Source organism: Rossellomorea sp. GCM10028870, from assembly GCF_042666755.1.
Taxonomy (GTDB): Bacteria; Bacillota; Bacilli; order Bacillales; family Bacillaceae_B; genus Rossellomorea.
Map to the genome: position 1 here is coordinate 214,054 of NZ_JBHTGN010000005.1, position 224,715 is coordinate 438,768.

General features: G+C 43.2%; 188 protein-coding genes, 24 tRNA genes, 2 pseudogenes and 2 riboswitches (1 of these 216 only partly in view). Of the genes and pseudogenes, 174 read left to right on the forward strand and 40 right to left on the reverse strand.

Annotated features, from left to right (window positions below):
- From ACFQWC_RS19505 to spoIID, 13 genes are all read left to right on the forward strand, one after another.
- On the forward strand, positions 1-85 hold the 3' end of the coding sequence (locus ACFQWC_RS19505) for an ATP synthase subunit I (protein ID WP_299744059.1). 290 nt of this gene lie to the left of the window's left edge; the window shows 85 of its 375 coding nt (coding positions 291-375); its start codon lies beyond the left edge, outside the window; it ends in the stop codon at positions 83-85.
- Between the two features lie 22 nt (positions 86-107).
- Positions 108-821, forward strand: a complete 714-nt coding sequence (gene atpB, locus ACFQWC_RS19510; RefSeq protein WP_299744062.1) for a F0F1 ATP synthase subunit A — start codon at positions 108-110, stop codon at positions 819-821.
- Between the two features lie 72 nt (positions 822-893).
- Positions 894-1,106 carry a F0F1 ATP synthase subunit C gene (gene atpE / locus ACFQWC_RS19515; protein WP_044339990.1) on the forward strand — a complete coding sequence of 71 codons (213 nt, stop codon included), beginning with the start codon at positions 894-896 and terminating at the stop codon, positions 1,104-1,106.
- Between the two features lie 161 nt (positions 1,107-1,267).
- Complete coding sequence (locus ACFQWC_RS19520) at positions 1,268-1,786, forward strand: F0F1 ATP synthase subunit B (RefSeq protein WP_299744068.1); 519 nt, start codon at positions 1,268-1,270, stop codon at positions 1,784-1,786.
- Positions 1,783-2,319 carry a F0F1 ATP synthase subunit delta gene (locus tag ACFQWC_RS19525; protein WP_299744071.1) on the forward strand — a complete coding sequence of 179 codons (537 nt, stop codon included), beginning with the start codon at positions 1,783-1,785 and terminating at the stop codon, positions 2,317-2,319. The genes ACFQWC_RS19520 and ACFQWC_RS19525 overlap by 4 nt, the downstream gene beginning before the upstream one ends.
- A 27-nt stretch (positions 2,320-2,346) precedes the next feature.
- Positions 2,347-3,855 (forward strand): F0F1 ATP synthase subunit alpha, encoded by a 1,509-nt coding sequence (gene atpA, locus ACFQWC_RS19530; protein WP_044339987.1) that lies wholly within the window; start codon positions 2,347-2,349, stop codon positions 3,853-3,855.
- A 105-nt stretch (positions 3,856-3,960) separates the two neighbouring features.
- Positions 3,961-4,821: a F0F1 ATP synthase subunit gamma gene (locus ACFQWC_RS19535; RefSeq protein ID WP_148971185.1), complete on the forward strand. Its 861-nt coding sequence runs from the start codon at positions 3,961-3,963 to the stop codon at positions 4,819-4,821.
- Between the two features lie 71 nt (positions 4,822-4,892).
- Positions 4,893-6,296, forward strand: coding sequence for a F0F1 ATP synthase subunit beta (atpD, locus tag ACFQWC_RS19540; protein ID WP_113969230.1), 1,404 nt, complete (start codon positions 4,893-4,895; stop codon positions 6,294-6,296).
- Between the two features lie 22 nt (positions 6,297-6,318).
- Positions 6,319-6,723, forward strand: coding sequence for a F0F1 ATP synthase subunit epsilon (locus tag ACFQWC_RS19545; RefSeq protein WP_044339984.1), 405 nt, complete (start codon positions 6,319-6,321; stop codon positions 6,721-6,723).
- A gap of 261 nt (positions 6,724-6,984) precedes the next feature.
- Entirely contained in the window at positions 6,985-7,221 is a 237-nt protein-coding gene (locus tag ACFQWC_RS19550; protein ID WP_044339983.1) for a DUF1146 family protein, read from the forward strand.
- 221 nt (positions 7,222-7,442) lie between these two features.
- Positions 7,443-8,192: a YwmB family TATA-box binding protein gene (locus ACFQWC_RS19555; protein ID WP_299744091.1), complete on the forward strand. Its 750-nt coding sequence runs from the start codon at positions 7,443-7,445 to the stop codon at positions 8,190-8,192.
- 32 nt (positions 8,193-8,224) lie between these two features.
- Positions 8,225-9,529 (forward strand): UDP-N-acetylglucosamine 1-carboxyvinyltransferase, encoded by a 1,305-nt coding sequence (gene murA, locus ACFQWC_RS19560; RefSeq protein ID WP_299744094.1) that lies wholly within the window; start codon positions 8,225-8,227, stop codon positions 9,527-9,529.
- A 554-nt stretch (positions 9,530-10,083) separates the two neighbouring features.
- Positions 10,084-11,097 carry a stage II sporulation protein D gene (gene spoIID, locus ACFQWC_RS19565; protein WP_299744097.1) on the forward strand — a complete coding sequence of 338 codons (1,014 nt, stop codon included), beginning with the start codon at positions 10,084-10,086 and terminating at the stop codon, positions 11,095-11,097.
- Positions 11,098-11,139: 42 nt separating this feature from the next.
- Here spoIID and ACFQWC_RS19570 read toward each other — a convergent pair whose 3' ends face one another.
- Positions 11,140-11,577, reverse strand: a complete 438-nt coding sequence (locus ACFQWC_RS19570) for a VanZ family protein (protein WP_299744100.1) — start codon at positions 11,575-11,577, stop codon at positions 11,140-11,142.
- Positions 11,578-12,129: 552 nt separating this feature from the next.
- Between ACFQWC_RS19570 and spoIIQ the strand changes: the two genes are divergently transcribed.
- The 13 genes from spoIIQ (at position 12,130) to ACFQWC_RS19635 (ending at position 23,803) form a co-directional block, all read left to right on the forward strand.
- Positions 12,130-13,044 carry a stage II sporulation protein SpoIIQ gene (spoIIQ, locus tag ACFQWC_RS19575; protein ID WP_299744102.1) on the forward strand — a complete coding sequence of 305 codons (915 nt, stop codon included), beginning with the start codon at positions 12,130-12,132 and terminating at the stop codon, positions 13,042-13,044.
- Positions 13,045-13,422: 378 nt separating this feature from the next.
- Complete coding sequence (locus tag ACFQWC_RS19580) at positions 13,423-13,605, forward strand: hypothetical protein (RefSeq protein WP_299744105.1); 183 nt, start codon at positions 13,423-13,425, stop codon at positions 13,603-13,605.
- Between the two features lie 24 nt (positions 13,606-13,629).
- Entirely contained in the window at positions 13,630-13,932 is a 303-nt protein-coding gene (locus ACFQWC_RS19585; RefSeq protein ID WP_299744107.1) for a DUF4212 domain-containing protein, read from the forward strand.
- Between the two features lie 45 nt (positions 13,933-13,977).
- Positions 13,978-15,645 (forward strand): sodium:solute symporter family protein, encoded by a 1,668-nt coding sequence (locus tag ACFQWC_RS19590; protein WP_044339976.1) that lies wholly within the window; start codon positions 13,978-13,980, stop codon positions 15,643-15,645.
- Positions 15,626-17,518 carry a DUF294 nucleotidyltransferase-like domain-containing protein gene (locus ACFQWC_RS19595; protein WP_377108863.1) on the forward strand — a complete coding sequence of 631 codons (1,893 nt, stop codon included), beginning with the start codon at positions 15,626-15,628 and terminating at the stop codon, positions 17,516-17,518. Before ACFQWC_RS19590 ends, ACFQWC_RS19595 begins: the two co-directional genes overlap by 20 nt.
- A gap of 7 nt (positions 17,519-17,525) precedes the next feature.
- Entirely contained in the window at positions 17,526-18,185 is a 660-nt protein-coding gene (locus ACFQWC_RS19600) for a 3'-5' exonuclease (protein ID WP_377108864.1), read from the forward strand.
- A 365-nt stretch (positions 18,186-18,550) separates the two neighbouring features.
- Positions 18,551-18,811 carry a sporulation transcriptional regulator SpoIIID gene (spoIIID, locus tag ACFQWC_RS19605; RefSeq protein ID WP_032086905.1) on the forward strand — a complete coding sequence of 87 codons (261 nt, stop codon included), beginning with the start codon at positions 18,551-18,553 and terminating at the stop codon, positions 18,809-18,811.
- Between the two features lie 533 nt (positions 18,812-19,344).
- Positions 19,345-20,355: a rod shape-determining protein gene (mreB, locus tag ACFQWC_RS19610; RefSeq protein WP_299744126.1), complete on the forward strand. Its 1,011-nt coding sequence runs from the start codon at positions 19,345-19,347 to the stop codon at positions 20,353-20,355.
- A gap of 69 nt (positions 20,356-20,424) precedes the next feature.
- A complete protein-coding gene (locus ACFQWC_RS19615; RefSeq protein ID WP_377108865.1) occupies positions 20,425-21,270 on the forward strand; it encodes a flagellar hook-basal body protein in 846 nt (281 codons plus the stop codon).
- Between the two features lie 61 nt (positions 21,271-21,331).
- A complete protein-coding gene (locus ACFQWC_RS19620; protein WP_377108866.1) occupies positions 21,332-22,174 on the forward strand; it encodes a flagellar hook-basal body protein in 843 nt (280 codons plus the stop codon).
- A gap of 15 nt (positions 22,175-22,189) precedes the next feature.
- Positions 22,190-22,468 carry a DNA-directed RNA polymerase subunit beta gene (locus tag ACFQWC_RS19625; protein WP_299744135.1) on the forward strand — a complete coding sequence of 93 codons (279 nt, stop codon included), beginning with the start codon at positions 22,190-22,192 and terminating at the stop codon, positions 22,466-22,468.
- Between the two features lie 403 nt (positions 22,469-22,871).
- Complete coding sequence (gene fabZ / locus ACFQWC_RS19630; protein WP_377108867.1) at positions 22,872-23,306, forward strand: 3-hydroxyacyl-ACP dehydratase FabZ; 435 nt, start codon at positions 22,872-22,874, stop codon at positions 23,304-23,306.
- A 203-nt stretch (positions 23,307-23,509) separates the two neighbouring features.
- A complete protein-coding gene (locus ACFQWC_RS19635; protein ID WP_377108868.1) occupies positions 23,510-23,803 on the forward strand; it encodes a hypothetical protein in 294 nt (97 codons plus the stop codon).
- Between the two features lie 34 nt (positions 23,804-23,837).
- Here the strand turns inward: ACFQWC_RS19635 and ACFQWC_RS19640 are convergent, their stop codons facing one another.
- Together ACFQWC_RS19640 and ACFQWC_RS19645 are read right to left on the reverse strand one after the other, a co-directional pair.
- Entirely contained in the window at positions 23,838-24,431 is a 594-nt protein-coding gene (locus tag ACFQWC_RS19640) for a class D sortase (protein ID WP_299744145.1), read from the reverse strand.
- Complete coding sequence (locus tag ACFQWC_RS19645; RefSeq protein WP_299744147.1) at positions 24,424-24,753, reverse strand: XRE family transcriptional regulator; 330 nt, start codon at positions 24,751-24,753, stop codon at positions 24,424-24,426. The genes ACFQWC_RS19640 and ACFQWC_RS19645 overlap by 8 nt, the downstream gene beginning before the upstream one ends.
- Positions 24,754-25,013: 260 nt before the next feature.
- Here ACFQWC_RS19645 and ACFQWC_RS19650 point away from each other — a divergent pair, with 260 nt between their 5' ends.
- Together ACFQWC_RS19650 and ACFQWC_RS19655 are read left to right on the forward strand one after the other, a co-directional pair.
- Positions 25,014-25,703 carry a TasA family protein gene (locus ACFQWC_RS19650; protein WP_377108869.1) on the forward strand — a complete coding sequence of 230 codons (690 nt, stop codon included), beginning with the start codon at positions 25,014-25,016 and terminating at the stop codon, positions 25,701-25,703.
- A 386-nt stretch (positions 25,704-26,089) separates the two neighbouring features.
- Positions 26,090-26,234: riboswitch (cyclic di-GMP riboswitch) on the forward strand.
- Positions 26,235-26,267: 33 nt separating this feature from the next.
- A complete protein-coding gene (locus ACFQWC_RS19655) occupies positions 26,268-26,405 on the forward strand; it encodes an anti-repressor SinI family protein (RefSeq protein ID WP_299744151.1) in 138 nt (45 codons plus the stop codon).
- 34 nt (positions 26,406-26,439) lie between these two features.
- Here ACFQWC_RS19655 and ACFQWC_RS19660 read toward each other — a convergent pair whose 3' ends face one another.
- Together ACFQWC_RS19660 and ACFQWC_RS19665 are read right to left on the reverse strand one after the other, a co-directional pair.
- A complete protein-coding gene (locus ACFQWC_RS19660) occupies positions 26,440-26,760 on the reverse strand; it encodes a helix-turn-helix domain-containing protein (RefSeq protein WP_377108870.1) in 321 nt (106 codons plus the stop codon).
- 96 nt (positions 26,761-26,856) lie between these two features.
- On the reverse strand, positions 26,857-27,297 hold the full coding sequence (locus ACFQWC_RS19665) for a YwpF-like family protein (RefSeq protein WP_299744155.1): 441 nt from the start codon (positions 27,295-27,297) through the stop codon (positions 26,857-26,859).
- 268 nt (positions 27,298-27,565) lie between these two features.
- Here ACFQWC_RS19665 and ACFQWC_RS19670 point away from each other — a divergent pair, with 268 nt between their 5' ends.
- On the forward strand, positions 27,566-27,943 hold the full coding sequence (locus ACFQWC_RS19670; protein WP_341357166.1) for a single-stranded DNA-binding protein: 378 nt from the start codon (positions 27,566-27,568) through the stop codon (positions 27,941-27,943).
- A 24-nt stretch (positions 27,944-27,967) separates the two neighbouring features.
- Entirely contained in the window at positions 27,968-28,141 is a 174-nt protein-coding gene (locus ACFQWC_RS19675; protein ID WP_188048404.1) for a hypothetical protein, read from the forward strand.
- Between the two features lie 574 nt (positions 28,142-28,715).
- Here ACFQWC_RS19675 and ACFQWC_RS19680 read toward each other — a convergent pair.
- The 6 genes from ACFQWC_RS19680 to ACFQWC_RS19705 all read right to left on the reverse strand — a co-directional run bounded on the left by ACFQWC_RS19680 (position 28,716) and on the right by ACFQWC_RS19705 (position 37,617).
- The gene (locus tag ACFQWC_RS19680) at positions 28,716-31,541 is read right to left on the reverse strand and encodes a DEAD/DEAH box helicase (protein WP_377108871.1); all 2,826 of its coding nucleotides are present in this window, start codon (positions 31,539-31,541) and stop codon (positions 28,716-28,718) included.
- Positions 31,534-33,177 carry an SWIM zinc finger family protein gene (locus ACFQWC_RS19685; protein ID WP_377108872.1) on the reverse strand — a complete coding sequence of 548 codons (1,644 nt, stop codon included), beginning with the start codon at positions 33,175-33,177 and terminating at the stop codon, positions 31,534-31,536. The genes ACFQWC_RS19680 and ACFQWC_RS19685 overlap by 8 nt, the downstream gene beginning before the upstream one ends.
- A gap of 490 nt (positions 33,178-33,667) precedes the next feature.
- On the reverse strand, positions 33,668-35,287 hold the full coding sequence (locus tag ACFQWC_RS19690) for an alkaline phosphatase (protein ID WP_377108873.1): 1,620 nt from the start codon (positions 35,285-35,287) through the stop codon (positions 33,668-33,670).
- 148 nt (positions 35,288-35,435) lie between these two features.
- On the reverse strand, positions 35,436-36,674 hold the full coding sequence (locus ACFQWC_RS19695) for an efflux RND transporter periplasmic adaptor subunit (RefSeq protein ID WP_377108874.1): 1,239 nt from the start codon (positions 36,672-36,674) through the stop codon (positions 35,436-35,438).
- A gap of 19 nt (positions 36,675-36,693) precedes the next feature.
- Positions 36,694-37,359 carry a hypothetical protein gene (locus tag ACFQWC_RS19700; protein WP_377108875.1) on the reverse strand — a complete coding sequence of 222 codons (666 nt, stop codon included), beginning with the start codon at positions 37,357-37,359 and terminating at the stop codon, positions 36,694-36,696.
- A gap of 129 nt (positions 37,360-37,488) precedes the next feature.
- Positions 37,489-37,617 carry a hypothetical protein gene (locus tag ACFQWC_RS19705; protein ID WP_299744173.1) on the reverse strand — a complete coding sequence of 43 codons (129 nt, stop codon included), beginning with the start codon at positions 37,615-37,617 and terminating at the stop codon, positions 37,489-37,491.
- Positions 37,618-37,899: 282 nt separating this feature from the next.
- On the opposite strand from ACFQWC_RS19705, the gene ACFQWC_RS19710 reads away from it, so the two are divergent.
- Entirely contained in the window at positions 37,900-38,055 is a 156-nt protein-coding gene (locus ACFQWC_RS19710) for a YwzD family small protein (RefSeq protein ID WP_299744175.1), read from the forward strand.
- A 144-nt stretch (positions 38,056-38,199) separates the two neighbouring features.
- Here the strand turns inward: ACFQWC_RS19710 and ACFQWC_RS19715 are convergent, their stop codons facing one another.
- On the reverse strand, positions 38,200-38,613 hold the full coding sequence (locus tag ACFQWC_RS19715; protein ID WP_299744177.1) for a helix-turn-helix domain-containing protein: 414 nt from the start codon (positions 38,611-38,613) through the stop codon (positions 38,200-38,202).
- Between the two features lie 196 nt (positions 38,614-38,809).
- Here ACFQWC_RS19715 and ACFQWC_RS19720 point away from each other — a divergent pair, with 196 nt between their 5' ends.
- From ACFQWC_RS19720 to ACFQWC_RS19770, 11 genes are all read left to right on the forward strand, one after another.
- Positions 38,810-39,028 (forward strand): hypothetical protein, encoded by a 219-nt coding sequence (locus tag ACFQWC_RS19720; RefSeq protein ID WP_299744179.1) that lies wholly within the window; start codon positions 38,810-38,812, stop codon positions 39,026-39,028.
- Positions 39,029-39,184: 156 nt separating this feature from the next.
- On the forward strand, positions 39,185-39,778 hold the full coding sequence (locus ACFQWC_RS19725; protein WP_299744181.1) for a transposase: 594 nt from the start codon (positions 39,185-39,187) through the stop codon (positions 39,776-39,778).
- Positions 39,779-39,868: 90 nt separating this feature from the next.
- Positions 39,869-40,351 carry a hypothetical protein gene (locus tag ACFQWC_RS19730; RefSeq protein WP_299744183.1) on the forward strand — a complete coding sequence of 161 codons (483 nt, stop codon included), beginning with the start codon at positions 39,869-39,871 and terminating at the stop codon, positions 40,349-40,351.
- 257 nt (positions 40,352-40,608) lie between these two features.
- Positions 40,609-41,055 carry a histidine utilization transcription antiterminator HutP gene (hutP, locus tag ACFQWC_RS19735; RefSeq protein WP_299744185.1) on the forward strand — a complete coding sequence of 149 codons (447 nt, stop codon included), beginning with the start codon at positions 40,609-40,611 and terminating at the stop codon, positions 41,053-41,055.
- Between the two features lie 269 nt (positions 41,056-41,324).
- Positions 41,325-42,857 (forward strand): histidine ammonia-lyase, encoded by a 1,533-nt coding sequence (hutH, locus tag ACFQWC_RS19740; protein ID WP_341357161.1) that lies wholly within the window; start codon positions 41,325-41,327, stop codon positions 42,855-42,857.
- Entirely contained in the window at positions 42,850-44,520 is a 1,671-nt protein-coding gene (gene hutU / locus ACFQWC_RS19745; RefSeq protein ID WP_377108876.1) for a urocanate hydratase, read from the forward strand. Before hutH ends, hutU begins: the two co-directional genes overlap by 8 nt.
- A 1-nt stretch (position 44,521) precedes the next feature.
- Positions 44,522-45,808 (forward strand): imidazolonepropionase, encoded by a 1,287-nt coding sequence (gene hutI / locus ACFQWC_RS19750; protein WP_377108877.1) that lies wholly within the window; start codon positions 44,522-44,524, stop codon positions 45,806-45,808.
- Positions 45,786-46,736, forward strand: a complete 951-nt coding sequence (hutG, locus tag ACFQWC_RS19755; RefSeq protein ID WP_377108878.1) for a formimidoylglutamase — start codon at positions 45,786-45,788, stop codon at positions 46,734-46,736. Before hutI ends, hutG begins: the two co-directional genes overlap by 23 nt.
- A gap of 302 nt (positions 46,737-47,038) precedes the next feature.
- A complete protein-coding gene (locus ACFQWC_RS19760; protein WP_341357157.1) occupies positions 47,039-47,605 on the forward strand; it encodes a sigma-70 family RNA polymerase sigma factor in 567 nt (188 codons plus the stop codon).
- Positions 47,598-48,923 (forward strand): hypothetical protein, encoded by a 1,326-nt coding sequence (locus ACFQWC_RS19765; RefSeq protein WP_377108879.1) that lies wholly within the window; start codon positions 47,598-47,600, stop codon positions 48,921-48,923. Before ACFQWC_RS19760 ends, ACFQWC_RS19765 begins: the two co-directional genes overlap by 8 nt.
- Before the next feature lie 298 nt (positions 48,924-49,221).
- A complete protein-coding gene (locus tag ACFQWC_RS19770) occupies positions 49,222-49,542 on the forward strand; it encodes a hypothetical protein (protein WP_377108880.1) in 321 nt (106 codons plus the stop codon).
- 67 nt (positions 49,543-49,609) lie between these two features.
- Here the strand turns inward: ACFQWC_RS19770 and ACFQWC_RS19775 are convergent, their stop codons facing one another.
- Complete coding sequence (locus ACFQWC_RS19775) at positions 49,610-49,933, reverse strand: hypothetical protein (protein ID WP_377108881.1); 324 nt, start codon at positions 49,931-49,933, stop codon at positions 49,610-49,612.
- A 305-nt stretch (positions 49,934-50,238) separates the two neighbouring features.
- Entirely contained in the window at positions 50,239-50,466 is a 228-nt protein-coding gene (locus tag ACFQWC_RS19780; RefSeq protein WP_299744213.1) for a hypothetical protein, read from the reverse strand.
- Between the two features lie 201 nt (positions 50,467-50,667).
- Between ACFQWC_RS19780 and ACFQWC_RS19785 the strand changes: the two genes are divergently transcribed.
- Positions 50,668-51,555 carry a helix-turn-helix domain-containing protein gene (locus ACFQWC_RS19785; protein ID WP_299744216.1) on the forward strand — a complete coding sequence of 296 codons (888 nt, stop codon included), beginning with the start codon at positions 50,668-50,670 and terminating at the stop codon, positions 51,553-51,555.
- A gap of 42 nt (positions 51,556-51,597) precedes the next feature.
- Complete coding sequence (locus ACFQWC_RS19790; RefSeq protein ID WP_377108882.1) at positions 51,598-52,290, forward strand: hypothetical protein; 693 nt, start codon at positions 51,598-51,600, stop codon at positions 52,288-52,290.
- 69 nt (positions 52,291-52,359) lie between these two features.
- On the opposite strand, the gene tagU is transcribed toward ACFQWC_RS19790, so the two are convergent.
- Complete coding sequence (gene tagU, locus ACFQWC_RS19795; protein WP_341357152.1) at positions 52,360-53,289, reverse strand: polyisoprenyl-teichoic acid--peptidoglycan teichoic acid transferase TagU; 930 nt, start codon at positions 53,287-53,289, stop codon at positions 52,360-52,362.
- Positions 53,290-53,489: 200 nt separating this feature from the next.
- On the opposite strand from tagU, the gene ACFQWC_RS19800 reads away from it, so the two are divergent.
- Positions 53,490-55,229 (forward strand): cell wall-binding repeat-containing protein, encoded by a 1,740-nt coding sequence (locus ACFQWC_RS19800; RefSeq protein ID WP_341357151.1) that lies wholly within the window; start codon positions 53,490-53,492, stop codon positions 55,227-55,229.
- Between the two features lie 44 nt (positions 55,230-55,273).
- On the opposite strand, the gene ACFQWC_RS19805 is transcribed toward ACFQWC_RS19800, so the two are convergent.
- Together ACFQWC_RS19805 and ACFQWC_RS19810 are read right to left on the reverse strand one after the other, a co-directional pair.
- The gene (locus tag ACFQWC_RS19805) at positions 55,274-56,518 is read right to left on the reverse strand and encodes a C40 family peptidase (protein ID WP_341357150.1); all 1,245 of its coding nucleotides are present in this window, start codon (positions 56,516-56,518) and stop codon (positions 55,274-55,276) included.
- A 99-nt stretch (positions 56,519-56,617) separates the two neighbouring features.
- Entirely contained in the window at positions 56,618-57,415 is a 798-nt protein-coding gene (locus ACFQWC_RS19810) for an SGNH/GDSL hydrolase family protein (protein WP_377108883.1), read from the reverse strand.
- A gap of 204 nt (positions 57,416-57,619) precedes the next feature.
- Here ACFQWC_RS19810 and ACFQWC_RS19815 point away from each other — a divergent pair, with 204 nt between their 5' ends.
- The 19 genes from ACFQWC_RS19815 to ACFQWC_RS19905 all read left to right on the forward strand — a co-directional run bounded on the left by ACFQWC_RS19815 (position 57,620) and on the right by ACFQWC_RS19905 (position 80,499).
- Positions 57,620-58,369 carry a YveK family protein gene (locus ACFQWC_RS19815; RefSeq protein ID WP_377108884.1) on the forward strand — a complete coding sequence of 250 codons (750 nt, stop codon included), beginning with the start codon at positions 57,620-57,622 and terminating at the stop codon, positions 58,367-58,369.
- A 16-nt stretch (positions 58,370-58,385) separates the two neighbouring features.
- Positions 58,386-59,057, forward strand: coding sequence for a CpsD/CapB family tyrosine-protein kinase (locus ACFQWC_RS19820; RefSeq protein WP_299744541.1), 672 nt, complete (start codon positions 58,386-58,388; stop codon positions 59,055-59,057).
- Positions 59,058-59,161: 104 nt separating this feature from the next.
- Positions 59,162-59,929: a tyrosine-protein phosphatase gene (locus tag ACFQWC_RS19825; protein WP_341357146.1), complete on the forward strand. Its 768-nt coding sequence runs from the start codon at positions 59,162-59,164 to the stop codon at positions 59,927-59,929.
- A 315-nt stretch (positions 59,930-60,244) separates the two neighbouring features.
- On the forward strand, positions 60,245-60,367 hold the full coding sequence (locus ACFQWC_RS19830; RefSeq protein ID WP_377108885.1) for a hypothetical protein: 123 nt from the start codon (positions 60,245-60,247) through the stop codon (positions 60,365-60,367).
- A gap of 102 nt (positions 60,368-60,469) precedes the next feature.
- Complete coding sequence (locus ACFQWC_RS19835; protein WP_377108886.1) at positions 60,470-62,290, forward strand: polysaccharide biosynthesis protein; 1,821 nt, start codon at positions 60,470-60,472, stop codon at positions 62,288-62,290.
- 12 nt (positions 62,291-62,302) lie between these two features.
- On the forward strand, positions 62,303-63,196 hold the full coding sequence (gene galU / locus ACFQWC_RS19840) for a UTP--glucose-1-phosphate uridylyltransferase GalU (RefSeq protein ID WP_377108887.1): 894 nt from the start codon (positions 62,303-62,305) through the stop codon (positions 63,194-63,196).
- A 156-nt stretch (positions 63,197-63,352) separates the two neighbouring features.
- On the forward strand, positions 63,353-64,468 hold the full coding sequence (locus tag ACFQWC_RS19845; RefSeq protein ID WP_377108888.1) for a DegT/DnrJ/EryC1/StrS family aminotransferase: 1,116 nt from the start codon (positions 63,353-63,355) through the stop codon (positions 64,466-64,468).
- Positions 64,468-65,112 carry a sugar transferase gene (locus ACFQWC_RS19850; RefSeq protein WP_377108889.1) on the forward strand — a complete coding sequence of 215 codons (645 nt, stop codon included), beginning with the start codon at positions 64,468-64,470 and terminating at the stop codon, positions 65,110-65,112. The genes ACFQWC_RS19845 and ACFQWC_RS19850 overlap by 1 nt, the downstream gene beginning before the upstream one ends.
- Positions 65,109-65,735 carry an acetyltransferase gene (locus tag ACFQWC_RS19855; RefSeq protein ID WP_377108890.1) on the forward strand — a complete coding sequence of 209 codons (627 nt, stop codon included), beginning with the start codon at positions 65,109-65,111 and terminating at the stop codon, positions 65,733-65,735. The genes ACFQWC_RS19850 and ACFQWC_RS19855 overlap by 4 nt, the downstream gene beginning before the upstream one ends.
- 17 nt (positions 65,736-65,752) lie before the next feature.
- Positions 65,753-66,919 (forward strand): glycosyltransferase family 2 protein, encoded by a 1,167-nt coding sequence (locus ACFQWC_RS19860; RefSeq protein WP_377108891.1) that lies wholly within the window; start codon positions 65,753-65,755, stop codon positions 66,917-66,919.
- A 25-nt stretch (positions 66,920-66,944) separates the two neighbouring features.
- A complete protein-coding gene (locus ACFQWC_RS19865; protein ID WP_377108892.1) occupies positions 66,945-68,111 on the forward strand; it encodes a nucleotide sugar dehydrogenase in 1,167 nt (388 codons plus the stop codon).
- Between the two features lie 38 nt (positions 68,112-68,149).
- A complete protein-coding gene (locus ACFQWC_RS19870) occupies positions 68,150-69,475 on the forward strand; it encodes a nucleotide sugar dehydrogenase (RefSeq protein WP_483880591.1) in 1,326 nt (441 codons plus the stop codon).
- Positions 69,476-69,501: 26 nt separating this feature from the next.
- A complete protein-coding gene (locus ACFQWC_RS19875) occupies positions 69,502-70,632 on the forward strand; it encodes a glycosyltransferase family 4 protein (protein WP_377108894.1) in 1,131 nt (376 codons plus the stop codon).
- A 154-nt stretch (positions 70,633-70,786) separates the two neighbouring features.
- The gene (locus ACFQWC_RS19880) at positions 70,787-71,920 is read left to right on the forward strand and encodes a glycosyltransferase family 4 protein (RefSeq protein WP_377108895.1); all 1,134 of its coding nucleotides are present in this window, start codon (positions 70,787-70,789) and stop codon (positions 71,918-71,920) included.
- Positions 71,921-71,984: 64 nt separating this feature from the next.
- On the forward strand, positions 71,985-73,277 hold the full coding sequence (locus tag ACFQWC_RS19885; RefSeq protein ID WP_377108896.1) for a lipopolysaccharide biosynthesis protein: 1,293 nt from the start codon (positions 71,985-71,987) through the stop codon (positions 73,275-73,277).
- A 17-nt stretch (positions 73,278-73,294) separates the two neighbouring features.
- Positions 73,295-74,047 (forward strand): CatB-related O-acetyltransferase, encoded by a 753-nt coding sequence (locus ACFQWC_RS19890; RefSeq protein WP_377108897.1) that lies wholly within the window; start codon positions 73,295-73,297, stop codon positions 74,045-74,047.
- Between the two features lie 76 nt (positions 74,048-74,123).
- Entirely contained in the window at positions 74,124-75,413 is a 1,290-nt protein-coding gene (locus ACFQWC_RS19895) for an O-antigen polymerase (RefSeq protein WP_377108898.1), read from the forward strand.
- A gap of 964 nt (positions 75,414-76,377) precedes the next feature.
- A complete protein-coding gene (locus ACFQWC_RS19900) occupies positions 76,378-80,178 on the forward strand; it encodes an Ig-like domain-containing protein (RefSeq protein ID WP_377108899.1) in 3,801 nt (1,266 codons plus the stop codon).
- Between the two features lie 42 nt (positions 80,179-80,220).
- Complete coding sequence (locus ACFQWC_RS19905) at positions 80,221-80,499, forward strand: hypothetical protein (protein ID WP_377108900.1); 279 nt, start codon at positions 80,221-80,223, stop codon at positions 80,497-80,499.
- An 88-nt stretch (positions 80,500-80,587) separates the two neighbouring features.
- Here the strand turns inward: ACFQWC_RS19905 and ACFQWC_RS19910 are convergent, their stop codons facing one another.
- From ACFQWC_RS19910 to ACFQWC_RS19925, 4 genes are all read right to left on the reverse strand, one after another.
- The gene (locus ACFQWC_RS19910; RefSeq protein WP_377108901.1) at positions 80,588-81,946 is read right to left on the reverse strand and encodes a cell wall-binding repeat-containing protein; all 1,359 of its coding nucleotides are present in this window, start codon (positions 81,944-81,946) and stop codon (positions 80,588-80,590) included.
- Positions 81,947-82,292: 346 nt separating this feature from the next.
- Positions 82,293-82,763: a hypothetical protein gene (locus ACFQWC_RS19915; RefSeq protein ID WP_377108902.1), complete on the reverse strand. Its 471-nt coding sequence runs from the start codon at positions 82,761-82,763 to the stop codon at positions 82,293-82,295.
- Positions 82,764-82,934 (reverse strand): hypothetical protein, encoded by a 171-nt coding sequence (locus ACFQWC_RS19920; RefSeq protein WP_377108903.1) that lies wholly within the window; start codon positions 82,932-82,934, stop codon positions 82,764-82,766. It abuts the gene before it with no gap.
- 400 nt (positions 82,935-83,334) lie between these two features.
- Positions 83,335-84,159 carry an alpha/beta fold hydrolase gene (locus ACFQWC_RS19925; RefSeq protein WP_377108904.1) on the reverse strand — a complete coding sequence of 275 codons (825 nt, stop codon included), beginning with the start codon at positions 84,157-84,159 and terminating at the stop codon, positions 83,335-83,337.
- Positions 84,160-84,564: 405 nt separating this feature from the next.
- Here ACFQWC_RS19925 and ACFQWC_RS19930 point away from each other — a divergent pair, with 405 nt between their 5' ends.
- Positions 84,565-88,581 carry a S8 family serine peptidase gene (locus ACFQWC_RS19930; protein WP_377108905.1) on the forward strand — a complete coding sequence of 1,339 codons (4,017 nt, stop codon included), beginning with the start codon at positions 84,565-84,567 and terminating at the stop codon, positions 88,579-88,581.
- Between the two features lie 277 nt (positions 88,582-88,858).
- A pseudogene (locus tag ACFQWC_RS19935) lies at positions 88,859-88,948 on the forward strand (topoisomerase DNA-binding C4 zinc finger domain-containing protein); the annotation flags it as partial.
- A 400-nt stretch (positions 88,949-89,348) separates the two neighbouring features.
- Here ACFQWC_RS19935 and ACFQWC_RS19940 read toward each other — a convergent pair.
- Both ACFQWC_RS19940 and ACFQWC_RS19945 read right to left on the reverse strand, forming a co-directional pair.
- Positions 89,349-90,209 carry a hypothetical protein gene (locus tag ACFQWC_RS19940; protein ID WP_377108906.1) on the reverse strand — a complete coding sequence of 287 codons (861 nt, stop codon included), beginning with the start codon at positions 90,207-90,209 and terminating at the stop codon, positions 89,349-89,351.
- Between the two features lie 24 nt (positions 90,210-90,233).
- On the reverse strand, positions 90,234-90,857 hold the full coding sequence (locus ACFQWC_RS19945; protein ID WP_299744286.1) for a hypothetical protein: 624 nt from the start codon (positions 90,855-90,857) through the stop codon (positions 90,234-90,236).
- A 512-nt stretch (positions 90,858-91,369) separates the two neighbouring features.
- Here ACFQWC_RS19945 and ACFQWC_RS19950 point away from each other — a divergent pair.
- Entirely contained in the window at positions 91,370-91,561 is a 192-nt protein-coding gene (locus ACFQWC_RS19950; protein WP_377108907.1) for a hypothetical protein, read from the forward strand.
- 41 nt (positions 91,562-91,602) lie between these two features.
- Positions 91,603-91,746: a hypothetical protein gene (locus ACFQWC_RS19955; RefSeq protein WP_377108908.1), complete on the forward strand. Its 144-nt coding sequence runs from the start codon at positions 91,603-91,605 to the stop codon at positions 91,744-91,746.
- Positions 91,747-91,922: 176 nt separating this feature from the next.
- Here ACFQWC_RS19955 and ACFQWC_RS19960 read toward each other — a convergent pair whose 3' ends face one another.
- A complete protein-coding gene (locus ACFQWC_RS19960; RefSeq protein WP_341357124.1) occupies positions 91,923-92,186 on the reverse strand; it encodes a hypothetical protein in 264 nt (87 codons plus the stop codon).
- 5 nt (positions 92,187-92,191) lie between these two features.
- Entirely contained in the window at positions 92,192-92,803 is a 612-nt protein-coding gene (locus ACFQWC_RS19965; protein WP_341357123.1) for a helix-turn-helix domain-containing protein, read from the reverse strand.
- Between the two features lie 261 nt (positions 92,804-93,064).
- On the opposite strand from ACFQWC_RS19965, the gene ACFQWC_RS19970 reads away from it, so the two are divergent.
- The 3 genes from ACFQWC_RS19970 to tatC all read left to right on the forward strand — a co-directional run bounded on the left by ACFQWC_RS19970 (position 93,065) and on the right by tatC (position 95,607).
- Complete coding sequence (locus tag ACFQWC_RS19970; RefSeq protein ID WP_341357122.1) at positions 93,065-94,501, forward strand: amidohydrolase; 1,437 nt, start codon at positions 93,065-93,067, stop codon at positions 94,499-94,501.
- Positions 94,502-94,552: 51 nt separating this feature from the next.
- On the forward strand, positions 94,553-94,747 hold the full coding sequence (locus ACFQWC_RS19975; protein ID WP_299744311.1) for a twin-arginine translocase TatA/TatE family subunit: 195 nt from the start codon (positions 94,553-94,555) through the stop codon (positions 94,745-94,747).
- Between the two features lie 122 nt (positions 94,748-94,869).
- On the forward strand, positions 94,870-95,607 hold the full coding sequence (tatC, locus tag ACFQWC_RS19980; protein ID WP_377108909.1) for a twin-arginine translocase subunit TatC: 738 nt from the start codon (positions 94,870-94,872) through the stop codon (positions 95,605-95,607).
- A gap of 168 nt (positions 95,608-95,775) precedes the next feature.
- Here tatC and ACFQWC_RS19985 read toward each other — a convergent pair whose 3' ends face one another.
- Complete coding sequence (locus tag ACFQWC_RS19985; RefSeq protein WP_377108910.1) at positions 95,776-99,825, reverse strand: S8 family serine peptidase; 4,050 nt, start codon at positions 99,823-99,825, stop codon at positions 95,776-95,778.
- A 734-nt stretch (positions 99,826-100,559) separates the two neighbouring features.
- On the opposite strand from ACFQWC_RS19985, the gene ACFQWC_RS19990 reads away from it, so the two are divergent.
- The 27 genes from ACFQWC_RS19990 (at position 100,560) to ACFQWC_RS20120 (ending at position 139,755) form a co-directional block, all read left to right on the forward strand.
- A complete protein-coding gene (locus tag ACFQWC_RS19990; RefSeq protein ID WP_377108911.1) occupies positions 100,560-103,178 on the forward strand; it encodes an endo-beta-N-acetylglucosaminidase in 2,619 nt (872 codons plus the stop codon).
- A 311-nt stretch (positions 103,179-103,489) separates the two neighbouring features.
- Entirely contained in the window at positions 103,490-104,437 is a 948-nt protein-coding gene (gene manA / locus ACFQWC_RS19995) for a mannose-6-phosphate isomerase, class I (protein WP_377108912.1), read from the forward strand.
- Between the two features lie 271 nt (positions 104,438-104,708).
- The gene (locus tag ACFQWC_RS20000) at positions 104,709-106,076 is read left to right on the forward strand and encodes a glycoside hydrolase family 1 protein (RefSeq protein WP_341357118.1); all 1,368 of its coding nucleotides are present in this window, start codon (positions 104,709-104,711) and stop codon (positions 106,074-106,076) included.
- A gap of 9 nt (positions 106,077-106,085) precedes the next feature.
- Positions 106,086-106,994: an ROK family protein gene (locus ACFQWC_RS20005; protein WP_377108913.1), complete on the forward strand. Its 909-nt coding sequence runs from the start codon at positions 106,086-106,088 to the stop codon at positions 106,992-106,994.
- On the forward strand, positions 106,987-107,595 hold the full coding sequence (locus ACFQWC_RS20010) for a YesL family protein (protein WP_377108914.1): 609 nt from the start codon (positions 106,987-106,989) through the stop codon (positions 107,593-107,595). Before ACFQWC_RS20005 ends, ACFQWC_RS20010 begins: the two co-directional genes overlap by 8 nt.
- 17 nt (positions 107,596-107,612) lie before the next feature.
- A complete protein-coding gene (locus tag ACFQWC_RS20015; protein ID WP_377108915.1) occupies positions 107,613-110,309 on the forward strand; it encodes an alpha-mannosidase in 2,697 nt (898 codons plus the stop codon).
- A 6-nt stretch (positions 110,310-110,315) separates the two neighbouring features.
- Positions 110,316-111,629 (forward strand): glycoside hydrolase family 125 protein, encoded by a 1,314-nt coding sequence (locus ACFQWC_RS20020; RefSeq protein WP_377108916.1) that lies wholly within the window; start codon positions 110,316-110,318, stop codon positions 111,627-111,629.
- Positions 111,630-111,642: 13 nt separating this feature from the next.
- Positions 111,643-114,792 (forward strand): alpha-mannosidase, encoded by a 3,150-nt coding sequence (locus ACFQWC_RS20025; RefSeq protein ID WP_377108917.1) that lies wholly within the window; start codon positions 111,643-111,645, stop codon positions 114,790-114,792.
- 152 nt (positions 114,793-114,944) lie between these two features.
- Positions 114,945-116,714 (forward strand): sensor histidine kinase, encoded by a 1,770-nt coding sequence (locus ACFQWC_RS20030; protein WP_377108918.1) that lies wholly within the window; start codon positions 114,945-114,947, stop codon positions 116,712-116,714.
- Between the two features lie 3 nt (positions 116,715-116,717).
- Complete coding sequence (locus ACFQWC_RS20035) at positions 116,718-118,205, forward strand: response regulator transcription factor (protein WP_377108919.1); 1,488 nt, start codon at positions 116,718-116,720, stop codon at positions 118,203-118,205.
- Positions 118,206-118,368: 163 nt separating this feature from the next.
- Positions 118,369-119,307 carry an ABC transporter permease gene (locus ACFQWC_RS20040; RefSeq protein WP_299744349.1) on the forward strand — a complete coding sequence of 313 codons (939 nt, stop codon included), beginning with the start codon at positions 118,369-118,371 and terminating at the stop codon, positions 119,305-119,307.
- 32 nt (positions 119,308-119,339) lie between these two features.
- Positions 119,340-120,305 carry a carbohydrate ABC transporter permease gene (locus tag ACFQWC_RS20045; RefSeq protein ID WP_377108920.1) on the forward strand — a complete coding sequence of 322 codons (966 nt, stop codon included), beginning with the start codon at positions 119,340-119,342 and terminating at the stop codon, positions 120,303-120,305.
- 64 nt (positions 120,306-120,369) lie between these two features.
- Positions 120,370-121,830, forward strand: coding sequence for an ABC transporter substrate-binding protein (locus ACFQWC_RS20050; RefSeq protein WP_377108921.1), 1,461 nt, complete (start codon positions 120,370-120,372; stop codon positions 121,828-121,830).
- 110 nt (positions 121,831-121,940) lie between these two features.
- Positions 121,941-122,822 (forward strand): ROK family protein, encoded by an 882-nt coding sequence (locus ACFQWC_RS20055; protein WP_341357109.1) that lies wholly within the window; start codon positions 121,941-121,943, stop codon positions 122,820-122,822.
- Positions 122,823-123,044: 222 nt separating this feature from the next.
- The gene (manA, locus tag ACFQWC_RS20060) at positions 123,045-123,992 is read left to right on the forward strand and encodes a mannose-6-phosphate isomerase, class I (RefSeq protein ID WP_341357108.1); all 948 of its coding nucleotides are present in this window, start codon (positions 123,045-123,047) and stop codon (positions 123,990-123,992) included.
- A 164-nt stretch (positions 123,993-124,156) separates the two neighbouring features.
- Positions 124,157-124,897: an alpha/beta hydrolase gene (locus tag ACFQWC_RS20065; protein WP_341357107.1), complete on the forward strand. Its 741-nt coding sequence runs from the start codon at positions 124,157-124,159 to the stop codon at positions 124,895-124,897.
- A 25-nt stretch (positions 124,898-124,922) separates the two neighbouring features.
- Entirely contained in the window at positions 124,923-126,239 is a 1,317-nt protein-coding gene (locus ACFQWC_RS20070; RefSeq protein ID WP_299744362.1) for an ABC transporter substrate-binding protein, read from the forward strand.
- 64 nt (positions 126,240-126,303) lie between these two features.
- Complete coding sequence (locus ACFQWC_RS20075) at positions 126,304-127,050, forward strand: N-acetylmannosamine-6-phosphate 2-epimerase (protein ID WP_341357106.1); 747 nt, start codon at positions 126,304-126,306, stop codon at positions 127,048-127,050.
- Positions 127,004-127,858: a MurR/RpiR family transcriptional regulator gene (locus ACFQWC_RS20080; protein ID WP_299744368.1), complete on the forward strand. Its 855-nt coding sequence runs from the start codon at positions 127,004-127,006 to the stop codon at positions 127,856-127,858. The genes ACFQWC_RS20075 and ACFQWC_RS20080 overlap by 47 nt, the downstream gene beginning before the upstream one ends.
- Positions 127,859-127,885: 27 nt before the next feature.
- A complete protein-coding gene (locus ACFQWC_RS20085; RefSeq protein ID WP_377108922.1) occupies positions 127,886-128,794 on the forward strand; it encodes an ROK family protein in 909 nt (302 codons plus the stop codon).
- Complete coding sequence (locus ACFQWC_RS20090; RefSeq protein ID WP_377108923.1) at positions 128,791-129,666, forward strand: carbohydrate ABC transporter permease; 876 nt, start codon at positions 128,791-128,793, stop codon at positions 129,664-129,666. The genes ACFQWC_RS20085 and ACFQWC_RS20090 overlap by 4 nt, the downstream gene beginning before the upstream one ends.
- A gap of 6 nt (positions 129,667-129,672) precedes the next feature.
- Positions 129,673-130,566: a carbohydrate ABC transporter permease gene (locus ACFQWC_RS20095; protein WP_299744377.1), complete on the forward strand. Its 894-nt coding sequence runs from the start codon at positions 129,673-129,675 to the stop codon at positions 130,564-130,566.
- Positions 130,566-133,127: an alpha-mannosidase gene (locus tag ACFQWC_RS20100; protein ID WP_377108924.1), complete on the forward strand. Its 2,562-nt coding sequence runs from the start codon at positions 130,566-130,568 to the stop codon at positions 133,125-133,127. Before ACFQWC_RS20095 ends, ACFQWC_RS20100 begins: the two co-directional genes overlap by 1 nt.
- Entirely contained in the window at positions 133,124-134,644 is a 1,521-nt protein-coding gene (locus tag ACFQWC_RS20105; RefSeq protein ID WP_299744383.1) for a DUF4127 family protein, read from the forward strand. The genes ACFQWC_RS20100 and ACFQWC_RS20105 overlap by 4 nt, the downstream gene beginning before the upstream one ends.
- Positions 134,641-135,525, forward strand: coding sequence for an ROK family protein (locus ACFQWC_RS20110; protein ID WP_341357102.1), 885 nt, complete (start codon positions 134,641-134,643; stop codon positions 135,523-135,525). Before ACFQWC_RS20105 ends, ACFQWC_RS20110 begins: the two co-directional genes overlap by 4 nt.
- A gap of 62 nt (positions 135,526-135,587) precedes the next feature.
- On the forward strand, positions 135,588-137,159 hold the full coding sequence (locus ACFQWC_RS20115) for an FAD-dependent oxidoreductase (RefSeq protein WP_341358032.1): 1,572 nt from the start codon (positions 135,588-135,590) through the stop codon (positions 137,157-137,159).
- Between the two features lie 235 nt (positions 137,160-137,394).
- Entirely contained in the window at positions 137,395-139,755 is a 2,361-nt protein-coding gene (locus ACFQWC_RS20120; RefSeq protein WP_377108925.1) for a family 10 glycosylhydrolase, read from the forward strand.
- 125 nt (positions 139,756-139,880) lie between these two features.
- Here the strand turns inward: ACFQWC_RS20120 and ACFQWC_RS20125 are convergent, their stop codons facing one another.
- On the reverse strand, positions 139,881-140,243 hold the full coding sequence (locus ACFQWC_RS20125; protein WP_377108926.1) for a DUF948 domain-containing protein: 363 nt from the start codon (positions 140,241-140,243) through the stop codon (positions 139,881-139,883).
- Between the two features lie 405 nt (positions 140,244-140,648).
- Here ACFQWC_RS20125 and ACFQWC_RS20130 point away from each other — a divergent pair, with 405 nt between their 5' ends.
- Positions 140,649-140,933, forward strand: a complete 285-nt coding sequence (locus tag ACFQWC_RS20130; protein WP_377108927.1) for a hypothetical protein — start codon at positions 140,649-140,651, stop codon at positions 140,931-140,933.
- Between the two features lie 545 nt (positions 140,934-141,478).
- On the opposite strand, the gene ACFQWC_RS20135 is transcribed toward ACFQWC_RS20130, so the two are convergent.
- Positions 141,479-143,203 (reverse strand): M4 family metallopeptidase, encoded by a 1,725-nt coding sequence (locus ACFQWC_RS20135; protein ID WP_377108973.1) that lies wholly within the window; start codon positions 143,201-143,203, stop codon positions 141,479-141,481.
- 243 nt (positions 143,204-143,446) lie between these two features.
- Between ACFQWC_RS20135 and ACFQWC_RS20140 the strand changes: the two genes are divergently transcribed.
- The 4 genes from ACFQWC_RS20140 to ACFQWC_RS20155 all read left to right on the forward strand — a co-directional run bounded on the left by ACFQWC_RS20140 (position 143,447) and on the right by ACFQWC_RS20155 (position 147,292).
- The gene (locus ACFQWC_RS20140) at positions 143,447-144,160 is read left to right on the forward strand and encodes a hypothetical protein (protein WP_377108928.1); all 714 of its coding nucleotides are present in this window, start codon (positions 143,447-143,449) and stop codon (positions 144,158-144,160) included.
- Positions 144,129-144,674 (forward strand): signal peptidase I SipW, encoded by a 546-nt coding sequence (sipW, locus tag ACFQWC_RS20145; protein WP_377108929.1) that lies wholly within the window; start codon positions 144,129-144,131, stop codon positions 144,672-144,674. The genes ACFQWC_RS20140 and sipW (ACFQWC_RS20145) overlap by 32 nt, the downstream gene beginning before the upstream one ends.
- 82 nt (positions 144,675-144,756) lie before the next feature.
- Entirely contained in the window at positions 144,757-145,386 is a 630-nt protein-coding gene (locus tag ACFQWC_RS20150; protein ID WP_374055098.1) for a TasA family protein, read from the forward strand.
- A 250-nt stretch (positions 145,387-145,636) separates the two neighbouring features.
- Positions 145,637-147,292: a cell wall-binding repeat-containing protein gene (locus ACFQWC_RS20155; RefSeq protein ID WP_377108930.1), complete on the forward strand. Its 1,656-nt coding sequence runs from the start codon at positions 145,637-145,639 to the stop codon at positions 147,290-147,292.
- Positions 147,293-147,676: 384 nt separating this feature from the next.
- Here the strand turns inward: ACFQWC_RS20155 and ACFQWC_RS20160 are convergent, their stop codons facing one another.
- Positions 147,677-148,108 carry a hypothetical protein gene (locus tag ACFQWC_RS20160; RefSeq protein ID WP_377108931.1) on the reverse strand — a complete coding sequence of 144 codons (432 nt, stop codon included), beginning with the start codon at positions 148,106-148,108 and terminating at the stop codon, positions 147,677-147,679.
- 396 nt (positions 148,109-148,504) lie between these two features.
- On the opposite strand from ACFQWC_RS20160, the gene ACFQWC_RS20165 reads away from it, so the two are divergent.
- The 11 genes from ACFQWC_RS20165 (at position 148,505) to ACFQWC_RS20215 (ending at position 162,676) form a co-directional block, all read left to right on the forward strand.
- A complete protein-coding gene (locus ACFQWC_RS20165) occupies positions 148,505-149,752 on the forward strand; it encodes an ABC transporter substrate-binding protein (RefSeq protein ID WP_299744561.1) in 1,248 nt (415 codons plus the stop codon).
- 59 nt (positions 149,753-149,811) lie between these two features.
- A complete protein-coding gene (locus ACFQWC_RS20170; RefSeq protein ID WP_299744414.1) occupies positions 149,812-150,753 on the forward strand; it encodes a carbohydrate ABC transporter permease in 942 nt (313 codons plus the stop codon).
- Between the two features lie 14 nt (positions 150,754-150,767).
- Entirely contained in the window at positions 150,768-151,601 is an 834-nt protein-coding gene (locus ACFQWC_RS20175) for a carbohydrate ABC transporter permease (RefSeq protein WP_299744417.1), read from the forward strand.
- A 29-nt stretch (positions 151,602-151,630) separates the two neighbouring features.
- Positions 151,631-152,890 carry a Gfo/Idh/MocA family protein gene (locus ACFQWC_RS20180; RefSeq protein WP_377108932.1) on the forward strand — a complete coding sequence of 420 codons (1,260 nt, stop codon included), beginning with the start codon at positions 151,631-151,633 and terminating at the stop codon, positions 152,888-152,890.
- A gap of 100 nt (positions 152,891-152,990) precedes the next feature.
- On the forward strand, positions 152,991-153,710 hold the full coding sequence (locus tag ACFQWC_RS20185; protein ID WP_377108933.1) for a GntR family transcriptional regulator: 720 nt from the start codon (positions 152,991-152,993) through the stop codon (positions 153,708-153,710).
- 65 nt (positions 153,711-153,775) lie between these two features.
- Positions 153,776-154,975 carry an SIS domain-containing protein gene (locus ACFQWC_RS20190; protein WP_377108934.1) on the forward strand — a complete coding sequence of 400 codons (1,200 nt, stop codon included), beginning with the start codon at positions 153,776-153,778 and terminating at the stop codon, positions 154,973-154,975.
- Entirely contained in the window at positions 154,972-155,823 is an 852-nt protein-coding gene (gene gatY, locus ACFQWC_RS20195; RefSeq protein ID WP_377108935.1) for a tagatose-bisphosphate aldolase subunit GatY, read from the forward strand. Before ACFQWC_RS20190 ends, gatY begins: the two co-directional genes overlap by 4 nt.
- Complete coding sequence (gene pfkB, locus ACFQWC_RS20200) at positions 155,816-156,787, forward strand: 1-phosphofructokinase (protein WP_377108936.1); 972 nt, start codon at positions 155,816-155,818, stop codon at positions 156,785-156,787. The genes gatY and pfkB overlap by 8 nt, the downstream gene beginning before the upstream one ends.
- Positions 156,765-157,691: an ROK family protein gene (locus tag ACFQWC_RS20205; protein ID WP_377108937.1), complete on the forward strand. Its 927-nt coding sequence runs from the start codon at positions 156,765-156,767 to the stop codon at positions 157,689-157,691. The genes pfkB and ACFQWC_RS20205 overlap by 23 nt, the downstream gene beginning before the upstream one ends.
- A 61-nt stretch (positions 157,692-157,752) precedes the next feature.
- Positions 157,753-158,922: an N-acetylglucosamine-6-phosphate deacetylase gene (gene nagA / locus ACFQWC_RS20210; protein ID WP_377108938.1), complete on the forward strand. Its 1,170-nt coding sequence runs from the start codon at positions 157,753-157,755 to the stop codon at positions 158,920-158,922.
- A gap of 334 nt (positions 158,923-159,256) precedes the next feature.
- Entirely contained in the window at positions 159,257-162,676 is a 3,420-nt protein-coding gene (locus ACFQWC_RS20215; protein ID WP_377108939.1) for a S8 family serine peptidase, read from the forward strand.
- Between the two features lie 181 nt (positions 162,677-162,857).
- On the opposite strand, the gene ACFQWC_RS20220 is transcribed toward ACFQWC_RS20215, so the two are convergent.
- The 4 genes from ACFQWC_RS20220 to ACFQWC_RS20235 all read right to left on the reverse strand — a co-directional run bounded on the left by ACFQWC_RS20220 (position 162,858) and on the right by ACFQWC_RS20235 (position 166,411).
- Positions 162,858-163,400 carry a tubby C-terminal domain-like protein gene (locus ACFQWC_RS20220; protein WP_377108940.1) on the reverse strand — a complete coding sequence of 181 codons (543 nt, stop codon included), beginning with the start codon at positions 163,398-163,400 and terminating at the stop codon, positions 162,858-162,860.
- 132 nt (positions 163,401-163,532) lie between these two features.
- On the reverse strand, positions 163,533-163,670 hold the full coding sequence (locus ACFQWC_RS20225) for a hypothetical protein (protein ID WP_341357068.1): 138 nt from the start codon (positions 163,668-163,670) through the stop codon (positions 163,533-163,535).
- A gap of 303 nt (positions 163,671-163,973) precedes the next feature.
- A complete protein-coding gene (locus tag ACFQWC_RS20230; RefSeq protein WP_377108941.1) occupies positions 163,974-165,701 on the reverse strand; it encodes a sensor histidine kinase in 1,728 nt (575 codons plus the stop codon).
- On the reverse strand, positions 165,698-166,411 hold the full coding sequence (locus ACFQWC_RS20235) for a response regulator transcription factor (RefSeq protein ID WP_299744449.1): 714 nt from the start codon (positions 166,409-166,411) through the stop codon (positions 165,698-165,700). Before ACFQWC_RS20235 ends, ACFQWC_RS20230 begins: the two co-directional genes overlap by 4 nt.
- Before the next feature lie 92 nt (positions 166,412-166,503).
- On the opposite strand from ACFQWC_RS20235, the gene ACFQWC_RS20240 reads away from it, so the two are divergent.
- The 3 genes from ACFQWC_RS20240 (at position 166,504) to ACFQWC_RS20250 (ending at position 170,089) form a co-directional block, all read left to right on the forward strand.
- Positions 166,504-167,187 carry an ABC-2 transporter permease gene (locus ACFQWC_RS20240; RefSeq protein ID WP_299744452.1) on the forward strand — a complete coding sequence of 228 codons (684 nt, stop codon included), beginning with the start codon at positions 166,504-166,506 and terminating at the stop codon, positions 167,185-167,187.
- A complete protein-coding gene (locus ACFQWC_RS20245; protein ID WP_377108942.1) occupies positions 167,187-168,128 on the forward strand; it encodes an ABC transporter ATP-binding protein in 942 nt (313 codons plus the stop codon). The genes ACFQWC_RS20240 and ACFQWC_RS20245 overlap by 1 nt, the downstream gene beginning before the upstream one ends.
- A gap of 575 nt (positions 168,129-168,703) precedes the next feature.
- Positions 168,704-170,089, forward strand: coding sequence for a hypothetical protein (locus ACFQWC_RS20250; RefSeq protein ID WP_299744458.1), 1,386 nt, complete (start codon positions 168,704-168,706; stop codon positions 170,087-170,089).
- A gap of 484 nt (positions 170,090-170,573) precedes the next feature.
- Here ACFQWC_RS20250 and ACFQWC_RS20255 read toward each other — a convergent pair whose 3' ends face one another.
- Positions 170,574-170,909, reverse strand: coding sequence for a hypothetical protein (locus ACFQWC_RS20255; protein WP_341357063.1), 336 nt, complete (start codon positions 170,907-170,909; stop codon positions 170,574-170,576).
- A 294-nt stretch (positions 170,910-171,203) separates the two neighbouring features.
- On the opposite strand from ACFQWC_RS20255, the gene ACFQWC_RS20260 reads away from it, so the two are divergent.
- The 10 genes from ACFQWC_RS20260 to ACFQWC_RS20305 all read left to right on the forward strand — a co-directional run bounded on the left by ACFQWC_RS20260 (position 171,204) and on the right by ACFQWC_RS20305 (position 179,189).
- Positions 171,204-171,533 carry a 2Fe-2S iron-sulfur cluster-binding protein gene (locus tag ACFQWC_RS20260; protein WP_341357062.1) on the forward strand — a complete coding sequence of 110 codons (330 nt, stop codon included), beginning with the start codon at positions 171,204-171,206 and terminating at the stop codon, positions 171,531-171,533.
- 58 nt (positions 171,534-171,591) lie between these two features.
- Positions 171,592-172,362 (forward strand): creatininase family protein, encoded by a 771-nt coding sequence (locus ACFQWC_RS20265; protein WP_341357061.1) that lies wholly within the window; start codon positions 171,592-171,594, stop codon positions 172,360-172,362.
- 32 nt (positions 172,363-172,394) lie between these two features.
- Entirely contained in the window at positions 172,395-173,861 is a 1,467-nt protein-coding gene (locus ACFQWC_RS20270) for a hypothetical protein (RefSeq protein ID WP_377108943.1), read from the forward strand.
- Between the two features lie 253 nt (positions 173,862-174,114).
- Positions 174,115-174,843 carry an iron-containing redox enzyme family protein gene (locus ACFQWC_RS20275; protein ID WP_299744472.1) on the forward strand — a complete coding sequence of 243 codons (729 nt, stop codon included), beginning with the start codon at positions 174,115-174,117 and terminating at the stop codon, positions 174,841-174,843.
- Between the two features lie 94 nt (positions 174,844-174,937).
- Complete coding sequence (locus ACFQWC_RS20280) at positions 174,938-176,410, forward strand: aldehyde dehydrogenase family protein (protein ID WP_341357060.1); 1,473 nt, start codon at positions 174,938-174,940, stop codon at positions 176,408-176,410.
- Between the two features lie 23 nt (positions 176,411-176,433).
- Entirely contained in the window at positions 176,434-176,907 is a 474-nt protein-coding gene (locus ACFQWC_RS20285; RefSeq protein WP_299744478.1) for a GlcG/HbpS family heme-binding protein, read from the forward strand.
- Between the two features lie 50 nt (positions 176,908-176,957).
- On the forward strand, positions 176,958-177,554 hold the full coding sequence (locus tag ACFQWC_RS20290) for a chromate transporter (RefSeq protein WP_299744481.1): 597 nt from the start codon (positions 176,958-176,960) through the stop codon (positions 177,552-177,554).
- Positions 177,551-178,084 (forward strand): chromate transporter, encoded by a 534-nt coding sequence (locus tag ACFQWC_RS20295; RefSeq protein WP_377108944.1) that lies wholly within the window; start codon positions 177,551-177,553, stop codon positions 178,082-178,084. Before ACFQWC_RS20290 ends, ACFQWC_RS20295 begins: the two co-directional genes overlap by 4 nt.
- A gap of 21 nt (positions 178,085-178,105) precedes the next feature.
- Positions 178,106-178,417, forward strand: a complete 312-nt coding sequence (locus ACFQWC_RS20300; RefSeq protein WP_377108945.1) for a hypothetical protein — start codon at positions 178,106-178,108, stop codon at positions 178,415-178,417.
- 94 nt (positions 178,418-178,511) lie between these two features.
- A complete protein-coding gene (locus ACFQWC_RS20305) occupies positions 178,512-179,189 on the forward strand; it encodes a GntR family transcriptional regulator (RefSeq protein ID WP_044339901.1) in 678 nt (225 codons plus the stop codon).
- Positions 179,190-179,241: 52 nt separating this feature from the next.
- Here the strand turns inward: ACFQWC_RS20305 and ACFQWC_RS20310 are convergent, their stop codons facing one another.
- Entirely contained in the window at positions 179,242-180,048 is an 807-nt protein-coding gene (locus ACFQWC_RS20310) for an aspartate dehydrogenase (protein ID WP_377108946.1), read from the reverse strand.
- A gap of 174 nt (positions 180,049-180,222) precedes the next feature.
- On the opposite strand from ACFQWC_RS20310, the gene ACFQWC_RS20315 reads away from it, so the two are divergent.
- From ACFQWC_RS20315 to ACFQWC_RS20330, 4 genes are all read left to right on the forward strand, one after another.
- Positions 180,223-180,570 (forward strand): 2Fe-2S iron-sulfur cluster-binding protein, encoded by a 348-nt coding sequence (locus ACFQWC_RS20315; protein WP_044339899.1) that lies wholly within the window; start codon positions 180,223-180,225, stop codon positions 180,568-180,570.
- Positions 180,571-180,833: 263 nt separating this feature from the next.
- On the forward strand, positions 180,834-181,313 hold the full coding sequence (locus ACFQWC_RS20320; protein ID WP_377108947.1) for a RidA family protein: 480 nt from the start codon (positions 180,834-180,836) through the stop codon (positions 181,311-181,313).
- A 34-nt stretch (positions 181,314-181,347) separates the two neighbouring features.
- On the forward strand, positions 181,348-182,370 hold the full coding sequence (locus ACFQWC_RS20325; protein WP_377108948.1) for an NAD(P)/FAD-dependent oxidoreductase: 1,023 nt from the start codon (positions 181,348-181,350) through the stop codon (positions 182,368-182,370).
- 12 nt (positions 182,371-182,382) lie between these two features.
- Positions 182,383-182,610 (forward strand): ferredoxin, encoded by a 228-nt coding sequence (locus ACFQWC_RS20330; RefSeq protein WP_299744499.1) that lies wholly within the window; start codon positions 182,383-182,385, stop codon positions 182,608-182,610.
- A gap of 152 nt (positions 182,611-182,762) precedes the next feature.
- On the opposite strand, the gene ACFQWC_RS20335 is transcribed toward ACFQWC_RS20330, so the two are convergent.
- The 3 genes from ACFQWC_RS20335 to ACFQWC_RS20345 form a co-directional block, all read right to left on the reverse strand.
- The gene (locus ACFQWC_RS20335; protein ID WP_377108949.1) at positions 182,763-184,865 is read right to left on the reverse strand and encodes a GDYXXLXY domain-containing protein; all 2,103 of its coding nucleotides are present in this window, start codon (positions 184,863-184,865) and stop codon (positions 182,763-182,765) included.
- A 182-nt stretch (positions 184,866-185,047) separates the two neighbouring features.
- A complete protein-coding gene (locus tag ACFQWC_RS20340; protein WP_299744505.1) occupies positions 185,048-185,314 on the reverse strand; it encodes a hypothetical protein in 267 nt (88 codons plus the stop codon).
- A gap of 114 nt (positions 185,315-185,428) precedes the next feature.
- On the reverse strand, positions 185,429-185,752 hold the full coding sequence (locus ACFQWC_RS20345) for a DUF2628 domain-containing protein (protein WP_299744508.1): 324 nt from the start codon (positions 185,750-185,752) through the stop codon (positions 185,429-185,431).
- A 430-nt stretch (positions 185,753-186,182) separates the two neighbouring features.
- Between ACFQWC_RS20345 and ACFQWC_RS20350 the strand changes: the two genes are divergently transcribed.
- The 10 genes and pseudogenes from ACFQWC_RS20350 to ACFQWC_RS20395 all read left to right on the forward strand — a co-directional run bounded on the left by ACFQWC_RS20350 (position 186,183) and on the right by ACFQWC_RS20395 (position 206,174).
- Entirely contained in the window at positions 186,183-189,761 is a 3,579-nt protein-coding gene (locus ACFQWC_RS20350; protein WP_377108950.1) for an Ig-like domain-containing protein, read from the forward strand.
- A gap of 700 nt (positions 189,762-190,461) precedes the next feature.
- Positions 190,462-191,058 carry a CalY family protein gene (locus ACFQWC_RS20355; RefSeq protein WP_377108951.1) on the forward strand — a complete coding sequence of 199 codons (597 nt, stop codon included), beginning with the start codon at positions 190,462-190,464 and terminating at the stop codon, positions 191,056-191,058.
- A 132-nt stretch (positions 191,059-191,190) separates the two neighbouring features.
- Positions 191,191-192,060 carry an amyloid fiber anchoring/assembly protein TapA gene (tapA, locus tag ACFQWC_RS20360; RefSeq protein WP_377108952.1) on the forward strand — a complete coding sequence of 290 codons (870 nt, stop codon included), beginning with the start codon at positions 191,191-191,193 and terminating at the stop codon, positions 192,058-192,060.
- A 23-nt stretch (positions 192,061-192,083) separates the two neighbouring features.
- Entirely contained in the window at positions 192,084-192,656 is a 573-nt protein-coding gene (gene sipW, locus ACFQWC_RS20365) for a signal peptidase I SipW (protein WP_377108953.1), read from the forward strand.
- Between the two features lie 1,030 nt (positions 192,657-193,686).
- The gene (locus ACFQWC_RS20370) at positions 193,687-194,583 is read left to right on the forward strand and encodes a DUF1672 family protein (protein WP_377108954.1); all 897 of its coding nucleotides are present in this window, start codon (positions 193,687-193,689) and stop codon (positions 194,581-194,583) included.
- Between the two features lie 141 nt (positions 194,584-194,724).
- Positions 194,725-195,483: pseudogene (locus ACFQWC_RS20375) on the forward strand (DUF1672 family protein); the annotation flags it as partial.
- A 37-nt stretch (positions 195,484-195,520) separates the two neighbouring features.
- Positions 195,521-196,444 carry a DUF1672 family protein gene (locus ACFQWC_RS20380; protein WP_377108955.1) on the forward strand — a complete coding sequence of 308 codons (924 nt, stop codon included), beginning with the start codon at positions 195,521-195,523 and terminating at the stop codon, positions 196,442-196,444.
- A gap of 428 nt (positions 196,445-196,872) precedes the next feature.
- The gene (locus tag ACFQWC_RS20385) at positions 196,873-197,802 is read left to right on the forward strand and encodes a DUF1672 family protein (RefSeq protein ID WP_377108956.1); all 930 of its coding nucleotides are present in this window, start codon (positions 196,873-196,875) and stop codon (positions 197,800-197,802) included.
- Positions 197,803-197,813: 11 nt separating this feature from the next.
- Entirely contained in the window at positions 197,814-199,925 is a 2,112-nt protein-coding gene (locus ACFQWC_RS20390) for an SA1320 family protein (protein ID WP_377108957.1), read from the forward strand.
- Positions 199,926-200,591: 666 nt separating this feature from the next.
- Positions 200,592-206,174, forward strand: coding sequence for a pullulanase (locus ACFQWC_RS20395; protein ID WP_377108958.1), 5,583 nt, complete (start codon positions 200,592-200,594; stop codon positions 206,172-206,174).
- A gap of 375 nt (positions 206,175-206,549) precedes the next feature.
- Positions 206,550-206,635, forward strand: a riboswitch (cyclic di-GMP riboswitch).
- A 293-nt stretch (positions 206,636-206,928) separates the two neighbouring features.
- On the opposite strand, the gene ACFQWC_RS20400 is transcribed toward ACFQWC_RS20395, so the two are convergent.
- Complete coding sequence (locus tag ACFQWC_RS20400; protein ID WP_377108959.1) at positions 206,929-208,971, reverse strand: metallophosphoesterase family protein; 2,043 nt, start codon at positions 208,969-208,971, stop codon at positions 206,929-206,931.
- A 200-nt stretch (positions 208,972-209,171) separates the two neighbouring features.
- Positions 209,172-209,942: a metal-dependent hydrolase gene (locus tag ACFQWC_RS20405; protein WP_377108960.1), complete on the reverse strand. Its 771-nt coding sequence runs from the start codon at positions 209,940-209,942 to the stop codon at positions 209,172-209,174.
- A gap of 439 nt (positions 209,943-210,381) precedes the next feature.
- Between ACFQWC_RS20405 and ACFQWC_RS20410 the strand changes: the two genes are divergently transcribed.
- The 33 genes from ACFQWC_RS20410 (at position 210,382) to ACFQWC_RS20570 (ending at position 224,365) form a co-directional block, all read left to right on the forward strand.
- On the forward strand, positions 210,382-211,068 hold the full coding sequence (locus tag ACFQWC_RS20410; RefSeq protein ID WP_377108961.1) for a DUF4867 family protein: 687 nt from the start codon (positions 210,382-210,384) through the stop codon (positions 211,066-211,068).
- An 18-nt stretch (positions 211,069-211,086) separates the two neighbouring features.
- Positions 211,087-212,856 (forward strand): solute:sodium symporter family transporter, encoded by a 1,770-nt coding sequence (locus ACFQWC_RS20415; RefSeq protein ID WP_377108962.1) that lies wholly within the window; start codon positions 211,087-211,089, stop codon positions 212,854-212,856.
- Positions 212,857-212,885: 29 nt separating this feature from the next.
- On the forward strand, positions 212,886-214,934 hold the full coding sequence (locus tag ACFQWC_RS20420) for an alpha-glucosidase (protein WP_377108963.1): 2,049 nt from the start codon (positions 212,886-212,888) through the stop codon (positions 214,932-214,934).
- A 70-nt stretch (positions 214,935-215,004) separates the two neighbouring features.
- Entirely contained in the window at positions 215,005-216,354 is a 1,350-nt protein-coding gene (sftI, locus tag ACFQWC_RS20425; protein ID WP_377108964.1) for a sulfoquinovose isomerase, read from the forward strand.
- A 15-nt stretch (positions 216,355-216,369) separates the two neighbouring features.
- Entirely contained in the window at positions 216,370-217,533 is a 1,164-nt protein-coding gene (locus tag ACFQWC_RS20430; protein WP_377108965.1) for a diphosphate--fructose-6-phosphate 1-phosphotransferase, read from the forward strand.
- Positions 217,523-218,257: a GntR family transcriptional regulator gene (locus ACFQWC_RS20435; RefSeq protein WP_377108966.1), complete on the forward strand. Its 735-nt coding sequence runs from the start codon at positions 217,523-217,525 to the stop codon at positions 218,255-218,257. Before ACFQWC_RS20430 ends, ACFQWC_RS20435 begins: the two co-directional genes overlap by 11 nt.
- A 13-nt stretch (positions 218,258-218,270) precedes the next feature.
- Complete coding sequence (locus ACFQWC_RS20440; protein WP_377108967.1) at positions 218,271-219,161, forward strand: class II fructose-bisphosphate aldolase; 891 nt, start codon at positions 218,271-218,273, stop codon at positions 219,159-219,161.
- 20 nt (positions 219,162-219,181) lie between these two features.
- Positions 219,182-220,612, forward strand: coding sequence for an aldehyde dehydrogenase family protein (locus ACFQWC_RS20445; RefSeq protein ID WP_377108968.1), 1,431 nt, complete (start codon positions 219,182-219,184; stop codon positions 220,610-220,612).
- A 90-nt stretch (positions 220,613-220,702) separates the two neighbouring features.
- Positions 220,703-221,605, forward strand: a complete 903-nt coding sequence (locus tag ACFQWC_RS20450) for an AEC family transporter (protein ID WP_377108969.1) — start codon at positions 220,703-220,705, stop codon at positions 221,603-221,605.
- A 253-nt stretch (positions 221,606-221,858) separates the two neighbouring features.
- A tRNA-Glu gene (locus ACFQWC_RS20455) sits at positions 221,859-221,933 on the forward strand.
- A 41-nt stretch (positions 221,934-221,974) separates the two neighbouring features.
- Positions 221,975-222,050, forward strand: a tRNA-Val gene (locus tag ACFQWC_RS20460).
- Between the two features lie 56 nt (positions 222,051-222,106).
- Positions 222,107-222,182, forward strand: a tRNA-Thr gene (locus tag ACFQWC_RS20465).
- A 20-nt stretch (positions 222,183-222,202) separates the two neighbouring features.
- Positions 222,203-222,278, forward strand: a tRNA-Lys gene (locus tag ACFQWC_RS20470).
- A 34-nt stretch (positions 222,279-222,312) separates the two neighbouring features.
- Positions 222,313-222,397: transfer RNA gene (locus tag ACFQWC_RS20475), tRNA-Leu, on the forward strand.
- Positions 222,398-222,405: 8 nt separating this feature from the next.
- Positions 222,406-222,480 (forward strand) — tRNA-Gly (locus ACFQWC_RS20480).
- 5 nt (positions 222,481-222,485) lie between these two features.
- Positions 222,486-222,574, forward strand: a tRNA-Leu gene (locus ACFQWC_RS20485).
- 56 nt (positions 222,575-222,630) lie between these two features.
- Positions 222,631-222,707, forward strand: a tRNA-Arg gene (locus ACFQWC_RS20490).
- Positions 222,708-222,714: 7 nt separating this feature from the next.
- A tRNA-Pro gene (locus ACFQWC_RS20495) sits at positions 222,715-222,791 on the forward strand.
- A gap of 7 nt (positions 222,792-222,798) precedes the next feature.
- Positions 222,799-222,874 (forward strand) — tRNA-Ala (locus ACFQWC_RS20500).
- A 54-nt stretch (positions 222,875-222,928) separates the two neighbouring features.
- Positions 222,929-223,002 (forward strand) — tRNA-Met (locus ACFQWC_RS20505).
- A 29-nt stretch (positions 223,003-223,031) separates the two neighbouring features.
- Positions 223,032-223,105 (forward strand) — tRNA-Ile (locus ACFQWC_RS20510).
- Between the two features lie 8 nt (positions 223,106-223,113).
- Positions 223,114-223,206, forward strand: a tRNA-Ser gene (locus tag ACFQWC_RS20515).
- 26 nt (positions 223,207-223,232) lie between these two features.
- Positions 223,233-223,306 (forward strand) — tRNA-Met (locus tag ACFQWC_RS20520).
- 90 nt (positions 223,307-223,396) lie between these two features.
- Positions 223,397-223,473, forward strand: a tRNA-Asp gene (locus tag ACFQWC_RS20525).
- Between the two features lie 62 nt (positions 223,474-223,535).
- Positions 223,536-223,611: transfer RNA gene (locus tag ACFQWC_RS20530), tRNA-Phe, on the forward strand.
- 36 nt (positions 223,612-223,647) lie between these two features.
- A tRNA-Tyr gene (locus tag ACFQWC_RS20535) sits at positions 223,648-223,731 on the forward strand.
- Positions 223,732-223,791: 60 nt separating this feature from the next.
- Positions 223,792-223,865, forward strand: a tRNA-Trp gene (locus ACFQWC_RS20540).
- A 17-nt stretch (positions 223,866-223,882) separates the two neighbouring features.
- A tRNA-His gene (locus ACFQWC_RS20545) sits at positions 223,883-223,955 on the forward strand.
- Positions 223,956-223,963: 8 nt separating this feature from the next.
- Positions 223,964-224,038: transfer RNA gene (locus ACFQWC_RS20550), tRNA-Gln, on the forward strand.
- A gap of 2 nt (positions 224,039-224,040) precedes the next feature.
- Positions 224,041-224,114 (forward strand) — tRNA-Cys (locus tag ACFQWC_RS20555).
- An 8-nt stretch (positions 224,115-224,122) separates the two neighbouring features.
- A tRNA-Gly gene (locus tag ACFQWC_RS20560) sits at positions 224,123-224,196 on the forward strand.
- A gap of 8 nt (positions 224,197-224,204) precedes the next feature.
- Positions 224,205-224,281, forward strand: a tRNA-Ile gene (locus tag ACFQWC_RS20565).
- Positions 224,282-224,290: 9 nt separating this feature from the next.
- A tRNA-Asn gene (locus tag ACFQWC_RS20570) sits at positions 224,291-224,365 on the forward strand.
- Positions 224,366-224,715 lie beyond the last annotated feature (350 nt).

Consider the following 224,715-nt stretch of genomic DNA (forward strand, 5'->3'; position numbering starts at 1 on the left):
CCTGAGCGTCATTATTGGATTAATGACAATTTATGTTGTCATTATGATAGATTATTTTATTCAGCAGCTTAAATCTCATAAATAGCGGGGAAGAGAGGTGAATTTCATTGCATCATGAAAATCCTACAGCCGAGTTTCTAGGGTTAACTTTTAACCTGGCGAACGTACTGATGATCACAGTGGCAAGTGCCGTTGTATTCCTCATCGCCGTTCTGTCAACTCGTAGACTGGCCATGAAACCGACCGGAGTGCAAAACTTTATGGAATGGGTCATGGACTTTGTCAAAAATATTGTGAAAAGTAATATGGATTGGAAAACAGGTGGTCGTTTCCATCTCCTTGGACTTACTTTACTCATGTACATTTTCGTATCAAACATGTTAGGGCTTCCGTTCTCGGTTGTCATTGACCACGAATTATGGTGGAAGTCACCAACAGCGGATCCAGTTATTACTATGACCCTGGCGGTTATGGTCGTTGTGTTAACACACTATTATGCAATCAAGATGAAGGGCTTCGGTGAATACGGTAAAGACTTCTTCAGACCTATGTCGTTCTTATTCCCGCTGAAGATTATTGAAGAGTTTGCCAACACACTAACGCTTGGTCTTCGTCTTTACGGTAACATTTACGCTGGGGAAATCCTGCTTACTTTACTGGTAGGAAGCTTGGCACACATGGGAGCAGCCGGATTACTGGGTGCCATTATCCCAACGATTGTATGGCAAGGTTTCTCAATCTTTGTCGGCGCAATCCAATCATTTATTTTTGTTATGTTAACGATGGTTTATATGGCTCACAAAGTCAGCCTGGACCATTAATATATACCCTGTTCAAAATTGAACAAAACTACTCAAAACATTTTTTCATACATTTAAAGGAGGAAATTCAGAATGGGTCTTTTAGCAGCAGCAATTGCAATCGGTTTAGCAGCACTAGGTGCAGGTATTGGTAACGGTCTTATTGTTTCACGTACGGTAGAAGGTATGGCTCGTCAACCGGAAGCTCGTGGAATGCTTCAAACTACAATGTTCATCGGGGTTGCGTTAGTAGAGGCGATTCCTATCATCGCAGTAGTTATCGCATTCATCGTAATGGGTCAATAATAGCAGTTTAAAGTTCAAGATGGCGAAGATCATTCGATAAGAACCTTCGCCATTCCTTTATGTTTGGTACTTAAGAACATTTGATTATGAATGGTACGGCATTTGCCGTTATTGTACAGCTTTCTTATGAAGGCATTGACTCTTGAAGGGAGTGAAACCGCGTGCTTACAAACGCATTTGTCCTTGGAGCTGGTGGCGGCTTTACAGGTGGAGATATCGTATTCCAGCTTGCTATGTTCCTTATCCTTCTTGCGTTATTGAAGAAGTTTGCTTGGGGTCCTTTGATGGGCATCATGCAAGAGCGTGAGAATCATATTGCAGGCGAAATAGAAGCGGCTGAACAAAGCCGTCTAGAAGCAAATAAGAGCTTGGAAGAACAGCGTCAACTTTTAAAAGAGGCTCGTCAAGAAGCGCAAGCGATGATCGAGAACTCTAAAAAGCAGGGCGATGAGCAACGTGAACAAATCATCATCGCGGCTCGTCAGGAATCTGAGCGCTTGAAAGAATCTGCGAAACGTGAAATCGAGACGCAGAAAGAACAAGCGATGGCAGCATTACGCGAGCAGGTTGCTTCACTATCTGTTCTGATTGCATCGAAAGTGATTGAAAAAGAACTTTCTGTTCAAGATCAACAGAAGCTGATCAACGATTATATTAAAGAGGCAGGAGAAGAGCGATGAGCTACTCTACAGTCGCAAAACGCTATGCGTTAGCTCTTTTCGATATTGCCAAAGAACAGAATCAATTAGAAGCGATTGAACAAGAGCTTCGTGCAGTGAAATCCGTTTTTATCCAAAATAAAGAATTAAGCATTCTTTTGGAAAATCCGAAGTTTTCGACGGATAAGAAGAAAGACATGTTGAAAGAAGCGTTCTCTTCTGTTTCTGTACCGGTATTGAATACACTGCTTCTTATGACTGATCGTCATCGTGAAGATCAGGTAGTGGGTGTTGTCGATGCATTCATCGAGCTTTCTAATGAAGCTAGAGGAATCGCAGAAGCAAAGGTGTATTCCGTACGTGCTTTAACAGAAGATGAGAAGACAGCAATCTCAGCTTCTTTTGCTAAGAGAATTGGTAAACAATCATTAAGAATTGAGAATGTGATAGACGAGAACATACTTGGCGGACTTAAGGTCCGTATCGGCAACCGTATTTATGACGGAACTCTTGCTGGCAAGTTGGATCGTCTTGAGCGTGAACTTGTTCGTTAACTTTCGTATAAATGAGGGGTGAAATTCATGAGCATCAAGGCGGAAGAAATCAGCGCGCTGATAAAAAAGCAAATTGAAAACTATCAGTCTGAGATGAAAGTAAGCGATGTAGGTACAGTTATCCAAATCGGTGACGGTATCGCTCGTGCTCATGGCCTCGACAATGTCATGGCTGGAGAGCTTGTTGAATTTTCTAACGGTGTCATGGGTATGGCGCAGAACTTAGAGGAAAACAACGTAGGTATTATCATTCTCGGACCATTTACAGACATTCGTGAAGGCGATGAGGTTCGTCGTACTGGACGTATCATGGAAGTTCCAGTAGGACAGGAATTAGTAGGTCGTGTTGTAAACTCACTTGGACAACCAGTTGATGGATTAGGTCCAATTGCGACAACGAAAACACGTCCAATTGAAGGCGGGGCACCTGGTGTAATGGATCGTAAATCCGTACACGAGCCACTTCAAACTGGTATCAAAGCGATCGACGCTCTAGTTCCAATCGGTCGTGGTCAACGTGAGTTAATCATCGGAGACCGTCAAACAGGTAAAACATCTGTTGCGATCGATTCAATCCTAAATCAAAAAGGTCAAGACATGATCTGTATCTATGTTGCGATCGGACAAAAAGAATCAACTGTACGTAATGCGGTTGAAACGCTTCGTAAGCACGGTGCCCTTGATTACACAATCGTTGTAACGGCATCAGCTGCTTCACCAGCTCCAATGCTATTCTTAGCACCATACGCTGGTATCACAATGGGTGAAGAATTCATGCATAGCGGCAAGCACGTTCTTGTTGTATATGATGATCTTTCTAAGCAAGCATCTGCTTACCGTGAGCTTTCACTATTATTACGTCGTCCTCCAGGCCGTGAAGCATTCCCTGGTGACGTATTCTACTTACACTCTCGTTTACTTGAGCGTGCTGCGAAATTAAGTGATGCAAAAGGTGGAGGTTCCATCACAGCATTACCTTTCGTTGAAACACAGGCAGGAGATATCTCCGCTTACATTCCAACAAACGTTATCTCCATCACTGACGGACAGATTTTCTTACAATCTGACCTATTCTTCTCCGGTGTTCGTCCGGCGATCAATGCAGGTCTTTCCGTATCACGTGTTGGTGGATCCGCACAAATCAAAGCGATGAAAAAGGTTTCAGGTACACTGCGTCTTGACTTAGCGGCATACCGTGAGCTTGAAGCATTTGCTCAGTTCGGGTCAGATCTTGATAAAGCGACACAAGCGAAACTGAACCGTGGAGCCCGTACTGTTGAAGTACTGAAGCAGGATCTTAACAAACCACTTAATGTTGAAAAACAAGTTATGATCTTCTATTCATTAACAAAAGGTCATTTAGATGATATTCCAGTAACAGATATTCGTCGTTTCGAAGGTGAATTCCTAAGCTGGTTAGATCACAACCATACAGAACTGTTAGACCATATCCGCACAACAAAAGGTCTTCCTGAAGACGATGCAATGGTTGCAGCGATCAACGAATTCAAGAAGACATTTGTAAAGTCTGAGTAATTTTATAAGATGTCGGTGTTCATTCTGATGACACCGGCTGATTATTCCATTATTTAGTTGGTTCTAGTGAATATGACTAACATTTTAAAAGGGTGGTGAGAACCAGTGGCATCGTTACGCGACATAAAAACTCGTATTACATCTACGAAGAAAACCAGTCAAATTACGAAAGCAATGGAAATGGTCTCTGCCTCTAAATTGAACCGTGCTGAATCGAATGCGAAAGCCTTCGTCCCATACATGGAGAAAATTCAGGAAGTCGTTGCTTCCATTTCCCTTGGTAGCACAGATGTAACGCATCCGATGCTAGTCTCCCGCCCCGTAAAAAAAACCGGCTACTTGGTCATTACATCTGACCGCGGTTTGGCGGGGGCTTATAACTCGAGCGTCATTCGTGCTGTAAGTAATGCGATTAAAGAGCGTCACAGCTCACAAGATGAATACGCCATTATTGCGTTAGGTCGTATTGGAAGAGACTTCTTCCAAAAACGAGGCGATAATGTAGTGGAAGGTATTGTAGGGCTACCAGATCAACCAAACTTTGCAGACATTAAAGACATTGCCAACAAGGCAGTCAGTATGTTCTCTGATGGTGCTTATGATGAACTTTACATGTACTACAACCACTATGTCAGTGCCATTCAACAAGATGTTACCGAGAAGAAGGTTCTTCCTTTAACGGAGCTTGATTCTTCTTCATCGAACTTAACTTCTTATGAGTTTGAGCCTAATGCTGAAGAAATTTTGGAAGTGTTGCTTCCTCAATATGCTGAAAGCCTGATTTACGGAGCGTTACTTGATGGTAAAGCCAGTGAGCACGCGGCCCGTATGACAGCAATGAGAAGCGCAACAGACAATGCGAAAGAAATCATTAACAGCCTTACACTTTCTTATAACCGTGCGCGTCAAGCAGCGATTACCCAAGAAATCACGGAAATCGTAGGCGGGGCAGCAGCACTCGAATAGAAATGACATTCCGGTTGAGTGCCGGATTACAACATAGTTTTGTCGTCAAAAGCTAGTTAGGAGGGAAAGAGATGAACAAAGGACACGTTCTTCAAGTAATGGGTCCAGTTGTCGATGTCAAGTTCGCTAACGGCCAACTTCCTGATATCTACAACTCATTAAAGGTCCAAATTGCAGATAGAGCTGAACTTACATTAGAGGTTGCCCTTCACCTAGGTGATGATTCTGTACGTACAATCGCGATGGCTTCCACAGATGGTTTACAACGTGGAGCTGACGTGCTTGATACAGGAGCACCAATCTCTGTACCAGTAGGGGATATCACATTAGGTCGTGTATTCAACGTTCTAGGTGAATCAATCGATTTAGACGAGCCTCTTGCAGCAGGTATCCGTCGTGATCCAATTCATAGACAAGCACCTACATTTGATCAGCTTTCTACAGAAGTTGAGATTCTGGAAACAGGTATTAAAGTAGTAGACTTACTTGCACCTTACATCAAGGGTGGTAAGATCGGTCTATTCGGTGGTGCCGGTGTTGGTAAAACCGTATTAATCCAGGAGCTTATCAACAACATCGCTCAAGAGCACGGCGGTATCTCTGTATTTGCCGGTGTTGGAGAGCGTACTCGTGAAGGAAATGACCTTTACCACGAGATGAGCGACTCTGGCGTTATCAAGAAAACAGCGATGGTATTCGGACAAATGAACGAGCCGCCAGGTGCGCGTATGCGTGTAGCACTGACAGGTCTTACAATGGCTGAATACTTCCGTGATGAGCAAGGTCAAGACGTACTTCTGTTCATCGATAACATCTTCCGTTTCACGCAAGCAGGTTCAGAGGTTTCTGCCCTACTAGGCCGTATGCCATCTGCCGTTGGTTACCAGCCGACACTTGCTACTGAAATGGGTCAATTGCAAGAGCGTATCACGTCAACGAACGTAGGTTCTGTAACATCGATCCAAGCGATCTATGTACCTGCCGATGACTACACGGATCCGGCTCCTGCTACAACTTTCGCTCACTTGGATGCAACAACGAACCTTGAGCGTAAACTTTCTGAGATGGGTATCTATCCTGCGGTAGATCCATTAGCATCGACTTCACGTGCTCTTTCTCCAGAAATCGTAGGAGAAGAACACTACAGCATCGCTCGTAATGTTCAACAAACATTACAGCGTTATAAAGAACTTCAAGATATCATCGCGATCCTTGGTATGGATGAGCTTTCTGATGATGATAAGCTGACGGTACACCGCGCTCGTCGTGTACAATTCTTCTTATCTCAAAACTTCCACGTTGCAGAACAGTTCACTGGACAAAAAGGTTCTTACGTTGAAGTGAAAGACACTGTTAAAGGTTTCAAAGATATCCTTGACGGTAAATACGATCACATTCCTGAAGATGCGTTCCGTCTAGTAGGTCCGATTGAGGATGTATTAGCAGCAGCTAAAGAAATGGGCGTAGAGGTATAATTAGGGACCAGGAGGGAAGAAAATGAAGACATTAAAAGTCAATATTGTCACTCCCGATGGCCCAGTGTACGATTCAGAAGTGGAAATGGTGAGCACGAAAGCTCAAAGCGGTGAGCTTGGAATCTTACCTGGACACATTCCGATGGTTGCTCCACTACAAATCGGTGCGGTTCGCCTGAAAAAAGGTGGCAACACTGAGCTTGTAGCTGTCAGTGGCGGATTCTTAGAAGTACGTCCTGAACAAGTGACAATTCTAGCACAGTCTGCTGAAACAGCAGAAGCTATCGATGTACAACGCGCTAAAGAAGCAAAAGGCCGCGCGGAAGACCGCATGCAGGCACAACGTGATGATGTAGACTTCCGTCGTGCTGAACTCGCTCTAAAGCGTGCCATGAACAGAATTAACGTTTCCGAACGTAACTTCTAATAAAACAGCAAAACCACCCTTTCCTTGAGGAAGGGTGGTTTTTTGTAGGGACGGACCTTTGAGATCTGCTGGAACTCAAGTCAGGAATTTCAACCAATTTTGCCGGACGGACCTATATATGTTACCTAGCTTTCAAGTACGTAAAAAGGAAAATTTTTATTAACATATTGGACATATTTTTATATAAATAACATATGTTGTGACAGCTTAGTGTGGTAAAATAGTCTATGTGCGTCGATATGATTATTAGGAGTGAGAAAAGTGGTAGAAAGCTTTGGCCAGCAGGCCCTGATCAGCATGCTCGTGCATCTATTCGTATTCGGGATCACATTTTGGTCTTTGCAATCCATCCAGTTAGACAAGCTCCTAAAGAAGAATCGAGTCGCTCAAGGGAGACTACTGTATATCCTACTAACGATCGCGATCGGCTCAGCCGTCAGCCAATTTTTACTGGATTACTATCTGTGGTCTCAACAATTGCCTGTTTTCTTTGAATGATTAGAGCTTTGACAAAAAATAGGTCTTCCTGCATGTTTTCATTAGAGCCTGTTTTGAGTAAGATTAATTTTGTGTTCGTGCCTCTTTGTGAAAAAGTTTCAAAGTGAAACCCTTTTCATTAACAGCATGAAAGACTCAATAATTGTAAAAAGATGACGACAATTTTCAAGTATGTTCTTCTCCTATTCGGACAGACTTTTAGGTAAGGGGAGGAATGGAAAATGGGTCGGTATTTTTACATTATTTTAATCTTTTTTGTTGGATTAGGTTTTCTTCCTGTTATTAATGGGAACAACACTATCGAAGCCAATCAATTATTAGACATTGAAAAGCTTGATCAAGCCATTGTTCATTCTCAAGGTCAGATAACTGAATGGTCTCTATATGCAAGAGAAAACAAAAAAAGCTTCACGAATAAAGGATTTGCCAAATATAGTACTACTATGCAAGAAAGATTTTCTGATTTTGAGTGGGTGACGAAAAAGTCAGCTGAAGAGGTAATGGTTGTGGGACAACGTCAGACGTCTCACGGGGAAGAAACCATTAAGTTCCAGCACACCCTCACAAACAAGCAATCTGTTTCGTATGTTATGTATGAGATGCGCGGTGCTCAGAAAGCGTTGGGAGAAAAGACGAGGCATTACATCAAGACTGAATTTATCCCAAATATGGAAATCATTTTTACTAATAAACCCATGATTTTCTCTTGTATAAAAGGCGAATTCAATGATAAGCTTGAGAAAGTTTTGTCGAATCAGGCTGTCGAATTAATGTCGAAATTAGACGCAAAAGAACTGGAATCACTTAGAGAAGAAGACTTTTATTCCATTTCAGCTTACTCGGAACAAATGTCACGGAAAATACCAACAAAAAATGATGATATGAATATACAACTAGGTCTACGGAAAAGCGGAATGGGCGCTAAGACAACCTTTGTGATTGGCACACCCATCCTAACGATTGAATATTAATATAGAGAAATTGGACGCGGAGGGGAATACTCTTGGAAAAAATTATCGTCCGCGGCGGTCAGCGTTTAAGCGGTACAGTGCAAGTTGAAGGAGCAAAGAATGCCGTTTTACCAGTCATCGCTGCTACATTATTAGCAAGTGAAGGAAAAAGTGTAATTAAAAATGTACCACCACTCTCCGATGTATATACGATTAATGAAGTATTACGTCATTTAAATACAGATGTAGAGTTTAACAATGGTGAAGTCATCGTGAATGCATCAAGAGAGTTGTTTGTAGAAGCACCGTTTGAATATGTTCGAAAAATGCGTGCATCCGTCCTTGTAATGGGATCACTACTCGGACGTACAGGTAAAGCACGTGTTGCGCTTCCTGGTGGATGTGCCATTGGATCAAGACCGATTGACCAACACTTAAAAGGCTTCGAAGCAATGGGAGCAAAAGTGAAGGTAGGAAATGGTTTTATCGAAGCTGAAGTAAACGGAAGATTGAAGGGTGCCAAGGTTTATCTGGACTTCCCAAGCGTGGGGGCAACAGAAAACATCATGATGGCTGCTGCTCTTGCAGAAGGAACAACAATCCTGGAAAACGTCGCAAAAGAGCCTGAAATCGTCGACTTGGCTAACTTCCTGAACAAAATGGGAGGAAACGTAGTAGGTGCAGGTACTGGAACGATCCGTATTGAAGGTGTAGACCGTTTATACGGTGTCGAACACAGCATCATTCCAGACCGTATCGAAGCAGGAACTTTCATGGTGGCTGCAGCCATCACTCAAGGTGATGTCCTTGTAAAAGGCGCTATTCCAGAACACTTATCTTCTTTAGTTGCGAAGATGGAAGAAATGGGCGTAACGATCATCGATGAAGAGGAAGGACTTCGTGTCATCGGGCCGGAGAAACTGAAATCTGTCGATATCAAAACAATGCCTCATCCTGGTTTCCCAACAGATATGCAATCTCAAATGATGGCATTACTATTAGCAGCTGACGGCACTAGCGTCATCACTGAGACAGTTTTCGAAAACCGTTTCATGCATGCTGAAGAATTCCGTCGTATGGGAGCAGACATTAAGATTGAAGGCCGTTCTGTGATCATGAACGGACCAACACCTCTTCAAGGGGCAGAAGTGGCTGCAACCGACTTACGTGCAGCAGCAGCACTTTCAATCGCTGGTCTGGTAGCAGATGGTTACACTCGAGTAACAGAACTGAAGCATTTAGATCGTGGATATGTAAACTTCCATCAGAAGCTTGCAGGCCTGGGTGCCGATATCGAGCGTGTGAAAGAAGTGGAAGAAACACCTGTTTCTAATCAAGACATGATTAAAGATGCGTAAGTAATAGGGAGGCGAGCTTTTCTTTTATAGAAGAGCTTGCTTTTTTTGTTTGGGCTGAGAGTCGGAGCTGAAACTCGAGTTGTGTTTTGGTAAAATAAGTAAATTAGCTGAATTATGGTTGATTTCGGCTGGATTCTTGTCAGGAACGGCTGGATTCTTCGTAAAAGTGGCCGGATTCTTGCTGAAAACGGCTGGACTTGCGACGGGCAATTTTGAAATATCGTCAAAATAGGTAGAAAAAGAGTATGCTGATGTTGAAAATGAGATGAAAAAGTCATTTATTTTCAATAATGCAGTATTTATTTTCAAAATTTCACTTTTATTTTCAATTCTGGCACATTTATTTTCAAATTTGAGATTTTATTTTTAAAAATGCATTTGCTCCACAACACACTTCATTACTTATTCCAAGTTCATCAATTCCGAACATCTTCCTTCATCAAAATCACTCTTAAAAGATTCATAATTGCTTGTCCACTACCATACATATGAAAGAGAGTGGAGAAGTGTGCTAAGACATTCTCCTATTTAATCTTTCATTGGAGGCCGCGAACATGAAGCATTTGAAACCAGTAATGATCATCTTCTCAATCTTTATCAGTATCATCTTTATTGTCCCTACTCTTCTCGTGCTCCCATTTTCATCAGAAAAGGAAACGGCAAACTTAGACGAAAAGCTGAAAAATCCGCCATCCGTTGAAGAGCTGGGGAACTCAGTCGAGGTAGCTGTCTACCGTTCCAACCAGGACCTAATCGAGAAACTTCCTTTGGAGCAGTATGTAGTAGGGGTAGTGGCTGGTGAAATGCCTGCAGATTTTGAAAAGGAAGCCTTAAAAGCACAAGCCCTTGCAGCACGAACGTATATTGTGAATCAGCTTCTACTTGAGGACTCCTCTGTTCCGAAGGGTGCCGATGTGACGGATACGGTCTCTCATCAGGTGTATAAGAACCAGAAGGAGCTTGCAGGTCTTTGGGGAGCTGACTATGATTGGAAGGTCAAAAAAATTTCCGAAGCGGTCCTTGAAACGATGGGACAGGTGCTGACCTATGATGGTAAGCCGATTACGGCAGCCTTCTTCTCAACGAGCAATGGTTACACAGAAAACTCTGAGGCTTATTGGCCGAATGAATATCCATATTTACGAAGTGTAGAAAGCCCTTGGGACTCGGCGTCACCAAGGTTCGAGGATCAAAAGATTATACCGATTAAAGAATTTGAGCAGAAATTGGGCGTAACACTGCCAAAGGATGGATCGGTCGGAACGATCACGTCAAGAACGGAAGGCAAAAGGGTAGCGAGTGTTGAAATTAACGGCAAAGGATTTTCCGGCCGGGAAATTCGAGAGAAATTAGAACTCAGATCTTCAGACTTTACCTGGTATCTGAAAGATGATCATATTGTCATTGCCACAAAAGGATTCGGACACGGGGTCGGAATGAGCCAATACGGAGCAAACGGGATGGCGAAGGAAGGCAAGAATTATCAAGACATCGTCAGTCATTACTATAAAGATGTCAAAATAACGGAATCAGATAAACTCCTGCAGAAAGTAACCGCACAAAGATAAAAAAAAGGATTGAGTCTTCAGGTCAAGTAGACCAGTAGAGACTCAATCCTTTTTTAAATATGCTTCGAACTTTTTCATCTTCTTCGTCAATGGATGATCAGCCTTTTTAAAATAAGTCCGGTTCACAATCCAAAAAAGGACAGTGACTCCGATCAAATCCTTGGCAGCGTCAATCAGTGTTGCAGACCGATACGGAACAAAGGACTGATGTATCTCATCCACGAATCCATAAAAGATGCTAATCAACGCAACGGTGAAATTCAATGTGAACCGAAGCTTTCCATGTGCCAACAGAGCGATAACAAATAACCCATACAAAATACCGAATTCGATTAAATGGAGAGATTCCTTAATAAAACGATCCAACTGATTATCAGGAAATCGAATGACGGCATCATCAGGATTACTCGACAAAATCCATATTAGAATCATATAGAGAAAAGGCGCAGCTGTCAGCACATATTTCAGTAACTTCTTCATATGCAGCTCGTCCTTTCTGTTTTTTATATTGTATCATGCAGGATAGTAATTTCGTTAACAAACAAGAATTGCAGGACCTGCACTATTCTTGTTTGTTTTAAATAGTTATGCAAAACAGTAAGTTGATTCTCCCTGCAGGCGCCCGACTCAGCGGGAATAGCGGGAAAGTACGAAAAGCGTAGGCGGCTCGCTCAGTCCCGACAAGCATAAGATGAATGGGCCATTAGAAGGCGTTCTTTGCCTTCTTGGACCATTTAGCTAATGACCTCGAGGGGCTAGACGCCGGAGCTAGACAGGTGAGACCCTGCAGGCGAACCTGAGGAGGAGGCTCACTGCCCGCCCCGCGGAAAGCGAGCGTCCTGTAGCGGATATCAACTACTACAGTCTCTGTTAAAATACGAGAAACGCATAATAAAAGAAAAATTTCATCTTATTTTTAAAATCATACATATTTTCCAACCCTTTGTCGAAAGATAAGAATTTTAAAAATTTTTTTCCGAATGTGTATATATTTTCTGAATTCTGTTCAGAATGATTGCTGAGGTGATGAAAATGAGAGAGGAAGAAAAGAAACAACCTTCTCAAAACTTTTTGAAAAGACGTTGGGCATACCCAGCAATCTATTTAGCAAGTGCAGCAATCATTATCACGGGGATTCTGTGGTACCAAGCAGGAAATGATGTAAACGAGAAAGCCAAGGATTACAGCTATGATGGAGTTCCTACTGACAATGAGTTTAACCAACCTGCAGAAGAAGTCAACCGTTCATTGGAAAACTTTGTAATGCCTGTTGCAAGTCCGGAAGATACAGTGATCGAAAAACAATTCTACGATACTGAAGCTTCAGCGGAAGAACAGGAAGCAGCCTTAGTTGTTTATGGTAACATGTACTATCCGAACCAAGGAGTCGACATCTCTAAAGATGGAAAAGAATTCGATGTTCTGGCTGCCATGAGCGGTACAGTCACAAAGGTTCAAGAAGATTCCCTACTCGGAAACACGATTGAAATCGAGCACAGCAAAGGAATCGTTACTCGTTATCAATCAGTCAAAGACTTTGAAGTCGCGGTTGGAGATGTAGTAGATCAAGGACAAGCTATCGCTAAAGCAGGTAAGAGCTTATTCAATGAAGAAGCTGGTGTTCACGTACACTTTGAAATTCGTAAAGCAAATGTAGCAGTGAATCCGCTTGAATACTTCAATAAGTCTCTTGCAACTCTTCAAGAAGCACAATTAGAAGACAAGAAGGTTTCAGGTGAACAGCCGGATGCTGAAGCATCGGAAGAAAATGCCGTAGAAGATCAAGCTAGCGAAGATAAAGCTGCTGAAGATAAAGCAACAGAAGAAAACGGTGCTGACGATGCAGCAGAAGAAAAGCCGGAAGCTGAGCAAAAGCCGAAACAAGAAAATGCTGATCAAAAAGACGACGCAGCCGATAATGGCTCTGACGTAAAAGACGAAGAATAATCATATAGATGAAGAAAGACTGACTGGTGATTTCCGGTCAGTTTTTTTGTTTTCAGATCTATTCCAATTATCTCTTTATCCATATAAAAAATTTCCTCGGAAATTCGACAAAGGAAATACTTTACTGGAAAAATATTTCCATGCTACTTCAATCTACTAATGCAATCACAGTTCCCTATATCTTTATTTTAGTAAAATGATTTTATTTAAATAAAAAAATTAAATGGACAATTGTCGTTTTTTCTTTATTGACCTGCCTTTTTCCAAAAAAGATAATGAGGGCATGAATAAAATTTCAGAAAATTTAATCTTTATTAATGGGAGGTTGTATGATCAAGGAACGTTTAGAGAGCGCTTACAAAAACAGGAGGTGAAACGTTGCTTTACTTCATCGCTATTTTACTCATAACAGGGGGAAGTATTTTTCTTGCACTGAGAAAGAAACGGGCTTTCTTCTTAACCATTCCATTCTTGTCTTTATTCATTTACTTTATTGTTCAGATTGCCATGGTCCCGGTTCCGTTTTTTGAGACCGTGAAATTTATTTTCAGTTTAAAATAATGAGCTTGAAAAGGGGTTACATAAATGAAGAAGATTGATAGAGCAAAAGCGGATCAGTATTTTAAAGAAAAGAACCGTTATATGGCGCTGTATTTAGTGATTTGGCTCGTATCTTCCTTTGGAGTCGTCCTGTTTGCCGAAAGCCTGTCAACGGTCACCCTCAATGGTTTTCCTTTTCACTACTTTATGGGTGCTCAAGGGTCGATTGTCATTTTCATCATATTACTCTACGTAAATGCGAAGGTAAGCGATGGAATCGATAAGAAGTATGGAATTGATGAAAGTAAAAATGAGCAGATCAGCTACGGAAAGACATTGGACCATTAAACGGCTTCAACCAAATATATAGAATAGAGCAGGGGGAAACGATAAATGGATACTCAGTTTTTAGTATCAACGTCGATTATTCTGTTGACGTTTGCGTTATATATCGGAATTGCTGTTTATAACAAAGCGAAAGCGACATCGGACTTCTATGTAGCCGGTCGGGGAGTGCCGCCGATCTTTAATGGGATGGCCATCGGAGCAGACTGGATGAGTGCAGCATCATTCATTGGACTGGCTGGTACCGTCATGATCCTCGGCTATGATGGACTTGCCTACATAATGGGCTGGACGGGAGGATATTTACTGTTAACCTTCTTACTTGCCCCACAGCTTAGGAAATATGGTCGCTATACGGTACCGGAATTTATCGGGGACCGGTATAACAGCCACACGGCCCGCGTCATTGCCGCCATCTGCACAATCATTATCAGTTTTACGTATTCCATTGGTCAGCTGTCAGGTTCCGGGGTCGTAATCGGTCGTTTGTTCGAAATCGATGCCAAAGTCGGTACGATGATCGGAGTGGTGCTCATCGCCTTCTACGCAGCTTTTGGTGGGATGAAGGGGATCACGTGGACGCAGGTTGCTCAGTATGTTGTTCTTATTATCGCTTATTTAATTCCTGTTATTTTCATGTCGTTACAAATTACCGGAAACCCTGCACCCTGGATTTCCTATGGGGAACTGGTAGGGAAAATCGGGGAGCTCGATCGTGAGCTTGGGGTCTCGGAATACTTCGCTCCTTTTACTAACGGTACGAAGTGGCAGTTCATGGCTCTGATGTTTACGTTGATGGCAGGGACCGCGGGACTTCCACACGTAATCGTTCGATTCTATACGGTTTCTACGATGAAGGCGGCTCGCTGGTCAGGAGCATGGGCACTCCTTTTCATCGGACTTCTCTATTTATCAGCACCTGCATATGCAGCATTCTCACGCTTCATTCTAATGACAAAGGTTGCGGGCAGTCAAATCAGTGACTTGCCTTCCTGGACGAAATCCTGGGTGGATACGGGGAAATTACAGGTCGCAGACGCAAATGGAGATGGAATCCTACAGTGGAAGGAAATCATCATCTCGAATGATATCGTGGTCATGGCCACACCGGAAATTGCGAATTTAGGCGTATTCGTCATCGGTCTCGTAGCGGCTGGTGCCATGGCAGCGGCGTTATCGACGGCAGGCGGATTGATGATCGCGATATCCTCTTCCTTTGCTCATGATATCTACTATCGTGTATTCAAGCCAAACGCGACAGAGAAAAATCGTCTGGCAGTTGCCCGTTGGTCGATCGTCATTGCAACGGTGCTCGCCGGGATTGTGGCTCTCAATCCCCCAGGGGTTATCACCCAGATCGTCGCCTGGGCCTTCGCACTGGCGTCCGGAACGTTTTTCCCGGCACTTTTACTCGGGGTATGGTGGAAACGCTCCAATGCCCAAGGGGTTATTGCAGGGATGCTTGTGGGGTTAGGGGTAACCCTTACGTATATCTTCCTGGCAAGATCAGGAGTTACCCTATTCGGCATCATTGATACGGGGGCAGGAGTGTTTGGCGCAACGGCCGCAACGATTGCCAATATCGTCGTGTCACTGATGACGAAAGCACCGTCTCAAAAGATTCAAGAAGAGGTAATGGATCTCCGTTACCCGGAACAAATGACCTTTAAAGACGGAGAAGTTTGGGTGAACGACGATGTCGACTTCAAAGCCTGACGGATCATTTCAAGAAGCTGTACTCCTTCATCCCTTCTTCAAGGGGATGGAGCGGGGTACGGCTCTTTCCCTTTTCTCCGAGTGTAAGTGGCTTGAGGTGGGAAAGCACTCTACTATTCTGAAAAGCTTTGAACACCGATTAGGACTCTACCTTGTGATTAATGGAGAGGTAGCGGTGGTTGTCCCTAAGGAAAAAGAAGAGATTCTTGAGATGATTTCTAAGGACGGAATAGTCGGCTTATCAAGTCTGTACTCTGTTCTGAATACAACGGTAGAGGAGAGTGTTTATTCTTCGGTTGAGGTCAAGGCGAAAGAGGACTGTCAGCTCTGCCTCGTTCCATATACTAGTTTAAAAAACTATTGGAATGAACCTTATTTGAAGAATTTTTTATTAGAAGAAACATCAAAACGACTTCAGGATGTTTATTATTCCTTGTCTCAGCAAGTGGGAGTGGCGCACGGGCTTGAAGAGCGGACAACGATTCTGAAACGTGTGAGTGATGTCATGACAAATTCAGTTGTAACTGTCAGGAGTGATGATTCCCTGGGGGATGCAGCTCGAGCCATGGGAGAAAACCGGGTCAGCTCTGTCATCATACTGGAAAACAATCGCATTGCAGGAATACTGACAGAAAGAGACCTCGTCTCCAGATGCCTTGCAAGGTCCGTCCCTCTCACCAAACCGGTAAACGGGACCATGACCCCCAATCCAATCGTCATCACCCGTGACGCCTATCTGTACGAAGCCCTCGCCACCATGATCGATCACTCCATCAAACACCTGCCCGTTGTCGGGGATAAGGAGAGGGACGGACCTATCGGCATCATCACCCTCCACGATGTAATGAAGGCGAACCATATAGGTGCCCTGACGAGTGCAAGGAAACTGGAGAACAAGGATTTTCCACTGGAGAAGGTTAAACCGATGGCAGAGTCCATGTTATCGAGTCTTTGGAATGCGCATGCTCCGGTATTCCACATTCTCGATTTCATGTCAGGGCTATTCGATCGTATTTATCAGCGGATCCTAAAGCAGGTTGAGGAAGAATTGCTTCAGGAAGGACGGGATAGACCTTGCTCATATGCATTTTATGTCATGGGTTCAGCAGGTAGGAAAGAGCAGTTTATGTTGACCGACCAAGATCATTTCCTCGTTTATGAAAAACATAGTAAAGAAGCGGTGGACTATTTCTGGGATTTTGCTGAAAAAGTCGTCGTTGAATTGGAAAAGGCAGGACTGCGTCTTTGTGAAGGAAGAATGATGGCGAATCAGAAAGCGTGGTCAGGGAGTGTGGGTTCCTGGCAGGAAAGGTTGAGAGAATGGTCTGTCCATTCGTCAGAGGATACCTTATTGAAGGTACAAAACTTCTTTTCATATCGATTTTTAGATGGGGATGAAACGCTTCAGTCGACATTTGAAGACGCTATAAAAGATCAGCTCCGCAGTTCGAAAATATTATTGGTACGACTGGCCCAAGTCGAAAAATCCAAGCCAGTGCCTGCTCTTCACTCATCCATTCGCTCAATATTAGGCATGGATCGAAAAACGGTATCTATTAAGAAAAATATTCTGTTCCCTTTTCATCATGCTCTGCAGATATTGAATGCTGCTCATGGTAATACCTCCGGATCGACTAGGGAGAAAATCGATTTTTTAACAAAGAAGCGATCTATTTCTGAGGATTTTGCAGAAGAATTATCAGAAGCTTTCCAGGAAGTAATAAAGCTCAATATAGAGTTAAAGAGGAAAAATAAGGGAGATACGGTACACCTCTCCACACTCTCCACCCGTAAAAAAGAAAACCTGTACAAAAGTGTGAAAACGATACGGGAATTTCAACAAATGATGCTATCTCATTACTCCTTAACGTAGAAGGGAAGTGAAGGTTTTCATTTTTTCAAAGAAAAAGATCGAGTGTCCGCTCCACTATGATTCCATCCCGCTCAACAGTGAAATAGCAGATCTTACGTTTGTTGTCTTTGATACGGAAACGACAGGATTCCGCGTCGGAGCGGAGGACCGGATGCTGGAAATCGGAGCGGTTAAAGTAAAAGGGTATGAGGTAAAGGAAAACATCACATTTCAGACATTTTCCAATCCTCATCGACCCATTTCTCAGGAAATAATCCAGCTTACGGGAATTCAGTCTAAAGATGTCGAACAAGCGCCGGAAGCATCGGATGCCATCCGTGACTTCTTCACCTTTATAGGAGGAAAAAGTGTGAATAGTCTGGTTGGACACTACGTAAGCTTTGATGAACTCGTGCTGAAGAGTGAACTGAAGCGAGCCGGACTTCATCTTCAGATGGCACCGAGCCTGGACACACTTAATCTAATCGGATATCTTTCGCCCTCTTACGATATGAGAGATCTTGAGCGATATGCCCAGATGTTCGGGACTCGGTTGTACCCAAGACATCGGGCGTTAAACGATGCCCTTATGACGGCTTACTTATTTGTGGAATTATTGGAGCTGTTAAAAGATCGAAGGGTGGAAACCTGGGGGGAGTTGGTCCGGGTCAGCCGGGGTAATGGGTGAAGGATGGCACATTTACGAGGTCGGTTTTCCTCCGAAAACCATATGAAGGTCCGTCCCTAAGAGTGATTTTTCAGAAAATTAACCTCAAACCTTGTCCTTATTGTGTTTTTTGTGCATATATGTGGGCACAAGCTAATAAAATGATACAAACCTATCAAAATAGAGAGTGTTTGAGGTGAGGAATCGTCATTATACCATTGATCATCAGCTGAATATTTGATTATACGTTGTAACATCAGGAAGCTGCCGTCATAAATAAGGCTTTCTGCCGTTTGCCTATGTGCAAGGGGTCTATACTATTTCATTGATGCGAAAGCGAGTCTCATTTCACACTTCTCACATCCAATTTAGGGAGGTCGAGTGGTGTGCACGATTACATCAAAGAGAGAACAATCAAGATTGGTAAGTATATCGTGGAGACGAAAAAAACTGTTCGTGTAATTGCGAAGGAGTTTGGCGTGTCCAAAAGTACTGTCCATAAAGATCTAACAGAACGACTGCCAGAAATTAATCCAGAACTCGCAAATGAAGTCAAAACAATACTTGATTATCATAAATCTATCCGGCATCTACGAGGTGGAGAAGCGACGAAGCAAAAATACAAAAAAGAAGAGCTCCACAGCTAACCAAAATACGCCAAGCCCCAGAAAAATGGGTCACGCTTGGTGTGTTTTTGTTTTTTGAGGGAGGGAATGGCACGGTTATTTCTAGCGACTTTGTCTGATGAATTTTCGAGTTTTTTTAACAGTTGAATTTCTATTGTATTATGCCTGTTAGAAATCCGTGAAAATTAACAGACAAATTTATGGATTATTTTAACTGTTAAACAAAGAACTGATTGTACCAGATACAAAACCCCTGGAATGTACCAGGCACAAAACTCCTCAATTGTACCAGGTACAACCACCCCAATCCCACCCCAACTTCACCAAACCTTAACATCCCTGTAACATTTCCCCTCCTAAATCCCTATACTTTTCCAAATAAATAACAATATCAATACATTTTTTTGACATACAATACCTACATTCGACATATTTATGGTAAAATAATTAATTAGGTGAAAGTTTTGCCTTAACGTTTTTACGTAATGACATAAAGATGAAACTATAGATGAAAATGATGATGAATTTGTAGAAGAAGAAGGGAGAAACACAAGATGTTCGCGAAAGATATTGGGATTGATCTTGGTACAGCTAATGTTTTAATTCATGTTAAAGGAAAAGGGATTGTTTTGAATGAGCCATCGGTTGTGGCTTTGGACAAGAATACAGGTAAAGTATTAGCAGTAGGAGAGGAAGCGCGTCGTATGGTTGGGCGTACTCCTGGAAACATTGTGGCGACTCGTCCGTTAAAAGACGGGGTTATTGCTGACTTTGATGTAACAGAAGCGATGCTGAAGCATTTTATCAATAAATTGAATGTAAAAGGGTTTCTTTCTAAGCCAAGAATCTTGATTTGCTGCCCAACGAACATCACGAGCGTCGAGCAAAAGGCAATCAGGGAAGCGGCTGAAAAGAGCGGTGGAAAGAAGATTTACTTAGAAGAAGAACCGAAAGTGGCAGCCATTGGAGCAGGGATGGATATCTTCAATCCTACCGGAAACATGGTCGTTGACATCGGTGGAGGAACAACGGACGTAGCGGTTCTTTCCATGGGGGACATCGTGACGAGTCAGTCCATTAAAATGGCCGGAGATAAGTTTGATCACGAAATCCTGAACTATATTAAAAAAGAGTACAAGCTTCTCATCGGGGAACGTACTGCTGAAGATATCAAGGTGAATATTGGTACGGTATTCTCAGAAACATTTGATGAAGAGCGTAAGGAAATGAGTATTCGCGGTCGTGACATGGTATCAGGTCTTCCACGCACCATTACCGTGACTTCCACGGAAATTGAAGGGGCTCTTCGAGAATCAGTGGCAGTCATTGTACAGGCTGCTAAAAATGTTCTTGAGAAGACTCCGCCAGAATTATCAGCGGACATTATTGACCGAGGAGTCATTTTAACAGGCGGGGGCGCACTTCTTCACGGAATGGATACCCTTCTTGCAGAAGAACTGAAAGTACCAGTACTGATAGCTGAAAACCCTATGGATTGTGTAGCGGTTGGAACCGGATTAATGCTTGAAAATATCGATAAAATTTCAAGAAGACGAATTGGATAACTTTCTCTTATAAAAATATGTCACCATTCATCCGATATAAAAACGGTAAACAGTTATGAGGTGAAAAACATGTTTCGCGGATTTTATACAGTAGCATCAGGAATGCTTTCTCAACAACGCAAGACTGAAATGTTAACGAACAATATGTCGAATGCGAATACCCCTGGCTACAAAGCGGATCAGGCATCGATGCGGGCATTTCCCAAAATGCTCCTCGAACGCATGGATTCTACATCCATCCCGACAGAGAAAGCACTCTCCCTTCCTTTTAATCATAAGGTCGGAGCTCTCAATACGGGTGTGTATATGCAAGAGGCGATTCCTTCTTTTCTTCAGGGAGACCTTCAGGAAACAGGAAGAAACCTGGACATTGCACTACTGGACGTGTCCGTGTCCATGCCGACAAATGAGGAAACAGGATCGGTTGGATCCGTTTTTCTCACGGTGGAAGGTGCGGATGGGAATCCTCGCTATACACGAAACGGCAATCTGACTTTGAATGGGAACGGTTTTTTAACGACGAACAGTGGTTTTTATATTCTGGATGATAATGGTGAGCGTATTCGATTGGACAGTGAACGGTTCACTATTGGGGAAAAAGGGCAGATTGTAGCCGGTGAAAACATCGTGGCTTCTTTAGGCGTCGGCTATTCAGACAATCCCAATCGACTTGTGAAACAGGGAGATGGATTATTTACGACAGAAGGCAATGTGCCTCTTCCAAATGCTTATGAAGAAAACGATGTATCTTTTACCACCAAGCAGGGTTTCCTTGAGCGCTCTAATGTGGATGCTTCCCGCACGATGACGGATATGTTATCAGCGTACAGAGCCTTTGAAGCAAATCAAAAAGTCCTTCAAGCGTATGATCGGAGTATGGAAAAAGCAGCCAATGAAATCGGACGTGTCAACTGATAGTTAAAGATTGTAAATGAATTTCGCCACTGAATACCTTATAATAGGGGGGAAACATGTCATGAATCGAATGATGATTACAGCAACCAACACATTAGGTCAATTGCAGAAACAAATGGACATGATTGGTCATAATCTGTCGAACGCAGATACAAATGGATACAAGCGACGTGAAGCGACATTCTCTGAGCTTCTTGTGCAGCAGGTTAAGAATCAGCGTGTAGATAAGTTTGAAACGGGCAGGCTTACCCCTCTAGGAGTAAGGGAAGGCAGTGGTGCAATGCTTTCACAATCTCAACTGATCTTAAACCAGGGATCGTTGAAATCAACGGGTCGCCAACTGGATTTTGCTTTAACAAGTGAGGGACAGTTTTTTAAAGTCCTAGCTCAAGGTGACAACGGTGGTGCAGTGCGCTTTACGAGAGACGGGGCATTCTTTGTCAGTTCAACCGGGAATGGCGAAGCGATGCTTGTAAACGGGAGCGGCTTGCCAATCCTGGATGAGAATGATGACTTTATTACATTTTCTGAAGAGGCGTCTTCTTTTCAGTTAGGGGATAACGGCATCCTGACGGTTACGGATTCTGGCGGCGGTCAACAGCAATTCAATATGGGAATTGTCACGGTTGAAAAGCCTCAATTCCTTCAGCAGTTTGGAGGTAATCTGTTAGGTTTCGCAGAGAACCTGGCCGGGCTTGGTGTTACGGAGGATGAAGTGGTAACGAACGTCGTTGGAGGAGCACGAACTGATATTTCAATGATCCAGAATTCATTAGAGGCATCGAACGTTGATATCAGTAAAGAAATGACGGACATGCTGAATGTCCAACGATCATATCAATTTCAGGCCCGCTCGATCTCCCTTGCAGATCAAATGATGGGTCTTGTAAATGGGATACGCTAAAAGGAGTTAAATGCTATGAGTGAAAAAGAGCTACTACAAGAAGAGAAAACGACAAGAGAATCAGTAAAAACAGAAAAAAAAGCGAAGCAAAAGGACGAAACCAAACCGACGCGCTGGGTGCGTGTACGCATGCTACCGATTTGGCTGAGAATCCTTCTGTTTATCCTTCTTCTTGCAGGAAGTCTCGTACTGGGTGCCGTCATTGGCTTCGCAGGCATCGGAGACGGCAAAGCAGCCGACGTATTCAAAGCAGAAACCTGGCAGCACATCATCGACATCGTCAAAAAAAATTAACTCATTGAGAACCTTTTGAGGGACGGACCTCGAAATATTTAGCTTATGGCAAAGATTCCTGAAATCTCGGGGTTTCATTGTGATGAAGCTTGGTATTCGAGGTCCGTCCCTTTCAAAAAGCAGAAAACCTGCCAATAGATCATCGCCAGTGTCATCGAAAATAACGAAAATATTCGAAGGATTGCACTCTTTGTATATAGAGGCGATCCTTTTTCTACGGGGTTTAGATTTAGTGGATCTGGGGACGGACCTTGAATTTGCAATTCTCCATGAAAGAACCCCGACTCCATAGCTTTTAAAGCAGATGTGCAGTTTTGGGAGGTCCGTCCCTCTCCAAGTTGCCTTTATACAATCAATTTAGATACAATAAGGTGTACATACATATTGGTAGGAGGAATTTTGAATGCTTGATATTAATCAGATTAAAGAAATCATTCCCCATCGTTATCCGTTTTTGTTGGTGGATAGGATCCTTGAAGTGGAAGAAGGCAAGAAAGCGATTGGGATTAAGAATGTGACGGCGAATGAGGAGTTCTTCAATGGACATTTTCCTGAATATCCTGTTATGCCAGGTGTGCTGATTGTTGAGGCGCTGGCTCAGGTTGGAGCTGTTGCCATGCTGAAAGTGGAAGATAACCGTGGACGTTTAGCCTTCTTTACAGGCATTGATAAATGTCGTTTCAAGCGTCAAGTAAAGCCGGGAGACCAGCTGAGACTTGAAGTGGAAATGATCCGTTTTAAAGGACCGATCGGTAAAGGAAAAGGCGTGGCGACTGTTGATGGTGAGGTTGCCTGCGAATTGGAAATGATGTTTGCTCTGGGAGATAAACAAGAATAGTCAATATGTAAACTGGGTTTGGAGTGATTTCGTTCACTTCAGGCCCAGTTTTCTGTTAAATCACTTTCACGCTTCTCAAATATAATTTCTCCAAAAAATTGCTCTCAAAATGCAAGTTAATTCATTTTCAGGGAATGCTAACGAAAGACCAAAGTAACGGTCTTACATTAACTAACGTACACGTTAGAAAGGAGTAATACATCATGAGCAAAAAATTACTTTCAATTCTTGGTGGATCAGCACTTGCTGCCATGCTTCTTGTAGGATGTAACGCAGACCAGGAGCCTCCTCCGGAAGATGAGGCACCAACGGAAGAAGAAATGCCGGAAGATGACGGCATGAATGAGAATGACGATATGGGTAATAACGAAATGGATGAGTCCCAAGATAAGAACGAGCCAGGGGACAAAGATGCAGCGAAGGATGAAAACACGCCTGAAGAAGACGCTGTAGAAGATGATCTAGATATGCAAGATCAGGATAATAAGGACGAGTAGTAGTGGGGCGCAGAGGCTATTAGCTTTCTGCGCTTTAATTTACTTTTCGGGCATTGATGATGTAACGCTCTTCTGTACTTGAAAGGTATTCGAATGGATAGCATGTGGAAAGGGTGAGGATTTCTTCTGGAGAGGTTGGCTCAAGGACGGAAAGATCAGTCTCATCCACAATGAACGTTTCATATATCTCATATTCATATACACCAGTCTTCAACTGAATAGATAAGGTATCCCCTTTTCTTAGCTCCCCCATTTGTTTGAACACGGTATCCCGGTGACCAGCAAGAAAAATTCGGTCTTGTTGCCCAGGAAGTTTAGTTGTTGAGACGTGACCAACTCCTCTTTCTAAGTCCTCTTCATGGGTACCTGAGATGATTGGAACTTCACGCCCTAATTTTGGGATATTTAAAAGCCCTATCACATCACCGGTTTCAAAGTGATATTCCATTTTGACTGATTCTAGACTTCCGGAATTCTCCTCAGAATCTTTTAGAACCAAACTCTTCGCCTCTTTTAAAGAATCCATCTGAGCCTCTTCCTGCTTATTCATTTCCGAAATAGCGAGAACGGAACAACCTATTCCTATTAATAGAAGAATGGATCCAGTAACTAATAGTAGTCTATTCATTGTTATGCTTACTCCTTTTATATTGTACAAAAGAAAGGAAGTCATGAAATTCTTCCTTGGTTAAACCGTGCTCAATAGCATGTTCAAGAGGTTCAATCCACTCTTCACCAAGAATAATTACTTTATTATGCGCAGAGGTTATATTTTCTAAAGAAGTATCCAAAGTAAGTGCAATTTTTTTTAATACCTTAATAGAGGGGTTTTTCTGCAGCCCCCTTTCTATGGAGCTAATGTAAGACTTAGAAACATTAGAATGTAATGCTAATTCATTAATTGTTAAACCTTTCTGCTCACGCAGATTCTTAATCCGCTCACCTACCATGAATATTACTCCCTTTATAACAGTTTAATTCATTATATAGAACAAAATGTATTTTATAAAATACAAAAAAGTTAATAAAACAAAGCAATTTTGAGAGAATGACCGATAATTGCTCATTAGAGTTGTGTATTGGATGTATTTGAGGATTTCAAATTAAGAATTTGAATCTTATAATGAATTAATAAGTTCTTTAAAAAGAACAAAACAGTAACAATCAACATTAATTAAGTATATATTCATATATTATAGGGGATGAAAATATGAATTCTAAAAAACTAATCATTTTATTTACTGTAGTTTTCATTTATTCAGGATTAGTGAATATACAAAAGGCTACAGCGAACGAAATAGATCTGATAGTTATCCCTGATGAAGTATTTCTTTTTAAAATAGATAATATGAAACCTGGGGATTGGACGGAAAAAACGTTAACGATTAAAAATGGAGGAACTGAAGACATAAGCTATACTTTTCAAGTAAACAGTAAGCAACCTGATAAGAAGCTTTTTAATGAATTAGATTTAATGGTTTATACGGATAGTTCATCAAATTTACTATTTGATGATAAACTAAAAAATTTCAACGGATTTTCACCGAAATTATTGAAAAAAGGTGAAAGGAAAGATTTAATGTTTTCAATTATGATTCCCTATGAACTGGGGAACGAGTATCAAAATACTTCAGCACTATTTGAGATCATTATATCGGCAGAATCCAATTTAGCCCCACAGCCTTCAGAAGATACTGATTCTACCACACCAATTATTGATAGGTCAGAATCAGATAAAAGCACATTTCCTTCAAAACCACTATCATCAAAGGGATTGAATTTACCAAATACTGCGACCGATATGTATAAATTACTATTTTTAGGGATTTCCTTTATTACTGCAGGGTTACTTTTAATATTTCTAAATAGATTTATACGAAAAAAGAAAGAGACATATTAATAAGAGGTGATGTTATGTACAAAAAAACCTGCAACCGCTGTACCAGACCATCCTACAGTAGTACTGAATCGGGCGAATGGATCTGCCCCACATGCGGATTTGACTTATCTAACCATGCGTTCTATAATCCTAGTAATTACCAAAGTATTAATGAAAAAGTCCTCCCTTTAAGAAAAAAGCTGGAAAGCTATAAAAATAGCATGTATTCGTAGTTTTACGACAAATACTAACAAGATATTCTAATAAAAAGACGCTTAATATTTTGATATTGTCAGAATATGGGTTAAAGTGTAGGAAAAAAGTGTAAATTAAATTGACGGAATTGACAAAAAACAACAAATGAAAGGAACTTTTATTAGTATAATCGAAGTAGTTCGAAGGGAAGAGTCAGATAAAGGCAAACTTATTGAAAGATGAGGACGCAAAGTCACAGATCTAAGGTTATAGAGTAGGCATATCTTCACAAACATGTTGAATATATGAATGTAGAAGGTGTGGTTATTTGAGAACTATGATGGCTGGATTGCCTGGAATACATACATGTATTTTGGGAGGGTATTTATATTGACAAATCGTGAACTTGATCTTGAATGGATGGAACTTATCAAACAAGCACTGGACGCCGGAATTTCTAAAAAAGAAATCAGAGAATTTCTTCATAATCAATCCCAGGAAATGAAAGCCGAGTACAAAGTGATTTAATATAAATAAAGTCTTGCGAGCCGATCGCAAGACTTTATTTATTACCTAATTTCCATTTGTTAAATTCAATGAACTCACGGAACTGCTCTTTTGAAATACCGGAATCCATAGCTTCTTCCGCAATTTTGAGCCACTCATGGTCGATATTCTGATTTTCTGATTGATCATGTAATAGAGCATCCATCGGAATTCCTAAAGCAGCTGACACTTTTTCAAGAAATTGGATAGATGGATTTTGTTGAAGGTTGCGTTCTATTGAGCTTAAATATGACTTAGCGACACCGGCTTTTTCAGCAAGCTCTGTCATAGACATTCTTTTTTCTTGTCGGTATTTCTTTACTCTTTCTCCGATCACAAGGGACACCTACCTAAGAACTTCATAACTGAAGTCACAAAAATTAATTTCATTATATCATAAAAATTCACATGGATATTACATAATTTCGTATAATTAAACACTAGGTTTAGCAGTGGCCGGAATACGCGGTTTCGATACCATTTTCTCACGGAATTCGCGAATGAGTTCTTCTCCTGAGTATCCTTTTTGAACTAAGTCGTCTAACAGTAATTCAGCATATTCGTTGCGCTGTTTCTTCAATTTCCCCTCAAACATAATGCTAATATGGTCATCCATCTCTTTAATACAACGGATGGATGTCATGAAAGCAGCCGGGTCATTGGCTTTATGAGAAATGACGACTTGGATTTCCAAATCTTCCTTCCTTTGTTGAGCCTCTTGAAAGAATTCAATATATTCATTCGACAAATATGTTTCGACGAGCCATGTACTCTGTCCATCTTCTTTATTTATAATCAGACCGTCCACAATTTCAAAGTCACGCAGTTCATCGTTTTCCACTACTTGAAGTGAAATAACTTTAAAGGTTTTCATGAACGAACATCTCCCATTTAAAGGTTTTATAAAATTATATCATAGTAGGAATTGTTTCCCTAACAAATTCCTCGATGAAAAAAAGAACGAAAGATGCAATTTTGTGATTTTGACCCCGCTTTTTAGTAAAAAACAGAAAATCTCCCTAGGGGAATTTCGGAAATTCAAGCCATTTTCGCCTCGAATTTCGGAAATTTACGATTTTACAACATAGGAGAGATGGTTGTAAGATGAAAACACCTTAAGAGAAAGGAGGGAACGAAGCGAATTGATCAACCAAGTGACCATCGTCGGAAGGCTGACCAAAGATCCTGAAGCAAGAAAGACATTGGAAGGAAAATCGATACTTAACGCTACAATAGCTGTGAATCGTAACTACAAGAATCAAAAAGGCCAAATTGATACAGACTTCGTACTCTGTACCGTTTGGAACCGGGCTGCAGACAATATGGAGAAATACTGCCGAAAGGGATCTGTCGTTGGAGTGACGGGTCGCATACAAACCCGTCATTATGAGAATGATCAGGGAAAGCGTACGTATGTAACGGAAGTCGTCGCTGAAAATGTCAGATTTATGGACAGTAAGCGGGAGCCTGTAAATGCTTCAGAGACAAGCAAGAAAGAAACAATCGAATTACCGTTCTAATATTTTTATAAGGGAGATGGAGTTGTGGCCACACTGCAAGATCTTGAACAAAGAATCGACAGAATGGAAAAGTTAACAGAAGACCTCATCAAAAAAGTAGCAAGAGCGAACGTCGAAAATTTCTATCTATCTCAACGGGTGACAGCCCTTGAGCAAGGATACGAGTACCCGAATCCAGTTTTGAAAACCTCATCATAAGTAAAACACCCTCATCGAGAATTCTTTCCATACGAACAATCCAACCAACCTAATAAGCAGCTGTCTCAAATGCCAATGGTCACCGCAACATGCCTCAAACCTACCTCATTAGAAATAAACATGTGTAGCAGTGAGTAAGAAAGTAGTCGTTCCCCTTAATGTCTTCATATTGAGTCGGTCTCCTTTTGGGGGCCGGCGTTTTTTTGCTTGGCAAAGAGTGCGATTGTATTAGACCTTCGCTTGTGGTGAACGATAATGATTCCAGTTGTTCACATTTTGGCACGTGTTTTGTGGAAAGTGCCTCAACAAAGTTAAAAAGAGGCACAGCAAAGTCCAAAAGCGGCACAAGTTTGCTCGGAAGCGGCACAACAAAACGAATCTGTATACAAAAAACGCATTTTTTACAATTATATTTGTAAAAAAAGACCAAAAAAACATCACACCAAACCCTAATTTGTCAAAACCCTTTTAAAATAACCCCATTAGCTACTATTAAAACGCCAGCACACTCAATTTCACATGCCACACCTACCAAAAAACCCCTTTCCCACAAAAGGAAAGAGGTCACCTACAACTATTCCAACACCAACAATGACTCCAGATCCTGATTAGACAATTCCGTAACCCACTGATCACTGCGGATAATTTCATCATTCAATGCCTGTTTTTTCATTAGCATGGCATCGATTTTTTCTTCAAGTGTCCCTGAAGAGACAAGTTTATGAACATGAACGAATCGCTGCTGTCCGATTCGATAGGCACGGTCGGTTGCCTGGTTTTCTACCGCCGGATTCCACCAGCGGTCGTAGTGGACGACGTGGTTGGCTGCGGTCAGGTTCAATCCGGTTCCGCCGGCTTTCAATGAAAGCAGGAATACTGGGAATTCACCATTTTGGAATTTCTCCACGAGTTCATCCCGTTTTCCTTTTGCCATGCTGCCGTTCAGGAATGGGACATCAACGTTGAATTCTTCTTTCATCACTTCCTGGATCATTTCGCCCATTGAAATATATTGCGTGAAGATCAGGCATGCTTCACCGGATTCCAGTGCAGTTTCTATGATATCCTTCAGCTTCTGCATTTTTTCAGAGCGGGAGAGAATCGATTTAGGATCCGGTTCCTTTAAGTAGAGCGCAGGGTGGTTACATAACTGCTTCAGCTGGTTAAGCATTTGCAGTATTAATCCTTTGCGCTCAAATCCACTCAATGTTTCAATTTTAGCAAGAGTGTCTTTTACCAGCTGCTCATAGAGTGCTGCCTGCTCAGCGGTCAGGTGACAATATTCTTTCTGTTCCAGTTTTTCAGGCAGGTTTAATTCCACCTCAGGATCTTTCTTCGTACGACGCAATAAGAACGGCTTGATTTTTGCCTGAAGCTCTTTGACTTTTTCTTCGGATTCATCCTTTTCAATGGGAGCAATATAGTTTTTCTGATACTGCGTGAAACCACCGAGGTACCCGTGGTTAAGGAAATCAAAGATGGACCACAGCTCCGATAATCGGTTTTCCATCGGGGTCCCGGTGAGCGCAATATGATGCTTACCGCTGAGTTTACGGATCGCCCTGGATTGTTTCGTATTGGCATTCTTGATATTTTGTGCTTCGTCGAGGGAAATCGATGTCCAGACGACTTCCGATAGTTCTTCAAAGTCGATGTGGGACAAGCCGTAAGAGGTGAGGACCACATCGACACCTTTGATCTCCTTGGCAAATTGTTCGCCTTTCGCCCGGTTCGGTCCATAATGAAGGTGGACCTTCAAATCAGGAGCAAATTTCTCCAACTCCCGCTGCCAGTTTCCGAGAACGGAGGTAGGGGCAACGATTAGGGAAGGGGTATCCGGATTCTCGGTTTCTTTTACATGCTGCAAATACGTGATCAGCTGTACGGTTTTTCCGAGTCCCATGTCATCAGCAAGACAAGCGCCAAAGCCGAATTTTCGTAAAAAGAGCATCCAGCTCATTCCAAGCTGCTGGTAAGGACGGAGCTCGCCGATAAACGCGTCAGGTGTTTCCGTTAAAGGAATCGATGACACATTTGTCAGCTGGTGAATCATCTTTTTCATTGACCGATTGAGTTCAAGCTGGATCCTGGCATATTTATAAGGATCATGCTCGTCGTCATCGGGCTCCAGGTCCGATTCATCCGAATCGCGGGGAACAAGTTCCTGCTCCAGCATATCCTGGATCGAAATCCCTTCTTGCTTCGCTTTCGTCATCATTTGCTGAATCCTTCTAATCATAGCGGGATCAAGCTTCATCCACTGACCGCGAATCTTCACCAAGCGGCGCTGATTATCGACAAGCTGATTAAAGTCATCCTCTGACAGATTGACTCCGTTCATGGATAATCGCCAGTCGAAATCAAGCATGGCATTCAGGCCAACGAAGGATTTACGATAGCTTGTGTCCGTGTTCTTCAGCTTTGCTTTTACCAGCACCTGAGCATCCTTCATCGCTTCCCACCAGGACGGAAGGAGGATTTCAATGTCCAGGTCGATGAGTTTCTCACTTAGTACGGATAGGAAATCCCAAGCATCGTGCTCACCAAGAGCTGTTCGTAATGAACCGTCCGTATCGCGGAGGATCGGCATCATCTTCATCCACCGTTCTTGTTCTTCGGATACATCAGGCAGATGCTTTTTCCAGGAAGGAGGGACTGTGTCTTCAGCCAGTGAAATGACGCGATTCGTTTTCTTGCGGTCTCTTAAAATCGTCTCAAGCTCCCAGGACTCATCCTCATCAAGAGGCTCAGAGATCCTCAGACCGATCGAAAACGGAAGTTCTTCATCCTCACCGGCAATCCATTCACTCCAACGTTTCTCATCAAAATACGCATCCAGCTCTTCAGACGTAAGCGTGCTTTCCTTCAGCTTCTGAATCCGCTTCATCGCACTCGATCCGCCCGAAGCCATCGCCTCATTCAACGCACCTTGAAACCAAGTTTCGGTGAGATTTTTGAGGGACGGACCTCCATCAGGAAGCTCTTCCTTCCAGAACTCATCATTAAAATTCGACCAGACCTCATCGGGGATATGAAACTGCAGTCCTTTTTCCTGCCATTCCTCGAAGCGGGGCAGCCAGCGACCGGCTTCCACTGCCTCGTAAATCACAGGAGCAATCGCAATACACGCCTGCCCGGTTTCGTCCCAGTCCCATTGGATCATGCTGCTGAAATGCTCACCGGCAAGCAACGTAAGAAGCTGCCACTGAGTCACGGCAACCCCATTTGTGGAATCCTCGAGAAGAGTCCCGTAGAAACTCTCTTCATGCCAAAGAAACAGCTGACTCTTCCATTCCTTTGGAGCCAGAAGCTCTCCTTCTTCGTTTACGGCTGTGATGAAGAAACGGTCTTCATATTCAGTTGTGTTGACGTTGATCTTTACGGAAGACAGTTTAAGCATCGATTAACTTACCCTTTCTGCACTCTTCTTGGAACGCACGTAATCGCTTGTATTTATCTAAAATATAGGTGAGATAAGCATCCCATTTTTCGGTTTTCTTCGTTTTTTTATAAATCGTCCGGATCTTCTTCATATAGCGGACCGCCTGCTTATAGCTGTCTCGATTCTTCTGATCAATTGCATCCATGACCCCTGAATAATAGATGGGCAGTGCGAGTTCAGGTGCTTCCTTCGTCACATCGCGGAGTCCCATGCCTTCCATCTCCTGAATGCTGTAGCTCATGTATTTTTGCAGTTCGACCCATTCACGATAAGCCTTCGCGCTAATGAGGTACTCATTGTACGAGAAGAAGCTGTACGGAAGCATGGATAGAAGGAGTTCATTCACAAGGGAACTGTCCTTTTCCATCAGCCAATCCATCGGCAGGATCCGCACAAACCAGCGAACGAATCGGGTCGCTTCATAATAATCGAGGGTTTCCAAGTGATCTGGCATCCTGGATAAAATATTGCGTACCAGGAAGAAACCGACTTCGTAACGCTTCCCGACAAAAAATTTACGCAGCCAGAATTCACTGAACGCGACCAGTTCGGTACCGAGTTCATCCACCACTTCACTCGCCTTGTTCAAATCTTCGAGGAGTAAATATTGATGGAGGATGGCGATGGTGTAAAAAGTGGAGTCCTGCCCGCTGCTTTCTTCTAAACGAGCAACCTCTTCACGGCGCCACGACTTCTGTTTGAATAAGTAGTACCATAAGAAGCGGTACACTTCGGCTTTCATCATCGTACTATTTTCTGTAGAGTCACTCATCTCGATCGCCTGCTTTTTCAAAAAGGCAATGTACGGGTCAAAGCTGAATGGCATGGCATGAATCGACAGTTTTTCAACCGCGTCTTCCATTTCGCCTAGTAGAAAATCATACATACTGTACTGCTCGCGGCTCAGCTCGACATTCCTTTTTTGTAAATACAGATCGATATGTATGGACAAATAAAAGGTAGCAAACAGCTGATATAGCGGCTTCCACTCCCGTTCGAATGGTGCTTCCTTCATGAATCGCTTCGTAATATTTTGAACGAGGACATCCATCAAATAGGGCTGTCTTTCAAGTAACTCCAAGTCTTCCTGCTTCAGAAGAGAGTCAAAGAATTGCCACCATTCCTCAGGCGTGTTTCCCCGCGTTTTCCGTTCGTTTAATAGATCGCTTGCTTTCCGGAGAGCACCCGTACTGCTGTGTTTCTTCAATAAGTCATCCAAAGACCGGGTTTCCTGACTGGCAGGCTGGGACTGACTCCGCCAATTCTGAATCCACTCACTGACCCGCCCAACCTTGTTATATAGCATAAAAAAGGTCGCCATTTGATGCCGGCACCAACTACCTTGAGGACACGAGCACTTACTTAAAAGGGGAAACGAAAAATTCAGCTCGAGTGTCACAGGCGTCACATCCTGCACCTCAGCCGACACTTCCTCATCCCGGACCTTTACGTTCGAAACCAGATTCTGACGGAACAAAAGAAGCCCCTTCGAAACGACATTCTTGCTCTCATCCTGATTCGGGTCCAGCTGACCCTGTATCGACTGACTCATGGGAAGTAACTTATCCTTCAACTCCTGAATACGAATCGACATCAACCAACCTCTCCAATCTATAAAATCGCATTCTTTTATTATAACGCAAAAGGAGGGGGAAAAGGAACATGGGGCGGGGGAAGTAGTGGAAGAGGATGAGGTGAGGGAGTAGGAGTTTGTCGAATTGTGTAGTGAGTCGGGGCTGGTGACTGGTATGTGTGGTTTGATGACAGAGTGGGGGTTGGACGCTTGGGACTTGGGAGGGCGGGTCGATAATATATTTAGAAACGATAATAAAATGGGCGAAGTCGATAATAAATCGTGAAAGTCGATAATATAATGGTCCCAACTCGATAATAAAATTTGAAACTGAGTAAAAAACTACAAAAAGTTGCCTGACACCAGTCGTTGGAGGCCGATTTGAAAATAAAAAGTGTGTTTTTGAAAATAACTCCGGAAATTTGAAAATAAAACGCCAAAATTGAAAACAAACCGGCACAAATTGAAAATAAAACGCGAGAATCAACACAAAGCCTCCCAAATCCCCGCCTTACTCCTCCACATGCACAAAAAAAGTCTCCCCATCATACACATTTACGCTCTTCAGCCTCACTTTTTCACCATTTCTCCAATAAAAATCCTTATTTTCAGGAAAACGCAGCTCTTCATCCCCACGCTTCACCACCATCTCGGGATTTTTCGAGGTCCGTCCCTCGATCGTCACGTCAAAACCTCTTTCACGATAATATTCCGCAGCATCCACGTACCAGGAGGCAAATTCTCCGGAGGTTAATGAAAATCCCAGATACGTAGAAATCGCTCTGGGTATGTCCGTATTTTCAATAAGACCGACAGGCTTCCCAGGGCCATACGAATATAAAAAGACATCTTCACCAGTATGGCCATGTGTGGTAAAACCAAGATTAGCCCGCTTCGCCAGCAGCTTCACCATTTCATCCTCTAAATTTTTCACTTTTTTAGAGGCATCCTCCATCGCACAGAATTCTTTTTTACTCAATTTCCCCAACCCATAGTTTGAAAGGACCTCTTTTAAATTTGAACGATCCTCCTTAAGTTGAGAAACAGCGCCTTTAACAGTAAGATCAGCTTTCTTCAATGGCTCCACAAACTTCTCGACAGGCTGGCTTTTATAATTCTTATTCGTACCCTGATTCCCAAGGGTCAGCCCGCTATTGCCGTGGTCGGTCACGGCTACCACCATCGTATTACCGTCCTCGCGGGCGAATGCCAAAGCTTCTCGGATGGCGTCATCAAAGCTCAAGACCTCGCTGATCATCCCTACAGGATCATTTTTATGAGCGGCCCAATCCACCTTGCTGCCTTCGACCATCAAGAAGAACCCCTTCTCACTTTGAGAAAGTCTGTCGATTGCCGCCCCCGTCATCTCCGCAAGGGAAGGTTCATCAGGCTTCAACGTCTTTCGGTCCAGTTCATAGGCGATATCTTCTTCGGCAAACGCCCCCCACAGTTTGGACGATCCTGCCCTGTTTAGAAGTCCGTCCCTCTTCAGAACCAAATCGTAACCGGCTGAGCCGATGATCTTTACTAAGTTTTCTCCGTCTTCACGACTGACTTCTTTCGTTTTAAGCATGCCGTCATCGTTCTTGACGTGGTCTTTGGATTTTGGCTTCAGCCAGGCGGCACCTCCACCTAAGATAACGTCGAGATCCTGGTACACCTGCTGTTCTCCGATATCTCCAAATTCATCCCGATTCAGGGTATGGGAGGTGAAGGCAGCCGGAGTGGCATGCTGAACAGGGGAGGTGGAGACGATGCCAGTCGCGTAGCCGGAGAGCTTGGCCGCTTCAAGCACTGTCAGAACAGGACGCCCATCAGGGTTCATTCCGATATAATCAGCTTTTGTTTTCACACCTGTGGCCATAGCCGATCCAGCAGCTGCGGAATCTGTAATCGCCGACTGAGCAGAATAGGTCCGGACACCACCCGTTAAAATGCGATCTAATTGAAGGTCCGTCCCTCGGTACCAACGCGACAACGTGACGATGTCGGAGTTGGTGCCGTCCATGATCATGAGGATGACGTTTTTCTTGGGTGGGTTTGGGGCTGCGAATAGGCAGGTGGATGGGAAGGAAAATGCCAGGAGGGAAAGAAGGAGTGTGAGGATGATGAGGCGTTTGAGTGTTTTCATGGTGAGCGCTCCTTTTCATTAGTGATTAACCAATAGTATTTGTTGGTTGAGAAGGAGTATGTATAGAAAAATGAATCTTCCTCATGGACATGAATTCATCAAAAAAGTCGCATCGAAACCATTCCGGCTTCAAATGCGACTAATCCCTTTATTTTCTCTCCAATATTCCAACCAGCAGATTTTCTAAAACCGTCGGTCGGTCTACTTTCTTCAAATCACGCAACCTGATCCGATTCCAGTCAATCCCCGTTATGAAAGGAGTACCATTTTCTAAAGCAGGAATGTCACCGGGATAAACAATGTAGTATTCCCCGGCCTTTACGCCTGACTTGATTTGTTGCTGTCCATTTACTTGGAGCCCTGTTTCAACTTTTCGCTGTTCAACGGTTCCTTTTTTAGTAAGAATCCAGATGAATGTAGAAGAGCCTTCTTTTTCAATCGCAGTAACAGGCACGACAAATGCACCTTTTACTTCCTCCGTGATGATCGACAGGAAAACATGATGACCTGGAAGAAGCTTATTTTCAGCGTCTTGAAGTTTCACTTCTACAGGATACATGCTGTCCGTTTGCAAGTGTGGATTATTTTTTGGGAGGGTGGCCACTTTGGTCACGATTCCTTTTTGAGTCTTTTTCTCAATGTCGGATTGAACAATCGCGCTCATATTTTCTTCCACGGTTACGATTTCTTTTTCCGTAAGATCAGTCGTTACGATGGTGGACTGTGAGGCAATCGTAATCAATGGGTTATCTATCGCATGTGAAAGTTCCTTGATCGTCCCGTCCACACTGCTTTGAACCGTTAACGTTGTTTCATACGATTCAATATCAGAAATTTGGCGCTCAAGATTATCGATTTGATTTTCTAAACGGTCAATTTCTAATTCTTTAGCCGTAATTTCTTTTTTTATATCGTACTCCGACTGAAGCGCACTTGCATCAATCGGAATTTCTTTATCGTCTGTTGAAGTGGAAGGGAGGGACGATTCCAGACTTTCCAAATCATCGATGTTGTCTTCAATACTATCAATCTCATCTTCCAATTGTTCCACTTCTGACTCGAGAACGCTTTTTTGCTGAGTTTGATCCGTTACTTCGTATTCATAAAGTGGCGTTCCGGATTTCACCTGGTCACCCTCTTTAACCAGGAATTTCTTGAAGGAGCCAAATTTGTCGTTAAAATAGATGTAATTTTCTTCTTCAGCTGTCACGACACCCGGTTTCGGAAGCTCTTTAACCAGATCGTCTTTTCCGCTGATTTCCCAATTGGCTACCCGGACTTCGCGGTCGACCTTGCTGTTCGCTTTTTCAATGAGATATGTATTCGCACCAACAAATAAGAGGGAGAGTGTTAAAGTGCTATAAAAAATAGTTTTTCTATTCATCATGTTCACAGCCTTTAGATAGTTAAATTAAGGTTGATATGTTTAAGAAAGCGAGTAGTGCGTTAAGAGACCACAGGAATAGATTGGTCAAGAGAATCACTAACCAGATGATCCAGTTTTTTTGATTGGTCAACTGTTTGATGCCTTTGTATTGAATGTAGAAAACCCAAACTTTAAAAAGGGAGAAGCTTCCCATTAAATAGATCACATACGATTTTGACGTTAAATATTGAGTAATTACCCCTAAGGAGAGTGGTGAAGAGTACCATTCAAGTGAAAAGAATAGGGATAATGGTATATAGGTGAGTTTTTCTAATAATAAAATGATTAAGACCAGACCTTGAGTGATAACCAGTTTACGGTATTCTCCCTCATTGGAAATGGTCCAGAAAATTAATGATGAAAAAAAGAGGATGATGGCCGCATAAAGCATTCCGGCTATAAGCCTGCCTAAGAAAAATAAAAATTTCTCCAACTCGAATACAGTTGGGGATAGCTTTGTCAATTCTTTAGACAAAGGGTCCATTCCTATTCCGAAAGACGAGATCAAACCGAATATAACAATGGATAATAAGAAGAGAAATGAGACGCGTTTCTTATACCCTTTTAATTCCTCCATCTCATTAAGTTGATAAAAGAAGATTGATGGCTGTTTCAAACCCCTGAATAGTCTGACTTCTCTATGCATAAAATGTTGTCCTCCAGCTTGAATAGATTCCACCTCTTATTCTATCGAAAATCATCGAACTTTTCCATAAATTGTAGAACGAATTGAGAAATAAAATAAAAAAGCGTCGAATGGACGCTTTTGGTATGCTTATGCTTGATAAGTTAAGTAGGTAGTCCCTGCAATTAGTAGAATCGTAATAATAACGAAACTTACGTATGTAACTACTTTCTGTGTTTTCTTCTTTCTCATTGCCTCTTCCGGCGTTAAAAATGCCATTCTAAATTTCCCCCTTTTCCCGACTTGAAGCTGCTAAACAATAACGAACGTATGTATATTTTTTTTGACGAACGCTAATTTTTCCCCATACCAACATTTTATCGGAAATATATGCTAAGTTTTAATAGGTCTTATAACCTATTTATTTTGAACTGTGTCGAAAAATATTTTGTAGAATCTTGTATATATATGGTAATATAACTAGTAATTGATGTTTGAACTTCCGTCTAATAGTGTAATAAAGTGATAGAAACTGTTTTATATAGTAGGAGGTTGTCTTTTTTGAAAGGAAACGTGAGCAAGGAACAATACGTTCTCTCTGTTATCCAGAAAGCTTATGACAAAGGTCAGCAAGGCGATATGGATACAGACAAAATGATCGATTGGCTGAAACAGGAATTACAAACTGGATATACTTTAAACCAAAAAGCGCTGTAGAATCCTTGATGGGAATCTCAGCGCTTTTTGTTGTCTTTATTGGGGACGGACCTTCATTAATAGAACAATTTAGATAAAATGCCGTTCTCTTCATATTTATTATTCTAGTCGGGGTTTCTCGAGGTCCGTCCCTCTCGAAATGCTTTACCAATCCTTCATCGTCTGATACAGGTGATTGACCTGGGTAATGAATTTTTCTTTGCGTTTCTCTGTGAAGTAGGTGAGGGAGGATAGGGTACGTTTGAATTTGGGGAAATCCTGAAGAATCTTCAGGATTTCCCTGTTTTCTTCATCTTCGAAGTTTTCTCTTAGAATCATGGGATTGTGACTATTACCAAGACCGCCACTTTCCTCGCCATACATAATCCGGTTCATTTCATGGGTAGGAATCATATAGACTTCTTTAAAGGTAAGGATCATTTTATACGGGGTGTCCCTTGTGCCATTTTCATAGTTCGATAACGTACTCTGATTGATATTTAAACGAATGGCTGCTTCTCTCTGAGTAAGCTCCAATACGTCATTCCGATAATGCTTTAACTCTAATTGTAAGTCCATTCTCTTCACCGACTATCCCTTTTTTCTTCAAGATAAAGGTTTTAAAAGCCATCAATGGTAAATTACACAATTTGAAATACTAGTATTGATTACGAATATAAAAAATTTGGAAAAAGTATACAAATTTACATTAGAACGTATTAAAATGTAAATATAATTGTAATTTTGTCGAATTGGGGTAAAGGTGGAAGATAGAATGGGAGATTCGAACAAAGGGAGAAAGATTCACGCCACATATATAGAAGGAAAGACACCCAGTTTAACAGGAAAGGTCAAATGGATCCGTTTGAAGGCAGAGTCAAACCTGGTCTTCAGTACCAAACACAACGGTAAACAGCGTGTGATCTACTATTCTCAAAATAGCTTTACCAGCGGGGAAACGAGCAGAAGAGATTATCTACTAATAGAAGAATAAAGATGAGGGACGTACCTCTAATTCTGAAATTGAAGACAAGCGGCCTGATTTAACGTCTACTGTGAATTTTCAGAGGTCCGTCCCTCAAAAAAAAGAGGATTTTGCGGAGTTGTGTCGAATAGGTTAGTGTACGAAATTGAGAGAAGGAGTGATGTTATGGTACGAATGCCTCGGGATTGGTGTCCGGGAGCCACTTATCATGTGACAGCAAGAGGGAACCGGAAGCAAGACTTGTTTCATGACATTGAAGACCGAAAGAAGTATTTATCCTATTTGCAGGATACGAAAGAAAAGTTTCCTTTTACCATCCACGCTTATTGTTTAATGTCCAACCACATTCATCTTCTGATCGAAACCCACGATGTTCCACTCGAACAGATCTTCAGAATCCTTCATACCCGTTATGCCATTTATTTCAATAAAAAGTATGACTATGTCGGACATGTTTTTCAAGGAAGATATGGGTCAACCAAGATTGATACCCCTGCCTATTTCATTAAGGTCAGCAGGTATATTCACCAAAATCCTGTCAAAGCAAAACTCACTGTCGTCCCCGAGTATTACCCCTGGAGCAGCTACCCCTCATACGTTCATTCCATCGACAATCCGCTTCTTTCAAAGGAGAGGACACTGGCCTATTTTCCAGATTCAGAAGTGAAGCTTTATAAAGAATATGTAGACAAAGAAGAAGAGAAGGAAGGCCTAAATAAGGAATTTGACGAAAATACAATTAAAATTGTAAAAAAATAAAATATTTTTGTAAAAATATAAAGGAAATTAGATGTTTATGTCGAAATTCATGTTTATAGGACCAAATTCCTACACTGAGGAGGAGAAAATATGAAAAAAGACTTTATATTGGTGTTTGAGGATTTTCACGTTTCACAGAGGAGTATCAGGAAATCCAAAAAGCACTTAGTTGTGTTTCAAGGTCAGCTTTATTACAACAAGCTCGTTGTCGTGAATCGTCCCCCAGGGTTTTCCCATGCATTAGAAAGCATCATGTACTCTGATAAGATACTTGAAACCTATGGATTTTCGACTTTGTTTGCCGTTCCGATTGACAAGGATCATTCAATCCCGTTTAAGTTTGTTCGCATAGATGACAGGGAACCAAGGGATTGTAAGATTGTGCTGGAGAAGCGGAATGGAGTGGAGAAGTTAAATATCAAGCCTTTGTATACGATGGATGATCCGATTTCACAGGAGGATAAACATGACATATTATCCTATCTCAGCATGAAAAGTGATGAAGGCACGGTCACTTATCTCATGAACAATCCCCAAGTGTTCAAAGGGAAAGGTAAAAAACAAGAAGAGTAAAGGAGGAATGAGGCGAACCTAAACTGAATAGGTACGTCTTTTTTAATTTTTGAGGGACGGACCTCCAATGTTAAAACTAGGGAACACTTCATCTGTTCCTACCTGATATGCCCTCCAAAACCCTTTACCACGCTACCAAACTACCTCTCTAAGTTTCTAAAATCAGCACTTTTTTCGTTGACCTCTTACCGGTCAGACCATACAATATAAGTAGTTATTAGTATTTTTAGAATTTTCATGTAAGGTGCGAATGCCACTTGGATAAGACAGATCATACTCGTATCGGAAAGAATGCCATGCTACTTCTTCTCGTAGAAAGGGATGAAGAAGAGTGGAATCGTCATTTCAATGAACTGAATTGGAGTTACTGCACCGGGAAAATCGGATCCATGGACAGTCAAAAAATCGTGGCTGCGATTGAAACAGCAGCAAAACGAAGTGATCTCGTCCGGGAAGATTTGTACCGGGAAATGCATGCCTTATACCACGCCATCATGGAGGCATTAACGGGTGTGACCCGCGGCCATACGCAATTGGGTGAGATTCTGCGCACCGTGGGATTGCGCTTTTCGGTTGTAAGGGGCACTCCATATGAGAGTGAAGAGGAAGGCGAATGGATAGCGGTTGCTTTATACGGGACGATTGGTGCGCCCATTAAGGGGCTTGAGCACGAGACAATCGGACTTGGAATTAATCATATTTAAATAATCTAGAGCCTAGAGATATTAGTTGAAAGGAGGCTCGACCAACGGCAGAAGTCTGTCTTTGGTCGAGCCTCTTTTTGTGTGGAATTTTGAGTCAAGAGACTCTTTAGGGGGTGGACATGGAAGAGTTGGAGGTCCGTCCCAGAGTGGTTTAAAGCGTTAAAGAACGAAAAAGCAAAGATAGCGATTTAGAGGGGTATAGCGACACTGAGGTTGTGAAGAGACAACTTACAGAGGTCCGTCCCTAAAAATATGAAGAGGTGATTGTAATGGTGGAGTTGACGGGTTGTAGTTTGAGTTTGGATGAGGCGAAGAGGGTTATTTATGGGAAGGAGCAGGTGGAGCTTTCGCCGGTTAGTATGGAGCGGGTGCGGAAGAGTCGCGAGGCGGTTGAGCGGATTGTGAAGGAGAAGCGTGTGGTGTACGGGATCAACACGGGCTTTGGGAAGTTCAGTGATGTGTTGATCGATGCGGATGATGTGGAGGAGCTTCAGCTTAACTTGATCCATTCCCATGCATGCGGTGTGGGTGATCCGTTCCCGGAGAATGTTTCCCGTGCCATGCTTCTACTGAGATGCAACGCCCTTTTAAAAGGGTACTCAGGTGTGAGACCGGTCATCGTCGAACGCCTGGCAGAATTCCTCAATAAAGGGATCCATCCAGTCGTGCCACAGCAGGGTTCACTGGGAGCAAGCGGCGACTTAGCACCACTTTCCCATTTAGCACTCGCTCTGATGGGAGAAGGAGAAGTCCATTATAAAGGAGAAGTCCATCAAACCCTTCCTGTCCTTTCAAAAGAAAATATCTTCCCTATCCAGCTTCAGGCAAAAGAAGGATTGGCACTCATCAACGGAACGCAAGCGATGACGGCAATGGGGGTCATCGGATACCTGGAAGCAGAGGAACTTGCCTTCCAAAGCGAGATGATTGCAAGTCTGACCTTAGAGGGACTTAGAGGAATCATGGATGCCTTCGACGAAGATATTCATTTAGTAAGAGGCTATCCTCAGCAGGTCGCTACGGCCGAAAGAATCCGGGATTACCTGGAAGACAGTAAACTGACAACGAAACAAGGAGAACTCAGAGTCCAGGACGCCTATTCGTTACGATGCATCCCACAGGTACATGGAGCATCCTGGCAGGCACTTGACTATGTAAAAGAAAAGCTTGAAATCGAAATGAACGCGGCGACAGATAATCCGCTGATCTTTGATGATGGGGAAAAAATCATCTCAGGTGGGAATTTCCATGGACAGCCGATCGCCTTCGCCATGGATTTTATGAAGATTGCCATAGCAGAGCTAGCAAACATTTCTGAAAGACGTATCGAACGATTAGTGAACCCGCAGCTGAATGATCTGCCGCCGTTCCTGAGTCCACAACCTGGTCTCCAATCCGGTGCCATGATCATGCAATACTGTGCCGCATCACTCGTATCCGAAAACAAAACACTCGCCCATCCGGCCAGTGTCGATTCCATCCCATCATCCGCCAATCAGGAAGACCACGTCAGCATGGGAACAATCGGATCACGACATGCCTACCAAATCTTACAGAACACAAGAAGAGTCCTGGCCGTCGAACTCATCTGCAACCTACAGGCAGCAGAGCATAGAGGGACGGACCTCCTGGCCAGCAAAACACGACAATTTTATGAAGCAGCGAGAAAGGTCATTCCTTCCATTACAAAGGACCGGATCTTCTCGAAAGATATAGAAAAAGCCAACCAGTGGCTGCAGCAAACAACACTGAGCACGCTCATCAAACCAACCAAAACAAAGGAGGAAACGACAAATGGTTAAAGCAAACAAACGCATCGTACACGTAAAAAGAGGGACGGACCTTGAATGTAAAGGATGGGAGCAGGAAGCGGTACTCCGCATGCTCTACAATAACCTCGATCCCGAGGTAGCGGAAATTCCGGAAGATTTGGTCGTATACGGTGGTATCGGAAAAGCGGCCCGTAACTGGGAGTCCTTCGACGCAATCGTTCACACGCTCAGAAACCTGGAAAACGACGAAACCATGCTTGTTCAATCCGGTAAACCGGTTGGTGTGTTCAAAACCCATAAAGCGGCTCCAAGAGTCCTTCTTTCTAACTCGGTCCTTGTACCGAAATGGGCAAACTGGGAGCACTTCCATGAGCTGGATCAAAAAGGCCTCATGATGTATGGCCAAATGACGGCGGGAAGCTGGATCTATATCGGGACACAAGGGATCCTGCAAGGGACGTATGAAACGTTCGCAGCACTTGCGAAGAAACATTTCAATAACTCACTTAAAGGAACCATCACACTTACAGCTGGTCTAGGTGGAATGGGTGGTGCGCAGCCACTGGCCGTTACGATGAACGGTGGAGTCGTGATTGCAGTAGACGTTGATGCAGAGCGCATCCAAAAGCGTCTTGACACGAAATACTGTGACGTGAAGACAGATTCCATCGATGAAGCACTGATGATGGCTTATGAAGCACGTGACCAGGGCAAGCCTCTTTCCATCGCTTTACTAGGAAACGCGGCTGAAGTTCATCATGAACTGTTAAAACGTGACGTCAAAATCGATATCGTGACCGATCAAACATCAGCACATGATCCATTGAACGGATATGTACCTGAAGGCTATTCACTGGCGGAAGCAACAGAGCTTCGCAAACAGGACCCGAAAGCCTACACAACACTTTCACAAAAAAGCATGGCTAAACACGTGGAAGCAATGCTTGAGTTCCAACATAGAGGTTCCATCGTATTCGACTACGGCAACAACGTCCGTCAGGTAGCGAAGGATGAAGGAGTCGACAATGCCTTTGATTTCCCTGGCTTCGTTCCAGCCTACATCCGTCCATTATTCTGTGAAGGAAAAGGACCTTTCCGCTGGGCAGCTCTGTCAGGAGATCCTGAGGATATCTATAGAACGGATCGTTTGATCAAAGAGCTTTTCCCTGAAAACGAAGCATTGAATCGCTGGATCGATATGGCACAGGAGCAAGTGGCATTCCAAGGGCTGCCTTCCCGTATTTGCTGGCTGGGGTATGGCGAGCGTGTGAAAATGGGTCTTGCCATCAACGAACTTGTCCGAAACGGAGAACTGAAAGCGCCGATCGTCATCGGCCGTGACCATCTGGATTGCGGATCCGTTGCTTCACCGAACCGTGAAACCGAAAGCATGAAGGACGGAAGTGACGCAGTAGGAGACTGGGCAATCCTGAACGCCCTCATCAACACAGCGGCAGGCGGCTCATGGATCTCCTTCCACCACGGTGGCGGAGTAGGAATGGGGTACTCTCTACATGCTGGTATGGTCGTCGTTGCAGATGGGACGGACCTTGCTCAAGAACGTCTGGAGCGAGTCCTGACAACAGACCCGGGAATGGGCGTCATCCGCCACGTCGACGCGGGCTACGACATTGCAGAAAAAACAGCCGAAAAACACAACATCCACATCCCGATGAACAAAGGAGGAGAATAACATGACAACAGAAAAACACTTCGATACCATCATCGACAACATCGGACAGCTCCTTACGATGGATCAGGGGGACGGACCTCTAAAAGGCGAGGAAATGAGTAAACTCAAGGTTTCAGAGCACGGGGCACTGGCTATCAGGGACGGACTTGTCGCGTGGATCGGAACGCATGAAGAAGCACAATCCCTCAAAGCGACGGAACGTATCGATGCAGAAGGAAAGCTCGTCACACCAGGTCTTGTTGACCCACATACTCACCTGGTCTTCGGCGGCTCACGTGAACACGAAATGGCCCTCAAGCAGCAGGGAGTGCCATACTTAGAGATCCTGAAACGCGGGGGAGGCATCCTATCTACAGTAGGTGCCACCCGCGAAGCATCAGAAGAAGAGCTGCTCACGAAAGCTCGCTTCCATTTAAACAGGATGATTTCATACGGAGTCACGACTGTCGAAGCGAAAAGCGGCTACGGCCTTGACCGTCCAACCGAACTAAAACAGCTGAGAGTAGCCAAACAGCTGAACGAATCGCACCCGGCAGACATCGTTTCCACATTCCTTGGAGCACACGCGATCCCACCGGAATTCAAAGGTCGCTCCGATGAATTTTTAACGGAAATGCTCCACCTGCTGAACGATATCGAAAAAGGTCAGCTGGCTGAATTCGTCGATATCTTCTGTGAAACAGGGGTATTCACAGTAGAACAATCCCGCGAGTTCCTGAAAAAAGCAAAAGAAAAAGGCTTCTCAGTAAAAATTCACGCCGACGAAATCGATCCACTCGGCGGAACGGAAATGGCAACCGAGATCGGAGCCACGAGCGGTGACCACTTAGTTGGCGCATCTGAAAAAGGCATCCAGGCACTGGGTGAAACCGACACGATCGCGGTCCTACTGCCAGGCACATCCTTCTACCTGAACAAAGGCAAGTTTGCTAACGCAAGAGGCATGATGGAAGCGGGGGCCGCGGTAGCCCTGTCAACCGACTTCAACCCGGGGAGTTCACCAACAGAGAACCTACAGTTCATTATGAATCTTGCATCCTTGCAACTGAAAATGACGCCGGAAGAAATTTGGAACGCCGTCACCGTCAACGCTGCCTATGCCATCAACAGAGGAGACTCGGCAGGAAAGCTGATAGAAGGACGTAAAGCCGACATCGTCCTGTGGGATGTACCAAACTATCATTACGTTCCATACCATTACGGGGTCAACCACACCCACACTGTCATGAAAAACGGCCGCATCATCTACCGCAAGGAGAAGCTTCATGAGCACATTTCAACACATTAAGCAGTCGGGTAGAGCACAATTTAAAGACCGCTACACAACGAAGGCAGCTGAACTCCTGACATCATGGGGAGAAGGAATGAAAGGGGACATCGCCATCATTGGCGCCCCCCTCTCCAAACCCTCCATCTCCCACTCAGGGGCAAGCTTCGCACCCGATGCAATCAGACGCTGCCTGAACTCGTTTACGACGTACAACATCGAAAGAGGGACGGACCTAGCCGAAGCCAAGAAAGCTATCGTCGACTTCGGGGACATCACCATGCACCCAACCTCGATAGAAGACTGCCATCAACGAATCTATGAGTCAGTCAAAGACGCAACGAACACAAACGCAGCACCCTTCACCATCATCCTTGGAGGCGACCACTCCATCACAACATCAACGGTCAAAGCCATCAAGGAAACCAAAGGTACAGTAGGTATCATCCAATTCGATGCCCACCATGACCTGCGGAACACGGAAGATGGAGGCCCTACCAATGGGACACCTTTTAGAAGGTTATTAGAAGAGGGGCACATCAAGGGTGAGCACCTGATTCAGATAGGTATCCGCAATTACGCCAATGCTAAAGCCTATCATGACTATGCCGTTGAGCAGGGTGTTACAGTTTATACCATGAAGGACGTTAGACAAAACAACTCGTCGATCGCAGAACTCATCCAAGACGCCATAGCCCAATTAGAATCCCAGGTCGATACCATCTACCTCTCAGTAGACATGGACGTCCTCGACCAGGCATACGCACCGGGCTGCCCGGCAATCGGTCCAGGAGGCATGCACCCGGACACGTTAACGGAAGCGGTTCAAACCGCCCTGCAGCACCCTAAGGTAACCACCATGGACATCGTGGAAATCGATCCGACACTCGACATCAGGGACATGACAAGCAGAATCGCTAGCCTCTTGATCATAAATTCATTAATCTAACCAAGGTCCGTCCCTCACTCACCGCTTTAACGCATTGAGGGACGGACCTTCCTTTTCGGTGCTGATTAAGAATAATACATGTAAAGACGCATCCCAATATAAAGGATGCGTTTTTTCTATTAAACTAAATACAAGAAAAATCATCTAAAATTGAGACACACTTCCTACCGGTCGCGTCTAATGAATGAATAACTGACAAAAATGTAAAAAAATACATTAAACTTATAAAGAGAAGGGACGGACCTGGTTCCAGTGTGGAAACGGAAAATCGGGTTTCCCGTCCACTCGGGGGAGGATAACAAATGGATGAAGTGATACAACATGAGAAGGGGGGAGTGATGCAGATGGAGGTAAGTGAGGAAAGGTTGATTGAGAGTTTAATTGATGAGTATGAAGTACAGGTGACGAAATTGGTGTATCTCTATGTGAAAGACTGGCCGGCTGCCCAGGATATTACTCAGGAGGTTTTCATTAAAGCCTTTCATGCCCTCCATCAGTTCAATCATAAATCCTCTTACAAAACGTGGATTTATAGAATTGCCATTAACTTATGTAAAGATTATAAGCGCTCGGCTTATTTCAGGAAAAATACGATCGTACATACATTTCATACCATTCTTAAAAAAGAGACGTCCGTTACACCGGAACAAGAACTCATAACGAGCGAAGACAATGAATCAGTTGCCTCTCATGTATACTCACTCCCCCTGAAATATAGAGAAGTCATACTATTATATTACTATGAAGAATTAACGACTGGGGAAATCGGAGACATGCTCGGGATCAATCCTTCGACGGTTCGAACGAGGCTGGACCGGGGAAGAGAGAAGCTGAAGAAAACAATGGGAGGGAGGATTCCCAATGAATAAGGACCCTTTGCACAATATAAAGGATGAAATAGAGCGTGAAGTATTCAAGAACACCGAGCCTGTCAGTCAAAAAAGGGCCATCTTGACAAAAATAAGGAATGAAAAACAAAAGAAATCATCGGTCAAGTCCATCTTCATCAATCTTGGCGTCCCTTTATGCATCATCCTGATCCTTTCTATCCTGGGCAGCAGCTATCTGTTTAAGGAAGATTTGGTGAAAGAAAATGAAAAAGAAATACAAGAAGAGACTACAGATCAACTCACATACGTACCAACTGACGAGTGGGATGAAAAGATAATAGATGAAAAAGCCTCCATCAGAAAATCGGCGACACCCGTCGATGATGTGAAAGAGAATCAGGAGCAAGAAGCAGAAGCAGAGAAAGTGCCGGAGAAAAAAGAAGAGGAAGACAAGAATGAACCGGCGGATACACCACCTCCACTCCCTGCCTTTGATTTTTCTATGATCCTGAACAATCCAAATGCTTTCAAGGAAAAAGCAGCCAATGGAACGTTCGTCGGAACTTCCTTTACGATTGGAGATTCCATGGAAGGTATACAGGAGATATATAAGGACAAGTACAAGAATCTCGACACCAAGAAGGGTCACAAAGGATATGATCGGGTTGAGGATTATCTCCTTTACTTCCAAGATGAAAAGACACTATTGGAGGTCCGTTCCAATATCAGCCCGTCTTATACATTGGACCAGGTCATTGCGACCCTGGGTGAACCGTATTATTTCATGAATGCATTGGAAGGTGTATATTCAGCGAATTATTTATATGGTGATTATATGGTGGAAATGCAAATACAAGGTAATAACAAAATTAAGCCAAATTCAATGGAAGAGATCCAATTCATTGATCGTGAATCCGTTATTACTTCGGTAGCTCTTTTTAAGAATGACGGAGGTTCAAAGTCTCTGAGTAAGGATATAAAGTATCTCGGAGAAGAACCGACGGAATTCCGTACTGAATGGTTCAATGAAGCGAGAGACTATATCGTGGAAAATACAGTATCCCACGCAGTCATCCTCCATTCTCAAAAGAGCCCTTTGGAATTCAACATCGTCGTCCCACAGGAAACACCGGAGGACGAAATGAGAGCCATAGCAAACCAATTCCTGAAGAGATTGACGGATGTTTCGAACGATGCGATCGAAGAAGGAACAATATGGAATGATTACACTTATGTGATTCATATTGAGAATAGTATAGACGGTTATTACGATACGGGATTGAGCAACTCGAAAAGTACTCATGAAGGGGGGTATCCTGATATCAATTGGATGGGCGATTTACAATCCATTGAGTAAGGTCCGTCCCTCATACACCCGGACATATAAACGGAACGGTTCAAACCCTGCTGCATACCGAAATAATCTCCACGGAAAAGGTGGAAATCGATTCTACACTCGCGATCAGAGCTTGATAAGCAGGGTAGTGGCTCATCTCGCCATTGAAACACTTATATAAAGAGCTTTGGCCAATGCCAAAGCTCTTTTATCGTACTTTTGGGAAGGTACTATATAAATATTTAAATTAGAAGGATTTTACTGTGGAAAAGGTGAAATGAAACAGAGGTAAGATTCAATTAAAATAAGAGGAACTCATATGATAACAGCGATTATAGGAATGATCTATGCCATACTGTTCCTGCTACTTGCCTCCGTCATCGTTGCAGTGCTCCCTGCTTTACTCTGCAAAAAGAAAATGACATTCGAGGGTAGGGTAGGAATGGAGGCCGCGTTATGGAGCTTATGCTCGATAGTAGTATTAATACTCAACTTGAATTACTTTTTACTGAACTCATTTGCCTATGCAGCCCTTCTTATCAGTGGAATGAAGATAGTAGCACTGCCGGTCTTAGTCAGGTTAAAACAAACGAATAGAAGAAAGTATATCGTTTTTAAAAGAATGATGAGAAAGTTTTAAAGTCGAAGGTGCAAAAAGAGACTGCCTCATAATAAGACAGCCTCTTCAATCTAATCTAAACAAAACCTTAGTTACTAATTCTTTCCCGCGCCATGTCATAACCAGAATGAATTTCTTTCATCCCGATCACTTTCAGGAAGTGTCGGAGCTTGTTCATACAGGGTTCTCCAAGGTCACCTGCAATCTCGAACTGATCAATGACGGCACACTTTTCAACTTTAGCGATCGTCACGCTTTGAGATTTGCGGTATTCCACATTGTTGTTGATGGCATAGGTGGATACCATGGCTTGCCCGACCTTACAATCACCTTTGGAAAATTCAAATTGGAATTGGATCGACATATCCAAATCCGAGTATAGAGGATTTACTTTCATGCTTATGTTATTCATCATGAAGCCCCCTTTCTTTTATTGTACTTTTATCCTATCAAATTTTATTGAATAAGGTATTTGGCACCAGAAAGCAATACAGGGGATATTTGTTTTGAATTAACGGCGATAGGTCTCGTTTTCACCATTAATATAACTCGAGGCATATTCTTAAAAGAATATTTTGAGGGACGGACCTGTGTGTTACTCTTAGTGTAGGGGAGTTTCTCCATTTAGCGGCAATGTTGATCCGAAAGAAATGAAAACCCTTACTTTGCGGGCTTCAAAGAAATAAAAAAGCCTCCAGGCTCTGGAGACGAATAGTATTAATATACAGGTGGTAGTTCTTTCTTCGCGTATACAGGCGGTAATTCTGCAGCTGTTTCCACGCTCGATTTAGAATAAACAGGTGGAAGTTCTGCTGCCACATCTGTACTTGATGGAGAATATACAGGTGGAAGCTCAGCTGATTGAATGGAAGTGGCCTGAACGGCTCCAAAAGCTCCTAAAAGTAAGGCAGAAGCGGTAGCGAATGTTAACAAACGTTTTTTCATGGGTATTTCCTCCCTTTTTCAAATAGAGTAATTTTAGGTATCATTGATTATAGAGTTATAATAATATTAAACCATATATTAAAAATGTGATGAGAGGCATTCTAGGGGCTTATGGACCATTTTTAGCACCTAAAGATAGCTCATTCGCTTTTTTTGAAAGAAAAATATAATTATAGGAATATTTTTTTAGGAGAGATGTAAATGGACTTTAGTGTTGTAGGTCAAAAGATAAAAGAATTACGTAAGAACATCGGTCTTTCCCAAGAAGAGCTGGCGGAAGGAATATGTACCCAGGCTCAGATCAGTAAGATTGAAAAAGGTGATGTGTTCCCTTACGCCTCAACACTATTCTTAATATCAAGGAAGTTGGGTGTAGACGTGAACTACTTCTTTGATATAGGAATGACACCCCGTTTAGACTATGTACAAGAAGTCAGCAAGCAGCTTCAGATCGCAAGAAGAAGCATGAACTATAAGGAAATGAAAGAAATCGTAACAGCAGAAGAAGAGAATCCTCTGTTCTTTAATAATAATCGGAATCTTCAGTTACTTCAATGGCATAAAGGAATTTATCAATACGAGCTTAATAAGAATGTGGAGAAAGCAGAGGAAATCCTGAGAGAAGCCATCTCTTTGTCCCATACGACAGATAAAATCTGGACAGAACGTGAAATTGAGATCCTTCTCACCATTGGGGTCATGTATTCTGAAGAAGGAGATTGGAAGAAGGCTCTCGAAATCTATCAGGAAGTGAAAACACATATCCTTGCTCTTCCCAATCTTCATGACTTCACGCTTAGAACAAGACTTTACTACAATATCGCCAGAGTCCTTACACGATTGAAGAATTTTGATGAGTCCATCCAGTATTGTAATGAAGCGATCGATTGGTGTGTACTGAAAGACAATATGTACCTTTTGGGAGAACTTCACTATCATATCGGCTACAACTATGAGCTTCAAGGAATCCTTAAAGACGCACAGAAATACATGCAGAAGGCACTCATCGTATTCGAGCTTCAAGGTGACGACAAGTTCATTCAATTTATCCGCAGTAAAATTGAAAACTTCACACCCATTAGAGAGTAACCGCATACAAAAAATCTAATTTAAGATTTGGGTGAAGAGACAATGGATCATAAAAAAAGAAAAAAATTCTTATTCATAAGTACTTTCTTAGTGATTTCAGGCATCATCATCATTCTCTTAGTAGCTTACTTCCTAATCCAATCCGTTAGAGAAACCTTCTACCAGAACGCCTTTGATAAAAGATATGATTTCGTCTCCTTACAAGAAGAGGGTATGGTCGATGCAGTCCAAGTCTTTCATGGTGTGAAATTGAATACGTATGTGGAAAGTGAAAGCAATCCTGCCACCATCATCTTTGAAATAAACGATGAAGTGGAGGCGAAGCTGAAAGGGCATAAGGTACATCCTGAAGAAGAAGGGATGAAACCTTACTCAGGCTTTATTCATTACAAGCTAATGAAGGATAACCAAACAGGAAAAGAAGCATTTATCGCCAGCCTGGACACGACTCCTTCTAAAGAGGACGACTCAACGACCAGCTTCAGAACCTATACAATCAATGAAAATGGAATCGTAAAGAAGAGTGACTTTACCGAGGATACGAAATCAAAGCTTGAGACTCAGTGGATAAAAGGAATCTCGGATGAAACCCATGGGTATTATACGGACTTACCTTATCAAGATGGGGCAAAAGCGTCGCTGCTCTTTCTCTCGCTTTTGGGTCTACTCTCTATTGCAGGTGGTGTCTGGTTGGGAAAATCACTATTAATCAAAGAAAAAGGGGCAGCTGCATAATGTATCTGTCCTTTTACCTTTCCCGTCCAAAATAAAAAACCGACCCCAAAAAGGCCGGTTTCATCCATATCAATTCAAATCCAAATGATCCTTCAAATCACTCTGTACTTTTTGTTTCTCTTCTTCAGGAACGATGTAGTAGTAAATTCCGCCAAGTTTGGCACCTTCACCGGCAATTTGACTTTGAGAAATATCTTTTGTCGCCGATTTGTAGTTCTTCTGTATGTCGACCATCTCATCAAGGGTCAGGTTTGTTTTCACGTTCTCCCCAATGGCTCCAAAGATATCTCCATAGTTCCATAGGGACGATACGCTGGCGCCTTCTTTAATAACCGCCTGGATGACTTGACGTTGTCTTGCCTGACGACCGAAATCTCCACGTGGATCTTGTTTTCTCATACGAGCATAAGCAAGAGCTTTGTCGCCACTTAACGAAAGCTGGCCTTCATTAAAGGTATAGCTACCAGAAGAGAAAGTGAATTCATTATTTACGGTTACTCCACCGACAGCATTTACAATGTCCTTGAAACCTTCCATATTGATCTTTGCATAATAATCAATCGGAATATCCAGGAATTCTTCTACTGTGTCCATGGCCATTTCGACGCCACCGAAAGCGTAAGCATGGTTGATTTTATCTTCCGTTCCCCTGCCTACGATTTCGACGAGTGTATCACGAGGTATACTTATCATCTTCGTTGTTTTCTCGTGAGGGTTCACCGTCACGACAATCATAGAATCTGAACGACCTTTGTCGCCATCTCTTTCATCTACTCCTAACAGTAAAACAGAGAATGGGTGTTTTTTATCGAATTTTACTTCTTCCGTTCGCTTCTCAGACTTCGGACGGTCAATATTTTCATTCATCGTTTCAGCTGTCTTATTCAATGAATGATAAATTGAATAGGCGTAACCGCCGACAGCTACTAGTAATAGAAGAACGATGATTCCGACGACTTTCGGCCACTTGCGCTTTTTGTGATGTTTATCTGCTCTCAAAATGTTTCCCACCTATAAATAATAAATTTTACACATAAGAAAAATATACTAGAAATAACGGCAAAAGGGAATACATTAGTAAATTTTTGTCTGTTTATGTCAGAAGTATCAGAATACAGGAATGAATTGTCGACTGACACTCAAAAACTTGGATTTATTTGGTATTATTAGAGGGGAGAATAAAATAGGGAGGGAGTCATTTGATTAAAAAAACCGGCATAACCATCTTATTCATCATCCTTTCATTCAGCCTGGTAAAAATGGACACAGCAAAGGCAAATGTAAACCGGATAAGTGGAGAAAATCGCTTCGATACAGCTGTGCAGATTTCGTTATGGGGATGGGATCAATCCGACACGGTGGTGCTTGCAAACGGACAAACGTTCCCCGATGCCCTGGCAGGGGGACCGCTCGCTTATAAAATGAGTGCACCGATTCTATTAATCTACAAAAATCGTTTACCCTCTGAAACGTTGCAGGAAATCGAGCGTTTAAAGGCAAAGCACGTCTACATATTAGGTGGAACCGGCGCAATCGATGCAACCATTGAAACACAATTGAAAAAGAAAAACATGAAGATTACAAGAATCGGAGGAGACGACCGTTTCCAAACAGCCGCCAAAATCGCCAGTTACTTACCTTCCAAGAAAGCAATCGTAGCAAACGGACGGAACTTCCCGGATGCGCTGGCAGTCGCTCCTTACGCCGCCAAAAATGGCATCCCGATTGTATTGACGGAATCCAGCACTCTACCGTCATCTACCCTGAAGGTAACAGAGCAGAAACAAGAGACCATTATAGTCGGAGGTGACGGAGTGATCTCTGCCAAAGTAGAATCAAAACTCCCCGGCACAACCAGATATGGCGGTGTCGACCGTTATGAGACCGCTAAGAACATAATAGAAGGTCTTCCGATGAAAAAGGAAAGAGCTTATGTAGCAACGGGGACAAACTTCGCTGATGCCTTATCGGGGTCTGTACTGGCAGCAAAAGAAAACGCACCAATACTATTAGTGAAGAAAGAGGCTGTTCCTTCAACAATAAAAAGTCTGGTAAACTCTTATGACTCATTCTCCATTCTTGGAGGGAACAACGCCGTCTCGTCAGGTGTCGAGGAAAAGTTAACAGGAAGCCTGGAAGAGTTTCGTTTCCAAGGAGTTCATATCAATGCCACTGAAGAATTCCTTCGATCTTCCTTAGGAGATCCACAGCGAATCGATGAAAGTAGATTCAGCTTTGACTGGTATGTCTATAATCTGGATCCCAAGAAGTACATCCAATACGGTGTATTTAAAGGGATAGTGGTGGCGGTCTATTCAAACTCGGATAGCTGGGTGTCACGATCCGGACTTAAGCTTGGTCTCGGCAATACAGAAGTTGAAACCAAATTAAATCAAATAGGAGCCAGTCACAATCAGACTAACGACTATTATTACGATGAAATGCTTATTCGTACTTATTATGATAAAAATGATGGGAATACACTTTCCGGGCTCTTACTCATGAGAGAAGATTTCACGATCACAAATCCGGACGTGAATATAACGGAACTAAGAAACAGCATGGAGAAGCAGATCCTCGACCAGGCAAATGCATTACGGGCACGACATCTTGTGGCACCCCTTCAGGCGGATGCTAAAGCTCAAGAGGTAGCCAGAGCCCACAGTAAAGACATGGCCATAAGAAACTTCTTCAGTCATGATAACCCTGATGGTCTATCATCCTTTCAAAGGATGGATCAGGCTGGAATCTCATATTCATCGGCAGGGGAAAACATCGCGGGGGGACAGTTCAATGCCATCGCTGTTCATGATGCCTGGGTCAACTCATCCGGCCATCGCAAAAACATCCTGAGTCCTCTCTTCAAAAAGCTGGGGACAGGAGTATACTTCGGCGGGGAGTATGGCGTGTACTATACTCAGGATTTCTTCACTCCATAAAAAAATAGGCCCCGATGGCGTAAATGTCATCGGGGTCTATCTTTCTACAAATCATAAAATCTCTTAAATCCATCAAACTTCGATTTCCAATAAGAGTTACTTAAGCTGGAAACCTGGACGCCGTTGTCCCCGGCATGGATGAATTCATTGTTTCCGATATAAATGCCTAAGTGAGAAATGCCTTTTTTATATGTATTTTCGAAGAATACAAGGTCACCCGGCTGAGGTGTATTCACGTAGTAGGAGCGACTGTAGTATCCTTCACTGGATAGACGCTTTACACCATTGGCACCGGCTTCTTTAAAGACATAATAGATGAAGCCGCTGCAATCAAAGCCGCCGGCCGATGAGCCTCCCCATACATAAGGGGTCCCCATATGAGACGTTGCCTCACTTAATAATCTATCAACGGAAAAGGACGAAGATTGGCTTGGTGCCGGAGCTGCTGGGGGCTTGACTGCCTCAGCCGTTCCCTTCACCTTCAGGACCTGTCCGATGCGCAGGAAATCACTCGAAAGATTATTCCAGCTTCTTAACTCACTTACACTCACACCAAATGTTGCACCAATATGAGACAGGGTATCTCCCGACTTAACGGTATAGCTTGTCATGGAGCTATCTGGTTTAGGCGGAGCAGGTTGTGCCGGTGCCGGAGTGGCAGGAGCCCCTGATTTCGACACTTTCAGGACTTGTCCAATCGATAAGAAATCACTCGAAAGTCCATTCCAACTTTTAAGTTGGGCTACCGTCACACCAAACTTCATCCCGATATGAGACAACGTATCCCCAGATTTCACTGAATAACTTGTCACCGAACCGTCTTGTTTAGGTGGAGCCGGAGCGGGTGCCGGACTGCTTGGAGCAGGCTGGGAACCCGTTTTCGATACTTTCAACACTTGACCGGGATAGATCAGATGATTATTCAAACCATTCCAGCTCATTAAATCGGCAAGGGAAATCGAATGCTTACCGGCAATCTGTCCTAATGTATCCCCGGACTTAATCGTATACGTTTTAGCGGACGTCTGCCCTGTGTTTTGCTTTGGAGGCGCAGGTGCTTGTGGCGATTGGGCGCCGCTCGCGGCAACCTTCAATACCTGATTAGGAAAAATCATTTCTGACTGCAGCTTGTTCCAACTCTTCAAGTTGGCAACGCTTGTGTCATATTTGTTTGCGATCAGCCAAAGGGAGTCGCCTGATTCCACCTTGTGAGTGCTTGCCGAGGCATAGCTAACAAACGAAGACGAGAGTACAGCCGTAGCTGCTACAGAAACCAATGTCTTTTTCACGTACACTTCTCCTTTATTGTCATAGTTTGATAGATAATACCGTCATTTTATCACATAATTTGGTGGAAAAAACTAAATTATTCCTAAAATAGTAAAAAATTATTCCTTTTCTACCAGGAAGTCTATGATTCCTTTGGCCCAGGCTGTGTGTCCCTGCTCATTCGGGCTGCTGGCATCATCCAAGTACGTTTTAATCTCTTCATCTTCTACACCTGGCCAGTTGGACCAGTGATCAATAAACGGAATATCATTCTCTTTCGCGTATTCCTGAATTTGAGAAACCTGTACAGCGTAATTTTTAGGCTGATAAATAGGCTGTGGGGGTGTAAGGACAAATGCTGACCCAGGTGATAACTCTTTTACTTCATCTATGATCGTGCTGATGCTTTGAAGAGTGTCCTCGATCGTAACGTTTCCATTATCTTTAAAGACGAACGGCTCAAAAATGACGAGCCCAGGCTGTAAATCCCCTACTTCTTCATATCTTTCCTCACGCACGAACTCAAGTGTATTGGTTTCAAAGGATAGACTCTGAATTGAAACAGTGTCCCCGTACTCGTCTTCTAAAGCGTTCGCTACTTTGTCGTTCCATCCTTCCTCAATGGAATCCATTTCGGTTGATCCCATCAGAACAATATTGAAGGGTTCTCCAGTTTCTAGCTTCTCTTTATAAAGGGAACGGGCATCTTCCGGCCAATTGACTGTAGTAGACCAAAACTCCCCTTCCTCTGTTCCGAGGGAGGATTCTTCATCCTTCTGAGATTTCTCTTTCTTCTCAGGAACCGAAGACGAATCGGCAGACGTGGAACCCGTTGTCATCGACTTCCAGTGAAGATTCCCATAAACAATAACCCCACCACATAATATAAGTAGGAAAAAAATAATTACCTTTTTCATTACGAACCTCCTATGAGTAAATAACTTGGAAAATGGAACCAAATTCGAATAGCCCCTTCCAATAATAAACAATCTATTGTTTAATAGATAAGTAACAAAAGATTTCAATTATATTAAAATTATGACAAGATTCCCTAAAAATAACAAGAACTTATGATATAATATGACGAGATTTTTATTTTTTAAGAATTATAGGAGGCTATCATGGAAGAAACCATCAGTTTAAAGGAGCTCATTCAGACGTTGAAGAAACGCATGAGTCTCATCATCATACTGACCCTAATGGCGGTATTGGTAAGTGCGGCGATCAGCTATTTTGTCCTCACACCAATCTATCAATCGTCCACTCAATTGCTTGTGAATAAATCGAATCAAGATCAACAGAATTCATTTAATGTAGGGGAAGTGCAAACCAACCTGCAATTGATCAATACATATAATGTCATCATGAAGAGCCCGGCTATTCTGGATATTGTTATTGATGATCTTAAGTTAGATATGACGACTAAAGAATTAAACGAAAAAATTACGGTACAAAGTGAAAAGGATTCACAAGTCGTAAACATCTCCGTGCAGGATGAAGATCCCAAACAAGCAGCAGCTATCGCAAATAAGATTGCCGAAGTCTTTCAAACCGAAATCGTGAAAATCATGAATGTCGATAATGTGAGTATCCTTGCAAAGGCGGAACTTGGAGAAAACCCATCTCCTATTAAACCTCAACCATTATTAAATATTGCCATTGCGGTGGTAGTGGGATTAATGGCAGGTGTAGGACTTGCATTCTTATTAGAGTTCTTAGACAACACAGTAAAAACAGAGCAAGATATCGAGAAAGGTCTTGAGCTTCCTGTACTAGGGGTAATCCCGACGATTACCGACAGTGAATTCCAGAAGGTAGCCCATCGCCAGGAAAGAACGTCAAGACGCAGAGGTGAAAGTGTCGGTGTTTAATAAACAGAAGAAATCAATGAACGCAAATATACGTAAGCTAATCGCGAAAGCGAATCCAAAGTCTCCCGTATCGGAGCAATTCCGTACAATTCGTACGAACATCCAATTTTCATCAGTCGATCAGGAATACCGTTCAATCATGGTATCATCAGCAGGTCCAGGGGAAGGAAAGTCCACAACTGCCGCGAACTTGGCTGTAGTCTTTGCTCAGCAAGGAAAAACTGTCCTTTTAGTGGATGCAGATATGAGGAAGCCAACCGTTCACTATACCTTTAACTTCCCGAACACAACAGGATTAACGAATATTCTATCGAGACAAGTGACACTGAAGGAAGCCGTTAAAGACAGCGGTGTGGACAAGCTTCATATTCTCTCAAGCGGTCCGATCCCACCGAATCCAGCTGAGCTATTAAGTTCAAGGGCGATGGAGCAATTCTTTGTCGATGCTTATAACGAGTATGATTTGATTATATTTGATACGCCACCCGTACTTGTAGTAACAGATGCACAAATTATGGCGAACCAGTGTCATGGAAGCATCCTTGTCGTTTCAAGCGGAAAGACAGAAATGGAACCCGCGAAGAAAGCAAAAGAGCTATTGCAATCGACAAAAGGAAAGCTGCTTGGATGCGTACTTAATAATAAGAAAGCTTCAGAAACAGACTATTATTACTATTATGGAAATTAAGGTTTATTCGACAAAATTCACCCCTTTACAAATATACCTAGTGGTGTAAAATGGTAGTCGGTGTAGAATTAAGTCGAAAGAACTAGAAAGAGGAGGAGTTAGTAATGATTGACATCCATAGCCATATCCTTCCGGGGATAGATGATGGTGCCAGTACGATTTACGACAGTATCGATATGGCGAAGCAGGCTGTCTCAGAAGGAATTCATACAATCATTGCGACTCCTCATCACCGTAATGGAAAATACGACAATGTGAAGTCGGACATCCTTCCCCTTGTGAAAGAAGTGAATGATCGGTTAAGGGAAGAACACATTAACCTTCAAGTACTTCCCGGACAGGAATGCCGCATTTATGGTGAAATTTTAGAAGATTACCAAAAGGGTGACATCTTGCCTTTAAACCAAGTATCCCAATATCTTTTCATTGAGTTCCCATCGAGTTCAGTTCCGCGGTATGCGGAAAAGCTTCTCTACGACATTCAGGTAGCAGGTCTGACCCCGGTCATCGTTCATCCAGAGCGTAATGCGGAGTTGATTGAACGACCGGAAAAGCTTTATAAGCTTGTACAAGGAGGAGCCGCAACTCAGCTAACCGCATCCAGCCTTACAGGATACTTCGGCAAGAACATCCAGAAATTCTCACAGCAAATGATCCAAGCCAACCTGACACACTTCATCGCATCAGACGCTCATAACATACGTAATCGCACCTTTAAAATGGAAGAAGCGATGGATTATATAGAGAAAAAGTACGGAATAGACATGGTCTATTACTTTACAGAAAATGCAGAATTGCTGATCGATGGAAAAAATATTTATAAAGAAATACCTGAATTGATCAAAAAGAAGAAGTTCCTCGGAATCTTCTAAAAGAATCAAACACAGGTAATCCTAAGGTACTATTGTCGTTATTAAATCAGAATCAAGAAGGTGCGCACAGACAACAGTAGAATTTTGGGAATGTCTCCTTACCATTATCATTGGAGGCACTCGATCACACCGTGGGCGGAGAGGAAACTTTGCCTTAGACGCTCGTCGTCAGTGGTGGGATGTGAGGAAGGGTTAGATGCCCACATCTACTATAATAATAGAATCCAGTAAAGAGAAACAATGAAAACGCTTTATGTATTTTATTCATATTATGGTATAAATAAGTTCATCTGTAAAATCAAGGAGAATGCACGCTTGAAAGATTTTAGTTCCATGTCTAAAAGTAGCAAAAAAGCAATAAGATATATTTATCAGGATGCACCGGTAGAGCGACTAGAAAAAAAATACGAATCAACCAAGCCATTGAAAAAAGATTAAATGATCAAAAGTAAACCTAGATACCTAAGGAAAGGATATACATTTGTATCTTTCCCTTAGGTATTTAATTTGTCAAAATAACTTAGAAAAGAAGGGATTTATGTGAGTTATACAAAACGGGTATCATTGCTGATGCTGCTGGATTCTTTGATCGTGTTAACAGCAATTTATTTCGGTTATTATCTCCTTCATCCAACGTTCAGCCTGTACACGTTACCTACACTCGTCTTTAGCTCATGCGCATTACTGGCAAGTCACCATGTATTCGCATTTCTTGATCGTCTTTATCAGAAAGCATGGGAATACGCAAGTGTCGGGGAATTGGTTGCGATCATTCGAGCGATTACATTTTCAATCGTGGCCACTGGTATTCTACAGTTTTTTGTGAACGGGGATATATATGTTCGGGTACTAGCAGTCACTTGGATGCTTCATATCATACTTATAGGTGGATCACGATTCTCATGGAGAATGTACAGACACTATTACATAAAGCCGAAACAGGAAAAGAAACGGGCGTTAATCATCGGGGCTGGGTCAGCAGGGTCCATGTTGGTCCGACAGTTGATAAAGAGCCAGGATACGGATTTGCTTCCAGTTGGATTTATTGATGATGATCCTAAAAAAATGAAACTTCAAATTTACGGTGTGACGATCCTTGGCCGTACCAAAGATATACCAACATTAGTTGAAAAGCACCGAATAGATAATATCATCATTGCTATTCCTTCTCTTCGTAAAGGTGAACTGCAAGAAGTGTATCAACAATGCAGTAAAACCTCCGCAAAGACACAGATTATGCCGATGATCGAAGATATCGTTTCTGGTAAAGTTTCCGTCAATCAATTCCGGGAAGTGCAGGTGGAGGACTTGCTTGGCCGTGAACCGGTTGAGCTTGACACTGATAGTATCTCGAAGAAAATTTCAGGTAAAACAGTACTGGTTACAGGTGCTGGTGGTTCAATCGGCTCTGAGATTTGCCGCCAAGTGAGTAAATTTAAACCTAAGAAACTTTTGTTATTAGGACATGGTGAAAACTCTATTTATACAATCGATATGGAACTAAGAAATAGATATGGAACAGAATTGAAAGTTGTCCCTATCATCGCGGATATACAAGATCGAAATCGTATTTTTGAAGTATTTGAAGAACATGATCCTGAGGTTGTGTATCATGCGGCAGCCCATAAACATGTACCATTAATGGAATATAATCCAAAAGAAGCTGTTAAGAACAATGTAATTGGTACAAAGAATGTGGCAGAGGCCGCAGATATATTCGGGGTAAATACGTTCGTTTTAGTTTCTTCTGATAAAGCAGTAAACCCTACAAATGTAATGGGATCTACGAAGCGCATTGCAGAGATGGTCATTCAAAACTTGGACAAAGAAAGCCAAACAAACTTTGTTGCAGTTCGGTTCGGGAACGTTTTAGGCAGCAGAGGAAGCGTAATTCCATTATTTAAGAAGCAAATTCAAGCTGGTGGTCCGGTTACGGTTACTCACCCTGACATGACAAGGTACTTCATGACAATACCAGAAGCATCACGTTTGGTTATGCAGGCTGGAGCTCTAGCGCGAGGTGGAGAAATTTTTGTCCTTGATATGGGCGAACCAGTAAAAATCGTTGAGCTTGCAAAAAATCTTATTAAGTTATCCGGTTATACATTAGAAGAAATCGGTATTAAATATGCGGGAATTCGTCCTGGTGAGAAAATGTATGAGGAACTGCTTGGGGAGAATGAAGTACACGGGAAGGCTGTGTTTCCGAAGATATTTATTGGGAAGACGGTTGATTTTGAGTATGAGAGAGTTTCAAACTTGATTGAGAATCATACTGAATTTGATCCTCAGTACTTATCTAACTACGTATTAGAATTAGCTAATAAGAAAGAACAATTATTAGTCAAGAATGCAAATTAAGAGGTGGAAGGTATGCAAAAAGTGAGAAAAGCAATTATTCCTGCAGCTGGACTAGGGACCCGTTTTTTACCTGCTACTAAAGCTCAACCTAAAGAAATGTTACCAATTGTAGACAAGCCTACTATTCAATATATTATCGAGGAAGCAGTCGCTTCTGGTATTGAGGACATCATTATTGTAACAGGTAGAGGGAAAAGAGCAATTGAAGATCATTTTGATAAATCGTATGAGTTAGAGGAGACACTTGCGAAGAAGGGTAAGTATGACCAATTGGAAGAAGTGCAAGGTATTTCAAAACTTGCTAATATCCATTATATCCGACAAAAGGAACCTCTTGGTTTAGGGCATGCAATTTCTTGTGCCAGTCGATTTATCGGTAATGAGCCGTTTGCTGTATTACTAGGGGATGATATTGTTCACTCTCCTGATAGTCCCTGTTTAAAGCAGTTAGTCGATGTCTATGAGCGGTATAATTCTTCGGTCATAGGGGTTCAACAAGTACCCGAACAGGATGTTTCTAAATACGGAGTTATTTCAATTAATCAGAATGGGATTGAAGAAGGGGTTTACCATATCAATGATTTGGTTGAAAAACCTAAGAAGGAAGAAGCGCCTTCAAATTATGCAATTATGGGCCGTTATATTTTACGACCAGAAATCTTTAGTATTTTGGAGAATCTTACACCGGGGGCTGGTGGAGAAATTCAGTTGACGGATGCGATTAAGAAGCTAAATGAATTGCAGATGGTTGTTGGGTATGAGTTTGAGGGTGAGCGTTATGATGTTGGTGATAAGTTTGGTTTTATCAAGGCTACCGTGGAGTTTGCTTTGGAGCGTGGAGATTTGCAAGTTCAAGTAATGGACTATCTTAAGCATATAGTGAAACAAGAAAAGATAACTATTTAATATTAATATATGACTATTAACATAGGTACTTAACAAAACTTAAGTACCTATGTTAATGAAAATAATATTAGTAGTTTATTAGTTACGTGGATAAAGTATCTAAATATCCAAGTAAGTAATAAGCAACTACATAATAGTGGAAGGAAGATTTAGAGTATGGGAGATCGTATTTTTCTTTCATCACCACATATGAGTGATGAAGGGTATGAAATGGAATATGTAAAAGAAGCTTTTGATACCAATTGGATCGCTCCACTTGGAGAGAACGTAAATGAATTTGAAAAGGAATTGGCTGCTAAAGTTGGCTCTGAAGCTGCAGCAGCCCTATCTTCCGGTACTGGTGCTATCCATTTAGCATTAAGAGCAGCGGGTGTGGAAGAAGGAGATATCGTCTTCTGTCCGACCCTAACATTCTCTGCAACAGCGAATCCCATTATCTATCAAAATGCCATTCCTGTTTTCATAGATAGTGATTTGGAGACGTGGAATATGTGTCCAGAAGCATTGGAAGAAGCTTTTGAAAAGTATCCTGAAGTAAAAGCAGTGATTGTGGTCCACCTTTATGGACTATCTGCTGATATGGATAAAATAGTAGAGCTTTGTAAGAAGTATAACGTTGCATTGATAGAAGATGCTGCTGAGAGTTTGGGTACTTATTACAAAGGAAAGCATACAGGAACGTTCGGAGATTACGGTATTTTCTCCTTTAATGGAAACAAGATCATTACTACCTCTGGTGGTGGGATGTTAGTTTCAAATAATGAAGAGCGTATTGCTAAAACAAGATTTTGGGCAACACAGAGTAGGGACACTGCAAGACATTATCAACATAGCGAATTAGGCTTTAATTACCGGATGAGTAATGTGGTTGCCGGTATTGGTAGAGGGCAACTTAAGGTGTTAGATCAGAGAGTTGAGAAGAAGAGATATATCTTTGACTTTTATAAAAGAGAGCTTGGTGACCTTGAGGGTGTTGAGTTTATGCCTAGTAATGAATGGGATGAGCCGAATTATTGGTTAAGTTCGATGACTTTGAACGGTCATGTAAGACCGATAGACGTTATGGTTGCTCTTGAAAAAGAAAAAATTGAATCGAGACCAATATGGAAGCCTATGCATCTGCAGCCTTTCTTTGAGAAGTATGATTTTGTTGGGCCGGGTGTTTCTGAGAAGTTGTTTGAAAATGGTGTTTGTTTGCCGTCTGATACGAAGATGACCGATGAGGATTTGGAAAGAGTAGTGACGATTATTAAAGGGTTGTGGTTGAAATAATGAAGGATTATAAAAAAGGAATTTATAAAAGATTTATAAAAAGACCTATGGATATAATTTTATCGTTGCTTGCTTTAATTCCACTCAGCGTTGTTCTCGTAATCGTAGCTATTCTTGTAAGAATCAAGTTAGGCAGCCCAATCTTATTTAAACAAAAAAGACCGGGGCTGAATGAAAAGATTTTTATGATGTATAAGTTTAGAACGATGACGGATGAGAGAGATGATAATGGAGAATTGCTTCCTGATAGTGTTAGGTTGACGAGGTTTGGAAAATTCTTACGTTCTACGTCACTTGATGAACTTCCAGAGCTATTTAATATCTTAAAGGGAGATATGTCCATAGTAGGACCTAGACCATTATTGGTTCAATATCTGCCCCTTTATAATGAGCATCAGAAACGTCGCCATGAAGTAAGACCGGGATTATCTGGATTAGCGCAAATAAGTGGCAGGAACGCCATCAGTTGGGAAGATAAGTTTAATCTAGATGTGAAATATGTAGATAGTGTAAGTTTTATCGGAGATTGGAATATTATTTTTTCTACTATTAAGAAGGTTTTTGTAAGAGAGGGAATCAGTTCAGAGACAGCAGTGACAATGGAACCTTTCAAGGGAACTAAAAAGGAACGAATGGATCTATGAAAAACAAACTTCTCATTATCGGAGCAAGTGGTCATGGAAAAGTGGTTGCTGACATCGCTTTGAAAATGAATAAATGGGATAGCATTTCATTTATGGATGATGATGAAAGCATTGAATCATCAATGGGAATAAAAGTAGTTGGAAAGTCAAATGATGCTTTAGAACTTGTAAAAGATTATGACATTTTTGTTGGGATAGGTAACAATACTATACGAGAAAAAATTCAAAATGAACTAGAAGAAAATGGTGCAAGCATACCCACTTTAATTCATCCTAATGCTGTTATTGGAGAACAAGTTATTTTAGCGAGTGGAACAGTAGTTATGGCTGGAGTAGTAATTAACTGTGGCACTAATATCGGTAAAGGATGTATTCTCAATACTTCTTCTACAATTGATCATGACAATATTATAGAAGATTATGTTCACATATCACCTGGTGCACACTTAGCTGGCACAGTTAAAGTAGGAAAACGGAGCTGGTTAGGAATAGGTAGCATAGTAAGTAATAATGTAAATATTACTAGTGGATGTACAATTGGTGCAGGAACAGTGGTGGTTAAGGATATTACTGAAGCAGGAACATATGTAGGGGTTCCAATGAGGAAGATAAATAGTTACTAATTTAAGGGAGTTATAACATGGAATTATTTTTTGAAATTCTATTTTATATAAGTGGGTTCATTATAGTCTGGGCAATGATTGGTTATCCAATTTCATTAAAGATAATTGGCAAATTTTATAAGGATCGCAAACTTGAAAAAGATTTTTCGCATAGACCTACTGTAACAGTTATGGTAGTAGCACATAACGAAGAAAAAGTGATCTTAGACAAACTTAATAATATTTTGGAGTTAGATTATCCAAAAGATAAGATAGAGTTCTTGATAGCTTCAGATAATAGTACAGATAGAACAAATGAAATTGTTAGACGCTTTATAAAAGAAACAAATGATGTAAATATAAGACTTTTTGAAGTGAAGGCTCGTAAAGGGAAAACAAATGCTCAAAATGAGGCGCAAAAAACTGTTATAACAGAGTATCTAGTTATGACTGATGCTAACTCTATAATGGATAAAAATTCTGTTAAAGAACTTATGGCATCTTTTACTTCCGATGAAATTGCGTATGTTTCAGGAAGGCTGTCGATTGTAAATCAAACTTCAAGTGATGTAAGTGACGCTGAGGCGAGTTATTGGGATGGTGATATGGCTATTCGGGAAATAGAGGGAAGAATACAAACTATTACTGCTGGTAACGGTGCGTTATATGCTTGTAAGACAGAGGATTATTATGATTTTAATCCAATTCAATGTCATGATAGCGCAATGCCGCCTCTATATGCCCTCCAGGGTAAAAGGGCGATCGCCAACCATGATGCTATAGCTTATGAGAAGGCTGGAGAAGTCATTGAAGATGAGTTTGGTCGTAAAGTAAGGATGAATAGGATTATACTAAAACATATTTTGCCTGATGTAAGGATTCTTAACATATTTAAGTATAAATGGTTTTCCTATTTTTACTTTGGTCACAGAACTTGTAGATATTTATTATGGATAGCACACTTAATTGTATTTATCTCCAATGCTTGTTTAATTTCAGATTCCTGGTTTTATACTATGACTTTTTGTGGACAGGTACTCTTTTATCTATTGGCATTAATTAAAACCTATACTAAGACAAATAATAAATATCTGACATTAATTTACTACTACTGTGTAACTATAATTGCACAATGGGCGGGGGTCTATAATATACTGACTGGAAAGGCTAAGCCATTCTGGGAAAAAGCAGAGAGTACAAGGTAATTTATATATAGAGGAGTAATCAAAAATGAAAATAGCTGTCGCTGGAACAGGATATGTAGGATTATCTAATGCAATATTATTAGCCCAAAGCAATGAAGTAGTAGCACTTGATGTTTTGCAAGAAAAAGTAGATATGATCAACAATAAAAGATCCCCTATAATTGACCATGAAATAGAGGAGTTTTTAGCTACAAAGGAATTAAATTTAACCGCTACAACCGATTATTATATAGCATTTAGAGATGCTGAGTATGTAATAATCTCAACACCCACCGACTATGACCCTGAAAAAAACCACTTTAATACTAGAACGGTTGAAGATGTAATTGTCAAAGTGTTATCAATTAATCCGAACGCTGTTATGGTAATCAAATCTACTGTGCCGGTAGGGTACACCAATCAAGTGAGGGTGAAGTTCGAAACCGAAAATATTATCTTCTCTCCAGAGTTCTTAAGAGAAGGAAAGGCTTTATACGATAATTTAAACCCTTCACGGATTATTGTAGGAGAGCAGTCAGAGAGGGCTAGAGTGTTTTCAGACTTATTAGTACAAGGTGCCAATAAAGAAAACATTCCTGTATTATTTACTAACTCTACCGAAGCAGAAGCTATTAAGCTTTTTGCAAATACATATCTTGCTATGCGAGTTGCTTTTTTTAACGAATTAGATTCTTATGCAGAGATAAGAGAGTTAAACACAAAACAAATTATTGAAGGTATTGGAATGGACCCAAGAATAGGAAATCATTACAATAATCCATCCTTTGGCTACGGAGGTTATTGCCTTCCAAAGGATACGAAACAGTTATTAGCAAATTATGAAGACGTTCCTAATAATATTATGGCAGCAGTAGTTGATGCCAACAGAACTAGAAAAGATCATGTGGCAGAAATGATAGTAGCTAAGAAACCTAAGGTAGTAGGTATTTATAGATTAACAATGAAAATGGATTCAGATAATTTTAGGCAATCAGCCATTCAGGGTGTTATGAAACGTTTAAAAGCTAAGGGAATTGAAGTAGTAATATATGAACCAAATTTATTTGAGGAAAAGTTTTATAATTCTAAAGCAATTAAAGATTTTTATGAATTTAAAGAAATTTGCGATGTGATTGTAGCTAATAGAATTACAGAAGAAATTCAAGATGTTGCTGAAAAAGTATATACACGTGATCTATATAGTAGAGATTAATTTTTCACATAAAAAATAAATATCAATTGAATTAGGAGATGGTTAAAGTGATATTCAAAGAATTGATTAATAAACAAGAGAAACTTGCAGTAATAGGTCTGGGTTATGTGGGTATGCCAATTGCGGTTGCCTTTGGGAAGAAAATTGACGTAATAGGTTTTGATCTAAATAATAATAAAATTGAATTATATAAATCTGGAATTGACCCTACAAATGAAGTGGGTAATGAAGAAATTATGCAGTCTACTGTTGAGTTTACTTCAGATGAAAAAAAACTTAAAGAAGCAAAATTCCATATTGTTGCTGTACCTACGCCAATTAATTCAGACAAAACCCCAGATCTTTCCCCAGTAGAGGGAGCTAGTAGAATCATTGGACGAAATCTAACTAAAGGCTCCATTGTAGTTTACGAGTCTACTGTCTATCCAGGAGTCACTGAAGACATTTGTATTCCAATTCTTGAAAGTGAATCAGGGCTCAAATGTGGGGTGGATTTTAAAGTAGGTTACTCACCTGAACGAATTAATCCAGGAGATAAAGTTCATACTCTTGAAAAAATCATTAAAATTGTTTCAGGTATGGATGAAGAGAGCCTGGAAGAAATATCAAAAGTGTATGAATTGGTAATTGAAGCAGGTGTTCATAAAGCTAGTTCTATTAAGGTTGCTGAAGCCGCTAAAGTGGTTGAAAATAGTCAACGTGATATTAATATAGCTTTTATGAATGAACTTTCAATGGTATTTGATCGCATGGATATAAATACTAATGATGTAATAGAGGCGATGAATACAAAGTGGAATGCCCTGAAATTCTATCCAGGACTGGTTGGAGGTCATTGTATAGGTGTTGACCCTTACTACTTTGTTTATGAAGCTGAGAAATTAGGATATCACAGTCAAATCATTCTATCTGGAAGAAAAATTAATGATGGAATGGGTAAATTCGTAGCAGATGCTATTATTAAAGAACTTATTTTAGCTAATAAAATAGTTAAACAATCTAAAGTAGTCATTTTGGGACTTACTTTCAAAGAGAACTGTCCTGATATAAGAAATTCAAAAGTAATTGATATTGTAAAGGGATTAAATGAATATGGTATTGAGCCAGTTATAGTTGATCCCCAAGCGGATCCTGGTGACGTAGATAGAGAATATAACCTTGGTTTAGAAGAAATAAGTAGTATTGATAATGCTGACTGCCTTGTTTTTGCAGTTTCCCATGATGAATTTAAAAACTTAGATTGGAAGCAAATAGATCAAATGTTCATTCAGTCTAATAATAATGAAAAAGTGGTTGTAGATGTCAAAGGGATTTTAGATAAAGCTGAAACTGAAAGAAAAGGCTATCGTTATTGGGGATTGTAAGTTTTATGAAATGAGGACGATTTTTTATGAATCTGTTGCATATATGTTCGTATTATAGCGGAAGTAAATTATATTCAAATTTAATTAAGGAATTGGCCAATAGCAATATTAAACAGGATGTCTTTGTTCCAATAAAAGATAAGAATCAAATCGGCAGGAATGAACTGGCAAAAGACCAGTATGAAAATATTTCATTTCATTATGCAAATATTCTTTTGAAAAGCGATAGACTATTTTTTAATAAAAAGATAAATAAACAGTTTCAATGGGTAGAAAACCAAATATTATCAAAGAAGAATATTAATTTCATACATGCTCACACGGTTTTTAGTGATGGGGGAACGGCTTATGAACTTCATAAAAAATATGGAATTGACTATATTGTAAATGTGAGAAACACAGATATTAATTATTTTTATAAATATAGAATGCATTTACGCCCATTAATGTATGAGATCTTACTACACGCAAAGCAAATAGTTTTCATTTCACATGCATATATGAAAAAAGTAATATCAATATTGCCTAAGCAGATTTTAGAAAAAACTAAAATTAAATTCAAGGTTATCCCTAATGGAATAGATAACTATTGGCATGAGAATCCTAGCTTGCCTAAATCATTGGACTCAGAAGATATTAAACTATTATTTATTGGGAGAATGGACAAGAATAAAAATGTAAAAGCTATCATATCAGCTCTTAATCATTTATCTAAGGATGGACATAGATGTACTTTAGACATGATAGGAACTGGACCTTTAGAGAAGAAAATGAAATCTTACAGTAAGAAACTAGGATTAGGTAAGAATGTTACCTTCCATGGTCACATTAATGAAAGAGAAAGTATCTTGTCTATTATGGATGATAGTCATGTTTTTGTTATGCCTTCATATACAGAAACCTTTGGTTTAGTTTATATTGAGGCAATGTCTAGAGGAATCCCGATAATATATACTAGTGGTGAAGGTGTCGATGGTTTCTTTGAAGTAGGTGAGGTAGGTTATCCTATTCTCCCAAACGATAAGGAAGATATGATCAGAAAAATATTCAAAATTAAAGAAAACTATAAGGTCACCTCTAGTAATTGTATCAAAAACTCAAAAAAATTTGATTGGAAAGAAATATCAATGAATTACTTGAAATGCTATAACCTCTAATTTATTTAAGACAAAAAATATAATATATAGTGACAGACAAAACTAACTATTATATAAAGCAACATCTTAAGGGGAGATTATTATAAATATTCTTATTTTCACATCTTATTATCCCATTTTAGATGATAGGAGTCCTGGGAAGAATACCAAAGCAGTGCATTATTTTGCAAAAGAGTGGGTAAAAGCTGGTCATAATGTTTTGGTAATACACAATTATGTTAAATTTCCAAGCATGTATTCTAAACTCCCTTTTGTAAATGATGTAAAATGGAACTATAAGGAAGATTATAAAGGGGTTACCTATAGTAAACAAGACGGTGTAGATGTCTACCTATTACCAGTAAATAGATATATTCCACGCTACAATTATCTATTCCCTGTAGATGTTATAAAGCAAAAGAAAATCATAATTGATATAATGGAAAAACACAAATTTCAGCCCGATTTATTCTTATGTCATTTTAGTGTTAGTCAATGGCGTATAGTTAAATCTTTGAAAAAAGAGATCACATGTAAAAAAGTAGCGATTTTACATAATTCAGATATTAATTATTTGAATAGACAAAAAAATAAAAAAATATTAAACGAAATTACGTCTTATTATGATAAATTTGGTTTTCGATCTGAAAAGATCTACAATGACTTTAACAAATTGACAGAATCTAAAAATGAAAGGTTTCTTGTCCACTCTGGAGCGCCAGATAAGATACTTTCTAATTCAAGTAAATATCAAGATAAGGTTTTTAACCCACAGAAGATTAGATTAATCTACGCAGGAAATTTGATTCCGTTAAAAAATGTAGATGTTACTTTAAAAGCATTAGCACTTATAAAAGACCAATATGATTTTCAATTTGAGATTATTGGTACAGGGCCTATGGAAAGCCAATTGAAGGGCTTAGTAAGTCAATTAGAATTAGAAGATAAGGTAGAATTTTGTGGATATAAAAGTCGTGAACAAGTAATTGAGAAAATGTCTAAGAGTGATTACTTTATTATGGTTAGTTCACCAGAGACATTTGGTATTACCTATATCGAAGCCATGGCGTGTCGTTGTATAGTAGTAGGTAGTAAAGGTGAAGGTATAGATGGTGTTATGCAAGACAAAATTAATGGATTTTTAGTTAAGCCAAGGGATATAGAAGAATTGGCTAATACTCTTTCGTACATATTTGATATTAAGTCTGATGAAAGAGAAAAAATATTAACTAACTCTTATAAAACAGCTAAGGAATATACTGAAACAAATGTTGCAAAAAGGTATATTGATCAAGCTATTATTGATTGACCAACTCTAAGCCTATTAATTGTTATTAATTTTAATTTGGACTATTGAAGAAGAAGGTTAGCAAATGACTTTATTTACAAAATTAAAAAAATCAACATTTATTAATAGTACGTTAAAATTATCAAGTGGATTGATGTCAGCGCAATTGTTATTAATATTGTTTTCTCCTGTATTAACAAGACTATACACCCCTATAGAATTAGGGGTGTATAGTTCAGTTTTAGCTATAGCGGCTTTTGCTACGCCTGTAATTAATGGTCGGTTTGAGTTTTTAATAGTCTCAGCAAAAAATGATAAACAGGCGAAAAATTTTGCATTTGTTTCACTGCTAATTTGTACGATAATTACAGCTGTTATCATTTTAATTTTCCTTTTTTTAAGTAATTCAGTATTATATGAAATTAAAAATATCGGGGGATTTGTTTGGTTTATTATTCCTGTTTTATATTTAAATGGATTAATTAACATATTTAATCAATTTAATATTAGGCTAAAACAATATGGAGATTTGTCAAAAATCACTTTTGTTCGCTCAATTTTCCAAATTTCTAGTCAAACGGTCTTTGGATTGCTTCATTTAGGAACATTAGGATTACTACTGAGTATCTTAATTGGAGTAGGAGTTGGTTTAAGAAGACAAATACTTATCTCTACTGGAAAGCTTAAGAACTTGATTTCAGTAGAAATAAGTGAAGTGAAAAATATAGTGAGAGAAAACATAAAGCAAATATATGTTAGTGTACCCGCGTCATTAATAAATTCAATAGCAAATAATTTAATGGTACCCATCGTACTGTATTTATTTGGAGCAGTTGCCAGTGGATATTATTTTTTGGCAAATAGAATATTGGCTGTTCCAATCCAATTATTGGGAAGTACTATAAGTAAAGTATATTATGAAAAGGCCTGTAGAGAAAGAGATAAAGAGGGAAGCTGTAAAAAAACATTTAATACTACTGTTTTGCTATCTTCAACTATTCTTTTACCTGTGTTCATAATATTGTATTTTTACTCTGAGCCTATTTTTAAATTTATTTTTGGAGAAGAATGGATAAAATCTGCTATAATCGTAAAAATGTTAATTCCTTTTTTCTTTATCAGGGGTGTAACTCTATCAATAATTATGACGCCATACGTATATAAATTACAGTATTGGGATCTTGTTAATCAAATAATTATAATATTTAACCTAATTATCAGCTTAGCCATTACTATTTTAAATAATTCTAATATGATGGAATTCTTTAAATATTATTCATATATTGGTAGTTTTGTTTATATTATCGTACTAGCCTTGTGCTGGAAACTTTCTCGAAATGTAAAAGGTATCGAAGGTCAAGAAAAGGGATTGTCTTAAAAGGAGATTGGTGAGACATGAAATTTATTAAATTATCTATTAAAAGGACTATCATAGTTTTCTTCAGTATTATTGGTAAGTATATTGGATTGAAAATTGACATTTTTTCTGACATTAATATAAATAAATTGTTTAAGAGTTGGAGAGATCGAAATTTCAATAAAACATTCCCCACGATTATTAACAAATCAAGAATAGGGAATACTTCTTTGGGAATGGGTTGTAAAATTAATGAAGTTATTTGTACAGGGAACATTGAATTAGGAAATTTTGTTTCTATTAATGGACCCGCAACGAGATTAGCTGCACAGGTAAATCAAATAACCATAGGAAGTTATACTTCTATTGCTTCTAATGTTGTCATTCAAGAGCATTTTCATAATAAGGATAGAATAACATCATATTATGTTTTTAATAATTTATTTAAAGAATTCTCACCTGATGAAATAGTATCAAAAGGTTCCATATATATAGAGGAAGACGTATGGATTGGGTCAAACTCTACCATACTATCTGGAGTTACTATAGGAAGGGGAGCCGTGATTGGAGCAGGTAGTGTTGTAACAAAAGACATACCCAAATATTCAATTGTAGTAGGGAATCCAGCTAGAGTAATTAAAAAGAGGTTTTCTGACGATATTATTAATGAATTAGAAAAAAGTAATTGGTGGGAAATGTGTCCTTCAGAGTTAAAACAATTCTCAGATTTATTTAATCTGAATTTAAATAAGTCTGAGTGCATTGATGAAATTCAACGTCTTGTAAGGTAGAATTAATTTGAGAATTCCTATGAATAGGAACATAGCTTATTAAAGTAATTGTAAGACTAAGGAGCATTATTTTTTTATGAAAATTTCTAGTATATATACGATTTTCCATATGTTTTTATTAAAAATCTTATTAGATATTGTGTTTAATTTACGTATAAAAGAATATTTCACCTTTTTAGTAAGCTTTGAAGAAAATTACTTTAAGGTTTTTGAGTCGTACATACTCTTAGCAATATTGCTTGTTTTTTTAAATAAGAAGAATACAGACGATAAATTATCCACAATATTAGTTCTGGTATTATTTACGATTCACTATATACCAACACTTGTTTTGTATGGATATATGAATCTTTCTAGGGAATTTATTTATTTAACTTCTCTATATTGGATTATATTAATTTTAAGTATAAAGTTTATTAATCTTGATAATATAGAATTACGCGGGAGATTCAAGACAAATAAAATATTTTATTCAATATTATTAATTTGGTGTTTAGTAGTTCCTATTATTTCCTTTAATTATTTTGATGTAAATATTGATTTGAATCTACTAAATCTATTTTCTAAAGATATCTATGAAATTCGAGACAATAATTCTGGAATCTACGATAATCTTGGTGTTTTTAACATAATACTAAGGTGGGGATCTTTTGTTGTCTTTCCAGTGATGTTTACTTATTTTTACTCAATAAATAAGAAGAAGTTATGTTTAATTCCCGTAATATTACAATTATTGTTATTTTTTACTATGCCTTTCAAGTCGTGGCTATTGGTTATTCCTTTTACTTTTATTCTTTACATTTTATACAATCCAAAGAATTTTAAGGTTAACATTCTTATGGCAATAAATTCATTTGTTTTGCTCTCAATTTTATTATTTAAGTATATTAGTCATTCCTTAGGTGAAATATTTATCATTTTAATTATTAGAAGAGTATTTTTTATTCCGGCATTGTTATCTAATCTTTACTATGAATTTTTTAAGGATAGACCTGCGTTTCTTATCCAAGCCTCTTTCTTAAAAGATATTATTCCGAATGGATATAGTAATACCCCACCATACCTAGTTAGTCAATATTTTTTTGGCGAGTCTTTCAATGCAAATACCGGCCTTTTTGGTGATGCATATTCCATATTTAAAGTTATTGGAATACTAATATTCCCTGTTATTTATGCTTTTTTGTTTAGATTAATGGATAACTTTTCAAAAGGTATAGATAAGAAGGCTGTGATGGGAATAGTTTTAGCTCAAATTGTAGTTTTGACTAACTCAAGTATAATAGCTATCTTAATCGGCCACGGTTTCTTATTTATGTTATTAATTATGTACATCATGCCTAGAACTAAAGTTGCGAGTAACCTTTAGTATAAATACGTTCACCTTAATATAGAAAGAGGCTGTCTTGATTGCATCAAACTGCCTAGAGATCATATCGCCTTGTTAGAATACAGACATAAAATATTTTCAACATCTTACCTGTCTATAAAGATTCCTATATATTTTTTCCGCATCATGCTCCATTCACTTATTTCATTTGAGAAGATTTTTTCTTCCGCTAAAAAATGTAATATCTTTTTGCAATAAATAGAAATAATATAAAATTCGCTTTTACTTTTAACTACATGTTCTTCAAAAACTTGAAGAAGTGTCCCTTTAGCAACGTCAAGGGAAGCACCGGGACGGTTCGAGACAAGTGAAAAAGTCTCCTCTATATCATCTATCATAGTCAAATAGGTTCCTAATCATGAAAAAACCCCTAAATAGTATAATAGGAAATAAGTGCGACCAAGTACCAACACGATTTGGGGGCTTATTCTTTAAAGATTACTACAGTTGTAGTTATTCATTTGATAAATGATTTATTGAAGAGTAGTTACTTCAAACAATATGAACGTCTTGCCAAAGAATCAGTTGCTGTGTAAATATTTTTCCTCCAACATATCTATGTATTTGATTTTATAAAGTTGTTCCATATATTAGGTTATATCATGTTAATTAAAAAGAAGACCTGCATCGTACAAGATTTGTACGATGCAGGTCTTTTTTGGTGGACCTCCACATCTTTATAACTGGCTGTTGTTTTGTGTAAATATATAAATTAAACTATTCCTGGCTAACGTTACGAATAGAGTAATTTCGGATGCAAATGACATAAAGGTTTACTGGGATTTTAATACTTATATTATAAATTTTAACTTTCTAATGTTGATTAATGATAATATAAACGTAGTCCAAAAGTAACCGCTTAAAGAATTATTATTTATTTGATGGGGGAAATCAATATGCACAAACAAACTTCAAGGAAAAAGTGGATGGCAAGCTCTTAGTCTTGCTCTTACTCCTAACGGCAGTACCACCATTAGGCAATACTGCTTTGGCTACGAGTCAAGACTATCTGTACTTCTCAAGCGATACAATCTTATCAGCCATAGAGACGGTTGATAAAACGGTGGTGATATCACCGAATGTCACGTTGACGATACAATCCGGTTCAGACTACGTGATTAATGGGAATCTGATTATTTATGGGGAATTAAAAAATACCGGTAAGCTTACCGTGAATGGTGAGATTTATGCCAATAATTATAATAATTTTATGTTTGGTGACTCTTCGAATCCAGCTGGTAAGCTCTCGAATTCAGGAAGTTTGAGAGTACAGTCGTTAAAGGTCACAACCGATTATCCTGATCCACTGTTCGATTTTACGGGTCCCGAGGATCAGTCTACTATTGGCAGCAGCAGTATCGAAGTGACCGGTGTTTCGTTTCCGGGCTTACCTTATGATGTGAGTGGTCCTTTAAATGGAGGGGGAGCTCTAGTCAAAGAGGATGGTACCTTTGCTGAGCGCATTGTGCTGCAGGAGGGATCGAATGAGATTAAAGGGACAGTGACAGACCCTTTTGGGAATACAGTGACAAAGAACATGACAATTAATTATGAAGAACTGAGGGATGCGGCAGCACCGGTTGTAGAGGGAACGACTCCTTCTGCAGGCACGTCCAATGTTCCGCTTGATATAGACATCAGCATTACATACAATGAACCGATAAAAGAAGGCACTCATTATTTTGATATTTTCATAGATGATGAAGAAGGACAATCAATGTCGTCTACCAGGATTGAGGATAATACGTTATTCATTAAACCGGAAAACGGTTTGAAATATGGAACGACATATACGGTCAGGGTTTCTCCGAATGGCGTGATGGATATGAGTGGAAATAGCCCGGGTGAATTGTTCTTGTTTAGTTTCACGACCGAGAGAGACATGACTCCTCCTGAAGCTCCCGGTGTAGATGAGGTCACAGATCAGGAGACTGCATTGACCGGTACAGCGGAAGTGGATTCGACAATCAAGGTGAAAACGGCTGGAAGTGTAATAGGCACAGGAAAAGTGGGTTCTGAAGGGACGTATCGGGTTACGATTCCAAAACAGAAAGCAGGGACACTGTTAGAAGTAACGGCCACCGATCAGGCAGGGAATAGCAGCCAGGTTGCCCAGGTGACGGTGAAAGATGCAACCGCTCCTATGGCTCCGGTTGTAGATGCTGTAACAGATCAGTCCACCAGTGTAACAGGAAAAGCCGAAGTGGATTCAATGATTAAGGTAAAGACCGAGGGTACAGAAATCGGGAAGGCAAAAGTGGGCTCTGACGGAAGTTATCATGTAACGATTCCTAAGCAGAAGGCAGGGACCATTTTAGAAGTATCCTCTACAAACCAAGCGGGTAATGAGAGCGTGGTTACAAAGGTTACGGTGAAGGATCTTACTGGACCACCTGCTCCAATGGTGGATGAGGTTACAAATCAAGCCACTTCTGTAACAGGAAAGTCTGAGGCTAATTCTGTTATCTCGGTGAGAACCGGGGGAAGTGAGGTAGGTACGGGAAAAACCAACTCGGAAGGGACTTTTGCTGTAACAATTTCAAAGCAGCAGGCAGGGAAAGTCCTGGAAGTAACAGCCATGGATCAGGCAGGAAATAAAAGTGATGTCACCAAGGTCACCGTAAAGGATAGAACGGCTCCACCGGCTCCGAGTGTGGATGCAGTGACGGATGGATCGACTACCGTAACCGGAAAAGCGGAAATGGCTGCGACGATCAAGGTGAGAGTCGATGGAAATGAAATCGGCACAGCCACGACGGATTCAGCAGGGACGTATCGTGTTGCGATCCCTAAACAGAAGGCAGGAAAAGTGCTGGAGGTAATCGCGATAGACGAGGCAGGGAATAAAAGTGAGGCTGCGTATGTGACAGTAAAAGATGGCACACCACCATCTGCCCCTCAAGTAAAGAACATCACGGATCAAACGACGATTGTGACGGGTAGTGCAGAAGAAGGCTCAACCGTTACATTAAAAGCCGGAAACATCACGATTGGAACGGGGACAGCCTCCGATACCGGCACGTTTGAGATTCCAATCTCGCTTCAGCAAGTCGGTGCGGTCATAACGGTGACTTCAACAGATGAATCCGGATTGGTGAGCACTGCAACGAAAGTAACGGTTGTTGATGGAAGCGATGTTCCCGACCCGGAGGTTGCTCCCCTGACAGACCTTTCATCAAAGGTGAGCGGAGACTGTTATTGTTACAAGGTGGTAGTGAAGAAGGGCGATGCCGTGTTAGGCGAAGGGACGCCTCGTGAGGATGGTCGTTTTAGCATCCCGATCGACCGGCAGCAAGCAGGAACCGAGGTGACCGTTTACGCCATCGATACGGCAACGGGGAACACCAGTTATAAGAAGGTAACGGTGAAATTAAGTGCTCCAACTGTAAATGAAGTCACCGATCAAAGCATACAAGTCACCGGTAAAGCGAAAGCCGGAGTAATGATCAAAGTAAAAGTGAATGGCACTGAAGTTGGAAAGAGTGAAACGAAAGCCGATGGAACCTTTACGGTGGCCATTTCGAAGCTTGCAGCAGGCAGCACGGTCGAGGTGACCGCGACAGATAAGCTTGGAAATGTAAGTGAAACGGTAAAAACATTCGTGAAAGACGTGACAGCACCTGTAATACCTACTGTGGATACGATTACGAATCAATCACTAAATGTAAGGGGTAAAACAGAACCTGGAGTACTTGTTAAGGTAATGGTAGGCAGCGGTACAAGCCCAATCGGAGAAGGGACTTCTAAGCAAGACGGCAGCTTTGATGTCGAAATTCCAGCGTATCCAACTCCCGGGGAACGATTCTATGTGACCGCTACCGACCCTGCTGGAAATACAAGTAAATCATCCTATGTGACTGCCGTAGAAAGTGTCAAACGACTGTCGGGAATCAATCGTTATTCAACAGCTGTAGAAATTTCGAAGCAAGGATGGAAAACGGCCGACACTGTGATCATTGCACGCGGTGATTCATTTCCGGATGCGTTAGCAGGCACACCGCTTGCCTATAAATTAGATGCACCTATTTTATTAACCACGAAAAATTCTTTGTCACTTGAAACGAAAGCGCAATTAAAGAATCTTACACCTAAAAAGGTCATCATTCTTGGCGGGAAGAATGCCATTGCTCCGAAAGTGGAGAATCAAATCAAAGAAGTCGTTTCAAACGTCCGCCGTATTTCAGGTAACGACCGATTTGAAACAGCACAATTGATCGCCAGCGAATTAGGCGGAAATCCGGCGAAAGCCATCTTAGCTTACGGGCATAACTTCCCGGATGCTCTGGCCGTCGCATCTTACGCAGCGCGTAACGGGTATCCGATTGTGTTAACCAATAAAGATAGCTTACCTTCCTCTTCCAAAGCGGTTCTAAATGGCAAAACGGAAGTAATTGCAGTGGGGGGAGAAGGAGTAATTAGCAGGAAGGTAACATCGAATATAAAGGGAGTAAAGCGTATCTCAGGTGCAAACCGCTTTGAGACGTCTGTTAATCTAGTAAAACAATTAGGATTAAAAACCGATAAAGTGTTTGTTGCAAATGGATACGGATTTGCAGACGCACTGACGGGCTCGGTCCTCGCTGCAAAGAAGGATGCGCCATTACTACTTGTTAATCAGAACAGTATACCTAAGGAGACGTATAAGTTTGTGCAAGAAGGAAGGATAGAACATTATATGGTGCTTGGTGGGAAAGGTGCGGTTAGTGGGAGTGTTGTGGATATGTTGGGGAAAATCAGAAGGTAGGAAATAGATAGAAATTAATGATTCTGGTAGGGAGTAAAGAAGATGTTGTGGGTAGCCCTTGGTATTGTAATATTTATTTTTGGAACAATCATAACCAGGCATATAGGTGGTGGTGTTCTAGCTTTAACAGCTTTTATCCTTTGGAGATTCGGAATGTTGGGAACTGTAATCAAATGGATAATTAGAATCATAAATACCGCATATAATTATCTTAAAGCCCTTATTCGGGTAATAAAAGATGAATACTTCGATAAAAGCGAAGGGGCTTTGATATTTGTTAACACAAAGATTGATTTAATTGTAAGTGCGATAATTATATAAATACGGCATCATTAAAGACAAAGCCCTCTTTATATGAAGAGGGCTTTGTCGATATAAAAATAGGTATTTATGGAAAGGCTATTAACCCTTATTGAGTTTTCTCGATTTTCCATTTTAAAGTGTCTTCAGAAGGTTCTTGATTAAAAAATAAGTCTTTACCATACTCAACTAGCAGTGGTTCCTGGGTTTTTAAAGCAGTAAAAGTATATGCTCTAGTTTCGCTTTGACCTGGATACAGAGATCCGAAGAAACCATATTGTGGTTCAGAGCTATCTTGATAATATATTTTGAAAGAACCTTGGTCAATTTTTTTGTCAGAAGTATTGTTCTTTTCGGTGTAGTTGATAGTATATTCGTTGTATCCCTCATATTCCAGAATATCAATAGAGTTCATTGTTATTGTTAATTGATTATCTGGTGAAACATATGGAACTCCAAGCTCAAGAAATGTGAAAGGCGCACCTGGTTCTGGATCAGGTTTGGGTTCTTCTTCTCCAGGAGGATTATCAAATTTTGCTATATAATCATAAACATTCGAATCTATAGCGGACTCTCCGCCAAATAATACATAATCATTGAAATCAGGTAAAATATTATCAATACTTGGAGGGACATGGGATTTATTTACTAAAAGAATAGGTGCATTATTTTTGGCAGCGAGTACAGAGCCCGTTAAAGCGTCAGCGAAATTAGAGCCGGTAGCCACAAACGCCTTATTACTCCACTCATCGAATGTTTTAATACTAATAGTATTAGTTTCGTAACGATCCACACCTCCAATAACAAGAGGGTTAGTAAGTTGCTTTAATACTCGATCGCTAACTACCCCCTTACCACCCATTACGATTGTCTTCTTTTTATCTATTAATTTATCCTTAGTTGCCTTAGGAAGGTCATCTTTTTTTGTTAAAAGGATGGGAATTCTATTTTTAGCTGCATATGACGAAATAGACAATGCATCAGGGAAATTTTGCCCACTTGCAATTATAGCTTTATCAGAATCAAGTTTATTAGATATGAATGCAGCAGTTTCATATCTATCAGTTCCGCTAATTCTTTCAACAGATAGTCCTAAACTTTTCAATTCGTTCTCCACATAGTGAGATATTGCAGATTTTCCACCCAGTATAATTGCTTTACTTGCTCGCAACCTCTTAATCTCATCTTTAGTAGAGAGAGTTAATTTTTCTGAACTTGTTAATAATATTGGAGCATCATTTTTTATAGCTAACGGTCCACCAGCTAATGCATCAGGATAGTTTTTTCCAGTTGCTAGTAGAACGGTCTCAGCTCCAGTTGACCAACCTGTCTCTGAGATTTTTACTGCTGTATCATATCTACTTTCTCCACTAATTCTACCCATTGCAACGGCACTACCTTGGTTAATGAGTAACATAAAAATAGTAAACAGAGCTATAATAGTAAATTTGTTTCTATTCATTTTCATTTACGATTCTCCCTAAGTATATTTTATAAGACTATTAATAATATAACATTTTTAGAAAAAAATGTTATATTATTTTAGTTTTTTGAGAACAAGCAAGTGCATTCAGAGAGAATCTATGAAATTGCAGAAAATAAGCCAGTTGTTACGTTTATTTATGCCATCCATCGCGATGGCTAAGTAGCTGACTGACATTAAGGAAAAATATCAATTTATATTTCGGGGATTTGGTTCAATGGAAGTGTAAAATAAATAATCCCCAACCGTTTAAGGGAAGGGGAATTACAGGTATTATTAGTATATTTATTATATTAAACGATAATTTCTTATTTTATTTTGTTAAAAAATACTACTGCTCGACTTTCTCCACCAACATACCAGGAATAGAAATGTTTCCACCCATAGTGGATTCGTATGTTAATAGACCAGAGGACAATCCCATTACGGTAATGTTGTCGTCTTCCAAAACCCTCTTCTCTACAACACTTGATTCAAATTGAGCAAAAAGGATGGTGTCGTAGTCATCATTTACTGCGATTCTAAGTTGGGTAGTGCTGTCACCTTCCATAACTTGAACAACTTTACCATTAATCTTAACTTTCTCTCCAACATAATCATCAGGAGTTCTAGCAAGTTGGTCGTAAGTAATGCCAGTGTCATAGCCTTTCTTTTCTTTTTCTTCCGCTAATCGCTTTTCCTCGGCTTCTTTCTTAGCTTTTTCAGCTTCCTCTTTAGCCTTTAATTCATCTTCTTTTTGTTTTCGTTCCGCCTCAGCTTCCTTAACTTTTGCAGAAAGTTCCTTGTTCTTTGACTCAAGCACCTACACCGAAACCTTACTGCTTTCTAGTTGGCTAGTTAAATCAGCAATCTCTTTATTGAAAACGTCAACAGCTCCCTGTGACGGCCCCATTGACGAACCAATCATCAGAGCAATAAATGCAACTAATATGTATTTCCAGCGCGACTTTACAAATTCTTCAAATTTCCCCATGTCTATCTTCCTTACAAATAACCATAAGTTAATAATGCACCAAAAAGACTATCACGTGGTTAAAAATGTTAATTAAAAGGGTATATTAGCATTGATTTGAATAAGCTCGTTTATCACCCTGTTTTTTACATAAACAGGGACAAAGGAAATTTGAACCATCCTCTTGGGGGAGGACTTCCGACAGTAAAAAACACTGATTTCTAATGGGTTCTTTATTATTGCAGTCTATATTGATTAAGCATCTTTCTATCTTAAGGCTCCACCATCATCTAAAAGTAATAAACACCGTCCCGCCAATCTAACAGATTGTCAAAGAAAAGACTGCTCTCTTAGCGAAAAAGCAGTCTCTTATGTTACTTTAGTTTGCTGCAGAGCGAATGCTGGATAAGAAAATGCTCTACTATCTATTCCCTCCCAAAAACCCCTCAACCATCCCATTAAACTTCTCACTATACTCCCAAAACATAAGATGCCCCCCCAATACCTCCACCGACGCTTTAGGAGCCAGCTTCTCCAAACTGGAACTCGCCGCTTCTGCCCAATGCTCCGCAACAACAAACAAAGTCGGCACAGCCTCACTGCTCTCAGCCGCCTCCACACGATAATCAGAGAAAAGCCCCGAAGAAAACAAGTTGGCAGCAATATAGTAAGGGGTTTTCAGTGATTGCTCGACAATCCACGTCAATTCTTCTTCCTTCAGCTCCCGTTGGACCATGACGCCCTTGGCATAAGCAGCAATGAAATCCCGTTGTCCTTTTGGATTGCGAAGATAGTTTGTGTACGCCGCAGCCATGTCATCAAGCTTGCCTTCCACCCACTCCTCGTCTTGTTGAACCGATAAAGATTTGGGCGGCATATCAATGAGGACAAGGGATTTGATGTCATCCGTACCGAATTGGCGGATATATTCCCAAACCGTTAAGCATCCGAATGACCAGCCGACAAGCGTTACATTCTCGACTTTTAATTGCTTCAATACCTTATCGAGATCTGTTCCATGCGTGACATAGTCATTCCCGTGAACCGTCATGGTTGATCGGCCGTGGCTTCTCGGATCGATTACAATCGTACGGTGAGTTTTTGAAAAATGCTTCACCTGCTCGGAAAAGACTTCAGTCGTAAATGTAAAACCCGGAATAAAGACAATGGGTTCTCCGCTGCCGATATCCTGAACAAATAATTCGATGCCCGGTTCCACTTCAATATACGTGCCACTTGGGTTCATGGCTGCATCCCCCTGATTCTTTAAATTGGTTTCTACATTATATTCGTTATGGTGATATTTCATATCAGAAATTATTGATCATCAGGATAGTAGGGAATCTGTCCCTCGGTCCCGTATTCATTTTGCTCCAACTTTCGAGTTCTGGCCCCAACCACCTCTATTACTTGAAATAACCCTATATTATTAAGAAAGAAGTCCTGATTCCATTATATTCATAAGGAGAAAATGCCTCTAAATATCGATATCACCCACCGTTTATCCTGTTTTATGTCCCGATACAGTACCAAATGTAGACCCTTTATAATTTAAACAGAGAGACTTGGAAATGATTGGAGGGCTGAAGTGAAGAGTCCATACAGTCATGGTAGTGTCTCTGAATGAAGTTGAGAAGGGGGATACATATTGATGAAGAAGAAAATAGGAAACTCAGCGCTCGTGCTGTCACTCTCGACGGGTTTACTTATTAGCCCGTTATCTTCTGTCGGCAGTGCGGAGGAAGGGGGCAAACCTGATACACCTTTGTTGATTGAGGAGATGCAGCGGCTGAATAAGGAGATGGGGTATCCATTTCAGGATTTGCGCGTTTCAAGCGACATTGATTTAGAGAGCAATGAAAAGAAGAACGTCATCATAGAATTTCTCCATGAGCCACCTCCAGTGAAAGCCTCCAAGAGCTCCAAGTCAAAACGGTCAACTACCATACATCAAGCGAAAGAAGCAGTCGAGAAAGATCATCAAGCATTTAGATCGCAATTTTTAATGAAGCGAGGTAAAGGTCTTTCAATAAAAGTAAATAAAGAATTTAAGCATGCCTTTAATGGGGTTGCCATTGAAATTCCGCAAAACCAGATAAAAGAGCTGCTAGATTCAGAGATTGTGAAAAAGGTATATGTGGATGAAGAGATATCGATTGATCCTCCTCCACCAGTTGAAGCGGCAAGTGATGAAGAGAAGTCTTCCCCTGCACGGGTGGAAACACTTCCTCAAATCGGAGTGGACAAGCTTCAGGAAGAAGGAATAACGGGTGAAGGCATTAAGGTGGGTGTATTAGATACGGGAATCGATTACAATCATCCTGATTTAAAGGATGTGTATCGAGGCGGCTATGACTTTGTCGATAATGACGATGATCCGATGGAAGCGACGTATGAGGACTGGAAGAAGTCCGGAGCCCCGGAGACAAGGGGAGGCCAAACGTATTATACGTCCCATGGTACCCATGTTTCGGGAACCATCGCCGGACAAGAGGCCAATACAGAGAAAGCGTATAGTGTTCAAGGGGTAGCACCGGATGTTGAATTGTATGGATACCGTGTACTGGGTCCTTATGGGACAGGTCCGATGTCAGGGATTATGGCCGGGGTGGATAAAGCGGTTGAGGACGGAATGGACGTGATCAATCTGTCCCTTGGAGCGGCCACCAATGATCCGTTTGACCCGTTATCCGTCACAGTGAACAATGCGATGCTTGCCGGGACGGTGACGGTCATTTCTGCAGGGAACAACGGGAATAAGATGTATACCCTTGGGACTCCGGGGGCGGCACCGCTTCCAATCACCGTGGGGGCAAGCAGTTCACCCATGACAATCCCGGTATCACAGGTTTTATTCAAAGGTGAATCAGAGGTGGATGCAGAGCTGGAAATGATGGCAAAGTCCTTTACCGACGACTTGACACTTTTAGAAAATAAAGAATTTGAGATTGTTGATGTGAAGAGGGGTCTTCCTTTTGACCTGGCAGGGAAGGATTTGGCCGGGAAGGTAGCGTTGGTCGAGTTCGGCTACTTGCACCCGAAAGGTCTCATGAAAACCTTTAAAGAAAAGGGAGTCAAAGCGGTATTGTTCGCGAGCAACTCAGAGAATCATACAGGTTTTTTCATGGGGGAAGGAGCGGATTTCATTCCGGCCTTTTCGATGAAAAAATCAGCATTGGAGTTTATTCGCAGTCAGGAAAGACCGACCATCACCTTCAATGAAATGGGTGAGTACACCACAGAAGGGGATAAACTGGCCGCATTCAGCAGCAGAGGTCCGTCTTTATTTACATACGACATCAAGCCTGAAATTACAGCCCCCGGCGTCCATGTCTATTCGACGGTCCCGGCATATACGGCGGACACGAAGCAGAGGGAAGACTACACCTATGCATACGAACGATACTCGGGTACATCCATGGCGACTCCACATGTGACAGGGGTCGTAGCCTTGCTGCTCGATCAAAATCCTGACTTGACCCCGGCACAAATCAAAACCATCATGATGAACACGGCGGATCCCCTTAATGGCGATTACAGCGTGTATGAAGTGGGAGCCGGAAGGATGGATGCGTATGAAGCCGCTCATTCAGATCTTACGATGACAGTCCATCATGTAGCGAAGTCGGTAGATGGGAATGGAGAGATCATTGACATTCCCAATGCTACTGGAAGCCTGAACTTTGGCGGGATTGTGCTGGAGGATGAAGACAAACTGGAGAAACAAACGATCACCATTGTGAATAATGGAAAAGAAGTGAAGACGTTAAAGGGTGATGTGAATTTCACCGAAAAATCAAAGGACCCTGTGGCAAACGGAGTCAAACTGACGACAGAGAATCAGGTAACGATCAAGCCGGGTGAATCAAAATCCATTGAAGTACAGCTGGAAGTCCCAGCATCTGCTGAGAAAGGTCCATATGATGGCTACATTCAATGGGTGAATGAACAGGATGGGGGTGAAATCTATCAAATCCCATTCGGTGCCAGGGTATTGGGAGAAGGTCTTGCTAAACCGAAGCTGTCCCACTCTGTGATCACACAAGATACGCAGCCACATCCATACATTCAGAATAAAACCGATATTATCACAGAATTCTTTGCTCCTACGATCTACAGTATTCTGGTCCTTTTAAAAGATTATGAAACAGGTAAAGAACTTGGAGTTGTCGGCTGGTACCTCCCTTCTGATATTGAAGAAGGAAAGGATTATGTCATGAAATTCGATGGGAGCTACAACCCCATTGCAAGTTTTGGGCAACAAATAGCACCAGGAAAGGTGAACGCGAAAGAAGGGAAATACATTCTCGAAATCCAGGGAGCATCCTTTGATGGAAACCGATACATCGAACAGGAAGTCATCACGATTGATAACAGCGTTGCTTCCATTGATTTGAATCGAAAGGGAGGCATCTATGAGGTCGATCCCGGCAAGAGTATGAAGATCAATGGGAAAGTGAAAGGGAATGAAGTATGGAAATATAAAAACGTTGGATTTAAGTCACTGAAAGAGGATACCCCTTATGAAAAGGTGAAAACGACGGGTAAGGATAGAATCAATCTCGACTTGGGTCTTGAAGGAAGCGAGAAGATGAAGACGGTGAATCTACTGCCTGTGAATGTTACGAAGAATGCCTATATGTGGCATCCTGATTATCAATACACCTTGATTGAGAAAGGTACACCATATGCCTATTTAGGTTCAGAGAAGATCGTTGATGAGCAAGAAAATCTTTCAATGGATTTGACGTTGAAAAACGTCAAAGAGCTGACTACATCTCAGTATACGTTCACCTACCCTCATCATTTGGAAATGGAAGAGGTTTCGCTCCATCCTGAATTAGAAAAGGTAGCTCAAGAAAAGGGAATGGATGTAACAGTCGAAACGCTTGAAACCCAATTGAATGAGGCGTCGACTACCGTTACCGTACAAGTTTCCACCACATCAGAAAAACCATTAAAGATTGAAAAGGAAATGGAGATTTTAACACTTTCCTTTACCCAGAAAGCAGGCTCATTTCATAAAGGTCCTCTGGAAATCCAGTTGAACGATGCAGACTTGTCAAGGGGTCCGGAATTATTGACCGTTAATGGAATGGTGAATATCATCCCTTCCACTTCTGAAATAAAAGGATATGGGATCGCAAACTTCAGCTGGAGTCAGGTACAAGAAGCAGATATGGAGAAACTTGACGTCGTCGTAAAAGCAACGGATGAAGAAGGAAAAGAATACGCTGGTACCATGACGGAAACAGGACACTATTTCATTGATGATCTTCCGGCCCAAGAAGAGTCCTACATGGTGGAACTCAAGATTCCTGGACATTTCCGGAGCATCCAGACCATCCCCAACATGAACGATATAGTCGGTAAGCACATATATGGCTCACAGCAGCAATTAAGCAATATCTATTATACAGGCGGGGATGTCAATGGGGACGATGTCATCGACGTCCTGGACGCAGTCGAAATCAAGGACAGCTGGAAAACATCCAAAAACCGCAGCGCCGACATCAACTTTGACGGCATAGTAGACGACCGGGACATGTGGTCGGTCTTCGTCAACTACGAAGCACGAAACACATGGGCACCAAATCCGCCAATGCCAAAACTTGAACATGAGGGTCAGACATTGGAAGACATATTGGATGAACTGGGAATACGTTAACGGGACGTGGGGACAGGCACCTTGTCCCACATGATTTTAGAGAAGAGAAGCACGGGATTATTCCCGTGTTTTTTATGGGGTGAGGGAGCAACAATGAGGACCTGTCCCTTGATCCCCAATGTTAATAAGGTCTAATCTTGTCAATTTCATCCCTCAATTCACTATTTTCCCTCCAGAGTTTCTTATTCTGCGAAGTAAGATTTTTCCATATCAAGGATTTGCTGTTGCAGTTTTTTATTTTCATTGAGCAGTCGATCCTGAGCACCCCAAATGTAGTGGAGAATTATCTATGAAAAAAGGGAAATACGGATCTTTTTATGGGTTTAATAGCTTTCCGAAATGTCGTTATACCAAGCAAGTGTCTTGATTTTGGGGTCAGACCCACCATTCCTATGATTTCCCTTATTTATAGGATTTGCTTTATTCCCATCAATCATTGCACAAGCGAGGTTCAATGAATTTAACGAACGAACCAATCTAGACATTTGATTGGAGGACTATAGGGATTCCTCCGGGAGGTTATCTGATGATGTAGTGAGGGTGAAAATCAGAGAGTGTCTGGGCAAATTCGTAATTCCCCAATTTAAGATCCTGTCGAAAAGGTTGAAAGGGATAGGCTGTTGAAGAGAGTGAAGAGGATTGAAGGAGTGTCACAGCAGCAGGCTGCAAGGATTCTGGGGATTGCGGTTCGTTTTTGTATAAGGTTGAGGGGTAGAGTGGGAAGCGTCCCATCTACCCGAAGCTACTGCATATATAAATTTTGGTCCTTAATTTTTACTATTGATGATATTTTCAACCACTTCATCGTTAATGCCCATTAACCCATACGTGGTTTCCATAAAGAATTGTTCATTTTCCTTTCCTTCTTTTAGATATTGAAACACAGGAACAAGTTGGAAGAAATGACGATTAGATTGAGATGATAAATCGAAGTCAGCTTCAATTGTAAATGTATCTCCTGCATCTACAACTATCTCAGAATCCAGCGGTTTCTCATTTACCATGATATTCTTATACGTAATTTCTTCATTAGGATTATAAAGCTTCTTAATCGTTATAGGTTTATTGGTGTTATTTTTAAAAATACCATTAAAAGTGGTGTTAGGATAAGACGCATTATAACTTCCCTCTGCTATAATGTCTTGATTATCGCCATTTGGTTTTACCATTACCGTAAATTCTCCAATTTTATGTACTTCTGGTTCTCCTTCTTTAAAGAACAAGGAAATTTCCGAAATTGTTTCAATTCCTTCGGTAGCACCTGGACTAATGTTTACTATCAAGTTACCAATGCGCTTCTGATTCCCGATTTGATCACCTTTAGCAACTTCAAAATCCTTTACTTTGAATAAGCCTTTACCATTAAATGAGACACTCACTAAATCGTCTAGCTTTGAATTCTTTCCTTTTTCAACATAAACTAAATTGAAAACCTTAACTTGTGTTTCATCAGTAAAAACCACATTTCCTCTCCATTTTCCAAAATGAACTTCAGATGCTTTTGGAGGCAGAACCTCATCTTCAGTAGAAGCTTTAGAATTTTCTCCAGATAATAAGGTATATGCTACATAAGAAGCAATAAGGACAAAGGTTAAAGTTATTAATACCCATCTCGTTCTTGATTTCATGAGTTATCTGCCTCCAATAATTGTTTATCTGTATACTACACGCAGGTACTGGTCCCTAGTTGGTTCATAAGCGTAATGATAGCTAGTATGAACTACTGCACCACCCATTTTCTCTTGATACTTAACATAGTACTTATTGAAATCTCCGTATAAAGCTAATCTGTTGTCTCTAGAAGGATCAGCTGGAATAGAAATGGTTACAGAATAACTTTTTGAGTATGAACCAGAAAGGCCAAGTTGTACCTTGATTGTATCCTTTATTGTAGCATCAGCACTACCTGATACCGTTAGAGTAGTAGTTGTCGTTGAACTCCATCTGTAGTTATCTGCACCTTGCCAAGTACTGGTTAGATATTTTACGAATTTATAAACTTCACCATAACTTGAAATCTTCGTTGCATGTCTTGTGTAATTTACACATGCGATACAATCTGGCTCTACAGCTGCATCTGGACCTGTTGCCTTATCAATTGAAACCTTTTCCTGCGCTTCTGTCGCTGTAACCTTTATTTGTTCACCCAGTTCAACTGATTGCCCATCAATTACATCAGTTTCTACACTTGATCCAGAACTTGCAAAAGCGGCATTACCTGTAAATAGCATTGCGATCAAAGAAACCGTACCTAACATCTTAAGTATTTTTTTCACCTAATTCTCCTCTTTCTATATATTATTTGATGTTTCTTAAAACTATCCTCCATTCCTCTAGTTGAAAATATTGTACAATACAAAATTTTCTGGAGATTTCTCCATTTCCAGTTATTTCATTCGTTATAGTCGATGAAAGATTCTATATTCATGGGTTTTGAGCAAATAATATAAAGATACTTATGTAAGAACCTTTTACCGGATAATTAATTTATTTTGGAGATATTCGTTAGGTGTCGATTTACTTTCCTTAGCCATTTCTTCGGCATACTGTAAAACTACTCTATGAATCTCCTGCCAGCCGAATAAACTGGGACCTAATTTAAACTGGGTTATACACCGATTATCCTCATGGGCCATAGTTTAGGTGTGAATAAAGCCATCCATTATCTATCTGAAGAGGTGCCCCGCCTATTACTGGTTTAATACTCGCATCCCCTCCTGATCTGGTGGGGCTCTCCAAGCGCTATGACCCTCATCGAAACGACATGATTCACGAAGCAAAGACGAATGTGAATAACGGCGAACCAACGAAGCTTCTCTCACATCTTCACGATGGATGGCTTGAAACCAGCTCACAAACGTACCTGGAGCGTTGCTTAGAAGGATGTGAGGCGGATAATCTCCCTATCTTGGAAAATCCAGATACCTTTGCCGCGCTATCTACCTTACGCATCCCTATTTTTGCGTTCATGGAGACGTAAACGAAGTAAACATTCACACACCGAATGAAGATTTGGCGTTGATGAAGGAAAAAGCGACAGCGTGCCAAAAGTTCGAATATATGGTTTTGGAAGGAACCAATCACAACTATGAAGGAAATGAACAGGAGATGGCGGAAGTGGTTGTGAATTGGATGGAACGGCAGTTTAAGGTTGGAGCGTTTTGAGTGCCTTTTAACAAATGAAACAACCTGTTGGGACGGGGGGACAGGCACCGTGTCCCAAATGATTTCTAGAAGAGAAGGAAGCGAGACACCTTATAAAACGATTTATAGGTAACCCTACGCATCTACTTTCTCCCGGAAAATTACTGAACTAGAATGGTAAGCTCATATGTAGCTTTTCACCGGTAGCGGACCATTCCCAAATGATCCGAAATCCCCTCAATCTTAGGCGTAAGAAAGTCTATATACACCTGATCCCGCCTTATTTCAAACATATGCAAGGCGTGTTTGAAATAAGGCAGGGCTTTTTCATCGTCACCAACCAGCTCATAGTTATAGCCTATCTGGTAATGCAATTCGCCTAATCCCCACAGAAGCTCTTCTTCCAGACACCATTTGATGGCATCGAGGCAATAAGCCGTCGAATCCTCGAGTTCCCCCATGCGTGTCAGCACTCTGGATATATTGTAATACAGGCGCGCTTTAATCGACTTATCCTGTAGTAGCTCAGTGGTATGGAGGGCCTTCTCGACCCGGCATATCGTTGGATGGAAAAGTGAATGGTGCCGATGCTTGAAAGAATCTGCATTTCTCTTTCGGACATCGCTTTTTTATCATTAGCCGTCAGCTGATAGGCGTGATGCAATAGATCGAAGGAGGTGTCATGATCCTTCTCGACCTCATATTGATAAATCCCTTTGTGCCAGTATAGAAGCTGTAGCTTATCTTGATCCTTATAGAACAACGGGTTCTTTTCCTCTGTCTTGACCAACTCCATCATCTCTTCGAAGCGTCTGTTGACCCGCATGTATCGTAATTGTTTCTCTACTTCCTTCATATAATCCAGTCGCGTGGTGGTCCCGATTTCAAAGAAATAGTTCACATCGACGCCCAGTTTGACTGAGATTTGGTATAGGGCCGTTGCACTTGGGTAAATATCTCCTTTTTCGATCCGGCTGATGAGCGCCTGGGTACAGATTCCTTCAGCAAGCTCCCCTTGGGTGATCCCGACAGATTTTCTCATTTCCTTGATCTTCTTTCCGATTACGGAGTAATTCACCGTGCCACCTCCCAGCTCAGATTTCTATTTTTATAGTTTAACAGAAAAGATGTCTTTTCATGGATAGCAATCGATCGTGGATGGGACGTGGGGACAGGCACCCTGTCCCACGATTACATAGAAGGAACAACCACCATGATTCCATTTAGCTGAATAGTAATAATATTTTAAAAATACCCAAAGCAATTATAAAAAAAGTCGAAACGATTTTGATATGCTAGTTCTAGCTTATAAAAAACACGATGTAAGGAGAATGAGTAAATGGATCAGGAAAGGTATGGTTTATCCAGAAGAAAGTTCTTAAAGGACGCAGGGAGGATCGGCGGCGCTTCTGCTGTGCTCGGAGTGACCGGTTCCATGGGATTGTTTGGACCCCAACCGGCAGGTGCGAAAGAACATCAAACGAATAAACACCACACGAAGCAACCGGGAAAAAACAGTTCTTATATGCTGCTGAACGTACGTTTAGAAAGCGGATATCAGTATGAAGGTGGAGAGGTCGTCGCTACAAGCACGGTGTTGAAAAACATCCGCATCGATCAAGGCAAAATCACGAAGATTACAGATACGGGTGTACCATATGAAAAGCACCTTGATTGCTATGACGCCGATGGAAGGCTGCTTCTTCCTTCTTTTAAGGAAATGCATATCCATCTGGATAAAACCTATTATGGTGGTCCTTGGAAAGCGGCAGCCACCAGGAAAAATGGTATTTTCTCCATGATCGAATTGGAACAGTCGCTGCTACTGGAATTACTTCCGACTGCCCAGGAGCGTGCAGAGAAGCTGATTGAGTTGATCCTCGGGTATGGTTCCACCTTTGCGAGAAGCCATTGTAACATCGATCCGGTAGTAGGCCTTAAGAATCTGGAAAAATTGCAGCTTGCCTTAGCCAACTATTCAGATAAGTTAGGGCATGAGATTGTGGCATTCCCGCAGCACGGTTTACTCCTTTCTGATTCTGAAGGACTCATACGTGAGGCTATGCAGCTTGGCGTGACACATGTCGGCGGACTCGATCCAACCAAAGTCGATGGAGATATGGAAAAGTCATTGCAAACCATGGTACAAATTGCGGCTGATTATCAGGCCGGGATCGATATTCACCTTCATGAGGGAGGGGAAACCGGTCTAAAGGCGATACGCAGATTAGCCGATCTGACTGAGGAAGCGGGCCTTCAAGGAAAAGTAACCATCAGTCACGCGTTCGCCCTTGCAGACTTGGCACCTGGCGCTGACGTGGAGATGGCGAACCGCCTGGCATCATTGGGCATTTCCATTGCCTCCCATGTACCGAACGGGAAAGGCGTCATGCCGATTCCGATGCTTCAGGAGCAGAATGTAAACGTCATGCTTGGAAATGACAGTATCACCGATCATTGGTCACCATTTGGGATCGGGGACATCCTTCATAAGGCACACCGGGCTGCCGAACTGTATGGCTGGTCCAGTGAGTACAAACTGTCACGGGCACTTTCTCTGGCAACCGGAGGGATCACACCATTGAATGAGTCGGGTAAACAAGTATGGCCGAAGGTGGGGGATGAAGCAACAGCCGTCCTTGTTCCTGCAAGCTGTTCCGCTGAAACGGTGGCCCGCCTGCCTAAATGTGATGCCGTTCTCTATAAGGGGAATGTGGCATCCGGTTCTCTTGATGGTGTGAAGCCGAATGGAAAGAACCCAAAAATGAACGGATAATGGATTGAATTTTACACGCTACGAAAATATCATGGTGAGGAGGGGACATGAATGATTCAAAATATTGGAATACCGGGCTTGATATTGGTTTTAGTCATTGCGCTTATCATCTTCGGCCCATCCAAGCTCCCTGAAATCGGAAGAGCCTTCGGATCGACCTTAAGGGAATTTAAAAAGTCTACGAGGGAATTGGTTTCAGATGGCGAGTCTGAAAGCCGCGAATCCAAAACCAACAATGAAAAGTAAATGAATGATCGATCGATGGTAAGGTGCAGGTATTCGTTACTTGCACCTTCTATTATTTTAGGGAGTAAGGGTTTATACCATTAAGCTTTACTAAAGATTTTTTCCCAACCAGAGGTGTATGTATGGAGAAGATGGATTTGAACTTAATTGGACATTTGGAAGAATTGCGCAAACGACTGATCATCACACTTGCTACATTTGTGGTGTTTTTTCTGATTGCTTTCTATTATATCCGGGATCTATATGAATGGTTCATCCAGGATTTCCCGATCAAGCTAGCCGTTCTGGGACCGAGTGACATCCTATGGGTGTATTTACTGCTGTCGAGTGTCGTAGCCCTTGCCGGAACCATTCCAGTGGCCGCTTATCAGATTTGGCTCTTTGTCCGGCCAGCCTTACATGAACATGAGCGGAAAGTGACCCTTGCCTACATCCCGGCATTATTCATCCTTTTCATTCTGGGCATCAGCATGGGATACTTTCTGATTTTTCCCATCGTTCTTGACTTTCTATTGTCTTTATCCGGGGATATGTTCATGGAGTTCTTTACCGTGGAGAAATACTTTCGCTTCATGATCAGTATGACGCTGCCATTTGGTTTCTTGTTTGAACTGCCGGTCGTCATCATGTTTCTCACAAGCATCGGGGTATTGAACCCTTATCGCTTACAAAAGACAAGGAAGTATGCTTATTTCTTTCTGATTGTGACGTCTGTTTTGATTACGCCTCCTGATTTTTTATCAGATGTTCTCGTGATTGTTCCTTTATTGTTGTTGTATGAATGCAGTGTGGTGTTGTCGAAGGTGGTTTATCGGCGGAGGAAGGGGGGACAGGCACCGTGTCCCAATAGATTTGTTTAAACAAACGTTTGATTAGAAAGTCCAAAGCCCTCCGCTTGTGCGATTTAGATCTAAACGACCGTTTGATTAAGATAGGGACAGAGGAACTGCTCCAAAAGTAAAAAGACGAGGGGATGATTTCCCTCGTCTTTTTTTGAATTCTGGGACAGGGAACCTGTCCCCGTGTCCCTAATTCACACCCAATTCTTCCAAGATTTCCTCAAGTGTGACTCCTTCACTTTCTGTTTGTGGCTCAGGAGGATCTTGGACATCCGGATTCTGCAGTAAGTAGTTCTGGACTACCCAATTAAGGTCTTTGTTGTCTACTGTTCTATCGAAATTGATGTCCGCATTGCGATTCGTTGAATGCCAGTTCTCTTTGATGAGCAAGGCATCGAGAATGTCGATGGTATCATCTTGGTTCACATCGCCTGGTGTTGCATAGAACGTAAATAGGTTTATTTGTTGACCAAGGACCTCATCACCCATTTGTACACCGACTCCCGCTGATTGATGTACGGTAAAATGTCCCGGTAAGGAAATGTCTAATCGGAATGGTTCTGATGTGATAGGCAACTTAGATAGGACAAAATCGCCATATCGATTCACACTGCCTGTTCCGTCATATTCGGTCCCGTCTGGATACTGGAGGTTGATGGTGGCTCCCACGGTTGTCCAGTCTAAACCGAAGCTTACGCCACGCGAACTAACCCTTCCGATAAGCTCCGAATAAGTTGGAACAATGTTGATGGATTCTGAAGCAAAAGGAATCGTTTTTCCCTCATCAAGATGGTTCGTGTACGTAAAGGTTGGCTTCATTTCTCCGATGACTTGGAAACTGGAATCTTTTACTTTGATTTCGAGGTCGACTGCCTTTAGCTCTCCGCTCATGGGATGATCAACATCCAATGTAACGTTGAGATTGTTTCCTTGAAGTTCTGAATTCACGACGGGGTTAGCGTCATCACTCAACTGCACATTCGGTCGAACGTCCACGACGTCAAAATACTTCGCGAAATTCGGGATAGTCCATTTTCCTGATACCAGATCTTTTACGTTGTCTACGACTAGAGTGGTCGTGAACGTGTCTCCCATGTTTACCGTCGATGCGTTAGAATCCATGTATCCGTATGGCATTCCTTCTTTAATAAAATAATAGGTCTTCTTTTCACTCCTATTATTAGCTGCGTCATTTGCAAAGATAGCATAGCTCATAAAAGGTTTGTTCGCGTCCAACGGTACCTTCAGAGAAATGGATCCATCAGCTGCCACCGGCAGTACAGGATTGTAATTGTTATTGATGGAATAATTGATTGTATTCAAGCTTTGATCTACGTTCATCCCCGCATTCATCATTTGATCAATCTCATGGTCGTGTACGTTCACGTCCAACGTATACTCTTCTTGATCAGCTGGATATTCAATGACAGGGGACTCGTTTTCGTCTAATGGACTAAGTAAACTCGGATTCTTAGGATCTATGAAAATAGTCATTTCCTGTGTAAACACTAGATCCCGCTTACTGGTTCCGATTGCCTTTATTTTATAGAAGCCTGGCTGTGCTTGCGTAGCCTTTGAGGCGATCGGTTGTTCTTCTTCATTCGTAAAGCGGAAGTACTCCCCATTAAATACGTCTCTGACAAGATAATGTATGCCGTCGTAAGCAGATTCTAGGTTGAGTGACCCCAGGTAGCCCAGGTCTTCACCGGTGTTCCCTTCTGTTAAGACGAAATCTATCTTTTTCATAGGTGACTTGAAGCTGAATAAGAGGTCCACCCATGATTTAGCAAAGTAGTTCCGCTTTACATGAACATAAGGGGGGGATATGGCAGGCGAAGAAAGCTCGGTGAAATGGAATCCGCTTTCCATGGTCCTGAAGGCAAATGGAATTCGATAGCTTTCTTCCAGGTCTAATTTATTTACAAACGTAATATAGCCTTCATACATGCCGATTTCAGCAGTCTCTGGAACGGTTAAGAAAACATTTGTCTTTTGTTTGGCATTCGCCTTCACTTTCACCTTATCGTCGACGACCACTTGTACGCCATTTTTGTCAGCATCCAAAGAAGTTTCAGTGAATTCTACCGAAACATCGAATTGTTTTTTCTTCTTTCCCTTATTTTCAATGGTAATCGATCTTTGTGTACGAACATGTCCTTCATCTGGAAAATAAGAGCCAAAGCTAAGACCGCCGGTTATTTCGTCTAGCTCTACTTTCTCCCCTTGATCGATCATGGGCGTCTTATCCATGACTTTCAATTCTATTTCTGAATGAACGGCATCGTAAGGGCTTATTCTTCCTGCCCCGATATCAAACACACTATATTCCCCGTTTAAAGGAACCGATGTATTCATTAAGAGTGTTTTGATGTCCGCCGGCTGAAGGTCAGGATCATTCTGAAGCATCAGAGCCGCCATTCCCGCTACGTGTGGGGCGGCCATGGATGTACCTGAATAACGGTCATAGGCAAATTGGTAATCGGATGAGTCAGCGTTATACACGGAATAGGCCGGTACCGTAGATAAAACGCTTACCCCTGGTGCCGTCACTTCTGGTTTGATATCGATATTTTCCCTGGAAGGGCCCCGTGAGCTGAATTCCGCCAGTTCATCCTCTTTTGTATAGCTCACAGTGTAGGTTGAAAATGTGAGTTTCGCCTCACCAGAATGAAGAAGACCCTTTAACTCCAGTCCATCTTGATTGTTCATGTAGAAGCTAGGAATAAAGCGGTGATCTTCACCAGTGAAATATGAGAATTCTCCTATGTCAGGGTCACTGTGATAAACCAATACTGCTTTCGCACCGTGTTCCTTTGCGTAGACAATTTTATCTTGTGTGCCAATGACTCCATGATTGACCAGTACCACTTTCCCTTCAACATTCTTCCCAGCGTAGTCACTTCTTCTTCCATTCCCAAGGTCTACAATGTCAAACGACTGATCCTCGAATGAGCGTAGATCCGTAACAAAATCATTTGCGTATTCTTGCAGTTCAATGGAAACATCTTTATCACCTGTTGCGGTAAAGTGTACAATCGGCAACGAAGTAGAGCTGGCACCTACAGTCAGTGCATAGGCAGCCGCACCGGGAGTGCCCAGTGAATACGCTGTTGAACCGGTGTTTCCTGCTGAAACGACAGCCACAACCCCACTCAGTACGGCATTGTTAATGGCGATGCTTGTTGGCCCTAATGGTTCATTCGCGTTCATCCCCAAGGAAAGGTTGGTGACATCCATGCCATCTGATACAGCCCTGTCAATCCCGGCAATGATATCGTCCGAATGGCCACTCCCGTAAGGACCCAATACCCGGTAGCCGTACAATTGGACATCGGGGGCTACACCCTTTACAGTCACTCCACCGGTGTTTTTGCCTTGAGCTGCAATGGTCCCTGCTACATGGGTTCCATGAGAGGTATAGTAGAAATTGAAGTTGTCTACAAGTGGGCGTCCCGATTCTTTCCAATCCTTGTAGGTCGTCTCCATTGGATCATCGTCGTCATCCACGAGGTCATATCCACCTTCAAACGCATCCTTCAGGTCCGGGTGATGGTAATCAATCCCCGTATCGATTACGCCCACTTTTACTCCCTTTCCCGTGATGCCTTCCTCATGTAGTCGATCGATTCCTAAAAACGGAATGCTGTCTGCCATATGTGGTGTATTTGATTCTTGATCGGTTTCTTGTTCAGGTTCAATCGAAAAGGTATGGTTTTTATAAATGGCTTTAATCTCATCCAGCTCTAATAATGTTTCAATCTTGTCGGCTGCCAAGGTTACGGCCATTCCATTGAATGCTGTCTGGTAGGTTTTTTCAATTTTAATGTTATTCTTTTTCGCATAAGCTTTAAATTCTTGATGCTCACCTTGTACCTTCTCCCTGGCTTCCTTCACTGATAAATCCACCCCCTGTAATGCAGAGGTAAGTCTGGCGATTTCTTCAGGCTTCGATTGGAATTCAATGATGACCGTTGTGTCCGCTCCCATCAATAAGTCCCTGGGTTCAAATCCCAGTAACCCTTCATTTTGAGTCGCCTCTAATTTTTTTAAAGCCTTTCGTTGCTCTTCTGACAAGGAAGATAATAGGTCTACAGTGGAATCCTTTGAAGCCGCCTGGGTATTCTCTATTACACTAGTAAAAGGTGTGTAAATGGATAAAAGGAGAGTCGCTGTAACTAAAAGGTATGTACTCTTTTTAAGCTTTGATTTCTTTCTTGACCGAAATAATCTTGGTTTCATCAAATTTCCCCCACATCAACTAAATTAAAATCATGTCTTCTTCATGTTCCGGCTACTTTGGTTCTATTAGGAAGATGATCGATCTAAAGAAGCAATGAAAATTCTTCAAAGCAGGGAAACGATTAGTAGTCCAGAAATAGGTATCAACTGAACTGTCACCACCCTTCAAGTATTTTGCTGGAAAACAAGTATGGATGAATGGTTGTAGTAAGTATTGAGGTAAGCAGGGAGACTCGCTGAGGTGGACGTACTAGTTTTATAGATCATTTTCTATGATTGATTGAATTGTATACTCACATGAATTCTATTACAATTGGGGTATTTTTTACCGACTTAATATCTACAAAGTATGTCATAAGCCTTCTGGTGCTTACAGTTTTGGCTGTTGTACATTTCCATAGAATCAAAATAAGAGTTTCACTTGGGGTTTTAGCGAGATGGGACAAGGGGACAGGCATCCTGTCCCAAAGAAGAGAGAAGGACAGGGGGAAAAGGAGCATGTTCCACTGTCCCACTGTAAAATTTAAAGATTAACTGTTCATACTTTACAACATCCTCCAGAGCAATTGATTCCTATATCCGTCTCGACTAAATTAAATCTAATCAGTCTGCTTTTCTCAATTATTGTAAGCGTTAACAAATTTGGGATTGGTGGTTTCGAATTGGAAGAGGGGGTGGGTTAGAACGAGGCAGTAAGTCTGTGAATCAATCATAAATGGAGGGTGAGTGAAGGAATGAAGAACGGTAAAAAAAGGATTGTTGGAAGTCTCATGTTTTTTGTCTTGTTTCTTTTTCCCTTGGCAGTATCGGGAGAAGGTCCCACTTCTTCTCATTGGTATCCGGAAGAGCTTCTGGAGTGGTCTCCTGAGCAGGATCCGGACGCAGCCTACAACAGGTCCATGGTTCCTCTGGCGAAACGGGTGGAGTCAAGTGACAGGAACAATGCTGCTCGCGTTGTAGCTTTATCTGCTTTAAATCCTCATACGAGCGGTGTACCTTCACAAGGAGGTAAGGAGTTTTATGCGAATACATTTGCCTTTTGGCAATATGTAGACGTGATGGTGTACTGGGCAGGATCTTCCGGGGAAGGTATCATCGTGCCCCCTAGTGCTGATGTGATTGATGCTTCTCACCGTAACGGGGTACCGATCTTAGGGAATGTCTTCTTCCCGCCGAAAGTGTATGGCGGAAAAGAAGAGTGGGTCGACCAAATGTTGACACAGCGGGAGGATGGCTCTTTCCCTGCTGCGGACAAATTGCTTGAAGTGGCAGAATATTATGGATTCGACGGATGGTTTATCAATCAGGAGACCGAGGGTGGAGACGGGGAACAAGCAGAGAAAATGCAAGAGTTCCTTACCTATCTTCAGGATCATAAGCCGACGGACTTTGAGATTATGTGGTATGACTCCATGGTGAAATCAGGTGAGATTGATTGGCAGAACTATTTGACGGATGAGAATACGTACTTCCTGCAGGATAAGGGCCGACGTGTGTCCGACAGTATGTTCCTGAATTTCTGGTGGAAGGGTGGAAGTCAGGAACGCTCGTATGAAAAGGCGTTGGAAATCGGACGATCTCCTTATGATTTGTATGCAGGAATAGATGTGGAAGCCAATGGGACTAAGACCTCTGTAAAGTGGGACAACTTAGTCAAAGAAGACGGCTCACTTTGGACATCCCTTGGTATTTATCGCCCAGATTGGGCATTTAAAACATCAAGTTCAATGAACGAGTTTTATCAAAAAGAAGAAGCGTTTTGGACAGGGGATCCTGAAGTGAACTGGCCTGGAATTTCGAGTCATTTTACTGAAAAGACAACGATCCAGTCGCTTCCATTCACGACGAATTTCAATACAGGAAGTGGAGAATTCTTTGCCATTGACGGGGAGAAGTCTTCTGAACAGGAGTGGAATAACCGAAGTCTCCAAGACATTTTACCGACTTGGCGTTGGAAAGTAGACGGAGAAGGTGAATTATTGAACCCAGCCTTTGATTGGAGTACGTCTTACTATGGTGGAAGCTCATTGAAAGTTCATGGAACGCGTGATGAGACTAGTAAGACAACCCTGTCCCTTTATGAAACAGATGTGGAGATTACCAAAGATACGAAATTTTCGATTACGTACAAAACGGATGAAAAGAAACCGGAGATGGACGTGCAACTGGACTTTGATGATGATAAGACTTCATTGATGGAAGTGAAAAAGAAGAGTCGTGGAGGTTGGGTCACCCAAACGTTTAACCTGACGAAATTCAAGGGACATCATCTTTCCGCCGTTTCCCTTCACTTCGATAAAGTGAAAGAACCTGGGGACTATGAAATCCATATTGGAGAAATCAAGATCTACAATGACAAAGATGAAAAAGAGAAGCCGAAAAAGCCAACGGGGCTTGAGGTCTCTCACATCCATTTCATTGATGGGTTATATGCGGATGTCCGGTTGTCATGGAATAAGATGGACGAAGTGAAACAGTATGAGGTGTACAGAATTCATACTGATGGCTCCAAGGAGTGGGTAGGGGCAACTCCAAACCATGTCCTTGCCTTGAATGACTTGAAAAGGAATGGAAAAGAAACAGCTACATCTTATGAGTTGGTACCAGTCAGTGAGGAGCTTGTAAGAGGGGATAGCAGTGTGGTCACAATGGATTGGCCAGCCTACCCGAAACCGGAAGCAGACTTTCGGGTCGATCAAACGGTTGTGCGACCGGGGGATAAGGTCCAGTTCTTTAGCGAAGCTTCAGAAGTAACGGAAGAGTGGGAATGGCAGTTCGAGGGTGGTCAGCCGGAGGTTAGTTCAGAGGAGAACCCTGTCGTTCACTATCCCGAAGAGGGGTTATTTTCCGTAACCCTGACGGCTCGGAATACTTCGGGCGAAGATGTCAAGACGAAACAAGCTTATATTTATGTCTCTGAAGACGCGGATGCGACTAGAAATGTCGCCTTGAATAAATCGACTGAATCAAGTGGTGCCTGTGCTCCAAGTGAAGGGGCAGACAAGGCTGTTGATGGGGAAGTGGAGAATAACAGTAAATGGTGTGCGCTTGGTACGGATCAGTGGATGGTCGTTGACTTGGGGGATACACATCATCTATCCAAATTCATCGTGAAACATGCTGAAGCAGGAGGAGAATCCCCGGCGTTCAACACGAAATCCTTTGTCATAGAGACAAGCATGGATGGAGAAACGTGGAAAGAGAACGTAAGCGTGGAGGATAATCAGGCCGCTGTAACCGAGCATACGATAGCTGTAACGGAAGCTCGCTTTGTTCGTTTATCGATAAACGAACCTACCCAAACAGGAGACCAAGCTGCACGTATTTATGAACTGGAGGTTTATGGATATTAGTAGTGTAGTAGGGATGTAGAATGGAATGCTGCCAAAATCGCCTGTCGATTTTGGCCTTTTTATAGGTGTCGACACCGTTTGGTCAAGTGATAGAGATAAGGAGTGACAAGAAGCTGGAAGGGAAGCGGTCATACAGAATACGCCACTACCACTGATGAAATGTCAGTCTGATAGACAATCTACTTGCGGGTAGAACATGTTCCGCAAGGCAATCAGTCGGAATGGAGTGTAACGAGTACGAATATGCTAGGCATCAAGATATAACTTCAACTGGATTAAGTGAATAAGATCAACTGAATAAGGAGGATATCATGAACCAGCCACTATTTCTACAACCCGTATTTCAAGAGAGAATTTGGGGAGGTACGGCTTTAAAAGAGCGATTTAATTACGATATTCCATCTGATGAAACAGGAGAATGCTGGGCTATATCCGGCCATCCCAATGGGCAGAGTACCGTAATCAACGGAGAGTTCGCAGGGAAGACCATTGGTGAGCTTTGGGAAGAACATCGCGAGCTATTCGGCAAGCATCCTTCCCCCGTATTTCCATTATTAAAGAAAATATTAGACGCGAACGCGGATCTATCTGTGCAGGTTCACCCGAATGATGCCTACGCAAATGAACATGAAAACGGTGAACTGGGTAAAACCGAGTGTTGGTATATCATTGATTGCGAAGACGGTGCTGAAATGATCTTCGGGCATACTGCTCAAACGAAGGAAGAATTCGTTTCCATGATTGAAAACGGTAAGTGGAGTGAACTCCTCCGACGCATTCCTGTGAAGCCTGGTGACTTCTTCTATGTTCCAAGTGGCACGATCCATGCCCTGTGCAAAGGAACGTTGGTCCTCGAAACACAGCAAAGCTCAGATACGACCTATCGTGTGTATGACTATGACCGAAAGGATGGGGGAGGGAACACCCGGGAACTGCATATCGATAAATCCATTGAAGTGACGACGATCCCGCACAGGTTTGAAGCTGTTAAGCCAGTTGTGGAAACGCGTGAAGGAGTCGAGTCCACTAAGTTTGTGGAAACGGAATACTTTACCGTATACAAATGGCAAGTAGACGGGCATGCCGCATTTCTGCAGGACCAGCCATTTCAGCTGGCAAGTGTATTGAACGGAAACGGAATGCTGAAAGTCCATGGAGAAGAATATTGTCTGACAAAAGGAGATCATTTCATTTTACCCGCGGATGTCGAGACGTGCGAGATCGAAGGACGGGTCGAGTTGATTGTATCTCATGTTTGATAGGTTGTAAGAATGGCGCAGAGCCTTATAGGCTTTGCGTTTTTTATATTTTGGCATACCTCAGGGGAACAGAGAATGGTAGGTTGATTGTTTCGTGAGAACGACACCGTTCCAGAACATGACCCTCATCCACCCATCCACAAAGGTGTCATTATTAAAGTTTTCATGCGTTTATTAAAGGAGTTGGAGTGAACATATTCCAACTCCTTTTTATTCTTTATATGATGGCTTTAAGAGTAAATGTAAGCGATTTCTAGAGAGGGTGGTATAAATGGGATTTCCTGATGGTTTTTTATGGGGGGCGGCTTCTTCGGGACCACAGATGGAGGGAGCGGGGAGTAGTGAAGGAAAGGCTCAGAATGTTTGGGATTACTGGTTTCAGAAGGAGCCCGAACGTTTCTTTCAGCAGATGGGGCCGGAAGACACTTCAGGCTTTTATGCACACTATAAAGAAGACATCGTCACGATGAAGCAAATAGGCTTTAATTCCTTTCGAACCTCGATATCATGGTCCCGGTTATTGCCTGATGGCATTCAAGTGAACGAAGAGGCGGTTGCCTTTTACAGGGATGTATTTAAGCGGCTGAACGAAAGTGGGATTAAGCCCATTGTCAATTTGTTTCATTTCGATATGCCCTTTCGGTTGTACGAGAAAGGCGGTTGGGACAATCGGGAAGTGGTGGATGAATTTGAGTTTTACGCTAAGGTGGCATTTGAACGATTCGGGGACCTTGTAGAGGAGTGGGTCACGTTCAATGAGCCCATTGTACCTATAGAGATGGGTTATTTAAATGATAAGCATCTGCCGGGAGTATTCAATCTCAATCGAGCCTTTCAGGCAGGCTTTCATACGTTGATGGCCCATGTGAAAGCAGTGAGGGCATTTAAGGAGAGGAACAACTCGGGTAAAATAGGGATCATTTTGAACTTAACGCCAAGCTATCCCCGTTCTGATAGCCCTAAAGATGTGGAAGCGGCTATGTGGGCAGATGTACTGTTTAATCGGAGCTTTTTAGATCCGGTAGTGAAGGGAGAGTTCCCGGAGGAGTTGTTGTCCTTCATAGAACAAGAACACATTCACGTTCGTTCCTTTCCTGGAGACCTCCAACTATTGAAAGAGTATACCGTGGACTTTCTAGGTGTTAATTATTATCAGCCAAGGAGGGTAAAGGCAGGCTCACCTGCTTCGGCCGGCACACTTGATCACTATTTCGAACCTTATCAATGGGACGGAGCGAAAATGAATCCACATCGCGGATGGGAAATATACGAAAAAGGCATGTATGATATTGCCCTGACAGTAAGAGACCAATATGGGAACATCCCCTGGTATATCGCAGAGAATGGGATGGGAGTAGAAGGTGAAGCAAGGTTTAGAGATTCTTCAGGGATGATTCAGGATTCCTACCGGATTGAATTCATGTGCAATCATCTAAAGTGGCTTCACAAAGGAATAGAAGAAGGCTCAAATTGTTATGGGTATCATGTATGGACCTTCATTGATAACTGGTCATGGCTGAATGAGTACAAAAATAGGTATGGCCTCGTTGAACTGGATTTGGAGACCGGAAGAAGGAAAAAGAAAAAAAGTGCAGACTGGTTCAAGGTACTTGCCGAATCAAATCAGCTTCCGGAATGAGGTGAAGAAATGGAGTTTCTATTAACCATTGATATCGGGGGGACCTTTATCAAACTTGCGCTGATTTCGATTACAGGTCAGCTTGTTGAGAAAGAAGAAGTATCAACCCCACAATCAATCGAAGAATTTAGTGACGTGATCGATCAGTATTATAAGCGCATGAAGAAGTATTCTTTGATTGGCATAAGCATTAGCAGTCCGGGAAGTGTGACGGACACTGGACATGTCTTAGGCTACAGTGCTGTGCCATTTATACATGAACATAATGTCAAACATTTGCTCAGTAAGAGGTATGGGTTGCCGGTTTTCATGGAGAATGACGCCAATTGTGCCGCCCTTTCAGAGCTTTGGAAAGGGGCGGCAAGAGAATGTGAAACGTTCGCCTGTATCGTATGTGGCACGGGAGTTGGCGGGGCTCTTGTTATGAACAAGAAACTCGTCAAGGGAGCCAATCTTCATGGCGGCGAATTCGGCTACTCGATTTTAGCAAGTGACACTCATGAAAATGTTTATGAGACATGGAGTGAGATGGGTTCATCCTCTGCCCTTTCAAGAAGGCTGAAGCATCAACCCCCTTATTTCGAAGGGTGGACGGGACCGCGGGTATTTGAACAAGCTGGCAAGCACCATGTAGAAGCTCGGAAATCATTGGATTCCTTTTTTTCTACCCTCGCTATCGGGATCTTCAACATCCAGTACATAGTGGATCCCGAGAAGATTTTGGTAGGTGGAGGCATCACGAGACAGCCTGATTTTTTAGAAGAGCTGGAGCAGCGAATGGACCGGTTATTGGAAGCGAAGCCTATTGCCAAGGTACGGCCCTCCATCTCTTTGTGTCACTATCTGGATGAAGCTCAATTAGTTGGAACTGCATATGGGTGGCTGAAAGAATACAGAAAGGATGATCTTCGTGTTTAGTCGACTGGGAGATTTGTTTACAGATGCGAGCCTGTGGATTTGGAAGACGATTCAACTCAATCTTACTTGGTTCTTACACATAGTAATGGGTGGTGTGGTATTGGGGATCTTTCCTGCCACCGTTTCGTTATTTGCCATTACGAGAAAGTGGTTGCAAGGTGGACGGGATGAACCTTTCTTCAATGAATACCATCATTATTACAAACGGAATTTCTGGAAGGTTAACAGTCTGGGCTGGATCTATTTTAGTGTAGGTCTGTTCTTATCAGTGGATCTCTATCTTGTTACTCAACTAAAAGGCATCATGGCTTTATTCAGCACGGTGCTCATTTTATTCATATGTATCCTGTATCTATTCTCATTTCTATATTTCTTTCCCTATTACGTTCATTTTGATCAGTCGTTTAAACATTACCTGTACCAGCCGTTTATTATGACGATCATTAGCTTCAAGCAGAACCTCATCCTTTCCATCGGCTTAACGATGGTAGGATACCTGATTTATCAAATGCCCGGGTTGATTCCTTTTGCCCTGGGTGTCATGCCTGCCTATTGGGTGATGAAAGTATCGATGAATCGCTATAAACAATTGCACATCTAAATGATTGGAGGAGAGTCATGATGAAGAACAAAACCGCTCATATTATTTCTCATTCCCATTGGGACCGGGAATGGTATATGTCACTCGAGGAACACCGTTATTACTTAGTCAAGCTGTTTGATGATCTATTAGAGCAATTGGCACAAGATCCGGGTTTCCACAGTTTTCACCTGGATGGCCAAACGATTATGGTCGATGACTACCTGCAGGTGCGTCCTGATAAAGGAGAAGAAGTCAAACGATATATCCGTGAAGGACGTTTGATCATCGGTCCTTGGTATATCTTGCAGGATGCATTTCTTACGAGCTCTGAAGCGAATGTACGGAATTTGCTTTATGGAATGAAAGATACGAAGAAACTCGGGCAAGAGGGGACGCTGGGATATTTCCCTGATACCTTTGGGATTTACGGTCAGGCCCCGCAATTATTACAGCAGGCAAACATTGATGTGGCTGCTTTCGGTAGAGGGGTGACACCGACAGGGTTCAATAATCAGGTTCATCACAATGATGAATTCTCTTCCCCATATTCAGAAATGAAGTGGCAGGCTCCCGATGGCTCGAATGTATTGGGGATCTTATTTGCCAATTGGTATTCCAATGGAAATGAAATACCTGCCGATCAAGGGGAGGCTGAAGAATTTTGGAAAAAGAAGCTTTCAGACGCGGAGAAATTTGCTTCGACTTCCCAATTGTTATTTATGAATGGCTGTGACCATCAACCTCTGCAAAAGGATATTGTGGAAGCCATTGCGACGGCCAATGAGCTCATAACGGGCGTCACATTCAAGCATTCAAGTTTCAAGGAGTATATAGACGTGGTGAAGAAGGAGCTGCCGGATGAGCTTCAAACCATTCACGGGGAACTCAGGAACCAAAAAACGGATGGATGGTCGACCCTTGTGAACACGGCCTCTGCGAGGATCTATTTAAAGCAGGCGAATGACCGCTGTCAGACCCTATTGGAGCGAGTTCTGGAGCCGATCGGGATACTGGTAAAAGACAAAAAGCTTCACCGTGATTTTGCGGAATTTTATTGGAAGATGCTGATGGAGAATCATCCTCATGACAGTATTTGCGGATGCAGTGTAGATAGCGTCCATCGGGAAATGGAGACCCGTTTCGAGAAGGTTGAGAAAGGGGTTATGAGATATGTAACGGAGCAGGCGCGTGAGATTGCATCGGGTATCTCCACAACACATCATCACCCCGACGCGATTCCCCTTATTCTGTTTTTCACGGATGGAAAACCTTCTACACGGGTCATTCGGGAAAAAGTGATGGTTCAGAAAATCTATTTCGATGAACTGGATTTTCGTCAGATTCCGAATAAGTTGAAAAGCATTCCACTCCCTTCGTTTGTCATGGAGAGAGGGGATGGTTCAACGATCCCTGTCCATGTGAAAGAAAAGGGTATCTCATTCGGTTACGACCTCCCTGGAGATGGATTCAGAAAACCTTATTATGCGAAGGAAATAGACATAACCTTTGCATTAGAAACCTCGATTCATATTGGGTATGAAACGTGTTATTTAGTACCTGTTGAGGATGCGCCTCATGAGGAGAATCTTATGTGGCATGCATCAGAACATAAGCTTGAAAATGAGCATATGTGCGTGACCGTTCATGAGAACGGAACCTATTCACTTTTGGACAAACAAACGGGTTTTCATTATAAAAACCTTGGTATGTATGAGGACGTGGGGGATATCGGAAACGAGTATATGTTCAAAGCAAGCAGTGATGGTATCGCCTACACAACGAAGCAGCAAACTGCTTCTGTGAACATTGTAGACAATAACCCCTATCGTGCATCCATAGAAATCGAGTCCAGAATTTTTGTACCGAAGCAAGCCGATGAAACACTGGAATGTGAGCGGCAGGACCTGGTCTGGCACCCAGATCGTCAAGCGGGACGACATGAGGAAGAAGTGGTTCTGACCTTTAACACATTGCTCATTCTCGAAAAGGGTTCTAAAGGGCTGAAGGTCGAAGTGACAATGGACAATCAGGCAAAAGACCATCGTTTGCGTGCACTGTTTCCCGTTGGAACAGGGAATCAGTATCACTTTGCCGATAGTGTGTTTGAAGTGGTGAAGCGGCCAAACCAGCCGGAAAGTCAGTGGATCAATCCGGCTTTCGATCACCATATGCAAAGGTTTGTCAGCTTGAATGACCACGAGAAGGGGTTGACGATTGCAGGGAAGGGTCTTCATGAATATGAAATCGTCGACGGGAAATCCATTGCGGTCACACTGCTCCGTTCCGTTGGGGAGCTCGGGGACTGGGGGGTGTTTGAAACACCGGAAGCACAGTGCCTTGGTCTTCATAAAGCGGAATTTATGGTGATCCCCCATCGAGGAAATGTTATAGAGTCACGTGCTTTCAAGGATGCCTATCACTATCCATTGACTCCGACTGTTGTTCAAGTTGAGCAAAGCCGAGGGAGAAATGAACAGACTGGCAATCTACTTAAATGGTCAGGTGATGCTTTAACCTTGACTGCATGTAAGCCTGCAGAAGAAGGAAAGGGGACCATTGCAAGGTGGTTCAACCCGACGGATGAACCGCAGGAACTGAGAGTGGAGGGAGATGAAGTCTATCTTTCTACGATTCTGGAAGAGAAGAAAGACCTTCTTGGACTCGGAAACGCAGTGAAGATCATCCGCCCTAAAGAAATTATCACTGTTTTAATTCAAACTGACGAGGAGTGATTGAACATGAGTGAAAAAGTGATACCAGCATCGTTTCAAACGATTATAAATAAAGTAAAGTCGGCCTATAGCCATGATCCGGAAGTCTATGAATTATTCGAAAACTGCTTCCTGAATACGTATCAAACGACATTGAAGAAGGATGAGGATGGAATCTTTGTGATAACGGGTGACATCCCGGCCATGTGGCTCCGGGATTCATCGGCCCAGGTACGTCCCTATTTGGTTCTTGCGAAAGAAGATGCGGAGATTGCCGCTATGCTGAAAGGGGTCATCGAGCGCCAATGGAAGTATATTCTTCTGGACCCTTATGCGAATGCCTTCAACCGGGCGGCAGACAATCAAGGTCACCAGGCCGACCGTACGGAGATGACTCCTTGGATCTGGGAACGTAAATATGAAGTGGACTCCCTCTGTTATCCCATTCAATTGACGTACCTTTACTGGAAGGCAACAGGAGACGGGAGCGTGCTGAATGATCAGCTCAAGGAAGTGCTGACGGTCATCCATGATGTATGGAAAGTGGAACAGAGTCACGAGGCAGAATCTCCGTATCTCTTTGAACGGGAGAACTGCCGCGTATCGGACACTCTCCTGAGGGAGGGAAAAGGCGGGTACTCCGTGAAGACCGGTATGACTTGGTCGGGATTCCGACCTAGTGATGACGCTTGTTTATATGGATATCTTGTGCCTGCCAATATGTTCGCTGTGGTTGTACTGGGATATGCGAAGGAAATGCTTGAGGAAATGAAAGAAGATCAGCTCGCTCGTCAAATGGAGCAGCTTTCGGTTGAAATCAAGAACGGTATCGAAACATTCGCTAAAGTGGACCATCCAGTCTTCGGGGAAATCTATGCGTACGAAACCGATGGGGACGGACGATACAACTTGATGGATGACGCCAACGTACCAAGCCTGTTGGCCATCCCGTATCTTGGATATACAGATGCTTCTGATGAAACGTATGGAAATACCCGTAAGTTCATTCTAAGTCGCCAGAACCCATACTTCTATGAAGGGAAGAAGGCGGAAGGAATCGGAAGCCCCCACACACCTGATCATTATATCTGGCATATCAGTCTGGCCATTCAGGGAATGACGGCGACTTCTAAAGAGGAAAAAGGAAGGATCCTCGAGATGTTCAAGAATACACACGCATCCACCCTCTATATGCATGAGGGCTTCGATGCCGATCGTCCGGAAGAGTTCACTCGTTCTTGGTTTGCGTGGGCCAATTCCATGTTTAGTGAATTCATTCTAAGCGAAATCGGGATTTTCGTACCGGAAAGTCCATTGGCACGTATCCGTAAAAATTCTTGAATGGAGGTTCCATATGTTTTATCCTATCCAAAAGCTAGAAAACAGATTGAACGAGTTGGATCGCCTGCGATACCGGGGTATAAGGGGCATCGACTCTTTCCGTCTTCATGAGCCCCCAAAAGGAAAAGAGAACATTTTCCCTGAAGGCTATTCAGATCAAACGATGACCGTAAACGATACCTGGTCAGGAAGGGACAAATATCTGTGGCTGAATACGTCCCTGTCTATCCCGGAAGAATGGGAAGGAAACAAGGCTGTCCTCTTCCTTGATCTGGGAAGGACAGGGGGAGGGAACAACTCAGGATTCGAGTCCCTCCTCTATGTGAACGGGAAGCCGTTCCAAGGGGTCGATTCCAACCATAAAGAAGTCATCCTGCCTGCATATGACTCCCTCGATATCTCCATACAGCTTTGGTCAGGACTGGAAGGTGGCGGTCAGCCTGCTGACCAGTATTACCGGTTAAAGGAAGCCTGGTGGGGATACCTTGATGAGCAAGTGGATGACCTCTATTTCAAGTCCAAGGCGATACTGGATTCTATTAAGCAGCAAGATGAGAACGACCCTGCTCGTACCAACCTTTTGGCCATCCTTAACCGGGCATTCCGTGAGATCGACTGGTCGGACAGGGATAGTGAGGCCTTTTATCAAACCCTTTATGCTGCCCGTTCTGTCCTGTTACAGGAAGTGGATAACCTTCCCAAGCATTCGGATGTATCCATTCATGCCATCGGCCACTCCCATATCGACCTTGCCTGGCTGTGGCGTACAAAGCACACGAAGGAAAAGGCAAGGAGGACATTCTACACAGTCCTAAGGTTGATGGAACTTTATCCTGACTACACTTTCCTGCAAAGTCAACCTCAGCTTTACGAATGGGTCAAGGAGGAAGACCCGGAATTGTTCGAAGCGATCAAAGAGAAGGTCGCCGACGGTCAGTGGGAGGTGGAGGGCTCCATGTGGGTGGAAGCCGACTGTAACATTCCGTCCGGTGAATCCTTCGTCCGGCAGCTTTTATATGGGAAGAGGTTTTTTGAGAAAGAGTTCAATAAGAAGACGCGGACATTATGGCTTCCTGATGTATTCGGCTACAGCTGGTCCCTTCCGCAACTATTAAGGAAATCCGGCATTGATACGTTCATGACGACGAAAATCAGTTGGAACCAATACAACCGGATGCCCCACGATACCTTCCAGTGGAGAGGGATCGACGGATCGGAAATCCTGACCCATTTCATTACGACGCCTGAACCGGGAAGACCCGCGGACTCATGGTTCTATACGTATAACGGGCTGATTACGGCTGAAACCGTAAAGGGCATTTGGGAAAAGTACCGTGATAAAGACTTGAATAAAGAACTGCTCCTGGCATATGGATACGGAGATGGAGGCGGCGGCGTCAACCGTGAGATGATTGAAATGAAACGCCACCTCGATACCGTTCCAAGCATGCCGTCCGTAAAGTCTGTCAATGCCCATGACTATTTCGAGAAACTTCATGATACCGTCGGGAAATCCGATCAGTACACTCATACGTGGGATGGGGAATTATATTTGGAGTATCACCGGGGTACGTATACCAGTCATGCGAAGATGAAAGAAATGAATCGCAAGCTGGAATACGGGTACCGTGAAGCGGAACTTCTCTCTTCCTGGAACAGTGCTGTGAATGGATGGGATCACTATCCACAGGCGCTCCTTGAAAAAGGATGGAAGATGATTCTGCTCAATCAATTTCACGACATCATCCCGGGTTCTTCGATTACGGAAGTATATGAGGATGCCCATCAAGATTATGAAAAAGCTTCTGCCATCAAAGATACGATTATGTCCTCTCAAGAGAACCAGATCTTCGATGGGGATAAACATTGGTCATTCCTCCATCCACATCAATATACATCATCGGTCCTCGTCACCGTGCCTGAATCCAATGGTGTTTATGTGCTGGATGGGAAAAAGGTCGAGACCCAGACTCTGTCTAATGGTGATACCCTCGTCCTGGTACCTGAAACGAAGCCTTTCTCCTATCATACACTCAGTTTGGCAGGGAAGGGGGAGAAGGAAAAGGGGATGTTAAGTAACATTGACTTGAATGAAAGAAGATGGGAAACACCGTTTTATCACATCCGCTGGAATTCAAATGGTCACATTACAAGTCTCTTCGATAAAGAAGAGGGGAGGGAGATGATTCAGGAGGGAGCAGCGGGCAATGTGCTGAAACTCTACGAAGACAAGCCGCTCGCCCACGATGCCTGGGACATCGACCTGTACTATGTGGAGAAATCGACACCTATTGATTTCCTAAAGGAGTGTACTATACTTGAAAATGGACCATTAAAAACAACTGTGGCATTCACATGGAAAACTCCGCAGATGGAGATTTTCCAGAAAATCCACTGTTATACTCATACAAAACGCATCGACTTCGAGACAGATATCGATTGGACGGCCAGACAGCAGCTTCTCAAAGTGGAGTTTCCAGTTAGCATCCGGTCCACCGAAGCGATTTACGATATCCAGTTCGGAAACGTCAAACGCCCAGCCCATTGGAACACTTCTTGGGATATGGCGAGATTCGAGTCGGTTGGTCATAAATGGGCGGCACTCAGCGAACCTTATTATGGGATCTGTTTAATGAACGATAGTAAGTATGGCTACTCGATTAAAGATAATGTCCTTGGCCTTTCTTTACTAAAAGGTCCTGTATATCCAGACCCCAAGGCGGATATAGGGCATCACCATTTCACCTATTCACTGTATCCTTTCGCTGGACAAACGTCCAAGCATGATATAGAGCGGGAATCCACTTACCTGAACACACCGTTTCGGATCGTCCAGGGAGAAGTCCGATCAGGGTTTCAGGAACCCTTTCTGTCAATTTCCGGCCATGGCGTCATCATCGACACGGTGAAAAAAGCGGAAGATCGTGAATCCCTGATTGTCCGTCTTCATGAAATGGAGGGTGCACGCTCGTCCGTCACCGTCACCAGCTCATTGCCGTTAAGTGCATGGCGGGAAATCAATCTTATGGAAGATGAAAGCATCTCGGATTTCAATGAAATCCCATTATGTTTGACGTTCAGTCCTTATGAAGTCAAGACGATTGAAATCGCGATAAAGGGGCAGAACTCTGGGCGTCCCAATTGGAGTGAACCACGGTTATAAGCAGATCGTTGTTCCGGCACCCATCAGGGAAGTCACCATCATCCGGACAGGACCACCGGATTTGCCCATTTGATCAAATCGCAGGTAAAGAACAGGGAACAGGCGCTTTCAGGCTGCTGTTCCCCTTTTGCCTTATGTTAGGGGTTACATAAATGAAAGCGTTCCTATTTTTCAAACGAATAAGCAAGAGAATGTTCTATCGGGTGTTTTTAACCTATTCCCTCATCATTTTCCTTACCATGTCTACCTTGTTTGTCTTTCTATCAGAATACTACTCTGACTTTATCGTTCAGCGGGAAATTGATAGACAAGAAGCGGTGATCGATGAGATCAAATCGGACATACATGCCAAGCATCAATTCGTCAGTCAGGGTATCCGTCAGCTTTATCAAGAAGAACGGTTGATTGAAGATTTGGCTTTCGCGTTACAGCATGACTACCAAGAATACATCGGCTATCGTTTAGATAAATTCTCAAGCAGTGATTCCTTTGTTCCTTATAATTTCGATATTTATGTGAAGAACTATTTTTCCAGAGATCCAGAGTCCGTCGCCTTGCAAGTTCGAAATGAAAATTTAGGAACAGAATATATGTACCTGTTTGATCATAGTAGGTGGAATCAACATAATCAACCTCAAGAAGACACGGGCGTGATGGTAGAAAACCAACCCCTTTCCAAGGAAACGTATGTCGTGCCCAAAGATATGTATGTTGTGGAAGAACAAATAAACGATCCCGTTTCCATGGACCGGTTGGGAAAAGTACGGGTCTTTTTCAGTTATGAGAATATAGATCGGTTATTATCACTGAAAGAGACCCCTTCCAAAGGATCTTTCTTTATTACAAATATGAAAAAAGAACTCTATTATTCTTATGGAAATGCTCCTGAAAAGCTTCTAAAGGATTTATCCTATCGTGCGGTTCAAAAGAAAATAGACTTGGATGAGCGTTACTATATTCAATCCTCCATCGAGCCGACGAGTCAGCTCATGATCACCGCTGTCATTTCAGAAAAGGAAATGGCCCAGCTCCTTACCTATAAATCAACCATTCTTTCTATTATGGTTTTGTTGACCGTTTTGTCTATTTCCCTTCCTTACATCGCATTGCGTGGCTACTCTAAACGAGTGGATGAGATTCTTAGTAAGATGAAGGAAGTACAAGAAGGGAATTTATCGGCAAGAATTATCACCGCGAATGTAGATGATGACCTAACAGATATATCTCACACCATTAACGAAACATTGGATGATCTAAATGACTACATTGATCGAGTCTACTTATCCAAGTTGAAACAAAGAGAAGCGGAATTGGCCAACCTTCAGGCGCAGATTAATCCCCACTTCTTATACAACACACTGGAAGCCATACGGATGAAATCATTGGCCGAGGGTGGGCGGACATCGGCCAAAATGATTGTCCAACTGGCTCAGTTATTTCGCTATTCATTGAAAACAGAAGACCTTGTCAAGGTTGAGAACGAAATCAACCATGCACACCAATATATTGAATTATTTAAAATACGATTTCAGAATCAGCTCATCAACGATTTCCACGTAGAAGATAAAGTGAAGGATTATTATATGCCTCCATTTGTCTTACAGCCCTTGATTGAAAATTACTTATTGCATGGATTCAGGAGGGATATTGAAACCAACCAACTAACGGTCTCCATTTATGCGGATAGAGGTACCCTTTTCATAAACATAGAAGACAATGGAAGTGGCATTGAGCAGAAAAAGTTGGAGGATATCAAAGCAAGGCTGAAGCAGGAAGAAGGAAACTCCGATTCCATCGGATTGGGAAATGTTCACAGGCGCATTCAATTAAAGTATGGTTCCGATTATGGGGTGGAAATCCGTAGTCTGCCTCATGTCAAAACTTCCGTCACGGTTAAATTACCGCTAATAAGTGAGGTGTAGAAAGTGATTAGAGTTATGCTGGTTGACGATGAACCGCTTATTCTTGAAGGATTGAAGTATATACTCGATTGGGAAGACCTCGGATTTACCATTGTAGCGACAGCAAAGGATGGCCTGGAAGCGCTCAAGCTATCCAGGGAAGTGGAATTTGATGTATTAATCACTGATATCAAAATGCCCGAACTAACCGGCCTGGAGTTGATCGAGAAGATAAACAAGGAAAAAGAATCGATTAAGTCCATTATTCTTTCAGGCTTTCAAGAGTTCGACTTAGTGAAAAAAGGCCTGGAACTTGGTATTGAGAATTACCTGTTAAAGCCCATTAATGAAGAGGAGCTCTTGTCTACCATCCTTCATTTGAAAGAAAAAATAGACCGGATATCGCTAGAAGAAGAGTCTATCCTTATCCTCAGGGATCACTCCATTTGGAGGTGGCTGATGGGAAAAATGACGGACAATGATTTTAAAGAAAGAATCTCGTTCTACCCAAGGGTCAATATTCAAACACCTCTTCGTCTGGGTTTGGTAAAAACTGAATTGGAAGAAGCGATACACCTCCAGAAAACGATCGAGGAAGAAACGAGTACATTGGCGGTCACGACACCTTCAGGGGATATTCTGCTTATATGGTCTGAAGAGTCTTTTGAAGCAGAGAAAGCGGAGGTCTCCTTGATTGTTGAACATGAGTGTAACGGGAAAGAACACGTTGTTGTCATGAGTAGAAGAGTAGATGTCATCGATGATGCCCAGAAGGTGTTCAGGGAGTTAGAAATGGCGTGTGAATTGAAGATGCTGCTGCCGGATCAAGATCATCGTATAGCAGAGGAAATGCACCTGAAAACGTCAACATCGGACAAGCAGACGATCAACTATTTGAAACCGGATATTCTGGAGCACTTAGCGAATCAGGAATATGATGCTGTTCGGAAATATTTAAGTGGGACCTTCACTCAGCTTGAACAGGATAAAGAGGTATTCATTATTAAAAGCATGATGCTGGAATATTTCTTTCAGATGAAAAACAAGTTTCTGATTTCCTTGGAGTATACTCAATACGTTCAATTAATCCATCAGATCCTTTACCTTCATGGCAAGGAAGACGCCCTTGCCATCATGGATCAGTGCATCAGGTACATTGAACAGGAGGATAGTGGAGAAGAGAGGAAAAGTCCAATTATTCAAACGGTTCTTACGTATATCCATCAGAACTACTCTGAAGACATGTCCTTGAAAACACTCGGTCATCGTTTTCACATCAACCCTATCTATTTAGGACAATTATTTCAGAAGGAAGTCAAAGATTCGTTCACCAAATATCTGAACCATCTGAGAATTGACAGGGCCAAGAAACTCTTGATGACTTCACATGAAAAAGCGGGTCATATCGGTAAAAAAGTAGGTTATACAGATGCTACTTATTTCTATAAACAGTTTAAAAAATACGAACGTGCAACCCCTTCCGAGTGGAGGAAACAACATTCACAGGCATGAGAAAAAGTCTCTTTTTAAGAGGCTTTTTTTCATAGTTTCCTGAAAATATAGTTTATTTTCAGGATTGTATTTATTTTGACCAGTAAATCTAAGATATCTCAACTTTTTATCATGTAAGGGTTTTCATATAATTGACGTATAGAGTTAAGAAAGGAGGAAAAACATGAGCAGAGTCAATCGATTTGTTAAAAATGTGTACGATAACCGCATATGGCTATTCATGATTTTACCAGGGTTCATATGGCTCATTGTCATGAAATATATTCCCATGTTTGGGCAGATCATTGCATTTAAGAACTTTCGGTTTCACCCGGATGGCTTCTTTGCCAGCGTATTTCACAGTGAATGGGTGGGATTCGAAAATTTTCAATTCTTGTTTAGTACAAATGATGCGTTTGTCATAACGAGAAATACCTTACTCTATAACATCCTCTTTATCGTAGTCGGACTGATCTTATCTGTAGCCGTAGCCATCATATTAAGTGAAATCACGAAGCAGAAATTAGCCAAAATCTATCAGACTGGAATGTTATTTCCTCATTTCTTATCGTGGGTGGTAGTGAGTTACTTTGTATTTGCCTTTCTAAGTGTAGACAAAGGATTATTTAATAGTGTTTTGGCTTTCTTTCATATTGAGCCCGTTTCGTGGTATAACGAACCAAAATATTGGCCTTATTTCATCACCGTCATCAGCCAGTGGAAAGGCGTAGGATTCAGCAGTATTGTGTATCTTGCCGCTATTGTCGGTATCGATCGTACGCATTATGAAGCTGCGATGATCGACGGAGCCAATAAGTGGCAGCAGATCCGTCACGTCACCATCCCGATGATCATGCCGCTCATTGTCATATTGACGATACTGAATATTGGCAGCATCTTCAGTGCCGATTTCGGGTTGTTCTATCAAATCCCCCGTGACTCAGGTCCCCTTTACTCTGTAACGAATGTTATTGATACATATGTTTACCGGGGATTGATGACAATGGGAGATATAGGAATGAGTACAGCGGCTGGTTTATACCAAGCAACCGTTGGATTTATCTTGATTCTACTAACGAACTATATTGTGAGAAAGATTGATGAGGATAATGCCTTGTTCTAAGAAAATAAATTAGAGAGAAAGGAGAGTACTAGATGGAGACATCTACTAATGTCACGACGAGTTACCAGAAGGAAACAGATAAGAAAAAAACGAAGAAAAAAACGTATAACCCTTATGGATTTTCAGGTAAGACGAGCATCTTCATGCATCTATTGCTTGGTACCTTCGCCTTTCTATGTATCTTTCCGTTTTTATACGTGATCATCATTTCCCTTAGTAATGAACAATCTTTAGCGGAAAATGGTTATCAGCTTATTCCGGAACAGTGGAGTTTAGAGGCCTATAAATATTTATGGGAAATGAAGGCCCAGGTTATAAGAGCTTATGGTGTAACGATCTTAGTTACGGTATTAGGTACGTTCATCAGCGTGACGGTCATTGCGTTATACGCCTATGCGATATCAAGAAAACAGTTTGTATTCAGAAAGCAATTTACGTTTATCGCCTTTTTTACGATGCTATTCAGCGGAGGAATGGTTCCATTCTACATCGTGATGACCCAATTCCTTGATCTGAAGAATTCGATGTGGGCCTTGATTCTCCCAATGGCGGTCAATGCTTTCTACATCATTATCATGAGAACGTTCTTCCTAAGATCCGTACCGGAAGCCATTCTTGAATCGGCCCGCATCGACGGAGCAGGAGAGTGGAGAATTTTCTTAACCATTGTGCTGCCGTTATCAGTTCCAGGGATCGCAACCATTGCACTATTCAATACCCTAGCGTATTGGAACGATTGGTTCAACGCTCTCCTTTTCATTGACGATCCGAACTTGATACCATTGCAATCTCTTCTAATGCGGATTGAGAACAATATGGACTTTATTAAACAGAATGCCATGCTTTCAAACCAAAACAGCTCAATCCTGGAATCAATTCCACAAGATTCAGCCAGGATGGCCATGGTGGTGATTGCCACTCTTCCGATTGCTTTATCGTATCCGTTCTTTCAGAAGTACTTTATAAAAGGACTGACTATTGGAGGAGTAAAAGATTGATCGTATTCATAGAAGGAGAACAATTCCTTTTTTGATAGAGCAACTATATTAAACGAACTGGGGGATGGAAATGAAAAAAGTAGGGGTACTTTCACTTGTATTGGTGCTGCTTATGGGGATGCTGGCAGCGTGTAGCGGAAAAAGTTCAAACGGGGAAACATCAGGTGACTCCACCGATGATCATGTTACTCTGACCTGGTATTTAATCGGAACTCCGCAAAAAGATGTTGACGATGTCATGAAAGAAGTGAACAAGTACACGAAGGAAAAGATCAACACGTCGATCGACCTGAAACTCCTGGATTGGGGAGAGTATAATGACCGGATGCAGGTGATCACAACTTCCGGGGAAGAGTATGATATTGCCTTCACAAGCTCATGGGCCAACAATTACGCGTTGAATGCAAGAAGGGGAGCCTTTGTTGGATTGAATGAGTTAATGGATGAATACGGGAAAGACATGAAGAAACTAATTGATCCGGCATTCCTTGAGGGAGCGAAGATCGACGGGGAACTTTATGCAGTACCGACGAATAAAGAAGTAGGTCAGCAAGCTGTCCTTTCCTTTAATAATGAACTGGTGAAAAAACATGGACTGGATATTTCAAACGTGAACTCCATTGAAGATCTGGAGCCACTGCTCGCTGTCATTAAAGAAAAAGAAAAGAATGTCACACCTATTGCCACATTTGATGCGTATCTTCCTTTCGACTCCATCCTTCAAGAGGAGTTGCCATTTGCCTTCCGTTTGGATGGGAACACGGATGAGGTTGTGAACAAATACGAAGAAGATATTACGATGGAAACGTTAAAAACGATGCATGAATATTATAAAAAAGGCTATATCCAAAAAGATGCAGCAACAAGCACAGACTCATGGCCACTGGAAACGGCTAACTGGTTCGTCCGTAAAGAAATTTATCAGCCATACGCAGAGGCCATCTGGTCCAGATCAGCAGGATATGAAATCGTGACGAGAGAACTTCATGAACCGTATATCTTCAATAATTCGGTCACGGGTTCCATGCAAGCCATTTCAGCCACTTCTAAACACCCGGAAAGAGCCATGATGTTCTTGAATCTATTAAACTCCGACGAATATTTAAGGAACTTGCTTGATAAAGGGATCGAAGGGGTTCACTACGAAGAGAACGAAGATGGAACGATCAAGGACTTGCCTGCTCGAGTTGAAAACTATAACATGCCGAGCTTTGCCATCGGGAATCAGCTGATCCTGAAGCTTTACGAAGATGATCCGGCAGACAAATGGGACGCATTTGAAGAATTCAATGAAAGCGCAAAAGCGTCTCCGGCACTTGGTTTCTACTTTGACTCCAATCCTGTTCGAACGGAAATTGCAGCAATCTCGAATGTCACAAGTGAATTCTCTCCTGCCTTGTTGAAAGGTGCTGTAGATCCTGAAGAATACTTACCGGCTTTCAATAAAAAGCTGGATGAAGCCGGAATGCAAAAAGTACTGGATGAAATTCAAAAGCAATACGATGAGTGGAAGAAGGAACAGTAGAAGCGCTTCATACTAGGAGCATCTGATTACGTGATGAGCAGCAACAGTAAATAATTTGAAGAGAAGGGTTCATACAAATGGGAACCCTTCTTTCAGTTGGAGGGAGAGCCATGTTATATGGTGCAATAGAAGCCGGTGGAACGAAATTCGTTTGTGCCGTCGGGAATGAGAAGGGGGAAATCATCAGCAGGACGGTCTTTCCGACTCAAGATCCTGAAACAACATTAGGGAACGTCTACTCATATTTTTCAGACTACACGTTAACTTCGATTGGAGTGGGCTGCTTTGGTCCAATCGAATTAAATAAAAACAAGGCAAATTTTGGGCAGATTTTAAATACTCCTAAACTTTTGTGGAAGAATTTCAATATCTATCAAGCCCTCTCCTGTCACTTTTCTGTCCCTGTTTTTGTGGATACAGATGTGAATGCAGCTGCATTGGGAGAATTTCATACAGGAGCTGCACAGGATTCTGACAGTTGTTTATATATAACCGTCGGAACGGGTATCGGAGCGGGATTTGTCCAAAATGGAAAAGTGTCTAAGGGACTCTTCAATACCGAAATGGGCCATATTTATGTACCTGTGCATCCGGAAGATCCTTTTGAAGGCGGTTGTCAGTATCATGGAAATTGCTTAGAAGGCATGGCTTCTGGTTCGGCTATCCTTACCCGATATGGAAAGAAAGGATACGAGTTGGAAGAGGTGAAGGCAGTTTGGGAGCTTGAGGCCTACTACCTGGCCCAAGCCATCGTAAACTACAGCTTGATCCTCGCCCCAGAAAAAATCATATTGGGCGGGGGGGTCATGAAGCAAACCATCCTTTACACACTCATTCGAGAAAAAGCAGCAAAACTTCTTAACCACTATGTCCAAATAGACGACTTCGAACAGTATATTGTGCCTCCCCAATTGAATGACAATCAGGGAGTGATCGGCTCGCTGTTGTTGGCTAAAAGGGACATGGGGACAGGCACCCTGTCCCAAAAATGAAAGAGACGAGGGGATTCCCTCGTCTTTATTAAGGTTCTGGGACAAGGGACCTGTCCCCCCCGTCCCACCACCCTGGGACAAAGGGCCACAACCCCGTCCCCCAAAAAAATAAAAATAATTAAAGGGTTTTCATTCATACATCGGGAACATGAATCATAGTAACCAAAGTGTCCCTTCTTTTCACCTGGAATGGAGGGGCGAATCTATCATGAGGAGGCTGCTATGAAACAACCATTATTTCTTAAACCTGTATTTCACGAGAGGATATGGGGCGGAACGTCATTGAAGTCGAAGTTCGATTATGAAATTTCCTCGGAGCTGACGGGAGAGTGCTGGGCGATATCGGGACATCCGAACGGCCAGAGTACCGTGAAAAATGGTACGCATGCGGGAAAGACGGTCGGGGAGCTTTGGGAGGAGAAGAGGGAATGGTTCGGTGATCATCCTTCGCCGGTCTTTCCGTTACTCACCAAGATCCTGGATGCCAATGACGATCTTTCTGTTCAAGTTCATCCGGATGACGAGTATGCCAGAGAGTATGAAGAGGGAGAGCTCGGGAAGACGGAGTGCTGGTATATCATCGATTGCGATGAAGGGGCGGAGCTGATCTTCGGGCATAAGGCAAGGACGAAGGAAGAGTTTGTGAGGATGATCGAAGACGGAAAGTGGGACGATCTTCTACGGAGGGTACCGATCAAGCCAGGGGATTTCTTCTTTGTCCCGAGTGGAACCATCCATGCTCTTTGTAAAGGCACGTTGGTCCTTGAGACCCAGCAGAACTCGGATACGACATATCGCGTCTATGATTATGACCGGCGGGATCAGGACGGGAAGACCCGTGAGCTGCATGTCCGTCAATCCATTGATGTCACGGCGGTCCCTCATCAGACGCCCGAAGTGAAGCACAAGGTGGAAAAGCGTGATGGGGCCGAGGTGACCACTTATGTGGAGGCGGATTATTTCACCGTTTATAAATGGCGCATCAATGGCCGGGCCTCTTTTCAACAGGATCAACCCTTTCAGCTTGCCAGTGTGATAGAAGGCGGGGGAATGCTCCATGTAAGTGGAGAAAAGCTCTCGTTGAACAAAGGCGATCATTTTATTTTACCTTCTGGAATGGATCATTTTGAGCTTGAAGGCGACATGGAGATCATTGTATCCCACGTATAAAAAGTGAACAGGGCCCTCATTTATGAGTGTTCGAGGCACCACTATGGATTTTTGTGGAGCATTATTCCACCAAAAAAATAAAAAATGGAGAACATATTCACAAAAGCGCTTTCATATGCTAGGATAGAAACAAGCTAGGAAATCTCAACCATGGAAGGGGGAAAATGGTTTCGTTGATTTCAAGTTTAAGAGAACACCAGATGATGAGTCATACCTTAGGCAAAAAACTACTCTACTATACCCTGGAAGTTAAGCAGGGACACAGTGCTGCGGTGGATATCTTGTTTGTCCAGGATGGTAGGGATTACATCGAACTGGGTCAACTTCATCAGGCACTGCATCAAGTCTTACAGGGGGAAACCGGCAGGGGTCTTCATCTCCTTCTCGTACTCGTTCCTCCATCCACCTCAGAAGAACGCTATCATTATTATCATCCATCAGGCAAACACCATGATCAGTATATTCAATTCTTCAACCAAGAGCTTGTGCCGCACATTGAAAAACGGGTTGAATCTACAGGAAAAGAAAGCCGGAAGACAGGACTGCTGGGAGATTCCCTCGGGGCTGCGATCTGTCTCACGATCGCATGTGATCAACCACAGAAATGGACCCATTTGCTCCTTCAATCCGGAGCGTACACAGATTTTCACGCTTGTAAAATTCGGAATATTGAAACAAAAGCACCTTGGCATGTGTATCAGACCGTCGGAATCCAGGAAATATCCGTCATCTATCCGATCACAGGCGAAGCCTTCTCCATCCTCTCGGCCAATCGCGCTCTTCATGAAAGGCTTCAACTCATCACAGAAAACCATACATATGTCGAAGAAGATGAAGACCATTTATGGGATTTCTGGAGAAGGGACCTTCCAAGGGCACTGCACTCATTTTTAACAAAGGGGTAACAACAGCAACTAAAAGGGGAAAGGGATGAACAATATGTTTAAAAATGGAAAGTTTCTATTAACGCTCATGTTGATGTTTGCTATGCTATTTACAGCTGCCTGCAACAGCAGCAGTTCAAGCTCTTCTGAAGGACAAAAAGAGGGATCGAAAGATGATCCGGTGGAAATCGAATTCTGGACCATGCAGTTATCTCCGACATTCGATGATTATTTAAACGGTGTCATCGCCGATTTTGAAAAGGAAAACCCGAATGTGAAAGTGAAATGGGTCGACATTCCTTGGGGCGATATGGAAACGAAGATTCTTTCAGCGGTCGCTTCAAAGACGGCTCCTGATGTAGCGAACTTGAATCCTCAATTCGCGGCTAAATTAGCAGAACTTGATGCACTGGTGAATATGGATGAAATGGTACCGGAAGATGTAAAGAGTGAATACTTCGAGAACATCTGGACTTCCAACACGTTTGATGGGAAGACGTTCGGTATTCCTTGGTATCTTTCTTCTCAAGTGACGATGTACAACTCAGAGATCTTCAAGGAAGCAGGATTGGATCCTGAGAAAGCGCCGGCAACGTTCGATGAGCTGAAAGAAGTGTCTAAAACGATCAAAGATAAAACGGGTAAATACGCATTCTTCCCGGCCCTTGATGGAAGTCACCTTCTAGAGACAATGGTGATGATGGGCGTGGACTTAACCAATGAAGATATGACGAAAGCGACGTTTAACACGGCTGAAGGGAAAGAAGCGTTCAACTTCTTCGTGGACCTTTACAAGAATGATCTGATCCCTCGTGAAGTGTTGACGGAAGGCCATTCAAAAGCGGTTGATTTATATCAAGCGGGTGAAATTGCGATTTTGGCATCAGGTCCACAATTCCTGACGATTGTAGAAGAAAATGCTCCTGATATTTTAAAAGCAACGAAAACGGCTCCGATCATCACGGGTGAAACAAATAAGAAGAACGTAGCGGCGATGAACGTCGTTGTACCGAAGCAATCCGAGCATCAGCAAGCAGCAGTGGACTTCTCGATCTTCCTGACAAATGCTGAAAACCAGGTGGAATTTGATAAACAGACGGCAATCCTTCCATCCATCGAAACAGCGTTAGACGATCCATACTTCAGTGAAGAGCCTGCAGATGCGACTCCGATTGATAAGGCGCGTATCGTGTCAGCCGGTCAATTGAAGGACAGTGAAGTGCTGATCCCGCCGATGAGTAATTTCGAAGAGCTGCGCACAGCCATGAACGAAGCCCTTCATGCTGCGATGCTTGGGGATATGACAGTGGATGAAGCATTGGAACAAGCCGAAATGAAATGGAACGAAACACTATCTAAATAAGGGAATGACGGAAAGGGAGTCTATCTCCCTTTCTGCATTTCAATGAAAGCACGGTGATGACAAGATGATCAGCAAGGAAATCGTTTTTGAACAACTGAAAGGAAAGCTGGTGGTTTCCTGTCAGGCTCTGGAGAATGAACCGCTGCACGGAGCGGATGTCATGGGGAAGATGGCAAAGGCAGCGTACGTCGGTGGGGCATCGGGGATCCGGGCGAACAGTGCAGCTGACATTCAAGCGATCAAGCAATATGTGGACTTACCGATCATCGGTTTGGTGAAACGGGACTATCCGGGAAGCGAGGTCTACATAACAGCTACCCGAAAGGAAGCGGATGAACTCATCCAGGCAGGGGTGGACATGATCGCGATGGATGCGACAACCAGACCGAGGGCGAACGGTGAATCCTTGGAAAGTCTGATGACGTATCTGAAGGCGAAAGGTCAAACCATCATGGCAGACGTTTCTACATATGACGAGGCTGTGAATGCGGCAAGACTTGGGGCAGATTGTGTCAGCACCACCATGTCAGGGTACACACCCTATTCACCCCAGCAATGCGGACCCGATTTCATTCTATTGAAAAGATTGGTTGAAACACTCCACGTACCGGTGTTTGCTGAAGGCCGGATTTCGACTCCGGAAGATGTCAATCGTGCACTTGATTTAGGTGCTCATACGGTTGTGGTAGGATCTGCGATTACGAGGCCACAGGAGATTACGAAAAAGTTCGTGGAATCCATACAGAATAGAGGAGGGACACAAGATGCACGCACAAACGGCGTCAAAGAGCAAATTAGGCGGATTGATTAATAGTTACTTTCCTTCCTTGACGAAATCGGAACAGAAAGTAGCGGCAGTCGTGCTGGACCAGATGGAAAAGGCCCTTTACTATTCCGTCACCGACCTTGCAGATGTGGCAGAAGTGGGGGAAACGACGGTGTTACGGTTCTGCCGGAAGATCGGCATGAAGGGCTATCAGGAATTCAAGTTGGCGATCGCCAAGGATTTATCCTCCCTTTCCCAAGAAGAAGAATCAGACCCAAGTAAACCGACGGGGTTCATTCATTCGATTGCTTCCTATACGAAGAATGCCATTGATGAAACCGTCAATAAATTGGATGATCCTTCTTTGGAGAAGGCGATACAACTACTGGCCGGAGCAGGGTCCATCCACTTCTTCGGAGTCGGAACATCAGGTCTGACGGCTCTGGATGCGAAAAATCGCTTCTTGAGAATCGGATACCGTTCCGACGCCGTCATTGACCCCCATATTCAATCGATGACGGCTGCAACCGTGAAGGAAGGGGATGTGGTGGTCGGGTTGAGTATTTCAGGGAGTACGAAGGATACCATTGATTCCCTGTCACTGGCGAAGGAAAATGGGGCGAGTGTGATCGCCATCACCTACTATGCCCGTTCACCGATTACGAAGCTTGCCGACGCGGTTCTATTAAGCGGAGGGAAAGAATCCCCCCTTGAAGGCGGGTCGATGATTGCGAAGATTTCACAGCTGTTTGTCATTGATCTATTATGTACGGGCCTTGCCCTCAACAATAAAGAGTTCTCCCTCGGGATGAAGGAAAAAACCGCAAGAGCTGTCGTGGACAAAATCTATTAAGTAGCCAGGGGAAAAGTGGGTGACACAATGAATGCCATCGGAATCGATGTAGGGGGTACCGGAGTCAAAGGATCGATTATCCGTGAAGATGGGACGATCCTCTATCATGAAATGGTCCCCACCGATATTTCACAAGGTAGAGAAGGAATCCTCCAATCAATCTATAAGGTGATTGACTTACTACTGCACAAAGATCAAACAGTCATTGGAATTGGAATCGGCACCGCAGGGCGTGTCGATCGGGAGAAGGGGGAAATCGTCTTTGCGACGGCCAATCTCCCTTCCTGGCAAGGGACCAATGTGAAAGTGGAGATCGAAACAAGATATGGGCTGCCCTGCGTCGTGGAGAATGATGCCAACGCGGCTCTTATAGGAGAGCTTTGGAAACGGGAAGGAAATCCCGAAACGGCGGTCATGCTGACACTCGGTACTGGAGTCGGGGGAGCGAATGCCATAAACGGTCAGATCCTAAATGGCCATCATCATCAGAGTGGGGAATGGGGACATGTTGTGCTCGTTCCCAATGGAAAGCCATGCAATTGCGGGAAGAGGGGATGTCTGGAGCAATACCTGTCGGGTACAGCACTGGTTCAGGCCGTTCTCACCGAAACGGATCTTTCTTTCCGGCATGGCTCGGAGATATTTGAGGAATATTCAAATGGAAATCAACAGGTCAAACAGGTGGTTGACCGATATCTGGATCATCTGGCCATTGCGGTATACAACATTTCGGTGGCCATCGATCCGGAAGTCGTGTTCATTGGTGGAGGAGTCATCGATTCCAAGAGCCATTGGTGGCCCGGCTTCCAACATAAATTGAAGGAATATTTTGTCAAATCCAGCATTTATCCTGCTGTCCTGGGTAACAAAGCTGGAATGCTTGGAGCCGCGAAGCTACTATTTCAAGTGATGGAGAAAAGAGGGGAGTCCGTTTGAGAAATCATCCGTTAACACCATTTCTATTTTTAATACCCGGCGTCATCATCCTGGGTGCGTTTATCTTCTATCCCATGCTCAATGCCATCTGGTTGAGCTTCACCAACTATAATATCGTGACAGAAGCCGAATTCATCGGGCTTGAGAATTATAAAGAATTATTTTCCGATGCTCTATTTTGGAAAGTGCTCGGCAAGACCTTATTATACTTACTCATTGTCGTCCCGGCCCTTGTTATCCTCCCGATCTTTCTCGCCATCTTAGTCAACCAGCAGGTAAAAGGAATCGGATTCTTCCGTTCCGCTTATTATGTACCGGTTGTCACATCGATGGTCGTGGTGGGGATCGCATGGAAATGGGTGTATGCCGATAAAGGGATCCTGAATTACATACTGGAATCGGTCGGCCTCATATCAGAACCGGTGAATTGGCTGACGTCGACGTCTACGTCCATTTTCGCCGTAATGGTTGTGACCATTTGGAAAGGGCTTGGCTATTATATGGTCATTTACTTAGCGGGACTGCAATCGATCTCTGATGATCTATATGAAGCAGCGGAAATCGATGGGGCAAGCAAATGGAAACAAATCTGGCATATTACGATTCCTCTATTGATGCCTTCCATCATGATTGTCACCATTATGTCATCCATCTCCGCCATGAAGGTATTCGAAGAGATTTACGTCATGACGGGCGGCGGGCCGCTGAACAGCTCGAAAACACTCGTATTCTACATTTACGAAGAAGCCTTCGATAAGCTGCAGATGGGCTATGCAAGTGCAGCCGGGGTGATCCTATTCATCATCACACTGATCTTCTCAGTGATCAATATTACATTCATGAGCAAAAAAGAATCTGCGATAAAGGGGTGATTCTCCATGAGTTCTCCTTCTCTTGGAACCAGTAAAGAAAATCCAACCGTACTTTCTGTCAAAAAGCCAATCAATGTCAAAAAGGTGGCGAAACGCGTTCTTCAATACGCGACCCTCCTATTCGTCACACTCATCATGGTCGGTCCATTCCTATGGCTCCTGGCGACGTCCCTGAAATCAGGCAGCGAGAACATCTTCTCGTACCCGCCACAATTCATACCTGAAAAAATCACGTTCGGAAACTATGTGGAAGTGATGGAATTCTTCCCGTTCTGGCGTTACTTATTCAACAGTGTCATCGTGTCGGTTGTCACTGTCCTATTGAATATCGTGTTCTGTTCATTGGCGGCCTATCCGTTGGCACGGATGAACTTCCGCGGGAAAAACATCGTCTTCGTCCTGATCCTCAGTACGATGATGGTGCCGTTCCAGCTTCTGATGATCCCGATTTATCTCTTGGCTCTGGACTTGGGTCTTCAAAACACGTATGCAGGTTTGATTCTTCCCCATGCCACAACGGCCTTTGGGATTTTCCTTATGCGTCAGGCATTCCTTACGATTCCATATGAGCTGGATGAATCGGCACGGATGGATGGGGCCAATGCGTTCCAAATTTGGTGGAGAGTCCTGATGCCGTTGGTGAAACCTTCCCTCGTCACCCTTGCGATCTTCACCTTTATGATGGCATGGGGCGATTTCCTCTGGCCGTTGATCATTTTAAATGACACAAGCATGTACACCTTACCGCTCGGAGTGAATACATTGGCCGGTTCCTTCTCGGCGAACTGGCGTTATATCGCAGCAGGATCGATCATTTCGATTCTTCCGATCATCATCATCTTCTCCATCCTGCAGCGCCACTTCATCGCAGGCGCCATGAAAGGGGCGGTGAAAGGATAATGGATAACAAGTTGACCTGTCATATCGTCTTTCAAACCCACTGGGACCGGGAATGGTATCTGCCCTTTGAAGTGTTCAGGCATCGATTGGCGCAGGTGATGGACCGGATCGTTTCCGGTCTTGAAACCGGTGAACTGAAGCAATTCGTCCTGGATGGTCAGATGGCCGCTTTAGAAGATTACTTTGATGTGTGTGAAGGCGCCATGAAAGAAAAAGTCCTTCATTTAATAGAAGAAAAGAAAATCATCATCGGACCATGGTATGTACTCGCTGATGAGTTCCTGGTGAGCGGGGAATCCCTGATCCGGAACCTTGAAGTGGGAATGAAGCTCGCCGGCCAGTACGGGGAATCCCAGAAGGTCGGGTACTTACCGGATACGTTCGGGCACGTGAGCCAGATGCCTCAGCTTTTAAAAGGCTTCGGGATTGGTAACGCGATTTTGTGGCGTGGCATTCAAGCCCGGACGTCCGAATTCAACTGGGAATCACCGGATGGATCCCGTGTCTTTACGGCCTTTTTGCGGGAAGGGTACTACCAGCCGTTACTGAATGAAGACAATGTAGAAGAGCAAATGAAGACCTATGTGGAAAAAGTCACACCGTATGCGACGACTTCCCATATTTTGTTGACCAACGGCGGCGATCACTTGATGCCGAAGCATGGGGATTTGATGGGACGAATAGAAGATCTTCAAGGAGAAGTGGAGTATAGATCGAGTACGTATGAAGAATTCTTGGCAAGCGTCCAAGCCGAGATATCAGCCGACCTTCCCCTGTATGTAGGGGAGATGAGAAGCAATGAACATATTTACGTCCTTCCGAATGTCCTTTCGACGAGAAGCTATTTAAAGCAGCAGAATCAAGAAATGGAAGACGAGCTGACAGGGTATGCAGAACCCCTTGCCGTTCTTTGCAGCAAAGGGAAGTATCCCCACAGATACCTGGAGGAATCGTGGAAACTGCTGATGCAGAATCAACCCCACGACAGCATATGTGGCTGCAGCATCGATGAAGTCCATCGGGAAATGGAGACGAGGACGATGATGTTGAAGCAGAGGCTGGAGTCCATTCAGATGGGTTCCCTATCTCATGCCGGCGTTCAGGATCCGATGTTCTCAGGAAACGGAGCGAGGAAGCCATTTGAAGATAACAGTGTGTTCACTGTCTTCAATCCTCATCCAAGGTCGTTCAAGGGCTGGGTTTCGGGAGAAATCTGGTTGAAAGAAGATCGGACGTTTCATTTGAAAGATCATACTGGAAAGTTCTATACCCCTGTCATCAAGAACAAGAGGAGTGGAAGGCATTTTGCTTCGCCCCTCGATGCGTTTCCCGATTTTAAAGAAGGAACGTTTTACGACGTTGAGTTTTATGTTGAGCATCTTCCGGGCACCTCCCTTTCAAGCTTCAGGGTAGAAGCGGGGGAATACGAGGAATTGCTGGAGGCGAAGGGCGAGGCAGTAGAAAACGAGTTTTACTCCGTTGAATTGAGTGGGGATGGAACCCTTGTGTTAGTAGATAAAGAGACAAGGAGGAGGCACGCTGGATTACAACGATTCTATAGTTCACTTGACGCAGGGGATGAGTACAACTACTCCCCACCGGTGAACGATGTAAAGACGTATGCGGAGCGTTTTTCTTCCCCGACCGTGAGGAAGTCATCCGGCGTTCAGGAAATGACATATGAGCTGAAGCTTGAAACCCCGGCAGGATTGGATGAGACAAGGACCGGTCCATCTGATGGATCTGTCATGACCACCATCCAAATCAAGATTACCTTACGGGCTGGTGATCGAAAGATGTATGTGGCCTACACCATCGACAATCACTCGAAGGATCAACGTCTTCGTGTGCAATATCCTTTAGGGGGTTCCACCCGTTACACATATAGCGATACAGCATTTGATGTAGTGAAGCGAACAGCAAGGAAAGAGGAACAATTTGATGCTCCGAAGCAAAATGAAGTTCCGGTGGTAGTCGAGCCTTCCCTTTCTTTTGTTCGGTCAGAGAGCGGGTTCACGTTCTACCATCGTGGTTTACAGGAATACCAGGTGACAAGCTTAGGGGAACAAGATGCGTTGGATATCACGTTGATCAGGAGTGTCGGCTGGCTGTCCCGGGATGATCTCAGAACCCGCGGCGGAGGGGCCGGTCCGAGTATGGAAACGCCTGAAGCCCAATGTATCGGCCGCTATACGTTTCATGCCGCATTTGAATTTACACCGGATAAAGGTCTGGGACGAGTAGCGACGGATGCTCATGTCTACCGTGTACCGCCTAGGATTTATCCCGGGGAGACACAAGAAAATGAGTTAACGGGGTTAGTAGAATTTGATAATGAAGAAGTGCAGTGGAGCTCACTCAGACGGGTTGCGGATGGAGTGGAGCTCCGTCTATGGAACCCGACAGATCGGGTGCAGCCTGTGACGTTCAAATCCCATGCCGAGGGGATCGAGCGTGTGGATTTTCTGCATGAACGATTGAACACGGTAGAAAACGCGGCGGATCAGCTCAACCCGAAAGAAATTACTACTTTCCTATTAAAAGGAGGAAGGAATGCATGAACAGAAAGATTGCCCTCCTGCCTGTCGATGGTAGACCGGTGACAAGGGAGCTCCCGAAGCAGATCGCATCGATCGGAAATTGGGAGGTGTTGATTCCAGATAAAAGCTTACTCGGCTTTTTGAAAGAGCCCGGGGATATGGCTGCACTGGAAAAGTGGATATGGAAAGTGGCGCCTGAAGTAAACGGATTTGTCCTGTCCATTGATATGCTGGGCTATGGCGGCCTCGTTCCGTCACGTGTATGCCTGGATGGGAAAGAAGCCATCATACAGCGAATCGGCGTCCTCCGCTCATTGAAAGAGAAGTACCCTGACAAAGCATTGATGGCGTTCAGCTCGACTATGCGCATTTCCAATAACTATGTAAACGAGGAAGAGAAGGAATATTGGAGTGATTATGGAGTCGAGCTTTGGGAGTATTCGTATCACGTTCACCGCTTTGATAAAACCGGGGATGTCGACTCCAATCAAAAGGTCCGGGACTTAAAGGATCGGATACCTTCAGACATTCTGGAAGACTATTTATCAACCAGACTGAAAAACTTTCAGGTGAATGAATCCCTGTTGGAAATGGTAGAAGGCAAAATCATCGATGTCCTTGTCTTCCCACAAGATGATACTTCTGAATATGGGCTGAATATAGGGGAGCAGGAAGAGCTCTCAGATCAAGTGGCGGAACGGGAATTATTCCAAAACGTCTTTATCTATCCCGGAGCCGATGAGGTCGCCAATACGCTTGTGGCAAAGATGATCTATCAGCTGGAACAAGTGGAGTTTCCGACCTTCTACCCTATCTACAGTGGGGAAATCGGGGCATTGTCGACTGCGATGTATGAGGACCGTCCGATATGTGAATCCGTGAAGGGTCAGATTTATGCCTTTGGCGGCTATACGGTCGATCAAGGGGCAGAAGCGGATATCGTGTTCGCCGTCAATGTTCCCGGAAAACGCCAGGGAGACCTTGCCCTGCAGAAATTCCTTGGAGAAGTCGACACACCGCATCGCAACATCGGTGAGTGGATCAAGCGCATCGCTCATTATCTCCGTCAGGATAAGCTAGTAGCGGTAGCCGATACCGCCTATGCCAATGGGGTGGACTCAAGGATGCTTCCCAGACTTCTTGCAGAGATAGAGGTTTCCCGATTAGCGGGATTCGGAGGCTGGAATACAGCGGGAAACACATTGGGAACAGTCGTTGCACAGGCAGCCATGGTCCATTTGCAGAAAAAGAAGGCCACTCTCCCCCAAGAAGAGGTAAAAGCGAGAGTACTGGAAGAAATGACATTGCGATTACTGGATGACTACGTCTATCAGTCGGTTGTCCGTCAAGGGGTGCGTGCCGGGATCGATGAGGCAGCAGTGGGTCATGAAAAGCTTTTGATTACAGTGAAGGAAGCGTTCTTGAAAGAGTCTGGGGCGTTTCTGGCAAAACACGGTCTTTCCTTTCCCCTTGAAGACGTTTATCTGCCCTGGAACCGGACCTTTGAAATCGGCTTGAGGCGGAGGGATGAGTCATGACGCTCAGGATCGGTGTCGATTTGGGCGGGACCAATATCCGTGCGGCCCTCCTCGATGAAAAGGGGACGATTCTAAGGGATGTAAGGGAGAAAACAGAAGCCCATGTGGGACCGGTGAGGATCATTGCGAAATTGATTTCACTAGTGGAACGTGTCAAAGGGGAAGAGCAGGTGAAGGGGATCGGGATCGGGTGCCCGGGACCCCTGGACGCAAAAATGGGCACCATCCTCTCACCTCCCAATCTACCGGGATGGGACAGGATTTCACTGGCATCGATTGTGGAAGAGCATTTTCAATTACCCGTGAAGGTGGATAATGATGCGAATGTGGCTGCAGTGGCCGAAGCATTGCTCGGAGCAGGTGCCGGGTGTGAAAGCGTGTATTACTTGACCGTGAGCACAGGCGTCGGCGGGGGGCTCGTCATTAATGGAAAGGTCTTTCAAGGGGCGGATGGATACGCGGGAGAGGTGGGGAATATGATTGTCGTTCCAAACGGGATCAGCCACCCTTCTTTGAACGCCGGGGCCCTCGAAACCCTCGCAAGCGGCACCGCCATTGGATTAGCGGGTGCAGGGAAGGGGATTTACGGTGGGGCTGAGGAAGTATTCATGGAAGCCAAAGCCGGAAATCAGGCTGCCCAGACGATCATTGATGCGGCCATTGAATATCTGGCCATGGCCATCGCCAACCTGACTCATGCAATCAATCCTGAAGTATTCGTCGTGGGTGGTGGAGTCATGAATTCAGAAGAACAGGTCCTGCTTCCCCTAAGGGAAAAAGTAAAGGGATATGTCTATCCCGGCTTGAAAGAAAGCGTCACCATCGTTCCGTCACAGCTTGGATCGAATGCAGGCGTGATCGGTGCAGGGTTCATCATTTAATCAAACGTTTGTTTAATGCTTGTAACAAGGGGAATCGCTCCCTTTTCTAAAGAGGTGAAATGATGTCAGAGAATATAAAAACAGATATTGTCATCATTGGTGGGGGAATCGGTGGCTGCACGGCGGCCTTGGCTGCGTCAAAACGCGGTCATCGAGTCATCCTGACAGAGGAAACTGATTGGATCGGCGGCCAGTTGACCAGCCAGGCTGTCCCGCCCGACGAACATCAATGGATTGAACAATTCGGCTGTACCAAAACGTACCGTCAATTCCGCAATCGTGTAAGGGAGTATTACCGGACACACTACCCGTTAAAACAAGAAGCCCGTCAAAATGAAAGGCTGAATCCCGGGAATGGCTGGGTCAGCAGGCTCTGTCATGAGCCGAAAGTGGCTCTTAGTGTTCTTCAGGAGATGCTGGTTCCTTATGTGAGCAGTGGGAAGTTACAGATCTACACACATTATCGGGTAGTGAAGGCCGCCGTTGAAGGGGATGATGTTCAATCTGTGACCGTTCAGCATACTGGAAGCAGAAAGGAAATAGAGCTTCAGGCACACTATTATCTCGATGCCACGGAAGTAGGCGATCTCCTCCCCTTAGCTGGAGTGGAGTATGTCACAGGTGCCGAATCCAAGCGGGATACCGGGGAGCTCCATGCACCCGAAGAAGCAAGACCGCAGGATATGCAGTCATTCACCTATGTGTTCGCGGTGGATTATGTAGAGGGTGGGAATTTCGTCATCGACAAACCGGAGCAGTATGAGTTCTGGAAAGACTACCAGGCACCATTCCTCCAGCACAAGCAGCTAAGCTGGTTTGCACCCGACGCCCATACGGGAGGTTCGAAGGAATTCGCCATGTTCCATCATGAAAACCTCTGGGGACTGTGGGATTACCGCCGCATCATAGACCCGTCCTTCTTTCAAGAGGGGATGTATGAAGGGGATATTTCGCTGATCAACTGGCCCCAAAATGATTACTGGTCAGGATCGATCATCGACGTCAGTGAAGAAGAATATGAAAAACATATCCATGAATCCAAACAATTGAGTCTATCCCTGCTTTACTGGCTGCAAACCGAAGCACCGAGACCCCATGGTGGAAAAGGGTATCCGGGACTGCGTCTGCGGGGGGATATTTTAGGGACAGAGGATGGCCTGGCCAAGTATCCCTATATCCGGGAATCCAGGAGGATCAAGGCCGTCACCACTGTTGTGGAAGATCATATCAACGCCAACGTCAGAGGGGATCAAGGCATCCAGCACTTTGAAGACTCCGTAGGGATCGGGTGCTACCGGATCGATCTTCACCCTACGACGGAAACCAATACCTTCTTCTATGCCGAAAGCTATCCGTTTGAAATTCCATTAGGTGCGCTGCTGCCTGTAAGGGTGAACAATGTATTACCTGCATGTAAGAATATTGGCTCCACTCATATTACGAATGGCTGCTTCCGCGTTCATCCGGTGGAATGGAATATCGGGGAATCAGCGGGCTATCTTGCCGCCTTCGCCATTGAAAAGGGAGTTCTTCCCCGCAAAGTAAGGGAGGATGAAGGGTTGTTGCAACAATTTCAAGAGATGCTTATGCAGGAAGGGATTGAATTGCGCTGGCCTGAGGTAGGGCCGATTTGATTGGAAGGCCCCATTAGAATGGATTGGGTGTATCTAATGGGGAGTCCGATTCAGCATCAATGGTAATGATTAAGTTCTAGATTCATTCGTGACCATTTATCTATTTTGGGTGAATTAATCCAACTTATCTAAATTTTGTGAAGAATTATTCCTTTTATTCTGAAAATTATGATAGTATTGAATTGCCACATCATGATAGCGCATACATACAAAAACGACTATATGGAGGTATTGTATGAAGAAGTGGTTGGTAGGAAAGAAAATGGTGGTGCCAGCTATGGCAATGGCATTGGTCGTCCCTGCATTTCAAGCCCCGGCACTGGAAGTGGAAGCAGATGAAAGTGAAGCGACGAAGGTAGTGGATGAAGATGGCATCAGCATCACAGTCGATGCCGAAAACAATCGCAACAATACAAACAAGCTGGTGGTATTTGATCCTACGTTCAGTTATTTTACGGAAACCAATGGATCATCGTATGAGGTGATCTTGGAGCATGAAGAAGGCTCGAGTTATCAGGTGGTGAAGTCAGGTAAAGGAGACAGCGCCATTCCTGAAGATGGTGTCGTCCTATCCACGGGTCCCCAGACGACAGATGAGATCATGACGTTCTTAAAGAGCTTGGATGAGGGGGAAACGGTTTGGATCAATGAACCGGTGGAAAGAACGTATTCCGCAGTCCTCGATGACGTGGATCCAACAGATGAATCCAATCCGGATGGTGCTCCGTTCCCGGGTAACCGTGGAGCGAATCAACTTCTTGTCTACACTCCGGCATTCGGGGCAAGCACCGGCACCAATCCTTACGGGTATGAAATCACGGTAACCGGTGGAGTGGTCACGAAAGTCGGCGGAGGGGACAGTGCGATTCCTGATGACGGGTTTGTCGTGAGTGGTCACGGGACGGAAGCGGAATACTTGAAAAAAGCGGAAATCGGCATGAAGGTCGAGTATGATGCCGAAGGGAATATCGAATTGATCCGGGATGCGTCTACCTATATATTTAAGAGTCAGCAAAATTTACAAGAAGCGAAGCAAAGCATCGCCCGTGCAGAAGAAAACTTCATCGATGCAGACTTTGAAAAGGCGAACGCTTCTATCAAGCTGGCACAAGAGCTCCTGAAAAAAGCGGATGACATCCAAAACGAAGATCCGCAAAAGGCGCTGGCATATACAGAGCAAGCCACTCAGGCTGCATACGACGCGTATTATTATTCCCTGCCATCTGAAGTGGGCGAACAGAGAGCGATCTGGTATCGCCCTGAAGAGAAGGACCTTGACGATGTCATCACGACATTGGACCGCATGGAGGAAGCGGGATTCAATTCCCTATACCTTGAAACCACCTTCTGGGGATATACCATCTTCCCAAGTGACACCATGGAAGCGTACGGATTACCGAAGCAGCACCCTAACTTCGCCGATCAGGATTACGGAAAGTACGGATCGGACATTCTGAAAGCCTTCATCGAAGAAGGAAAAGAGCGCGGGATCACGGTTCAATCATGGACGGATGGCTTCATGATCGGCCACAGCAGCCTTGGACTTCCATCACAGTTCAAGAAGTATCCTGAGTGGAGTGCCGTTCAGCGAAATGATGAGCCGGGAACACCAGGTAGTGACTCAAGCAGCAATTATTATTGGTTGGACATAGCCAATCCTGAGGTTCAGGACTTTATGCTGGAAATCTATAAAGAACAGCAGGAGGACTACGAAATCACCGGTGTCAACATTGACTATATGCGCTATCCACACCATTCTTTTGATAAGAGCTATGGGTTCAGTGCATCGAATCGTGAGCGTTTCGAAGAAGAGTTCGGGGTAGATCCTATGAATCTGCAAGAATCCGATGAGCTATGGGAAGAGTGGGAGCTTTGGTTGCGCGAACAGGAGAATGTGTTCGTGGAGAAGCTTCATGATCAGAGTAAAGGAATCGACCCATCCTTCATGATGACCGCGACTCCGGAGCCGGGTCCTGAAGCTGTATTGATCAGTGACTGGGTGGACGATATCGACGGCGTCATCCCGCAGGCATATGGGCATGATTTCAATAGTATCCAGTCCACGGTGATCGCGAGTAAGAAACTGACGCCGCCATCGATGATGTACTACACAGGAATCTATTCGTTCTATCATCATCTGGGAGAAAAAGCAGCCGTCAATGATGTATTGGCAGCAGCATACGGAACTTCAGGAGTGAATATGTTTGCTTTCGGGCAGGCAAGCGCTCCTTCCGTGGACGCTTTGGGTAAAGGACCATGGAGACACCAGGCCGTCAATCCTGGAGAGACACCGAAAGAAGCCGTCCTTGCTACGGTCAAGCAACTGAAGGAACAGACAGCCTCCATCTATATTCCAAAGGGAGCCGTAAACAAAGAAGAAGGAAAGGAACTAGAAAACAACCTTCGTAAATGGGAAAAGATGATAGAGCGCCCTGATCAATCATTGGAGATGGAAAAAGTAGAAGAAGAGTTTGAGAAGTCGATAGAATTGGTGAATTCAATGGAAACGTTGAATGAAGTAGTAAAAGAACGAGTAGTAGAGAAGATGAACAAAGTGCATAAATGGTTGAACTATCACTTTGAGAAGCAACAATAGGTAAGTAGTGGGACGGGGGGGCAGGAACCTCGTCCCGGAAAGTAAAAAAGACGAGGGGAGTTGATCCCCTCGTTTTTATTTTGGTTAGATTCTGGGACAAGGGACCTGTCCCTGTGTCCCACTTCTCACTTCAATTTAATCTGCACCGAATTCCTCTCCTGCGCCTGAATGGTTTTGGGAGTCCTCTTTTGCAAAGCGGTCCTTTTCACCGAGCTGGTCACATTTTGTAACATGTCACCCACATCGTGAACGGACTCTAGTAAAGGGTCGACGGCTTTCATTTTTCCTTTTACATCATCCGAAATCTGATTGGCCGTGTGAATCAGTTCTTCTGCTTCCTCTGTCACTCCGTTCACGGCTTTCCGTGCGTCAGACAGTGTCTTCTCCGTTTCAGCAAGTGTTGTCATTACTTTTCTTAATGTCATAATTAAGTAGATGACGAGAATGGTAAAGGCGACGGCTGCAATGGCAGCACTCCATTCAAGCATTGAGACCAGCTCCCTTCTTTTCTCTAAGTCTATGAGGAAGGGGGGGGAGACATTCCTTTTCTGGCAGCCGGGCGAGTGAGGAAGGGCGCTGCTTAATAGAGTGGAGGCATGACCAAGTTCATTCAGAAGTAGTGAGCACCCCTTAATAGGTGTGCTATCTATCCTTTGGGTCGTACAGTAAGAGTTTAGTCTTTTCATGTTATGGACACTCAATGATGATTCATAATAGATCAATAGTGACGCACTAAAAAAAGATAGAACCTAGCCCCCATGAGGGATGTGTCAAGGTTAGTTGTATCAAGACCCTCCAATCTTTGTTTTTGCATTTATCCCGTTCGAAGTGCTTTTAATAAATTATGGTATAAACCTCTAAGCTTCCCCATAATTTGAAATGAGGTGATGGAGATGGAGATGCAAAAAGAATTGAATGAAGTGCATAGAAATGGAAATGGGATGGCTGTGTCAGCCCTTGTTCTTGGGATAGTCGGGTTCGTACTTGGTCTCGTGCCGTTTCTCGGGTGGTTCATGCTCCCTGCTTGGATCCTTGCAATTGTCTTTGGTGCCGTGGGCTTGAAACGCGAGCAGTCGAAGGGGATGAGTTATGCCGGTCTTATTCTTGGAATTGTAACCTTCATTTATAAATTTGGGTTTTGGATCATTGTGGCCGCAGGATCTTCGGCAGGAATGTAAATGGTGGGACGGGGGGACAGGCACCTCGTCCCATTTTTAAGTTGTAACAGTAAATGCATCGGGCTTCGGTTTGAGATTGAATGGATGCTTATAGGATTCTAATCTGTCTTTTTTGTCCGAAAACTGACGGGAAGTTGCGGAATTTTTTATTGAGATGGGATTTTAGGAGTTCTGTGGGTACATATTGGGGCCGGAAATGTTGATAAGGGCATCTTTACTGAATAATTAATCCTGATTGACTATATTCAATCCCGTATTCGGATAATTAATCCTTTCTTGAATTTATTGATCCCATTTTCAATTTATTAATCCTCTTAATAAATAATTAATCCTACTTGTCGAATTTTCTTTAGGTGGTCAGGTAAACGTGATTACTCTGAAACTTAGATGTTATCTGTCTAGAATAATGGAAGAGTCTATAAGGAGCCTGTGCTATAGAACAACTACTATTTATAGTTAAGAATCTAAAATGAAAGAAACGAGGGGCCTAGCCCCCTCGTTTCTATGTGGTTTCTGGGACAAGGAACCTGTCCCATGTCCCACTATTATTCAGCCGGAACACCTACAGCATCGTAAGCATCGATGACTGCTTTTGTTTGTACTGATGGTTGACCATTCTTATCTGGATATTTGTCTCGAGCGGCCTGGATGGCGGCTTCGCGCATTTCTTTGAATCCAGAGGAAGGTGTCAGGTACTTTGTTAATGCATCGTAGTAGATGGTGCCTGTTATGCCGGCACCAACTCCAGTCACCGTTACGCCATTGTGTGTGCCGCCCTCTGAAATCAGGTAGGCTGCTTTATTGTTGATACTGCTGTTAATATGCACGCCGCCTTTATCTAGTTCCCCGACATAGCGGTCTTCATAGTGATCCGGGTAACGGTTATCCTTCAGGCCGTATGCAGCAGGGACGGTTTTGGAACGAGGATCTTTCATTGACCGAAGCCCGCCGTCTCCCGCTTTATTCGGTGTATAGATATCCTCACCCATTTCCCACTCTGAAGGATTTGTATAAGAACCGGATGAGTACATTTCAGATATTTCCCCGAAGATATCCGCTAATGATTCATTGATGGCCCCTGATTCATCTTGATACGTCAGATTTGCCGTGTGTTCAATGACACCGTGCGTGATTTCATGACCAGCCACGTCCAATCCGCCGGCTAATGAACCAAGAAGGTTCCCGTCGCCATCTCCGTACAGCATTTGCTTTCCATTCCAGGCAGCATTATTCCACTTAGAACCAATATGGACCGTACTGATGAATGGCGTACCTTTGCCGTCGATTCCGTTGCGTTTGTGGGCAAGTTGATAGTACTTGTTTATTTTATCAGCGTTTGTATGTGCAGAAACGGCTGCAGGGTCGTAGAAGAAATTCGTAGAACTATTGGTCTTGATTTCAAATCCAGTGAATCCAAATAGTGCCGAAAGCAGGATAAATGGAGTTTCACCCATCCGGCGTGCTTCAAACGTCGCAATAGGTACAATATTAGGTTTACTGAACGAACCGCCCGCGATAGAACCGCCATATAAATAACTGGTTCCGGTTGCCGTATCCTTGCCTACAGGGAATGACTGCATTTTTCCAAATACGTTCAATCCTCTTCCTACCGCTACTGAAAGACTTGTCGGATCCACTTCATGTATGGCGTTAAAGCTGTTGACCACTTCCCCGTTTGTTGCATCCACGAAGTAATGGAAATAGCCCGGAGTCGGAGTGGAAGTTGATACTTTCACCAAGTAGGTTAAGTAGTATTTCCCTTCATGGGGATAAATCGTCAACTCTGTATCGAGGCCATCGTACGTTTCCAGCTCATCTACCCCAATGTCGGATGCCACACCAGCTTTGGCGATGTTCTCCGCTGCTTCCTTTTCAATGGCTGCTTCTGTCGGGATGATAGTACGGGCAAGCTTTTGGGTCACGTTACCAAACGATGCATATACGTTATTATTCGCATCTAACGCAACGGTTTGGCCTGAACCATAGATCGGTATGCCTTGATACTGCTCGACAGTGCGCACATGGTATGTACCGGTTTCGCTATCCGTTTCCTCACTGATGATTTTGAACTGATCTCCTGCCGTCAGGGATTTTGTTTTCTCGAGTACTTTTGATTGAAGGAACGCCTTTACAACCTCTTGCTTACTCAATCCCTCAGCTTGTACAGAAACAACGCTTGATGATCCTGCAAATCCAGGTACAGATGGTACTAATCCTCCCAATGTGACCGATAGAGCCAGTACAGCGGGAATGGCCGCTTTTTTACTCATTTTCTTCTGCTTTTTCTTTTTCAAACACTTTCACCCTCTCATCGAGATAAGATATCTAACAATTTAAATTATTGAGAAAGTTAAAGGTGAAATCAATTGGGTTAATTTTTGTATGATTTTACGCGGTTTTTTTCAATCACGTCTGTATTCGACAAAATTCCCCTTCGTTTTCCGGTCAGAATAACCCAATTTCCTTTGTTTGATAATTCTGTATACTTAGAATCAGCAAAAGGGAGTGATCAAGTGAGCAGACGAATTCAACAAACCATACTCCTGCCTTCTTTATGTTGTATGGCCTTTTATGCAGGGACTCAGCTGGTAGGAGAAACAGAAGCGGCATTTTCAAGCCAGGTTTCACCAGATCCGATCACCATGAATGCGGCGTTTGTTTTTCCCGCAACCATTCACGGGATTGAGGATCGCGCACAGAAGGTATCAAAACGTATAGATCATACTTTTCATACAATCGTTGCTCCTTCAGCCAAAGCATCAATGGAAGAATTACATAAGCAACTGGAAGAGGTGAGAGCCATGGAAGAGGAGCTCACTCGCCAATTAAGTACTATGCAAATTCTGTATGATGAAATGTCCGTGTATCATTTGGACATTCAGAAACAGGGAGTCACGAACGTCCATACATATGATTATGTACGTGAGGGTTTTCAGCATGTTGAAGACATGATGGAAGAGGTTCGAGCAACTGTCGACTTTTCACATATAGAGGCCATTCGTTCTTCTATCTTATTGCAGATACAAGACCTGGAAGATCAAGAGGAACCTTCTATAGAACAACCTCAGACTAATCCAGATACAAAGAGCTCTGAATCTCAGAATGAAGCATCAAAGCAAATAACTGATGAAGCTCCAACGGAAATTACTGATGAAGCACCATCGGAAATAACAAATGATAAGCAGGTGACAGAACATGAAGAAGAAACTGTGGAACATAGTGAGTAGTGCAATAGGAGCGATCTTTCTCGTGATGATTTGTCTGGCGGCATTCATCGTCCTTTCTTCCAAACTATCAGGAGGGGAACCGACCTTTATGGGATACCAGGTCAAAGCCGTATTATCAGGATCCATGGAACCGACATTCCAGACGGGGTCCATCATTTCCATAAAGCTGGGAGATGAGCGTGCGTCTTATAAAACGGGGGATATCATTACCTTCCGAATGGACGATAAGCTTATTACACATAGAATCATAGATGTCCAACAAGAGAATGGACAAGCAGTGTACAAAACCAAAGGGGATAACAATAACGGCCCCGATTTATGGACGGTTCCCGCACAAACTATCATCGGAAAGTACACCAACTTTACGATTCCCTATATAGGATACGCCCTTAATTACGTCAATTCAAAAGCAGGCTCGGCTCTATTATTAATTGTTCCAGGGATCTTATTGCTGTTTTCCGCATTCCGTTCCATTATTGTGGCGAAGAATGAACTTGAAGGAAGCAAAGCATGATGTATTGGTTTCATCTCCTATGTATCAACAAACGTACATAAGAGTTTACTATATTTTTTCTAATAATAAGGAGGATTCATTGATGAGTTTTACTAAGAATGTAAGTAAAGGGATCATGAGTGCAGCGCTAGGTTTATCATTGATTGGGGGAGGGACGTTTTCATACTTCAGCGATGCAGAGGCCACACAGAACACCTTTGCGGCAGGTACATTGGATCTGGCGATGAACCCGAGCACTGTCGTCAACATCGATAACATCAAGCCAGGGGACGAAATTTACCGTGAATTCACGCTGAAAAACAATGGGACGCTTGATATTTATCAAGTCCTATTAGATACCAAGTATCAAGTGGAAGATGTAAAAGGTGATAACACAGGGGACATGGCAGAACATATCAAAGTAACGATCATGTACAACACAAGCAGTGCCACCAACGTAGCGGTCGAAACAACGTTAGCTGAATTACAAGGGGAAACACCTGATGTAACGGCAATCGGATCCTTTGTTGGAAGCAGCGATGACGGAGCCCTGCCGGTACCGGATGGGATCCCTGTAGGACAAGAAGAAAAAATCTTTGTACTATTCGAGTTTGTCGATAACGGCGAAGACCAAAACCAATTCCAAGGCGATACACTGAAAGTAGACTGGACATTCGACGCCAAGACAGGAAACTCAACTTACCACGACGACACAGATCCGGATAGCAACTAAATGGTGGGACATGGGGACAGGCACCCTGTCCCAAGTGTGATAGAGACGAGGGGAGGAATTCCCTCGTTTTTATTTTAATTCTGGAGCCATTAGTTTCTTATTAAAAATAGATTTTGTGTGGAGGTCCTGCCTCCTGCCCTCCCAAAGAATTGGTCAAAAGTGATATTTGTAAATGAAATGTAATATTAACCCAAATACATAGTATAATAGATTTGTTGTAAAAAAAAACCAAATTCTGAGGAGGCAAAATGTGAGGAAAATTCTAAGCAGCCTAGGTATGATTACGATGTTGTTAGTATCTGTATGTACAGGGGGAACGGTGAAAGCTTCTACTGTACAGGGAGGTACTTTGGAGAATGCGAAACCAATCAATCTTGACCATGAGTATGAAGGAACACTGGAATCGACTGAAGATGTAGACTTTTACCGTTTTACCCTCGATAAGACTGGAAATACGGTTATTCAGTTTAATCGAGTGGAAGGCGCAACGTGGGGTGTAGAAATCATCGATGAAAATGGTGACCGTTATACACATTTCAGTACTAGATTTCATACAGGGGTCACGGGTGCTGAAGAGGTGAATATCGGCTTGCCTGCGGGAGAATATTTTATCAAGGTGAGCACGGACTATCACAAATCCCCGGGGGTCCCATATACGTTCATGGTCCAACAAACCCAAAACGATTATTATGAAAAAGAATTCAATGACAAAATGGAAGCAGCATCTTCCATGCAATTGAACAAAACCTACAAAGGTCACATACAAACATATGATGACAAAGATTATTTTTCATTTACCTTAGATCGTACCGAGAGGATTGCTTTCAGTATAGAGAGGGATAATGAAGGATCATGGAATGCCCTCCTTGTGGATGAGAACGGGAAGGAATATGTCAACCTGGACACAGACGTCCATTTTGCCGAGTATGGTCCTGATGTAGAACGGCTGGAGCTGCCTGCTGGGACGTACTATGTGAGGTTGGAAAACAATTGGGGTACCCCGAATATGCCGTATGCGTTTAAAGTACAGGAGTTAACAGACAGGATACAGGGAGCGAAGCGCTACGACACAGCAGTGGAGATTTCAAAGCAGGGCTTCAAAACCTCTGACACGGTTGTGTTGGTCTCAGGGAATGACTTCCCAGATGCCCTTGCAGGTGGACCACTGGCTTATTATCACAATGCCCCGATTCTGTTGACGGATAAGGAAAAACTTCCGATTGCTACCTGGAGAGAGGTTCAACGACTCAAAGCGAAGAACGTGATCATCCTCGGTGGTGAGGGAGCCGTTTCCAATCAGGTTGTGGATGAATTGGAGTACCTTGATATTTCTGTGAAACGAATCGGTGGGGATAACCGTTACGAGACAGCTGAGTATGTCGCGAAAGAAATTCCATCCACAAAAGCTGTGGTCGCAAACGGTAAAAACTTTCCTGATGCCCTGGCTGTAGCACCATACGCTTCAAAGAATAGCATCCCGATTCTATTGACTGAAAAAGCTTCGTTACCGGATGCGACAAAAAAAGCACTTGCAGGGAAGGCAAATACCATTATTGTAGGTGCGGCAGGTGCAGTCAGTGAGTCAATAGAGAATCAACTCCCAAGCCCGGTTCGCTACGGTGGAATAAATCGCTATGAAACAGCTAAGTTGATTGTTGACAACCTGGCACTGGGGAAAAACACGGGATATGTTGCGACAGGAAAGAACTTCCCTGATGCCCTTGCAGGATCTGTATTGGCAGCAAAAAATAACTCGCCTATTTTGTTGGTCAGCGATAACTCTATACCAAGTCCGACCAAATCCCTCTTGATGGGTTATTCTTATTACATGGTATGGGGTGGACCGGGTGCGGTTACCGATAACGTTGTGAAGGAATTGGATGCTAATTTGATACAAATCAAATAAGTGATAAAGGAAGCATAGGGATATCCTGTGCTTCTTTTATATCTCTGCCTTTGGTTATTTCATCCCATCTGCAATCGATCTGAAGTCTCCTCAATTTTAGGTGTAAGGAACTTTATACACACCTTATCCTTCCGTATTTCAAACATATGCAATGCCTGTTTATTACGGTAGGGCTTTTTCATAGTCACCCAACAGCTCATAGTTGTAGCCTACCTGATAATGCAATTGGTCTAATCCCCATAGAAGCTCTTCTTCGAAACACCATTTGATGGCGTCGAGACAATAGGCCGTCGAATCCTCGAGTTGTCCTATGCCGGTCAGTACTCTGGCCATGTTATAAAATAATCGGCTTTTAATGGATTTATCCTGTAATAGATCAGTTGTTTATATGGCCGTTTCAACTTGCTTGAAATAATAGAGTGCTTCTTCGTAGAGGCACAGTGAAAAGTGGATGGTGCCGACGCTGGAAAGGATCTGCATTTCTCTTTCGGACATCGCTTTTTTGCCATTGGCGCTCATCTGAAAAGCGTGATCTAATAGTTCAAAGGAGGTCTCTGGATCTTTTTCTACTTCATATTGATAGATCCCTTTATGCCAGTAAAGAAGCTGGAGGTTTTCGTTATCTCTATAGAAAAGTGGATTCTTTTCCTCTGTCTTGACCAAATCCATCATTTCCTCGTAGTGTCGGTTGACCCTCAGATATCTTAACTGTTTCTCTACTTCCTCAACATAATCCAGCCGCGGGGTGGTTCCGATTTCAAAGAAAGTTAACGTCGACGCCAAGTTTGACAGCGATCTGATACAAAGCCGTGGCACTGGTATAGATGTCTCCTTTTTCGATCCGGCTGATGAGTGGCTGGGTGCAGATCTACTCAGCAAGTTCCCCTTGTGTGATCTCGACGATCTTTCTCATTTCCTTTATATTCGGGCAGGTTCCTAAATATAGGGGCATTTGGGACAAGGAACTTGTCCCCCCGTCCGATGTAGAATTCTGTCGATATAATTTTTAGAAAATTTAAATTAAAGTGTTCATCTTCCGGAATGGAGGTGTTATACTTTGTTTAACTGGTAATGACATCATTACGAATCTGAGCATCCTGAGTTTTATGCCAGGTAATACAACCCTTATACTTTAACTGGTAATAACATCATGACAACACGTAGGGTAGTACTTGTTTGTGAATATCACTCGAAGAAAGAGGGGGAAACATGGTGAGAAAGGGTCTTATGGTTTTACTATCGTTAGTGCTTGGAGTGTTTGGATTACTGGCAGGATGCAGTGACAGTTCTTCAGGGGAATCGAAGGACGGAAAGGTCGAGATCAGTTATGGGTTCTGGGATAAGAAGCAAGTACCAGCGATTGAAGAAATCATTAAGCAATTTAATGAAGAGCATCCGGACATTAAAGTGAAGACGGAGCTGATTCCCTACGGGCAGTATTTTCAGAAGCTTGAGACTGCCGCAACCGGGGGCGCATTGCCGGACGTGTTATGGATGAACGGTCCTCATATTGTTCAATATGCGGAAGGGAAGGTACTTCTGCCACTGAGCGATCTTGCCGAAAAAGATGATTACAGTCTGGATAATTATCCTGAGTCGCTCATTGATCTGTATACCGTAAATGATGAGGTATATGGAATTCCTAAGGATTATGATACGACAGGGTTATGGTATAACAAGAAAATTTTCGACGAGGCCGGTGTCTCTTATCCTGATGATACATGGGATTGGGATATGTTAAAGGAAGCGGCAAAGAAACTGACGAACAAGGATAAAGGGGTATGGGGCTTCGCTGCTGTGATGGGGAATCAAGGTGGTTATTATGATCTGATTTGGCAAAACGGAGGCCACGTGATTTCAGAGAGTGGAAAGTCGGTTGGATTTGATCAGCCAGAGGCGATCGAGGCATTAAAATACAATATTAGTTTCATAGAAGAGGGATTATCTCCGACTCAGGCCCAGATGAATGAAACGGCAGCTTCGGATCTGTTTTCATCCGGGAAGATTGCCATGATGTTCGATGGTCCTTGGATGGTACCGGAATATAAGAAGAATCCTGATTTGGACGTAGCGGTTCTGCCTAAAGGAAAGCAAAGGGCTGTTTCGATTCATGGATTGTCCAATGTCATCGCAGCCAATACCAAGCATAAAGAAGCTTCGTGGGAGTTTGTGAAGTTCCTGGGTTCCAAAGAGGCAGCCGAAGTGTTTGCAGAAACAGGTACGGTCATACCTGCCTTTAACGGTACTCAGGATGCCTGGTTGAATTCTGTTCCGGAGTTGAATCTTCAAGCGTATATCGATGGAGCTGAGTATTCGAATCCACTTCCAAGTGTGAAGAACACAGGGGCAATCTGGCAGTATGAAACAGATATCCTCAAGAAGGCCTGGGCGGGTGAAGAGAGTGTAGAGAAAGTGGTAAAAGAGCTGACTGAGAAAGCAAATAAAGAACTGGAAGAGTAGGGATGCGATGAAGGGAAGAGGGATCTTCTCTTCATTTTCTAACAAAGGAGGAGAATAAAATGGAACCGCTTCCTCTCCAGGTTGAAACGAAGCGAAAGCTTCACGTGCTTTCGTATGCCAGTACCAAGAAACGCTCAGATTATCTTTGGGCTTATATCATGATCGCTCCAACGATGCTCGGACTCTTTGTCTTCTATTTATGGCCGATGCTTCAAACGTTTTACTTCAGTTTTACCGAGTGGGGGGCATTTGGCACATACAAATGGATCGGGTTAAAGAATTACTCACGGATGCTTTCGGATGTGAATCTTCTGCAATCATTCAAGAATACAGGGATCTATATCCTTTGTACCGTACCATTGGGGATATTTCTTTCGATTCTTGTCGCTGTTTTGCTCAATCAAAAGATTAAGGGGACAACGGTTTATCGGACTTTGTACTTTCTGCCTGTCATTACTATGCCTGCAGCGATCGCTATGGTGTGGAAGTGGCTTTATAATTCCGATTTTGGATTGTTGAATTACTTGTTGTCCTTTATAGGAATAGATGGACCTCAGTGGTTGACGAATCCGGATATCGCCCTGTATTCGATTATCGCGGTGGCGATTTGGAGCGGGATCGGCTACAACATGGTCATTTTCTTATCGGGACTGCAGGGGATCCCGAAAACCTATTACGAAGCGGCTGAAATTGATGGAGCAGGGCCCGTGACGATGTTTTTCAAAATCACTTTGCCATTACTGTCTCCGGTCATTTTCTTCGTGTCGATCATGTCGTTGATCGGAGCCTTTCAATTCTTCGACCTGATCTTTATGATGATCAGTAAAAGCAGTACGGCATTGGAGAACACGCAGTCCATCGTCTATCTCTTTTATCAGCATGCCTTTGTATTGAACGACAAAGGATATGCAGCTGCGATTGCAGTCCTGCTATTAGCGATGATTCTCATCATTACCGTTATCCAGATGGCACTGCAGAAGAAGTGGGTTCATTATGATTGAGGAGGGGATGGCATATGCAGAAGTCGATACAGTTTATTAGGAGTAAGTCTTTTCTCATCCATTTCATCCTTATCATGGGCTCGATTGTGATGTTGTTTCCCTTTGTGTGGATGATTCTCACGTCATTGAAAACCTATGCAGAGTCCATTCAGGTTCCCCCTGTGATGATACCGGAAGACTTTCAGTGGAAGAATTATGAAGAGGTTTTCACGCTGCTTCCATTCTTTAAGTTTATGTTAAATACCTTTATCATTACGGTGCTTCGGACGGCGGGGCAGTTATTTCTATGCTCCCTTGCTGCCTATGCCTTTGCACGGATTGTGTTTCCAGGAAGGAATCTCCTGTTTGTCCTGGCGTTATCCGTATTGATGGTGCCGGGTCAGGTGTTCCTGCTTCCCCAATATATGATCATGGTGAAGCTTGGCTGGCTCAATACGCTTCAAGCCGTTGTGGTGCCTGGGTTATTCAGCGCCTTTGGAACATTTCTCTTAAGACAATTCTTCATGGGATTACCGAAGGAGTTGGAGGAGGCGGCCAGACTTGACGGGTGCAATCATTTTCAAATCTATTGGCGCATCATGCTGCCACTCGCCAAGCCGGGTTTGATCGCCCTTGGTATCTTCACGATTCTATGGTCGTGGAATGAACTGATGTGGCCGATGATCGTGAATAGTTCACCGGATGCCATGACATTGGCCGTAGGATTATCCTCTTTACAGGGGCAGTATGGCACCAACTATCCAATCTTGATGGCAGGCTCATTCTTGGCTGTTTTACCGATGTTGATTTTGTTTATCATATTACAGAAGCAATTTATAGAAGGAATTGCGATTACGGGTGGAAAATAAGTTGATAGGCAACTAAGGGAGGAATGACAATGAAAGCAGCATTAATCGGGGCCGGAAGCAGAGGTTTCTACGCATACGGATCCTATGCACTCCAGTACCCTCATGAAATCGAGTTTATCGCTGTGGCGGAACCAGATCAAGAGAAGCGGGAGAAATTTGCGGAAGCACATGGCATCCCTGAGAATATGAGATTCGAAGACTGGCCCGATCTGTTGGATCAAGATAGGCTTTGTGAAGCACTGTTGATCTGCAGTCCGGACCGGGACCACTATAAACCTGCCATGCGAGCCATTGAAAAGGGTTATAGTATTTTATTGGAGAAACCGATGTCACCAAGTCCCCTTGAAACATTGGAGATTGCTGAAGCAGCTGAAAAGCATGATACACTGCTGAGCGTATGCCACGTGATGAGATATGCCCCATTCTATCAGTCTCTTAAAGACGTGATTGATCGGAAGGTAATAGGGGATATCGTTTCCATTCAATGGAATGAAAATGTCGGCTATTTCCATCAAGCCCACAGCTTCGTCCGTGGGAACTGGCGCAATTCCAAGGAATCGAGTCCGATGATTCTACAGAAGAGCTGCCATGACATGGATATGCTTGCCTGGCTGATAGGCACGGACTGCAGAAGTGTTTCTTCCTATGGGAGTCTTTCCTATTTTAAAGAAGAGAATGCTCCCGAGGGATCCACCCATCGATGTCTCGATGGGTGTAAAGTGGAGAAAGAATGTCCGTATTCCGCAGCGAAATGGTATCTTCATGACCGGGATGTGTGGCCTGCGAATGTGGTGTCCTCGAATCCGAGCATCGAAAGCCGTTTGAAGGCGATCCAGGAAGGCCCCTATGGACGTTGTGTGTACCGCTGTGATAATAATGTGGTGGACCATCAAGTTGTTAATTTACTGTTTGATGGGGATGTCACGGTTTCGTTCACGATGACGGCGTTTACGAAGGAAACGTACCGCCATTTCAAAATCATGGGTACAAATGGGGAAATCAGCGGCCATGACGCTGACAATGAAATAATCATCAAGCATTTTGCCGGGAAGAAGGAAGTGATTCATCCTCCAACGGTAGATGGCGGACATATGGGTGCCGATACGAGCATCATGCAGGATTTCATCAACCGGGTTCGCACGAAGGATAAAGGGACACTGACCTCAGCCAGAACGTCTTCCCAAAGTCACTTGATCGCTTTCGCAGCGGAAGAATCAAGACTGAAAGGTGCGACCATCGAATTAAAAAAGTTTCAGGATGAATTGGAGAAAGCAAAAGAAAATGCCTAATGGAAATATCTATCATGCCATCGAGTGATAATTGTCGCAATTTTATGTATAATGGTTATACAAATGGTTATGACAAAGATACCACTAAAAGGAGTTTAACATGATAGAAAAAGATAATCGCCTACCCTTGTATTACCAACTTATGGATGAGCTATTGGGTAAAATTGAAAGCGGGGAGCTTGCTGAGCAGGAGCAGTTACCCTCTGAACGGGAGCTATGTGAATCATATAAAGTAAGTCGGACCACCGTTAGGCAGACAATGCAGGAGCTCGAAAAGGGAGGATACATCTACAAGGTTCACGGTAAGGGATCCTATGTGTCCCCGAAAACGTATAAGCAGAGTCTTGTGGAATTCTACAGCTTTACAGAAGAAATGAAAAAAATCGGAAAGCAGCCATCGACGAAGGTCGTTTCCTTTGAAAAAGTACCTTGTGAAAGTACCGTAGGAAAAAAGATGAATCTGACAGCGGAAGATGAGGTCTACAAGATCACCCGATTAAGACTCGCCGACAGAGATCCAATGATTTATGAAACATCCTTCGTACCAGTGGGGCGTTTTCAACACCTCACCAAGGAAGAGTTGGAGATCACCCCAATGTATGAAGTTTTCCGGTCGAAGTATGATGTGAATATCACACGAGCACTGGAAAGCTTTAATGCCGTCAGTGCCCAGGCAGTCGAGGCAGACATGCTGACGATTGAGGAGTATTCCCCCTGCCTGAGGCTTGAGCGTATAACCTTTGAAGAAAATGACGTCATTGAATATACCATCTCTATCGCAAGAGGGGATAAGTTTACGTATACGGTAGAACTAAAATAGGTACTTAAAGGTATCTATTCATTCTAACTGGTAATGACAACATTATCAGTACAGGAGGAAAACGTATGGAACTTTTACATTCAAACAAGTGGGAACATCAGCATTCCGGTGCAGTCCATACATCAAGAGAAATCACCCAACAGCCAAGACTTTGGAAACGAACCATCGAAATCATGCTGGAAAATCAAGACGAACTGAATCCATTTTTTAAGAGAATCAAAGAGAAGCATCCTCACATCCGAGTCATATTGACAGGTGCGGGCACATCCGCTTTTGTGGGGGAAACTTTACTCCCCCATATGAGAAAGCTTGCGAAAAGCCAAGACATGGCCCTGGAGTGTATTGCCACGACGGATGTGGTTTCCAACCCCCATCTATATTTAGATAGGGATGTGCCGACCATGATGATTTCGTTTGCCCGATCGGGAAATAGTCCAGAGAGCCTGGCTGCCGTTCAATTAGGCGAACAACTTGTCGATGATTTTTACGGGGTCGCTTTTACTTGCAATAAAAATGGATTATTGGCGAAGAAAACAAAGGAGAAATCCAATCACCTCGTCATCTATATGCCGGAGGAAGCGAATGATCAGGGATTTGCCATGACCAGCAGCTTTACGACAATGCTACTTTCCTCGTTGCTTCTATTTGAAAATGAACGTATTCTTGCCATGAAGGATCTTATAGAGAAAATCAGTCAGTCTGGTGAAGAGATTATCAAAGGTGCGGCACAAGAGGTAGAAAAATTGGCTGCTACCTCCTTTTCAAAAGTCGTTTATTTAGGATCCGGCGTATTTCAGGGACTGGCGAGGGAGTCCTCTCTTAAACTACTGGAACTGACAGGGGGAACCATTTCATCTTTCTTTGATTCTTCACTGGGCTTCCGGCATGGTCCCAAGTCGATATTGGACCAGGGGACAATGGTGTTTGTATACCTGTCGAGCGACCCTCACACAAGGAAGTATGACCTGGATATCCTGAAAGAACTTTACGGAGAACGGAGTCGGGGGAAAGTCGTGGCGGTCTCCTCCATTAAGGATGATGACGCCGAGAATCACTGTGATGTTTTTCTTTCGGTAGGTTTGGACACGATCAGAGAGGATATTTTCCTGACGTTACCATTTGTTGTGTATGCCCAATTGTTTGCAATGTATAAATCAATCCACCTGGGATTCTCCCCGGATAATCCCTCTCCATCTGGGCTCGTGAATCGAGTCGTGAAAGGTGTCAAGATTTATCCTTATGAGAATGGGGGAGACAAAGTATGATTCATTCAAAGCGGTTGATTCTGGCCGATGCTCAGTCAAAAGGATATGCAGTCCCTGCTTTCAATGTTCATAATCTGGAAACGCTCAAGGCAGTCCTTGAAACTGCCCAAGATCTTCGTTCTCCTGTCATGATCGCAGCGACACCCAGTACCGTCCGATATATGGGCAAGAACTTCCTGATCAAGATGATGGAAGCGGCGGTGAAAAGCTATGATTTTCCTGTCTGCTTCCACCTTGATCACCACGAAAATCTGGATGATATCAAGAATCTGATCCATATGGGCGTTCCATCCGTCATGATCGATGCCTCCCACCATTCCTTTGAAGAAAACATACGGATTGTCAGGGAGGTCGTCGAATATGCCGCACCATTTGGCGTGGCGGTAGAGGCTGAGCTTGGTCGATTAAGCGGCATGGAAGATGACATAGAAGTAGACGAGAAGGATCAGATCTATACCAACCCGAAGCAGGCAGAGGAGTTTGTCAGGAGGACCGGCATTGATTCGCTGGCCGTTGCGATCGGTACTGCACATGGTTTATATAAGGGAGAGCCCAAGCTTGATATAGACCGGCTGGCGGTCATCCAGCAGGAAGTGGATGTCCCCCTTGTCCTTCACGGTGCATCGGGGCTTCCTGATGAGCTTGTCCGCGAGACCATTGAGCGGGGCATATGCAAAGTGAATGTAGCAACGGAATTAAAGATGGCGTTTGTAAAAGGGCTCCGCAGTTATCTTCAGGAGAATCCTGAAGCCAATGATCCACGCTATTACTTTAAAGATGCGGTTGTCCAAATGAAACAGGTGGTAGCGGAGAAAATAAAACTTTGCGGCAGTTTCAATCGTGGGTAGGTCCGTGATAGCAACCGTCACGTTAAACCCGGCGATCGATGTCCGTTATACTCTGTCACAGTTTCAAATCGGAGGGGTCAATCGAGTTTCTTCTATTGAAAAAACACCAGGTGGTAAAGGTCTTAATGTCACCAGGGTGCTATCCGGGTTAGGGAATCAAATTACATGCACGGGATTTCTTGGTGGGAAAAACGGAGAATGGATTCAGAACCAGCTATCGCATATGAACCTTCACGATCATTTTGTTTCGATACAAGGGGAAACAAGGTCTTGCCTCGCTGTTCTCTCAAAGGGGGGCCAGACCGAGATCCTTGAACCGGGACCAGTCATTGGCCCAGATGAAATCGAGCGTTTTAATCGAATGTTCGCTTACATCATGGATACAGTAGACTTTGTCGTTGTGTCCGGAAGCTTGCCGAGAGGAATACCGAACGACTTTTACAAAGGGCTTTCAGAAAAAGCCAATCAAAAAGGAGTTCGAATGCTATTGGACACAAGCGGGCCGGCCCTAACTGACAGTATGGCCGGGAAACCTTTCTTGATTAAACCGAATAAGGATGAATTCAATGACTTGATAGGGAGAAAGACAAACTCTAAAAGTGATATGCTTCAGCAGGCACAATCCATATGTCAGAAAGGAGTTCCATACGTGCTGCTTTCCCTTGGGGGGGAGGGAGCCTTCTTAGTGAGTGAGAACAGGGTCCTCTTTGCAAGGATACCGAACGTGAACGTGGTGAATCCTGTCGGGTCCGGAGACAGCATGCTGGCGGGGTTCACCCACGCTTATTCCCATGGTTACCCCATAGAGGAAGTGCTAAAATGGGCTTGCGCATGTGGGATGTCAAACGCCATGTTGGAAAAGACAGGTTCCATAAATCCGGTTCATGTAAAACGATTTGTAAAGGAAATTGACGTCATTGAAATGATTGGGGGAATGGAAGATGAGTCATATCGCGTGTTTTGACATCGGGGGAACCTTTATTAAATATGGTGTTTTTGATGGACATGGACACCTACTTTCGAAAGGAAAGACAACGACTCCCATAAGCAATGAAATCGTTGATGTTCTAAATGAAAAAGTGAAAACGTTTCAGCTTGATCAACCCATTTCTGCCATCGGGATATCATCTTGTGGATTGGTTGATCATAAAAGGGGGATGATATTATTTTCAAATAATATAGATGGATATAGTGGGACGCAGCTTGGAGAAAAGTTGTCTCATTTGACCCACTTGCCTGTATCCGTTGAAAACGATGTGAAAAGTGCGTGCCTTGGCGAGATGTGGCAAGGTGCCGTCAAAGGGAAGAGTGAGGCCGTGTTTCTGACCCTCGGTACTGGAATCGGCAGCAGCATTGTGATGGATGGTCAAGTCATGCATGGCTCTGGGGGACTTGCGGGGGAGCTTGGCCATACCGTCATTGTGGCAGGGGGGAAACCGTGCAGTTGCGGCAGAAAAGGCTGCTTTGAACGGTATGCATCCACCTCCGCTTTTGTCCAGGACTATAAGGATGAAGCCATACGAAATGGCATAGGAGTGGAAATTGTTTCAGGTGAAACGATCATGGAGCTTGTCATGGCGGGCGATCCAGTCGCCCTTGGCGTTTATCAACGGTTCATCCGTTATATTAGTATAGGAGTATCCAACGTGATTCATCTTCTCAACCCAGAAAAGATCATCATTGGGGGCGGGATCACAGAGGGTACAGGTCCTCTTTTCCAAGATATAAATAACCAAGTACGGAATGAAGTTATGGATGTGTACGGGTGTGAGGACAAGGTTATTGCTTCCGCCTTGGGAAATGATGCTGGATTATACGGAGCATGTTACCTTGCCTTAAACCGGTTGAACATGAAAGAATCAGTCTAGAAAGCAGCACCTCTGATGGTGTTGCTTGTTCTGTTTATTTATATTAAAGGGGATGAAGAATATGAAAGCCGTGAAGGCGGACCACATATATACACCGGAAGGAATAGTTGAATACGGGTACCTCCTCATTGAAGATGGACGGATTTCAGGGATAACAACGGAACCTCCACCATGTCCCATCATCGCTTTACCCGGTTGTTCTGCCATACCGGGAATGATTGATCTCCATATTCATGGAATCGCGGGGCACGATACGATGGATGGAAGCGTCTCTTCCCTAAACGAGATGTCAAAATCCCTTGCGAAATACGGCGTAACAGGGTTCCTGCCAACTACACTCACCCACGATCCCGAAAGTATCCGCAAGGCGGTTGGAGCAGTAAGCAGTGCCATCGGTCAAACGACCGGAGCTGAAATCCTTGGCTCCTATGTGGAAGGTCCATATATCACACCCGAACATAAAGGGGCACACCCTGTGGAGTACATGCGGGAGCTTTCCATTGAAGAGATAGAAGAACTGATTGATGTTTCGCATAATACCATAAAAGTCCTCACAATTGCTCCGGAAAAAGCTCATGCCATGGAGGTCATTCGTCACCTAGCGGGTAAGGGGATCCATGTTTCTATTGGTCATACCAATGCAGACTATGAAACCACGAATCTTGCTGTCTCCCATGGAGCAAAAGTCGCGGTCCATACATTCAACGGAATGCGGGGCTTCAAGCACCGTGACCCGGGATGCCTCGGCGCAGTCCTGACCAATGATGACTGCCTGTGTGAATGCATCGCAGACCTCCATCATGTCCATCCGGGGGCGATCAAACTCTTACATAAAGCAAAAGGAAGCGACAACATCCTATTAATTAGCGATTCCATGGCGGCCGCCGACTTACCTGACGGTGATTACACTCTAGGAACAATGAACGTGAAAGTCAAGGACCGGATTGCCAGGACCGTAGAAACCAACTCCTTGGCGGGTAGTACAACGAACCTGTTGGACTGTCTTAAGAATATGACAGAGGTGCTGGACCTCCCCCTTGAGGACATTTTGCCAATGGTTGGTCTGAACCAGGCAAAGCTACTAAACATCGATCACGAAATCGGGACCCTGGAAATCGGCAAAAAAGCCAATATCGCCTTCATAGACCAAAACTGGAACGTCCAAGCCACATTCGTCAATGGGGAAGTGGTGTGGGACATGGGGACAGGCACCCTGTCCCAAGAATTATAGAGACAAGGGGTTTCAACCCCTTGTCTCTATTTGGTTCTGGGACAAGGGACCTGTCCCCCCGTCCCAATCAAGGCGTAGGTTAGGGTACTTTCCCTATGTTTTATCCACTTGGGGTTTTTTAAAATATATATTTATACAAATAAGGGATTTTATGTTTAAATAATCAGACTAATAGACTATTAAATGGAATTCTCTCTTCACCATACCGGTATTAAATACCTTTAAAATTAAAAAGAAAAGTGCTTGAAAACCCCCATTTACGCAAGCGATCTCTCTATCTACTATTAAAAATAAGAATAGTTAGAAAACTAGATAGTAGAGGGGAAGTAGAGGCATGAAGAAAAAGGTCGTACCATCTTTATTGGCATGTGTGATGACGGCAAGTGCGTTCGGGGCATCAGCAGGTGCGGAGTTTCAGTTTTCCAAACAGGAAAAGGTCCCCCATTCTGTTCTGGCGGAGAAATCGAATCCGTTTGCGGAAGCACTTGAACAGAACAGTGACCCATTGTACGGAGTGGATCAGTCTTCCTTCGATCCGAACGAGAATGTAAGGATTGTCGTTGAGGTTGAGGTGAATAAGCATGCGAAGTCGTCTCCGCACGCTCAAGTTGAAAAAGTGAAGAATATCATTTCGGGTAAAAAGAACTCAAAGTCAAAAGTGAGACACACATTTTCAAAAGGTTTCAGTGGCTTCAGCGTGGATACAACATTTGGTGAGGCTCAAAAGATCGCTAAGCTGGATGGCGTAAAGGATGTTCGCATTTCTAAACAATACGAGCATACCGTTGTAGACAGTAAGGAGCTCGTTGAGGCGATGGATACGTGGACGAAGTATAACACGCGCGGGGAAGGTATGGTCGTAGCGGTCGTTGATTCAGGTGTGGACCACCGTCACGAAGCGATGCAGCTTTCGGAAGAAGGAAAGAAAGCGGCGAAGTTAACGGAACAAAACCTGCAAGATGATTTTCAACAAACCGAAGTAGACGACACCTGGTACACAGATAAAGTCCCTACAGGCTACGACTGGGCAGACAATGATACCAACGTCATTCCATCCTCCAATTCTCACGGGACCCACGTAGCGGGGATCGTAGGAGCTTATGAAGAAACCAAGAAAAAAGCAGAGGGTGTCGCTCCCGATGTACAGCTATTAGCGGAAAAAGTTTTCTCCGATAAGGGTGGCGGCGCTTATGACGATGATATCGCAGCAGGGATCTATCATGCCGTTGAAATGGGGGCGGATGTCATCAACCTAAGCCTTGGTTCGGAAGCAGGGAACGTCGATCCGAACGATCCCGTCCAGCGCTCGATTCAATATGCCACAGAACAAGGCGTCCTGGTTGTTGCGGCGGCAGGGAATGCGGCTTATAGCACCAAGAACAATTTGCTGGAAAGGTCTCAACTGCCTTTAGCGAAGAATCCAGACATCGGATTGGTCGGAGACCCGGGTGTGACACCTTATGCCCTTCAAGTTGCTTCTTCAGAGAACGACATGATGACAGTAGACGGGCTGCGTTTGTCCGATGGAACTCTATTCGGCTATCAAATTCAGCCGGGGATCAAGAAATTGATCGGGACGCTGGATCCATCCAAGGAATACGAACTGGTTTATGTAGGTGAGGGGAATTCGGCAGCGGTCAAGGACCTTGACTTGAAAGGGAAGATCGCGGTCGCACAGCCATCGCAGTACTATTCCCCCGCAACCTATATGCAGACCGCAGCTGCAGGGAAAGGTGCTGTGGCAGTGATGGTGGTTCCACCTCCCCAAGTGACATCGTATGCAAACCTATACTTCAGCCCGTACTTCATTCCGGCGGTCACAACCGATCAAGTGAATGGAAATGAACTCGCAGAGCGATTGAAGTCCGGTGAAGAAGTGACGGTGCAACTGACTGACGAAGTGCTGAAGGTTCAAAATACGGCAACCGAGCCGATGTCCACGTTCTCATCCTTTGGATCTCCAACGGACTTAAGCTTCAAACCTGAGATCACGGCACCAGGCGGGAAGATTTTTTCGACAGTGATCAATAACGAATATGAAACCATGAGCGGAACGTCCATGGCAAGCCCGCAGGTGGCAGGCGGAGCCGCGCTTCTTTTACAGCACTATTATCAGGAGCTGGGTCTTCCGAAAGAGATGGAAACGGTATTAAAAGCGAAAAACGCATTGATGAATACGTCTGAAACCCTGACGAATCCAACCAATGATCACTCGGTTTATTCACCAAGAAGACAAGGTTCCGGGATCATGAAGATCGACCGTGCGATGGAGACGCCATATCTCCTTGAACGTTCGGGTGTTCCATTAGAGCAGGCCGCTTCTGTTGCTCTGAAAGAAGTGGGACGCAGCTTTGATTTCACCTTGAATGTGGAGCCTTTAAAGAAAAATCTTGTGAAGCCTCAGCACCAATATGAGATTATGATCGATCTAATTACAGACGAAACAACCAAACAAACACATGATGGAGTGGAAAGAGAGTACTTAACGCTTCACACTGTACCGGTTACAGGGGCAGACATCAAGATCAACGGCAAGACGTACGATCCAGCGGAACCGTATCAATATAAACCGCACCGTGATGAGGAAGTGAAGATTTCAGTTGAATTGCCTGAAGAGCTGAGTGAAGGGCGCTTCATTGAAGGGTTTGTACGCTTTGTACCAAAAGGAAGCTCCGTAAAAGAACTGACGACACTTTCCGTACCGCTTATGGGGTACTACGGAGACTGGGACTCCATGGCGAATGTGGATGAAAGCCCGGTGACAGGGGATGCATTCTTGGGGTATACGGTCCTATTCAATGAAATTGATTCGTTGCCAATCGGATATGATCCGGCCACTGGAACCTTCAATAAAGAAAAGATAGGCGTGTCACCACGATCCATAAGTGAGGGGGCTTATCCTTCTTTTACCGCGCTGCGCAACCTGAAAGAACTGTCCCTGAGCATTCAGGATGAGGAAGGGAATACCATTAAAGAGATAAGCAACTTTAGTGAATTCACAGAGGATGGAAGTCCGTTTAAATTCAGAAAGAACATCATGAGCTACAGAAATTACTCATATAACATGGAAGGATTATTCTGGAATTCTACTGACGACGATGGGAAAACGATAAAGGATGGACAGTATTATTACGTCTATACGAGCACGTTAAACTATGAGGGTGCTGAACCTCAAGAGACCAAGATTCCGATAAAAGTAGATTCCGAAGCTCCTAAAGTGGAAGACATCAAGGTAGAAGAAATGCCGGATGGAAACTATCATATCAGCTGGGATATAACAGACACGGGTACCGGTCCTCTTGGCAGCCTGCTTTGGGTGAACGGAAAGTCCCAACGGATTCAAAACGGGGGATCAGAGTACATCTCAAAAGTGAAACCGGAACTGGTCACCATCTCTGCCATCGACAATGCCCGAAATGTGGGAGTTGCGTACCAGGGGGATGAAACGCATTTAAACGCCGAACCCCTTATTAACTATTTAGGCATCAACAACGCTTCAAGCGTAAGTGAAACCAAGCCACTGCGCCTGACGCTCTTCGGATACAAACGCCTTGATTGGCATTTGGAAATTACCGATGCACGGGGGAACACACTTGAAGAAGCAGACATCCATGACGAACATTCCATCTATAACCTGCCATGGGCTCCTGACAGTGATTATCCGGATGGGGACTACTATGTGAAGGTAACGGTGAAGGATGAGAGTGGATTGACGCTATCATCTGTTCCGAGAAAATTCACGGTTAAGCGATAGAATGTGGGACGGGGGGGACAGGCACCGTGTCCCGCCGAAATTAATAGAGACGAGGGGATTTATTCCCTCGTCTTTATTTTGGTTTTGGGACGAGGGACCTGTCCCTTCGTCCCGATTCCCCCGCTGACGTAGTAACTGCTATTTATCAGCTCAAAAAACTTTTGTCCAAACATTTCTTAAACTAGTCACTACTGTTGATATGCATTAAGTAATAGACTCCGGCAATTTCACAATAATGGATGGAATCGTCGTGTAGATTGATGGTGTAAGTATAGGGAGGTATTAAGGTATCATAAGATACTTCAGCTACAATTTTTAAGTGTCCGCTTTGCTCTTTGTAAAAACGAGTTGTACGATCCATTACCTTTGATTTCACTTGCATATTTCTCCCCAGAAAAGTATATAAAAATAATTGGTGTGTCTTAATTTTAGTTTTATCTCTAATTTCAAAGTGATGAAGTTTCCCATCCTTCTTATAGTTCACGTCCCATTTATTAAACAATAAATTTTTAAGAAGACTTTTTTCTTTAAAGTCCAGGGAAGTTTCCTCCAACACGCTTCTGACCTTCACATTTGACATATTGATAAATGTACTAAGTACATTTTGTCCTTTAAAATTGAAATATCTCTCGATTTCTCCAACCTTTTTGCCCGAATCATCAGTAATAGCGAAAGTCTTTGTTGATCGGTTCATCATTGGTGGTCGGAACTTATAAGTTCTCATCAGAATTCCTCCTAAAGATTCTTTGGCAGGGACACGGGGACAGGCAACCCGTCCCAAAACTGAAAAAGACGTAGGGAAAATCCCCTCATCTCTATTTAGACCCTGGGACAAGGGACCTGTCCCTTCGTCCCTTTATCCTTTAAATAACTCAATAACAGGGTCTAATAATCCCGTAAACCTCATAATGAGAAACACGACGCAAAAAATGGTAAATCCGAAACTTAATCGTTGGAAAAATGTTTTGTGCTCTTTCTTTGCTACGCTTGCCATAACTTGTTCACCTCCTGTTTGATTGTTGTTTTATTGCTTTTGTATAACATTCGAATAATGATCACGATTGTTAGAATTCTTCATAATAATTATAGCTGTTACATTCACGATACCCTTTTATATGTAAAAATGTAATATATTAGTATTTGAAGTTAATCATAGCATTGTACATTCTCTTTCAACAAGAAAGAGAATACCAGACGAAAGAATCATTTTCTCTGATATTCCCTTATCTATGTATGTTGGGGGGACAGGCACTCTGTCCCAAGAGTGAAAAAGAGGAGGGGAGTATAACCCCAGTCTCTACTTAGATTTCGGGACAAGGGACCTGTCCCTCCGTCCCTTATGAGGAAAGATCAATCGGATGGTTGTTCCGGTGTTCAGCTTACTCGTTACTTCGACTTTTCCGTCATGTGCTGACACCAGCTGATGAGCAATGGCCATCCCTAATCCTGAGCCGTTATCACTGTCTTTGGTATTTCCGCCGCGGTAATATTGATTAAATAGGTTTTGTATGCTTTCAGAATCGATCCCTGTCCCGTTGTCTTCCACACTTATGATGATGGAGTCCTCTGACTTCAGTACCCTAATGTTAATGATGGTCCCGATAGGGTTGTGTTTGATGGCATTGACCACTAAATTATTCATAATTCTCGTAAACCATTTTGGATCCACATCGAGGAACACCACCTGATGGGCTGTCTCGAGAAGAATCGGTTTATCAGAGGATTGATGCTGGGTCATCCATTTTTGCAAGAATGAAATGACGTCGATTCTCTCTTTATGGAGGGGGAGGGCATCATTCTTCAGTCGATACGTCAGGTTCAGATCTTCAATTAATTCACTCATATAATGGGATTTGTCTTGTATGATTTGCCCGAATTCATTCATCTCGTTTTGACTCCACGTATAAGAATCAGAAACGAGGAGGGTGGAGTATCCATAGATTGAGCTGATGGGAGTCTTTAAATCATGGGAAAGACCCGTAATCCATTCTTCTCTTGTTTTGTCCATTTTTTTCTGGATTTGTTCATTTTTCTTCAAGGTGGATGTGAGCTTTTCCAAAGAATGAACGACATCCTTAAAGAAAGCGTATCGTTTATGCAGCATTCCTGCTTTATTTAGTAAAGGGCTTACTCCTTTTTTATTTAGAGGGATGACATATTTTCCTTCAGACATATCGTTGATCCACTTCATCATATACAACAAAGGAACCCCGAATTTCTTTCCGTACCATAGCCCTAGTAATATGATCATTAGGCCAAGAATGGTAGAAACGATCAAGAAGCCTTTGATAAACGAACGGTCGATCATGTTATCTGTGATCGCATCGGGGCTGTAGTATGTATTCTCCGTACCAATTACATATAAAAGAGTGCTGTTGTCAGGACGGTATAACGAAAGGTCATACTTTGAATTCCACGGTTCTTCCTTGATATCCAATAGTTCGTTAAACGAGTAGTGTAGCGTCTTAGGCGCAGCGTAATCCTTGATCATGTCTCCCTCAGAGTTATAGATCTGTATCCAGGCATCGTTTTGAACTAAATAATCCTGAACTTCCTTGCTGATTTCCGGAAATCCGTTCATGGTTGTCAGATCATTTTTTATTTCAATGCTTCTTACCTTTTCACCATACATGACGACGTAGCCGTCCGGGATTTCCCAATAGTTCATTCTGTACATTCGGTTCTCTAAAGAAAGTATATCAATGAAGCTATAGGAATCAGGCAATTCTGTTGGAGTATTGTATTGGCCTATTACGCTGCCTTCCCGATTCACTACTTGCAGCCATCCTTCATTCTTTTTGACAGATTCTTTCACGTCTTGATTGATGTTCACCTCTTGTCCTTTAATCTCTATGGCGTGTTCAATATACTCTTTGGACGTTCTTGAGAAGTCTGATTTCATCTCAGATTGAGAGATAATGAAAGACAGTGAGACAAGAGCTATGATGATCAGCCCAATGATGACAACTAACAAGAAAATAAAGTGCGATAAAAAGTGCATAGTCAGTTTTTTTCGTAGATTCATAGTGTCCGGCTCTTTCCGCTTACCAGCTTATATCCCAGCCCCCTGACAGTTTGTAAAAAAGTTGGCTTACTGGGGTTTTTCTCGATTTTTTCGCGGATTTTTCTTATATGGACCATGACGGTGTTATCGTCCATCAGTACATGCTCTTTCCATACTTGATGATAGAGTTGTTCTTTTGAAAAGATCCTGTCAGAATTTTTACAGAAAAAAAGCAGGAGATTGTATACTTGAGCGGAACAAGGGACCAGGCGATCCTCAACCCATAACTCTGCCGATTTTGTATTCAGCTTAAAATGACCGAAGTCCAGGATTTCTCCTTCTTCCTTCTCTCCTTGAGAGGCAAGATACCGCTTCATTTGGACCTTTACTCTTGCGGCCACTTCAAGAGGATTGAACGGTTTGGTGATATAGTCATCACCGCCATGGGTGAACCCGGTCAATTTATCCAGATCAGAATTCCGGGCCGAAATAAAGAAGATCGGAGCGTTGGATTTCTTCCTGATCGTTGAACAAATCTCATATCCATGCATATCGGGGAGCATCACATCCAGAAGGATCAAATCATATCGATTGCCTTCCATTAATTTGATTGCCTCCTCCCCGGTTGTGCATGTTTCCACCGACTGGAATCCTTCTTTGTTTAACACCAGCTTTATCATTTTTAGAATTTCCACTTCATCGTCTACAATCAGTATTTTTCCTTTTTCCATTTCTCGGCTCCTTTTTAAGGTAATGTTAAGGATGAGTTAAATTTATCTTAATTTACCAATAGTATACTATTTTTAGAAAGGAGTGGTAATGAATGTGGGCAATATGCATGAATGAATTTAAAGGACATTTTAAAAGTGTTAAATCGATCATCGTCATCGCAATCATCTTTGGGATAAGTTATGTATTGGCAGATTTCATGACTACGGTTGCAGATCAGTTGGATTTAGGTGGGAGTAAGGATGGATTTGCGATTGGAACCCTGATGATCGTATTTGGATTAGGGTTTTTATTTATAGCAGGCCTGTCTCATGATTTAATGAACCGGGAAATCAGCAGCCGCACGATGAGATTTTTAGTGACGAAGACCACCCGAACGAAGATTTTATTAGGAAAATATCTGGGGGTTTGGTTTTTCTGGTTCTTTTGCATAACGGTTTCTTATCTGTTGGTAACATTTGTTTCGAAAGAATTCCTATGGCTTGGTGTTGTGGATTGCATGTTGTTTCTTTCGGTCGCCCTGGCATTGAATCTTATCTTTTCCATTGTGATGCCGAAGCCTGCCGTCTCGATGTTTTTCGGCATCGTATTCGCTCTTGTGTTCCCTGCGCTCAGTTTTTGGGCGATCTATGCCGATAGCATTTATACGAACTGGTTTAAGTATTTAACCCCCTATTATTATTCAACGCTTGGAAGTTACTATATCTTAATCAATCTCATTTATGCGGTATTACTATTCATCGTTGCAAGAGAGATCTTCAAGAGGAGAGATTTATAATGAATGTGATAGAGGCAAACGGACTCACGAAACAATTTGGTTCCAAAAAGGTCGTCAGTGATGTAAGTTTACATGTGGAAAAAGGGGAGATATACGGGTTCCTGGGAAGGAATGGCGCCGGAAAATCCACCTTCATCAATATGATTACCGGGGTGATAAAACCAACTTCAGGAGAATTCAAACTGCTGGGTGAAACAAAGCTTGAGAACGTATACAGCCGAATCGGGGTTTTACCCGATTATTCAACCTTTTATGATTCCTTAACCGCCCTTGGTCATATAAAATATTTTGCCAGCATTAACGGCAAAAAAATATCAACGGCACAAGGAAAAGAAGTTCTGGATCGAGTGGGGATTTTAGAACATGCAAATGTAAAGGCAGGAAAATTTTCTTTCGGTATGAAGAAAAAATTAGGGATTGCCCAGGCGATCGTCCATGATCCCGATCTGGTCTTTTTGGATGAACCTACTTCAGGTGTCGATGCTGAATCAGGACTTAGCATCCAGCAGCTGATCCTGGATTTGAAAAGAGAAGGAAAAACCATTTTCATGACCTCCCACAACTTAAATGAGGTCGAAAAAATCTGTACCCGCATGGCTATCATGAAGGATGGCATAATTATCAATGAAGGAACATTAGAGGAATTAAGGGCCCATTATTCTTCCTCCATCCAGGTGGAGATCAAGCATTCCTCACTGGAAAATGGAAACCCTCATCTCATCAACCAGTACCTTGAAACCGTGGGAAAAAAGATTGAGACAAGAGGAAATGTCACATCCCTTGTAATCGAATCAGAAAAGAAAATCCCACAAATCGTCCGGGCATTCACCAAACATAATATTGATTTATACAGGATTAATGTTGATGAACCGTCTTTAGAGGATATTTTTTTGCAGAATGGATCTTTGGGACAAGGGGACAGGCACCCTGTCCCGCTATAAAGAAGTGCAGGGACGCGGTACCTGTCCCCATGTCCCCAAAAAAGAGGTAGTCCTATTGCTTGGACCACCTCTTGGATCTGGAACTGAACTGCCTTCCAATTGAGAAATACATAGGATAAAATGTTATATCATTAAAACTTTAACGTTCGTTTTAGTCTGGCAAATTTGCGGTTTGCTTTTTCTAAAGCGTGTCTAGATCCAAATAATAGTTGGAACATATGGACCCCTCCCGAAGATTTTTATATTTTTCTTAATATCTTTAGTATAAGAGGGATATGAAACGAAGTCAATAATTATTGTATACCAAATGCCTTATTTTAAATGTAATTAACGTAAAAAGTAGATTAAAAAATCATTATGGTATACCATAATGAAGAGAAGGATTTCCTAAAACCGCATTAAATCCCTGTTATAAGCCAATTATCAGCAAGGAACCGATACTTATGTTGTAATAGGAAAGAGTAAATACAATCAAAAAACCTTGTTTTTTCTGAAATAATGTATACCATACAATTGATTTTCATTCTCAAGAGGTTTAATATATAGAATAATCAGAAAAAAGAATTGGTGATTAGATGATAAAACTCTTATCCGGTGTTTCCATCCTGTTTTATTTGATCAACGAACTTTTCAGTGGTATCGATATTTCTCCCATCATTTCTGTGATTTGTTTCCTGATTGTCATGATCACTTTATTCAGAGTAAACAAGTTTGTAAGGGTGATAGGGGGGACGTTTCTTGTATTGGGATTCATCATGTTGTTGAAGGGTGACGCCGGTTTGAAAGATATTCTGTTTTCATTCGGCCCGATGCTCAATCTTCTGACGTTGTTTGCTTTGGTCCCTTTGTTAGCGCTTCCTATCAAGCTCGGAAACTACTCTGAGAATATTCAAGGCTTCATATCCAGGAGGGTGAAATCCTCAACAAGCTTATATAGTCTCACATCAGGGATTTCATATTTCTTTAGTATTTTCATGAATCTGGCCACGCTGCCGATGACGTATTTCTCTGTCAGGCCGGCGGCGGATGCTTTTCCGCTCCAAGATAAAGAAAGGTTCATGAGCAGAGCCATCACTCATGGATTCTCCATGCCTTTGATGTGGGCTCCAGTGACCCCGATTGTCGGGATTGTGATTGATATGACGGGGGTAAAGTGGGGCGGGCTGCTTCCTTATGTCCTTCCTTTAAGTGTGATGGGGCTGCTGCTTGATTGGTATACAGGTGGATTTAGAAAGAGGAGAAAGCGTCCTTCATATCGTACAAGCCCTGCCGCTAATGAAACGGCTGCAGCCATTGAGGGGATGGACGGAAAGGCGGGGGCAGGAAAACTGTCACACATTTTGCTGGCGATACTTGCCTTCAATATCGTCATCTCATTCCTGGAGCATTGGTTGTCCCTTTCGTTCTTAATCGTCGTCTCACTGCTCGTCATTCCCTTCGCTTTCATATGGTGTCTATTATTGGGAAGAGCAGGTGGTTTTAAAAATGGGCTGGTGGATCACTATCAGCACCATTTACTAAAAATGAAAGATCAGTTCTTCATCTTTCTGTCTGCAGGATTCTTTATATCGGCGATTGAATTCTCCCATACGGATCATCTGGTGAATGAATGGATTACCGCTTTCAAGGATACAATCGGGATTGAAATCTTTGTCCTATTAATCCCTCTGATACCTTTGACCCTGGCGTTTATCGGACTTCATCCAGCGGTGGCACTTGCCTTACTGGCAGGAACACTTGACCCTCACAGCTTGGATGTTTCACCCTATATCCTGACGGTTTCCATGCTCGCAGGGGCAGTATCTGCGTTTCTCATGGGACCCTATAACGCAACGATCGGTCTAATGTCTACCATTGTAAAGACAAGCTCCTTCAAAGTATCGAATTGGAATTTTACATTTACGATTTCTTTTCTGGCATTGACCGTGACGTACCTCATCATTTTGCAGATTCTTATATAGGAAAAAAACACCTTCGATTTTTGTATGTTTGTAGATACTAGAATCAAAGGTGTTTTTCGTTGGGATCTCTTTTAAAAATAAATAGAATACAAAAAGAGCTGATTGGTGCGGAGATTTAGATAGTTTGTCTTGGAGAACCCTCAATCTAAAATAAGGTCTGTTTTTTATATTTTTTTAACACGTAATTTGTCCGTCAAAATGTAGCAGAAAAGAGTGGATTGCAGCGGAAGGCAAGTGCCTGGAGCGGAAAGGGACGGTCCCTGTTTTCAAACTATCATTCATCAATTCTGGAAGTTATATAAAGCCAGGGGCTAAGACAACATAGGTACTTAACTTAGAGGAATCTCACCGCAAGCCCCGCGGAAAAAGGTCATTCGGAACGGAAATCAACCATCACTCCCACAAAAAAGCAGGCTTACCTAACCCTCCACATTCCAAAGGATCGAGTAAGCCTGTATAATAACAGATTGAGGTTATTACTTTACTAGACAGCTAATTCATCAGACTTAACCAGCTTGGAATGTTTCGAGTCCTCGCTGTTTCCATTCGCCTTCACAATTTCATATAACTCCTCGCGTGCGCCTTCGATCGTCTCGAAGGATTCGAAGAACTTCACCCGGATATGATTGACATACTCTTTCCCCTCATACTTCTCATACAATTGAATCTTCGCATCGTCATCCAGGACTCTGGCAATGGTATAGGAAGATTTCAATTTATCGAAGAAATAAAAGTGATACGTTTCTACAGGCTGGAATCCGTCATTTTCTAGTATCGTCTGAAAGGTATCCTTGTTGGTCAGTACAATATACTTTTCCATAATAAAACCCACTCCTTCATGATGGATTCAGTACACTTTGTATTTTGTATACCAAATCTTCTTGTCTACAGTGTAAAGGAAGAGCCGAATGAAATCAATATAGTTTTCAGAATTTTTATTTATTTGTTGATTCGTCGCTAATTTATCCTTTTTCACTTTCAAAACTTACAGTCATTTCCAATCTCGTTTTTGTAAGAAAACCTTACGAAAGGGTTTACATTTTTATAGATTCATATGTATACTTAAGAAAATTCTAAAAATTGTGATAAATGTCACGGTAAAGGAGTGTTTTGTATGCCAAATGTCAAGCTGTATGTTGAAGGTGGAATCGTTGAACAGGATGTGAAAGATGGCGCTAATTTGGTTGTACTGGCAGGAATTAAGCAGTTTCCGAAACTGAAATATGGATGCGGGATGGGGAAATGTACGAAGTGTACATGTAAAGTGCTGAGTGGCGGTGAAAACCTGGATCCACCCAATTGGAAGGAGGATAAAATGCTGGGGGAATTGGTGAATGAAAACTACCGGCTCACGTGTCAGCTGAACATTAAAGCGGATATCGAACTGACGCAGGAAGGTGTGGACGTCAAGAAAAGAAAAGCGGCAGCAGAGGCAAAGGGTTAATTTTTTTTGTGGTTTTAATCGGTATACAAAATACCGTAAAAGTGTAAGGGGTGACAATATGGATTCGTACGTACTGACAAATATGACTTGGGAAGAGGTAGAGGAGGCGTTAAAAACCGTTAAGATGGCGGTCATACCGATCGGGGCCCATGAACAGCACGGTCCTCACATGATTGAAAGCTGTGATGCGGTACTTGCAACCGAGATGGCGAAAAAAATTGCCGAGCGGATGCACCCGCATCTGATCGTTACCCCGACGGTCAATATGGGCGTATCTCCCCATCACATGAATTTCCCGGGGACCATTTCCCTGAAGCCGGATACATTAATCGCGATTTTAAGGGATATGGTACGTTCTTTAAAGCGTCATGGGATCAATAAATTTCTATTCCTAAATGCGCATGGGGGAAATCAATCGACGTTAAGTGTGGCGAGCACGGTCCTGTCAGAGGAGGAGGGGGTTGAGGTTTATTATGCAAAAACCACCTCATCTGCTAAAGAATCGATCAAGGATTTCATCCATTCCCCGATTTTCGGGCATAGCTGTGAACGCGAAGTATCAGAAGCGCTTTACTTAGCACCATACTTGATCAGACCGGACAAATTGACGTCGGGAGACTTCTGTGAAGGGGGGAGATATAAACAATTAAGACCGGGAAAAGCGATTCAAGGATACTATCAGTATGAAGAAATGACGAAAAATGGATGTATCGGGGACGCAACAAAGGCATCGAGAGAGATAGGGGAACAGATTGTTACAGAAGCGACAGAGAATATTGCACAAGCGTTAAGGGAATTATTACGTCTCGAAGTTGAAATGCTGAATTAAATCGCTACAAAAAAGTGGGAAGGGTGAATGCTTTGGATTTATCTGCTGCTCATTGGTTGTATGCATTGGTTACTGCACTTGTCATCGTTACGATGTTGTTTCGGAAAGGGGTTGTACTGCCGACGATCGTCGGGACCTTTTTGGTTGCCTGGTTGTATAAAGGGTCCCTCGTCGGCGGTTTTATGGCGGTCTTCAACGCCAATCTGGTTGCAGCCAGAGAATTATTCAGTATCTTTTTAATTATTACCCTGATGGTCGCTCTATTAAACTCACTGAAAGATATCGGAGCCGATCAACGGATGATCGTGCCCATACAGAAAGTCATGGTCAACGGTCATATCGCTTTTTTCGTATTAATGGTAGTGACGTATGTCATTTCATTGTTCTTCTGGCCGACACCGGCTGTTCCACTTATTTGTGCTCTGCTCGTTCCTGCTGCCATGCGTGCCGGCCTGCCGGCGATGGGGGCCGCGATGATCGTGGCGATTGCCGGACAGGGGATGGCGTTATCGTCTGACTATATCATGCAGATCGCGCCGATGCTGACGGCAACATCCGGGGGGATGGAAACGGTGCAGGTTGCGGATAAAGCGATGATTTTATCGATTATAACAGGAGTGACAGCTGTCGGGGTTGCTTATGCAATGATGTATAAGTCGATTGCCAAGCCGAATAGCGAAGAAGCAGAGAATGCGGTCAACCTATTGAATGCCATGACTGCGGACAAAAGTGTTGTGGAAGCTGAAGTATCCGCGGCGTCTGAGCTTGAGGTTTACAGAGGCAGAAAAGAAATATGGGGGAAAGTGTTTGCTGTTCTCGTTCCATTGTCCATGCTTGCCGTCATGATTTTTATGTTTTCTACCAAGTTTAGTGATGCAGAGGCGGGGAGATTTGCAGGTGGGGACGGTGCTGCCTTTATCGGTGGAGTCGCAGCCGTACTGCTGATTTTGGCTTCCATTGCATTTGGAAGAATCCATGCCCTGGATAAAATCGGGGATCACATCACAGACGGTTTTATTTTCGCGTTTCGTGCCATGGGTCCTGTTATCCCGATAGCCGGATTCTTCTTCCTGGGGAGCTCGGATTTTACCGGGTCGATTCTATCACTTGGGGAAGAAGCGGCCAAGCCTGCCTTTCTATTCGATCTCGTTCAGTCTGCACAAGCATCTATTCCTGAAAACGCTTTCTTTAGTGCCTTTGGTATCCTTTTAGTTGGTATCATCACTGGTTTGGATGGTTCAGGCTTCTCAGGACTACCTTTAGTGGGAGCATTATCAGGTGCCATGTCAGGTTCAGCCGGGATTGACCCTGGTACACTGGCGGCGATCGGTCAGATGGGATCTGTTTGGACAGGCGGCGGGACACTGATCGCATGGTCATCCCTAGTGGCGGTGGCAGGCTTTTGCGGGGTATCCGTATTGGAGCTCGCCAGAAAGAACTTCATTCCCGTCATGACAGGGCTTGTGGTGGCAACCCTTGCGGCCATATTGTTCATGTAGCCAGCATTAAAATTATAATTTTTAAAAAAATCAGAAAAGTATATTTACAAAGTACGATTCATAGGGTAGTATAAAGTCAATGGTATACCAAATGAACAAGCTAAGTAGTTGTTTTCACGAACTGTATCTCTTTAGATGCTGTCACTTCAGTCGAAAAGGAAGATATGGTTGTTTTTTCAACACTATTTGGTATACAAAATACACAATACAATGTGCAGATCAACTGCAGCATACTTTTAGGAGGAGAATGATCATGACAAAACTATTATCTAAAGATGAATTCCGTAAAGAGCTGGAAGAGGCAATCAAGGGAAATCATAGTCAAAAGGCTCCTTTTACAACTGCTTGGGCAGAAGGGAAGCTCGAGAGAAAGCACTTTGCAAAATGGGCTGAAAACCATTACCACTATGTTGGGCCTTTCGCGAACTATCTTTCGTATATCTATCACAATACGCCTGATCATCCAAAATTCGAAGACGCGAAAGATTTCACCCTTCAAAATATGTATGAAGAAGAAATCGCCGCAGATCGCCATACCGACTTGTTGATCCGTTTTGCTGAAGCGTGTGGAACGACAGGCGATCGAGTAAGAGATCCGAAGAATATGGCTGCAACGACTCTTGGACTGCAAAGCTGGTGCTATTCAGTGGCGGCACGTGAAAACTTCGTAGTGGCAACGGCAGCATTAGTAGTAGGTTTGGAATCACAAGTACCTGATATTTATCGTAAACAAACGCCGGTCCTTCGTGAAAAATACGGATTCACAGATGAAGAAATCGAATTCTTCGACCTGCACATCGTATCGGATGAAATCCATGGAGAGCGTGGATACAAAATCGTGTTGGAGCATGCTGATACGCCGGAACTTCAGCAGGAATGCCTGGAGATTGTGCGTGTAGGAGCGAAAATGCGCCGCATGTACATGGACGGATTATGGAAAGAGTATCTTGAAAAAGATTTAGGTGCTCTTGTACAGGCTTAAGATACTTAGAACATTGTAAAAAATGCATAAGTGGCAGTTTCCTGGTATGGGAACTGCCATTTGTTCATCATATCCGAGAAATGAATAGGAAAGGATGTTTCGAGTGCTAGTAGCAAAAGCCGAATTATACAAAAACTACATTAATGGTCAATGGGAGGATTCCTCCAGTGAAAAAACGTTTGTCAGCCTTAACCCGGCCAATAAAGAAGAAGTGGTCGGTGTCTTCCAGGCGTCGACACAAGAGGACGTGAAAAGGGCCATTGAATCTGCGGATGCCGCTTTTCCTTCCTGGTCTGATACGGCGCCTTCCAAGAGGGCAGCGATCCTTAACAAGGCAGCTCAATATTTGATCGACCATGTAGATCAATTTGCAAAGGAATTGACTCAGGAAGAAGGGAAGCCGATCGGGGCTGCCCGTGGGGAAGTGCTGAGATCTGCTGAAACCCTGAAATATTATGCGGTCGAAGGTCAAAGCCAAAGCGGAGAGACCTTTCCCCAGGATGATCCCAACATGGATGTATCATCGAAGCTTGAGCCGCTTGGTGTCATCACCGTCATCACTCCTTGGAACTTTCCATTATCGATACCTGCCCGTAAAATAGCGCCTGCATTGATCACAGGAAATACGGTTGTATTCAAGCCATCCTCTGAAACGCCATTGGTTGCTTATCGATTAGTGGAAGCTTTGGTACACGCCGGACTTCCGGATGGGGTACTTAATTTTGTAACGGGGAACTCCCGTGAAATAGGTGACAGCCTGGTCGACCATCCAGCAGTGAAGGCTGTGACGTTTACAGGATCTACTGGCGCCGGGGAACGCATTCATCGTAATGTTTCCTTCGATACGAGAACACAGATGGAGCTTGGCGGGAAGAATCCATTGATTGTGATGGAAGATGCCGATATCGAGCTTGCAGCTAAATTGACAGTGAATGGCGGCTACAATCTAAGTGGTCAGGCCTGTACGGGAACCAGTCGTGTCATCGTGATGAAAGAGGTCAAAGAGAAATTCCTCAGTGCTTTGGTGGAAAAAACAAAGAACCTAAAGATCGGTAACGGATTTGAAGAAGGGATCACGGTTTGTCCGTTGGCGAGTGAGAAGCAATTGACGAATGTGTTGAAATACATTGAAATCGGTAAAGAAGAGGGAGCCGACTTACTGTACGGGGGAGAGCATGTAACGGAAGGCGATTATGCAAAGGGCTATTACGTTCGTCCGGCGATCTTTACGGAGGTCGATCCTTCCATGAGGATTGCGAAAGAAGAAATCTTCGGTCCTGTCATCGCGGTGATCGAGGTTTCTGATTATGCTGAAGCGATCAAAGTGGCCAACGACGTTGAATACGGTCTGTCCGCATCGATTGTGACCAATAACTTAAAAACGGCCCAACAGTTCACGAAAGATATCAAAGCCGGCACCGTGAAAGTGAATCGGACAACGACCGGTAACCTGATGAACGCTCCATTTGGCGGCATCAAGAGGTCAAGTACGTCCACCTTCCGTGAATCTGGAAGAGCAGGACTCGATTTCTTCACTCAAATCAAGACCGTATATATAGGATACTAAAATTCTCTGGGGGTAACGACGATATGAAAACTGTACTAAGACTCCAACTCGAAGAAGCAAAAGTAATCATAGAAGAGGCAAAAAGAAAATCAGAAGAAATCAATGTACTTGAAACCATCGCAGTTGTCGATGACGGAGGACATGTGATTGCCCTTGAACGTATGAACGGCGCCCGGATCACCGGTCCCGACATCGCGATTGCCAAAGCGTTTACGGCAGCGGGGCATAAGCGTTCCACTCATTTATTTAACAAGGAACCGAACGGGCCTGTATTGCCGGGGAATGAAGCATTTGGTATCCAGCAGATGCTCCCAGGGAAGTTTGCGGTATTTGTCGGAGGATTTCCGATCGTAGTGGATGGTGAAGTCATCGGCGGCATCGGGGTCAGCGGCGGTAACGGTGAACAGGATACGGCTGTCGGAACAGCTGCGCTGAAAGCATTGCAGTCCCACTTAAAGGATCATGACGTCGTAACAGATGCAGATATTAAGAAATAAGTCATTGCAGCCGAGGTCCTGACGATAAAATAATGAAAGAAGGAGTAGGCATGAAATCTTATTTGGACCTTACGGTTGGTTTTGCAAGAACGGGAGTGACCGGATATGGGGGAGGACCCTCCACCATACCATTGATCGAATATGAAGCAGTGAAGAAATACGAATGGATGACAGAGGATGAGTTCGGCCAGACCCTGGCACTTGCCAACACGCTGCCGGGTCCGATCGCTACGAAGATGGCTGCGTATATCGGATACAAAGTGAATGGTAACCTGGGAGCGGCAGTAGCGATCCTGGCCCATATCCTTCCTTCTTTGTTTGGAATGTTATTCATGCTCGGTCTCCTTTACAAGTACCGGACGTCCCCGATTGTAGGGGGAATGGTGCAGGGAGTGACGCCGATCATCGGGATCATGCTGCTTGAGATGGCGTACAAGTTCGCAGACAAGGCACGTAAAGGTCTCGGGCTGCCCATCGCATTTGGGCTGGGTGGCGTTTCCCTTGTACTGATCCAGTTCCTGAATCTACATCCGGGAATCATGATCGGGGCTTGCCTACTTGGAGCCTTTATCGTGGCCGCATATAAGAACCGGAGGAAAGAAGTGTCTGAAGACATGTATGAGCCAAGAAAGGAAAAGAGCGTATGATCTATTGGGATATTTTCTGGGCGTTTTTCATCTCGAATCTCCTTGGGTATGGCGGCGGGCCATCAACGATTCCATTGATTCAGAACGAAGTGGTCAACCGCTATGAATGGATGACCCTGGGCGAGTTCGGGGATCTGTTCGCGATTGCAAACGTCCTGCCCGGACCGATCGCGACGAAGATGGCAGGGTTCATCGGCTATGAAATGGGAGGCGTGTTGGGGATGGTGATTGCCCTTGCAGCAACCATTCTTCCATCAGCGATCGCCGTCATCATCCTTTTCAAATTCGTGAACCTTTTCAAGGATTCCCCGCAGGTAAAGCTGATGACACTATCCGTACAGCCCGTCATTGCCATTTTACTCGGGGTACTGGCATATCAATTCTTCCTGTCCGCCTTTGAAAAAAGCGGAGTATTGCATCTTGTGATCCTGACTGCTGCAGGCTTTCTAGTCATGAAAAAGCTTAAGGTCCATCCGGCACTTGTGATTGTATGTGCACTATTTTATGGAGGAATCTTTTTATCGAATTAATGGAAGGCGATCAAGTTCAGCTTGATCGTTTTTGCATTTTTAGAAAGTGATTTTTGCATTTTTTTATGTGGCTGGGGTTGGGGATGGTGCTTGCGTGTAAACGATAATGGTTATTGTCGTCCACAATTTGGCACAAGTTTGCTAGAAAGTGGCACAACAACAACTAAAATGGTCTACATTTCAGAGGATAATCAGCAGAAAGTGAAGGTTTTTAAGGCAAATGTGCCAACTTGGCAGGTGATTTTCAAGAAAAGAAATTTGAGATGGATAAAAACTAAAGTTTTATTCTCTAAATATCTTAGTTTTGCGTTACAAGCGCCCTTTCCATCATAAGTAACGTCAAAAATATCTTAATAATATAAAAATGACAGAGTCTTTGATAAAATAGATAAACAAGTGATTTTATATCGGAGAAGGGGATAATGAAATGAAGTGGGAAGAAGAGGAATTACTTTCAATCCGTGAGCGTGCATATATTTATTTAAAAGATTTGATTCTGGGCGGAGAATACAAGCCAGGTGACCGCCTGATCGAGAGGGAAGTGGCAAGTAAACTGAATATCAGCCGGACCCCGATTCGTGAAGCACTGTTCCGGCTTGAATCTCAAGGCTTCGTCAAGACAGTCCCTAGAAAAGGCGTCATTGTTTCCAATATATCTGAAGAGGAAGTCATCGAAGTGTTTACGATTCTTTCTTCACTCGAGGTCTTGGCTGCAAAGCTTGCCGCGCAGAAAATGGATGACGACATACAACAAGAGTTCAATGAGAAGATCGAAAAGCTGGAAGCGTTGGAAAAAGGTGAGGGAGAAGGGATCGATACGGAACATATCGAGATGAACCTCCTCCTCTATAAAGCCGCCAAAAGCCCGAAGCTTTTCCAAATCCTTTCCGGGTTGACCGATTATATTCAGATGTCTGCCAGTATGGGATACGAAACCCCGGGACGCAGGAAGGAATCCTTAAAGGAGCATATCCAAATCATGAAAGCGGTAAGGGATAAAGAAGCGGATATGGCCGAATTCTTAACGAAGATCCACATTGAAAATTCCAAAAAAGCCTATATCCATTTCATCGAAAAGCAAAAAGAAAAAGTGAAGAAAAAATAAAGAGGGACTGTGTCTGAATGATGAGACACAGTCTTTTTTTGTGGAAGTGGACTCAAATCCCAATGACAACAGGGGAAGTAAGGTTATTCAAGGCTTTGCAAATGCTCATGGCTACAATGTAGCCCGATTTAGGATTGTCTGCCGACGGGGTATTCTGGATGGTCAGTTCCACCTCGCCGAAGTATCCCTTTGCTACGATCTGATGGGTATTATTCTTCACTCCCGGGTCTACCAGTACCTGTACCTTCGTTTGATCAAACCCTACCCCGGCAATGCTGAGGGCAGCAGAAACATTCGTACTCTGCGGAAAGAGTTTAGCAGATTCACGGGCTGTACCTTCATAGATTGTAAATTCTTCCTTGATGGTATCTAAATCTACTTTTGCTTCAGCGACCGTTCCTCTCCATGCCTCCGGTGGTTTGCGGGTAATGAGCTTTACTTCATCCAGCTCATTGATGGAGGACGCAGCGATGCGGTCCAAGCCTCCTATGGCAGCTGAAGGAAGAATCAATTTACGGCCATACTTCCTTGCTGCTTCGACGACTTCCTCATATAGCTCCACATCAGAGAACGCTCCTACAGATACCGTTATAAAGTGACTGCCCGTTGATAGGGATTTCACTGCATATTGATAGACAGCATCATGGCCCGCACATTCTATGATTACGTCCAGTCCGGAAGAGAAGAAGGTTTCCTCGCTATCCCTCACCATGAAACTCTCAGTCTTTAATTCTTCATATTGCTCTGAGTTCCTTACTAGAATCGCGTGCACCTCTGCCCCCTCTACCTTATCTTCCTTTATATAGGAGACAACATCTTTCCCGATCGCGCCGTACCCGATTAATCCTACTTTTAACATGATGGAATCCTTCCTTTCGTTTTGATGGAATTTTGTATACCGAAAAGTATAGCAGTAGAGCATTCGTTATTCAAATTAAAATTCAGAAAAGCGAGAAATGACTAAAAATATATTGTCAGAATATTTCGTTTGTGGTATATTGTATACCAAGAAGGATCAAGGGAGGAATACTCGATGCCTAAAATCAATTATTCTACAAGTGGAAAAGTTCTGGATGTACCTGAAAACTCAAATATATTACGAATGTCCTTACGATACGATGGCGATCTTCCTAACAAATGCGGTGGGGGGATTTGCGGAAGCTGCCTTTGCAAGATCGAAGAGGGAGCTGAGAACCTGGACAACGTGAAGGTTCAGGAACGGAGAAAGCTCGGCGAAGAATGGCTTGAAAAAGGATATCGCTTAGGGTGCCAAACATTTGTCACGGATGGGGATGTCACGATTTCCTGGGATGAAGAAACAACAAAGGTTGTGAAGAAAAGAAAGCCGGATAAAATCCAAAAACAAGTAGTCAATAAATAAGACGAAACACATTAAATGAAAGAGGTGTAGCAAATGTGGACGTGTAAAAAACATGTGACGAAGGCAATTGAAATATTGGATGTCCCTCATATCCGCAAGGCTCCGGAGGGTGTGAAATGTTCTTTTTGCGATAAACAGGCAAACCTCAATGTGTTCTATTCCCATCAACCAAGTACATTCAAAAATAGAAGGGAAACGCTTTTGCAAACATCATAATCTGCTGCTTCTTGATTTAATGGCACTCGCCAGGAAGGAAGATCGATGTGGAGAAACAATTGATAAAGGTTGAAGACAGGCTTGAAGAAATGGGACTGATCCTGCCCGAAAAGCCTAAACCGTCGGGGCATTACTTAGGGTCGGTACGAGCGGATCCATTTTTATTCGTCAGCGGGGTGACCTGTAAGTGGAATGGAGATCTCCCCTACAAAGGAAGGGTTGGAGTGGATGTATCGATAGAGGAAGGATACGAGGCCGCGCGGTTGACGACACTTAATCAGCTGGCAATCGTGAAGGATGTATTGGGATGCTTCAGCCTTATCGAACGTGTCGTGAAAGTCACAGGATATGTCAGTTGTGAAGCAGGTTTTCCAGATGTTCCGAAGGTGATCAATGGTTCATCCGATCTGCTGGTTGATTTGTTCGGGGAAAATGGGAAGCATGCCAGATGTGCAGTGGGAGTCAGTTCCCTGCCAGGCAATGCAGCGGTAGAGACAGACTTGCTTCTTTTGTTAAAGAAGTTATAGGTCAAACAACGTTGAAGAAAAGGGGTTTGAGTGTATGGAAAAAGGTCCAGTTTTTGATGTCACAATCATCGGGGGAGGACCGACAGGATTATTTACGGCTTTTTACGCAGGGATGCGGCAGATGAGCGTGAAGATCATTGAAAGTATGCCTGAATTAGGAGGCCAGCTGTCGGCGCTATACCCGGAAAAATATATTTATGATGTAGCAGGGTTCCCTAAAGTGCTTGCGAAGGATTTAGTTGACGGCTTAAAGGAGCAAGCCTTTCAGTTCAATCCTTCTGTAAGTCTGGGTCAGACTGTGGAAAAAGTGGAAAGGCTTCCTGATGGGTCTTTTTTATTAACGGCGAATAATGGGGAAGTCCACCATACCAAAACCATCATCGTCACAGCAGGTGCGGGGGCATTCAAGCCACGCCCGCTGGGAATCGAAGGGTTAGACGAGGAATATCAGAACCTTCATTATTTCGTTAATGATCTACAACGCTTCAAAGACAGGAAAGTGATGGTCTGCGGAGGCGGGGATTCAGCGGTCGATTGGGCGAATATGCTTGAGCCGATTGCCAGCGAGGTAACACTCGTTCATAGACGGGATAAGTTCAGAGCCCATGAACACAGCGTTCAGCAGCTAATGAATTCAAGTGTCAGAATCATGACCCCCTACAATGTAGCTGAAATGAATACAGAGAGCTCCACGATTCGCAGCGTCATCCTTCACCACGCGAAGGAGGAGCGGACTGAAATTGTTGATGTGGATGATGTTCTTGTCAATTACGGTTTCATTTCTTCACTTGGTCCCATAAAAGACTGGGAGCTTCAAATCGAGAAGAATTCAATTGTCGTCGATTATAAAATGGAGACGGATATAAAAGGGATCTTTGCCGTCGGCGATATCGCCACCTATCAAGGGAAAATCAAACTGATCGCCACCGGGTTCGGCGAGGCACCTGTAGCCGTAAGCCATGCCAAACAATATGTCGATCCCAGTGCACGCGTGCAGCCATTACATAGTACAAGCGTGATGGGGCAAACGGATAAGAAAGAAACCATCAAAGCGTAAAGGAGATTGAATATGGGTAAATACACGATCATAGACCAGGAAACCTGTATTGCCTGCGGATCATGCGGAGTATCCTCCCCTGAAGTATACGACTACGACGAAGAAGGACTGGCATTTGTCTTGTTGGATGATAACAAAGGGACAACACCCATTCCAGAAGAATTCATGGAAGACGTGGAAGAAGCATATGAAGACTGTCCGACGGAATCTATTAAACTGTCGGATACGCCGTTTGGGTGATGGTGGGACGGGGGGACAGGCACCTTGTCCCCCCGTCCCCGCAACCGAGCTTAATGAAATAAAGGTGGGCTAATAAGCAGCATTCTCCTTATTAGTCCACCTTTTTGATTCATGGAAGAGACAAGGGACAGGCCCCTTAGTCCCACCGCAGCCTAGTCCCTTAACCGCACCAAAATCCCATTCCCCTTATCACTTACCTTCACCACTGCAGCCTTCACTTTCCCCTCAACATCCAGCCCGGTTCCTTCCGGGATGAAGAAATGTTCGATTCCATATGTGATCTGGGCGTTGTTGTCCCATGAGTTTGTAACTTTTCCGTTGAGTAGGACATCACCGGGTTTCTTTTCGTAAGGAGTATTCCATTTCTCGTTAAAGCGATAAATACCCACATGTTCATGGATGCCTTGTGCATTTTTGCGCAACACAATAGTGATGGGTCCGTTGTCTTCAATGGAGGTGTCTTCAAGCTGAGAAATCGTGTAATTCAATTCCACATAGTCACCCTGGAGGAGAGATCTCGGATCGACAGGTTGAAGTTCCAGTACGATCGTTTCCCCATTTTTTAAAAGGGTCTCGTTGGAATAAACCTGGTACCCAACCCATCCCGCTTGAAGAAGTATGATCAGAATGATTCCGAGTCTCTTACCGGCAAGCATTGAGTGTGATTTCTGATCAGAACCAACTTTCCTATCCAGATAAACCGCCATCATTAAGAAGAGGATTCCCAACACGGCTAAAAGCAGGGATTTATGGACGAGCTTCCAGGCCAGATCATAATACAGCTGGACGATAAGCATGAACCAGAATACCAGCGATGAAACCCAATAGAAGGTGCGGTCCTGCTTTTTGAAGTAATAGACGCAGCCTGTCGCGGTCAGAAAAAACAGAGCGGTATAGACAATATGAAGCGTTAATGAAAGGACGATTGTAGTTAACGAGAAAAAGGCAAGGAAGCCAATGAGAAACGCTCCATATTGTAGGATATATTTTTTATAAGTAGCAAGGTACACGGCAACATTCAAGAGCGTCATCAAGACAAGGAGGGGATGGGTACCTAGATCCAGGGTTTGGCCCAAGAAGATTGCTGTGTTCAATTGAAAGAGTAAGTAGAATACAAACCTCGCAGCGGACCGTTTCTCAACATAAAACACATAGGCCAGAACGAGAAACATCACAAACGAAAATTCATCAAACACACTTGCTGTCATCCCGATGATGATACCGGTCATCATGAGTGAATACTTTACAGGAGACGGCCAGCTGGTCAACGTGCTTGGGATGACGAGAAATACCGTCGCGAATACAAATAGAGTGACCATTGAGACATCGACCATGAGCAATGAAAGCAGTCCGAAAACAGACGCCACGATGAAAACAGAGGCGATGGTCGTGACACTTGCAATGAAGATTATCTTTGTCCAATGACGGGAAGAGGAATGCTTCCGTAAATAGTTCACAAGAAAAACACTTCCCGTTAGTAACAGAACGGCGGCAAATAAGAGACCGACAAAGAAAAGGCTGGATACATACCTTGCCATCAACTCGAACATTTTGATGATGATAAAGCCTGTTCCAAACATCGAAAGGATGATGAAGATGGATGTTTCTTTATGAAAGTACCTGTACACGCCAACGGCCAGGATGAAAACATAAAACAGGGTAAAGAAAACGGAATACTCGTTATCGAATGCTGTGACCATAAGGAGGAGATTGGCTGAGATAAGGCTCAGATAAAGGAGCGGCTTTGATGCAAGGTAGCCTTTTTTAATGATCAAAAATAAGAGAGTGTTAAGAATTCCTACTCCAAACGCGATCCATGTATGGGCGAGTGTCCAGTGCCCGAATGGAGATGAAGGGAACAGATAAAAATAAATCGTCAAATGGATGAGGATATGGGTTAATACGTAAAATCCGCTATACCTTGTGTTCAAGCTGAATAAAAGCGCCGGAATAGACCAGACAAGGAACAGCAAGAAACTGTCCGCATGGGAATTGTACAGCTGCCCGAGTAAGGCGACGGACAAGCCGAAGGAAATCACCCCGCTGACCATCAGCCAGTTTGAAAGGAAGTGGGCCCCCTTTAACACACGGTCCAACAGAAAAGCTGCCCCATAGAACAATACAACCAAAAATCCCGCCAAAGCCACTTTCTCAAGCCGCGAAAACACCTGCCAGTTAGAAGCGAAAAAATAAAGTGCACTTGCCAATAAAAACACAACCCCGAATAAATACGTCAGTGAAATCACTTTTTTCATATGGTTCACCCCTTTTTTAGTTGATTACTCTACTATATGAGAGAGAAAGATAATATAGGCATATGGGACGGGGAGGGAATAATAAGAAAACAGCTTCTTGGACAATTTACAATATTTAATGGAGTTGGCATATGTGTGGGGGAATAAGTGCTCTTAAAATGAATTACCATTTTATGTTATAGTTAGTTGCATAGTTTAGTTGTTTCTTCTTCTTTCTCTTCTGAATTAATTATTTTTACTTCTTTGACTATTTGTTTTGGGCGTTCCTCTAGTTGTGGTTTTTCTTGTACTTTATTTGTAGAAACTTCTTCGTAATTAGAACAAGCGCTCAATATAATTAATATAAGAAATGAGAGATAAATGATTCTTTGTTGTACGACATCTTCTCCTATAGTAATAAGATTTTGAAAAAAGACCTTCTGATTTCTTGCTAGGGGTAAGTGCTTCAATTGCAGATTCCTTAGCCTATTAAATCATTTTCAACTTTTTACAAAGCCGCGTAAATTTATTCAATTATATTTAAAATAAAAAAGCTGATTACAAAATAATCAGCTTTTAATCTTTTATACGGCTTTAGAAAGTGGTGAAATAATTCCTCTGGATTGGAGTTCTGTTTGGGTTTGTTCATCTGCAGGGCGGTAGCCTTTTTCAAGTAGATCTTTAATGAAAATCTTATTATATACAAAAGAAAATATTATTCCAGGAATCCAAGCTCCAAACCCAAAAGTAAACGCTCCAACTATTGCAGCAGTGATAAACATAATCGCTGCCCATTTTAAATCTCCTCTAATAAGTGCTGGGAAAAATCCAAAAAAGAATGTAGTCCAGCTGAATCCAATTTTAACCTCCTTTGTGACACCTGCTTCGTTTCGTAATTTTGCTTTCATAAATAAATCCCCCTTTTGTAATAGTTCTTTTAGATTAAACAATAAAATTTTGTAAGTATTTCAAAATATTACAAGAAAAAATATTAATTTATTTATATTTTGGAAAATCTATTGGTATTGCTTAAAGAAAGCAAGAAACTGGTCAAAGTTCCATCTAATAAAAATTGGTTAAAACCATAATGACTTTCTAGCAGAACCAGCCTTTTCGTGGTCAGGTGTTAACACCTTTAACTATTATTGGTCCCGTTTTATGTATTAGAGGATGATTATGAAGTTATCACAATCACGTATTGCTAAATTTATAGGATAAAAGTATTATATATTCACGACCAAAAAATTCCTATTTTTATAAAAGGTTACAGTTGCGGTACTGTACTTTTTTCTTTGTGACATTGGGTTGACTATACACTATTTTAAAAGGGGATTATGTATGAAAAAAGTTTTGATTTTGATGGTGGTTTTAGGTTTATTTTGTATGCCTTTTTATTCTACTGAAGTAGCAAAGGCAAATGGAGATACTGCTGCTGCTTCAGGTGATAAATTAGCAGAACGAGTGATTGTGAAGTTGAAAAAGCCAGTGGAGAAAGCAGCTATTGAGGGGTATGAGGTGTTGGCAAATCAAGAAAATGATGCCGCTCCGATTGTGACAGTAGATGTCCCTGACGGGCAGGATGTGGAATCTTTTATAAAGGATTTAGAGAATGATAGTGATGTAGAGTATGCGGAACCTGATCACTTGATTAAATTGAACCACGTACCGAATGACTCTTATTACAGTCTTCAATGGCATCACCAAAACATCGAATCAGAGAGAACGTGGGATCAAACAAAGGGTTCTTCTGATGTAGTGGTAGCTGTAATTGATAATGGTGTGGATGTGGATCATCCGGAATTTGCGGGGCGGATTGTCGCTCCATATGATACCGTTTACAACACAACAACCATGACTAAAGGTGATCATGGTACCCATGTAGCAGGCATAATAGGAAGTTCCATGGATAACTGGATGGGATTGGCTGGTGTTGCACCAGAGACGAGCATTATGCCTATCGATGCTTTTTTTAATGAAGAATCTGCCTATTCTTCCGATGTCATCGAGGGTATTTATTATGCCGTGAATAACGGTGCTGACATCATTAATATGAGTTTAGGAAATTATTATTATAGCAGTGTTTATAATGATGCGATTCAATATGCGTACGATAATGGAGTAGTGGTGATTGCAGCGGCAGGTAATGACAATACAAGTGATTCACATTATCCTTCTTCTTATTCTAATGTCATCTCAGTCGCGTCGACTACTGAGTATGATACTAAATCAGGTTTTTCTAACTATGGATATGACATTGATATCGCGGCACCAGGGTCTTCAATCTTATCGACATTGCCGGATTCTGAGTACGGATGGATGGATGGGACTTCCATGGCTTCTCCGGTAGTGGCTGGAGTGGCCGCACTTATTTTAGCGAATGAACCTGATCTGACAAATGATCAGGTAGCAGACAGACTATACGCTTCGGCGGATGACCTTGGAGCATCCGGGAAGGATTACTTCTACGGCCATGGCCGGGTGAATGCGAGAGAAGCAGTCGGAGTGGCAAGGTATGTAGCCCCGCCTCAAGTTTCACAAGTATATGACTACTCTACATATGTAAGTGGAACAGTTGAAACAGATGATGACAGTTACATTGAAGTTAGCAATGGACAAGAAGTCATTGGGAGTGGATATCCTTATTGGGGGAGTTTTAATATCGATATTTCGAAACAACCTGCAGGGACGACATTATGGGTAACCGTGACAGACGGTGACGCCACAAGTAAAGCAACGACTATTACGGTAATGGACGGGACAGGTCCAGATGTTCCAACTGTGAACGAAGTAACCGATCGCCACACCTCCGTGACTGGAAAAGCGGAAGCAGGGGCGACGGTAGAGGTCAAAGCCGGACCCGAAATCATCGGGTCTTCAACGAGTGATGGATCATTCACAGTCGGAATCCCTAAACAAAAAGCGGGATCGGAATTAAGCGTTTATGCCATCGATGGAGCAGGAAACCAAAGTGGATCAGCAGTGGTGACGGTAAAAGACAAAACAGCGCCAGCGAAACCAACCGTAAACCCGGTAGGAGACAACTCGACTACCATCACAGGAAAAGCAGAAGCGAGCTCTAAGGTGGTTGCAAAAGTGGGTTCAACAGAGCTGGGCCGAGCAACGACTAACAGTAGTGGTGAATATACCATTACAATCAGTAAACAAAAAGTAGGTACCGAAATAAGTGTATATGCAGCGGATGGTGCAGGAAACCAGAGTGAAACAGTAAAAATTACTGTCGAAGATAAAACAGCACCAGCAAAGCCGACTGTGAATCCAGTAGGAGATCAGTCCACTTCGATTACAGGAAAAGCGGAAATAAACGCAACTGTGTATGCAAAAGTAGGATCAACAGAGATTGGAAAGACATCTGCAAACGGCACAGGGGATTTTACTTTGGCGATCAGCAAGCAAAAAGCAGGCACGGAGATCAGTGTGTATGCAGTAGATGCAGCTGGTAACCAAGGTGAAGTGACAATCGTAAAGGTTGAAGATAAGACAGCGCCAGCGAAACCGACCGTTAACCCGGTAGGAGACAACTCGACTGCCATCACAGGAAAAGCAGAAGCGAGCTCTATAGTGGTTGCAAAAGTGGGTTCAACAGAGCTGGGCCGAGCAACGACTAACAGTAGTGGTGCTTATTCCATTACAATCAGTAAGCAAAAAGTAGGTATCGAAATAAGTGTATATGCAGCGGATGGTGCAGGAAACCAGAGTGAAACAGTAAAAGTTACTGTCGAAGATAAAACCGCCCCAGCGAAGCCGTCTGTGAATCCAGTAGGGGATCAGTCCACTTCGATTACAGGAAAAGCGGAAGCCAATTCCACGGTCTATGCGAGTACTGGTTCAACGGAAATCGGGAAAACTTCGGCGAAAAGTAACGGTGAATTTACGATTGCCAAAAGTAAACAAAAAGCAGGCACCGAAATCAGCGTGCATGCAGAAGACCAAGCAGGTAACAAGAGTGCCGTTAGTAAAGTACAAGTTGAAAAAGAAAAACCTCAACTGAAAACCCTAATCGGCACAACGAGGTATTCAACCGCCGTAGAAGTATCGAAGCAGGGTTGGGATACCTCAACTACAGTATTTTTAGTCAATGGGGGAGCGATTGCGGATGGGTTAACTGCCACTCCACTAGCTTCTGCACATGACGCACCTATTCTCCTGACAACAAAGGGGACGCTGCCGGCAGAAACAGAAGCAGAATTAAAACGACTTGGCACGAAGAAAATTGTATTAATCGGGGGTAGCGGGGTTATTTCCGATGAGGTAAAAGGATCACTTGTGAAGCTGGGTTATAGTGTTTCCCGTATTGGCGGAAAAGATCGCTACGAAACCTCTTTACTCATTGCAAAACAGCTGGATAAATCAGTCGATGTGACGGAAGCGTATCTTGCTTATGGAAGAGGAGAGCCGGATGCACTGTCGATTGCGGCTCAATCTGGAAAGGTGAAACAACCGATTATTCTTTCAGAAAAAAAGTCTGTTCCGAAAGCTACCTATGACTGGTTGAAATCAGAAGATTTATCGAACGCTCACTTTATCGGGGGAGCAGCGGTACTTGATTCAGCCATCATGAAAGAGATGAATAGCATCACAACGAAGAATGTGGAGGGCAACCGTATCAGCGGACTATCCCGTCATGATACGAATGCGAAAGTGATAGAAAAATTCTACACAGAAAATCACTATCCAACCATTTTAATAGCCAAATCCGAAACAGCCAAGCTGGTTGACGCCTTATCTGCGGGTCCGCTTGCGTCTAAACTTGGCGTACCAGTACTGCTCGTTTCACAAAAAGGTTTAGAAAGATCTCAAATTGATACTATTGAAGGTAAGACTTCTTCAGAAGTTCATCAGATTGGTGGGGGGATTAATGAAGCAGTCGTTGGAGAGGTTTTAAAGTATATGGATTGATGTGGATTAGTAAAGGAGCCAAAGGGGATGATTCTCTTGGCTCCTTTTTTTCATAATAAATGATTAAAAGGATTCCTACATTTGGAAGGTGGAATGCTGGATTTGTAGAACTAATGTTGAGTGATATTTAGAACTAACCTCAATTCACCTTTACATCCACCAAAGCCCTCTAGAAGTAGGTCCCGTAAAGAACGTTTTTCATAGCAGATGGACAAGCATCTATGAATATGGCAAAAATGAGAGCCATCTCGATACAGAACTTTCCCTTAACCTATTTTCAAATATTAAAACCAAAGCCGTCACGCTATTTAAATATTACATGTCTCAATCTAACCATGACTTATGCTTAGAAGATACTCCACGCCAACGGAAAACAGATGACGAAGTTTGAGTAAGGCGGGAGTTTCAAACAAGACGTTAAGAATAGGGAGCCGGAGAACCTGTCCCCTTAAATCCCTCGGGAGTTAATTGTGCATTATAAAGAACGTTTTTCTCGATAATAAATAAAATAATAAGATATAAAGAGAAAAATAGAGAGATGCAACGTTTTTTGTTCTTTTTAAAGAATAAACGACCGGATTTGAAGTTTTTCAATCCATAACATTTGTCTTATACTTCAAGTGTAAGGTTCGTTAAAGAGAACAAAACGAACTTTGAAACGAACCAAAAACAATAGGTGAAAACGAGGAGGAATTTTGAAATGGGCATTAAACAAAAATTAGGTTTAGGCGTAGCATCAGCGGCACTTGGATTGGCATTGGTTGGGGGAGGTACATATGCGTACTTTAGTGATAGTGCAGAAGCTAACGCGACGTTTGCAGCTGGTACATTAGATTTAAGTGTAGATCCGACAACAATCATCAATGTTGATAATATTAAACCAGGTGATACTATGCTTCGTTCTTTTGATTTAATAAACGGTGGTACTCTTGACATTGCTACGATTGACTTAATAACTGATTACACAGTGACTGATGCAGAAGGTGACAATGGTGGAGAAGATTTTGGAGACCATATTAGAGTGAATTTCTTGCTTAATGCAGACAAAGTGGATTTACCAATTTGGTCAACTACTCTTTCAGATTTAAAAGGAATGGATCCAGATGTAATAGCTGGTAATTTTTGGAGTCAATACCTAGGTGAACGTGGTGGGAAACTTGGAGCAGGAACATCTGATAAACTTTATGTTCAATATGAATTTGTTGAAAATAATCAAGACCAAAACAAATTCCAAGGTGATACATTAGTACTTGAATGGACATTTAATGGCAAGCAAGGTGCCGGTGTAGCTCGATAAATTAGCTTATAAGAAAGGTGGGTCCCCGCCCACCTTTCTTAAATAATATCCAAATTAGCTTTCTGCAGAAGATAGAAATATTATGGTCTATCTTCTGCAGAAATTTAATGTATTATCACAGGTTTAAAGGATGTGATCTCCATAAGATACTCAAGAACAAGAAAACACAAAACCCCAACAAAGAAGTGGAAGCTCCTCTGTCAACTAATGGCCATCTGGTATGCCACTACCATTACGAGTTCATTCATAGACGGCAGTACCGGCGCCTACTTTAACGATAAAGACCATATAACCGGTGTAATCACTGCAGGAACTTGGAGTATTTGGGATAAGAGTTCTTTAAGCTTCCCTGATCAAAAAGATAGAGTAGTAAAGGCGTGTTCTCCAATTGACATTTCAACCAGAATTGTGAATAAAGGGAGTACTATGCAAGGTACTACAGAATATGAAGTATTCCATGAACCTGGTGGGAAAAACCCTATGAAATTTGGAGTCAAAATAAGTAGTGGGAAGATTCAACCTATACCCGAAGGTGGAACTGACAAGATCGTCTTTAACACAACTAAGCCAGGATCTTATAAATTCAAAGCCCTTCAACGCCCAGGACACGGAAATAAAGAAGACACCAGACATGAATTATGGAGTGAAACAATTACTATAAAGTGCGACCAAGAAACACCAAAATCCCCTGATAAGGGCGGAGATGAAAGTAAACCTGTGCCACCAGAAGAAATAGACAAAAAAGAAGAACAGGAAGTAACCGAACCTGACACAACTACTGATCAAAGTAAAGAGAACATCGAGAAAGAAACTCCACCACAGGTAGAGGAAAAGCAAGAACCTGAGCAGCCAGCAGTCCATGCTGAGCCAGAACCAGAAGAGGATGCACAACCCGAAATTACAGGAGCTAGTGTCCAAAGTTCAGAAGCGCCGCCAGCCAAGGAAGAAGAGCAAGAAGAACCATCTCCAGCATCACCTGATAAAACTAGTAATCAAGAGTAAAAGAAAGGTAAGGTTGATAAAAAATGAAGCTAGCAAAAAGAATACTAAGTACGAGTATATCGGTCGTTCTGTATGCTGTATTGTTCATGATGATATTCGTTGTTGTTTCATCCAAGGCAGCCGGTGGAGAACCCCAATTCATGGGCTATCAAATAAAGACAGTGTTATCAGGGTCAATGGAACCTGATATCCAAACGGGATCAATCATTGCGGTGAAGCCCGGAGGAGACATGACCCGTTTTAAAGAAGGCGATGTCATTACATTTAAAGAGAAAGAGAACATTCTCATCACTCACCGGGTTTTGGAAGTAATAAAGAGCGGAGAACATGTGATGTATAAAACAAAAGGGGACAATAATGACGCTCCGGACCTTGAACCTGTGCTATCTGAAAATGTAGTGGCAGAATACAAAGGGTTCACGATTCCCTATATAGGATACTTCATGAACTTCATGAATTCGAAGAACGGTGCATTGATGTTCATCATCCCGGGAATTTTACTCCTTTTATATTCAGGTTTTACGATTTGGAAAGCCATCTCCACCATCGATCTTTCATCAAAAAAGGAAGATGCGATCGAGAAGAATGTATCTTAATTTGTTTTAAGAGAAGCGAGGGACGGACCTTTTGCTTCTCTTTTTTTATTTGTTTATAACAAGATTCACTTGAAAAAAGCTATCGTTCCGCAGTTAAAGCCACTCAAAATGAACCTCAGTCCAAAGGAATTATCTCTGTACTTAAGAAGCTCGTGTAAAAGTTGATTATGTAATGTAATCTGCTTTCCTCGTGTATTCTTGTCACTTGAAATATTGACCATGGGAGAAGGATGATCGGATAGAACTTCTGATTCAATAGAGTTCCTTCAATCCTTAATCGATTACGGGACCCTTTTCAGTAAAACTTCACTATTCATCTCATTCCCACGTTAGTAATATTCCTTATTTCTCTTCTATTTCAAATCCTTTTAGGAACAAAAACTTGAAATCTCTCAAACTGTTAATATTTTACACTATCTTTTACAATAAAGAAGTACTACAAAAGTTATTCAGGGAGTTACATAGGTATGAATAAAACTGGAGAATGGATCATTTGTATTTCTTTCATTTTCTTGCTGCTCGGAGGATGTGGCGTTTCTTCTCAGGAAGGGGGAGAGGAAGGTGGACATGTAAGCGTCTAGGATTATAATGGACAAGGATACACCCTCCCCAATAGAAAAGAAACCGACATAATAATCCAATCGTGGGGAAATGGTAAAAGAGTTCAAAGATTTTTCCCTGAAAAACATGAAACAAACGTCACAGTTCATAACATCGTCGAATAAGCTGGATCGCTATTTAGAAGCAATTGTTTCTGAAAGGGAGATCGTAGGAAAAATAGGGGAGTTCCTGGAAAATGTAAGGGGGGATGGTTTTCTTCTAAAATTCTGTTAATAAATATTCGACTATTCATGTAGGTAAAGGATGCTTCACCAAGTGAGGAACTATTTCTCTAAGTGTCAAATGATCTAGAGGATTTGGATGGTTTCTACCTTGATGATAATAAGGTGTATAAGGATAGCTTTACAGGTGAAAAAACAATTCCCTCGGTAGGGGACATGGGGTTTGTTTTATAATGGAGTGATGAAGATTGAAAAAGAAAACGATTATCACATATGCTACCATGCTTCTGCTAGTAAGCGGTTGTGTTGAAATAGAAGAAGCTCCTAAAGTGAACCCGAACACCCAATATGAACGGGTTCAGGACTATATAGGAGAAGGTTACTTCCTGAATCAGGGATCTGAAAACGATAAAATCGCTGATGCTAATAAAGAGAAGATTGAAAAGGAAGTAAAGGCGTTCTTTCTGGAGGAGTATAAGACAGAGGTGAAGGTCCATAATCTCGTAGGGAATGTGGATGGAGCAACAGTGTATGTTGAATCTGAAGGACCGCTCCACTTTTACACATATGCGGTGATTCCGTTCGATGGAGAGAAAGTGAGTACGAATCGCGTTTTTTCACAGAAAGGGCAGGTGGAGAGTGGAATTGCGGATGGATTATACAGGATCATTTTTGATGAAGAGTTTGATCGTCTTGATGAGTATCTTGATAAGATCGTTGCCGAAGAGGAGGTTGTTGGTCGTACGGTTGAATCTCTTAGGAACGTTGGTGGGGCTGGTTATATGACCGCCTATTATTTCATCGGGGCGTCTCCCATTGATGATGAAGCGATCCTGCCTGCGTATGAGTTGTACTTGAGTAACCCGCAAGCATCGGTAAAACAGTTGCGGGAAGCATTCAATGAAGAAAAATTCAGCGCAGACAATCTTAGAGTTTCCATCATGCTGTTTATGGAAGAGAAAGACGCTGAACCCAGCGAGGAATTATTTAATAGAATCACGGGAGATATCGAGAGGATGGACGGAATTCCTAAAGGGACCTATAGTGTGTTCATTAATGACAATCGAGTACATAAAGAATCATTTGAGGGTGTAAAAGACAATTCTCTAGAGCGGGCGTATCCAAATGAGATTGTCAGAGATTAGAAGGGAGGATGTAAGAATGATCGGGAAAAAAGATGGGCTGCATACGGCATGGGGATTTCAATGCTCCTTGGAGGATGTACGGGTCCAGACAATACACCTCAGCTCCAAGTCCAAGATTAATATGAACGCGCGCAGGATTACAAAGGAGAGGGCTACTCACTGAACAACGGTGAAGAAAACGACAAGCTCGCTGAAGCCCATCGTGAAGAAGTCGAACAAGCGGTGAAAACTTTTTTCATTGAAAACTATAAGACAGAGGTGAAGGTCCATAATCTGATAGGGAATGTGGATGGGGTCACGGTATTTGTCGAGTCGATAGGGGCGGTTCATTTTTATACATATGCCATTGTGTCATTAAATGAAACCATTGTAGATGGAGTTAGGACTCAGGAAGGAGAAGTAGAGAGAGGGATTCGGGAAGGATTATACAGAGTTGTCCTTGAAAAGGAGTTTAATCGACTGGATGCTTATCTTGAAAAGACGGCCACGGAACATGAGGTTGGTGGAAGGACCATTGAATCGCTTCAAAATGTCGGTGGTTCCGGTTATATGACCCCTTACTACTCTCTAAGTTCTTTAAAAGATGATGAGGCAATCAAGCCTGTCTATGATCTTTATATGGAAAACCCGAACATTAAAGTAGAGCGATTAAGAGAAGCGTATAAAGCGCAGGTATTTGAAGCAGACATGCTTAGAGTCAACATCATGTTATTTATGGAAGAAGAAAACGTACCCCCCAGTGAAAAGGTCATGAAAAAGGTTGTAAGCGATTTGCAAAATTCAGGATCCATTCCTCGGGGGACCTACAGGGTTGCGGTCAATGATAATGGAGTCCATAAAGAATCCTTTGAGGGGTTTAAAGATAATTCGATAGAAGAGGAAGTTTTTCTGATGGATTAAGAATGTTTTAAGTTCAATAGTGGAGGTGTATACGTTCATGGTCACTAAAAATAAATGGTTTATATGCGGAATCGCCTTTCCATTGTTGCTAGGCGGATGTGTTAATGGGAATGGTGTGAATGAAAAAGAATATCCTAAAAAGCAGTTGAAGAATCAATTTGTAAGTGTCCAGGAGTATATTGGAGAAGGATACACCCTGAAAAATGGGGAAGAAACAGACAAGATTGCCGAAGAGAAACGTGAAGAAGTAGAGAAAGCTGTTAAAGATTTTTTCTTGAAAAAATATAAGACAGATGTAAAGGTCCATAATATTGTGGGCAATGTAGACGGAGCTACAGTATTTGTGGAATCAACTAATCCTCTTCATTTTTACACGTATGCAGTTGTTCCAATTGATCTATCAAATGAGAAAATTCTGTCCGACAGTGTGTTTTCTCAAGAAGGACAGGTGGAGAGTGCCATAACAGAGGGCCTGTACAGGAAGATATTCAAAGTCGAGTTTGATCGTTTGAATGAGTATTTAAAGAAAATTGCAAATGAAGAATCTGTTACTGGAAGAACGATTGAGTCCCTTCAAAATGTTGGGGGTTCAGGCTATATGACCCCATATTACTTCTTGTCTTCATCTGTTATCAATAATGAAGCGATAAAACCAGTTTATGATCTATATATGAAAGATCCTCAGGTTAGTACAGAAAAATTAAGGGCTGCTTATAATGAACAAGTGTTTAATCCGACTTATTTTGAGGTTGTCATTCATTTGTTTATGAGAGATCAAGATGCTGAACCGGATGAGAAGGTATTTAATAGAGTAGTAAACGATATCGAAAGCATGAGTGATATACCAAAGGGAACTTACAGTATCTTCGTCAACGACAATACCGTCCATAAACAGTCGTTTGAAGGGGTGAAAGACAATTCCCTCGAAAAAACGACTCCGGATGAGATTGTTAAGGAGTAGGTACTCATACATAGAGGTTATGAAGAGAGGAGAATAAGACAAATAATTAACGTTTCCGGACACCATTGTAAAGAAGTAATACTAAAGTGGTGAGCGGTGTGACCCACTATTATTATCTACCTACTCCCGACCTGGTGATAAGGTCAGATAGTTATAAATTTAGGAGATTTATTTTCAGGACTTTATAGGTTATCATTTGAATAATTGGGGTAATTATACAAATGTATGTGTCTGAAGGCATGAATTAGATATGCGAAATCAATAGGATAAAAGAAATGTGATAAATAAGTCTGCTCCCCTACTTTTCTCCTGTTTTACCGGATTGCTCTAAGTATTACCCGATTGAACTGTTAATACTTTACAGACTTTTATACAATATAAAGGTAATTCTTTAAATGAACCCATCCAATTAGGAGGATCAGACATTCATGAACATAAAAAATAAGTGGATTATATATGGAATCGGACTTTCATTATTACTTGGAGGATGTATGAATATGGATAATGAAAAAAATAATGTGAATTCAAAAGAGGCAACAGGTCCATATAAAGATACTTTTGTGAGAGTGCAAGATTACAAAGGTGAAGGATATGTACTCAGAAATGGAGAAGACGCAGATAAAATTGCAGAAGAGAAGAGTGATGAAGTTCAAAAAGCCGTTAAAGATTTTTTTATGGAAAAATATAAAATAGATGTCAAAGTGCATAACATAGTAGGGAATGTGGATGGTGCGACTGTGTTTGTAGAATCGACGGGACCTGTTCACTTCTATACGACCGCTATAGTGCCAATTGATTTGAGTCAAAAAAAGGTTTTAGAAGACAGTATTACGTCTTTAGATGGAGAAATTGAGAGTGCTATTCAAGGAGGTTTATACCACCTTTTATTCGAAGCTGAATTTCATAACCTGGATCAATATTTAAGTAAGATAGTCTCTGAGAATGCAGTTGTTGGAAAAACGAAAGAATCACTTGAAAATGTTGGAGGGGCAGGCTACATGACCCCATACTATTATCTATCAACTCCACCTGACGACAAAGCTATCCAACCGGTTTATGAGGCATATCTAAATAATCCGGACACACCTGTCAGTGAACTTAAATCGCTATTCTCAAAAGCTGATTACGTAGCAGAAGATTATAATATTACGATTCAGTTATATATGGAGAATGAAAATGTAGAACCTGATAAAGAAATATTCAATAAAATTCAACAGGATATTAAGTCAATGAGTTCGATACCTAAAGGAAACTACAGTGTAATCATTAATGATAATTTAATTAATGAAAAAGTAGACGATGGGATTAAAGATAATTCTTTGCAGTTAACGTTTCCGGATTCCATTGTTAAAAAGTAAGGGTGAATAAAATGGAGAAGCCAGTAAATAAGTTAATAAGCAAGGAAATAGTTTTTAAGAGTAATGATCAGGACCTAGTAGAATTAGCTGGATTACATGCGTATAAAGAAAAAAAGGTAGACTCATATATTAAAGTGAATGATACGAAATATAGAGTGTTAAACACACAATACAATCATCCGACTGGACTTGATGCTCTTACTGTTCGAAATGAAACAACAAAGGAAATAACAATAGTTTATGTCGGTACTGATGCAGCAGCTGAAAACGGAAAACAAGACCTCCTAACCGATGCTCAACTACTTAGTGATCTTACCCTTCCGCAACTGGAAGCAGCTCAAGATTACTTTAATAAAATGAACAAAAAATATGAATCTATTGGAGGGGTTAAATCCGTTACCGGTAATTCTTTGGGTGGACCATTAGCCAACTCTGTTGCCATTAATCATCCCGAAGTTACATCCGTTACGCTTAATCCTGCACTTCTCCCAAAAGGGATGGCCGATCCAAACAAAACCTACGAAAACATCACCAACTACTTCACCAACTATGACGTCTTAACCGGAACCTTGATTGCCCTGAATCTCGATTCCCGCATCCCTGGAAAGAGATACGATATTTCGACAGGTATACCGGTGATCGGCGAGAAGTTCAGTATCCTGACAAACAATCATACGGGGTATACCGATGGTGGGAAATACGTAATTGGTCTAGATGGGGAACCTGGTTACGGTGAAATCCATGTTGAAGCCGATGCCCACATCATGACAAGCATCTGGACGGGGGAACCTCTTTATGGCGGTCATTCGGACAGGATCGAAATCAATCGCGAGAATCTGAACCTGTTGGCCGAGGCCCTGGCAGGGGATGTCGCCACAAGGTTGGGGTATGCACAGGACTACTTGACCCATTCACAGGAAATTGCCCAGCATGAAGGAGACAGGTACTCGGAGCGGTTGAGCCGTCTGCAGATGATCTTTGAGGATTCTTTCGAAAATTTGATCGGGAATCCTTTATTCATAGGGATCACGACGACGGGACATCGTTTGACCTCGGAAATCGACCATCTTATTTCTCTCTTGAATATGGCTGAAAACGCCAGTAGATCCCTTAACGGTGTGTTGAATTCCCCGCCTGTTGAACTCGTGGAGCACTTATTCAACCGAAGCGTCAGTGTCGAAAGCATTTTCGGCCAGGCCCGGAATCAGCTGCTTGAATTCAAGCAGGAGATTACCAGTCTGACAGGATTCCTGCAGAACATCCTTCATAAAGAAATCCCTGAGCTGTTTAGCGGAGGGAAGGAAACCCTGGAGGACCTCCTTGTGAACGAGATGCTTTCACACTATGAAATTATCAAAGCCAATAGTGTGAAAATGAATAGTCACATAGCAGAATTTCAGAGTCAGGTCGGGGACCTTGCAAAGAACTTTGGAGATCGTGATTCTTCTTTAAGTGCAAGCATCTCTGGAGGGGGTTCGGTTCCACACGAAGTAGTGATGCCGAAGAAAAACGACTACGTGCTGGAAGCGTCTCATCACATGCTCATCGGTATGAAGGTGAAAGAGATCTATCTGGATGGATCCTTTGAGGCTTTCAAGGGAATTTCCCACCGCTTTCTATTGCCGCTATTGGGCGGTTTGACGGGTCTTGCTTTTGCCATTGAAAGCACATTGGAGGTCATTTCCGCTCAAATCAAGGGTGCCATGAATATTGCCCTCAGTGGAACGGTTCCTGGAAAGCTCATCAGCATCTTCTCGGACTTTGATGACAAAATCCGCTCGTACGTTTCTTCCGCACTGGAGCCGATCGACGAACTGGCAGCCACCATTGAAGGACTCCGTGACGGATTGACCCGATTGACGATTGGATTTCCGGCGTTACTGGATAGCTTCAGACCTTATATTGACTCGGCGATTTTTGATTTGACGAGCTACTCCAATATCCATATTTACAATGTATCGGCCATGGCCATCCATGAAGAAATGGAAATGCTCTTTGACGATATCGTCCACCAGCTCAGTCAACATAAAGGAAATTCGATTCAGGCATTGTGTGAAATTTCACAACGCGTAAAAGACAACATGATCCAACTGCGTCAACAAGTGGATCGTGTGACATTGTAGGAACAGGGCATCTACTTGTTCCTATTTTTTGCCCTTTCGCAATCTGTAGATGAGGAACGTCGACTTGAACTAGCATTGCTTCAGGGAGCCACTGAGCAAAGAAAATTCGACACGAAGGATCATTTAATCGTAATAAGGATCAATAAATCGAAATCGGGATAAATAATCTCAAAACAGGATTGAAAATTTTATATCAGGATTGAAAATTACCCAATCAGGATGGATTTAACTGCGAGAGGGTTCCATATCAGAATCAAAAGCCATACCGGCACCCGCCAATCCGTTCAGCTTCCCCCTCCAGCTGAAAAAAAAGACAATCTAAAGTCATTTTCCGTCCATAAGCATACAAAATATAGCCTTTGGACCTTCAATCGAGCAAAGTCTCACCCCAAAAGAAGCATCCTGTAGTGAAATCATCTACTACTATAAAGCAGCCACTATGTTTACACTAATAATAGGAAAAAAATCCCCCTTTTGTCATATAGCCACTCCTTTAAATTTATTGTAAAATAAAAAAGACAGAAAATTGCAAGCGTTTGCACTAGTTCAAAATAACTACATTAATATCGATCCCACATTTTTTTAACTCTTTGTGCAAACGTTTCCACAATCATCAAGAGCATTTCTATTATTCTATTAATCCAATTTAAGAGGGGGAAAACATGAATGGGAAATAGGACAAAGCATCGATTCTCAATTTTTATGACTTTGATGATGCTGCTAAGTCTGTGGTCACCATTTGCACCGGCAGCATCTGCAGTGGCGGATGGCAATGCCACGGTTGAATCAGCAGAGTCAGGTGATCGCACAGTACGCTTCACGTATGATCGTGAAGACCAAACATATGACGGCTGGAATATATGGGCCTGGAACACAGGAGTAAAGAATGATCAAATCAACTTTGACTCCTATGAAAACGGAGTGGCGGTAGCGAACATTGCCGTTGCACCTGAAACAGAGCAATTCGGCTTCGTTCTTCGCAGTACGGAGGATTGGAATACGGCGGAGAAGGAGTTTGGCGATCGTTTTATTAAAGTGAACAAAAACGACACCCTCACCAAGGCGTACATAACAAGCGGCGTCGAGGAAATCCGCATTGTGCCTGATGGATCGGCCCCGGTCATCGATCAAGGAAATGCGACGTTCTATTATCGTGATAAAGAATTGTTCGCAAATGATGCGATGGATACGATTGAAAAAGTAGAGTTGAAGTACAACGGGGAAACGAGAGAAATGACGTATGAACCTGAGAATGAGAGATTCTCTCTATCATACGAGAACATTCCAAATGGAAATAACCCGTACTCATTCCTGGTCACAAAAGACGGTGAAACGACAGAAGTAAGTGACCCTTACAATTCAATGGACGGGCAATCATTTCTTGATTTCCAAAAAGCTGATCTGACGGTTACTGGTTCAGTGGCTCCAACTGCTGTGGACTATAATGAGAACGCTGTCTTGACGGTTGATGTAGCTGGACTGACAGAGGATGTGAAAATCCAAAAGATCACGGCAGATGTTTCTTCACTTGGCGGATCAGAGAAACTTGAAATCGATCCTTCATTAAAAGAAGTGACATTAGCCGTCGATGATGACATTACGGCAGGGACGAAAACGATTCCTCTGACCGTAATGGATTCATACGGGAACTATTATGAGGGAACGACTGAAATCGAAGTAAATGCAAGACAGTCTGTCGGCGATTCGGATCTTGATTGGGATGAATCTATTATTTATTTTATGCTGACAGATCGATTCTTCAATGGGGATACGTCGAATGATGATCCTTACAATTTGAATTATGATCAAAGCAAACGCGGTACGTACCAGGGTGGAGATTTCAAGGGAATCACGGAGAAACTTGATTACCTTGATAACCTTGGCGTGAATACGATCTGGATCAGTCCGGTCGTTGAAAATATTAAGTATGATGTCCGTTCCGTTGAAACAAACGGGGAATCGGATCAGCCTTATTTTGGTTACCACGGCTACTGGGCGAGTAACTTCGGTGAGCTGAATCCTCACTTTGGATCAATGGAGGAGTTCCATACCTTAATCGATGAGGCACATGACCGCGGCATTAAAATCATGGTCGATGTGGTCTTGAATCATACGGGGTATGGGTTAAAAGAGATCGATGGTGACTTGGCTGAAGATCAGCGTCCACCGGGTTACCCGACGGATGCAGAACGCAACAAGTACAGCGACATCGTACGCCAAGGCAATGTTGGCACGGATGAAGTTGTCGGAGAACTAGCAGGATTACCAGACGTCATCACGGAAAATCCAGAAGTCCGCCAGCAAATCATCGATTGGCAAACGGATTGGATCGAGAAAGCGACAACGGCAAAAGGGAATACGATCGATTATTTCCGCGTCGACACTGTGAAGCACGTGGAAGATGCTACGTGGATGGCCTTTAAAAACGCCATCACGGAAAAAATGCCTCAGCACAAGATGATTGGTGAAGCTTGGGGAGCAAGTTCAGACAATCAGCTGGGATATCTTGATACCGGAATGATGGACTCCCTTCTGGACTTCGGTTTCAAAGGTATAGCTAAAGATTTTGTAAACGGCGACCTGAAAGCAGCCAATGATAAGCTGACGGCACGAAACGGAAAGATTGATAACACGGCAACACTCGGTCAATTTTTAGGAAGTCATGACGAAGACGGCTTCTTGTATTCGTTAGGCGGAGATGAAGGCAAGCTGAAAGTGGCCGCTTCACTTCAGGCAACGTCGAAGGGGCAGCCGGTCATTTATTATGGTGAAGAACTAGGGCAAAGCGGTGCAAACAATTATCCTCAGTATGATAACCGTTATGATTTTGCCTGGGATGATGTAGAAAATAATGACGTGTTAGAGCACTATACGAAGATTTTAAACTTTAGAGGGGCACATTCCGATGTGTTTGCTAAAGGGGAGAGAAAGACTGTCGGTGGTTCGAATAGCGATAAATTCCTCGTATTCTCCCGTGACTATAAAGAGGACTCTGTCTACGTTGGGTTGAACGTGGCGGACGAAGCGAAAGAGATCACGTTGACAGTGGATTCTCCGGATGCAGTCGTGACGAATGCGTATTCCGGTGAGACATTCAATGCTGACGGAGGAAATGAGATTACGATGACTCTACCTTCCAAAGCAGACGGCGGTACCGCATTGCTGACCGTTGAAGACGGTAAGATTACAGGTGCTGAAGCTGGATCAGGTTCAGGGGGAGAAGATCCTGAAGTAGAGCCGGTTCCGGAAAACAACTTCCGCATCCACTATAACCGTACCGATGGAAATTACGAAAACTACGGTGCATGGCTATGGAATGACGTGGAATCACCATCGGCAAACTGGCCGACAGGTGCTACCATGTTTGAAAAGACCGACAGCTACGGCGCGTACATTGACGTACCACTTGCTGAGGGTGCGAAAAACATCGGCTTCCTTGTAATGGATATTACAAAAGGCGATGCCGGTAAAGATGGTGGAGATAAAGGATTTACGATCCCTTCACCTGAGGTAAACGAGATTTGGATCCAACAAGGATCGGATAAAGTGTATACGTATGAGCCGGTTGATCTGCCGGAAAACACGGTGCGTATTCATTATGAGCGTGAAGACGGGAATTATGAAAACTTCGGTTTATGGACGTGGGGAGACGTGAAGAATGCCCCTGCCACGTGGCCGGCAGATGCCATTGATTTTACGAAAAAGGACCGTTATGGTGCTTACGTAGATGTTGAACTTAATGAAGGTGCTAAAAGCCTTGGATTCCTGGTAGTGAATGAAGCTACGGGAGAGAAAGATGGCGGAGACAAGTCCTTCAACTTACTGGATAAATATGATCATCTGTGGGTGAAGCAGGGTGAAGACAATGTCTACATTTCCCCACATGGCGACGTAGCAACGGGACTGATCTCTTCCGAGGTCATTTCTGACGATACGATCCGTCTGAACTTCACGATGACAGATGGTTTGACAGAGGAAGCGTTATTGTCCGGTTTAGCCATGAAAGACAGTGCCGGATCCGATGTGACAGTGGAAAGTGCTGAAATCACCGGAGACAAAACAGTGGAAGTAAAAGCTGATTTTGACCTGGAAAAACTGCCGTTATCCATCACCTACTCAGGCAGAACCGTTAAAGCGGCAGCTGGCTGGAGACTGATCGATAACAAGTATGCCTATGATGGTGACGACCTCGGTGCCACATATAATAAAGGAAACGCGACCTTAAAACTATGGGCACCGAAAGCAAGCAAGGTAGTCGCGAACTTCTTTGATAATAAAGATGCCGCAAAACCAATCGGCAGTGTGGAACTGACCCTTGGTGAAAAAGGTGTCTGGTCAACAGACGTAAAAGCGAATGACTTAAAGGTGAAAGATTTGAAAGGTTACTACTATCAATATGAAGTAACCAATGACGGCATAACGAAAAAAGTATTGGATCCTTACGCGAAATCAATGGCTGCTTTTACAGTGAATACAGAGGGTGAAGCTGGGCTTGACGGCGATAATGTCGGGAAGGCAGCGATCGTCGATTTAACAGGAACCGATCCTAAGAAATTCAGTCATGCTTCCATTGATGGCTATGAAAAACGTGAAGATGCGGTCATTTACGAAGTCCACGTCCGTGACTTTACGTCCGACCCTTCAATTGAAAAAGATTTGAAGAAGGAAAGATGGGGCACCTATGACGCCTTCATCAAAAAGCTTGATTATATCAAGTCAATGGGTGTGACACACGTTCAACTGCTTCCCATCATGGCCTGGTACTACGGCGATGAAACGAATATGGGCGAACGGGAGCTTGAGTATTCAGCGGGAGGAAATGAATACAACTGGGGCTATGACCCTCACAGTTATTTTTCCCCGGATGGTGCGTATTCACAGGATGCCACTGATCCACAATTACGAATCGAAGAAACGAAGCGATTGATCGACGCGATTCATGACAAGGGTATGGGTGTCGTCCTCGACGTGGTCTACACGCATATGGCTAAAACAAGCACACTGAACGATATCGTTCCAAACTACTATGCGTTCCAGGACGACAAAGGAAACTTCCTTGGAGGTTTCGGAAACAACCTGGCAACCAACCATACCATGGCTGAAAAGCTGATGGTCGACTCAGTGAAATACTGGTTTGACGAATACAAAATCGATGGTATGCGATTCGATATGATGGGCGACGCAACCTACCCATCCATTCAAAAAGCCTATGACGCAGCGGCTGAAATCAACCCGGATGCATTGTTCATCGGTGAAGGCTGGAGAACATTCGCCGGTCACTTATCCGATCCTTCATTAGAAGGAATGGGAGCGGATCAAGATTGGATGGACAAAACCGACGACGTAGGAGTCTTCTCCGACGAAATCCGTAATGAACTGAAATCCGGATTCGGTTCAGAAGGTGAGCCACGATTCCTGACAAACGGCGCACGCGACATCAACACGATTTTTAACAACATCAAAGGACAGCCGGGCAACACGGCAGACGACGACCCGGGCGACATGGTCCAATACATCGCAGCACATGACAACCTGCCGTTATACGATGTCATTGCCCAATCGATCAAAAAGGATCCGGCCATCCCGGAAAACAACCTGGAGATTCATAAGCGTATCCGCCTTGGGAACTCCATGATCCTGACATCACAAGGAACGGCCTTTATCCACGCTGGTCAGGAATATGGACGAACGAAGCAATGGCTAGGGGAAGGCGTACCGGAACAGAAATACCATGAGCTGGAAGATGAAGAAGGAAACCCATTCGGCTACTTCATTCACGACTCATATGATTCATCCGACGCTATCAATAAGTTTGACTGGGAAAAAGCAACGAATAAGAAGAAGTATGAAGTTAATACAACTACGAGAGAATATACAGAAGGTTTGATTAAGCTCAGAAGATCAACCAACGCCTTCCGTTTAGGAGAAAAAGAGCTGGTTGATCAAAATGTATCGCTGCTAGATTTACCTGAGATCGCCGAAAAGGACTTGATGCTTGCTTACAAGAACGCATCCACGGATGGTACGGGCGAGTACTACGTATTCGTTAATGCGGATAGCGAAGCGCGTACTCTATCGGTTGGTGACTATGACCTCTCCAAAGGCAAGGTTGTAGTGGACAATGACGAAGCGGGAACAACCCCTGTTTCAAAAAAATCCGGTTTTACATTAACGAAAGATACTTTGACTTTGGATCCTTTGACCACTGTTGTGATTAAGGTCGATGAGAAGGGGAAGAAGCGGGACTAGGGGACAGGCACCTTGTCCCAATTAAAGAATAAATATTAAATAGAAAGAGACCTCTTTACAAGTTAAGAGGTCTCTTTCTCTATATAATAAAATGGAAGATAGGGATGGGACGGAGGGATAGGCAACCTCGTCCCACCCCGGTTCTTTCTACTCGAGGTTTAAAAGTACAGCGGAAATGGATATATAAAGAATTAAATAGCATATACATTTACCAACACAGCACATTTCTATCATTCTTTTAGGAATAATCCACTTGTCTTTTTAAAATGTATGGTATTATTCAAAAGTGGTATAAACGACTCATGCTTAACTATGTTTCGGTAATTGTATTTAGGTACAATCACATGTTTATCATGCAACAATCATTCATAACTCGTACGATAAAGGCAAACCCATTGAAAAGTGGGGACGCAAAACTTTAGGAGCTAATGTCTAAATGACGATGCTTGCCAGTTTTCGAAACGGACTCCTGCGACTTATGAACATGGAGGAGAAAATGATGACAAAACCAGGATTCCTATCACAAATGAAAATAAAATGGCATTCCTTGAGAATCCATTACAACCTTGTATTACTTGAAGGTTGTTTGGACTGCCAAATCAAAAAGAAATTGCAAGAAAAAATAACGTATCATGAAATGAAATTGAATAACTTGTATTAGTGGACAAAGAGACGTATTCCCCTAATAAGGAAAAGAAGCAGCCAACTTAAATTTAGTAAGTTGGCTGCTTCTTTTAGTTCGATCCCACTGTCCCTAAACAATGATCCGGGACACCGGACCTGCCCCTCCGTCCCTTAGCAACCCAATGTTATTATGGGTTTCAATAATCGAAATATCGTTTATACGCTGGTAACGAATGCTTTCCTTCCATACATAGTCATAGGGAGTGCTACTTTCCTGCTCTTCCTGAAATAAAACAAACTGATGATCACAGTACCGGTAGATCGTCCGGTCGGTCCTTTTTCTGGCATTCAAGGAAATAATGAATTTCATGATTGCGCCCCACATTCCTGTATAGCTCATATTCTTGATCGGGCTGCTTGTAAACTGATGAATCGTAAGGGTCCGGCCATCACGAAAGGTAATATCAGATGTAACGGACGAAGCCGAATGCACATCTCCTGATAAGATGATGCAGTCACTTGGGTTCCAGGCCGATACCTGATGAAGGAAGTCGCTAAAGCCTTTCCCATTGTATTTCCATGCTTCTAAGTCGAAATCGCTTTGGACAGGTAAACCAAACGTCCTGAGTGGAAGCATATAGTCATGTAGAAAGTTTTCAATTAATCCGATTCCGTAAAGAGGAGCAGGGGATACAAGGATTAAGGGCTCACCTTCATTCCAACCAGACGCGGTCAGTTTAGTGGAAATCCTGTGCCATCCTTCCTGATCAATAAGGTTTGGACTATATCTTTCCTCATCTATCCGTCTTCCAACCTTCACAGGCTTTGGTTTATTTATATAACCGCGCTGGGTTCTTGTATCAAGAAATACAGCCTTTGGTGCAGTAGAAGCGGTGAAATGCCAAGAATCATAGTTCCATAGAGCCTGTACCCAGTTGGAGTGGGGGAGTGACCCGGGATGGAAAGAGTCAAAATAGGTTTGCATGGTTTGACCGAAATGGGTAAACGTAGCCGGCTCATTGCCCCAGCCTTGAAAAAGCCAATAGGATGCCAAGCCGTTACTAATGACATGTCTCCCCAAAGGAGCGTTCCAAACGTTCGTTTTCCAATCCTGTGTCAGGTTCCAATCATCTGTAATATCGTGGTCATCAAACATCATATAGGTCGGGGTATTGGCCAGTACTCTTCTGACAGAATACAAGGCTTCCTCCAGATGAGCCAGTTCTTTCATCTGCTTTTGGTAGCGGTCTTGAAGCTGCTGACATTCCGTTTTATGCTCTTTGCTTTGACAATCCTTAAAAGCAAAATAGACTTCATTCTTATCAACTGCTTCTCGAAAGGAATCGAACATCCCTTCCCTATGTGCGAGCTCCCATAATGAGGGACTCCAAGACAAAATGTACATGGCTGCATAGTCACTGAAGCTTAACAGATGATTTGCCGCTTTTCTGGAAGTGAATTTGCAAAAGTGTTCCGTCATATATTGCCTGCCATTGATTTGTTGAAGTCCCTGTCTAAAAGGCTCTTCTTCTAAGCGAGGGTCGACGGCACATAGGTCTTCCTCTTGTCCCACCAGCTCTTTTCCGAACCTTGTTATGATTTTAAAAATGGGATCTGCCACATCATCAGCATATATTTGATCTCCCATTAAAAATAGAGAGGAAGGTCTGTCAGTACGAATATAAGACGATGCAATGACATGATCTGCTGCTGACAACACATCCGCACCCTCCCCGTGGAGCTTTCGACATGAACCGTATAGAATATTCGATGGAGTTCCTTCGTTAATATAAAAGGTAGGGTAAGCGAGATTTTCGTAGACAATCGAGTGTGGATGAGTAGGGGAGAGTAAGTCGAAGCTGCCCAGGTCCAGTGTTCCATTACTATTATCAAACAATAAATTGTATCCTAATAACTTATTTGTAGGAAAAGATCCGGTTTGTGGAAAAACGTTTATTAAACTTATATATAAGTTCTTTCCGGCTTGTACCGTTTTCGTCTCAGTTTCACAGGCTATGCTCGTATAGTCGAAACATTGAGATTCGTTACCCTGTTTTATCTTAAATAACTCCGCTTTAATACCATATGGTTTGCTCAATGCAATCCAAATAAAAGCTTGTTCAGGTTCTACCCGACGAACAATCGGACCGCACAAAATCGTTGGAAGCTCCATGAATCCATCACCTCATTCATAATCTACTACTATCGTATTCAACTTATAAAGATAGTGTGTAAACAAGCTTAAGCCTGAAAAAGAGGTCCGTCCCTCATCGCTTTAAAGCGATGCGGGACGGACCTCTTATAAGGTAGACATGATGCAGCTAATCGCGAAACTATTTTCTGGGACAGGGAACCTGTCCCTCTGTCTCACCTTTACACTTCTTTCGTTTCTCCATATCCGATTACTGTAACTTCGATATCTTCTTCCTTCATAACCTCTCTCAATTCCTCATCTTGCCCCATCATAAACTGAATTACCGGAAAGCCTTCTATCAATCCAGCCATCATTTCCGGATTTGCAGCATCCTTTACCTCAGGGAATGTGTGGCACGGGATGACTTTTTTTACATTTAATAGATTTGTTAGGGCGTATGCTGCTTCTTTTACCCCCATGACGAATTGTCCGGAACAGGAAAGAATGGCAATGGAGGGTTGATAGATGTCCTGGATGATCTTCATATCAGCCATTACATTGGTGTCTCCAGAAATGTAGACAACCTGATCTCCAAAAACATTTAATACATATCCACATGGAAGTCCTACCAGACCCGGTACTCCCTGTGTTTCTCCGAACGAAGATGTGTGAACTGCATTTACCATCGTCACTTCAAAGCTATCTTCCCGATAAGTGCCCCCATAGTTTAATGGAAAGACGTTATATCCTTCACCCATTAATTTCAATGCCAGCTCATATTGGGCAACGACGAGGGCATCGGGTTTATATTTCTTAATATCATCCAGCCCTGAAACATGATCAAAGTGACCATGTGTGAGAAAAACCACATCTATCTGTTTTAAGTAGTCTTCTTGAACGAATGCTCTTGGACAAGCAGGGTTTTGTTCTAAAAAAGGATCTACCATAATGTTCTTTCCAGTATTCGTTTTAATGACAAAACATGAATGACCTAAGCGGGTTATCTTCATAAAAAACTCCTTTGTTAACGTATTTTCATTTCCTATATTTATGTGGGTGTTGTGAGGTTATACCTATTTTTTACTGTGGGGGCATGGGGAGGGTCGTTGTGTCGACATGATAACCTCCATGGACTGGGACAAGGGACCTGTCCCCCTGTCCCGGTACTATGACTTTCAACCCTTTCTCGTATTTATAGATGAAAAAGACTGAAAATTTTAATAGAATGTATTGCATTAATGAATACGTTTACAATATAATAGCTTAAAAGGTTATGATGTTTGTTTAAAGGTTATTACTTTGTGAACGGAGGGAACGGAATGGCTGGGAAACTACAAGTGTTAAGCTCGTCTTTGATCGACGGTCATATGAATTCTGGGAAAAGGGACCTGTCCCCATGTCTCACCGGGGACCGCCCATGTCCCACCGCTCCGTGTCCCGGAGGAGGGCATGGTGTTGATTGAGAGGTTAAGAGTTTTGAATCCTTCATTGATCATTTCAGATGTAAGGAGCAGCGTGTTTGGTAGGTACGGAAAGGTATTGGGTGATTTTCCGTTGAGTCCGTTTGAAGAGTGGATGGCAGCGACTTCAATTCCTGATGAGGGGAATATTTATGTTCCGTCGGTTCCGGCGTGGGAGGAAGAAGGGGTAAAGGGATTCCTCCAGAATCGGTATTTCGGCGGGATGAGTATTCAAATCGGGTATTGCAACGGGAGAAATTCAAAGCTGAACGGGCTTGAGTTCCATAAGGGCAGTGAAATCAATGTAGCGATGACGGATCTGGTTCTTCTGGTAGGGCATATGGACAACTTGAAGGACACAACCTTTGCCAGTGATCAAGTTGAAGCATTTTTCATTCCAAAGGGAACAGCTGTAGAGCTGTATCAGACGACACTTCATTTGGCACCATGTAAAGTCAGCGCAGACGGATTTAAATGCCTGGTGATTCTTCCTGAAGGAACGAACTTGCCTCTTTCCGAGGATGAGACGCGGCATGATCCGTTGCTGTTTATGAAAAATAAATGGCTCATCGCCCATGAAGAAACGGAAAGGTTTGTGTCAAAAGGAGCGATTGCAGGAATCAAAGGGGAGAATGTAACGGTGGCGTTTCCTGAAAGTACGTCAGCCAATTCATAAACGGGGGAGGAAAAGGATATGTGGTTTACTTTATTGTCGTGTACCATTTTCATGGCATTGGTTGGTTGGGTTTCTTATTTGAAATCAAAGGGGTCAGTGGATGATTCGGATGGTTATTTTCTTGCAGGACGGGGTTTGACAGGGGGCTTCATTGCCGGGTCCCTATTACTGACAAACTTATCTGCCGAACAATTGATCGGATTGAATGGGCAGGCATATCGGACGAATCTGTCCAATATGGCGTGGGAAGTCACAGCGGCGTTTGCGATTGTGATTATGGCCCTCGTTCTATTGCCACGATATTTAGGCGGGGCGTTCTCGACACTTCCTCAATTCTTAAGTACCCGGTTCGATGAAGGGGTACGCCGTTACACCGTCATTTTATTTATGCTTGGATATGTATTCGTCACGATTCCCTCAGTCTTGTATTCAGGGGCGCTGGCGGTACTGAAGATATTTGATGTTGAAAGCATGCTGGGCATTTCCTTTGAACAATCCGTATGGCTGACAATCTGGGTGATTGGGATCATCGGTGCCGTTTATGCTATTTTCGGTGGATTGAAAGCGGTTGCAGTATCGGATACTCTGAATGGGATCGGTTTATTGCTCATCGGACTCATCGTTCCAGTTCTCGGGCTTGTTGCCTTGGGTAATGGGGATTTTGCCGAAGGATTCAAAACGATTGCCACGGAAAAACCGGAGAAGCTGAATGCGATCGGCTCCAGCACGGACTCGGTTCCGTTCAGTGCGATCTTTACCGGAATGATCTTTATGAATATGTTCTATTGGGGGACCAATCAGTACGTGATCCAAAGAACATTAGGGGCTAAAAACCTTGCAGAAGGTCAAAAAGGGGTTCTGTACTCAGGTTTCTATAAGCTTGCCGTTCCATTCCTCATGATGATCCCGGGTGTCATCGCGTTTCATTTATATGGAGATAAGTTGGATCCGGTTGATTTAGCCTACCCGTCATTGGTTTCCAATCTATTGCCGACATTCATGTCAGGGATTTTCCTGGCGGTATTGCTGGGTGCTGTGTTCTCAAGCTTTAACTCTCTATTAAACAGTGCTGCGACGATGTTCGCATTGGATGTCTATAAACCTGCAATGAAAAAAGAGGTCAGCGATAAGCAGCTGATTACCGTCAGTAAATATTTTGGAAGCATTCTCGCACTGGTGTCGTTTTTCATCGCACCGATGCTCATGAATGCACCGGATGGAATCTGGGATCTGATTCGCCGATTTACGGGATTCTTTAATATTCCCATCATTGCGATTGTCCTGGTAGGGATCGTATCGAAGAGGATACCTGCCCTGGCGGCAAAAATTGCGATCATCTTCCACGTTGTTACCTATTATATGCTCGTTTGGGGATTGAATCAGTTGTTCGGAATCGAAACGACGATCAACTTCATTCACATCTCAGCGATTTTATTCGTCATTGAAGTAGCGATCATGATGGTGGTTGGAAAGGTACGTCCACTTCAAAAGCCATATCAGTTCAAAGCGACACTGAAAGTGGATATGGTCCCATGGAAATACACATTACCTGTTGTGACCATTCTTCTTAGCTTGGTTGTAGCTGTGTATCTATTATTCTCGCCAATCGGATTAGCGTACGCAGGGGGAATTGTATCTGGCTGGTTCTGGCCTTCAGTCGCTCTTTTAGCGGTAGTGACAACGATTTGTTTTGTCCTGGCATTAAAGAGCTGGAGTAGGAAATATGAATCATACGTAAAAGGCAAACATGAAGAAGCGTTAAACCATACGGACACGAAAAGTGCCTAAAACGAAAAAAGGTGTAGGGGGAAATTTACATGAATTCAAGCAGCACAATGCGTCCTTTTCAGTTAATTGAGGAAAACGGAGGATTTGAAGTGAGGTTGGAAGGCAGACTCCTTCTATCTCACTCCACCGCAGATCCATTCATGTTCGTTGGTACGGGAAAAGAGTCGATCGAGATGTACAGGGGGAATTTCCAGATCGATGACTATATAGATGAGCGCACCCCGTTGCGATATGCGAATGTAGTCGAAGAGCCGAATGGGTATCGGGTGAAATTTCGACGATATTTAGGAGAACAGGAAATTCTGTCCCTTCATTTCTCCATGAATGATGAAGGCTTGAGAATCACTTTTGATATGAAAGATAAACTTGTGAACCGATTCTGGATTCGACTCTCTGCTGATCATGAAGAGAAAGTATATGGATGCGGGGAGCAGCTTTCCCATTTAAATCTAAGAGGAAAGAACTTTCCACTGTGGACATCGGAACCCGGTGTCGGAAGAAATAAGAGTACCTATACGACGTGGCAGGCCGATGTAAAGGATCGTGCAGGCGGCGACTATTACACAACAAACTTTCCGCAGCCGACATTTATTTCGACAAAGAAGTATTTCTGCCATGTGGATACAACCGCTTATGCAGATTTTAACTTCCGTCATCATGATTTCCATGAGTTGCATATTTGGGAAGTCCCTTCTTCCATTCTGTTTGAATGCGGATCTGACTACAAGGACGTCGTTCGTCGCTTAACGGCAAGACTCGGTCGTCAACCTGAACTTCCGGAATGGACATACGACGGAATCTGGCTTGGTATTCAAGGTGGAACCGATGTGGTGGAAGAAAAGCTGAGAGTGGCAAAAGAAAAAGGGCTTAAAGTCGGAGCGGTCTGGTGCCAGGACTGGCAGGGAAAACGAGTGACTTCCTTTGGGCGGCGACTTATGTGGAACTGGGCGTGGAATCCAGAGGAGTACCCTGGATTAGACAAGAAAATCCACGAGTGGAAAGAAGAAGGGATTCGCTTCCTTGGTTATATCAATCCTTATGTGGCAGTGGATGGTCCTTTATATAAAGAAGCATTTGATCGTGGCTTCCTGGCGACGGATGAGGAAGGCGGCGAATATCTTGTCGATTTCGGAGAGTTTTATTGCGGGGTCGTTGACTTTACAAATGAAGAAGCAAATGAGTGGTATCAAGGTGTCATCCAGAAAAATATGATCGAGTTCGGATTAGACGGATGGATGGCGGACTTCGGTGAGTACTTACCGACCGACGTAAATCTGTCTAACGGTGAAACAGCCATGAAGATGCATAACGCCTGGCCTGCCATGTGGGCGAAGGTGAATCATGATGCGGTAAAAAAATCGGGTCGCGCAAAAGATATCACCTACTTCATGCGTGCGGGGTACACAGGGAATCAAGCATATTGTCCCCTGTTATGGGCAGGCGATCAAAGTGTCGACTGGAGCATGGATGATGGTCTTGCTTCTGTCATTCCCGCGGCTTTATCGGCAGGCTTGACGGGCTGTGGAATCAGTCATAGTGATATTGGGGGCTACACGAGTCTTCACGGAAACAAACGTTCAAAGGAACTCCTGTTACGCTGGGTGGATATGGCGGCTTTTACTCCGGTGATGAGAACACATGAAGGGAATCGTCCCGACGACTGCTTCCAGTATGATGGAGACGACGAAACACTGGACCACTTCGTCCGAATGACCAATGTGTATGTAGAGATGGGCCCATACCTGAAGATGCTGGTGAAGGAGAACGCGGAACATGGTATCCCTGTACAGCGTCCACTGTTTATGGAATATGAGGAAGACCCTTTTTCCTACGATATTCAATATCAGTACATGCTGGGATCTGATGTATTGGTGGCCCCTGTTTATGAAGAAGGAGCTTCAACACGAAATGTTTATCTTCCAGAGGACGATTGGATTCACCTATGGACGGGTGACACATACAGTGGAGGGCAAATCACGGTCAACGCCCTGATCGGAGAGCCGCCTGTCTTTTACCGGGAAAAATCAGTCTATCGTGATCTCTTTGAAAGTATCGCAAAAAATACGATCAAAAGGTAATAACCTATTTTAAAACGTAGGTATCTATGATATAGTGAAGTCAAACATGAATGAAGTAAAGGGGTTGTGAATGCCAGTGCATCCATCTGTATTGTATATACCTATAGGACGTAAAACATTTGATTTAGAAGCAGCAGAACACGAGAGAAGAAAAAGCTCTTCTTTTCTCCATGAAGTGTCCCATCATGTCGTTGAGCCGGATTCAATTGTCACGTCACCTGAAGAATTGAAAGCATTTCTGGATGGTGTCGATGTGGACCGGGTATCCACCACGATTTATCAAAGCGTGACCTTTGCGGATGGAGAGTTCATCGAGACCATCATCCAACAGGTGAAAGCACCTGTGATTGTATGGTCGGTCCGTGAGCCGAGTGTTGGAGGAAGATTGCGTTTGAACTCCCTGACAGGAGGGAACAGTACTAGTCATGTCCTTCGTTGTGCCGGACATCCGTACAGTTTCATCTTCGGGAATGCCGATGAGGCAAATGTACAAATGATGCTGAAGGTAAAGCTGAAGGTACAGAATCTGTTAAATGACTTAAAGAACCTGAAGATCGGTGTCATCGGTGAGCATCCACCAGGATTCTTCTTTTCAGGTACGGATGAGGAAGCGCTTCATAAACAGTGGGGCGTACAAGTGGAGCATTTCGATTTACACAAGGCGTTTGAAGAGTGCAGGAAGCTTCCCCGGGAAAAATGGGAACCTGCCATCGAACGAGCGGAGCAACAGGTCATCGGCTTAAATCGCAACGATGAAACCGTGAAACGATTTGCCCAATTTTCCACGTATGTGAAGGATCAAATCGAAGAACGGGATATCTCAGCCATAGCCGTCCGCTGCTGGCCGGACTTCTTCAATGAGCTTGGAGCGGCAGCGTGCTCGACGCTTTCTCAATTCACAGAAGATGGCGTGGTTTCCTCGTGTGAATCAGACATCCACGGATCTGTATCCATGTTCATCCTGAGGCAGTTAAGTGGTGGAAGTGCTCCATATCTAGGGGACCTGGTTCATGTCAATGAAGCATCCAATTCCGTTGTATTCTGGCATTGCGGTGCCGGTGCCTATTCTCTTGCACACCCTGATCAAGGGGCACAGTCAGGCGTTCATCCGAACAGAAAAATGGGCATGACGATGGAATTCGGACTAAAACCTGGAAGAGTCACTATGTTCCGTGTCAGCTATACTCCGGAAGGATACAGACTCCTCATTATGCGAGGGGACGCATTGGATACACCGAAGCGATTCGATGGGACGTCGGTGGAAGTGAAGCTTGAAACAGAAGTACAATCCACTCTTTATCAACTTATGGAAGAAGGCTTCGAGCCACATTACGCCCTTGTCTATGAAGACGTCGCCAGCGAACTGGTGGAGCTTGGCCGTCAGCTTGGTTTGGAGACCACTTTGTTAGTAAGGGATTAAAAGGGAGTTAGTCATATGAAGAAAATTGCCATCGGGCAGGCCGGCGGACCAACAACCGTTATTAATGCTACGCTGGCGGGCTTCGTGAAAAATACAATGAAAGACCATGCACTATTCTTTGTCCGGAACGGATATGAGGGACTGGTGAAAGGGAATTTCCTGAAGGGAACCGATGAATTGTTGGAATGGGTCTTGCAGAATGAACGGGTTCCAGGTGCTTGCCTGGGTTCAGGCCGCTATCCGTTTAGTCCCGCCCAAATGGAATTGGCCGTCCGACACCTGAAGAATGAAGGAATCGACAGCCTGGTTTTCATTGGAGGGAATGGAACGATGGAGGCGCTCTCCTTGATAGGGGCTGAGGCTAAACGTCAACAGTATGACTTACAGCTGATCGGACTTCCGAAAACCGTCGACAATGATCTGGGGTGTACGGATCATGCTCCGGGCTTTGGGAGCTCAGCCCGTTATGTAGCCCAAACGACCAATGACATCAGCCGGGATCTTCATTCCATGCAAAACTTCGAACAGGTAAGGATCCTTGAAACGATGGGGAGGAATGCCGGCTGGCTCGCGGCTTCATCCGGTCTTCTCCGCAGGTTTGAGGAAGAAGGCCCGCATTATATTGCCCTTCCTGAGAAAAAATTGAACGTGGAAGAACTTGTTTCTTCCGTCGATGAGGCCGTGTCAAGATACGGCTATGCAACGATCGTCGTCAGTGAAGGAGTGAAGTGGGCCGGCGGAGAACAGGTAGAACTTGAAACGGTTACGGGAAGAACGATCCTCGGCGGAATATCCAAACAAATCGAGTCCTTTCTGAAAGATGAACTGCATGTAACAGCAAGAGCCGAAATACTTGGTATGAATCAGCGGAGTTTTTCTTACGCTGTTTCCTCTGTCGACCGATATGAAGCTTTCCTTTGTGGTGAAGCAGGTGGTCATTGGGTAAGGCACGGTCACTCCGGCGTGATGGTATCCCTGCAAAGATCAAAGGATAGAGGGTATAATGTAGAGACAATACCAGTGGCACTGGAGGATGTCGTGAGAGCGGGAGAGCGAATGCTTCCATCTCACTTTATCCAACATCCGGGAGAATACTATAAATGGCTGCGTCCACTCATAGGGGAGGGCCTGTCCAGTTATCCTCCACCCATTCAAAGGAGAGACCTATATGTCAACTAGCAAGATCAATCCGAACAAGGGAGAGGCCTTGTACTTACAAATAAAAGATGTCCTGATTGACCGCATCCAAAGCGGTGCATGGAAGGCTGACACTCTGATTCCAACGGAGCAGGAACTGATGAAGGAATTCGACGTAAGCCGTACCACCATCCGTCAAGCCATTTCCATCCTGGTTCAGAATGAACTCCTTGAAAAGAAGCAAGGTCGTGGAACAGTAGTGAAACAACAAAAGCTTGTGGGAAACCTTGGACAGTTAAAGGGATTTGCCGAAGAAGTCGTCGAGAAAGGGCAGATTCCAAGGTCAAAGCTGTTACGTGCCGAGTATCGGGATGATTTGTTTCATGAAAGCGATATGCTTGAGGTGAAAGAAGGAGAGCCAATTCTTCTGATCGAGCGGATCCGATTTGCCGATGATACCCCGATTGCCCTTGAGAGAACATGCTGGCCGAAAGAAATAGGCGATCTCCTATTGAAGCATGACCTTCATCAGGCCCGCTATTACGAAATCTTAGAGAACTATTCTGTTTATCTTAAAAGTGCCAACGAGCGGATAACGGCGATCAATGCAACCATCCATGAAGCAGACTATCTTGGGATCCGTCCCGGAGAGGCCCTCCTTGAGATGACACGTTTAAGTCATGGGATCCATGACAGACCGATCGAATATACGAAAACGAAATATCGAAGCGATCAATACCATTACAATATCCAATTGAAGAGATAGAGGGGAGAACACTATGCCATTTGTCAGCGGAAAAGAAATGCTTCACCACGCAAGGGAAAACGGATACGGTATCGGGGCGTTCAGTGCCCATAACGCCGAAACGATCCAAGCCATCCTGGAGGCAGCTGAAGAAGAAAAAGCGCCTATCATGATTCAAGTGGGTCAGAAGGTCATCGGGAGCGTAGGTCTTGAACCGATGAAAGTGATGATCGATACATTTGCGAAGAATACTACGGTTCCCGTCTGTATACACCTCGACCACAGCCGTCAGTACACCCAGTCGATGGAAGCCATCCAACTGGGATTCCAATCCGTGATGTTTGATGGGTCCGGATATTCGTTTGAAGAAAATGCTGAAATCACCAAGAAGGTAGTCGACGCAGCACGTGCATTAGGGATTGGCAGCGAAGGGGAGATCGGAAAAATTGGCGGAACGGAAGATGATATCACCGTCGATGAGAAGGATGCTCTCATAACAACGGTTGAAGAAGCCATCAGGTTTACCGAGGCAACAGATGTTGATTATTTAGCTGTTTCGATCGGAACGGCTCACGGTATTTACAAAGAAGTACCCAATCTGCGCTTTGATCGTTTAAAGGAAATTGCCGAAGCGGTTGACCGCCCGATCGTTCTCCACGGAGGCTCAGATGTACCGGATGAGCAAGTTCAACGAGCCATTTCTTTGGGAGTAGCCAAGATCAATGTGGATACTGAACTGCGCCAGGCTTTCACCAGAGGGGTTCAAGAAGTGTTTAATGAGAATCCTGATCAATTCGTATTAGCGGATTCACTGGGGAATGGAAAAAGAAGAATGAAAGCAAAAGTACAGGAGAAAATCCGTGTCTTCGGCAGTCAGGGAAGAGCAGAAGAATTACTTTTAAACAAAAAGGTCGTAACGTTATAACCTATAGGGAGGTATGTTTTGTGAGTGCAATCGCAACTCGGAATTATGGGCTCTTTATTGATGGACAATGGAAAGAAACAAACAATCAAGATGAGGTTATCGATAAATGTACCGGCAGTGTGATCGGAACTGTATCTGTTTCAACAAAAGAAGATGTGGATCTTGCGGTTGAATCTGCAAAGAAAGCACTCCGTAAATCTTTTCACCCATATGAACGCTATACCGTATTAAAGAAAGCCGCTGAAGGATTGATGGCCCGTCAAGAAGAATTAGCTGTGATTCTCGCAGAAGAAGTGGGTAAACCAATTGATGAAGGCAGAGGCGAGGTAGCCAGAGCCGCTCAAACATTGGAAATCTCTGCTGAAGAAGCTAAGCGTATTCATGGAGAAGGGATCCCGGTTGAAGCGGCACCCGGTTCTGAGAATCGCCAAGCATATACGAAACGAGTTCCGGTAGGTGTCATCGCAGCCATTACGCCGTTCAACGTTCCTCTTAATCTGGCATGCCATAAGATCGGACCTGCACTGGCGGCTGGAAATAGTGTCATCTTGAAGCCGGCAGAAGTCACGCCGATCACGGCCCTTGTGTTAGCGGAAGTATTCGAGGCAGCCCAGCTTCCTCCGGGACGATTGCATGTTCTGACGGGGGAAGGTCCTGCTATCGGTGGATGGCTATTGGATAACCAGGATGTCAACATGTTCACTTTTACGGGAAGCCCCCGTGTTGGTCAGTTGATCCGGGAGAAGGCAGGCTTGAGAAAGGTAGCCCTGGAATTAGGGAACAACTCAGCGACCATTATCCATAGGGATGCCAATATCAGTGAAGCAGCGACTGTCACCGCTCAAAAAAGCTTCAATAATGCAGGGCAAGTATGTATATCCGTTCAACGGGTATACGTACATGAAGAGGTGTACGAAGAGTTCCTGACAAAAATGAAGGAAGTTGCAAATTCCCTGGTTGTAGGAGATCCGAAAGACGAATCTGTCAATATCGGACCGATGATTGCAGAAAAGGAAGCCATCCGAGTTGAGCAGTGGGTGAATGAAGCTGTAAGCAGTGGAGCTGTCATTGAAACAGGTGGCAGACGTGAGGGTGTATTCTATCAACCTACCATTCTCACTCATGTACATGATGATATGAAAGTGTGCCGTCAGGAAGTATTTGGTCCCGTTGTTGCCGTCACTACCTATCAAACAGAAGAAGAAGTAATCGCAAGAGTGAACGACTCCGAGTATGGGCTTCAGGCTGGCTTATTTACAAATAGTTTAGCCTTTGCCATGAAAGCGGCCGATGAAATCGAAGTCGGTGGACTGATGATCAATGATACTTCAGGATACCGTGTCGATCAAATGCCTTACGGAGGAGTAAAGAAGAGTGGATCTGGAAAAGAAGGTCCTAAATATGCCATCCAGGAAATGACTGAAGAAAGAATCGTGGTATTCAATATATAAATGAATCAACATCAGGGCTGTTTGTCTTTAAGGGGGGGGTGCCTTCTTATCGGAAACAGTCCTTTTATCATCAAGCGGAGGGACCAAAACATGTCATTTATCACCATTTTGCTTCCGATTTTCTTTGTGTTCGGGATAGGATTTGTATCACAAAAATACCTGTCACTTGATACTAAGAACCTTTCAAGAATGGCCATCTATGTGATGGTGCCTTTTTTAGTGTTTCGAACTTTCTACGAACAGTCCATTAATAGTACGTACGGTCTATTGACCCTCTATATGATTGGATTATGTTTGATTATCATCTTACTGGTTACCATCTTGTCGAAAGTTTACCGGTTTACAGAGCCGGAGCGATGCGGGCTTGTATTATCCTCGGCTTTCATGAATAACGGAAACTATGGAACGCCGCTCGCTTTTTTTCTCTTCGGGGCAGCAGGACTTGAAATCGCCATTGTCCTCATGGTCATTCAACAATTATTGATGAGCACGTTGGGAGTATTCTATGCAGCAAAAGGGAGTGCCCAGCAGAACGGTGTAAAAGCAGCACTGCAAGCAGTGAAAAGAATGCCTATGGTGTATGGGGCAATGGGGGGCATCGCTTTCCAATTGCTTCATGTGCCAATCAGCAAAACATTCATGCAAGCGATCGATTTCATAGCGGATGCAGCGATCCCGTTCATTATGCTTACTCTTGGCATGCAATTAGCCAATATCTCGATCAAAGCGATTGATTGGAAGAAGCTCTATACATCTTTATCACTGAAATTGATCGCCTCCCCAATGATTGCAGCTCTACTCGTTCTGCCTATGCCTTTGGATGACATGACTAAGCAAATCATGATCATTATGGCGGCAACACCAACAGCGGCTAACACTACGATGTATGCGATCCAGTTCCAGACAGAACCGCAGAATGTTTCAAGTGCGACGCTGATTTCTACTATTATGAGCATTGTCACGCTTCCGGTTGTTATATATTTAGCGATGTAGTCCCAGATTGATTTACTGATCTCGTAATTATCTATGGAGGGGATCAGTAAATTTATTTGAGTTGAATTGGATAGTTTGTCATTTTTCCTATTGATATAATGTTTAAAGATATGGTATATTCTTTTTCGGCTTACCAAAATGGTAAGCTGAGTATGGCGAAAAAAGTTTTCGTTTTTTGTTAACTAGAAGTTGACTTCTACGAAATTAGCTGATATAGTTATACATGTCCTTAAGCGGGACGTTAAGAAAATATGGCCCATTGGTCAAGCGGTTAAGACACCGCCCTTTCACGGCGGTAACACGGGTTCGAATCCCGTATGGGTCACCAAAGTTTTTTGCGGTAGCAAAATAACTCAGCATTTACATTTTGGAGGATTAGCTCAGCTGGGAGAGCATCTGCCTTACAAGCAGAGGGTCGGCGGTTCGATCCCGTCATCCTCCACCAAAGATTTTTGCGCTAGCAAAATATCTTTCCTTAAACTGCTTCCATGAATTAAATATGCCGGTGTAGCTCAACTGGTAGAGCAACTGACTTGTAATCAGTAGGTTGGGGGTTCAAGTCCTCTTGCCGGCACCATTTGGTTTCTTGCTATATATGAGCCATTAGCTCAGTTGGTAGAGCATCTGACTTTTAATCAGAGGGTCGAAGGTTCGAGTCCTTCATGGCTCACCAAAGATTTTCGCGAATGCGAAACATCTAACATTTTGCGGGTGTGGCGGAATTGGCAGACGCACCAGACTTAGGATCTGGCGCCGCAAGGCGTGGGGGTTCAAGTCCCTTCACCCGCACCATTTATTTCGCGGAAGTAGTTCAGTGGTAGAACACCACCTTGCCAAGGTGGGGGTCGCGGGTTCGAATCCCGTCTTCCGCTCCAGACTTGCCGGGGTGGCGGAACTGGCAGACGCACAGGACTTAAAATCCTGCGGTAGGTGACTACCGTACCGGTTCGATTCCGGTCCTCGGCACCAAAGTTTTTTGCGACAGCAAAGTAACTTTCCTTACTTTGTCATTAATGAATTGTTTAGCGCCCGTAGCTCAATTGGATAGAGCGTTTGACTACGGATCAAAAGGTTAGGGGTTCGACTCCTCTCGGGCGCGCCATATATTTCGGGAAGTAGCTCAGCTTGGTAGAGCACTTGGTTTGGGACCAAGGGGTCGCAGGTTCGAATCCTGTCTTCCCGACCACTTCTTTGGGGCCTTAGCTCAGCTGGGAGAGCGCCTGCTTTGCACGCAGGAGGTCAGCGGTTCGATCCCGCTAGGCTCCACCATGAACTTCATTCATTGGTTTTATAGAAGTGCAAAAAACATTCTAAATATTTCGTGGCGGTGTAGCTCAGCTGGCTAGAGCGTACGGTTCATACCCGTGAGGTCGGGGGTTCGATCCCCTCCGCCGCTATTACTCAATACAAATCGCACGATTGATAAGGACCCTTAGCTCAGTTGGTTAGAGCAGACGGCTCATAACCGTCCGGTCGTAGGTTCGAGTCCTACAGGGTCCATTATACACGGAGGAATACCCAAGTCCGGCTGAAGGGATCGGTCTTGAAAACCGACAGGGGTGTAACAGCCCGCGGGGGTTCGAATCCCCCTTCCTCCTCCATATTTACCTTTACAAATTTATATCGTCGCGGGGTGGAGCAGTTCGGTAGCTCGTCGGGCTCATAACCCGAAGGTCGCAGGTTCAAATCCTGTCCCCGCAATACCATTTTGACTTATATTTATAAGAGGTTATCCTTAATCTTTCATAAGTCACGCATGGATAGTTATTTTCGCTATCGCGAAAAAACTTTGGTCCGGTAGTTCAGTTGGTTAGAATGCCTGCCTGTCACGCAGGAGGTCGCGGGTTCGAGTCCCGTCCGGACCGCCATTTTTTATTTGCTTGGTAACATTGAAGTTAATCACTTGAAAATTTAATCTTCTATATAATATGGCTCAGTAGCTCAGTTGGTAGAGCAATGGACTGAAAATCCATGTGTCGGCGGTTCGATTCCGTCCTGAGCCACCATTTATACTTAAGAGCCTTTAAGTATTTCTTTTGTTTGGAGGGGTAGCGAAGTGGCTAAACGCGGCGGACTGTAAATCCGCTCCTTCGGGTTCGGCAGTTCGAATCTGCCCCCCTCCACCAATGATATTTGTGTAAGCAAAATATCTACCTTATTTTTCTAAGTTAAACAACTATTCTTATAGGGGCATAGTTTAACGGTAGAACGAAGGTCTCCAAAACCTTTGGTGTGGGTTCGATTCCTACTGCCCCTGCCAAAGAAATTTTAAGCATGGCGATTGTGGCGAAGTGGTTAACGCACCTGATTGTGGTTCAGGCATTCGTGGGTTCGATTCCCATCAGTCGCCCTTTATATTGGGCTATAGCCAAGCGGTAAGGCATCGCACTTTGACTGCGACATGCGTTGGTTCGAATCCAGCTAGCCCAGCCAACGGCGGCATAGCCAAGTGGTAAGGCAGAGGTCTGCAAAACCTTTATCACCGGTTCAAATCCGGTTGCCGCCTCCAATTTTCATGCGGGTGTAGTTTAGTGGTAAAACCTCAGCCTTCCAAGCTGATGATGAGGGTTCGATTCCCTTCACCCGCTCCAATTTTAATGGGCCTATAGCTCAGCTGGTTAGAGCGCACGCCTGATAAGCGTGAGGTCGGTGGTTCGAGTCCACTTAGGCCCACCATCTCAATATTCCGCAGTAGCTCAGTGGTAGAGCTATCGGCTGTTAACCGATCGGTCGCAAGTTCGAATCTTGCCTGCGGAGCCATTTTCTTCATTATAGAAAGTGGAGTGGTTCTCAACATTTTTTTTGAGAAACTTTCAAAAAGAAGTTGACTTCTACGAAGTTAACTGGTAAAGTATCATTTGTTGCCACAAACGGACAACGAAAACACGACGAACTTGATCAAAACTTCTTGAAAAAAGTTATTGACACCAAGTTGGTGATCGTGTAACATAGTAAGGGTCGCTTCGAAAGAAGCACTTACACATTGAACCTTGAAAACTGAACAAAACAAGACAATACGTCAACGTTAATTCTAGATTTATTTTTAAAGAGCTATTCAAACTTTTATCGGAGAGTTTGATCCTGGCTCAGGACGAACGCTGGCGGCGTGC

Bases quoted from the DNA above. Each gene is read 5' to 3' on its own strand.
- ACFQWC_RS19685 (WP_377108872.1), bottom strand. From the start codon at position 33,177: ATGTCGATTCGTATTCAGGAGTTGAAGGATAAGTTACTTCCCATGAGT.
- ACFQWC_RS20055 (WP_341357109.1), top strand. From the start codon at position 121,941: ATGTTATATGGTGCAATAGAAGCCGGTGGAACGAAATTCGTTTGTGCC.
- ACFQWC_RS19650 (WP_377108869.1), top strand. From the start codon at position 25,014: ATGAATTCTAAAAAACTAATCATTTTATTTACTGTAGTTTTCATTTAT.
- ACFQWC_RS20435 (WP_377108966.1), top strand. From the start codon at position 217,523: ATGTCAACTAGCAAGATCAATCCGAACAAGGGAGAGGCCTTGTACTTA.
- ACFQWC_RS20295 (WP_377108944.1), top strand. From the start codon at position 177,551: ATGATCTATTGGGATATTTTCTGGGCGTTTTTCATCTCGAATCTCCTT.
- ACFQWC_RS20085 (WP_377108922.1), top strand. From the start codon at position 127,886: ATGAATGCCATCGGAATCGATGTAGGGGGTACCGGAGTCAAAGGATCG.
- ACFQWC_RS19825 (WP_341357146.1), top strand. From the start codon at position 59,162: ATGATTGACATCCATAGCCATATCCTTCCGGGGATAGATGATGGTGCC.
- ACFQWC_RS20045 (WP_377108920.1), top strand. From the start codon at position 119,340: ATGGAGACATCTACTAATGTCACGACGAGTTACCAGAAGGAAACAGAT.
- ACFQWC_RS19905 (WP_377108900.1), top strand. From the start codon at position 80,221: ATGTTGTGGGTAGCCCTTGGTATTGTAATATTTATTTTTGGAACAATC.
- ACFQWC_RS19590 (WP_044339976.1), top strand. From the start codon at position 13,978: ATGGATACTCAGTTTTTAGTATCAACGTCGATTATTCTGTTGACGTTT.
- ACFQWC_RS19770 (WP_377108880.1), top strand. From the start codon at position 49,222: ATGATAACAGCGATTATAGGAATGATCTATGCCATACTGTTCCTGCTA.
- ACFQWC_RS20350 (WP_377108950.1), top strand. From the start codon at position 186,183: ATGAAAAAAGTTTTGATTTTGATGGTGGTTTTAGGTTTATTTTGTATG.
- atpE (WP_044339990.1), top strand. From the start codon at position 894: ATGGGTCTTTTAGCAGCAGCAATTGCAATCGGTTTAGCAGCACTAGGT.
- ACFQWC_RS19595 (WP_377108863.1), top strand. From the start codon at position 15,626: ATGTCGACTTCAAAGCCTGACGGATCATTTCAAGAAGCTGTACTCCTT.
- ACFQWC_RS19635 (WP_377108868.1), top strand. From the start codon at position 23,510: ATGAGCAAAAAATTACTTTCAATTCTTGGTGGATCAGCACTTGCTGCC.
- sipW (WP_377108953.1), top strand. From the start codon at position 192,084: ATGAAGCTAGCAAAAAGAATACTAAGTACGAGTATATCGGTCGTTCTG.
- atpA (WP_044339987.1), top strand. From the start codon at position 2,347: ATGAGCATCAAGGCGGAAGAAATCAGCGCGCTGATAAAAAAGCAAATT.
- ACFQWC_RS20275 (WP_299744472.1), top strand. From the start codon at position 174,115: ATGACAAAACTATTATCTAAAGATGAATTCCGTAAAGAGCTGGAAGAG.
- ACFQWC_RS19975 (WP_299744311.1), top strand. From the start codon at position 94,553: ATGATTCAAAATATTGGAATACCGGGCTTGATATTGGTTTTAGTCATT.
- ACFQWC_RS20305 (WP_044339901.1), top strand. From the start codon at position 178,512: ATGAAGTGGGAAGAAGAGGAATTACTTTCAATCCGTGAGCGTGCATAT.
- hutH (WP_341357161.1), top strand. From the start codon at position 41,325: ATGGTGGAGTTGACGGGTTGTAGTTTGAGTTTGGATGAGGCGAAGAGG.
- ACFQWC_RS19665 (WP_299744155.1), bottom strand. From the start codon at position 27,297: ATGAAAACCTTTAAAGTTATTTCACTTCAAGTAGTGGAAAACGATGAA.
- ACFQWC_RS20025 (WP_377108917.1), top strand. From the start codon at position 111,643: ATGTTTTATCCTATCCAAAAGCTAGAAAACAGATTGAACGAGTTGGAT.
- ACFQWC_RS20030 (WP_377108918.1), top strand. From the start codon at position 114,945: ATGAAAGCGTTCCTATTTTTCAAACGAATAAGCAAGAGAATGTTCTAT.
- ACFQWC_RS20190 (WP_377108934.1), top strand. From the start codon at position 153,776: ATGGAACTTTTACATTCAAACAAGTGGGAACATCAGCATTCCGGTGCA.
- ACFQWC_RS19620 (WP_377108866.1), top strand. From the start codon at position 21,332: ATGAATCGAATGATGATTACAGCAACCAACACATTAGGTCAATTGCAG.
- manA (WP_377108912.1), top strand. From the start codon at position 103,490: ATGAACCAGCCACTATTTCTACAACCCGTATTTCAAGAGAGAATTTGG.
- ACFQWC_RS19960 (WP_341357124.1), bottom strand. From the start codon at position 92,186: ATGGGGGAACTCGAGGATTCGACGGCTTATTGCCTCGATGCCATCAAA.
- hutI (WP_377108877.1), top strand. From the start codon at position 44,522: ATGACAACAGAAAAACACTTCGATACCATCATCGACAACATCGGACAG.
- ACFQWC_RS20240 (WP_299744452.1), top strand. From the start codon at position 166,504: ATGTGGGCAATATGCATGAATGAATTTAAAGGACATTTTAAAAGTGTT.
- ACFQWC_RS19570 (WP_299744100.1), bottom strand. From the start codon at position 11,577: ATGAAGAAGTTACTGAAATATGTGCTGACAGCTGCGCCTTTTCTCTAT.
- gatY (WP_377108935.1), top strand. From the start codon at position 154,972: ATGATTCATTCAAAGCGGTTGATTCTGGCCGATGCTCAGTCAAAAGGA.
- ACFQWC_RS19990 (WP_377108911.1), top strand. From the start codon at position 100,560: ATGAAGAACGGTAAAAAAAGGATTGTTGGAAGTCTCATGTTTTTTGTC.
- ACFQWC_RS19585 (WP_299744107.1), top strand. From the start codon at position 13,630: ATGAAGAAGATTGATAGAGCAAAAGCGGATCAGTATTTTAAAGAAAAG.
- ACFQWC_RS19890 (WP_377108897.1), top strand. From the start codon at position 73,295: ATGAAATTTATTAAATTATCTATTAAAAGGACTATCATAGTTTTCTTC.
- ACFQWC_RS20345 (WP_299744508.1), bottom strand. From the start codon at position 185,752: ATGAAAGCAAAATTACGAAACGAAGCAGGTGTCACAAAGGAGGTTAAA.
- ACFQWC_RS20125 (WP_377108926.1), bottom strand. From the start codon at position 140,243: ATGCTTGAATGGAGTGCTGCCATTGCAGCCGTCGCCTTTACCATTCTC.
- ACFQWC_RS19820 (WP_299744541.1), top strand. From the start codon at position 58,386: ATGAACGCAAATATACGTAAGCTAATCGCGAAAGCGAATCCAAAGTCT.
- ACFQWC_RS19625 (WP_299744135.1), top strand. From the start codon at position 22,190: ATGAGTGAAAAAGAGCTACTACAAGAAGAGAAAACGACAAGAGAATCA.
- ACFQWC_RS19895 (WP_377108898.1), top strand. From the start codon at position 74,124: ATGAAAATTTCTAGTATATATACGATTTTCCATATGTTTTTATTAAAA.
- hutG (WP_377108878.1), top strand. From the start codon at position 45,786: ATGAGCACATTTCAACACATTAAGCAGTCGGGTAGAGCACAATTTAAA.
- ACFQWC_RS20390 (WP_377108957.1), top strand. From the start codon at position 197,814: ATGGAGAAGCCAGTAAATAAGTTAATAAGCAAGGAAATAGTTTTTAAG.
- ACFQWC_RS19785 (WP_299744216.1), top strand. From the start codon at position 50,668: ATGGACTTTAGTGTTGTAGGTCAAAAGATAAAAGAATTACGTAAGAAC.
- spoIID (WP_299744097.1), top strand. From the start codon at position 10,084: ATGAAGCATTTGAAACCAGTAATGATCATCTTCTCAATCTTTATCAGT.
- ACFQWC_RS20185 (WP_377108933.1), top strand. From the start codon at position 152,991: ATGATAGAAAAAGATAATCGCCTACCCTTGTATTACCAACTTATGGAT.
- ACFQWC_RS20400 (WP_377108959.1), bottom strand. From the start codon at position 208,971: ATGGAGCTTCCAACGATTTTGTGCGGTCCGATTGTTCGTCGGGTAGAA.
- ACFQWC_RS19720 (WP_299744179.1), top strand. From the start codon at position 38,810: ATGGGAGATTCGAACAAAGGGAGAAAGATTCACGCCACATATATAGAA.
- ACFQWC_RS20170 (WP_299744414.1), top strand. From the start codon at position 149,812: ATGGAACCGCTTCCTCTCCAGGTTGAAACGAAGCGAAAGCTTCACGTG.
- ACFQWC_RS20380 (WP_377108955.1), top strand. From the start codon at position 195,521: ATGGTCACTAAAAATAAATGGTTTATATGCGGAATCGCCTTTCCATTG.
- ACFQWC_RS19860 (WP_377108891.1), top strand. From the start codon at position 65,753: ATGGAATTATTTTTTGAAATTCTATTTTATATAAGTGGGTTCATTATA.
- ACFQWC_RS20385 (WP_377108956.1), top strand. From the start codon at position 196,873: ATGAACATAAAAAATAAGTGGATTATATATGGAATCGGACTTTCATTA.
- ACFQWC_RS19790 (WP_377108882.1), top strand. From the start codon at position 51,598: ATGGATCATAAAAAAAGAAAAAAATTCTTATTCATAAGTACTTTCTTA.
- ACFQWC_RS20310 (WP_377108946.1), bottom strand. From the start codon at position 180,048: ATGTTAAAAGTAGGATTAATCGGGTACGGCGCGATCGGGAAAGATGTT.
- manA (WP_341357108.1), top strand. From the start codon at position 123,045: ATGAAACAACCATTATTTCTTAAACCTGTATTTCACGAGAGGATATGG.
- mreB (WP_299744126.1), top strand. From the start codon at position 19,345: ATGTTCGCGAAAGATATTGGGATTGATCTTGGTACAGCTAATGTTTTA.
- ACFQWC_RS20050 (WP_377108921.1), top strand. From the start codon at position 120,370: ATGGAAATGAAAAAAGTAGGGGTACTTTCACTTGTATTGGTGCTGCTT.
- ACFQWC_RS19885 (WP_377108896.1), top strand. From the start codon at position 71,985: ATGACTTTATTTACAAAATTAAAAAAATCAACATTTATTAATAGTACG.
- ACFQWC_RS20405 (WP_377108960.1), bottom strand. From the start codon at position 209,942: ATGAAGATAACCCGCTTAGGTCATTCATGTTTTGTCATTAAAACGAAT.
- ACFQWC_RS20415 (WP_377108962.1), top strand. From the start codon at position 211,087: ATGTGGTTTACTTTATTGTCGTGTACCATTTTCATGGCATTGGTTGGT.
- ACFQWC_RS19910 (WP_377108901.1), bottom strand. From the start codon at position 81,946: ATGAAAATGAATAGAAACAAATTTACTATTATAGCTCTGTTTACTATT.
- ACFQWC_RS19985 (WP_377108910.1), bottom strand. From the start codon at position 99,825: ATGAAACCAAGATTATTTCGGTCAAGAAAGAAATCAAAGCTTAAAAAG.
- ACFQWC_RS19700 (WP_377108875.1), bottom strand. From the start codon at position 37,359: ATGCATAGAGAAGTCAGACTATTCAGGGGTTTGAAACAGCCATCAATC.
- ACFQWC_RS20000 (WP_341357118.1), top strand. From the start codon at position 104,709: ATGGGATTTCCTGATGGTTTTTTATGGGGGGCGGCTTCTTCGGGACCA.
- ACFQWC_RS20180 (WP_377108932.1), top strand. From the start codon at position 151,631: ATGAAAGCAGCATTAATCGGGGCCGGAAGCAGAGGTTTCTACGCATAC.
- ACFQWC_RS20245 (WP_377108942.1), top strand. From the start codon at position 167,187: ATGAATGTGATAGAGGCAAACGGACTCACGAAACAATTTGGTTCCAAA.
- ACFQWC_RS20175 (WP_299744417.1), top strand. From the start codon at position 150,768: ATGCAGAAGTCGATACAGTTTATTAGGAGTAAGTCTTTTCTCATCCAT.
- ACFQWC_RS20280 (WP_341357060.1), top strand. From the start codon at position 174,938: ATGTTTCGAGTGCTAGTAGCAAAAGCCGAATTATACAAAAACTACATT.
- ACFQWC_RS20410 (WP_377108961.1), top strand. From the start codon at position 210,382: ATGGTGTTGATTGAGAGGTTAAGAGTTTTGAATCCTTCATTGATCATT.
- ACFQWC_RS20335 (WP_377108949.1), bottom strand. From the start codon at position 184,865: ATGAAAAAAGTGATTTCACTGACGTATTTATTCGGGGTTGTGTTTTTA.
- ACFQWC_RS20120 (WP_377108925.1), top strand. From the start codon at position 137,395: ATGAAGAAGTGGTTGGTAGGAAAGAAAATGGTGGTGCCAGCTATGGCA.
- ACFQWC_RS20430 (WP_377108965.1), top strand. From the start codon at position 216,370: ATGAAGAAAATTGCCATCGGGCAGGCCGGCGGACCAACAACCGTTATT.
- ACFQWC_RS19930 (WP_377108905.1), top strand. From the start codon at position 84,565: ATGAAGAAGAAAATAGGAAACTCAGCGCTCGTGCTGTCACTCTCGACG.
- ACFQWC_RS20230 (WP_377108941.1), bottom strand. From the start codon at position 165,701: ATGAATCTACGAAAAAAACTGACTATGCACTTTTTATCGCACTTTATT.
- ACFQWC_RS19865 (WP_377108892.1), top strand. From the start codon at position 66,945: ATGAAAATAGCTGTCGCTGGAACAGGATATGTAGGATTATCTAATGCA.
- ACFQWC_RS20315 (WP_044339899.1), top strand. From the start codon at position 180,223: ATGCCTAAAATCAATTATTCTACAAGTGGAAAAGTTCTGGATGTACCT.
- ACFQWC_RS19940 (WP_377108906.1), bottom strand. From the start codon at position 90,209: ATGAAATCAAGAACGAGATGGGTATTAATAACTTTAACCTTTGTCCTT.
- ACFQWC_RS20115 (WP_341358032.1), top strand. From the start codon at position 135,588: ATGTCAGAGAATATAAAAACAGATATTGTCATCATTGGTGGGGGAATC.
- ACFQWC_RS20265 (WP_341357061.1), top strand. From the start codon at position 171,592: ATGGATTCGTACGTACTGACAAATATGACTTGGGAAGAGGTAGAGGAG.
- ACFQWC_RS19525 (WP_299744071.1), top strand. From the start codon at position 1,783: ATGAGCTACTCTACAGTCGCAAAACGCTATGCGTTAGCTCTTTTCGAT.
- ACFQWC_RS20220 (WP_377108940.1), bottom strand. From the start codon at position 163,400: ATGAGAACTTATAAGTTCCGACCACCAATGATGAACCGATCAACAAAG.
- ACFQWC_RS20355 (WP_377108951.1), top strand. From the start codon at position 190,462: ATGGGCATTAAACAAAAATTAGGTTTAGGCGTAGCATCAGCGGCACTT.
- ACFQWC_RS19765 (WP_377108879.1), top strand. From the start codon at position 47,598: ATGAATAAGGACCCTTTGCACAATATAAAGGATGAAATAGAGCGTGAA.
- ACFQWC_RS20105 (WP_299744383.1), top strand. From the start codon at position 133,124: ATGAACAGAAAGATTGCCCTCCTGCCTGTCGATGGTAGACCGGTGACA.
- ACFQWC_RS20260 (WP_341357062.1), top strand. From the start codon at position 171,204: ATGCCAAATGTCAAGCTGTATGTTGAAGGTGGAATCGTTGAACAGGAT.
- ACFQWC_RS19545 (WP_044339984.1), top strand. From the start codon at position 6,319: ATGAAGACATTAAAAGTCAATATTGTCACTCCCGATGGCCCAGTGTAC.
- ACFQWC_RS20235 (WP_299744449.1), bottom strand. From the start codon at position 166,411: ATGGAAAAAGGAAAAATACTGATTGTAGACGATGAAGTGGAAATTCTA.
- ACFQWC_RS19615 (WP_377108865.1), top strand. From the start codon at position 20,425: ATGTTTCGCGGATTTTATACAGTAGCATCAGGAATGCTTTCTCAACAA.
- fabZ (WP_377108867.1), top strand. From the start codon at position 22,872: ATGCTTGATATTAATCAGATTAAAGAAATCATTCCCCATCGTTATCCG.
- nagA (WP_377108938.1), top strand. From the start codon at position 157,753: ATGAAAGCCGTGAAGGCGGACCACATATATACACCGGAAGGAATAGTT.
- ACFQWC_RS20420 (WP_377108963.1), top strand. From the start codon at position 212,886: ATGAATTCAAGCAGCACAATGCGTCCTTTTCAGTTAATTGAGGAAAAC.
- ACFQWC_RS19680 (WP_377108871.1), bottom strand. From the start codon at position 31,541: ATGCTTAAACTGTCTTCCGTAAAGATCAACGTCAACACAACTGAATAT.
- ACFQWC_RS19690 (WP_377108873.1), bottom strand. From the start codon at position 35,287: ATGAAAACACTCAAACGCCTCATCATCCTCACACTCCTTCTTTCCCTC.
- ACFQWC_RS19955 (WP_377108908.1), top strand. From the start codon at position 91,603: ATGAAGGAAAAAGCGACAGCGTGCCAAAAGTTCGAATATATGGTTTTG.
- ACFQWC_RS19845 (WP_377108888.1), top strand. From the start codon at position 63,353: ATGGGAGATCGTATTTTTCTTTCATCACCACATATGAGTGATGAAGGG.
- ACFQWC_RS20150 (WP_374055098.1), top strand. From the start codon at position 144,757: ATGAGTTTTACTAAGAATGTAAGTAAAGGGATCATGAGTGCAGCGCTA.
- galU (WP_377108887.1), top strand. From the start codon at position 62,303: ATGCAAAAAGTGAGAAAAGCAATTATTCCTGCAGCTGGACTAGGGACC.
- ACFQWC_RS20285 (WP_299744478.1), top strand. From the start codon at position 176,434: ATGAAAACTGTACTAAGACTCCAACTCGAAGAAGCAAAAGTAATCATA.
- ACFQWC_RS20005 (WP_377108913.1), top strand. From the start codon at position 106,086: ATGGAGTTTCTATTAACCATTGATATCGGGGGGACCTTTATCAAACTT.
- ACFQWC_RS20080 (WP_299744368.1), top strand. From the start codon at position 127,004: ATGCACGCACAAACGGCGTCAAAGAGCAAATTAGGCGGATTGATTAAT.
- ACFQWC_RS20015 (WP_377108915.1), top strand. From the start codon at position 107,613: ATGATGAAGAACAAAACCGCTCATATTATTTCTCATTCCCATTGGGAC.
- hutU (WP_377108876.1), top strand. From the start codon at position 42,850: ATGGTTAAAGCAAACAAACGCATCGTACACGTAAAAAGAGGGACGGAC.
- ACFQWC_RS20450 (WP_377108969.1), top strand. From the start codon at position 220,703: ATGTCATTTATCACCATTTTGCTTCCGATTTTCTTTGTGTTCGGGATA.
- ACFQWC_RS19870 (WP_483880591.1), top strand. From the start codon at position 68,150: ATGGTTAAAGTGATATTCAAAGAATTGATTAATAAACAAGAGAAACTT.
- ACFQWC_RS20070 (WP_299744362.1), top strand. From the start codon at position 124,923: ATGAACAATATGTTTAAAAATGGAAAGTTTCTATTAACGCTCATGTTG.
- spoIIQ (WP_299744102.1), top strand. From the start codon at position 12,130: ATGAGAGAGGAAGAAAAGAAACAACCTTCTCAAAACTTTTTGAAAAGA.
- ACFQWC_RS20325 (WP_377108948.1), top strand. From the start codon at position 181,348: ATGGAAAAAGGTCCAGTTTTTGATGTCACAATCATCGGGGGAGGACCG.
- ACFQWC_RS19705 (WP_299744173.1), bottom strand. From the start codon at position 37,617: ATGGCATTTTTAACGCCGGAAGAGGCAATGAGAAAGAAGAAAACACAG.
- sftI (WP_377108964.1), top strand. From the start codon at position 215,005: ATGCCAGTGCATCCATCTGTATTGTATATACCTATAGGACGTAAAACA.
- tatC (WP_377108909.1), top strand. From the start codon at position 94,870: ATGGAGAAGATGGATTTGAACTTAATTGGACATTTGGAAGAATTGCGC.
- ACFQWC_RS20100 (WP_377108924.1), top strand. From the start codon at position 130,566: ATGGATAACAAGTTGACCTGTCATATCGTCTTTCAAACCCACTGGGAC.
- ACFQWC_RS20075 (WP_341357106.1), top strand. From the start codon at position 126,304: ATGATCAGCAAGGAAATCGTTTTTGAACAACTGAAAGGAAAGCTGGTG.
- ACFQWC_RS19760 (WP_341357157.1), top strand. From the start codon at position 47,039: ATGGATGAAGTGATACAACATGAGAAGGGGGGAGTGATGCAGATGGAG.
- ACFQWC_RS19780 (WP_299744213.1), bottom strand. From the start codon at position 50,466: ATGAAAAAACGTTTGTTAACATTCGCTACCGCTTCTGCCTTACTTTTA.
- ACFQWC_RS19725 (WP_299744181.1), top strand. From the start codon at position 39,185: ATGGTACGAATGCCTCGGGATTGGTGTCCGGGAGCCACTTATCATGTG.
- ACFQWC_RS19695 (WP_377108874.1), bottom strand. From the start codon at position 36,674: ATGATGAATAGAAAAACTATTTTTTATAGCACTTTAACACTCTCCCTC.
- ACFQWC_RS20095 (WP_299744377.1), top strand. From the start codon at position 129,673: ATGAGTTCTCCTTCTCTTGGAACCAGTAAAGAAAATCCAACCGTACTT.
- ACFQWC_RS19855 (WP_377108890.1), top strand. From the start codon at position 65,109: ATGAAAAACAAACTTCTCATTATCGGAGCAAGTGGTCATGGAAAAGTG.
- ACFQWC_RS20205 (WP_377108937.1), top strand. From the start codon at position 156,765: ATGAGTCATATCGCGTGTTTTGACATCGGGGGAACCTTTATTAAATAT.
- ACFQWC_RS20215 (WP_377108939.1), top strand. From the start codon at position 159,257: ATGAAGAAAAAGGTCGTACCATCTTTATTGGCATGTGTGATGACGGCA.
- ACFQWC_RS19555 (WP_299744091.1), top strand. From the start codon at position 7,443: ATGGGTCGGTATTTTTACATTATTTTAATCTTTTTTGTTGGATTAGGT.
- ACFQWC_RS20395 (WP_377108958.1), top strand. From the start codon at position 200,592: ATGGGAAATAGGACAAAGCATCGATTCTCAATTTTTATGACTTTGATG.
- ACFQWC_RS19925 (WP_377108904.1), bottom strand. From the start codon at position 84,159: ATGAACCCAAGTGGCACGTATATTGAAGTGGAACCGGGCATCGAATTA.
- ACFQWC_RS19810 (WP_377108883.1), bottom strand. From the start codon at position 57,415: ATGAAAAAGGTAATTATTTTTTTCCTACTTATATTATGTGGTGGGGTT.
- ACFQWC_RS20065 (WP_341357107.1), top strand. From the start codon at position 124,157: ATGGTTTCGTTGATTTCAAGTTTAAGAGAACACCAGATGATGAGTCAT.
- ACFQWC_RS19850 (WP_377108889.1), top strand. From the start codon at position 64,468: ATGAAGGATTATAAAAAAGGAATTTATAAAAGATTTATAAAAAGACCT.
- ACFQWC_RS19775 (WP_377108881.1), bottom strand. From the start codon at position 49,933: ATGAATAACATAAGCATGAAAGTAAATCCTCTATACTCGGATTTGGAT.
- sipW (WP_377108929.1), top strand. From the start codon at position 144,129: ATGAAGAAGAAACTGTGGAACATAGTGAGTAGTGCAATAGGAGCGATC.
- ACFQWC_RS20040 (WP_299744349.1), top strand. From the start codon at position 118,369: ATGAGCAGAGTCAATCGATTTGTTAAAAATGTGTACGATAACCGCATA.
- ACFQWC_RS20250 (WP_299744458.1), top strand. From the start codon at position 168,704: ATGATAAAACTCTTATCCGGTGTTTCCATCCTGTTTTATTTGATCAAC.
- ACFQWC_RS19875 (WP_377108894.1), top strand. From the start codon at position 69,502: ATGAATCTGTTGCATATATGTTCGTATTATAGCGGAAGTAAATTATAT.
- ACFQWC_RS20135 (WP_377108973.1), bottom strand. From the start codon at position 143,203: ATGAGTAAAAAAGCGGCCATTCCCGCTGTACTGGCTCTATCGGTCACA.
- ACFQWC_RS20110 (WP_341357102.1), top strand. From the start codon at position 134,641: ATGACGCTCAGGATCGGTGTCGATTTGGGCGGGACCAATATCCGTGCG.
- ACFQWC_RS20225 (WP_341357068.1), bottom strand. From the start codon at position 163,670: ATGGCAAGCGTAGCAAAGAAAGAGCACAAAACATTTTTCCAACGATTA.
- ACFQWC_RS19815 (WP_377108884.1), top strand. From the start codon at position 57,620: ATGGAAGAAACCATCAGTTTAAAGGAGCTCATTCAGACGTTGAAGAAA.
- ACFQWC_RS19640 (WP_299744145.1), bottom strand. From the start codon at position 24,431: ATGAATAGACTACTATTAGTTACTGGATCCATTCTTCTATTAATAGGA.
- ACFQWC_RS19970 (WP_341357122.1), top strand. From the start codon at position 93,065: ATGGATCAGGAAAGGTATGGTTTATCCAGAAGAAAGTTCTTAAAGGAC.
- ACFQWC_RS20130 (WP_377108927.1), top strand. From the start codon at position 140,649: ATGGAGATGCAAAAAGAATTGAATGAAGTGCATAGAAATGGAAATGGG.
- ACFQWC_RS19920 (WP_377108903.1), bottom strand. From the start codon at position 82,934: ATGGGGAAATTTGAAGAATTTGTAAAGTCGCGCTGGAAATACATATTA.
- ACFQWC_RS19715 (WP_299744177.1), bottom strand. From the start codon at position 38,613: ATGGACTTACAATTAGAGTTAAAGCATTATCGGAATGACGTATTGGAG.
- ACFQWC_RS20330 (WP_299744499.1), top strand. From the start codon at position 182,383: ATGGGTAAATACACGATCATAGACCAGGAAACCTGTATTGCCTGCGGA.
- ACFQWC_RS20020 (WP_377108916.1), top strand. From the start codon at position 110,316: ATGAGTGAAAAAGTGATACCAGCATCGTTTCAAACGATTATAAATAAA.
- ACFQWC_RS20290 (WP_299744481.1), top strand. From the start codon at position 176,958: ATGAAATCTTATTTGGACCTTACGGTTGGTTTTGCAAGAACGGGAGTG.
- ACFQWC_RS20440 (WP_377108967.1), top strand. From the start codon at position 218,271: ATGCCATTTGTCAGCGGAAAAGAAATGCTTCACCACGCAAGGGAAAAC.
- ACFQWC_RS20255 (WP_341357063.1), bottom strand. From the start codon at position 170,909: ATGGAAAAGTATATTGTACTGACCAACAAGGATACCTTTCAGACGATA.
- ACFQWC_RS19645 (WP_299744147.1), bottom strand. From the start codon at position 24,753: ATGGTAGGTGAGCGGATTAAGAATCTGCGTGAGCAGAAAGGTTTAACA.
- atpD (WP_113969230.1), top strand. From the start codon at position 4,893: ATGAACAAAGGACACGTTCTTCAAGTAATGGGTCCAGTTGTCGATGTC.
- ACFQWC_RS19730 (WP_299744183.1), top strand. From the start codon at position 39,869: ATGAAAAAAGACTTTATATTGGTGTTTGAGGATTTTCACGTTTCACAG.